A 230,021-nucleotide genomic window follows, 5' to 3' on the forward strand; every position below is an offset into this window, starting at 1 on the left:
AGGATTCAATATCTACAACCCGGTATATGGGACGGTAGGAAAATGTACCACCGTTTCTGAATCCGACAGCGATCAGCGCATCAAACAGGAGAGCTACGCGACCTACGTTCAGGACGCGTTATATCTGACTGATAAATGGATTGCCGTGGCGGGCGCGCGTTACCAGTACTACACGCAATATGCCGGGAAAGGTCGTCCGTTTAACGTTAATACCGACAGCCACGATGAAAAACTGACGCCGAAATTTGGCCTGGTGTATAAGCTATCGCCCTCGGTATCACTGTTCGGCAACGTGTCGCAGGCCTTTATGCCGCAGTCATCCATCGCCAGCTATATCGGTAACCTGCCGCCGGAAGAGTCAACTGCCTATGAACTGGGTGCGAAATTCGATCTGTTCGATGGCGTGACCGCCAACATCGCGCTGTTTGATATTCATAAGAAAAACGTGCTCTATACCGAAGACGTGGGTGACGAAACTGTTGCTAAAACCGCAGGCAAGGTGCGCTCGCGCGGTGTCGAAGTGGATGTTGCAGGTTCACTAACGGAAAACCTCAACGTGATTGCCAGCTATGGCTACACGGATGCGAAAGTGCTGGAAGACCCGGACTATGCAGGTAAACCACTGCCAAACGTGCCGCGCCACACCGGTTCGCTGTTCCTGACCTATGACTTCAACAACGTTATCGACAGCAATACGCTGACCGTCGGCGGTGGCGGCCATGCGGTGAGCCGCCGCAGCGGCACCAACGGCGCGGATTATTACCTGCCGGGCTATGCGGTAGCCGATGTTTTCGCGGCGTACAAAATGAAGCTGAAATATCCGGTCACCTTGCAGGTTAATGTTAAAAATCTGTTTGATAAAACGTACTACACCTCTTCCATCGCCACGAACAATCTGGGCAACCAGATTGGCGATCCGCGAGAAGTGCAGTTCACGGTCAAAATGGCGTTCTGAACCGTCTGGCAGCCCTTGCGGCAAGGGCTGCCTCATACGAAATATTTACACATACTTGCAATCGCCCTTCACTTCCCGACACTTCCAGCAATCATAATATCCGTTTATGTTTTAGCGACTTGTTAACTGGATGAACATGATGAGTAAACAAAGACGTTTTACGCGCTGGGCAATGGGCATCGCGCTTGCCGCAACCGTTGCGTGGAGCCTGCCCGTTTCCGCCAATACCTGGCCGCTGCCAACCAACGGTAGCCGTCTCGTCGGCGAAAACCGCTATCACGTGGTTGAAAATGACGGCGGCTCGCTGGAGGCAATCGCTAAAAAGTATAACGTCGGTTTCCTGGCGTTATTGCAGGCAAACCCTGGCGTAGACCCGTACGTTCCGCGTGCAGGCAGCGTGCTGACCATTCCACTGCAAACGCTTTTACCGGACGTGCCGCGTGAAGGTATCGTCATCAATCTGGCGGAATTGCGCCTCTATTACTACGCACCAGGAAGCAACAAGGTAACCGTCTATCCTATCGGCATTGGCCAGTTAGGCGGGGATACGGTAACGCCAACCATGGTGACCACTGTATCGGACAAACGTGCCAACCCGACCTGGACACCCACGGCAAACATTCGCGCGCGCTATAAAGCACAGGGCATTATTTTGCCTGCGGTGATGCCCGCCGGTCCGGATAACCCGATGGGCCATCACGCCATTCGCTTAGCAGCTCAGGGCGGCGTTTATCTGCTGCACGGAACGAACGCCGACTTCGGTATCGGCATGCGCGTTAGCTCCGGCTGTATTCGCCTGCGTGACGGTGATATCCGCAGCTTGTTTGAGAAAGTGACGCCGGGCACCAAAGTGAATATCATCAACACGCCGATTAAAGCCTCGGTTGAACCGGGGGGCGTACATCTGGTTGAAGTTCACCAGCCACTGTCGAAACATATCGATGATGACCCGAAAACGCAGCCTATTGTGCTGAATGAGACGATGAGTGCGTTTAAAGAGAAGGCACAGACGAATACGGATGTGATGAACTATGCGATGGAGCTGCGCTCCGGCATGCCGGTTGACGTCACCCGCCATCACGTTGCGCAAGAGCAGTCGATGTAACGCTGATTCCAGACAGGCAAAAGCCCTGAGTGATGCGATCACTCAGGGCTTTTTTTATGGCAGTGGCTTATTTAAAACGGCATTAATGAGGGAGTTAATGCTTATTTATAAATAACAGCCGTACCGTGCAGGTTGTTCGGACCACTTACGGAAGTGATACGGAACGATTTAGCGCCCATTTCGTCTGCTTTCTGAGACAGCTGATCTTCCAGGGAAGCCAGGTTCGGGCCTGCTGATGCCGCGATGGTACCGACTTTATGCTGATCCGCCGGGGTAGATTGAACTTCAACCGCAGCGAAACTTGCGAATGACAGAGAACTCAGAACAGCGGCGAGAGCCAGAGTTTTTACGTTTTTCATGATTATGACCTATGCAGATGAACTATGATGTAGAGCAAACTTTATTAACTTAACGATCGATAAGGTAATGATAATGAGATCTGGATCACTCGTCAACATGATTTTTATAACGATCATTTAAATAATTAAAATCAGCCTATTTTTCATACCCATATGAATTATTTATTTTTGGGAATTCACCGCTGGCAGCCTGAAGCGATTATTTTTATAATGAGCGTTCACTAAAACCGAAAGAGGTACAACGGCACTATGACAACTGAGACGCAAAGTTGCGCTAAAAAGGGCCGTGGTCGACCAAAAGTATTTGACCGGGAAGCAGCGCTGGATAAAGCAATGACGCTTTTCTGGCAGCATGGCTACGAAGCCACGTCACTCTCCGATCTCGTAGAGGCCACGGGCGCAAAAGCACCTACCCTGTATGCAGAATTCGTGAATAAAGAGGGGCTCTTCCGCGCCGTTCTCGATCACTACATCGCTCACTTCGCCGCAAAACATGAAGCGAAGCTCTGTTGTGATGACAAGTGTGTGGATGAGGCGCTGAAAGATTACTTCACCGCTGTCGCGACCTGCTACACCAGTAAAGACACTCCGGCGGGCTGCTTTATGATTAACACGTCCGCCGCGCTGGCGGCGTCGTCAAAAGAGATAGCCAAAACCATTAAATCCCGCCACGCCGTTCAGGAACAAACCCTGCGCGAGTTTTTACAGCATCGTCAGGAGAAAGGTGAAATTCCGGCCGGGAAAGATGTAAATGAGCTGGCGCTGTTCTTAAGCTGTGTATTGCAGGGTATGTCGATTAGCGCGCGCGAAGGCGCGAGCTTTGACACGTTGATGCAGATTACCCGCACGACGCTGGGTCTGTGGCCGCATATGTTGGGTGAGTGATTTTCTGGCAATAGGATAACGGTTGAGACGGGGAGCGATGGTATGTGAAGAACTCCCCGTTACACAGCATCAAGTGACATTGGCTGATAATTATCAGGTCCAATCCGTTTGTCTTTATCTGGTGGTTCTTTTTCTTCATTAAATTGCTCCTTTAACGCCAAAACAGTCGCAAAATTAAGTCGTTCACAAAATTTTTGATTAGCTATTTTACACTGACTGGAAGAGAGAAATTGAAGTTTTTCAAGGTCTTCCTTATCCGTATAAGTGCTAATATGACTAAGGATATAATCCGCTAAAGGTGGTCTGGCTTTAATTAGAGGCGATAACTCCTCAAGTCTGTACCATTCATCAACCAGCAGTCTCGCAATTCGGTCTGACGTTCCTTCGAGGATGTAACCATCATCACAATTGCGATAACGTGTATAGAAATCGTCTACGGCTCGCCAGGATGTTAGCGTGTCCATCGCGATGTCGGCTTTATCAAAGATTTGCGAGGGACATAACGCCGCATTAGGGGAGAACGCAGAGAGTGTTAAGATGAAAAATAATGTATTCATTTGTTATGGCATCCTCATCAGCATTTCTTTAAGTCTGATGTTTAAAATTAAGTCATCATTACAGTCCAATGGTGATAAATCATTAAGTGCTGGTATCTTCCTCTCTATCCATTTAAGATAATAATATTTCCCAACCTTGCCATAAATAACACTGGATAATGCCAAATCGCCATTGAACTCATTTGATAATTTTACCACATCCTCTAAGCCCTGATACTTTTCATATAATTTTGACAATGCTGCCCAGTCATTATCACCAGAATAATATTGCTCAAGACCACTCATTACCCCCCCTATCAATTCTGTTTTAATTGTGCAAAAAAACATACTTCTGATGATCTTGCCATGGTATCACATTCAGCATGATGAATTCATTAACGCATTCTCTTCTGAGGGCTGTTTATTTATTATTTAAAGAATTCATCTTTAATCCTGAAAAATAAAATAAATAAAAACCCCACATTAAACATCAATTTGTATCCTTTAGAAACAACCCCTTTGTTGTTAATAAAACCGCCAAGAAATGACTTGCTTACATTCTGTTGATTATAGCTTTGATGGAAGGATGCCACATTATCGACGCCGGAATCAATAATTGAGAACGCGAAGAAATATAAAAAAATATAAGCCGCAACCCAGCCACTCACTTCTGACCACACTTGAAGTTCTGCATCTTGTAGCCACACACTGACTTGCATAAACAAGAGACACCCAATTAAACCCCAAAACATTCTACATATTCTGTGGGTATTATTTTGATCCATTATATTACCTTCGCTAGCCTCAGTTGCTGGATACGAAATAACCTTACTGAACAGTCGTGTCTGCACGCCAGTTACTTAACACAGGGGGCTTCTGCTACCGCCCCCCCTGACGCCACCACGCGGCATTCTGCGTGTCTGTATTCTACAAAAAGGCCATCATCTCCGGTGTGATTCTTCCACGTCCCACGCATATTTCGGAATCCATAAAGATGCCCTTACCCATCCTGTGCACAAAAAAAAGCCCCTCAGCCTGAGCGAATGAGGGGCTAAAACAACATTAACGCTATTTTTACGTTTTGTTAGTCAGGACCAATTGGCCATTATTATCCAGCGGAATTTGCGTTCCCGGATCTTTATCCATACGGATTTTCCCCTGCTGGTCGCCAATTTTATACGTCACGTCATACCCAAGCATTTTCTCGGATTTGTCATACACGGTTTTGCAGCGTTTCTGAGTGCTGGTGTAGGTATCATTATCCTGCATCGAGCCCTGGATCTGATTTCCGGCGTAGCCGCCGCCTAATGCCCCGACCACCGTGGCAACGTCTTTCCCGCGCCCACCGCCAAACTGGTGACCAATCACGCCGCCAGCGACAGCGCCGAGCACGGAACCGGTGATACGGTTTTCATCCTGTACCGGACGGCGATGGGTCACGGCCACATTGCGGCACTCTTCGCGCGGGGTTTTCACGGTTTCCTTAATAGGCTTAGCCGAAATCACCTGCGCGTACTGCGGGCCACGGTCGAACACGTTCAGGCTGGCGACTGCCGCCACGCCAAGCGCGGCTGCGACGCCAATCCCTATACCCGCCAACATCGATTTATTCACGGGAGATCCTCCTTTGTTGCTGATAGTAACAATTCTGCAACTTGACGAGGGGGTTAGCAAATGAGAAAGCGGATGAAAAGTGCGAGATAAAACCACAAACCAGCGTGATTCAGAGGAGTCTTAGCGGGAATTACCGTTAGTCATCGAACAATCTGCTGAAAACGGCCCGACTGAGCGTCGGGCCGGAATATTATATTAGTGCAGTTTCAGGCGCGGGCGGATAACGCGGTTGATACTGCCGACCAGCATCATCAGGCCGGTTTTGATGTAGCCGTGCAGCGCAATCTGGTGCATACGGTATAGCGAGATATACACCATACGCGCAATGCGACCTTCAACCATCATCGAACCGCGCATCAGGTTGCCCATCAGGCTGCCGACCGTCGAGTAGTTCGAAAGTGAAACCAGCGAGCCGTGATCTTTATAAGAATACGGTTTCAGCTCTTTGCCCTTCATCTGCGCCAGAATGTTATTCAGGGCGCAGGTTGCCATCTGGTGCGCAGCCTGAGCGCGCGGCGGCACAAAACCACCTTCCGGACGCGCGCAGGACGCACAGTCACCAATTGCAAAAATGTCTGCATCTCGCGTGGTCTGCAACGTCGGCTCAACCACCAGCTGGTTGATACGGTTGGTTTCCAGGCCGCCAATCTCTTTCATAAAGTCTGGCGCTTTGATGCCTGCTGCCCACACCATCAGGTCGGCCTGAATATATTCGCCGTCTTTGGTATGCAGGCCACCTTCATCAGCGCTGGTGACCATGGTCTGCGTCAGGACGCGTACGCCCATTTTGGTCAGCTCGTTGTGAGCGGCGCCGGAAATACGCGGCGGCAGCGCAGGCAGAATACGTTCGCCCGCTTCCACCAGCGTAACGTTCAACGCGTCGTTGGTCAGGCCTTTGTAGCCGTAGCTGTGCAGCTGTTTCACCGCGTTGTGCAGTTCAGCAGAAAGCTCGACGCCCGTTGCCCCGCCGCCAACGATGGCGATGTTGACTTTACCGTTCGCGCCCAGGTTCGCTGAATATTTCAGGAACAGATTCAGCATCTCCTGGTGGAAACGACGCGCCTGATGCGGGTTATCGAGGAAGATGCAGTGCTCTTTCACGCCCGGCGTGTTGAAGTCGTTGGAGGTGCTGCCCAGCGCCATCACCAGTGTGTCATAAGCCAGCTTACGTTCCGGCACCAGCAGGTCGCCCTTCTCATCACGCAATTCGGCGATGGTAATCGTTTTCGCTTCGCGGTTGATATCCATCACTGAACCCAACTGGAACTGGAAGTGATGGTTACGCGCGTGCGCCAGGTAGCTCAGCGCATCCACGCCTTCATCCAGCGAACCGGTTGCCACTTCGTGCAGCAGCGGCTTCCACAGATGGCTGTGGTTGCGGTCCACCAGCGTAATTTTCGCTTTTTTGCTCCGGCCAAGCTTTCTACCCAGTTGAGTAGCCAGTTCCAGGCCGCCAGCGCCACCACCCACAATAACGATTCTTTTGATTGGTGTAGTCACGTGACCCCCTTAAAAATTATTAACCAATTGTTAATTAAAAGTTATTAAAATAGCTCTTATCTAACAACAAGTTACTATCCCGAAACCATTCAGCAGCAAGAAGAATAACATGAACGGTGCATTGGTCATACCAAATTTGATGTGTATCAAGTTTTACCGCGCAGAAGTTAAGCAACTTTAGCGTTTCATGGGATTTTTGCGGATAAGGGGAGTAAAAAAACGAGGGGGATTTAACATTTCACGCCCCAGAACGGGGCGTGAAAAAACGGCTCAGCCTAAGGTTTTAAAGGCTTTGATACGTTGCAGATGTGGCGAGATACTTTTGAATTTATGCCCCTGAACGTCATCCCAAATAATTTCATAAAAGTGATGCAGTTCCTGTGCCGAACGCTGGCTGTCGAGCGCTTCATCCTTCCGGGAAAGGATCGCCAGGCAGCGGTCGCGGTTTTTCTCGCGGAAGTTGTTCACACACTTGGTGGCAATATCGACATACTCTTCCGGGCGGTCAATCTTCCCGTCCATGTTCTCGTTGGGGAACAGGTTCGGGTTAAAGATAACCTGACGCACATCGCATAAAAAGCCGATGCGTTCCGCCCAGTAGCCGCCGAGCCCCACGCCGCAAATCAGCGGGCGATCGTCAACGTTGAGCTGCAACATTTTATCCACTTCTTTCAGCAGATGCTGCATGTCATGTTTTGGATGCAGCGTACTGTAGCTAATCAACCGCACATCCGGGTCGATAAACTGAAGCTGCAACACTTTTTCATGGTTGCCTGGGCTGTTCGAGTCAAAACCGTGTAAATAGATAATCATTTGATCCTCACCACAACTCCCTTGTCGGGAGGGTTAATGGCCTGCCTTCACGTCCTGCCAGCGTTCGTGGAGCTGTTCCAGTTGCGCACTGACTGTCTTCCAGCGGGCGGAATCCCTTAACGCCTGACGTGTAAATGAACCTTTATGATACAATTTCGTAACACGCTCGGCATTGATCGGCGACAGGTTATCAAGAACGCTGACCGCACCTTTACGATTATTGCAGACCAGGATCATATCGCAACCCGCATCCAGCGATGCCTGGCCGCGCTCGGCATAGCTGCCCATAATCGCCGCGCCTTCCATCGACAAATCGTCAGAGAAAATCACGCCATCGAAGCCTAACTCACCGCGCAGCACGGTTTTCAGCCAGTGCGGCGAACCGCTTGCCGGGCGCGGGTCTACGTCGCTGTAGATGACGTGCGCAGGCATAATGGCATCGAGTTTATTTTCCGTAATCAGCGTCTGGAACACGGCCATATCTTTTGCGCGAATGTCGGCTTCGCGACGCGGATCGCGCGGCGTCTCTTTATGCGAATCGGCGGTGACCGCCCCGTGACCGGGGAAGTGTTTACCGGTAGTTTTCATACCGGCGCTGTGCATGCCGTCGATAAAGTGACGCGCCATCGCCAGCGCTTTTTGCGGATCCGCATGATAGGCGCGCTCGCCAATTGCAGCGCTGATATGCCCGACATCCAGCACCGGAGCGAAGCTGATATCAATATCCATGGCGATCATTTCGCTGGCCATCAGCCAACCGGCCTCAACCGCCAGGCGTCCGCCCTCTTCCTCGCCGAGTACGGCGGCAAAAGATTGTGCGGCAGGCAGGCGAGTAAAGCCTTCACGGAAACGCTGCACCCGGCCACCTTCCTGATCGACCGCCACCACCAGATGATTGCGCGACGCCTCGCGGATCTGGCGCACCAGTTCGCGCAGCTGCGCCGGATCATGATAGTTACGGGTAAATAAAATCAGGCCGCCCACCAGCGGATGCGCCAGAATCTCGCGCTCTTCCGCATCCAGCTCGTAGCCTTCCACATCCAACATTACCGGACCCACACTGACCTCTCTTATCGTTTTTCCTTTAACTGACACCAAATTTCATCTGCCAGCGTGATAAATTGCCGATCGCCGGTTTGCTGCCAGCGACACTCATACCAGCCCGCCATGAGCATTAACACCCAGGGCCGCCAGCGTAAAATCTGTTGCCATAGCGCGTCTGGCGCAATGCGCGCCCGTACCGCGTACGCATCGCTGTATTGACGGCGTTGATGCGCGTCGTGCATCCACACCGACGCCAACTCCAGCGCGATGTCGCCGTCTCCGGCATACTCCCAGTCAATCAGCCGCAACCCGACAGGCGTATGCACAATGTTGCCCGCGTGAACATCCATATGCAATGGCGAAAGGCGCAGCGGCTGCGGCTCTCGCTGTTTTTGCAGACGATGCAATGTGCGCAGCCAGAACGGCGTGCGTCGCGTAGGGTGGCACTGCTGCCAGTAGCGTTCCAGCAACGGCAGCACCGTTACGCGCCAGCCGAAACGCGGCTGCTGATGCAGATGATACAGGAGAGACGCCAGTTGGCGAGGGGGCGGCAGCACGCTTTTCACCTCTCCGCTGAAAAATTCAACGGCCATCCAGCCAGAGGTATAAAAAACCGGCTTCGGAGCGAGCGTGGAGGGTAAACGCGTGAGCGCGTGATATTGACGCAGAAAGTGAAATTCGCGGGCCTGTGCCGTGTGGTGCTGGCGCAAAACCCGCTGCTGCTCACCGCAGGCGATGATACAGCTACTGCCGCTCAGCCCTGAATAATCAGGGCTGGCGACAAGATGATACTGAGGGAAATAGCGTGACAGAACCGCATCACGCGTGAGCTTATTGTTGCGTAACGGCACCGCTACCTGACCAGATAATTTCGCCCGTCTGTACCAGCATCAGCTGCATTTTCAGTACCGGGGAATTCACGTTGCCGGTGGCGTTGCTGTACAGCACATACTGTGCGCCGACGTTGCGGGCAATCCCCATCGCTTTGCTGCGCGAACCGAGGCTATCCTGCGGCGACAGGCCAAGCTGCTGTTTGGCGACAGCCAGTTGCTGCGCGGAAACCAGAGTGAATTTACCGTTACCGGTCAGTGCGTTACGCAGCGCGGTTGTCGCTTCGGCCGCGTTCAGCGTTCCGTTGGTGCGGTTATTCACGCTATCGACCAGCAGAATGCTGCCCGCGTTCACGCCGCTCGCCTGCAACATTTTACCTGCCATCGGCTGTACCGCGCCATTCCAGTCATAGTGACGTACACGAGGCGCAGGCTGCGACGGCTGTTGGTCCTGATGCTCAATAGGGCCAGGCTGCTGCGGGATCGTCGGAACAGAAGGCACCGTCGGTACCGGCTGCTGCGGTTCGACTGGCTGTTGTGGTGTTGGCTTCGCCTCTTCCACCGGTGCGGGTTGTTCTTGTTTCACCACGCACCCGGAGAGCAGGACAGCCAGTGCCGAGATTAGCGCATAGCGACGCAATGTAGTCATTCCGGTTTACCCCTTACAAATAAAGATAAAGTCGGACTTTATGTGCGCCCAGGCTGCTGGCGCTGCCGTACAGCGTGACCGATCCCATAGCCGGGATGGTGACGGTACGTGGCGCTTCAAGCGGGTGCATTTCCAGTCCTCTGGCTTCATACCAGTAAAAACGATAATGAAGGGTGACAGGTTCACGCCTTTCATTGAACAGCTTCGCGCTGGCGGTCGCCTGAATTTCCGACCGCGTCAGTTCAGGCTTTTCCGCGCTGATCCCGGCGGCCAGGACATTCGATTCCATCACCAGCGTTTGCTGATCGCCCACCGGAATTTCCGGTTGCGAGCCACAACCGGCCAGCAAAAATGCAGCCAGTAGCGCAGCTGAAAAGCCTGCTTTCATCACTTAACCTTTATGTGCCAGCATCGGCCCGAGCGGACGACCGCCCAGCAGATGCATATGAATATGGAAGACTTCCTGCCCGCCGTGGCGGTTGCAGTTCATGATCAGACGATAGCCATCATCAGCAATGCCTTCGTCGCGGGCAATTTTTGCCGCCACGGTCACCATGCGGCCCAGCACCTGTTCGTGTTCAGGCGCCACGTCATTAGTGGTGGCAATCAGGATATTAGGCACGATCAGAACGTGAGTCGGCGCCTGTGGGGAGATATCGCGGAACGCGGTAACCAGCTCATCCTGATAAACGATATCCGACGGGATTTCGCGACGAATAATTTTGCTGAAAATAGTTTCTTCTGCCATGAGGGATTCCTTAATTATGCGACCGTACGAATTCCTGTTATTGATCTTCAGGCTTTTCTGATGCACGGGAGACTGGGTAAGAGTATGAGCGACTTACTCGTTGTCTTTCAACCTGATTACGTTTTTTATTGTATTAACTCGGAAAAACCCCGGCAAGAGGGTCAAAACAGAGGGAAATTGATAGGCCGGGCAGCATTGCGCCGCCCGGTAAAATTGCGCTTAAGAAGCTTCGATCGCGGTGGATGCCTGCTTCTGTCGATTCATTAACCAGAAAACCGCCACACCCGCTAAAACGATCCCCGGCGCGGAGGCCGCCATCACCCCCACCGTGCCGGTACCCAGCGCCAGCATTTTTCCGGCAAGCAGCGGTCCGCTCATCGCGCCCAGGCGGCCTATCGCCACCGCCGTGCCGACGCCGGTGGCGCGGATTTCGGTGCGATAAAAGAGCGGCGCCAGCGCATACAGTACGCTCTGCCCGCCCGTGGCAAACAGCCCGGCGACAAAGCCAGAAAGCAGCATCGTGCTCAGTGATTCCGCCGAGCCCAGCGCCAGCAGCGAGGCCAGCATGCCACTGTAAATCAGCAGCGACATGCGCATTGGGCTCAGTTTATCCATCAGCGCACCGAGAACAAGCGTCCCCACAGCTGCGCCGATTTGCAGAGCAAACATCACGCCCGCCGCCTGTGAGCCACTAAAGCCCTGATCGACCAGCAGCATCGGCAGCCAGTTAATCAGCATATACACCACTAACAGGGTAAAGAAGTAACAGAGCCACAGCAATAACGTGGAGGAAGCCGTCCCCGGCGCGAGTAACGCGCGCAGTGGCGCGGGCGACGACGTCTGTTGATGGGTGAACGCCTGCGATTCGGGCAACCAGCGCATCAGCAAGGGCACCAGCAGCAACGGCACCACACCGCCTACCCAGAATACGGTTTGCCACGCCTGCGCCAGGCCGCTGAACCCAAGCGCCGCCGCCAGCGCCGCACCAATCGGCACGCCACAGTACATCAGGCTCACCGCCGTGCCGCGAAAACGCGGGCCTGCCGCTTCAGAGGTCAGGGCAATCAGGTTAGGTAGCGCAGCACCCAGCCCCACGCCGGTCATCAGACGCGCAAAGACCAGCGATGGAAAACTCCACGCCAGCGCGGTGGCTATCGAAAAGAGGCCAAACAGCACCACCGATCCGAGCAGAATGCGTTTACGCCCATAGCGATCGGCCAGCATTCCACCTACCAGCGCGCCGGGCAGCAGGCCCAGAATTCCGGCGCTAAAAATCCAGCCCATCTGCATTTTATCGAGCGAAAAAGCCTGGGCGATACCGACGGCGGCAATGCCTGCCGCCTGTAAATCAAGCCCTTCCATCAGGGCGACCAAAAAACAGAGCCCGATAGTCAGTATCAGGCGAGACGTTGCAGGTGTAGAGGCGATGTTCGACATAGCGTTACCTTTGCGAGGGTGACAGGTGAAAGGCGGCTGATACGTTGCCAGCCGCGCATTTTTTCCTTGCAAACGCGCCCGCCGGGCATCATGCCAGGCGGGCGAAGCTTTCTTGTTATGTTTTACGCTTTAGCTTTCAGGTCGAGCGCCACATCGACGATCATGTCTTCCTGGCCGCCAACCATCCGGCGTTTACCCAGTTCTACCAGAATATCCACCGCGCTCAGGCCGTAGCGCTGCGCCGCCACTTCACTGTGACGCAGGAAGCTGGAGTACACACCGGCATAACCGAGCGCCAGCGTTTCACGGTCAACGCGCACCGGACGATCCTGCAACGGACGCACCAGATCGTCTGCCGCCGCCATCAGCGCATACAGATCGGTACCGTGATCCCAACCGAGCTTATCCGCCGCAGCAATAAACACTTCCAGCGGCGCATTCCCTGCCCCCGCGCCCATTCCCGCCAGGCTTGCGTCAATGCGGTCACAGCCCTCTTCCACCGCCACGATCGAGTTCGCCACACCAAGGCTCAGGTTATGGTGTGCGTGCATCCCGGTTTGCGTTTCTGGCTTGAGCACCGCTTTCAGCGCGCGGAAACGGTCGCGAATATCGTTCATGTTCATCGAGCCGCCGGAATCAACCACATAGATGCAGGTTGCGCCGTAGCCTTCCATCAGCTTCGCCTGTTTCGCCAGATTTTCCGGCGTGGTCATATGGCTCATCATCAGGAAGCCAACGGTATCCATGCCCAGCTCACGCGCGAACGCGATATGCTGTGCGGAGACATCCGCTTCGGTGCAGTGCGTCGCCACGCGCACCACGCGCGCGCCAGCCTGATAAGCGGCTTTCAGATCATGCAGCGTGCCGATGCCAGGAATCAGCAGGGTGGCGATTTTGGCGTGCTTCACCGCATCGGCAGCAGCTTCAATCCACTCAATGTCGCTGTGTGCGCCGAAACCGTAGTTAAAGCTGGAACCCTGTAAACCATCGCCGTGCGCCACTTCGATAGAATCCACGCGCGCGTCATCCAGCGCTTTGGCAATCTGGCGCACATTGTCTAATGAATACTGGTGGCGAATGGCGTGCATGCCGTCACGCAGGGTGACGTCGGAGATATAGAGTTTTTTACCGTTCATGCGACTTCTCCCGCTGCTTTCACCATGGTTTGCGCCATTTTTTCCGCCGTCGACATCGCCGCTGAGGTCATGATATCGAGGTTTCCGGCATAGGCTGGCAGATAGTGCGCCGCGCCTTCGACTTCCAGATACACCGCCGTTTTCAGGCCGGAGAACTGACCGATACCCGGAATGGTCACCGGTTTATCCTGCGGAATAATTTCAAACTGCACTTTTTGCTTCAGGCGGTAACCCGGCACATACGCCTGAACGGCGGCGGCCATCTCCTCAATCGACGCTTCAATTTCGATTTGCGAGGCGTCCTCGCTCAGCACATACACCGTGTCACGCATCATCACCGGCGGCTCTGCCGGATTGAGAATAATGATGGCTTTGCCTTTTGCCGCACCGCCCACCACTTCAATGGCCTGCGAGGTGGTTTCGGTAAATTCGTCGATATTGGCGCGTGTGCCCGGCCCGGCGGATTTACTGGAAATCGAGGCGATAATTTCCGCGTAATGGACCTTCGCCACGCGGGAAACTGCCGCTACCATGGGAATGGTCGCCTGGCCACCGCACGTCACCATGTTGACGTTGCCCTGGCTGAGGTTTTTATCGAGATTCACCACCGGCACGCAGTACGGGCCAATTGCCGCAGGCGTCAGGTCAATCAGGCGAATATTGGGTTTCTTCGCCCGCAGCGCGGCGTCGTTTTTTACGTGTGCCCCGGCGCTGGTAGCGTCAAAGACGATATCAATATCGGCGAATTCCGGCATTGCCATCAGGCCGTTGACGCCTTCATGGGTGGTGGCGACGCCCATGCGACGCGCGCGCGCCAGCCCGTCGGATTCTGGGTCGATCCCCACCATCACCGCCATCTCAAGGTGCTTGCCGTTGCGCAGAATTTTGATCATCAGATCGGTGCCGATATTACCTGAACCGATGATGGCGACTTTTATCTTACTCATGACTGACTTCCTTCTTGTGCGGCAGAGAACGTGGCTGCCACAGAACCAATACCTTCAATAAGCGCCTCAAAACGATCGCCTGGATTGATGGCGACCATCGGGCCCAGCGCGCCGGTCAGTACGATGTCGCCCGCACGCAGCGGTTCACCTAGGCTCGCCATCTTGCGCGCCAGCCAGACGGCGGCGTTAAGCGGATGCCCAAGACATTCGCTGCCGCGCCCGCTGGACACCTGTTCGTTATTACGCGTCATACGCATGGTGCAGTTTTTCAGGTCTAACCCTGCCGGGCGCATCGCCGGACTACCGATGACGTACACCCCGCAGGAGGCGTTATCCGCTACCGTATCGACAAACTTAATCGACCAGTCGCGCACGCGGCTGCCCACCACTTCCAGCGCAGGCAACACCCATTCAATAGCGCCGTATAGCTCATCAAAAGTGGTATCAACGTTTGGTAAATCGCGATTCAGCACCAGTGCAATTTCTGCTTCAATTTTCGGTTGCATCACACGATCAAAAGGAATCGTGTCGTTGTCGCCGTAACACATATCGGCGAACAGCGTGCCGAAATCCGGCTGGTCAACGCCTAACTGTTGCTGCACTTTCGGATGGGTCAGGCCAATTTTGCGCCCGACTACGCGACGGCCTTTCGCCACCGCGTTTTCCACATTGAGAGCCTGGATGGCATAGGCGGCTTCGGCATTATCAAGACCGATAATGTCGCGCAGCGGCGCAATAGCCTGTCCGGTTCGTTCAGCCTCGCGCAGGGCGGCGGCCAGTTGTTCAAGTGACGACGTGGTCATGACGGCTCCTTATGCGCGTTTGAGGTAATCCAGCACCAGCTGGTTGAAAGATTCGGCATGTTCCCACTGGGCCCAGTGACCGCAGTCGCGGTAGATGTGCAACTCAGAACCATTAATGCCGGAAAGCAGACGCAGGCCCGCATCCATTGGGACGAAGCGGTCATTGCGGCCCCAGACAATCAGCGTTGGGGCTTTGATTTCAGCCAGACGCGGGCTAAAGTCCGGGAACTGTTTCGGGTTGGCTTCCAGGCTCTTAATGAAGTTTTCCAGGTGATCGCGACGCGCCAGCATATTGTTGAGACGCGCTTCAAACAACGCTTCGGTCAGATCGCTTGGGTCATAGACGAAGATGTTCATCATCTTCTTCAGGTTGTCGATATTCGGTTCGCGATACAGGCCGTTTAGCAGCTTGATGCCTTCCGTCGGCATCGGGGTGAACAGGCTCATTCCGCCCGTCCCGCCGCCCATCAGTACCAGTTTGCCTACGCGTTCCGGCCAGGTCAGGGTAAACGCCACCGCACTGTGCCCGCCCATGGAGTTACCCAGCAGATGCACCTTCTGGATATCCAGTTGATCCACCACGCTTTTCAGAATGCGAGCGTTCAGGTCAGAGCGGGAACCACTGTTAATAATGGTGTCGCTTTTCCCCCAGCCAGGGCAGTCGAGCAGGATAACGCGGTAACCGGCTTCCACCAGCGGGTCAATGTTACGGCTAAAGTTGGCCCAGCCAGTTGCGCCGGGGCCAGAACCGTGCAGCATGACGACGGTTTCATCGCCCTGCCCACAATCGTTAAAATGGATGCGCAGCGTCTGGCCGCCCTCTTCGACATTCAGGAAACGGCTGGTTGCGGCTTCAGTTTGCGGTTGATAGGTCATTGTTTTTCTCCTGCTTTAATTCTGTGAACGGGCGCTAAGGGAACCGAAACCGGCAATCCATTCAGGGATTGGGCGGTAGTAACGCCCCTCGGTGCGATAGTCGCCAAAGGCTGACAGCGCGGCGAACGCGGCAACCCAGGTCTTAATTTCGTGAGTAGATTTCCCGGCAATGGCCGAAAGCTCTTCATTACTGACAGCATCCAGTTCGCCCAAACGTTTCTGTTCAAGCAGCGTCATAAACTGGTTATCCCAGACCGGGTTAAGCGGATGCAGGCTTTTCTGATCTTCAATAAACTTCTCGGCGGCTTCGATAACGCGGCGCTGACGCAGCTCGCGCTCATCCGGCGGCAGATGCTTCCCGCTGCCCAGCAGGCGGTCGCGCATGTGGGCGTCTACCTTCGCCAGCTCCGGCACCGGAGGCTGATGCGATAACCCGCCAGAACCCAGAATCAGCACGCGCTTGTTGAGGGTGGTAAGGAAACGGCCAATCACTTCACCCATCATGCGGGTACGCTGGAAACCCGGCAGCGGCGTGGCGACACCGTTAATGAAGATCGGCAGCACCGGGCGAGAATCCAGACCGCCTAACAGAAACTCCAGCGGCTGGGCAAAACCGTGGTCCACCTGCATGCAGTAGGACACCGCCAGGTCGATACCGTTTTTCATGCTGTAGTGCGCACACGCTTCCGCGATATCCGTCGGCACCGGCAGTTCTCCCGCCGCGCTGGAAAAGTCGCCAATCGCCGTCGCGCCAACGCCCAGGCAGAAAGGCGGCATCACGTCGTAGAAGAAACCGTTGTAGTGATCGGGGGCAAACAGCACCACCAGTTCCGGGTCAAATGCAGCAATGCGTTCGCGCGCGGCGGCAATCACGCCATCCACTTCATCCAGCACCGGCTGTGCCGGGTCGACATAGCCGACCAGCGGCGTGTGGGAGAGACAATGCAGATATGCGTTCATATCAGGCCACCTTTTCAACAGGAGCGGAGGATGAAACGGCTTGCAACGCCATGACGCTGGCAAGCTGATTAAGTTGGTTACCCAGCGTTTGCGGGATTGCCAGCGCGGCGACGAAGCGGTCCGGGCGAATAACCGCCAGCGACGCGTCCTGCGCGGCGAACCAGGTTTTCAGCCGGTTTTGCGTATCGCCGAGGCGAATTACGCCCTCGACGTTGTCCTGCGGGGTATGAATCTGTACGTCTGGCACGACCTGAATGAATTGCGTTCCCAGCGCGCGCCAGCGGGCAATTTGCTGCTCGCTCATGCCCCACAGCGGGTTACAGCCCCAGCCGATAATGGCGAAATTCGCGCCTATCACATCATCCAGCAGCGTCACCTCGCCGCTCTCGCGGGTCACTTTTGGCTGAATGAACATCTTGCCGACCGGGGTGTTTTTGACGCTGGCGTCCATCACCAGCGCCCCTTCGCGATACTGCGGCATCGGTTTAAAGCGCATTTCGAGGAAATAACGTTTCACCGGCGGAATGTAATTCAGCAACCAGGAGATGCCATCACGCACGTTGCCGTGCCAGGGTTTTGCAGGGGCAAGGACGTTTCCGGCGGTGACGGATAAATCAATCATCGCTTTCGCGTGGTCGCGACGCTCCTGCTGGTAGGTGTCGAGCAGACGTTCGCCCGCTTTACCGTTCACCACCAGCGCCAGTTTCCAGGCGAGGTTGAAGGCGTCGCGCATCCCGCTGTTGTAACCCTGACCCTGCCAGACTGGCATGATGTGCGCGGCGTCGCCCGCCAGCAGTACGCGATCAACGCGGAAACGTTCAGCAATGCGCGCGTTGTGGGTATACACACGCTGGCGAATCAGTTCGACGTGATCGGGATTCGGCAGCACTTTGCTCAGCAACTGACGCATGTTGTGCGGTTCGCTCAACTGTTCTTCGGTTTCACCGGGCATCACCATAAACTCGAAACGGCGCACGCCGTGCGGCAGCGCGGCAGAGACATAAGGGCGCACCGGGTCGCAGCACAGGTAAATGTGCGGCGTCGATAAAGGGTCGTTGGCGATATCAATCACAATCCATTTATTCGGCGCGGTTTTGCCTTCAAACGGCACATTGAGCGTACGGCGCACCACGCTCGCCCCGCCATCGCAGGCGACCAGCCAGTCGGCTTTCACCGTTTCGCGCTGGCCTTCCGGGCCTTGCAGATTAATTGTGACGCTGTCACCATTCTGACTAAACGCTTCCAGCTCACGCGAGAAAAGCACCCGCACGTTCGGGAAACGCGACAGCCCTTCATACATCACCGCATCGACCTGCGGCTGAATAAAGGCGTTTCGCCGCGACCAGCCAAACTCGTCGGTCATCGGCTGAATATCAGCAAAGCAGCGACCCTTCGGAGTCAGGAAACGCATCGCATGCCACGGCGTGGTATGTGGCAATACGTTCTCCACCAGGCCGACCGATTGCATGGCGCGCAGCGCTTCATCGTCAATACCGATGGCGCGCGGGTAGTCGATCAGTTTGTCGAGCTTCTCAACCACCAGTACCTCGACGCCCATCTGCCCAAGGTAGTTCGCCATCATCAGGCCCACCGGGCCCGCGCCGACAATGGCGACCTGAGCGGACTGCTGAACGGCAGGCTGGATATCGGGATTTATCGTTGTCATGTCATTACCTCACTTCTCGGACCAAATAACCGGTACGGATACGCCCGTGCCGTCATTTGTTAATTTGATGTGAACATTTTTTTATAATGCGCTCAGTATATGTCCGGTAATTTAGGCTACAATCAAAACAGGCTCAGAGGTGCACTTAGTGCACACGGTTGTTTTGACTCTAGAATTGTCAGGAAACATGAAGAACAACGAGACGACGGAATACAAAACAGTACGCGGATTAACCCGAGGGTTATTGTTATTAAATTTGTTAAATAAATTCGATGGGGGCGCATCAACCGCGACGCTGGCTGAGTTTAGCGGCCTGCATCGCACCACCGTTCGGCGGCTGCTGGAAACGCTTCAGGATGAAGGCTACGTTCGCCGCAGTTTGTCCGATGACAGCTTCCGTTTGACGATGAAAGTTCGTCAGCTGAGTGAAGGATTTCGTGACGAACATTGGATTTCTGCACTTGCAACGCCATTACTTGGCGAATTATTGCGCGAGGTCATTTGGCCAACCGATTTAACCACGCTCGACGTTGACGCCATGGTGGTGCGCGAAACTACGCACCGTTTTAGCCGTCTCTCTTTTCACCGGGCCATGGTTGGCCGCCGCCTGCCGCTGCTGCTGACCGCGTCGGGTATTACCTGGCTGGCGTTTTCCGCCGAGCACGACCGCCAGCCGATTATCAACATGCTGGCTGGCCGTCCGGAAGCGGAATACCAGCTGGCGCGCGAACCCGAGAAGCTGGCATCTATTCTGGAACGCACACGCCATAATGGTTATGGCGAAAACTTTGGCGGCTGGCAGCAAGAGGAAAAAATCGCCTCCATCGCCGTGCCGGTGCGCAGCCAGGGCCGGGTAATGGGCTGTCTGAACCTGGTGTATATCGCCAAAGCGATGACCATTGAACAGGCGGCGGCGAAGCATTTGAGTGCGCTACAGCGGGTAGCGAAACAGATTGAGGAGCGCATGGAAGAGCAGGAGATTATCTACGAGCATCCCTCACCCTAACCCTCTCCCGCAGGGAGAGGGAACCGATCGTGCCAAAGTTTAAGCGAGTGCGGTTTTCTCCCTCTCCCTGCGGGAGAGGGCCGGGGTGAGGGCCCCATCGCGCACCATACCCCAGAAATTAATAGGTATCTCCCCCACAACCATTTGCAATCCCCATCGTTATATATTCAAATACACATCGAAATTTCCCTTCTCTCAGAGCCACTTCATGTTGAATGTAAAACGTCTGCTCCCCGGCATCGCGCTGCTCTGCGCCACGTTTGCCGTTGTTTCACCCGCCGAGGCGGAACGCACACTCACCGACCAGCTTGGCCGTCAGGTCACCCTGCCCGATACCGTTAACCGCGCAGTGGTTCTGCAACACCAAACGCTTAATCTGCTGGTGCAGTTAGACGCCGGTAAAGACGTGGTTGGCGTACTCAGCAGCTGGAAAAAACAGCTGGGCCCCGATTTCGCACGCTTTATGCCGACACTCTCCTCTCTGCCCATGCCCGGCGACCTGACGCAGGTGAATATCGAAAGCCTGCTGGCGCTACATCCGCAGGTGGTGTTCGTCGCCAACTATGCGCCAGCGGCAATGATCCAGCAGATTCAAAACGCGGGCATCCCGGTTGTCGCGATTTCGCTGCGTGAAGATGCCGCCGGTGAAAAAAACAAAATGAACCCGACGATGGCGGATGAAGAACACGCCTATGACGAAGGGCTGAAACAGGGTATTCGCCTGATTGGCGAGGTGGTGAATCGCGAGAAACAAGCAGACGAACTGATCCGCTACACCTTTAGCGCGCGCCAGAAATTCAACGCACCGGTCGCGGAGATTGCTGAAGACAAAAAAGTCCGCGTCTATATGGCCAACCCGGATCTCAACACCTATGGCTCCGGAAAATATACCGGGCTGATGATGCAGCACGCGGGGGCGATGAACGTCGCCGCGGCTACAGTGAAAGGCGCACGTCAGGTGTCGCTGGAGCAGGTATTGCAGTGGAACCCACAGGTCATTTTCGTGCAGGACCGCTACCCGGAAGTGGTTAAAGAAATCACCACTGACCCACAATGGCAGGCCATTGATGCCGTGAAAAATCATCGCGTCTGGCTAATGCCGGAATATGCCAAAGCCTGGGGCTACCCAATGCCGGAAGCGCTGGCGATTGGTGAATTGTGGATGGCGAAAAAACTCTATCCAGAGCACTACAAAAACGTCGATGTCGATGCCCAGGCCCAGGATTATTACCAACGTTTCTACCGCACCAGTTGGCAGCCGCATGCTCAACCGTAGTCAACCGCTGGCGCTTCAGGGTGGGTTGATGCTGCTCACCCTTTTTCTTGCCGTGGTGTCCCTTTGCTTTGGTCAGTATCCTCTGCCCCTGCGCGATGTGCTCTGGCAACTGTTTCATCCCACTGCACCTGCGGATATCGCGCAGCAGATAGTCTGGTCCGTGCGTTTGCCGCGCGTGTTGATGGCGCTGCTGGCGGGCGGCGCGCTGGGATTGTGCGGCGCCACGCTCCAGGGCGTGTTCCAGAACCCACTGGTCGATCCACATATTATCGGCGTCACTTCCGGGTCAGCGTTCGGCGGTACGCTGGCGATTTTGTTGGGATTCAGCGCCCCGCTGATGATGGGTTCCACGTTCTTCTTTGGCCTGCTGGCACTGTGTCTTGTCTATCTCATTGCTGCGCTACAGGGGCGAGAAAGCACGCTAATTTTGATCCTCGCCGGGATCATCCTCAGCGGTTTCTTTGCCGCACTGGTAAGCCTGATGCAGTATCTCGCCGATACGGAAGAGACGCTGCCCAACATCGTGTTCTGGCTACTCGGCAGCTTTGCGACGGCAAACTGGCACAAAACGCTGATGCTCGCGCTTCCGGTCGCCCTGTCCGCTGCGGTCCTGTTTAAACTGCGCTGGCGCATTAATTTACTGTCACTCGACGATAAAGATGCGCGCGCGTTGGGGGTTAACGTCACACCGCTGCGTCGCGGCGTGCTGGTGTGCTGCGCGTTACTGGTTGCCGCACAGGTAGCGGTAAGCGGCAGTATTGCGTGGGTGGGATTGGTGATTCCCCATCTGGCCCGTTTGCTGGCGGGTGCGGATCACCGTCGCCTGCTGCCAACCGCGTTCTGGCTGGGCGCCAGTTTTATGATTGTGGTGGATGATGTCGCGCGTACGCTGACGGCGGCGGAGATCCCTATCGGCATTCTGACCGCATTGATTGGCGCGCCGCTGTTTACCCTGTTACTGGTGCGCAACACGCGCCGAGGAGCCCGCTCATGACCGCGTCACTTTCTCTGAATGCATTGGTATATGGTCATCAGCAGCCGTTGTTTTCCCCGATGACACTCGATTGCCGGCCCGGTGAAATCTGGGCGGTATTAGGGGCGAATGGACGCGGGAAGAGCACGTTGCTCGATACGGTGACCGGCGTGCTGCGGGCAATCTCTGGCAGCGTGCACGTACGCGGCGGCGCGGGGATTGTGCCGCAATCTTTTCGTCCGGCGTTTGCCTGGCGGGTGCGCGATGTGGTGCTGATGGGTCGGGCGCGGCACATCGCCCTGTTTGCGCAACCTAAGCAGGAGGATGAGCAGCAGGTGATGCAGGCGCTGGCGCAGCTTAATATTGTGCATCTGGCCGATACGCTGTTCCACGCCCTTTCCGGCGGCCAGCAGCAGCTGGTGATGATTGCACGCGCGCTGGTCAGCGCCAGTCAGAATATTTTGCTCGATGAGCCCTGCTCGGCGCTGGATCTCGCTAATCAGCAAACCGTGTTGCAGCTGATTAGTAACCTGGCACACGGTCAGTCGCGCACGGTGGTGTTCACCACGCACGATCCCACTCATGCGTTGCAAATAGCCAGCCACACGTTGCTGCTGTTGCCCAACAGAGAGTGGCTGGCAGGCGCGACATCGGATGTTGTTCAAGAAGCAAACCTGCAACGCGCGTATGGCCTGCCGGTACGTAAAATTCAGCTTACTGATTACGCATGTCCGGTGCTGGCGCCGCTGTTTTCAATTCACCGCTAAAAATCCCGCTTCGCGCAGGTAACGTTGCCCAACGTTCGCAAGGATGAAGGCATACAGCGTCTGCGCATTTTCACTTTCAGCCAGCCGTGCGGCATGGTAATCACAGCGAATATTCTGCCCCTGCGGAAGCTCAACCACGCGCAGAGCGTCGTCGTGCGTTAACGCGGCGGCATAGTGCGCATAGCCGATAAACAGATCGGTCAGATCCTGTTGTAGTAACCATTTACTGGCGATCTCCCCTGATGGAATGCAGAGCGAGTCGCGCCCACCTACCAGCTGCATAGCACGGGATTTCAGTTGCTCACCGAGGCCGGGCTCAAGGCTGTTTAAATTATCAAACAGCTGCCAGGTGTAATCACCGGAAGGGTCACAGCCTGGCGTGGAGGTTGCCAGACGTAAATCGGGGTTGCGCAGAAGTGTTAATGCGTCGCCCCTGAGATGGCGATGCGCGGTCAGAATTAAGGTGTTGCGGGCAAAAATCTGGCTTTCCCGCGCCAGTCCCTGCGCAATCAGCGTTTGTGGATGCTGCGCGTTAGCCGAAGCAAACACATCGCACGCCTCACCCGCTTCGATACGCTCACGCAGCAGTCCGGCCGGGCCAAAACTCAGGTTCACCGGGATGGCGGTTTGCGCCGTAAAGCATTCAATAAGGGGAATAAATGCGCGCCGCAGGCTGCCTGCGGCGAAAAGCGTTAGTGTGGATGGCATAACAAAATCCAGCGGGAAAACGGATATTTTAGCGGGATTATGCGCAATGTGCAGCCCGTAAAAATGCCGGGGGCGCTGCGCTTGCCCGGCCTACAAGGTTGACGATCCCGTAGGCCAGATAAGCGTAGCGCCATCAGGCACAAGCATCATGATTCGATTTGAGCCAGCGCACGTAGCTGCTCCGGCGTTGCCACCGGCAGATGGAAGAAATCGAGATACGCGGGAATCATCTCAAACAGCATGTCCGTGCCCTGCTGAGTCGCGCACCCGCGCGCTTTCGCTATCGCCAGCAGCGGTGTGACGGCCTGCTTCATGACCACTTCACCGACGAACATCTCTGGCGTGAGCAATTCAGCGGGCAGCGGCAACGGATCATCCGGGTTCATCCCCAAAGGCGTTGCATTCACCACCAGCTGATGCCCGGAAGGATCGTTCGCCATCAGGGTAATTTTCAGTCGCGGATAGTGCGCCTGTAAACGCGTGGCAAGCGCCGCTGCCATTTCCGGACGGTTGTCATACAGCGTTAGCGCCGCAGCGCCTGCCGCCGCTAAAGAGGCGGCAATCGCCGAGCCCACGCCGCCGCTACCCACCACCAGCGCGCGGGCACCTCTTGTCTGGAAGCCTTTGCGCTGAATACCGCGCACGAAACCGTCGCCATCGAACATTTCGCCGGTAAGCGAGCCATCCGCCTCGCGACGAATGGCATTGCATGCGCCGGCAATGGCCGCTGTCGGGCTCAGACGCGCCATGAGCGCACAGGTCGCCACTTTGTGCGGCATGGTGACCAGCGCTCCGGCAATATTGGTCATTTTGAACAGTGTCGGGACGAAAGCCGCGTAATCCTCGGGCGTGACGCCCACCGGCACCACTCTGGCGTCCACCTGCTGATCCGCAAACCACGGATTGTAGATCATCGGTGCTTTGAAGCCTTCCGTCGGATAACCCAGATGGGCAATTAACCGCGTGTGACCACTAATTTGCATCTGTTTCTCCCTGCGGAATATCCAGTTCAATACGTTTTACATCGCCAAGAATAAAAAGATACGCCACCACGCCGAGCAGCGCGGCCCCGCCGATATAGATAAGTGCGTAGAAGAAGTTGCCGAATGCCGCAACGATAAAACCAATGACCAGCGGCGTCAGAATGCCCGCGAGGTTAGCGCAGAAGTTAAACAACCCGCCGGTGAGGCCGCCGAGTCCTTTGGGCGCCATATCGGAGATAAGCGTCCAGCCAAGTCCGACCATTCCCTGGCCAAAGAACGCGAAGGACATTACCAGGATCACCGCCGTGTCGCTCTCCAGCCAGTTAGCGGTGATGATGCAGCTTGCCATCAGCAGCCCCACCACGATCGGCAGTTTGCGGCCAAGGTTGGCGCTGCCCGTGGCTTTGAGGATTTTGTCCGATACCCAGCCGCCGAACATCACGCCGCCCGCTGCCGCCAGGAACGGCAGAATGGCGAAGAAGCCCACTTTCAGCCACGGCATATGGCGCTCGGTTGCCAGATAGGTGGGGAACCAGGTCAGGAAGAAGACCAGCACCGTGTTACCGGCAAATTGCCCGATACTGGCCCCGAGAATTTGCCGTTTGCTCAACAGCTGGCGCACCAGCGGCCAGCTGAAATGCGTTTTTTTCTCCGTTCCGGTGGTGATACCGCCGCCTGCGGCGATGTAGTCTCGCTCCTGATCGCTCAGATGTTTATCTTCGTGCGGTTCGCGATAACAGCGCCACCACACCAGCGCGAACAGCAGACCAAAGACGCCAACGGTAATAAACAATGTTCGCCAGCCAAAACCATCCATTATCCAGAACAGTAATGGCGCGAAGCAGGCCAGCCCGAGGTATTCCCCCACCGTATACACCGCCGTGGCGCGCGCGCGCTCCTGCTGCGGAAACCAGGCGCTGACGACCCGGCTGTTAACCGGGAAGCATGGCGCTTCACTCACCCCAAGGCCGAAACGGCACAGCAGCAGCGTTTTCAGGCCAATCGCGAAACCATGCAGCAAGGTAAACAGCGACCAGAAACTCAGCGCCAGGAAATAGGTGACTTTGTTGCCAAAGCGGTCCAGGAACATCCCGCCGGGAATTTGCGCCAGCGCGTAAGTCCAGGCAAATGCAGAGAAAACAATCCCCATCATTGCCGCGCCAATCCCCAGCTCTTGTGTCAGTTGTGGGGCAGCGATCCCTAAAACCGTTCTGTCCAGATAGTTGATCATGGTACCCGCGGCCAGCAGCGTCAGAATACCAATACGCCGCCGTGAGCGGGGAACCGCCGCCACCGCCTCAGCGGTTGCCACGCGATTATGGCTATATGTGTTCATAGGGCTTACCTGTCGTTGTAGAGTGCAGATGAATGTTTATTGTTATGGTCTTACGCCCGGAGTGAACCGGATGGTACAGTTACAGCATCTGACGGTACTGCATCGCCGAAAGGCGTACGGCGGCATTGACGGCCCCGTACTGGGCGTAACCGCCTCGCCTTTCGGTCAATTCGAAAAAGAAGCGCCCTTCACTGAACGGCCAGCTATAGCGATGGAAAAACTCACCGCCCTGCGCATCGCGGTCATAAAGAATTTGCTGCTGTTGCAGAGTTGCCATCCCTTCCGGCTGACCAAAACGCGCCACCAGATCCTCGTAATAGTTCGCGGGAACAGGCAGCGAAATGGCCGGGGAGAATGGCGGCATTGCCGGTAAATCGCGGCAGGAAAAAGCGGCGTGCTGCAAGCCCGCGCCCTGATAACAGGCAACAGAGCGTGCAATTTGCGTGGCGCGGCTTTGCGAAATATTGAGTGCGAAGCGAATGTTGCCCTGCGGACTTTGCACCGCCAGGCTGCGCACCAGCCCGTACGGGTCGGGCATGGTTTGTTCGTGTTCAAGCTCAAAACCAAACACCGATCGAAAGAACATCACCCAGTTATCGCGACTGTCGGCTTCCATGCCCAGCGCCAGATGATCGATGCCCGTAAAGCCATCAGGATTGTCATCAGGCGTCAGGGTAAAGTCCTGGGTGTAGATATTTTGTTTTTCATCAACAAGATAGATAAGGCTTCCGTCCGGCGCGCACACCGCCGGAATGGTGCTTTCATTCGGGCCGACTTCCCCTTGCCAGGTGGCGTAGCCGTAGGCACGTGCCCGGGTAATAACCGCCGCGCTATCGCTGACGCGCAACGCCATCGCGCAAAGAGAGACGCCGTGACGTTGATAGAAGTGATCCGCCCAGCTGTGCGGTTGATAGTTGATGATGACCCGCGCATCGCCATTGCTCCACAGCGCCACCTGCTTGGAGCGGTGCATTCCGGTCTGGCGAAAGCCCATTCCCGCCAGCATCGCGCCCAGTTTTTTCGCCTCAGCGGCGCTGGCAGCAAACTCGATAAATTCCATACCGAGCCATTGTGGCAACGGCTCGGTGACAAACAGATCCGCGTTGCTTTTACTCAGCGCCATGCGGGTTTGCTCCTCCAGCCACAGCAGAGAGCGATACCCATCTTTCGCCGTCGCGCCGTTGGGCGAGGCGCGAAAACCGTCGTTAAAAATTTCCAGCGACCAGGGGCCACGATAACCACGGCGCGTCAGTTCGGTTGCGAATTCAATCAGCGGCAGCTCGCCCTGACCGGGGAAGCAGCGAAAATGGCGGCTCCACTCCAGCACATCCATCTTCATTAACGGTGCATCTGCCAGTTGCAGGAAGGTGATTTTCTCCAGTGGTACCTCATTCAGGCGCGTGAGATTATCGCCACGCGACAGCACATGAAAACTGTCCAGCACAATTCCCATCGCCGGGCTATTGACCGCTTTGACGCGCTCCCACGCCTGATACCAGCGATTGACGTGTGTCCCCCATGCCAGCGCTTCGTAGCCAATATGGATGTTTTCCTGCTCCGCCAGCGTCGCCAGCGCCCGCAGGTCAGCAACCTGCAAGTCAAAATCCGCCGAACAGTTCGGCGAGACATTGCTGCACAGCAGCAGGGTGTCGCACCCCAGTTCATGCATCAGCGCGAATTTACGTTTCGCGCGTGCCAGATTGGCGGCAAACTGTTCGCGACTTGCACCTTCGAAGTCACGAAATGGCTGGAATAAGGTAATTTTTAAGCCCAGATCGTCGGCCAGCATTCGGATATCGGCGGGCGTACCGGTATAATAGAGAAGATCGTTTTCAAAGATTTCAACGCCCTGATAGCCCGCCGCCGCAATGGCGCTCAGTTTTTCAGGCAGCGTCCCGGAAATGGAAACGGTAGCAATGGAGCGCAGCATAGGTTTCGCCCTGTGTGAATGAAGAGATGAAACGAATATGAATCATTTGGTTCATTTACGCCAGATTCGGTTGCTAAATTGTGATCATTGTGTGTATTTTTTGTTCTTGAGAAAAAACAGGAGTTGCTATGTCCGCCGTTGCTCACGATGAAGCACAGTCTCTGAAAGACAGGATTTTTACCGCCGCGATCGCCGTTTTCGCCGAGCATGGGCTCGCCGGGGCGCGTATGGAACAAATTGCCGGAGAAGCACAAACCACCAAGCGTATGGTGGTGTACTACTTCAAAACGAAGGAGCAGCTTTATCAGGCTGTGTTGCAGCACGTTTATGCGCGTATACGCGAAACGGAACAGCGGCTGGGGCTCGAAAATGTGCCGCCGGTCGAGGCGCTGGTGCAACTGGTGAAATGGAGTGTGCGTTATCACGCCACACACGCCGATTACATGCGGATTATCTGTATGGAGAATATGCAGCGCGGGAAATGGCTATTATCGTCCGATGACTTTAAGCGGGTGAATAAGAGCGCACTTTCGCTGCTGGAGAATATTCTTCAGCGCGGTCAGCAGCAGACGATTTTTCAGCCCGGCGTGGAAGCGCGCGATGTGCACCGCCTCATCAGCAGCTTCAGCTTTTATCAGGTCTCCAACTTTTACAGTTTTAATAGCCTGTATCTGGATGGCCCGTTGCCGGAAATTGATGATGAAGCGTTAATTGCGCATCACAGCGATATTGCCGTTAAAGCGGTGCTACGTTTTGTGATTGCCTGAGTACATTGCCCGGCGGGGTTACTGCCCTGCCAGTGCTTTTATCACCTTTTCCATGGCTTCACGCGTCAGTTCTGAACGCTGAATCTTGCTGTTGGCCAGCGCCGTACGCACTACGCCCGCAATCACGATATGTTTCGGTTCCTGGCCCAAATCGCGCATTTCGAGCACAACTTTACCGACCACTCGACACATCTCCTGGTACAGAACCTCGTCTTTACTCAGATTTCCCATTGCGCGCGCTCCCTGTTTTCCATTAATAATCAAAATATTATTGATTCAAATTTAATATAAATCAAATTGATGAATGTACACCTCTTTCCACCGCAAAACCGCCTTTTGCGGCGAGGAATTCATCAATAAACCTTACCACGTTGTTATAATACCTTACTGGAAAGGTTTTTATTTTGTTAATGTTAATCTTTCGAATTTTGAAACGCTGTTTTTATTTTCTTTTTGTGATGTTACACCGTATAATACGCGCCGATTCTTTCTTGAATGGTTTCAGCTCATTGAACTGTATTAATAACCAACATAATTATCGTACCCTTCAGTTTGCTGAACCACTAGCACACTTTCCTCTGCACGCTTTTTTGATGTCACCTATCCTTATGATGGCGTGGCGTCGCAAGTTTCGTAACACAGGTTTGACTCCGTGGCTGTGCGCTTATGGAGCGAGATTCCCATATCCTTCTCAACTTACTCAACTTAAAGACTAAGACTGTCATGAAAAAGACCAAAATTGTTTGCACCATCGGTCCGAAAACCGAATCCGAAGAGATGTTAGGCAAAATGCTCGATGCGGGCATGAACGTTATGCGTCTGAACTTCTCCCACGGTGACTATGCTGAACACGGTCAGCGCATCCAGAACCTGCGCAACGTGATGAAGAAAACCGGCCAGAAAGCCGCTATCCTGCTGGATACCAAAGGTCCGGAAATCCGCACCATCAAACTGGAAGGCGGCAACGACGTCTCCCTGAAAGCAGGCCAGACCTTCACCTTCACCACTGACAAATCTGTTGTCGGTAACAACGAAATCGTTGCTGTAACCTATGAAGGTTTCACCACCGACCTGTCCGTTGGCAACACCGTTCTGGTTGACGATGGTCTGATCGGCATGGAAGTTACCGCTATCGAAGGTAACAAAGTTATCTGTAAAGTGCTGAACAACGGCGACCTGGGCGAAAACAAAGGCGTTAACCTGCCGGGCGTTTCCATCGCGCTGCCTGCACTGGCTGAAAAAGACAAACAGGATCTGATCTTTGGTTGCGAACAAGGCGTTGACTTTGTTGCGGCGTCCTTCATCCGTAAACGTTCTGACGTGATTGAAATCCGTGAGCACCTGAAAGCACACGGCGGCGAGAAGATCCAGATCATCTCCAAAATCGAAAACCAGGAAGGCCTGAACAACTTCGACGAAATCCTCGAAGCATCCGACGGCATCATGGTTGCGCGTGGCGACATGGGTGTTGAAATCCCGGTTGAAGAAGTTATCTTCGCGCAGAAAATGATCATCGAAAAATGTATCCGTGCACGTAAAGTCGTTATCACTGCGACCCAGATGCTCGATTCCATGATCAAAAACCCGCGCCCTACCCGCGCAGAAGCCGGTGACGTTGCCAACGCCATCCTGGACGGCACCGATGCCGTTATGCTGTCTGGCGAATCCGCTAAAGGTAAATACCCGCTGGAAGCTGTGACCATCATGGCGACCATCTGCGAACGTACTGACCGCGTGATGACCAGCCGTCTGGAGTTCAACAACGACAGCCGTAAACTGCGCATCACTGAAGCCGTTTGCCGTGGCGCGGTTGAAACTGCTGAGAAACTGGACGCGCCGCTGATCGTCGTTGCGACCCAGGGCGGTAAATCTGCTCGCGCAGTGCGTAAATACTTCCCGGATGCCACCATCCTGGCGCTGACCACCAACGAAACCACCGCGCGTCAGCTGGTGCTGAGCAAAGGCGTTGTGCCGCAGCTGGTGAAAGAAATCTCCTCCACTGATGATTTCTATCGTCTGGGTAAAGAAGTCGCTCTGGAAAGCGGCCTGGCGCAGAAAGGCGACGTTGTCGTGATGGTTTCTGGCGCACTGGTACCAAGCGGAACCACCAATACTGCATCCGTACACGTACTGTAATAATTTACAGATCTATTTCAGATGCGAATAAAAAGCGCCCTTCGGGGCGCTTTTTTTATTACGTCTAATCACCATGCTCAATAAAAAAGCAAATCGGATTTTACTATTTAAACTAAAATTATCTAAGACGAATCCGATGGAACTCCCCTGTTTTCATAGAGTTTTTCTTTCGTTAGAGCGAAAGTCGATGCTTCTTTGAGCGAACGATCAAAAATAAGGGTTTTCGGATAAAAAAATATTCTCAAGATAAAAAAGTTTGTGTAATACTTGTAACGCTACATGGAGATTAACTCAATCTAGAGGGTATTTATAATGAATCGTACTAAACTGGTACTGGGCGCGGTAATCCTGGGTTCTACTCTGCTGGCAGGTTGCTCCAGCAATGCTAAAATCGATCAGCTGTCTTCTGACGTTCAGACTCTGAACGCTAAAGTTGACCAGCTGAGCAACGACGTGAACGCAATCCGTTCCGACGTTCAGGCTGCTAAAGATGACGCAGCTCGCGCTAACCAGCGTCTGGACAACCAGGCTCACTCTTACCGTAAGTAAGAGTTCTGGTAATAAAATGGCGCACATTGTGCGCCATTTTTTTTGCCTGTGATTTAACAATCGCTATTGCGTTACCGTCCCTGAAACCTCGCCTTCCGACACCACATCACCACGCTGACCACTCTGCATCGATAATGACGGCGCTGTAGCACGCGCTGCGCCATTTTCTCCGCTCACAGCGACCGGATACCCCGCCCGACGCGTCAACGCCTTCTGAAGCTGCTCCTTGCGCACATCAGCATGTTGTGCAAACTGCGTGAAGTCAGACGAGAGCGTGAAGCTCAGATTCTGCGTATCCTGTTCCGGGTTCTGCGACAGCGGACGATGCACTTCAACGTAACGCATGCCATTCGGCTCAACCGAATATTTTACCGGATCGTTGATAACGCGCACCGGCGTGCCGCTACGAACCTGGCTGAACAACGCTTTAATATCCGGCGCGTTCATGCGAATACAGCCCGAACTCACACGCAGCCCGACGCTGTCCGGCGCGCTGGTGCCATGAATCAGGTATTCACCGTTGCCATATGCAAGACGCAGCGCATAGCGCCCCAGCGGGTTATTCGGCCCGGCAGGCACCACGGCAGGCAGATGAATCCCCTTCGCCGCAGAACGTGCGCGAATGCCTGCCGGAGGCGTCCAGGTTGGGTTAGGGATCTTCTGCCCGACGCGGGTCGTCATCTCCGGCGTTTCGAGCCCCTGCAAGCCGATACCAATAGGATAAACCTGTACCTGATTTTCTCCCGGTGGGAAATAGTAAAGCCGCAGCTCGGCCAGATTAACGATGATGCCTTCACGCGGAGCATCCGGCAGAAGCATCTGCGATGGGATGGTCACGACCGTGCCCGGTCTCGGTACTGGCGCCATGGTGTTATTGGCTTCAATAAGCAGCATCGCCGCCGTATCGAAACGTCGCGCAATGGCCTGTAAGTTACGATCGCTCTCCTGAACCGTGTAGGTTTGGTTCTGACCAATCAGACGACTGTTGGCCGGAGGCAGCGGATAATCAACAGCCCAGGCGCTATGTACAGCGCTAAGAGCCGCTAAGATGCTAAGAGTTATAAGAGACGCGCGCTTCATATGGGATTCCTTATTCACATTCACTGACAAACCGCCAGAAAGCAGAACGGCCAGCGAGGCGGTTCCTGCCTCGCGTAACTGTATGAAAGCTGTCTATATTATATTAGCTGAAGTTAGCGACTTGCGCGCGAATCGCGCGAATCATGGCTTCCAGCCCCTGCGAGCGCGAGGGCGTGAGGTGTTGGGTCAGCGCCATCTGGCTGAACCACGGGCGAACGTCAAAAGAGAGAATATCGTCCGGCGTCATTTGGTCGTAGAGAATAAACACCACGGCAATCAATCCCTTCACGATTGCCGCATCGCTGTCACCCTGTAACTCGACCATGCCCTCAGCATTGCGAGAAACAACAATCCACACCTGACTCTGGCAGCCCTGAATACTGTTTTCCGGGTTATGCGCCTCAGGGCTTAACGGCGCGAGACGCTGACCCAGCTCGATAATGTAGAGATACTTCTCCTCCCAGTTTGCGCACCGGCCAAAATTACGCAGCAGCTTCTCTTTATCCGGTAAAGCAGCCATCGTTCCTCCCTGTTATCCCAATAAGTGATGAATGCGTCGCAGCCCCGTCACCAGGCGGTCGACCTCTTCAAAGGTGTTATACATCGCCAGCGACGCCCGGCACATTGCCGGTACCTGATAGAACGCCATTAGCGGCATCGCACAATGATGCCCGGTACGCACGGCAATCCCGTAGTTATCCAGGAAACTGCCGACGTCATAGGCGTGGTGTGTGCCGAGGTTAAAGGCGATGACGCCCAGTCTGTCCGCCGGGCCATAAAGATGGAGATCGGGCACGTCTGCCAGCGCGGCCAGGGCGTAATGCATTAGTGTTTGTTCATACTCGCCAACCGCTTCAAGGCCCAGTGCATTGAGGTAATCGAACGCCGCGCCAAGCCCAATTATGCCGCCCGTATTGGGCGTGCCAGCTTCGAAGCGCCACGGTGCTTTAGCCCAGGTCGTGCCTTCCGTCAGGCTGACGGTCGCAATCATCGAGCCGCCGCCTTCCCACGGCGGCATCGCCTGCAGTATCGCTTCTTTCACATACAGCACGCCGATCCCCGTCGGCCCGTAGAGTTTATGGCCCGAAAAGGCGTAGAAATCGCAGTCCAGCGCCTGCACATCCACCGGGTGATGCATCACCGCCTGTGCGCCATCGATCAGTGCTTTCGCGCCATATTGATGCGCCAGCGCGATAAGCGCCGCCACCGGGTTTTCTGTTCCGAGTACGTTCGACACCTGGGTCACTGCCAGCAGCCGGGTACGCTCATCAAACAGCGTCGGCGCAACATCCATTCGCAATGTGCCATCGACATTGAGTGGTATCACGCGCAGTTCCGCACCTGTACGGGCGCAAAGCATTTGCCACGGTACGATATTGGCGTGGTGCTCCATCGCGGTAATCACAATGTTGTCGCCTGCACGCACATTGTCACTGCCCCAACTGTTGGCTACCAGGTTTATCCCTTCGGTAGTACCGCGCACGAAAACCAGCTCTTCAGCGGAACGCGCGTTAAGGAAGTTTGCCGCTTTCTGGCGCACCTCTTCCATCCGCTGCGTCGCTTCAGCGCTCAGCGTATGAATGCCGCGATGCACCGCCGCGTAGCCGTGACGATAGAATTCTGCCTCTGCGCGGATCACCTGCTCCGGTTTTTGCGCGCTGGCGGCGGAGTCGAGATACGCCAGCGGTTGACCGTTCACTTCCCGGCTTAACACCGGGAAATCGGCGCGCACCTGTTGTACAGAAAATGTCATTGCGATCCCCCTGGCAAGCGCTGACCGATTCGCGTCAGGACTTGCTGTTTTAGCGCATCGTTGGCGATGGCTTCCGTCAACTCGGCGGCAAAGGCGTAGATAATAATTTTGCGCGCGTCGCGATCGCTTATCCCGCGCGAACGCAGATAAAAGAGCTGTTCATCATCAATGCGCCCCACCGTGGCACCGTGGCTACATTTGACGTCATCGGCATATATTTCCAGCTGCGGTTTGGTATCCGCCTCGGCCAGTCGCCCCAGCAGCAGATTGTTATTGGTCATCTGCCCGTCGGTTTTGATGGCGTGTTTCGCCACGTTAATCAGGCCATTAAATACCGCACGGCCTTTATCGCTGACGATAGTTTTGTGCAGTTGACGGCTGTTGCAATAGCCTTTGTTGTGCTCAAGCCAGGTACGGGTATCGCACACTTCCGTGTTTACCGGCATCGCTAGGCTGTTCATGCGTAAGGTGGTGTTTTCACCGTTTAACTGGCTGCTGGTGTGGTGTCGTGTTACCGCCGCGCCGAGCAGAAAACTGCTGCTGTGGGCGCTGGCATCCTGCCCCAGTTGTATGTCGTTATGGGCAAAGTGGAAGCTCTGCGGATTTTCAAAACCCAGCTTCAGATGATGCAGATGCGCGTTGTCCGCCACGTCCATGGTGAATCGCGCCCCGGTAAAGTGGCGTTGATCGTTCAGGCTGACGTAATGTTCTATCACCGTGGCCTCCGCCCCGGTTTCCAGCGCAATGTGGTGGCGATAATGGGCAGTGTTCATCTCCTCCCCCATCAGCCCCCGCGTGATATGCATCAGCAGCAGCGGTTTCGCCGGACGTTGATTACGCGCGACACGAATATGCGTCACCGTCGCCGCCAGGCTTTCGGTGAGATGCAGAAAAATTTCAGCGTTAACCGCTCCGGGTAAACCTTCACGCACGTTATTAACGGCAACCTCAAACCCGCTCTCTTCCAGCCCATCGCTCAGCCCCGGCGCAAACTGACCATCAACAAACACCAGACGCCACGCATCCACCGTTAAGGCCAGCGAATCGGGCGCAATATCTTCAAGCGTGGTCAACCGTGGCGCGACAAACTGGCTGTTGAGCAAGTTATCCAGCGCGGTGTATTTCCAGTCTTCATCTTTACGCGTCGGCAGCCCCAGTCGCAGCACCTGTTGCAGATGTTCACGCGCCTGCGGTGAGCGTTGAGCGCCCTGCGCTTCAAACAGATGATGCCACTGTTGCAGCGCGTTACTGCTGTTCGGTAAGCCAGCCATAGCCCTGCTCCTCCAGTTGTTTCACCAGGGTGAAGTCGCCAGATTTCACAATCCGCCCCTGATAAAGCACATGCACCACATCCGGCTTGATGTAGTCGAGAATGCGCTGGTAATGGGTGACGATAATGAACGACCGTTTACCGTCACGCAGGGAGTTCACCCCGTCTGCCACAATCTTCAGCGCGTCGATATCCAGCCCGGAATCCGTTTCATCCAGAATGCACAGCTCTGGCTCAAGCACCGCCATCTGCAAAATGTCATTGCGCTTTTTCTCACCGCCCGAGAAGCCGACGTTTACCGAGCGAGTGAGCAAATCCTGCGGCATTTTCAGCAGATTGATTTTCTCTTCCATCAGATCCTGAAAATCAAAACGGTCCAGCGCATCCAGACCTCGGTATTTACGTACCGCATTCAGCGCCGTTTGCAGGAAAAATTGGTTGCTGACGCCCGGAATTTCCACCGGATACTGGAAGGCCATAAAGATACCTTCCCCCGCCCGATCTTCAGGAGAGAGCTCCAGCAGGTCTTTGCCCTTGAAGGTGACCGCGCCGCCGGTGACTTCATAGTCTTCGCGTCCGGCGAGCGTGGCGGAAAGCGTACTTTTCCCGGAGCCGTTCGGCCCCATGATGGCGTGCACTTCCCCTGGTTTTACATCAAGGCTCAAGCCGCGCAGGATTTCTTTCTCTTCAACGGCAACCTGTAAATCTTTAATACTTAACATAGAGATCCCTTAATCCTTATCCGACGCTGTGTTCGAGGCTTATCGCCAGCAGTTTTTGCGCTTCCACGGCAAACTCCAGCGGCAGCTCGGAGAAGACGTCCTTACAGAAGCCATTGACGATCATTGAGATCGCATCGTCTTCGCTGATCCCACGTTGCAGACAGTAGAACAGCTGGTCTTCGCCGATACGCGAGGTGGTGGCTTCATGTTCCAGCTGTGCGCTGTTGTTGCGGCATTCGACATACGGGAAGGTGTGCGCGCCGCAGTCCGGGCCAATCAGCATCGAGTCACACTGGGTGAAATTACGCGCATTGGTCGCGGTCGGCATGATTTTCACCAGCCCGCGATAACTGTTCTGGCTGTGTCCGGCGGAGATCCCTTTCGAGATGATCGTCGATTTGGTGTTTTTGCCGATGTGGATCATTTTGGTGCCGGTATCGGCCTGCTGATGCCCGCTGGTCAGCGCCACCGAGAAGAACTCGCCAATCGAGTTATCACCGCGCAGTATGCAGCTCGGGTATTTCCAGGTGATGGCGGAACCCGTTTCCGACTGGGTCCACGACATTTTGCTGTTTTCGCCTTCGCACAGGGCGCGCTTGGTGACAAAGTTCAGGATCCCGCCGGTGTTGTTATCGCCGGGGAACCAGTTTTGTACCGTGGAGTATTTCACTTCCGCATCTTTGTGGATGATGACTTCCACCACCGCCGCGTGCAGCTGATAACTTTCACGCACCGGGGCGGAACACCCTTCGATGTAGCTCACATAGCTGCCTTCATCGGCAATCAGGATCGTGCGTTCAAACTGACCGGTTTTTTCGGCGTTAATTCGAAAATAGGTCGACAGCTCCATCGGGCAGCGCACACCTTTCGGGATGTAGATGAAGGTTCCATCTGACGCCACTGCCGCGTTCAGCGCGGCAAAAAAGTTATCGTTCGACGGCACCACCGTGCCCAGATACTGTTTCACCAGTTCCGGATGATCGTGGATTGCTTCGCCGAACGAACAGAAAATAATGCCCTGCTCAGAGAGTTTTTCCCGATAGGTGGTGGCCACAGAAACCGAATCGAATATCGCATCGACGGCCACTTCTTTGCCTTCGCGCACCGGTACGCCGAGCTGATTAAACGCCGCTTCGACTTCATCGGTGAGGAAGGTATTGGCGCCTGTCTGTTGCACCGCGCCAGGCTCAGAGGCACAGGTTTCATCGCAGTTACCGCAGGACGGCGCAGAGTAGTAGCTGTAATCCTGGTAATTGAGCGAAGCATAGTTCGCTTTCAACCAGTGCGGCTCTTTCATCTGCTCCCAGGCGTGGAAGGCATTCAGGCGAAACTCGAGCATCCATTCGGGCTCGTTGCGTTTTGCCGAAATGGCACGGACCACCTCTTCGTTGATCCCTTTTGCCAGTTCATCGGTCTTTAACTGGGTGAAGAAGCCCTCTTTGTAATTCAGCGGGCCGCCGGTCCAGGTTTTGACATCGTCAGTTGCTTCAGTATTGCGCGTCATAATCGTACCGCCTATACCCCAAAACTTTCGCCGCAGCCGCATTCGTTCTGCGCTTTCGGGTTATGAAATTTAAATATCTGATTTAATCCTTCGCGCACGTAATCCACTTCGGTGCCGTCGATAAACGGCATCGCCGAAAGAGGCACCCACAGTTTTGCGCCGTCAGACTCAAATAACAGATCATCGGCATGGGGCTCGGTTACCGTATCCAGCACATAGCCAAACCCGGCACAGCCGGTCTGCTTCACGCCGAGGCGCACGCCCTGCATACCTGGTTGTTTGCTGACCAGATTGCGAATTTGTGTTGCTGCCGCGGGCGTTAACGTCAGGCCACGCCAGGCAAAATCATTCGGATCAAACGTTCCAGAATCTACTTCCATTGGTCTACCTCATCGGTTAAGCCATCGAAGGCATAACACTATGTTAGTGATAATGATTATCACTTCAACCCATCTGCAACAGGGGTATTACCTTCGGACCTGTTTTACAGCGGCTTTTTATAAGCATAGACCCTGATTCTGCGGGCAACCGGGATAGATGATTTTTTACAACACTTTGAAAAATAATAGATTAAGAAGAGGTAATTACTGGAAGTGGTTGATGAATAAAACATGCATCGCTAATGCCTATTTATTTGATAGCTTTTCGGCCTCTCTGCGCCTTTCAGCTCACATCCTCGGTACGCTAACTTGCCGGATCGCCAAATCTGACCTAAATCATTGATGACCCCTTCAAAACTATCGGGAGAAATCATGGGTTATTATGTGCTTAAGAAGTCAGAAAAAGCCGTTGCGCAGCCGTGGTATTTTTTACTGAAGGCCGATAATCACGAAACCATCGCCACCAGTGAGATGTACTCGAGCAAGGACGCGGCGAAGAAAGGTATTGCCTCCGTTCAGAAGAACGGCGCGAGCGAAACGATTAAAGACGATACGGCGAAATAAACAAAAGGCCCAGGAATTTGGGCCTTTTGCATCTGTTTTACACCACGGCGGTGGTCAGGCGCGATGTGCAACACAAGCGCCCTTCCTCATCGAAGATTTCGATTTGCCACACCTGGCTGCGACGCCCGGTGTGGATCGCTTTACAGACGCCGCGAACCCGGCCGCTACGCACCGAGCGGATATGGTTGGCATTGATTTCCAGCCCGACAACTTTTTGATCGCCCTCGGTACAGAGATAGCCCGCCATTGAGCCCAGTGTCTCGGCGAGAACAACGGACGCTCCACCGTGTAACAGACCGAATGGCTGATGCGTGCGATGATCAACGGGCATCGTCGCCTCCAGCGCATCATTGGTTAACGCAACATAGCGAATATCCAGCAGCGCCATCATCGTCCCTTCGTTCATCGCATTCAGGGCATCGAGGGTCGTCTGTCGTCTCCAAATCATCCAATAATCTCCAGAAGTGCCTGTAACGGATGGCGCACGCCATTACCTTCCACGCGCTTCACCTGACTACGACATGAGTATCCGGTTGCCAGGCAGCGATTACGCGGCAGGCGTTGCATGGCCTGCTGCCATGATAGCGCATAAATCCCCAGCGAGTTTTGGTGGTTTTTCTTTTCGTGGCCATAGGTTCCCGCCATCCCGCAGCAGCCGACGTTGACGTTTTCCAGCTTCGCGCCAAACCGGGCAAAAATGGTGGCCCACTGTTTTGGCGCGGAAGGCAGTGCGGTAACCTCGGTACAGTGCCCAAACAAATACCAGGGCTCGCCGCCGGATTCGTGGCTATCGATACCGTCCAGTGCCTGAGGCAGCCATTCATGGACCAGCATGACGTTGAAGTCGCCGCGTTTATCGCCCAACACTTGCTTGTATTCATCGCGGTAACACAGCACCAGCGCCGGATCGACGCCCACCATAGGAATGCCCAATTCCGCCACACGATTCAGGTACTCCGCCGTTTTACGTGCGGTTTTGGTAAAGCGGGTGACGAAACCTTTAATATGCTGCGCTTTACCATTGGGTGAGAACGGCAGCAGCACAGGTTGAAGGCCCAGCTTATCGATCAGACGAATGAAGTCGGCCACCACCTGCGCATCGTAGTAGCTGGTGAAAGGATCCTGCACCACCAGCACGGTCATCGCTTTTTGTTCGGGTGTTAGCGCTTCCAGCTGTTCCAGCGTCATATTGGCGGAACGGTGAGAGATCATCTGCTTTTGTAACGATGGCGCGGAAAGCATCGGCAAATCAATCATGCCAATGTGTTTTTCCGACAGCTTGCGTACCAGCGGTTGATTCATAAAGAAGTTAAAGGTTTTCGGCGCGCGCGCCATCAGCGGCGCATAACTTTCAACCGTCGCCACCAGATGATCGCGTACCGGACGCAGATAACGCGTGTGATAAAGCTGTAAGAAACGCGCGCGGAAATCCGGCACATCAATTTTGATTGGGCATTGGGTGGAACAGGCTTTACAGGCCAGACAGCCCGACATCGCCTCTTTCACTTCGTGGGAGAAATCGTATTCTCCCTTACGCGCGTGCCAGCTGTTGCGGGTACGCTCAATCAATGAACGCAGGCTGGCGCGTTTGCCCGGCAGTTCTTTCTCCAGCAATAACGGATCGACCCCGCGATCGGCCAACAAACGCAGCCATTCACGCACCAGCGTGGCGCGCCCTTTCGGCGAATGAATACGATCGTTGGTTATCTTCATTGACGGGCACATCGGGCTTTTGGCATCGAAGTTAAAACATAACCCGTTGCCATTACACTCCATCGCCCCGCGCCAGGAGGATCGCACAGCAATCGGGATTTGCCGGTCAAAAGTGCCGCGTTTCACCGCATCCACTTTCATCATCGGCGCATCCACGCCTTCCGGCGGGCAGATTTTTCCAGGATTTAAGCGGTTAAGCGGGTCGAACGCTGCTTTAACCTTCCGCAGCTCGCCGTAAAGCGCATCACCGAAGAAGGCCGGGCTGTATTCCGCGCGGAAGCCTTTCCCGTGCTCACCCCACAGCAGACCGCCGTATTTCGCGGTGAGTGCCACCACATCATCGGAGATTTGCTTCATTAAAATCTCTTGTTGCGGGTCGCACATATCCAGCGCCGGGCGCACGTGCAGCACGCCGGCATCGACATGGCCAAACATGCCGTAGCTCAGGCCGTGGCTGTCGAGTAACGCGCGAAATTCAACGATGTAATCCGCGAGATGTTCCGGCGGCACGCAGGTATCTTCGGCAAACGGAATCGGTTTCGCTGCGCCTTTCGCATTGCCCAACAGACCAACCGCCTTTTTACGCATCGCGTAGATGCGCTCGATGCCGTCAAGCTCATTGCAGCGCTGCCAGCCAATCACGCCACCTTCCTGATTCGCGATAAGCGTATCCAGACGTTGGCATAACGATGTGACCTGCTCTTCAATCAGCGCGTCATCATCACCGGCGAATTCGACAATATTCAGGCCGAGCATCTCTTTATCGGGCACATCGGTGATCAGCTCACTGACCGAATGCCAGACAATGTCTTCCCGCGCCAGATTCAGGACCTTAGAATCAACCGTTTCAACCGACAGCGCACGGGCTTCCACCATAAACGGCGCATTGCGTAGCGCCGAGTTGAACGAGTCGTACTTAATGTTCACCAGACGACGCACTTTCGGCAGCGGAGTAATATCCAACCGCGCTTCGGTAATAAACGCCAGTGTACCTTCTGAGCCGGTGAGAATGCGGGTTAAGTCAAACTCGCTCATCTCGTCGTTGAAAACGTGTCGCAGATCGTAACCGGTCAGGAAGCGATTAAGTTTCGGGAACTTATCGATGATGAGCTGACGATTAGCGCGACACCCTTCAAATACCGTGCGGTAAATACGTCCGGAAGCAGACTGCTCTTTCGCCAGCGTTTCCGCCAGCGCCACTGGTACGGGTTGGGTATCCAGAATATCGCCGCCCAGTAGCACGGCGCGCACGCCTAAGACGTGATCGGAGGTTTTGCCGTACACCAGCGAGCCCTGCCCGGAGGCATCGGTATTGATCATGCCGCCCAGCGTCGCGCGGTTGCTTGTGGAGAGCTCCGGCGCGAAGAAATAGCCGTACGGTTTGAGATATTGATTCAGTTGATCTTTGATAACCCCGGCTTCGACCCGCACCCAACCCTCTTCGGGATTGATTTCAATGATGCGATTCATATAGCGAGACATATCAATGATGATGCCCTGGTTTAGCGCCTGCCCGTTAGTGCCGGTGCCGCCGCCGCGCGGGGTGAAAATGAGCGACTGAAAGCGCTCTTCCGCCGCCAGCCGGGCCAGCAGGGCCACATCCGCCGTTGAACGCGGGAACACCACCGCATCCGGTAACAGCTGATAAACGCTGTTATCGGTCGCCATGGTCAGTCGGTCGGCATAACGCGTGGCGGTATCGCCAGTAAAACCTTGTTGCTCCAGTGCTTGCAAATAATTCAGCACCAGTTGAACGACGCCCGGTGCCTGAGAAATCTGTGGGATCATGACGCTTGACCCTGTCTGAATAGTTAGTGTTGTTATACACGCGCAGCGTCGCCATGGGCGGGAAGCGCATGTTTAATCGTTTGCGTAGTGCATTCAACGTTGTATCACATTTTTTTCTTATGCGCCCGGTAGATTTAAGTGCAAAATCGGCCACTTAAATAGATTGATATTATTATCAATAAAAGGGTTTACGCCGCGCCAGCGTTCTGGCGCACAGAAGAAGGTAAATTTGATATATGAGTACGCTTCAACGTCCTCGCGATATACCGCAAATACTGCTATCGGTGCTGTTTTTGGCTCTGATGATCATCGCTTGTTTATGGATTATTCAGCCGTTTATTCTGGGCTTCGCCTGGGCGGCGACGATCGTTATTGCCACCTGGCCGGTACTGCTTCGTTTGCAACGCATGCTTTTTGGCCGCCGGGGCTTGGCGGTTCTGGTGATGACACTGTTGCTTTTTTTACTGTTCGTTATTCCCATCGCCTTGCTGGTCAATAGCGTCGTCGACGGCAGCGCGCCGCTGGTGCATGACATCACCTCTGGCACGCTGGAACTGCCCGACCTCGCGTGGTTGAACAGTATTCCGTTTATCGGCGCAAAGCTTTATCAGGGCTGGCACAGCCTGCTGGATATGGGCGGCAGCGCGATTATGACCAAAGTCCGCCCCTATATCGGCACCACCACCACGTGGTTTGTCGGCCAGGCGGCGCACATTGGCCGTTTCCTGCTGCACTGTGGATTGATGCTGTTGTTCAGCGCGCTGCTCTACTGGCAGGGCGAAAAAGTCGCCTTTGGCATTCGCTACTTCGCGACTCGTCTGGCGTCAAAACGTGGTGATGCCGCCGTGTTGCTGGCAGGCCAGGCCATTCGCGCCGTCGCGCTGGGCGTGGTGGTCACCGCGTTAACGCAGGCGATTCTTGGCGGTATCGGCCTTGCCATCACTGGCGTACCGTATGCCACGCTGCTCACGGTCGTGATGATATTTTCCTGTCTGGTACAGCTTGGGCCGCTGATCGTACTGATACCGTCAATCATCTGGCTCTACTGGACCGGCGATACCACCTGGGGCACCGTGCTGCTGGTGTGGAGCTGCGTGGTAGGCACCATGGATAACTTTATCCGTCCGGTGCTGATTCGCATGGGTGCCGATCTGCCGATGATTCTGATTCTGTCTGGCGTTATCGGTGGTCTGGTGGCATTCGGCATGATTGGCCTGTTTATTGGCCCTGTGGTGCTGGCGGTCTCCTGGCGTCTGTTTGATGCGTGGATGCATGAAGTGCCCCCGCCGACAACCGACCCGGACCAGGTTCTGGAAGAGTTGCAACAGTTTGATATGAGCGGAGAGAAGAAAGAGTAATTTTCCCGCCCCCACTTAAGCATTTCTTATCAATAAACCGTTGTTATGTTAACGGATGCCATCAAATGATGGCATCCGCACCTGTCTTAACTAAAAATCATTCACACTATTTTAACTATTGAGACGAATCCGATCGACGTGAAAATGTCGCATGCCTACTATTAGGACACGGTTATAAATCAACAGCTTGATTTATAAGCATGGAAATCCCCTGAGTGAAACAATGAATTGCTGTGTGTAGTCTTTGCCCATCTCCCACGATGGGCTTTTTTTTATCACTTCACATCACACCGACTCATCATGCGCCACATTTCGGGCAGAACCCGCGTCTCGCCGGTGACATTGACCGTTACCCGCCCCTGAATATCCGCCGACGATCGGCCAATCTGGAACTCAAACTCACCGGGCTCAACGATGCGTTGCCCCTGATAGCTGGTGAAATTGAGCATATCCACAGGTATCGTGAACGTGAGCGTGGCCGACTCGCCTGGCACCAGTGCCACACGCTGGAACGCTTTCAGTTCCTGGAGCGGCCTGACCATTGAGGCGATGTTGTCGCGCACATACACTTGCACCACTTCACTGCCGCTGCGCTCGCCGCTGTTTCTTACCGTCACGCTAAGCGTGACATCGCCATGAATATCCACGTTGTCGCTCTGCAACATCGGCGAGCCATAATCGAACGTAGTCCAGCTCAGACCGTAGCCAAACGGATACAGCGCACCAAAATGGAAGGCGAACGGCGTGCCGCCGTTTTTCAGCTTATGGTTGTAGTAAAACGGCATCGCTCCGGCACTTTTCGGCACGCTTACCACCAGCCTGCCCTGAGGTTCTGCACGACCGGTCAGCACATCGGCAATCGCCCAACCGCCCTCCTGGCCCGGCGCCCATGCCAGCATAAATGCCGCCACTTTCGACTCCAGCCCTTGCAGGTTATAGGGGCGTCCGCCCGTCATCACCACAATCACCGGTTTCCCGGTCGCCACCAGCGCTTCCAGCAGCTGTTGCTGCACGCCCGGCAGATGTAAACTATCGGTGTCTGACCCCTCGCCGACAGTTCCGCTCTGGAACAGCCCGGCGAGATCGCCCACGCAGGCAATCACCACGTCGCTTTCCAGCGCCGCGTTTACCGCATCGTCAATCAGCGAGATGTCGAGAGAGACCGGGGATGATTGCATCGGCTTACCTGAACTGTCTCCCGGGAACACCGGCGCACCGGCCAGGCGTTCTTTGATGATGTGGCAGCCTTTGGCGTAACGAACGTTATCCTCACTCAGATAGCTGCGCAGCGCCGCCAGCGGAGTAGTGACCTGCGCCGTGTTATCCACCATATCGCTGATGATCAGATGCACCGGAAAACTGTAGCCGCTCAACAACGCCAGCGGGTCGTCCGCCGTCGGCCCCACGACCGCCACGCGAGGTTTCCCTGCCAGCGGCAGAATGTTACGATTTTCCAGTAGCGTAATTGACCGCGTGGCGACCTCTCTTGCCACCTGACGCGTAGCGGGCGACTGGAGTGAAATGGCGCTTTCGTCGGTGTACGGATGCTCGAAGAGCCCCAGACGGAATTTTTCGGTGAGCAACCGCGCGACGATCTCATCAATTTTCGCCATGCTGATCAGCCCGCGTTCCAGCGCTTGCGCCAGATGACGCGCGCAATCATCTTTTGGCAGCTCAACGTCCAGCCCGGCATTAAAAGCCAGTGCCGCCGAGTGCGCGGCATCTTCACTGACGCCATGATGCTGATGCAACAGGCTAACGCCACCGTAGTCCGCTACCACGATGCCATCAAACCCCCAGCGTTCCCGCAGCAACGTGGTCAGCAGGAAGGCATCGCTGTGCCCCGGTTGATTATCGATATCGTGATACGCGGGCATCACCGAACCCGCGTTCGCCAGTTTCACCGCCATTTCGAAAGGCAACAGGAAGGTATCGTTGAGCTCGCGAAAACCCAGATGCACTGGCGCATGGTTACGCGCGCCTTCGCTAAAGGAATGACCGACATAGTGCTTAAGCGTCGCCAGCACGTCACGTTTTTCACCCTGTAGGCCATCAACATACGCGCAGGCCATCACGCCCACCAGCCACGGGTCTTCGCCAAACGTCTCTTCGGTACGCCCCCAGCGCACATCGCGCGACACATCCAGCACCGGTGCCAGCCCCTGTTTACAACCCGTTGTTCGCGCTTCTTCGCCAATCTGCTGCGCGGCGCGCCTGACCAGTTCAGGCTCCCATGTGGAACCGTAATTCAGCGAGGAGGGAAATAAAGTCGCGTCTTTGCACAACAAGCCCACCAGACACTCTTCATGGAACAGCGCCGGAATGCCAAGACGCGTCTCTTCCATCAACATTTTTTGCAGGCGATTAGCCGCGCGCACGCCCGTTTTCGCATCCACAATATGCGTACCCAGCGGACGCGTGATTTGACCGGCACCCAGCATTAAGCGCTCGCCCAGCGATGCCTGCTCGCTGACGCCGGAAAATTCATCGCTCATATCACTTCTTTCCCGGTGCTGACCGTCTTCAGACAGTACAAGCCAGTAGGCATGCATCTGGGCAAATTTTTCTTCGGGGGTCATGCGTGCCAGCAGGTCGGCAACACGCGCGTTCACAGGATACTGGGGATCTTTATAAATGGGGGTCATAGCCTTCTCCTGAACAGGTTGAGTAAAACCAGTATTCAGAAGCGCTACCGTGACAACAATTGTCTAAATTCGCAGAAGATTTACGTTTTTTGGTTTTTTAGTGGGAGTGTGATCGGTCGCAAATTAAGGCGGGTCTGATAAGTTAGAAATAAAAAAGCCCCCGACGTTGTGACCGTCGGGGGCTTATTCAAACGATTACTTATTCAATTCCGCCAGACTCAGCCAGGTTTGCACCACCGTGTCCGGGTTCAGGGAGAGGCTATCGATACCCTCTTCCATCAGCCATGCAGCGAAATCTTCATGGTCAGACGGCCCCTGCCCACAGATACCGACGTATTTGCCCTGTTTCTTCGCGGCGCGGATGGCCATCGACAACAGCGCTTTAACCGCGTCATTACGCTCGTCGAACAGTTCAGAGACCACGCCGGAGTCGCGGTCGAGGCCCAATGCCAGCTGGGTCATGTCGTTGGAGCCAATGGAGAAACCATCGAAATGTTCGAGGAACTGTTCGGCTAACAGGGCGTTAGACGGGATCTCGCACATCATGATGATTTTCAGACCATTTTCACCACGTTTCAGCCCCTGACGCGCCAGTTCGTCCACCACGGCTTTCGCCTGATCAACGGTACGCACGAACGGAATCATGATTTCAACGTTGGTCAGACCCATTTCGTTACGCACGCGTTTAACTGCGTCGCATTCCAGGGCGAAGCAGTCGCGGAAGCTGTCGGAGACGTAACGACCCGCGCCACGGAAGCCCAGCATCGGGTTCTCTTCATCCGGTTCGTAACGTTCACCACCAACCAGGTTAGCGTATTCGTTCGATTTAAAATCGGACAGACGCACAATCACGCGTTTCGGGTAGAACGCCGCGCCCAGCGTGGCGATCCCTTCCGTCAGGCGACCCACGTAAAACTCTTTTGGGGAGTCGAAGCCTTTCATCATCTCGCGGATTTCGTTCTGTAACGCGGGTTCCTGGTCATCGAACTCCAGCAACGCACGCGGGTGAACGCCAATCATACGGTTGATGATGAATTCCAGACGCGCCAGACCAACGCCCTCATTCGGCAGGCAGGCGAAGTCAAATGCGCGATCCGGGTTGCCGACGTTCATCATGATCTTCAGCGGCATGTCCGGCATGGTGTCAACGCTGGAACTCTTAACGCTAAAGTCGAGCAGGTCAGCGTAGACGTAACCCGTATCCCCTTCTGCACAGGAAACGGTGACTTTCTCGTCATCTTTCATGCGTTCGGTTGCGTCGCCGCAGCCGACCACCGCCGGGATACCCAGTTCACGCGCGATGATTGCCGCGTGACAAGTACGCCCGCCACGGTTGGTGACAATCGCCGCCGCTTTCTTCATGATCGGTTCCCAGTCCGGGTCGGTCATGTCGGTCACCAGCACATCGCCGGGTTCAATGCGGTTCATCTCACTGATGTCGTGAATAACTTTTACTGGGCCCGCGCCAATGCGATGACCGATAGCACGGCCTTCAGCAATGATTTTACCCTGTGAATGCAGCGTGTAACGCTCCATCACCTGGCCGCGAGAACGCACGGTTTCCGGGCGCGCCTGAACGATAAACAGTTTGCCAGTATGACCATCTTTGGCCCACTCGATATCCATCGGGCGGCCATAGTGTTTTTCAATCTGGACAGCCTGTTTCGCCAGTTCCTGCACTTCATCGTTGGTCAACGAGAAGACATCACGCTGCGCCTGCGGCACATCTTCAATTTTAACCTGCTTGCCGTGCTCCTGCGTTGGCGCGTAGACCATACGGATTTTTTTGGAACCCATGGTACGGCGTACAATCGACGGGCGATTAGCCGCCAGCGTCGGTTTGTGGACGTAAAATTCGTCCGGGTTTACCGCGCCCTGCACCACCATTTCACCCAGGCCCCAGGCCGAGGTGATAAAGACCACCTGGTCAAAACCGGATTCGGTGTCAATGGAGAACATTACGCCGGAAGACGCGAGGTCGGAGCGCACCATCCGCTGAACGCCCGCCGAGAGCGCTACGCCTCGATGGTCGTAACCCTGGTGGACACGGTATGAGATCGCGCGGTCATTAAACAGCGAGGCGAAAACGTGTTTGACCGCAACCAGTACCGCGTCGTAGCCCTGCACGTTGAGGAAGGTTTCCTGCTGACCGGCGAAGGAGGCATCCGGCATATCTTCTGCCGTCGCCGAGGAGCGCACAGCAAAGGATGCGTCCGCGTCATCCGCAGAGAGCTGGTTGTACGCGTCACGGATAGCAGTTTCCAGTTCGCTCTGGAAAGGTGTGTCGATGATCCACTGGCGGATCTGCGCACCGGCTTTCGCCAGGGCGGTAACATCATCAATATCGGTTTGATCCAACAGTTGATAAATGCGCTGATTCACGCCGCTTTGGTCGAGAAATTGATTAAATGCATCGGCAGTGGTAGCAAATCCGTTGGGGACCGAGACCCCCAGATCGGACAGGTTAGTAATCATTTCACCCAGGGAGGCATTTTTGCCCCCAACTCTGTCTACATCATTCATGCCGAGTTGGTTATACCAAAGCACCAGCGGTGACGAGCCATTGTTGGACATCGAGACAATCCTTTTTTGATTAAAAAAGCAGTGATTAAGAAACAACTGACTACTCAAATTATCCTGGCATATTTAAACAATTTAAAAAAACGGTGAATCGTTCAAGCAAATTAAATTTTTCTTTTTTAGGATTGATGCCAGTAATCTGTTAACCCTCTGATTCTGTGGGAAAGTCGTTATAAATCTGGGCGAAATCTGCATGTTTAGAAAAATGAACCGGACTTTTCATAAAAAATAAAAATAGCGTTCCATTTTCAGATATCAGACAAATGCGGTGGGGTTTTCTGCGAATTTAATTTATGCTTTCAGACAATTAACCTCACTTTTCTGGATTGTTAAAATGGAAAATGCAGTCGACAGGCAGGTTTTTTATATTTCTGATGGCACGGCGATTACCGCTGAGGTGCTGGGCCACGCGGTGATGTCGCAGTTCCCCGTGGTCATCAACAGCATTACCCTGCCGTTTATTGAAAGTGAAAGCCGCGCCCGCGCGGTGAAAGATCAGATCGACGCGATTTATCAGCAAACGGGCGTACGCCCGCTGGTTTTCTACTCCATTGTCATCCCGGAAATCCGCGACATCATTTTGCAGTGTGAAGGATTTTGTCAGGATATCGTACAGGCGCTGGTTGCCCCACTTCAGGAAGAACTTAAGCTCGATCCGACGCCGGTTGCTCATCGTACCCACGGGCTAAACCCGGGAAACCTGTTGAAATACGATGCGCGTATTGCAGCGATTGATTACACCCTGGCGCATGATGATGGCATTTCTCTGCGCAATCTCGATCAGGCGCAGGTTATTTTGCTCGGCGTTTCTCGCTGTGGAAAAACCCCCACCAGCCTCTATCTGGCGATGCAGTTCGGCATTCGCGCTGCCAACTATCCGTTCATCGCTGATGATATGGATAATCTGATCCTTCCTGCATCGCTCAAACCGTTGCAGCATAAACTGTTCGGCCTGACGATTAATCCTGAGCGCCTGGCGGCGATTCGCGAAGAGCGCCGGGAAAACAGCCGCTACGCCTCGATGCGCCAGTGTCGAATGGAAGTGGCGGAAGTTGAAGCACTGTATCGGAAGAATCAAATCCCCTGGATAAACAGTACCAATTACTCTGTTGAGGAAATTGCTACCAAAATCATGGACATCATGGGTTTAAGCCGCAGAATGTACTAACGAACTAGTACAATGCGGAAAATTTGTTTATCATAACGCCGTGAATGAATGCACATCACGCCCCGCTCTTGAAATCAGCCGGGATTGGTTTATCGTGATGTGCATCACTTCCCGGCGTTTTGTCTGGCGAAGAAACAAATTTCTGAGAAACTCATGAATAAGACCGATGAATTGCGTACTGCTCGTATTGAGAGCCTCGTTACGCCTGCTGAACTTGCTCAGCGTTACCCCGTCTCCCCGGATGTTGCCGCCAGCGTCACTGCTTCTCGTCAGCGGATTGAAAAGATCCTCAATGGCGAAGATCGTCGTTTGCTGGTGATTGTCGGGCCTTGCTCTATTCACGATCTTGATGCGGCGATGGATTATGCGCGTCGTCTGCAAACCCTGCGCGAAAAGCATCAGGGCCAGCTGGAAATCGTGATGCGCACCTATTTCGAAAAACCGCGTACCGTTGTTGGCTGGAAAGGATTGATTTCTGACCCCGACCTGAACGGCAGCTACCGGGTTAATCACGGCATTGAGCTCGCGCGAAAACTGCTGTTGCAGGTGAATACCCTCGGCGTGCCGACCGCGACCGAATTTCTGGATATGGTGACCGGTCAGTTTATCGCCGACCTGATTAGCTGGGGCGCGATTGGCGCGCGTACCACCGAGAGCCAAATCCACCGCGAAATGGCTTCTGCGCTCTCCTGCCCGGTCGGCTTTAAGAATGGCACCGACGGTAATACACGTATTGCTGTCGATGCGATCCGGGCCGTGCGCGCCAGCCATATGTTCCTGTCGCCGGATAAAAACGGCCAGATGACCATCTACCAGACCAGCGGTAACCCATACGGGCATATCATCATGCGTGGCGGTAAAAAACCGAACTACCACGCCGACGATATTGCTGCGGCCTGCGATACGTTGCATCAGTTTGATTTGCCAGAACATCTGGTCGTCGATTTCAGCCACGGCAACTGCCAGAAGCAACATCGCCGTCAGCTGGATGTTTGCGATGATATCTGCCAGCAAATTCGCAACGGCTCGACCGCTATCGCCGGTATTATGGCCGAAAGTTTCCTGCGCGAAGGCGCGCAGAAGATTGTTGCCGATCAGCCGCTCACCTATGGGCAGTCCATCACCGATCCGTGTCTGAGCTGGGAAGACACCGAAGTGCTGCTGGAAAAACTGGCTGCCGCAGTCGCCACTCGCCTTTAGTCCTCTCCTCCCTGTCGCACCCGCGATGGGGAGTTTCTTATCCCCTTTTGCTTTCTCTTTTCACAAAAAAACGTTGCACACGCTTACTCATTATTGATAATACTTATCATTGTTGTTTTTATTACTATTTTACTTTTTTATGACGCTTATGGATGACAACGCAGAAAACGTTACCGTTAGGGACAATACCCCCCGTCCGCAAAATCACGATCGCCGGGTTAACAGCGAGGCGTTATTAGGCGAAGAAGGCCGCGTGGTAATAGAACATGAAGGTCAGCAGTATCTGCTACGCCAGACGCAGGCAGGAAAGCTGATATTGACGAAGTAAGCGGCGCAGAATTGCCTGATGCGCTTCGCTTATCAGGCCTACGTCCTGGTGCATGTGTAGGCCGGGCAAGCGCAGCGCCCCCGGCATGTTGTTCAGCTGGAACAACTCACTTCCAGCCGTTTACCCCAATCGGGCGGGCGCTGAGCATAATCATCGTCGCGATCAACCCACGGATTTCTCAGTGCTTCGTGCAGCCGATGGAGTTCCTGATAATCGCCCTTCTCCGCCGTTTCAATGGCCCGCTGCGCCAGCCAGTTGCGTAACACCATTGCCGGATTCACCTGCTTCATCGCCTGCTGGCGTTTCGCATCGTCGATGCCTTCCGGCTGTATGCGCGCCCGGTATTGCGCAAACCAGTTATCAAAGGCGGCACGGTCGATAAACTCGTCGCGTAATGGCGATGCGGCGCTTAACTGTTCCGTTTCGCTCAACATACGGAAAGTACGTGTGTAATCACTGCCCTCTCGCGCCATAAGTGCAAACAACGCGTTAAGCAGATCGTTATCGCCCACCTCTTCCGTAAAGAGCCCCAGTTTTTGACGCATACGCGTGCCATATTCGGTAAATAATGCAAGCTGATAGCCATCAAGCGCATCATTCAGCGTATCAACATCGATAAAGGCAGAGAGCGACTGCGCCAGACGTTGCAGGTTCCATAACCCCACCGCCGGCTGATTCTCAAAGCTGTAGCGTCCCTGATAATCCGAATGATTACAGATAAAGCCCGGCTGGTAGTCATCAAGGAAGCCAAACGGGCCGTAATCAATCGTTAGCCCCAGAATCGACATGTTATCGGTATTCATTACGCCATGCGCGAAACCGACCGTTTGCCAGCGCGCGATCATCTGCCCGGTGCGCGTAACCACGTCACGGAACCAGAGTGCGTAGCGATCCGCTTCCTGCTGAAGATGCGGCCAGTGGTGGCGAATAACAAAATCGGCCAGTTGCTGGACCTTGTCCATTTCACGAAGATAGTAGAAATGTTCAAAGTGGCCGAAACGGACATGACTTTGCGCAATACGCATGAGCATAGCGCCCTGTTCAACGGTTTCACGCTGGATGGGCGTATCACTGGTTACAATGGAAAGCGCGCGCGTAGTAGGAATACCGAGATAATGCATCGCTTCCGAGGCCAGGCTTTCACGAAGCGTGGATCGCAACACAGCACGGCCATCGCCCATCCGCGAATACGGGGTTAAGCCTGCGCCTTTGAGATGCCAGTCCACCGACGTGCCGTCATCCAGTTGCTGTTCACCCAGCAGGATGCCGCGTCCATCGCCCAGTTGCCCCGCCCAGACGCCAAACTGATGGCCGCTGTACACCTGCGCCAGTGGCCTCATTCCTGGGAGCAAGGCTTCTCCGCCCCACACGCCAGCGCCTCGTTCAGGCGCAAAGAGGGATGGTTCGATCCCGAGTTCATTGGCAAGCGGTGTGTTATGCCATATCAGGCGGGCATTCTGTAGCGGCGTCGGATTGAGCTCGCTGTAAAAACCTGGCAGCTCATCGCGCCAGCGGGTATTAAAAGACAGGGTCATAGGTCCTCCTGCCTGTAGTGTATGAGTTAATGCCCGTTTAAACACCCGGCAATCCGCAGGGTTATCCCTGCACCAGCGTCAATAGAGAGGATTCCGGCACGGCGGGCCATAGCTCGCCCAGCATACCGCTGAAGCCGAAAGGTAATACGCGTTCACGCGCGGATTCCGTATTAATCCCCGCAATCATGATGCTTTGGCAATAGGGCTGAACTTGCGTGGTGATGGCGCGAATAAAGGGCTCGAAGGATGCAGAAGACAGTTGGCGCTGAACAAACTGACGATCGATAACAATGCGCTGAAACAATCCAGCAAATACGGCGCGCGTAGAGGCTTCACCGGAGCCAAAGTTTGCTAACGCCAGCGGGAAGCGTTTTGCCAGAAGTACGAGCGGATGAGTGTCGTCAGGCTGGTTGAGCCCAGGGAAGCGTTCGCTCACCACCAGCTCGACAAACGGGTAACGTGAAACCTCGGCTGCCAGCATTGCGTCCATGAGTATGGCGTTAGCAATCGCAGGCGTAATAGCAAGCCACGCCGTCACCTGCTGCTGAATAAAAAACAGTTGGCAGGTATTAAGCAGCGCGAGCTTTTCGCGAAATAGCACTAATTCCTCATCGGGCGTCAGTTTCGGCAAGATGAGATTCGTCGGGATACGTACAGAGTTCTCTACACCAATAAAATGTGCAACGACTTTCAAACCAATCAGTTTGCCATCAGCATTTCGGACAGGTAGAAATAACAGCTCTGAACGCCAGGCACGGTCAAGGGTTACAATCATTGCGACAGCCCTTCTCGATAAGTCATTTCAAGGGTCCTGAAGTCACAAAACAATAAACGTGGGTCGATTGATTTTAGTCGGATTGCTTTCATTTTCCGTTTTATTTTCGCATTCCTTCGCTGGAATGTAATGATTGTAATCGAAAATCATAGATTAATACAATCTATGACCAGGTAGCTTTCAGATTGTTAACAAAAACAATAATGAGTCGTAATCTGTTTTTTAAATACCATTAATTTAAATACGCCGAAGGGGCATCACGCCCCTTCGTCATTTACCCATTAAATTCGTCTGGCCTGCCAAAACTTCTTGCGCCAGTAGACGTTATCCAGCGACGAGCGCGTGACGCCCTGACTGGTCGATGCATGGATGAACTGGTTATCCGTATCATAGATACCGACGTGGAGGCCACTGTCCCCTGAGCCGGTTTTGAAGAAAACCAGATCGCCGGGTAGCAGATCGTCTTTATCAATTTCGGTGCCTATCTTCGCCTGCTGACGCGTTTCGCGCGGTAACTGCATTTCAAATTTATCGCGGAAAGTGGTTAAGACAAACCCGGAACAATCAATTCCACGGCGATTCATCCCACCATAGCGGTAAGGCGTGCCGTGCCAGTTGCGCAACTGATCGTTTAAATTAGCAATTACGGTTATTGAATCCGACAGTCTTGGATTTGGGGGCGGCGCATGGTGACTACATCCCGCCAAAAATAAAGCCGCTATAAAAATAATCAAGAATCGCATATCCGGCGAATCCTCTCTTTTTTAATTTCCCGATAATTTAGCCCGGTTACTTATTCCCTGGCAAGTAAGCAATGATACTTAATGTTTCCCTGGCACCCCTGGTTCGTTTTCCAGGCCAGACTTACCCGGCAACCAGCATCTGGTGACCGGCAATCTCCAGACGCTGGAAAGAAATATTATAGGCGCTAAAGAGTGAAGCGGGCGTTAATACATCATCCGTTGTCCCGCTGGCGATTAATTGCCCTTTGCACAGCAGCCATACGCTGTCGGCATGCCGTAACGTATGATTGAGATCGTGGCTGCTCATTACTATCGCAATACCGCGAGAGCGCAATGTGTCCAGCACACGATCAAGGGCTGCCTGCTGTGCAACATCAAGGCTGTTCATGGGTTCATCCAGTAGCAGAAGTTGACCATGAGGATTGCCAGAAGGATGAATCTGCAGGATTACCGCCGCAAGCCGCACGCGCTGCCACTCACCACCGGAAAGCTGATTCACATTACGGCCCAGTTTATCTACCAGACCTAGCGCTTCCGTTACCTGCGCACAAAGCATATGTTCCGTTTTATCATGTTGATGCAACAGCAGAAAATGCCAGACGGGCATGGCGAATGGCGGCGACTGATGCTGGGAAAGATACGCGCGCTTTTGCGCCAGCTCCAGCGAGGTCCATTCGCCTAACGGTTTATCGTTTAGCGTGACGGCGCCTTTCCCGGAACTTAACCCCGCCATGCGGGTTAACAGCGTACTCTTCCCCGCGCCGTTCGGCCCCACGAGGTGGATTATCTCGCCAGCGTGAATCTCTGCGCTAAACTGCGTTAAACGCATTCCCTCACTGACGTTTTGCAGTTGCATCAGCATTGTCATTACAGAACCAGTGCTTTCTGAATCGCATTAATCAGAATCGGATCTTCCGGCGTCATATCCGGTGAGAAACGCGCGACTACGCGACCGTCACGGCCAACGAGGAATTTCTCAAAATTCCACAGAATGTCTCCAGGCTGCGCGGGCGCACGACCTTTGCTGGCCATTTTTTCATAAAACTCGCTGCCCTTCGGCGCAATGGCTTTTGGCGCGGCGCGCGTTAAGGTCTGATAGAGCGGATGACGCCCTTCGCCATTAACGTCGATTTTACTGAACATAGGGAACGTCACGCCGTAGGTGGTGCGGCAGAACGTTTTAATGTCGTCTTCACTCCCCGGCTCCTGTCCCAGGAACTGGTTGCACGGGAATCCCAGCACCGCAAAGCCTTCATATTCGAGCGACGTTTGCAGGCTTTCCAGCTGTTCGTACTGCGGGGTTAATCCGCATTTAGATGCCACATTCACGATCAACAGGACGTTCCCTCTGAAACGTTCCAGGGTCGTTTTTTCACCATCAATCGTTGTAACTTCAATGTTCAGAATTGCGTTTTCCATAATATCCTCATTAGCATATGTACTGAACGTCAGCGCCCAGAACGCAATAATAGCCAGATAAAGACGGGCGCTCCCGTGGTCGCCGTCACAACACCGATAGGAAGTTCGGCCGCCTGAAGCGCCAGCCGCGCAATGATGTCCGCCGCCAGCAACGTACTTGCCCCTGCCAGTGCGCAGGCCGGTAGCAGCACCCGATGATCGGTCAGACCGCACAGCCGCAGCATATGTGGCACCACAAGGCCGACAAAGCCGATTGCGCCCGCCAGCGCCACGCTGACGCCAACCAGCCAACCGGTGGCAATCACCAGCAGTTTACGCCACAGCCAAATGGGGACACCCAGCTGTCTGGCTGAAGTTTCGCCCAGCGCCAGTAAATTCAACGGCTGTGATTGCAGGCAAATCCACGCGATAACCGGAATCAGCCCCAGCATCAGCCAGCTCTGTTGCCAGTCAACGCCGCCGAAGCCGCCCATCATCCAGTACATCAGTTGGCGTAAATCAAAAGATGTAGAGAAGTAAACGGCCCAGGTCATCAGCGCGCTGCAAATAATGCCCAGCGCAACCCCGGCTAAGAGTAGTTTACTGGTAGAAAGATGACGTCTGGCAAAACGCATCAGAATAAAGGTAATAAGCAGCGCCCCGAGAATAGCTGACAGGCCGAGCGCCCAGCCGGGTAGCATTCCCTGCCCTAACATCACGGCGGCAATCAGCCCGACGCCTGCACCATTAGAAACCCCCAGCAGGCCAGGCTCCGCCAGCGGGTTTTCAAACAGCGCCTGCATTACGGCACCCGACAACGCCAGCGCGGCACCAACCAACAGAACCGCAACGGTACGCGGCAGGCGAATCTGCCAGATAAAGAGCTTTCCGGTGGCGCTAAACCAGCTGCCTGGAGCGATCCATCGGTCTCCGGCACAGAGGCTTATCGTCAGCGCAACAAGCAGCGTGAGCGCCAGTATCATGAGCCAGCGCCGATTGCGTCGCTGCTGAAGATGTACGTAGTCCAGCATAGTAGTCCATGTGCCAGCAAGAGAGGTGTTTGATTTTACGGTGGTTCCACGTGCGGGAAAAGAAAAAAGGCCGCATAGCGGCCTTTTTGGTTAGTGCAAATTACTCTTCTTTGGGCGTCGCGTTTTCGACACGGCTTTTTAACTTCTGACCGGGTCTGAAGGTCACCACGCGCCGGGCTGTAATGGGAATATCTTCGCCCGTTTTCGGGTTACGACCCGGGCGTTGATTTTTGTCTCGCAGGTCAAAATTACCAAAACCGGAAAGTTTAACCTGTTCGCCATTTTCCAGAGCACGACGGATCTCTTCAAAAAACAGCTCAACCAGCTCTTTGGCATCCCGCTTGCTAAGCCCAAGCTTATCAAACAGATATTCTGACATTTCAGCTTTTGTAAGCGCCATAGGTTCAATCCCTCAATGATGCCTGGAATCGCTCTTTTAATGCCTCTACACACTTGGCAACGGTAGTGGCAATATCCTCTTCTTCAAGTGTACGGCTGGTATCCTGAAGGATCAGGCTGATAGCGAGGCTCTTATACCCCTCCGCAACACCCTTACCACGGTACACGTCAAATAAGTTTACGCCAACTATCTGATTTACGCCAACTTTCTTACATTCGGACAAAATATCCGCTGCCGGTACGTTTTCTGCCACCACAACCGCGATATCACGACGGTTTGCCGGGAAGCGAGAAATCTCCTGTGCCTGAGGAACCACGCGGTCTGCGAGCTTGTTCCACTCCAGTTCGAACACCAGTGTGCGACCGTTGAGATCCAGTTTACGTTCCAGTTCCGGGTGAACAACCCCAATGAAACCAATACGTTCACCTTTCAGATAAATCGCCGCGGACTGGCCCGGATGCAGTGCCGGATTGGCTTCAGCTTTAAACTGAATATCAGACAGTTTACCTGTCAAATCGAGAACAGCTTCGAGATCGCCTTTTAAATCATAGAAATCAACGGTCTCTTTTGCCAGGTTCCAGTGCTCTTCGTAGCGGTTGCCGCAAATCACGCCGCCCAGCATCACATCCTGACGAATGCCCAGCGGAGCCTGGGTATCCGGTACAAAGCGCAGACCGGTTTCGAAGATACGTACGCGGTTCTGCTGACGGTTCTGGTTATAGACCACGGTGGTCAGCAGGCCGCTCCACAGAGAAAGACGCATTGCGGACATTTCACTGGAGATAGGGCTTGGCAGAATCAGCGCTTCTTCGCCCGGGTGAATCAGTTGCTGCACTTTCGGATCGACGAAGCTATAGGTGATCACTTCCTGGTAGCCTTTGTCATTCAGCATCGTTTTCACGCGCTTGAGCGACAGATTGGCTTCTTTATGGCTGCCCATCACCAGACCGGCCTGCACAGGCTCGTTCGGGATGTTGTCGTAGCCAAACAGACGCGCAACTTCTTCTACCAGGTCTTCTTCAATTTCCATGTCGAAACGCCAGCTCGGCGCAACGGCCTGCCACTGGTCGTTACCGACGGTCACTTCACAGCCCAGACGCTGGAGAATATCGGTCACCACGTCATCGGCAATATGATGACCAATCAGGCGATCCAGCTTGCTGCGACGCAGGGTGATGGTCGCACGTTTCGGCAGCGTAGATTCGTTGGTAACATCGATAACCGGGCCTGCTTCGCCGCCGCAGATATCCATCAGCAGGCGGGTGGCACGCTCCAGAGCTTTGTACTGCAGCGCCGGATCGACACCACGCTCATAGCGGTGAGAAGCATCCGTATGCAGGCCATGACGACGCGCGCGGCCAGTAATAGACAGCGGGTTGAAGAATGCGCACTCCAGCAGAACGTTTTGCGTTTCGCCATTCACGCCAGAGTGTTCGCCACCAAAGATGCCGCCCATTGCCAGCGCTTTGTTGTGGTCGGCAATGACCAGGGTATCGGATTTCAGTTTCGCTTCGCTACCGTCAAGCAGAACCAGCGTTTCGCCCTCTTTCGCCATGCGCACGACGATACCGCCTTCGATACGATCTTTATCGAATGCGTGCATCGGTTGGCCCAATTCGAGCAGCACGTAGTTGGTGACGTCAACAACCGCGTCAATGGAACGAATACCGCAGCGACGCAGTTTTTCTTTCATCCACAGCGGGGTTGGCGCTTTGACGTTGATGCCTTTCACTACGCGACCCAGGTAACGCGGGCAGGCGTCGGCGGCTTCAACACTGATAGGCAACGTGTCGTTGATGGTGGCGGCAACCGGCGTGATTTCCGGCTCAACCAGCTGCAGTTTGTTCAGTACGGCCACATCGCGGGCAACACCGATGATACCGAGGCAGTCGGCGCGGTTCGGCGTCACGCTGATTTCGATAGTGTTGTCATCAAGTTTCAGATATTCGCGGATATCTGTACCGATCGGCGCATCTGCCGGCAGTTCGATAATGCCGCTATGGTCATCGGAAATACCCAGTTCAGAGAACGAACACAGCATCCCTTCAGACGGCTCACCACGCAGTTTGGCGGCTTTAATTTTGAAATCGCCCGGCAGTACAGCGCCAATCGTGGCAACCGCCACACGCAGACCCTGACGGCAGTTTGGCGCGCCACAGACGATATCAAGCAGGCGTTCACCGCCGACATTGACTTTTGTTACGCGCAGTTTGTCGGCGTTCGGGTGCTGACCGCACTCAACCACTTCACCCACAACCACACCGTTGAAGGTGCCTGCAACTGGCTCAACACCGTCGACTTCCAGGCCTGCCATGGTGATTTGACCGGACAGCGCTTCGCTATCGATGGCCGGGTTAACCCATTCGCGTAACCACAGTTCACTGAATTTCATTGTTTTGCCCTGCCCTTATTTAAACTGTTTGAGGAAACGCAGATCGTTTTCGAAGAATGCACGTAAATCGGTGACGCCGTAACGCAGCATGGTCAGACGCTCCATCCCCATACCGAAGGCGAAACCAGAGTAAACTTCCGGGTCAATGCCGACATTGCGCAGCACGTTCGGGTGAACCATCCCGCAGCCCAGCACTTCCAGCCATTTACCGTTTTTACCCATCACGTCAACTTCCGCAGACGGTTCGGTGAACGGGAAATAGGACGGACGGAAACGAATCTGCAGATCTTCTTCAAAGAAGTTACGCAGGAAGTCATGCAGCGTGCCCTTCAGATTGGTAAAGCTGATGTTTTTATCAACGATCAAACCTTCCATCTGATGGAACATCGGGGTATGCGTTTGGTCGTAATCGTTACGATATACGCGGCCCGGTGCAATGATACGAATTGGCGGCTGTTGATCTTTCATGGTGCGGATCTGTACGCCGGAGGTTTGGGTGCGCAGCAGACGCGTGGCATCAAACCAGAAAGTGTCGTGGTCAGCGCGTGCCGGGTGATGTCCTGGAATATTCAGCGCATCGAAGTTGTGGTAATCATCTTCGATTTCCGGACCGGTCGCCACGGTAAAGCCGAGCTCACCGAAGAAACTTTCAATACGGTCGATAGTACGGGTAACCGGGTGCAGACCACCGTTTTCAATACGACGACCCGGCAGGGAGATGTCGATGGTTTCGGCAGCCAGACGGGCGTTCAGAACTGCACTTTCCAGCTCAGCTTTGCGGGCGTTCATCGCCTGCTGAACCTGCTCTTTTGCTTCGTTAATGACCGCACCTGCTGCCGGGCGCTCTTCTGGCGGCAGATCACGCAGTGTTGTCATCTGAAGGGTCAGATGCCCTTTTTTGCCAAGGTACTCGACGCGAACGTTATCTAACGTGGCGACATCCGAGGCCTGGTTAATGGCTGCCTTCGCACTGGCAACCAGCTCTGCGAGATGTGACATGGTTTTCCTCATTGTGTCGGTAAAGACACTGGTTCGTTGGACTTAATTTTTGTGCTGTACAAACGAAAAAAGCCTCCACTGGGGAGGCTTTCAGGCGCTGTTTTTCGTTTCTTCTTTCACGCGCTAGCCTCCTGGTTTCAGGTGCTAAAGTAAAAAAAGAAGCGGAAAATAGCAGCATTCATGCTTGCGTTACCTTAAGGGTAAAATTCGTCTGACGTTTATTGAAAGGCTTGCCACAATAAAAGTCAATGTTTTGATAGCGTTGAAACGAAAAGAGGGAGACAAGCTCCCTCTTTCAACTGGCTTATGCCAGAGCTGCTTTCGCTTTTTCGACCAGAGCGGTGAACGCTACTTTGTCGAATACTGCGATATCAGCCAGGATCTTACGGTCGATTTCAACAGAGGCTTTTTTCAGGCCGTTGATGAATTTGCTGTAAGAAATACCGTTCTGACGTGCTGCAGCGTTGATACGTGCAATCCACAGTTGACGGAACTGACGCTTACGTTGACGACGGTCACGGTAAGCGTACTGACCTGCTTTGATAACAGCCTGGAAGGCAACGCGGTATACGCGAGAACGCGCACCGTAGTAGCCTTTAGCTTGTTTCAAAATTTTCTTGTGACGTGCACGTGCAATTACACCACGTTTTACGCGAGCCATATGTGCTCTCCTGTATCTATTCTAATTAAAAAGTTAAAAAAACGTTAACGACTTATGCGTACGGCAGGCACGCGATTACCAGACCCAGATCGCCTTTGGAAACCATGGCTTTCGGACGCAGGTGACGTTTACGTTTGGTCGCTTTTTTGGTCAGAATGTGACGCAGGTTAGCGTGCTTGTGCTTAAAACCACCTTTACCGGTTTTTTTGAAGCGCTTAGCAGCACCGCGTACGGTCTTAATTTTTGGCATTTTAATAACTTCCACTTCGCATTGTTAATAAACGAAACAAAGGCGAATCACCCTGTGAGCCGAGGCCCACAGGAATGATTACTTGATGGCCTTACTGTTTCTTCTTAGGAGCGAGCACCATGATCATCTGGCGGCCTTCGATCTTCGTAGGGAAGGATTCGACTACTGCCAGTTCACTCAGATCGTCACGGACGCGCGTCAGCACTTCCATACCAATCTGTTGGTGGGCCATCTCACGACCGCGGAAACGCAGCGTGATCTTGGCCTTATCGCCATCTTCCAGAAAGCGAATCAGGCTGCGGAGTTTTACCTGATAATCGCCATCGTCGGTACCAGGACGGAATTTAATTTCCTTAACCTGGATAACTTTTTGCTTTTTCTTCTGTTCCTTAGAAGACTTACTCTTTTCATAAAGGAACTTGCCGTAGTCCATAATACGACAAACTGGCGGTTCGGCGTTAGGGCTGATTTCAACTAAATCTACTCCAGCTTCTTCAGCTTTTTCGATCGCTTCTCTCAGACTCACAATTCCCAGCGCTTCGCCTTCCAGACCTGTTAAGCGAACTTCCTGGGCGCGAATCTCGCCATTGATACGATTCGGACGTGCCGTTTGAACTCGTTTTCCGCCTTTAATACCTTATTCCTCCAGTTGTTGAAGACTGCGGCTGCGAATCTCTTGTTGCAGCTTCTCGATCACTTCATTTACGTCCAGGCTGCCCAGGTCTTTACCGCGGCGGGTGCGAACGGCCACTTTGCCTGCTTCCACCTCTTTATCACCACAGACCAACATATAAGGGACACGACGTAAAGTGTGCTCGCGGATTTTAAAGCCAATCTTCTCATTTCTCAAGTCTGCTTTTACACGAATGCCTGCATTTTGTAGTTTACGGGTCAATTCGTTAACGTATTCAGCCTGAGAATCAGTAATATTCATGACGACGACCTGCACCGGCGCGAGCCAGGTTGGGAAGAAGCCGGCGAATTCTTCGGTCAGGATGCCGATAAAGCGTTCCATCGACCCCAGAATTGCGCGGTGAATCATTACCGGAACCTTGCGTTCGTTGTCTTCGCCTACATAAGAAGCGCTCAGACGAGACGGCAAGGAGAAGTCCAGCTGTACAGTACCGCACTGCCATGCACGATCGAGGCAGTCATACAGGGTAAATTCAATTTTCGGACCGTAGAATGCGCCTTCACCCAGTTGATACTCAAACGGGATGTTGTTTTCTTCCAGCGCAACCGCTAAGTCCGCCTCAGCACGATCCCACATCTCGTCGCTACCGATACGTTTATCCGGGCGAGTGGAGAGTTTGACGACGATTTTCTCGAAGCCAAAGGTGCTGTACATATCGTAGACCATACGAATACAGGCGTTCACTTCATCGCGGATTTGCTCTTCAGTACAGAAGATATGCGCATCATCCTGAGTGAACCCGCGTACACGCATCAGGCCGTGCAGCGCGCCTGACGGCTCGTTACGGTGGCAGCTACCGAATTCCGCCATACGCAGCGGCAGATCGCGGTAGGATTTCAGACCCTGGTTGAAGATCTGAACGTGGCCTGGGCAGTTCATTGGTTTGATGCAGTATTCACGGTTCTCAGAAGAGGTGGTGAACATTGCGTCTTTGTAGTTATCCCAGTGGCCGGTTTTTTCCCACAGCACGCGGTCCATCATGAACGGACCTTTTACTTCCTGGTACTGGTACTCTTTCAGCTTCGAACGCACGAACACTTCCAGTTCACGGAAGATAGTCCAGCCGTCGTTGTGCCAGAAGACCATACCCGGCGCTTCTTCCTGCATATGATACAGGTCGAGCTGCTTACCGATTTTACGGTGATCGCGTTTCGCCGCTTCTTCCAGACGTTGCAGATACGCATTCAGCGCTTTTTTATCTGCCCACGCGGTACCGTAGATACGCTGCAACATTTTATTGTCGCTATCGCCACGCCAGTACGCGCCTGCGGTTTTCATCAGTTTGAAGTGATGGCAGAAACGCATATTCGGCACGTGCGGACCGCGGCACATGTCGACGTATTCTTCGTGATGATACAAGCCAGGCTTGTCATCATGCGCGATGTTTTCATCAAGGATGGAAACTTTGTAGATTTCACCCCGTTTCACGAAGGTCTCGCGGGCTTCATGCCAGCTGACTTTCTTCTTGATGACATCGTAGTTTTTCTCGGCGAGCTCGTGCATACGTTTCTCGAGCGCGTCAATGTCTTCCTGGGTCAGGGTATGGTCAAGATCAACGTCATAGTAGAAGCCGTTGTCGATAACCGGACCGATTGCCATTTTTGTGTTCGGCCAGAGCTGCTTAATAGCATGACCGAGCAGGTGTGCGCAGGAGTGACGAATGATCTCCAGCCCTTCTTCATCTTTCGCGGTAATCAAAGAAAGGGTTACATCGTTTTCAATCACATCAGACGCATCGACCAGTTCACCATTAACGCGACCGGCGATAGTGGCTTTTGCCAGCCCTGGACCGATATCCAGAGCCACATCCATTGGGCTTACTGCGTGGTCGTAATGGCGTTGGCTGCCATCAGGAAGAGTAATTACAGGCATGTTATGTCCTTATTTGCAGTGGTGCCCCACACGAAAGAGCACATACAAAACAATATAATGAAATTTATCAACAAGTTGTGGACTGATTCCCGCTTCACTCTGCGAAATATGAGGCATCGATACGAGGTATTGAGGCCACCTACATCCGCTTGTTGATAACACCGTCAACTAGTTTACACATCATTGTTACGTGATTAAAGCCGCAATTACTCTTCCCTGCGTCTGATGCTGCTTTTCCCTCCAACAGGATACAGAAGAGGTGCGGAAGGAAAACGCTCGGCGATAAATGTGTTAAGGAATGTCATGGAAAGGAAAAAATAAACAAAAAGTGCGATCGATTAACATTTTAATCGATGTAACAATGTTGGCTGGCTGACGTTGTGGAATACAAAAATTAACAACCCGGTCATTTTTGCAGACAATTCCGACAATTAACAATCGGTAAGCTAAAACTCAATAATAGAAAAACCGGTACATCTCTACCCGGTTTTTTCTGACCACCGAACAATAAGGAATTCTTATTAATAAGGCGTGATGCTATCAGGACCACTCACCCGCGACCAGGGTATGCACATTGAAGGCATCATCCATTGAATGGCCAGTAGATTGAGAGCCAGGCGCGATGTTTGAGCCCGCTTCAACGTCATGTGCAGAGGTGATTCCGACGTGCTGGGTTGCAGGAGTACTGGCAGAAGGCGTTGCAGGTTCAGCGGCAAATACACCGAATGAAAGTGCAGACAGCACAGCTGCTGCTGTTGCGATTTTAATATTTTTCATAATGGTTATTCTCTGGTTTGATTAGCACTTTTGAATCCGGGCGTCATTTTCCGCCCTTGACAACAGTGTAGATCCAGATCACATTTTTGACCAGCCCCATTATTTAGCTTTTCGTGTCAAATTAGGTAAAAATATATCAACAAGATTAATTATGGAGATATTATGGAGAAATCTTCTTTTTATTAAATTTAAAACGTTGTTGAGAATTTAATAATACAGGTGGGCGTTATTTATGGCAAACAGGCCGGTGTTATTCCGGCCTGTTTAAAATTACATTTTATAACCGAGAGAAAGCGTGGTCCGTCGATCTGTATGTTCTGGCGCCGTCGCTGGCGGCTCTGAGTTCCAGGTGACGTTGTAGGCAACCTTGAGACCAAAGTGCTCGTTGATGGCGACGTTCAGGGCGCTTTCGGAGTTCACCGTGGTGTCGTCTGAACCAAACACAGAAACACCCTGCGTGAATTTCGCCGTATCGGTCATCTGCCAGGCATAAGTGCCTGAAGCATAACCCAAAGCCTGGGTTTCTGTTTCGTCATTGGTGTACTTGTCATAACGAACACCCGGACCAAATTCAAAACGGAAACTGTGCACCGGGCCATTGAGGAACTGGCGACCATAACCGGCGGTAAACACGTCACGCTCGCGGTAACCATTGTAACGGTCGGTCAGCCAGCTGGCCTGGCCGAATAAATAGTCTGTATCCGTCATGTTATAACGGCTACGTCCGCCTACGGCATATTTTTCAGAAGATCGCTCATCATTAGAAGAGGTATTGCTGGCATTTCCCCACAGAGACCAGGCGGTTGTATTACCATACCAGGTTAAGGTGGAGTCAGCGGTCAGTGAGGAACTCTTGGTGTTACCCGACTGGGCCAGATAGCCCGCATTAACAGTGCCTTCAAAAGGCTTCTTCGCGGAGGAAGGGTCATCCATGACAGTAAAAACGGAATCATCGGCAGCTGCATACATTGACGCAAACACGCCACCCAGCAGCATCACAGCCGCGGGTACTGTCTTCAAAAGCTTCATTTATAAAGAGTCCGTACAACAAAAAAAGAGACCTTAACGGTCCCGGAAACTTTCGCGAGGATCAACGACAGGCGGTCCATTGAAAGGTAACAAATTATAAAAAGCGCCGCATAACATAGCAATGAATTCTTCTTTCATTTTTTGAATAAGAACGATCTCAAAACGCGCTTTATTTCATATAGATATTCGCACGTAAAGCTTTCCATTTTATTGAAAATTATAGTGTTGTGACTTTCACTCTCGCCTTTTCGGTGCCAGACTTACATTCTGGCTGAGACAGGTCTGGCCTTATGGTCATAAAGGGAGGTAATAGTAATGGTTAAGATTTATACGCTCACATTCGCCCCTTCGCTCGACAGCGCCACGCAGACGCCGCAAATTTATCCCGAAGGGAAACTACGTTGTAGCTCACCGGTTTTTGAACCTGGCGGAGGCGGAATTAACGTCGCCCGCGCGATTACGTTTTTAGGCGGAAAGGCGACGGCAATTTTTCCCGTAGGCGGCGCGACGGGTGAACACCTCGCCGCCCTGCTAACCGAAGAACATGTCCCGGTAGAATGTGTTGAGGCGCTGGAATGGACACGCCAGAATCTCCACGTCCACGTTAACACCAGCGGGGAGCAATACCGCTTTGTGATGCCCGGCGCTACGCTGCATGAGGACGAAATTCGTAAGCTCGAAGAGAAAGTCACCCAAATTGAAGCCGGTTCACTGTTAGTGATAAGCGGTAGCCTTCCCCCCGGCGTTAGCCTTGAACGCTTTGTCGCATTAATTAAGTCAGCACAACAGCATGGTGTACGTTGCGTTGTTGATAGCTCCGGCGATGCGCTGGCCGCCGCGCTGGATATCGGCCACATTGAGTTAGTCAAACCGAATCAGAAAGAACTCAGTGCATTAGTGCAACGCGATTTAATTCAGCCAGATGATGTGCGCAAAGCAGCTGAAGAGATCATTCACAGTGGAAAAGCCACACGGGTGGTCGTATCCCTCGGCGCTCAGGGCGCGCTTGCCGTGGATGCGAAAAACTGCGTTCAGGTCGTACCGCCGCCGATAAAGAGCCAGAGCACCGTTGGCGCAGGTGACAGCATGGTGGGCGCGATGGTGTTGAAACTGGCGGAAAATGCCGGGCTTGAGGAGATGGTGCGTTACGGCGTTGCCGCCGGGAGCGCGGCCACGATTAATCAGGGCACTCGTCTCTGCTCTCACGAAAACACGCAGCAAATCTTCGATTATTTGTCGCAGAATAAATAATGAACTCCGGCCCGGGCTCTCCGTCCGGGTCGCGAAATCGCGCCAATCGACTATGCTAAAAAAATTCTATTATTAACAATGAGGTGAATTATGAGCGGTGATATCACCCGTTACGTCGTGACGATTAAATTTCAGGAAGAGACGCTAACTGAGCTTAATGAACTCAATAATCATCTGACCCGAGCCGGATTTACTCTTACACTCACGGATGATGAAGGCAAAGTTCACGAACTTGGCACCAACACATTTGGCCTGGTTAGCCCGCAAAATAGTCAGGAAATTAAGGCGTTAGTGAGCGGGCTTGCGGATACCGCTATCGGCAAATCTGTTGATATTGACGTAATCACATTCGAGCAGTGGCTGAAAGATCAATAAATGCTGTTCCGGCATTTTAACTCCTGGTTGTGCGTTAGTTCGAGTTTTTGCACCGCATTTGTGCGCTAACCTTATGATCTGGCAGAAAACATGGGGAGAGACATCATGTGGCAAGCGATCGGTAACCTGTTAAGTGAACAACTCGGCAAAGGTGAAATCGAGCAGCGCGACGAACTGCCAGGCGGTGAGATCCACGCCGCATGGCATATTCGCTACGCAGGTCGCGATCTCTTTGTGAAATGCGATGAACGTGAGCTGCTGCCCATCTTCACGGCGGAAGCTGACCAACTCGAACTCTTGTCCCGCAGTAAAACCGTGACGGTGCCGAAAGTTTTCGCCGTCGGTTCAGACCGCGATTACAGCTTCCTGGTGATGGAATATCTCCCTCCCCGTCCGCTGGACGCGCATAACGCGTTCTTGCTTGGGCAACAAATTGCGCGTCTCCATCAGTGGAGCGACCAGCCGCAGTTTGGCCTCGACTTTGATAACGACCTCTCCACCACGCCACAGCCGAACGCCTGGCAGCGCCGCTGGTCTACCTTTTTTGCCGAGCAGCGAATTGGCTGGCAGCTGGAACTGGCTGCGGAGAAAGGGATGGAATTTGGCGACATTGATGCCATTGTCGATCACGTTCAGCAACGCCTGAGCTCACATCAGCCGCAGCCTGCGTTATTGCACGGCGATTTGTGGTCTAACAACTGTGCGCTCGGCCCGAACGGCCCTTATATCTTCGATCCTGCCTGCTACTGGGGTGACCGTGAATGCGACCTGGCGATGCTGCCGCTGCATCCGGAACAGCCGCCGCAAATTTACGACGGGTACCAGTCCGTCTCACCGCTGCCGGCTGATTTTCTTGAACGCCAGTCGGTCTATCAACTTTATACCTTGTTCAACCGGGCAATTCTGTTCGGTGGGCAGCATCTGGTGATTGCGCAGAAAGCGCTGGATAACGTGCTGGCAGCGTAAACCGGATAGCAAAAGCCCCCGAATTCGGGGGCTTTCTGGTTTAGCTCATCTGTACGCCTTTAAGGCGGAACTCAATGTTCATGATCAAACCGTTACCCGGCTTGCCGGCTTCGTAGCGCCATTTACGCATCGCCGCTTTCACGTCGCGTTCGAACATATTCGACGGCTGCGCGGAAAGAATTTCAACGTTTTCCACTCGCCCATCAGCCGTCACATCAAACTTGACGCGAACTTTACCTTCAATACGCAGCGCCAGTGCGCGAGACGGATAGCTAGGCTGCGAGCGATTTAACGCTTTCGGCCCCGTCGGTGCAGTGATCGTCGGCTTGCTGGTACCGGTCTGGTTATTGGCGACAGAACGCGCCGGTGGCGCATCGTTGGTTGTCGTCGATAATGGACGCGTTTCTACCGGTTTCACTTCCGGCTTACGCTCTTCCACTTTTTTCACCGGCTTCGGTTTCGGTTTTGGCTTCGGCTTAGGTTTCGGTTTTTCGATAACCACCGGCGCTTCTTTTGGCGGTTCGGGAACCACTTCCGGTTCGGGCTCGGGTTCAGGCTCGGCTACGGGTTGCGGCGGCTGAACGGCCTGAGGCGGCTCGAGGTCGGAAGGCGCGACCATCGTAATGGAAATAGGCTGAGCGGGTGCGGGCAGTTCAATAACCTGATGTACCGAGGTGTAAAGCAGGCCCGCCACGACGGCACCGTGAATACCAACGGACAGCAATGTTGGCCACGGAAAGCGGCGAGGTAAATCAAGGGTCATTGAAGTCATAATCGTTACTGTTGAAAAATGATGAGTGTGATTTTAAATGCAAATAGCAATCATATTCAATAAGGCATCTTATCTTCCGTCAAGTTTCCGCCGCTTTTGCTGAAAAAAAGCACGCCCGGCCACCCTGCTTTATCATTGTTTTAACTTTGCATTGCAGTCGTTGTCGCTTTCACTTACCGTAATTTACAGCTAACTAAAACAGGAGTTCTGCCCGTGCTTTACGTCATTTACGCTGAAGATTACGCCGACACCCTTGAGAAACGTCTGTCTGTCCGCCCGGCTCACCTGGCCCGTTTACAACTGCTGCATGATGAAGGTCGCCTTCTGACGGCGGGCCCGATGCCTGCGGTTGATAGTAACGATCCCGGCGCTGCGGGTTTTAGCGGCTCAACGGTCATTGCTGAGTTCGAATCACTGGAAGCGGCGCAGTCCTGGGCACAGGACGACCCGTATGTGGCGGCGGGCGTGTATGAACGCGTGACCGTGCGTCCGTACAAAAAAGTATTCTGAGTTCCGAAAAACATCGGGCACCGCAAGCGGTGCCCTTTTGCCATTAAAGATCGTAAATGGCATACAGCAAGCAATTACGCTGTCGCCCGACCAGGCTCTTTCTGATGGAGTGGATACGCATATTACGGCGCGACTGCGCTTCCAGCCAACGGGCTTTGCGGCGGCTCGCCTGACGCAACATCCGCCAGCGCCCCACTTCCGGTCTACTACGCTTCATTTCTACCGCTCTTATCGAAGAAGAGCCGTTATTATACCCCCGGGAAATCGGCTTACCAGCGCTTTTCCCTCGCGTTTTTATTTGCCAGATGAATCCTGATGCGTAAACTCATAACAAACGCTTTCAAAAGGACTTTCTGACTATGACAACCTTTTACACCGTCGTGAGTTGGCTGGCTATTCTGGGGTACTGGTTGTTAATTGCGGGGGTAACGCTGCGTATTCTGATGAAACGCCGCGCGGTTCCTTCGGCAATGGCATGGTTGCTGGTTATCTACATTCTTCCGCTGGTCGGGATTATCGCTTATCTCTCGGTGGGCGAGCTGCATCTCGGCAAACGCCGGGCCGAGCGCGCACGCGCGATGTGGCCCTCCACAGCGAAATGGCTGAACGATCTCAAAGCGTGCAAACATATTTTCGCGCAAGACAACAGCCCGGTCGCTTCTTCTTTATTTAAGCTTTGCGAACGTCGCCAGGGCATTGCGGGCATGAAGGGAAACCAGCTTCAGCTGCTGACCAGTTCTGACGACGTGATGCAGGCGCTTATCCGTGATATCCAGCTGGCACGCCACAATATTGAGATGGTGTTTTACATCTGGCAGCCCGGCGGCATGGCCGATCAGGTTGCGGAGTCGCTGATGGCGGCGGCACGACGCGGCGTTCACTGCAGATTGATGCTCGACTCGGCGGGCAGCGTCGCCTTCTTCCGTAGCCCATGGGCGGCAATGATGCGAAACTCCGGCATCGAAGTGGTTGAGGCGCTGAAAGTTAACCTGATGCGTGTCTTCCTTCGACGTATGGATTTACGCCAGCACCGCAAAATGATCATGATCGACAACTATATTGCCTACACCGGCAGTATGAACATGGTCGATCCGCGCTTCTTTAAACAAGACTCCGGCGTGGGTCAGTGGGTTGATTTGATGGCGCGTATGGAAGGCCCGGTCGCCACCGGGATGGGTATCGTTTATTCCTGCGACTGGGAAATCGAGACGGGCAAACGCATTCTGCCACCACCACCCGATACCAACATTATGCCGTTTGAAGAAGCCAGCGGGCACACGATTCACACCATTGCCTCAGGCCCCGGTTTCCCGGAAGATTTGATCCACCAGGCGCTGCTCACCGCAACCTACGCGGCCCGCGAGTACCTGATTATGACCACCCCCTACTTCGTGCCGAGCGATGATCTGCTGCACGCTATCTGTACCGCTGCACAGCGTGGTGTGGACGTCAGCATTATCCTGCCGCGCAAGAATGACTCGGTTCTGGTCGGCTGGGCCAGCCGGGCATTCTTTACCGAGCTGCTGGCGGCGGGTGTCAAAATCTATCAGTTTGAAGGCGGTCTGCTGCACACCAAAAGCGTACTGGTCGATGGCGAATTAAGCCTGGTGGGTACCGTTAACCTGGATATGCGCAGCCTGTGGCTTAACTTCGAAATTACGCTGGTCATCGATGACGCCGGTTTCGGTGGCGATCTCGCGGCAGTGCAGGATGATTATATCTCCCGCTCCCGCCTACTGGACGCCCGTTTATGGATGAAACGCCCGTTCTGGCACCGCATCGCTGAGCGACTGTTTTACTTCTTTAGCCCGTTGCTGTAAAACGTGCCCATCAGATGTTAAACAGGTAATCATCATGGATATGGATTTAAACAATCGCCTGACCGAAGACGAAACGCTCGAACAGGCTTACGATATTTTTCTCGAACTGGCGGTTGATAACCTCGATCCCGCTGATGTCATTCTGTTTAACCTACAGTTTGAAGAACGCGGCGGTGCAGAGTTATTCGACCCGTCAGAAGACTGGCAGGAACACGTTGATTTCGATTTGAACCCGGACTTCTTCGCCGAAGTGGTCATTGGCCTTGCCGATACCGATGGTGGCGAAATTAACGATATCTTTGCGCGCGTACTGCTGTGTCGCGAGAAAGATCACAAGTTGTGCCACATCCTCTGGCGCGAATAAGATGTGTGAAGGGGCAGCCAGCGCTGCCCCTTTTTTTATTCTTCCGGTAGTTTTCCGCCACAGGCTTTACAATATTTCGCGGCAGTTTCATGCCCGCTCTGCTGACAATCCGGGCAAATTCTTGCCAGCTGACGTTTGGCTATTTCTCCGCTCATTTGTGAGGTAATAATGCCGGTCGGAATCGCGATAACGGAATAACCAATCAAAATTAGCAGCGATGCGACCGCCCGCCCAGGCGCCGTGTGCGGCGTGATATCACCGTAGCCTACGGTTGTTACGGTAACAATAGCCCAGTAGACCGAGGTGCTTAAGGTGGTGAAGCCATTCGCCGGCCCTTCAATGCCGTACATTAATGCACCCGCGACAACCATAACAATCGAGATAAACGCGTAGAACAGAATAAGCTGATGACGCGATTTTACAATCGCTCCCCAGATGCCATTTAATGCCGGCATCAGGCGTAATAATTTCAGAATACGCAGCACGCGAATAACGCGCATCGCCCGCCAGGCGAAGAGATAATCAATGCCAATCTCCGGCCACAGCATGATCACGTAAAACGGTAAAATCGTGGCGAGATCGATAAAACCCCAAAGGCTAAAAACATAACGCGCTGGCTGCGGCCAACTGAATACACGCAAAAAATATTCGAGGGTAAATACCAGCGTGAAGAAAACTTCCACCCACACAAAAAGATGCCATTCATCGTACGTCAGGTGATAAGTGGTTCCGACGCCTGACTCAATAAAAATCACCACCACGCTTAACAGTGCGAATAACCCGCACAGCGCTTCAAAGCGCCGGGCGGAACGCCGGTTATGGTCGAACAGTGCGTGATATATCCGTCGACGAAATGTTTGCATGACCAACACGTTTTAACCTCATAAGAAAAAGGGCTGACAATTGTCAGCCCTTGCGATTATAACGGGTCTACCTTCAGGCAGGAAACCGCGTGCCGGAAGCTGCCCTCCAGCACCGGTCGGGTTTTCGCACACTCCGGCCCGGCGATCGGGCAGCGGGTGCGGAAGACACAGCCCGATGGTGGGTTAATCGGTGACGGCAGTTCCCCCTCCAGCAACTGAATGGTCTTCTGCTTTTCCAGATCCGGATCGGGCACCGGCACCGCCGACATCAGCGCTTTGGTATAAGGATGCAGCGGGTTGTGATACACCTCGTCATAGGTGCCGAGTTCCACCGCATGACCCAGATACATCACCAGCACGCGATCGGAAATGTGTTTCACTACCGCCAGATCGTGGGCGATAAAGATTAACGACAGGCCCATTTCGCGCTGCAACTGCTGCAACAGGTTCACCACCTGCGCCTGAATGGACACATCCAGCGCCGAAACGGGTTCATCGCAAATAATCAGTTTCGGTTCAAGGATCAGCGCGCGCGCAATACCGATTCGCTGACACTGACCGCCGGAGAATTCATGCGGATAACGGTTGACCAGGTTCGGCAACAGCCCCACTTTCATCATCATCGCTTTCACCCGATCGCGCACTTCCTGGCGCGGCATTTTCGGATGATAAGTACGCAGCGGCTCGGCTATGATTTCACCAATGGTCATGCGCGGGTTGAGTGACGCTAGCGGATCCTGGAAAATCATCTGAATATCGCTACGCACGTCGCGCCATTCGTCCGGTTTCATGCCCAGCAAATCTTTCCCCAGCCAGGCCACGCGTCCGTCAGTGGCTTTCACCAGGCCGATAATTGCACGCGCAAAGGTGGATTTCCCGCAGCCAGATTCCCCTACCACACCCAGCGTTTCCCCTTCATACAAACGCAGCGTGACGCCATCGACGGCTTTCAGGGTTTTGGCCGGTTGCCAGAACCACTGTTTGCCATCCTTAATATCAAAATGGACTTTTAAGTCGGCGATTTCGAGTAGAATTTTTCTATCTTCAGTGACGGCATTCATACCAATTCCCCCACAGGCTTAAAGCAGGCGCGTAAGCGACCTGGCGCGAACGTCTCAAGAGGCGGCGCGCTGCTGCAAATCTCCATCGCGTGCGGACAGCGCGGCTGGAACGGACACCCCTTAGGCAGGCGAAGCAGGTTCGGTGGGTTACCCGGAATGGTTAACAGCGATTCACCTTCCGCGTCGAGACGCGGAACGGCATTGAGCAAACCAATAGAGTAAGGATGCGCCGGATGATAGAAGACATCGCGCGCGTTGCCGTATTCCATGGTACGCCCGGCGTACATCACCAGCACTTTATCGCAGATACCCGCAACGACGCCGAGATCGTGAGTAATCATGATAATCGCGGTGTTAAATTCGCGCTTCAGTTCGTTGAGCAGCGTCATGATTTGCGCCTGTACCGTGACATCCAGCGCAGTCGTCGGTTCATCGGCTATCAGCAGCTTAGGCCGGCACAGCAGCGCCATCGCAATCATCACGCGCTGACGCATGCCGCCGGAGAACTCATGCGGGTACATTTTCATACGCTTACGCGCTTCCGGCATTTTTACCGCATCAAGCATTTTGACCGATTCTTCAAACGCTTCCGCTTTACTCATGTTTTTGTGCAGCATCAGAACTTCCATCAACTGCTCACCAACGCGCATATACGGGTTCAGTGAGGTCATCGGGTCCTGGAAGATCATCGAGATTTGCTCAGCGCGCAGTTTATTTAATGCGTGTTCCGGCAGGTTGAGGATCTCTTTACCGTTAAAGGCAGCCGAACCGCCAATCCGTCCGTTACCCGCCAGCAGCCCCATCAGGGCAAACGCGGTTTGCGATTTACCGGAACCGGACTCACCAACAATACCCAGTGTTTCCCCGGCGCGCAGATTAAAGTTGAGGTCGTTCACCGCCGTCACATCGCCGTCGGGCGTTTTAAACGTCACGCGCAGATCTTTTACATCCAGCAGCAGGCCCGTTTGCGCCTGCGTTTGCGGCGCTTTAGCCGTATCAATTACGCTCATCACGGCTCTCCTTAACGGTCTTTCGGGTCGAGGGCATCACGCAGGCCATCGCCGATAAAGTTGAAACAGAACAGGGTGACCACCAGGAAACCCGCCGGGAACAGCAGCAGCCATGGAGAAACTTCCATCGAGTTGGCGCCATCGCTCAGCAATGCGCCCCAACTGCTCAGCGGCTCCTGGGTACCCAGACCCAGGAAGCTCAGGAAAGATTCAAACAGAATCATGCTTGGGACCAGCAGCGATGCATAAACCACCACCACGCCAAGCACGTTCGGCACAATGTGGCGCACCACGATGCTGGCAGTAGACACACCGCCAACCTGCGCGGCTTCGATAAACTCTTTGCGTTTCAGGCTGAGCGTTTGCCCACGGACGATACGCGCCATATCCAGCCAGGAAACCATACCGATAGCCACGAAAATCAACAGGATGTTCTGACCGAAGAAGGTCACCAGCAGGATAACGAAGAACATGAACGGGAAGGAGTTTAGGATTTCCAGCAGACGCATCATGACCGAGTCGACTTTGCCGCCGAGGTAACCAGACAGCGATCCGTACAGCGTGCCGACAATCACCGCCACCAGCGCTGCGGCAATCCCGACCATCAGCGAGATGCGCCCGCCGATTGCCACGCGCACCAGCAGGTCGCGCCCGGAGGAGTCAGTACCAAAGTAGTGACCGGATTCCATATCTGGCGCACTCGACATCATTCCCCAGTCCGTATCGAAATAGGAGAACTGCGACAGCATCGGCGCCAGGGTGACGAACAGAGCGATCAGCACTAATACCACCAGGCTGGCAACCGCTGCACGGTTATGCATAAAGCGACGGCGCGCATCCTGCCACAGGCTGCGACCTTCAACATCCAGTTGTTCACTGAAGTTCTCCAGCACCTCGCTATTTTTCTTACTCAATATCATGGCGAACTCCAGACTCAGTAACGGATTTTAGGGTCAATCACGGCGTAAAGCACATCCACGACCGCGTTAAACAAGATTGTCAGCGCGCCGACCAGAATGGTCAGGCTCAGCACCAGCGAATAATCGCGGTTCAGCGCCCCGTTGACGAACAGTTGCCCAATCCCCGGCAAGCCATAAATGGTTTCGATAACCATTGAACCGGTGATGATGCCGACAAACGCGGGCCCCATATAGGAGAGCACCGGCAGCAACGCAGGTTTTAAGGCGTGACGGAAAATAATCCGCCGCATCGGCAGGCCTTTGGCGCGCGCGGTGCGGATAAAGTTGGAGTGCAGCACTTCAATCATCGAGCCGCGGGTGATACGCGCGATACTGGCGATATAGGCCAGAGACAGCGCCACCATCGGCAGGATCATAAATTTCAGCGCCCCGCCGTTCCAGCCGCCGCCGGGAAGCCATTTCAGCGTAATGGCGAAGATCATCACCAGCAACGGCGCGACGACAAAACTGGGTATCACCACCCCGGTCATCGCGACGCCCATTACCGAGTAGTCCCATTTGGTGTTTTGCTTAAGCGCTGCAATCACGCCCGCAGTGACGCCTAATACCACCGCCAGAATAAAAGCGGCCGCCCCCAATTTCGCCGATACCGGGAAGCTGCTCGCCACCAGATCGTTAACCGAATAATCTTTATATTTAAAAGATGGCCCGAAATCGCCGTGCGCCAGTTGCTTCAGGTAACTGAAGTATTGCGTGGTGATGGGATCGTTTAAGTGGTATTTCGCTTCAATGTTCGCCATGACTTCTGGCGGTAAGGTGCGCTCACCGGTGAAAGGACTTCCCGGCGCAAGGCGCATCATAAAGAATGAAATGGTAATAAGAATAAATAGCGTCGGAATCGCTTCCAGACAGCGACGAAGTATAAATTTCAACATTGCCCGTACCTTTTGGCCAGTGCCTTCAATAATGCGATAAGCGAGACACCGTGAGACAGGCCGGGCCTGCCTCACGTATTGCCATTAGTGCTTCACAATGTACATATTTTTAGTATACGTATTATCCATTGGGTCTTTGCCGGTATAACCGCCAACCCACGGTTTCACCAGACGGGCGTTCACGTAGTAATAAACCGGAACAATCGCGCTGTCTTTATCCAGCTGCTGTTCTGCTTTATCGTACAGCGCCGTACGCTGTGCCTCGCTGGTAGCTTTGAGCGTTTCTGCCATAATGCTGTCGAATGCCGGGCTCTTATAGTGCGGGGTATTCATCGAGCTATTAGAAAGCATCATATTAAGGAAGGATGTCGGTTCGTTATAATCGGCACACCAGCCCGCACGCGCAACATCAAAGGTTCCCTGATGACGCGTATCGAGGAAGGTTTTCCACTCCTGGTTGACCAGTTTAACATTGACGCCGATATTTTTCTTCCAGATTGAAGAGGCGGCAATAGCCAGTTTCTTATGCAGATCGGAGGTGTTGTACAGCAAATTAATGGTTAACGGTTTGTCTGCGGTATAACCCGCTTCTGCCAGCAGTTTTTTCGCTTCTTCATTACGTTTATCCTGGCTCCAGCTAAACCACTCTGGCTGTGTTAATTTTGCGCCATCGGTGTATGGCGGAGTGAAGCCAAATGCCGGCTTATCCCCCTGCGCTTTCACTTTATTGACGATAATATCGCGGTCCATACCCAGCTTCAGCGCGGTACGCACGCGCACATCGGTAAATGGCGCACGTTGGTTATTAATTTCGTAGTAGTAAGTGCACAGATACGGGTCGACGTGAACTTCGTCAGGGATCTCTTTTTTCAGTTTCTGGAACAGTTCAATCGGCATGTTGTTATAGGTCATGTCGATTTCACCGCTGCGGTAGCGGTTCACGTCGGTCACTTCAGAAGAAATAGGCAGGTAGGTCACCTGGTTAACGACGGTTTTGGCGTTATCCCAGTAAGTAGGGCTACGTTCAAGCACAATACGTTCGTTGACCACCCAATCTTTTAATTTATACGCGCCATTGGTCACGATGTTTGCAGGCTGGGTCCATTTTTCGCCAAATTTCTCAATAGCGGCTTTGGGCACCGGAGAGGTTGACGGGTGCACCAGCAGTTTATAGAAGTACGGAACGGGCTCACTTAAGGTGACTTCTAAGGTATGGTCATCAACGGCTTTCACGCCGAGGTCGGTAATCGGTTTTTTGCCTTCGAGGATGCCATCAATATTGGCGATATGGCCATATTGCAGATAGCTGGCGTACGGGGATGCCGTTTTCGGGTCAACTGAACGCTGCCAGCTATAGACGAAATCTTGTGCAGTTACCGGAGAACCATCCGACCATTTTGCATCTTTACGCAGATGGAAAGTCCAGACTTTAAAATCTTTGTTGTCCCAGGATTCCGCCACGCCCGGAGACGGGTGACCATCGAGGTCGCTGACCAGCAGGCCTTCAAACAGGTCGCGGCTGATATTGGATTCCGGAACGCCTTCAATTTTGTGTGGATCGAGTGACTGTACTTCAGAGCCGTTATTGCGTACCAGCGTCTGTTTTTCTGCCAACTGTACGCCTGCGGGCACATCAGCAGCCATTGCTGCATTCCCTGCCAATAGCGCCGTGAAAATTCCCGCAGCGATTACGCTTTTCTTCGTGATGATGGACATTGTGTTGATACTCCGCTCATTATAATTACTGGATCTTGCCAGCCTGTTATCCCCTTTGGGGTCTCTGTACAGCGCAGGAGCTTTTGCGTCTGCCAGTTTTTTGGTACTGCTTGCTATCACCGACTTTTTTATTACGGCCGCTCTTTGGCAGCCTGTCGTCGATTCATTCAAGGTGTCTCCCCTGTCGAGCCACCTGTGTTATCTCTTCATTATCCGCGACGGTATAAGGCCGGAAAGTACCAAATGCCCTTCTTCGCCGCCAATATAATTTGCAAATTTGTTAAGCAATTCTCTTTTCATCGCCATCAGACCGCTTTACCCGTGAATTCAACGCACTGCCAGTTTAAAACAACTCGTTATTTTTCAAAGAGATAGCGACATCACCTCCGACAATCAGCGTATCAATGAAACCTCAGCTCATTTTATATACAAATAATTAACATTCGTTCATTATTTAGTACATTAATCTGTCGGATGGTCAAAATTACTAATATCATTTCGATTATCCGACAGCAAGCGTAACAGTATAGTGTGAGAGAAATAACATAAGAGATGGCAATGCCCGATGGAGGGTGCAGCGCTAAGGCAATGATATTAGTGAATTTTGTCTATCATCACTAAGACTTATCGCTCATGCCATTAGCACTATATTCGATATGATTTGCGAATAATGGAGCAACCGGCAGAGTCTGCTGCTCTGCCGGCTGAGAAAGGAAGTTAGTTCACAAGCCCCGGGAAAATGGCTTTTATTCCGGTCACAATAAATTCAATACCCAGCGCCATTAGCAACAGACCCATGATACGGGTGATGACGTTGATACCGGTCTGCCCTAACAAGCGCACCAGCCAGGGCGCGATGCGAAAGAGCCCCCAACAGCAGAAAGCAAACAGCGCAATGGCCACCGTAAAACCGGCGAGATAAGGAAGCGTATGAAAGCGCGTCCCCCACACGATAGTAGAACTGATTGCGCCAGGCCCAGCCATCAACGGCAGCGCTAATGGCACAACGCCCACGCTTTCGCGAATCGCCGTCTCTGATTTTTCCTGTTTGTTCTGCTTATCTTCCCCCAGCTTGCCGCTAATCATCGACATTGCGATGGTGACCACCAGGATACCGCCCGCAATGCGGAAGGAGTCGATGGAGATCCCGAAAAGTTGCAGAATGCCATCGCCGAGAAACAGCGAGGTCCACAGAATAATGGCGACGGAGAGGTTCGCCGTCATATTGGTTTTATTACGCGCGGCCGCCGTCTGGTAGCTCGTCATACTGATGAAGACGGGGATGATCCCAACCGGGTTTACCAGCGCGAATAGCCCAATAAAAAACTTCACAAAAATCGGAAAATCAAACAGAGCCTGAGTCACGTGAACTCCGAAACACCATAAAAAGTGGTAGTTGACGAAAAATGAATACAAAAACTCCGCAGAAGATACGCTGTTTGGCGGCATACTTCACCAGAATTCTGCAAAAATCACGGAAATACAGAATGTTATATATTGATTTAAATTATGCTAATGTGCACTCCAATCATCACAACCCATGGTTAACAATTTACAATCTTTACTAAAATGGGGCTGCTGAAAGGTGTCAGCTTGGCGTATTTTTGACGCTGATCACATATTTCATACTCAGAAGTGAGTAATCTTGATTACGCCGACAGATTTCAGGGAAATTCTCTGAAAGAAGTTCAGGCAACGCTCTTTGAGTTCGAAGCTCTTTTAGTAAATCAGTGAATCGGGAACGGGTTGTGGATTGTTCCTTTAAGGTCTAAGCAAGCTGGTAGCGCTCTGTCTATACTGACTTGTCGAGCAGATGATTTACTAAAAAAGTTTAACATTATCAGGAGAGCATTATGGCTGTTACTAATGTCGCTGAACTTAACGCACTCGTAGAGCGCGTAAAAAAAGCCCAGCGTGAATATGCCAGTTTCACTCAAGAACAAGTCGACAAAATCTTCCGCGCCGCCGCTCTGGCTGCCGCAGATGCTCGAATTCCTCTCGCAAAAATGGCTGTTGCCGAATCCGGCATGGGTATTGTTGAAGATAAAGTGATCAAAAACCACTTTGCTTCTGAATACATCTATAACGCCTATAAAGATGAAAAAACCTGTGGCGTCCTCTCTGAAGACGACACCTTCGGTACCATCACCATCGCTGAACCTATCGGCATTATCTGTGGTATCGTCCCGACTACCAACCCGACTTCAACCGCTATCTTTAAATCACTGATCAGCCTGAAGACGCGTAACGCTATCATCTTCTCTCCGCATCCGCGTGCTAAAGATGCAACGAACAAAGCAGCAGACATCGTCCTGCAGGCAGCTATCGCTGCTGGCGCGCCGAAAGATCTGATCGGCTGGATTGACCAACCGTCTGTAGAACTGTCTAACGCCCTGATGCACCACCCGGACATCAACCTGATTCTCGCGACCGGTGGTCCAGGCATGGTTAAAGCAGCATACAGCTCCGGTAAACCAGCAATCGGCGTAGGCGCAGGTAACACCCCGGTTGTTATCGACGAAACCGCTGATATCAAACGTGCTGTTGCATCCGTGCTGATGTCTAAAACCTTCGATAACGGCGTAATTTGTGCGTCTGAACAGTCTGTTGTTGTGGTTGATTCCGTATACGACGCCGTTCGCGAACGTTTCGCCAGCCACGGCGGCTACATGCTGCAGGGTAAAGAGCTGAAAGCCGTTCAGGACATCATCCTGAAAAATGGCGCGCTGAACGCCGCTATCGTGGGTCAGCCTGCGGCTAAAATCGCAGAACTGGCAGGCTTCACCGTACCGGCGACCACCAAGATTCTGATTGGTGAAGTGAAAGTTGTCGACGAAAGCGAACCGTTTGCACACGAAAAACTGTCTCCGACACTGGCAATGTACCGCGCCAAAGACTTCGAAGATGCTGTTGTTAAAGCTGAAAAACTGGTTGCCATGGGCGGTATCGGTCATACCTCTTGCCTGTATACCGACCAGGACAACCAGCCGGAACGCGTCGCTCACTTCGGTCAAATGATGAAAACCGCGCGTATCCTGATTAACACCCCGGCTTCTCAGGGTGGTATCGGTGACCTGTATAACTTCAAACTCGCACCTTCCCTGACTCTGGGTTGTGGTTCATGGGGTGGTAACTCCATCTCTGAAAACGTTGGTCCTAAGCACCTGATCAACAAAAAAACCGTTGCTAAGCGAGCTGAAAACATGTTGTGGCACAAACTTCCGAAATCTATCTACTTCCGCCGTGGCTCACTGCCAATCGCGCTGGATGAAGTGATTACTGATGGCCACAAACGTGCGCTCATCGTGACTGACCGCTTCCTGTTCAACAACGGCTACGCAGACCAGATCACCTCTGTTCTGAAAGCGGCTGGCGTTGAAGTTGAAGTGTTCTTTGAAGTTGAAGCAGACCCAACCCTGACCGTTGTTCGCAAAGGCGCAGAGCTGGCTAACTCCTTCAAACCAGACGTGATCATCGCGCTGGGCGGCGGTTCCCCGATGGATGCTGCGAAAATCATGTGGGTTATGTACGAGCACCCGGAAACTCACTTCGAAGAACTGGCGCTGCGCTTTATGGACATCCGTAAACGTATCTACAAGTTCCCGAAAATGGGTGTGAAAGCGAAAATGATCGCTGTCACCACCACTTCCGGTACCGGTTCTGAAGTCACGCCGTTTGCGGTAGTAACCGACGACGCTACAGGTCAGAAATATCCGCTGGCAGACTACGCGCTGACCCCGGATATGGCGATTGTCGATGCCAACCTGGTGATGGATATGCCGAAATCCCTGTGTGCTTTCGGTGGTCTTGATGCGGTCACTCACGCCCTGGAAGCTTACGTTTCCGTTCTGGCCTCTGAGTTCTCCGACGGTCAGGCTCTGCAAGCGTTGAAACTGCTGAAAGAAAACCTGCCAGCGTCCTACCACGAAGGGTCTAAAAACCCGGTAGCACGTGAGCGCGTTCACAGTGCAGCAACCATCGCTGGTATCGCGTTTGCGAACGCCTTCCTGGGTGTATGTCACTCCATGGCGCACAAACTGGGTTCTCAGTTCCACATTCCTCACGGTCTGGCGAACGCCCTGTTGATCAGCAACGTTATTCGCTACAACGCGAACGACAACCCGACCAAACAGACTGCATTCAGCCAGTACGACCGTCCGCAGGCACGTCGTCGTTACGCTGAAATCGCTGACCACCTGGGTCTGAGCGCACCGGGCGACCGTACTGCGGCTAAAATCCAGAAACTGCTGGCATGGCTGGAAGAAATCAAAGCTGAACTGGGTATTCCTAAGTCTATCCGTGAAGCTGGCGTTCAGGAAGCTGACTTCCTGGCTAACGTCGACAAACTGTCTGAAGATGCGTTTGACGACCAGTGCACCGGCGCTAACCCGCGCTACCCGCTGATTTCTGAACTGAAACAAATCCTGCTGGATACCTTCTACGGACGTGAGTACAACGAAGGCGAAGTTGAAGTGAAGAAAGAAGCTGCACCAGCAAAAGCTGAGAAAAAAGCGAAAAAATCCGCTTAATCAGCCGCTGAACTAACGCTCTGATAGCAAGCCCCATCTCAGGATGGGGCTTTTTTTTTGCTTATCGTGTTAACTCGCGCGAGTGCGCTAAAGAAGGATCAATATCGTATTAGAGATTTGGCCCCACTCACGCCATATTAACCGCAGACGTGAGCGGAGAACGCGCGAGAGCGCAATCAGGCAGGGTGACGGCAGTGACGGTGCTTATCCTGAATAACGGCCAGAGAGCCCTCTTCCAGCGCTTCTTTATAGTGTTTACGACAGACGGAGACGTAACGCTCATTTCCGCCAATAACCACTTGCTCGCCTTCATTATAAGGGCGGCCTTCTTGATCAAGACGCAACACCATGCTGGCTTTACGGCCGCAGAAACAAATCGTTTTTAATTCCACCAGCTTGTCAGATAGCGCCAGTAAATACTGGCTGCCGCCAAACAGCTCACCGCGGAAGTCAGTACGTAAGCCATAGCATAAAACAGGAATATCGAGCTGATCGACAACGTCAGAGAGCTCGTAGACCTGTTGACGCGTCAGGAACTGGCATTCATCCACCAGCACGCAGTTAACCGCCTCACGCGCGTTCTCAGCGCTAATTTCATCAAAGAGCTGACTACCCTGGTTAAACAGCTTTGCCGGCGAGGAGAGCCCGATACGCGAACTGACTTTGCCAGCACCGAAACGGTCATCAATTTCGGCGGTATAAACCACGGTACGCATCCCACGTTCCTGGTAATTGTATGATGACTGCAATAGCGCCGTAGACTTACCCGCGTTCATTGCAGAATAGTAGAAATAAAGTTGTGCCATTGGCCGCGAAACCCTAATCAATACGTTTTCAGACCCCGGCAGTGTACCATATTTTATCCTGCCCTACGCTCGCGCATACAAAACATGCGGTTTTTGTATAACTGTCACCATCATAAACATTAAGAATGATGAATCATTGCTTAAAACAGGACACGGCAGGTTACAAATTACCTATATTGGCTTCCAGGCCCCGACAGATGCGGCCTCGTCGATTAATCCGTCTACCAAACTTCAACTGGCTATGTTCAACAAAAATAAGAGCGACATCAATAAATAAGAAATATCGTTAAAATCTGCACAGCTTCCCTCAGCAACCTGAAAGGCTTACAACAGGTTGGCTGACAATTTGAATAGCATGAAAATAACATCGTCATAACTATGGATTTAATAGGAAAACCGGGGGTAATAACGGCTACGTTTCTTCTGTATCGGGTGATCGGCATAAGTCAGCATGAGGTCGTTATTATCCCGGCGCTGTCGCCAGGTCAGCAATGTTACTATCACGTAAGGGCAATGGTTCACCCTGTATCACCTCAGGTGTGATTTAGCATAGTAACCATTCATAACCTATAAAGAAGCGCACAAAATTGATACGGACCAACTAATACATAAGGTTGATATTTATCCATACGGAGTATATGCCGCCTGCGTTACAGTCCTGACGTGCTGCATTCTCCGGCGTGTTATAGTTCAGGCTTTCCCGACAATAGACCGGGTAAAGTTGTGAAGCAGCACTAAAAATTTAACTTTTAGATATTAATAAAAGCACCAAATAACACGTTATTTTGAATTCCTTACATTCCTCCCTATTGCACAACTGAATTTAACGCTCTATTATTACTTCAACAAACCACCCCCAATATAAGTTTGAGAATACTACAATGAGCGAAGCACTTAAAATTTTGAACAACATCCGTACTCTTCGTGCGCAGGCAAGAGAATGCACCCTTGAAACGCTTGAAGAAATGCTGGAAAAATTAGAAGTTGTTGTTAACGAGCGTCGCGAAGAAGAAAACGCGGCAGCGGCTGAAGTTGAAGAGCGCACTCGTAAACTGCAACAATACCGTGAAATGCTGATTGCTGACGGCATTGATCCGAACGAATTGCTGAACAGCATTGCTGCTGCTAAAACCGGTACCAAAGCAAAACGCGCTGCGCGTCCGGCTAAATACAGCTACGTTGATGAAAACGGCGAAACGAAAACCTGGACCGGCCAGGGTCGTACTCCTGCTGTAATCAAAAAAGCAATGGACGAGCAAGGTAAATCTCTGGATGATTTCCTGATCAAGGACTAATCCTGAAATTGCTTTAAGAATCCCGCTCCGGCGGGATTTTTTTTATCTGTACGTTGTTCTGTCCTGCTGTTTTTTTACGCATTGGTAAATCACGACAATAAAAAAGCCGGGATACCGAACGGTCGGTATCCCGGCTCAGGGTCGCGCGATAAATTACTTCGCTACGCCCAGCGTGTCTTTAAGCCACGCAGTGAATTCTTCACCCAGTGTCTTATGACGTACGCCATATTCAACGAACGCCTGCATATAACCCAGTTTATTACCGCAGTCATGGCTTTTGCCTTTCATATGATAGGCTTCAACGGTTTCTTTCTCGATCAGCATATCAATAGCATCGGTCAGCTGAATTTCATCACCCGCTCCCGGAGGCGTTTTTGCCAGCAGCGGCCAAATATCAGCGCTCAGGACATAACGCCCGACGATTGCCAGGTTAGACGGTGCGACATCAGCTTTTGGTTTCTCGACCACGCCAACCATCGGTACGCTGTCGCCCGGTGCCAATGGGGCACCTTTACAGTCAACCACGCCGTAAGCGGTAACATCTTCAACCGGCTCAACCATAATCTGGCTTGAACCTGTTTCATCAAAGCGTTTGATCATTTCTGCCAGGTTGTCCTGGGACAGATCTGACTCAAATTCATCCAGAATAACGTCCGGCAGAATAACCGCGACTGGCTCATCACCCACAACTGGATGCGCGCATAATACGGCGTGTCCCAGACCTTTAGCCAGGCCCTGACGCACCTGCATAATGGTTACGTGCGGCGGGCAAATAGATTGCACTTCTTCCAGCAACTGACGCTTAACGCGTTTTTCCAGCATAGCTTCAAGTTCGAAGCTGGTGTCAAAATGGTTTTCAATCGAATTCTTGGAAGAGTGAGTGACCAGCACAATTTCAGTGATACCTGCGGCGATACATTCATTTACCACATACTGAATTAATGGTTTATCTACCAGCGGCAGCATTTCCTTAGGAATTGCCTTCGTAGCAGGTAACATCCTGGTACCTAATCCCGCTACCGGGATAACGGCCTTAGTCACTTTCGAATTTAGGGCAGCCATTCAAATCTCCTGAACTGTTCAAACTTTGAACTTGCTCGTTAATTAATAACGCGTTGAGTATATCATCACAGCCAGGTGGGGCTGCTCCGAAAAGGACGCGCTGACCTCGAATTAAGATTTATACGTATCAGACCAACTGATAGTACCACCGTGAAAGATAAGCCGTTAAAGCTATCCTGCGAGAAAAATGCGTTTGCTCATTCCGCAGACAACATTAAACGCAAGCGCCCACCATTTCCCCAAATCTGACACTGCCAGGAACTGCAACGCTGACTAATTTGGTTAAGGTATGCATTGCCCAGCGTGCCTAAAGGCACACCATTACTTATTTGTATGTGATGTTCACCGGTATTTAATGTGCCATTAAGCCCGGCTGAAACAAGAATCAGATTTTTTAACTCGCTGTGATAATACCCCACCAGCAGTGGAAACTGACCGGGCAGGTTAGCCTGACGTAAAAGCTGATTTACCTGTTTAAGCAGACTGCGCAATTCTGGCAGCCGTTGCCCCTGGTGGGAGAGTTGTTCCTGCAGCAGGCCATTGAACAGCGAGCGTAATAACAGCGCGGCCAATACGCCATTATCTCCCGCACGCGTCACATCAAGACAGTAAAACGCGAGATCGTTTTCTGAGAGCGGCGCAATATCCAGCACCAGACCCGGTTTATCGGCGAGCACTAATTGCCGATAATTAATACGGCAATGCGAGATAACCTGCTGAACAGGTGGCTGCAACTCCTGAAGCAGTTTTGCAGCGGCAGAAGGATTGTTAACCAGGGCGTCCCAGTCTTCGAATAACCGCTCCTCCTCTTCTACCCGAGAATTAAACATATTGGGATAGAGGCAGGCAAACACGGTTTCTCGCAACCGGTTCAAATCCTTTACCGGTTTTAACAGAACGTCCTGAACCCCGAGCCTTAACGCCCTGGCGATATCGGCCATATTTTCTGTGGCCGAGATGACGAGAATGGGTAATTTCGCCCCGCCGTTGCGCACATGCTCCACCAGGGTGAGGCCATTCATACGCGGCATCGCGAGATCGCAAATCATCAAATCAGGCTGGAGCGTCGCCATGATCTCCAGCGCCGCCACGCCGTCCTGTGCGAGCGAAGTTTCAGCGCCCAGCGAAGAGAGCCACGAATCCAGAAGGGAGCGGAAAACGGGTTCGTCTTCAACAATCAAGATCTGTTTTCCCGCCAATGGCTGCGTCATGATATCTCCCCTGGCCGACGATAAATAAATAGTGGCATGCTATTCACACAATCGCCTGTCAGATTTTGCTTAAGTAGTCTTAAAAGTGTCTCAAATTGAGGCACGAACTAAAGGTAAGAGCTCATCTGTCTTTTTTTCTACCGCTAACTGACCTGCGGCAATTGCAGAAGAGGCTCGGTGAAAATCCAGTGTCGAGATCTGCGGACAAAACGGCTGAATCAGGATATCCGGTGGATCGCCCGCCATACGGTTACGTTTCAGACGGTTTTCCAGCACCTGAATCGAGGTGGACATGATTTCCATCGCCGTTGGCGTCACGGAGGTGCGCCGTGATGCTACGCGGCCTAAGCGCACGCGCAGTCGCTCATGCCAGGAGAGCGTATCAGGATTATCGCTCTCCTCCGGGTCGGGCTGAATATTGACCGACATTAAATCTTGCTGCATCAGATGCGCGTCATGCTGCAAATCGACGGCTATCACGATATCCGCACCGAGGGCGCGCGTCAGCGAAACGGGAATGGGATTGACCACCGCGCCATCAACCAGCCAGTAGCCATTATGCAGCACCGGTGACATCAGGCCAGGAATACTACAGGATGCGCGCACAGCCATATGCAGGTCGCCTTTGGTAAACCACAGTTCTCTTCCGGTACTGAGATTCGTCGCAACGGCGGCAAAGCGTTTTTCGCAACGCTCAATGGTATCGTTGGGCATCACCTGTCGATAGTGACTGAACACACGTTCGCCGCGCAGCAACCCGCCGCGACGCCAGGAGAGATCCATCAGGCGCAGCACATCCCAGTAGCTAAAGGAGCAGACCCACTTTTCGAGTGCGGGGAGACGATTGCTGGCGTACGCTGCGCCCACCAGCGAACCGATGGAACAACCCGCGACGATATCGATCTCAATTCCCATTTGCTGTAGTGCTTTAATGACACCAATGTGGGACCAGCCACGCGCTGCGCCCGACCCCAAAGCCAAACCAATTTTAACTTTTCTCATTCGTACCGGTGGACATCCTCTCGCTTCATCGTGGCAACATTGCCACCGCTCGGTTAACATAGTGCCACCCGGCGTCAATCGCGCCATTCATTATTGTACAGGGAGACGATTTTGTCTGAACTTTGCCCCTGTGGCAGCGCTGTCGAGTATAGCGCATGTTGCCAACGTTATCTGTCTGGTGCACAGGTTGCACCGACACCGTCACACCTTATGCGCTCTCGTTACAGCGCTTTTGTGATGAAAAACGCAGATTATTTAATCAAAACCTGGCATCCGTCCTGTCAGGCTGGCGATTATCGCCAGGATATTGAAAACGGCTTTGCCACAACGCAATGGCTTGGGCTTACCGTCTTCGCGACCGAAGACGGCGCGCACGGCGACGAAGGTTTTGTGAGCTTCGTGGCGCGTTTTCACGACCATAACAAGAACGGCGCTATCATTGAGCGTTCAAGATTCTTAAAAGAAAACGGTCAGTGGTACTATATTGATGGCACACGCCCCGTATTTGGCCGCAATGACCCCTGCCCTTGCGGTTCAGGGAAAAAATTTAAAAAATGCTGCGGGCAGTAATTTGACCCGCTCAGTTTCGCAAACATCATCAACAGGATTTACCCGGCAATGCACTCATTACAACGAAAAGTTCTCCGCACAATCTGCCCCGATCAAAAAGGCCTGATCGCACGAATTACCAATATTTGTTACAAGCATGAACTGAATATCGTGCAGAACAATGAATTCGTTGATCACCGTACCGGACGCTTTTTTATGCGTACCGAGCTGGAAGGCATATTTAACGATGTCACGCTGTTGGCAGATTTAGACAGCGCCTTACCGGAAGGTTCTATCCGTGAGCTGAACCCGGCTGGCCGTCGCCGTATCGTTATTCTGGTCACCAAAGAGGCGCACTGCCTGGGTGATTTGCTGATGAAAGCGAATTACGGTGGTCTGGATGTGGAAATTGCCGCAGTGATTGGCAACCACGAAACCCTGCGCACGCTGGTTGAGCGTTTTGATATTCCGTTCCAGCTGGTAAGCCACGAAGGGCTGACGCGCGATGAGCACGACCTGCAAATGGCCGATGCCATTGACGCACACGACCCGGATTACGTGGTGCTGGCGAAATATATGCGCGTCCTGACGCCGAACTTTGTGTCGCGTTTCCCAAATAAAATTATCAACATTCACCACTCATTCCTGCCGGCCTTTATTGGTGCTCGCCCTTATCACCAGGCCTACGAGCGCGGCGTGAAGATCATCGGCGCCACCGCGCATTACGTAAATGATAATCTGGATGAAGGCCCAATCATTATGCAGGACGTGATTCACGTTGATCACACCTATACAGCGGAAGATATGATGCGCGCCGGTCGCGACGTCGAGAAGAATGTATTAAGCCGCGCATTGTACCAGGTGCTGGCCCAGCGCGTGTTCGTGTACGGCAATCGGACGATTATTCTTTAATCACTAACAAAATGAACTGGTTGCCTTTAACGCGTTACGGATGAAAAGTACGCAAACGGTTCATTTTATTCAAACGAAAGCTTTACAGCGGCGCGTCATTTGATATGATGCGCCCCGCTTCCCCACAAGGAAGCAGGCCAGTACCAAGCAATACCCCGTGGTGGGGTTCCCGAGCGGCCAAAGGGAGCAGACTGTAAATCTGCCGTCATCGACTTCGAAGGTTCGAATCCTTCCCCCACCACCATCTCAATCATTACCTCAAAATTTGAATTACCCCTGGTGGGGTTCCCGAGCGGCCAAAGGGAGCAGACTGTAAATCTGCCGTCATCGACTTCGAAGGTTCGAATCCTTCCCCCACCACCATCACTTTCTTAAATACTCAAAACCTGTTACTCCGAGCTGATTTTTGCCCGGTGGCACTGCGTTTACCGGGCCTACAAATGCACGTTACCCGTAGGTCGGATAAGCGAAGCGCCATCCGACAATTCACACCGCACCGTGCCCATAAAAAAACCCCGCCGAAGCAGGGTTTGTCGTCAATGCTAACCGCACTTAGTGGCGCGCACGCACAATCTGATACTTACGCGTCAGATATTCCACCGGGACGCTCCAGATATGCACCAGACGCGAGAACGGGAACAGCAGGAACAGCGTCATGCCAAGCACCAGGTGAACGCGATAGATTAACGCCACGCCGTCCAGATGCGCGGATGCGCCGCCGTGGAAGGTCACTACCGATTGCGCCCAACCGACCAGTTTCATCATCTCGCTACCGTCCATATGCTGCGCGGAGAACGGAATGGTCAGCAGACCCAGCGCACACTGCACCACCAGCAGCGTCAGAATCAGAATATCCGCTCCGGTAGATGTCGCACGCACGCGCGGGCTGAACAGACGGCGTTTCAGCAGCAATACGCCGCCAATCAGACACAGCACGCCGCTTGCGCCACCGGCAAACATCGCCATTTTCTGTTTCACTTCAATTGGCAGCCACGCTTCGTACATCCAGTGCGGCGTCAGCATCCCGAGGAAGTGACCAGCGAAAATCCCCAGAATCCCCAGGTGGAACAGGTTCGACGCCACGTTCATCCCTTTGCGATCCAGCATCTGGCTGGATGCCGCGCGCCACGTGTACTGACCATAGTCATAACGCAGCCAGCTACCAATCAGAAATACTGAGCCCGCAATATACGGGTAGATATCGAAGAGAAACATATTCAGGAAGTGCATTATCGCTCTCCTCCGTTAGAGATATTCAGATATTGCGGCGCGACAGCCCCCGCAAACCGGCGTTGGTGAGCCGAAATTTCAGACTCGCCACAGCCCTGGTCGGCGAAGAATTTCACCTGCTCTTCTTCCCAGACTGCGTCCAGCGCCTGTGGCGTATCATCGCGCGCTTCATCAGCGATTTTTTCGGCGACTTTGTCGCTGTCCACTTCGCTATGCGCCATTTTCAGCAACGTATCAAACAGCACCGCATAACGGCTTTCACGCTGGGTCAGACGCGCGCTTAACAGCGCCAGAATCGGCGCAATATCCTGCAATCCGCCAATGGCTTCGCTTTCCGGCAACTGAGCAAGATATTCCAGATACAGCGGCAGATGATCCGGCAGCTCGCGGCTATCCAGCTGCAAACCGTGCTGCTCATACTGGTTCATCAGGTCAACCATCGCCTGACCGCGATCGCGGGATTCCCCGTGAACGTGTTCGAACAGCAGCAGCGACGTGGCGCGACCACGGTCGAACAATTCGCTGTAGTTCGCCTGAACATCGAGAAGATCCTGCGCAGTTAAATCGCGCAGGAAAACGCCCAGTTTCTGGGCATCCTCTTTATCGAGTTTTGCTGAAGACGCGAGAGCCTCGAAAACCTCGTCCTGATGCTGCCACAGGGCAGCATCCGGGTATTCGAGCAGACGCGAGATGACGAGTAACTCAATCATGCGTGCGGCTCCGTTTTGCTGCTCACATCGATAGCATCGATGCGGCGGCTGTTGAACAGGTTGAATTTGCTGTCTGAACCGTGGCAACCGTCGCCGAAGCTGAAACCGCAACCGCTTTTTTCCGGGAAGGCTTCACGCGCCTGCTCGCGGTGGCTGCTCGGCACTACGAAACGGTCTTCGTAGTTGGCGATAGCCAGGTAGCGATACATCTCCTGCGCCTGTGCTTCGGTCAGGCCAACTTCTTCCAGCGCACGGGTATCTACCACGCCATCGACGTTTTCCGCACGTTTGAAGTGGCGCATTGCCAGCATACGTTTCAGTGCCAGCAATACCGGCTGGGTATCGCCAGCAGTCAGCAGGTTCGCCAGATACTGAACCGGAATACGCAGGCTTTCGACATCCGGCAGAATGCCGTTGCTGCCCAGTTCGCCCGCATCCGCAGCCGACTGAATCGGTGACAGTGGCGGCACGTACCACACCATTGGCAGCGTGCGGTATTCCGGGTGCAGCGGCAGCGCCAGCTTCCAGTCAACGGCCATTTTGTACACCGGAGACTGCTGGGCCGCTTCGATCACGCCCTGCGGAATGCCATCTTTCAGCGCCTGCTCAATCACTTTCGGATCGTTCGGATCGAGGAACACCTCCAGTTGACGCTGATAGAGATCTTTCTCGTTCTCGGTGCTGGCGGCATGTTCAATCGCGTCCGCATCATAGAGCAGCACGCCCAGATAACGGATACGGCCCACGCAGGTTTCGGAGCACACGGTCGGCTGACCGGCTTCGATACGCGGGTAGCAGAAAATGCACTTCTCAGACTTGCCACTCTTCCAGTTGAAGTAGATTTTTTTGTACGGGCAGCCGGTGATACACATACGCCAGCCGCGGCATTTGTCCTGGTCGATCAGCACGATGCCGTCTTCTTCACGCTTGTAGATGGCACCGCTCGGACAGGTCGCCGCACAAGCCGGGTTCAGGCAGTGCTCGCACAGACGCGGCAGGTACATCATGAAGGTGTTTTCGAACTGACCGTACATCGCCTTCTGCATGTTCTCGAAGTTTTTGTCTTTCGACAGCTTCTCAAACTCGCCGCCCAGGTCATCTTCCCAGTTCGGGCCTTTCTCGATTTTCGCCATACGCTTCCCGGTAATCAGCGAGCGCGGGCGAGCAATCGGCTGCACTTTGCTGCCTTCCGGCGCGGTGTGCAGGTTCTGGTAATCAAAATCAAACGGCTCGTAGTAATCGTCAAGGCCCGGCAGATGCGGGTTGGCGAAGATTTTACCCAGCAGCAGCGCACGGTTACCCATGCGCGGCTGGATTTTGCCGTTGATTTTGCGGATCCAACCGCCTTTATATTTTTCCTGGTTTTCCCAGTCGGTCGGGAAGCCCTGACCCGGCTTGGTTTCCACGTTGTTGAACCACGCGTACTCCACGCCTTCACGACTGGTCCAGACGTTTTTACAGGTGACTGAACAGGTGTGGCAACCGATGCACTTATCCAGATTCAGCACCATGCCGACTTGTGAACGAATTTTCATTTTACGCTCTCCTGTACCTGGTCATTGCCTTCGCCATCCAACCAGTCAATGTTCTTCATCTTACGTACCACAACAAACTCATCGCGGTTAGAGCCGACGGTGCCGTAGTAGTTAAAGCCGTAGGCCAGCTGCGCATAGCCGCCGATCATGTGCGTCGGTTTCGGCGTGATACGCGTCACCGAGTTATGAATCCCGCCGCGCTGGCTGGTGATTTCTGAACCCGGCAGGTTCACGATACGTTCCTGCGCGTGGTACATCATGGTCATCCCTTCCGGCACACGCTGGCTGACAACCGCACGGGCAGTCAGCGCGCCGTTGCTGTTGAACACTTCAATCCAGTCGTTATCCGCAATACCCAGCGATTTGGCGTCAACTTCGCTCATCCACACCACCGGGCCACCGCGACCTAAGGTCAGCATCAGCAGGTTGTCACTGTAGGTGGAGTGGATCCCCCACTTCTGGTGCGGCGTCAGGAAGTTAAGCGCTTTTTCCGGATTGCCGTTGGATTTCTGGCCCATCACTTCTTTTACCGAACGGGTGTCGATCGGCGGACGGTAAACCAGCAGGCTCTCACCGAAATCACGCATCCACTGGTGATCCTGATACAGCTGCTGACGGCCAGAGAGCGTACGCCACGGGATCAGCTCGTGAACGTTGGTGTAACCGGCGTTATAAGAAACGTGCTCATCTTCAAGGCCTGACCAGGTCGGGCTGGAGATGATTTTGCGCGGTTGCGCCTGAATATCGCGGAAACGAATCTTCTCGTCTTCTTTATTCAGCGCCAGATGTTTATGGTCACGACCGGTAAACTCACCCAGTGCGGCCCACGCCTTCACAGCAACCTGGCCGTTGGTTTCCGGCGCCAGCGTCAGGATCATCTCTGCCGCATCAATCGCCGTATTCAGCATCGGCTGGCCTTTCGCCGGGCCATCCGCTTTGGTGTAGTTGAGCTTACGCAGCAGGTCCATCTCGCTCTGGGTGTTCCATGCGATACCTTTACCGCCGTTACCGATTTTCTCCATCAGCGGGCCGATAGAGGTGAAGCGCTCGTAAGTTGCCGGGTAGTCACGCTCAACGGTCAGAATGTGCGGGGCGGTTTTGCCTGGGATCAGGTCACATTCGCCTTTTTTCCAGTCTTTCACATCCAGCGGCTGCGCCAGTTCGGCGGCGGAGTCGTGCTGAATTGGCAGCGTCACCACGTCGGTTTCTTTGCCTAAATGACCGACACACACTTCTGAGAATTTCTTCGCGATACCTTTGTAGATTTCCCAGTCGCTTTTCGATTCCCAGGCCGGGTCAACCGCGGCAGACAGCGGATGAATAAACGGATGCATATCCGAGGTATTCATGTCGTCTTTTTCATACCAGGTCGCGGTTGGCAGCACGATGTCAGAGTAGAGGCAGGTGCTCGACAGACGGAAGTCCAGCGTGACCACCAGATCCAGTTTGCCGTCGAGGCCGTTGTCCTGCCATTCCACTTCTTCCGGTTTCACGCCGCCCTGTTTGCCGAGATCTTTCCCCTGAATACCGTGCTCGGTACCCAGCAGATATTTCAGCATGAACTCATGACCTTTACCGGAGGAGCCCAGCAGGTTAGAACGCCAGATGAACATGTTACGCGGGTGGTTTTTACCGTTTTCCGGCTGTTCAGCCGCAAAGCGAATAGAGCCCTCTTTCAGGGACTTCACGGTGTAATCCACCGGATTCATGCCCGCTTTTTCCGCTTCTTCTGCGATACGCAGTGGGTTAGTACCTAACTGCGGCGCAGACGGCAGCCAACCCATACGTTCGGCGCGCACGTTGAAGTCAATCATGTGGCCGGTATAGCGGGATTTGTCCGCCAGCGGTGACAGCAACTCTTCCGCCGTGACGGTTTCGTAACGCCACTGGCTGGAGTGGTTATAGAAGTACGAGGTGCTGTTCATGTGACGCGCCGGACGCTGCCAGTCGAGGGCAAACGCCAGCGGCTGCCAGCCGGTTTGCGGACGCAGTTTTTCCTGGCCCACATAGTGTGCCCAGCCGCCGCCGCTCTGACCTACGCAACCGCAGAAGATCAGCATGTTGATCAGACCACGGTAGTTCATGTCCAGGTGATACCAGTGGTTCAGACCGGCACCGACGATGATCATCGAACGGCCATGGGTCTTATCGGCGTTATCCGCAAACTCACGCGCGACGCGGATGATGTGTGCGCGGGAAACGCCCGTCACTTTCTCCGCCCAGGCCGGCGTATAGGCCTTCATGTCGTCGTAGCTGACGGCGCAGTTTTCATCGTTCAGACCGCGTTCCAGTCCATAGTTCGCCAGCGTCAGGTCATAAACAGTGGTCACCAGCGCGGTGCTGCCATCGGCCAGTTGAACACGTTTTACCGGCAGTTTATGCAGCAGGATATTTTCCAGCTCAACGCTCTGGAAGTGCTCGGTGCCTTCGCCGCCAAAGTACGGGAAACCGACCTGCGCGATGTCATCGTGGCTGCCCAGCAGGCTCAGACGCAGTTGAACGTCTTCACCGGTTTTCCCGTCACGCTGTTCAAGGTTCCATTTACCTTTATCGCCCCAGCGGAAACCGATAGAGCCGTTCGGCGCGGTCATGTCACCCTGTTCGTCATAGGCGACGGTTTTCCATTCCGGATTCTTTTCCTGACCCAGCGCATCGACCAGATCGGCGGCACGCAACATACGACCCGCCGCGTAGTAACCGTCACGCTCTTCCAGCATCACCAGCATTGGCATGTCGGTGTAACGGCGAACGTAGTCGGTAAAGTACTGGCTCGGTTTGTCGAGGTGGAATTCACGTAGCATCACGTGACCCATTGCCAGCGCCATCGCGGCGTCGGTACCCTGCTTCGGTGCAAGCCACAGATCGCACAGTTTGGCGATTTCAGCGTAGTCCGGAGTAATGGCAACGGTTTTGGTCCCTTTGTAACGCACTTCAGTGAAGAAGTGCGCATCCGGGGTACGCGTCTGCGGCACGTTAGAGCCCCAGGCGATGATGTAGTTAGAGTTATACCAGTCAGCCGATTCCGGTACGTCCGTCTGCTCGCCCCAGGTCTGCGGCGAGGCTGGCGGTAAGTCACAGTACCAGTCGTAGAAGCTCAGGCAGGTACCGCCAATCAGCGACAGATAACGCGCGCCGGAGGCGTAAGAGACCATCGACATCGCCGGGATCGGCGAGAAGCCTGCTACGCGGTCAGGGCCGTAGGTTTTGACGGTATAGACGTTAGACGCCGCAATCAGCTCATTCACTTCCTGCCAGGAGGAGCGCACGAAACCGCCGCGACCACGCGCCTGTTTGAAGCTTTTGGCTTTATCAGAATCTTCGATGATGGACGCCCATGCATCAACCGGATCGCTGTGCTGCACTTTCGCTTCACGCCACATTTTCATCAGGCGTTTACGCATCAGCGGATATTTCAGGCGGTTGGCGCTGTAGAGGTACCAGGAGTAGCTGGCGCCGCGAGGGCAGCCGCGTGGCTCGTGGTTAGGCAAATCCGGGCGAGTGCGCGGGTAGTCGGTTTGTTGGGTTTCCCAGGTCACGAGGCCATTTTTTACGTAGATTTTCCAGCTGCATGAACCCGTACAATTCACCCCATGGGTAGAACGTACGACTTTGTCATGCTGCCAGCGGCTTCTGTATCCATCTTCCCAATCCCGGTTGGTATTCAGAATCTGTCCGTGCCCATCGGCAAAAGTTTCACCCTTCTGTTTGAAGTAGCGAAACCGGTCCAGGAATTTACTCATCGGGTCTCTCCTGTTTGGAGCCTGTCGGCTCTCTGATAAATCGACATTGCTGAATTTGCAGCGAAATTAACGCTCTGAAAGAAGAAGGGAATTGATAGGGATCAAGATGAATCGGCTTAGTAATCACACGGAATTTTACATATACCACCTTGGTGGTAGTATTTTTTGTATTTTAACTTACTGTTATATAAGGGTTTTTATGGTTATTTTGCGATTTAACATCCCATGTGGAGATGTTAATGGTATTAAGGGGTAGATGATTTTTATCCGTCGGCATACCGCCTTTTATCTGGTCAAAAAAAAGGCGCGATTCCTCGCGCCTGATAATCAAAAAGTCATACTTATTTTTTTATTTTACGCCCGTATACCGCCCAGGTGATAACCACACAGGCAATATAGAACACGAGGAAAATTTTCATTGCACCGGCAGGTGAACCGGTTAATTCCAGAGACGTACCGAAAGCTTTTGGAATAAAGAAGCCGCCGATTGCGCCAATCGCGGAAATAAAGCCCAGCGCAGCCGCCGTATCGGTTGCGGCTTCACGCATCGCTTTCTCTTCAGTACCACCTTCCGCTTTAACGCGATCCATCGTCAGCTTACGGAAGATAACGGAGATCATCTGGAAGGTGGAACCGCTACCCAGCCCGGCGGTCAGGAACAGCACGAGGAAGACGGCGAAGAATGCGGTGAAGTTACCGCCCACGCCATCCGCAGGCAGGGTCATAAACAGCAGCGCACTGAAGACCGCCATCAGGATAAAGTTAACCAGCGTCACGCGCGTCCCGCCCAAACGGTCGGAAATTGCCCCGCCCGCAGAACGTGCCAGCGCGCCGATAAACGGACCGAAGAAGGCGTAATGCAGGATCTGCACTTCCGGGAACTGGGTTTTCGACAGCATCGCGAAACCGGCAGAGAAACCGATAAACGAGCCGAAGGTTGCCAGATACAGCAGGCTCATGATCCACAGGTGGCCGCGTTTCAGAACCGGTAACTGCTCACGCAGAGACGCTTTCGACGCCGCCAGCTCGTTCATGCCAAACCAGGCTGCGAGGGTAAAGATGGCCAGGAACGGCACCCAAATCCACGCCGCATTCGCCAGATAAAGCTGAGTGCCATCCGGCTGTTCAACGCCCTGGCTACCAAACGCCGCAAAGATAGAGAGGGAAATCGCCAGCGGTGCAACCAGCTGCATGACGCTCACGCCCATGTTGCCCAGGCCGCCGTTAATGCCCAGCGCCCCGCCCTGTTTCTCTTTCGGGAAGAAGAAGCTGATGTTCGCCATACTGGAGGCGAAGTTCGCTCCGGCAAAACCACACAGCAGAGAGATAATGATAAAGGTACTAAACGGCGTAGAGGTATCCTGCACCGCAAAACCTAACCACACGCAAGGGATTATCAGGATCCCGGTACTGAACGCCGTCCAGCGGCGACCGCCCACCAGCGGCACCATAAAGGAGTAAGGCACACGCAGCAGCGCGCCCGACACCGAGGGTAGCGCCGTCAGCATAAACAATTGATCGGTAGTAAACTGGAAGCCGACTTTCGGTAAATTCACCGCCACGGCACTAAACAACATCCACACACAGAACGCCAACAGCAAGCACGGGACGGAAATCCATAAATTTCGGCTGGCGACGCGGTGACCGCGCGACTGCCAAAATTCGGGATCTTCCGGGCGCCATTCAGTAATAACAGCGCCGCTTGCCCGTTCCGGGGTAGTTGAGTGACTCATAGACACCTCTGATTATTAATATCAACCCTTGGCACAATAGGGTTTACACCGTGAGGTAAGTTGATATAAATCAAAGGAAAAGTAGTCATTATTCTGCGCAAAAATCTATCATGACCCTTTATGAGTAGACGATATTGCGTAAAAAGACCTGATATTTCACATGGCTGAAAGGGATATACTCCTCCCTTGCGAACATCTCTACTATCATGGCAATTAAGGGGTAATCCTTTAGGGGTATGGGTATACTCCAGGCGATAGCCGAAAATAACGCCACTACCGGGGAGCCACCCCGTCAGGGATCCTGCTGTATATGTTTAAACGTCTGTTTACACCACTGACGCTGGTTAATCAACTGGCGCTCATCGTCCTGCTTTCTACCGCCATTGGCGTAGCGGGCATGATCACTTCTGGCCGCCTGGTTGACGGCGTCCAGGGCAGCGCGCACGCCATTAATAAAGCTGGCTCGCTGCGTATGCAGAGCTATCGCCTGCTTGCTGCAATTCCCATTAATGAGAATGACAACGCGCTGTTTGATGAAATGCGCACCACCGTATTTAGCCCGGAACTGATAGAGGCCGCCCGCCGCGATGGTCAACAGGAGCAATTGATCGCGCTGCAGCAATACTGGCAATCCAGCCTCGCCCCGGGGATTCGCCAGGCGCAAAGCCAGGATGTCGTGGCGGGAGAAGTGGCGAATTTTGTTGGCCGTATCGACCAACTGGTGACGGCGTTTGACCACACCACTGAAAAACGTATTCACCACGTGGTTTGGGTTCACCGCGCGATGGCGGCGATCATGGCGCTGTTGCTGCTGTTTACCGTCATCTGGCTGCGCGCCCGCCTGCTGCGTCCGTGGCAGCAACTGCTGAGCATGGCGCGCGCGGTAAGTCATCGCGATTTTACCCAGCGCGCGCAAATCAGCGGCCGCAATGAAATGGCGACCCTCGGCATGGCGCTGAACAATATGTCGGAAGAGCTAGCGGAAAGTTACGCTTCGCTCGAACGCCGGGTACAGGAAAAAACCGCAGGGCTGGAACAGAAAAATGCCATTCTCGCGTTCCTGTGGCAGGCCAATCGCCGTCTGCACGCCAATGCCCCACTTTGTGAACGCATTTCTCCCGTGTTGAATGGTTTGCAGGGCCTGACGCCGCTGCGCGAAATCGAAGTACGGGTTTATGATATTGAAGATGAAGAGAATCATCAGGAATTCAGCTGCCATTCCGGTATGGCCTGCGATGATAAAGGCTGCTATCTGTGTCCGCGTGACGATCTCCTGACGCCGGACGGCGGCAGCACGCTGAAATGGCGCTTAACCGATAGCCATAATCAATACGGTATTTTACTGGCGACGCTGCCGCATGGCCGTCAGCTTAGCCACGATCAGCAACAGCTGGTTGACACACTGCTGGAACAGTTGACCGCGACGCTGGCGCTCGACCGACACCAGGAGCGCCAGCAACAGCTGATTGTGATGGAAGAGCGCGCCACCATTGCCCGCGAACTGCATGACTCCATCGCCCAATCGCTCTCCTGTATGAAGATGCAGGTGAGTTGCCTGCAAATGCAGGGCGCGGACCTGTCGCCAGAGAGCCGCGAGCTGCTGGGGCAAATCCGCAATGAACTGAACACATCGTGGGCGCAATTACGCGAACTGCTGACGACCTTCCGTTTACAGCTCACCGAGCCGGGATTACGCCCGGCGCTGGAAGCCAGCTGTCAGGAGTACAGCGCGCACTTTGGTTTCCCGGTGCAGCTCGATTATCAATTGCCACCGCGCTATGTACCGTCTCACCAGGCAATCCACGTCTTACAAATCGCCCGCGAAGCGTTGAGTAATTCCCTTAAGCATTCGCAGGCCAGTGAAGTCAAAGTTACCGTCACGCAGCAGGAGAATCAGGTCAAACTGGTGGTGGCGGACAATGGCTGCGGCGTACCGGTCCACGCCGAGCGCAGCAACCATTACGGACTCATTATCATGCGTGACCGCGCGCAGAGCCTGCGCGGCGACTGCCAGGTTCGACGCCGTGAAAGCGGCGGCACCGAAGTGGTGGTTACGTTTATCCCTGAAAAACCTCTCTCAACTCAACAAGGAGATATCCATGAGTAATCAGGAACGGGCAACTATCCTGTTAATTGACGATCATCCGATGCTCCGTACTGGCGTAAAACAGCTCATCAGTATGGCGCCGGATATTCAGGTCGTTGGCGAAGCCAGCAATGGCGAGCAAGGCATTGAACTGGCTGAAGCGCTCGATCCCGATCTGATTCTGCTCGATCTCAATATGCCTGGCATGAATGGTCTGGAAACACTCGACAAACTGCGCGAGAAAAGCCTTTCTGGCCGCGTGGTGGTATTCAGTGTCTCAAACCATGAAGAAGATGTAGTCACCGCCCTGAAACGCGGCGCAGATGGTTATCTGCTAAAAGATATGGAGCCGGAAGACTTGCTGAAAGCGCTGCAACAGGCCGCTGCCGGTGAGATGGTGCTGAGCGAAGCATTAACGCCCGTTCTGGCTGCCAGCCTGCGCGCCAACCGCGCCACGTCAGACCGCGATATCAATCAGCTTACCCCGCGCGAGCGCGATATCCTGAAACTGATTGCGCAGGGCCTGCCCAACAAAATGATCGCCCGCCGTCTTGATATCACGGAAAGCACGGTGAAAGTGCACGTGAAGCATATGCTGAAGAAAATGAAGCTGAAGTCACGCGTTGAAGCTGCCGTGTGGGTCCACCAGGAGCGTATTTTCTAAGGATTAGCTTGCCAGCTGCTCCCCTCTTCAGGGAAGCTGACAAGCGGCTCGGTCAGTGACAAGGTAATTTCATTCGACGACACACGCTGACCGTGTTTATCCTCAACCACCACTTTCAAATGCCAGCGGTTGCTGGCGCCCTCACTGTAATCCCACGCGGGGATGATAATACTCCAGCCATCAGCGCTATCGCGTGAGGCTGGCGGCGTGAGGCTCAGCGCCTGGGTATCGCCCTGCCAGCTTAGTGATTTAATCCCGTGCAGACTGCGGATTTGCAGCTTAAGCTGCACCGTTTCGCCACCGCTGAGATCCCACGGCGGTGTCGCCAGGTAGACGGTTAAATCTTTACGCTGACGCGACTCCATCACCGGCAAGGCATTACGTTCCGGGCTATCGTAGCGGCTACCGCGCAGGGAGCGCGTCATCGCCACTTCATCGGCCTGAAGCTGTTTTTTCAGCGGCACGCCAAAACGATAGTTGAGTTTCATCCCCAAATTATTCTGGCTGACGCCGCTTTCGCCCTGCTTATGCTGCGCGCTGAAGGTGACCAGCGGCACCGGCGTATAGTTGAGCCCAAGTGAAACCGCTACCGGGTTGTGATACCCCGTACCGCTATGGAACAGATCGACGTTATCGCCAAAATACTGCTCCAGACTCAGGCTAGTGTTGATGTGATGATAAGACGGGATCCACGCCTGCGCGGTGACGTCGTAGCCGCGCGCCATGCGCTGCTGTAGCGTCTCTTCTGTGTTGGACCAGGTACGCAGCGGTTGGTAGTAGTTCGCGGAAAAACGCAGATACTCGCCCCAGGCTTCCGCGCCTAACCCGCCGCGATCGAGGTTTTCATCCAGCAAGTTGTCATAAAAGGTGTTGTAGCCCAGCAACCATTTCCCGGCGACCCAGCGCTGACCCAGGCCCACATTACCGATCAATCCTTCATCCTGCTGCGCCACCCCAAGCTGGCTCCAGGTGAGGTAATCCCATTGATCCTGCAACGGCACGAACCAGCTGCCGTGGCTACCGGTAAACCCGCCGTCATCATCCACCTGAAGCGCGACGCTGGTATTGCCCCACGGCGACAGCCAGTTTTCCAGCGTCTGATTCACCTCACCGCTCACCTGGTCACGGATTTTAGACAGCGCAAACATTCGCGCCTGCTCGCCGGTATCCAGCCCGTTATCAACCATACTGGCTTCACCAAAGGCTTTCGCCATTTCGGCAAGGTGCTTTTCGCCCTCGCTATTCTCTTTCGTCATGCCGAGGTCAGGAAGGTTATCCTGATTATTATCGAAAGGGTTTTCGGCCTGCTGGATAAAAGATGAACGCGCAGCGCCGCTGGCACTCGCCAGCAGCAATAACAACCAGAATGGAGAACGAAAACGTGAGACTAAAAGCATTTTTTTAGTTTATCGCGTTTGCTTAACCATTTCAGCTTTAAGGGGGATTTCGGGAAAATTCTGGTTCTATACCCTCACCCTAACCCTCTCCCTGAGGGAGAGGGGACCGATCGCACTTATGTTTAGGATCTGCATCGTTTTCTCCCTCTCCCTCAGGGAGAGGGCCGGGGTGAGGGTGTCCGCTCCCATCACCAATAAACCCTCTCAACTCCGGCACACACGATCCACAGTTTGTCCCACACTTCAGCTTTTGCCCTAATGCATCGACAGAGGTACATCCCCCGGCGATGGCCTGTCGAATTCGCGTCTCCCCCACGCTAAAGCAGCTACAGACAATTCGCCCCTGCGCGGGTTGCCCATTGACGCGGCCATTTAATAACGCATGCCGATCGGCTGGCGTTTGTGGCGCGCTTTCAAATGCCGCCGTAATCAGCGCCAGTTCGATAACAGGCAAAGTTTCAGCGCTCCACAGCCCGAGCATCAATCTGCCTTCATGCCATGCCAGAAAATGACAAAGTGCTCCTGCCCGCGCGGTCTGCACCTGCCAGTTGCGCTGCTGGCAAAACAGCAGCAGCTCATCATAGATAACCTTATCGCCGCATAGCGTCAGGTGATGTAAGCCGTCGATCGCCTTACGCCACCACTGCACGTGATTCGGTAACGGAACCGGCTCACGGGAAATCAATTCCCCTTGCCACACCGGTTGCCAGGGCGCAATGCGTACCGCAACCTGTTTGCTTTCTGGTTGCCCGGAGTGCGGATCGGTCACCGCTTCAACCAGCGCATTCACTTTTCCCTGACGCGCGAAGCAGGCATTCCAGTGCATTGGCACAAACAGCGCGCCCGGCCGCTGTCCTGCCTGAATCGACACTTTGGCTACCATGACCCCCTGTCGCGAGGTGATTCGGGCGAAACCGCCTTCGCGAAGTTGAAAATGTTCCGCATCCTGCACAGAAACATCGACCGTCGGCTGCGCGATATGCTGCATCAAACGCGGCACGGTGCCTGTGCGGGTCATGGTGTGCCACTGGTCGCGAATACGACCGCTATTGAGCAACAGAGGATAAAGCGGCCCGACGCGCGCCCGGGTCGTTTGCGGTTCCACGGGCACCATTCGCAGCCGCTTATCCGCCCGCCAGCCCTGCTGGAGATCCAGCGTGTCACCGGAGGCACGCACAGGCCAGCGCACGGGGGCCAGTGCGTCCCACTCTGCGCGGGTAAGGTTCGCCAGACCGCTAATATCAAACGCGCGCTCGCCGTGGTTTTCGAAACCGGAAAGCGCGGCGTGCTCACAAAATACCGCGTGGGGATGCTGCCAGCGGAACGCATCGCCATAGCCCAGCGCGTGCGCCATTTGAGCGATAATCCACCAGTCGGCTTTTGCCTCGCCGGGCGCAGGAAGAAACGCGCGCTGGCGCGAAATGCGTCGTTCTGAATTGGTCACCGTGCCGTTTTTCTCGCCCCAGCTCAGAGCCGGAAAACGAATATGCGCGTAGCGCGAAGTGTCGGTATCGGCGGCCACCTCAGAGACGATGACCAGCGGACACGCCGCCAGAGCCTGACAGACCGCGTGGCTATCGGGTAACGAAACGGCCGGGTTAGTCCCCATAATCCACACGGCCTTGACGTCACCGCGCCCAATCGCGGCAAACAGATCGACCGCCATCAACCCCGGCGTTTGCGCCAACCGTTCCGTTCCCCAGAAGCGGGCAACACGTGCCAAATCGTCGGGCTCAAAGTTCATGTGCGCCGCCAGCATCGTCGCCAGGCCGCCAACCTCCCGACCGCCCATCGCATTCGGTTGCCCGGTCAGCGAAAACGGCCCACATCCGGGGCGAGCGAATTTCCCGCAGGCCAAGTGAACATTGATAATTGCATTGCATTTATCGCTGCCGCTGGCGGACTGATTAATGCCCATCGTGTAGAGCGTAACGGCGCGCGGTGCGGTGATAAACGCCGTATAAAAATCGTTAACTTCCTGCTCCGCCAGGCCGCAAAATGCCGCAACCCGCGCCACGGTCCAGGGTTCGGCGGAATCTCTTGCCGCCTGCGCATCCGCATAGTGTCGGGCGAATGCCCCCCGCTGCGCAATTTCGCGCAGCAAACCCACAAACAGCCCGGCGTCGCTACCGGGCGCAATCGCCAGATGCCTGTCCGCGATATCACAGGTCGCCGTGCGGCGCGGATCGATAACCACCACCCGCATCTGCGGATTGGCCTGCTTTGCTTTCGCCAGACGCTGATACAGCACCGGATGCGACCACGCAGCATTTGAGCCGACCAGTACCACCAGGTCACTGTTTTCAACATCGTCATAGCTACACGGCACCACATCCGCGCCGAACGCACGCTTGTAGCCCGTCACCGCCGAAGACATACACAGGCGGGAGTTCGTATCGATATTGGCCGCGCCGATAAAGCCCTTCATCAGCTTGTTCGCCGCGTAATAATCCTCCGTCAGCAGTTGCCCGGAGGCATAAAACGCCACCGCCTGTGGCCCGTGTTCATCAATAATCGCCCGCAGGCGCCCCCCCGCCTCGTCGATCGCGTGCTGCCAACTGACGCGCTGCCCTGCCACTTCCGGATGCAACAACCTTCCCGCAAGATCCGTCGTTTCACCAAGCGCCGCCCCCTTCACACACAGGCGACCAAAATTGGCCGGATGCGCGTCATCGCCGCGCACGCTGACCGCACCATCCTCTTCACTAGCAATCACCCCGCAGCCTACGCCGCAGTAGGGGCATGTGGTTCGGGTTTCAGTCATGAGGCCTCCGCACGCAGCAGTAACGGCTGATTACTGACCCACACGGTGCCGTTCTCCACTTTCACCGGCCAGGCGCGCACCACGGCTTCGCCGCTATCGCACTGTCGGCCATCGCGTAGACGAATACGCCTTTTGTAGAGCGGCGAAATAACAATGGGTTCGCCCGCCGCATCCCCCAGCAGGCCGCGTGACAGGACGTTAGCCTGGCTACCGGGCTCAAGATTATCAAGGGCATAGACGTTTTCGCCAAAGCGGAACAACGCGATTTGCATCTCTCCAAGGCGCGCGCCAATTCCGGCCTGAGCGGGGATCGCGGTCAGCGCGCAAATCGCCTGCCACGGTTTTGTGCTGACATTAAGCGTTGGCATAACCGGCATCTCCACCGGCTGCAACTGCCCACGCACATCATGGCGCTGCACGGCCTCATCCGGCATCTCGCTGTTAACGTATGAGCGGAACAACGCCAGCCGCTGCGGGTCGTTCAGCGTGGTACGCCATTCACACTGATAACTGTCGATGACGCGCGCCATTTCCCGTTCAAGATCGTCGGCAATACCGAGGCTATCGTTAAGAATGACCTCGCGCAGATAGTCAATTCCCCCTTCCAGGTTATCCATCCAGGTGCTGGTACGTTGCAAACGGTCGGCGGTGCGAATATAGAACATCAGAAAACGGTCGATGGTGCGCAGCAGCGTGGCGTCATCGAGGTCGCTGGCGAAGAGATCGGCATGACGGGGTTTCATGCCGCCATTGCCGCACAAATAGAGATTCCAGCCTTTTTCGGTAGCAATCACGCCCACATCTTTACCCTGTGCTTCCGCGCATTCCCGGGTGCATCCCGACACCGCCATTTTGATCTTATGTGGCGCGCGAAGCCCCTTATAGCGATGCTCCAGCGTCACGGCGAGCGCAGTTGAGTCCTGCACGCCGTAGCGACACCAGGTCGAGCCCACACATGATTTCACCGTGCGTAAGGATTTCCCGTAGGCGTGACCGGTTTCGAATCCGGCATCAATCAGTTCGCGCCAGATGGCGGGCAACTGTTCAAGCCGTGCGCCGAAAAGGTCAATGCGCTGGCCGCCGGTAATTTTGCTGTACAGCTGATAACGTTTAGCCACCTCTCCGATAGCGATAAGGCCATCCGGCGTGACTTCGCCCGCCGCCATACGCGGCACAATGGAATAGGTGCCGTCTTTCTGGATATTTGCGAAGTAACGATCGTTGGTATCTTGCAACGGTAAGTGTGCCGGTTTCAGCAAATAGTCATTCCAGCAAGAGGCGAGAACAGAGGCCACCAGCGGTTTACAGATTTCACAACCATCGCCATGACCGTAGCGGGTAATCAGTTGCTCAAAGGTATGGATACGGTTAACCCGTACCAGGTGATAAATCTCCTGTCGTGAATACGCAAAGTGCTCACAAACATCTTTTTTAACCTCAACACCCTGCTGTGCAAGCTGAAATTCCATCACCTGTTTCACCAGTGTGCTGCATCCACCGCAGCCCGTTGCCGCTTTAGTGCAGCTTTTGATGGCCCCCATCTCCGTTGCGCCCGCCACGACCGCATGGCAGATATCACCTTTACTGACGTTATGACAGGAGCATATTTGCGCGCTATCCGGTAATGCCGCTACGCCCAACGCTTTCGGCGCACTGCCCTCCTGCGCCGGTAAAATCAGCGACGCGGGTTGCGCCGGGAGGGCAATCGCATTAAGCATCATTTGCAGCAGCGTCGGGTAATCGCTGGCGTCGCCCACCAGCACACCGCCAAGCAGCGTTTTGCCGTCGGCGCTCACCACGATTTTCTTGTACACCTGCGCTGGGCCATCTACCCATTGATAGCTTTGGCAACCCGTTGTGCGCCCCTGAGCGTCGCCAAATGAGGCCACATCCACGCCTAACAGCTTCAGTTTGGTACTCATATCCGCGCCAGTAAACGGCAGTTCTGTACCGGCAAGCGCCGCCGCCACGGTGCGCGCCATCTGGTAACCGGGCGCGACCAGGCCGAAGATTTTGTTCTCCCACAGCGCGCATTCACCAATGGCAAACATATCCGCGTCCGAGGTGCGGCAGTGGTTATCCACGATAATGCCCCCGCGTTCTCCCACGCTCAGGTTCGCGCTGCGGGCCAGCGTATCCTGTGGGCGAATGCCCGCCGAAAAAACCACCATGTCGGTCAGCAGCGTTTCGCCGTCGGCAAAACGCAGGGTCAGGCCCTCCGCCGTGTGTTCAATCGCGGTCGTCGTCTTACTGGTGTGGACGCCCACGCCAAGTTCGCTGATTTTCTCGCGCAGCATCGCCGCGCCGCCGTTATCGAGCTGTACCGCCATCAGATTAGGCGCGAACTCGACCACGTGCGTTTCCAGCCCTAACTGACGCAGCGCATTGGCGGCCTCCAGCCCCAGCAACCCGCCGCCAATCACCACTCCCCGCGTCGCTGTTTTTGCGTGCGCAGCAATCGCGTCCAGGTCGTCCAGCGTGCGATAGACAAAGCAGCCCGGCAAATCATTGCCGGGGATCGGCGGAACAAATGGCCAGGAGCCGGTCGCCAGCACCAGTTTGTCCCAGTGCAGCTCATGCCCCTGCGCATCGCTAATCAGGTGTGTTTGCGGGTCGATGGCCGTCACCGCCTGCGAAAGGCGTAATTCAATACCGTTTACGGCGAAGAAATCGTCTTCCACCAGCGACAATGAAGCCGCATCGCGCCCGGAGAAGTATTCCGAGAGATGTACGCGGTCATAGGCGGCATAACGCTCAGCGCCGAAAACCACAATCTGATAGCGCTGATGAAGATTTTGCTGCACACATTGTTGTAGAAAATGGTGGCCGACCATGCCGTGCCCTACTACCGCAAGCGTTGGTTTGATCATTATTTGTCTTCCTTCAGCCGTTGGCTGCGCTGTGAATTGGTTGAAGATCCAGCCCGGCTGTGCGGGTTGGGGAGATTGGATAAGATCGGTAAACGTGGCGGCAGCGGTGCAATCGCCCATCAGTAATACGCCGCGAAGCCTGCCATCGCGCAGCAGCAGGCGGCGATAATGGCCGCTTTGTGGGTCAAATGAAGACCAGACGTCGTCATTTTCAACCGCCTCTATCGGGCCGGCGCTAAAGAGATCGATACCGGTCACTTTCAGGCGAGTACCGTTATCCTGCCAGTGAAAATCCGCCTGCTCAGTGCCCGCCAGACGCGCACTGAGTACCTCGGCCTGTCGCAAACAAGGTGCGACTAATCCCCAGGTTTGCCCGTCGATTTCGCAACATTCACCGATAGCGCTCACACCAGGCACCGCCGTTGCCAGTTGGCGATTGACCACAATCCCACGCTGGCAATGGATCCCGCTTCGTGCTGCCAGGGCAATATTAGGACGCACACCGGCTGCAATAACGATGCGCACAGCGGGCAGACAACGGCCATCATTAAGTTCAACAAACTGCTCACGAATCGCGCGTACGTTCGCGTTGAGTTCGCAGCGGATCCCTCGCGCTTGCAGGTTTTGCACCAGTAACTGACTCGCCTGACTGTCGAGCTGCTGTTCCATTAATTTGTCACCACGATGCACTAACGTGACGTTGTCACCTCTCAACGCCAGTGCCGCCGCCGCTTCCACGCCCAGCACACCGCCGCCGATGACCACGGTATCACCGGGTGTCGCCAGCATGGCCTGCACGTCCGCCAGCCTGCGAAAGGTGTGAACATGCGGCAAAGCAATGCCGGGATACGGCGGCATAAACGGCAGCGAACCACAGGTAAAAACCAGCTCATCCCACGGCAACTCACCATGAGTGGTAACAACACGCCGCGTTTGTGTGCAGACCTGCAGCGCCGTCTCGCCCTGCCGCACGTGAACTTCGTGCTCCGCATACCAGGCAGGCGATTGCAGCAGCGTCTGGCTGAAGGCTTTTTCGCCGCTCAGCACGGGTGAAAGCTGGATGCGGTTATAGGCCTGACAGGGTTCATCACCGATTATGGTGATGGCAAACGCCCCGGGCGCGACCTTCACCAACCGCTCAGCCAGCCGGGTTGCCGCCATGCCGTTGCCAATCATCACCAGTTTTCGCATCGCGCGTCCCCTTACGCCGCTTTGGGCTGTTTTTCGTAAAGGAAATGGAGAATTTGCTGGCGCAAATGGTGGTAACGAGAGTCATCGGCCAGCTGTACGCGGTTGCGTGGGCGCGGAAGATTGACGTCAAGAATCTCCCCGACCGTTGCCGCCGGGCCATTCGTCATCATCAACACCCGGTCAGAAAGCAGCACCGCTTCATCGACGTCGTGGGTAATCAGCACAATAGTGGTATTCAGCGCCTGCTGAATCTGCATTACCGAGTCCTGGAGATGTGCACGGGTCAGCGCGTCCAGTGCGCCAAACGGCTCATCCATCAACAGCACTTTCGGCTTCATCGCCAGCGCGCGGGCAATGCCGACGCGCTGCTTCATCCCGCCCGAGATTTCTCCCGGACGTTTATGCAGCGCATGGCCCATCTGCACCCGCTCAAGGTTGTGAACAATCCAGTCGCGGCGTTCGGCTTTGCTCATGCTTTTGTGAAACACGTGATCCACCGCCAGCGCCACGTTGTCGAAGCAGGTTAACCACGGCAGCAGTGAGTGGTTCTGGAAAACGACGGCGCGCTCCGGGCCCGGGCCCGCAATTTCACGGTTGTCGCAAATCAGGCCGCCTTCTGTCGGGAGCGTTATTCCGGCAATCAGGTTAAGCAGCGTCGATTTACCGCAGCCGGAGTGGCCGATAAGGCTTACCGTTTCACCTTCGTGGATATCGAATGATACGTTTTGCAGCGCCAGAAACTCACCGCTGGCGGTATGGAATCGTTGGCTGACGGCCTGAACCTGAATTAAGGGTTTCATCATGCGCTCCTTATTTATCCTGCCAGCTGAAACGGCGGGCGATGAGCATCAACCCCTGCTCCAGCACCAGCCCAACCACGCCAATAATGACGATGGCAATGAGAATGTTTTCGACGTTGAGGTTGTTCCACTCATTCCAGATCCAGAAACCGATCCCCAGCCCACCGGTGAGCATTTCGGCGGCGACGATCACCAGCCAGGCAATACCGATGGAGAGACGCACGCCGGTTAGTACCGCTGGCAGCACCGCCGGGAACAGGATCTTGCGCATTACCGTCCATTCTGAGAGCTGTAACACGCGCGCGACGTTGAGGTAGTCCTGCGGAATACGACGCACGCCTTCCGCGGTATTAATAACCATCGGCCAGATCGAGCAGATAAAAATGGTCCAGCTGGACGCAGGCTCCGCTTTCTGGAACAGAAGGAGGCCAATCGGCAGCCAGGCAAGCGGACTTACCGGGCGCAGCAGCGCAATCAGCGGCGAAAACATGCGGGAGAAAAAGACAAAGCGCCCAATCAGGAAGCCAAGGGGAATACCTACCAGCGCGGCGAGGCCAAACCCCACCGCCACACGCTGAAGAGAGGCCAGCACATTCCAGCCCACGCCCACATCGTTTGGCCCATTGTTATAAAACGGGTCAGCAAACAGCGTCAGGGCGGAATCCAGCGTGCTGAGCGGCGTCGGGAAACCTTTGCTGTTAATGGCGGCGAGTTGCCAGGCCAGCACCAACAATCCCAGCCCCAACACCGCGGGAATAGTACGTTCGGCGATATTGCGCAGCACGCGCCCCGCAGCAGGTGCGCGTCGGCGCACCTGTACCGGCGGCAGCGTAATCACTTCACCCGGAACAGCCGGTGCGGCAGCCGGTTTGACATTTTGCGTCTGTTTCATCTCAGGCTCCTCTACGTTGAATGGCAAAGCTGCGGGCATACCCTTCCGGGTCGCTTCCGTTCCACACCGTTCCGTCCATCAGTGTGCTGCTGCGTAACAGGCTGGAAGGCGGCGTAATGCCGCCGACCGCCTGTGCCGCCTCTTTCCAGATATCCGTGCGATTAATGCGTTGCGCGATGGCCCGATAATCGGGCTCCGTTTTGAGGAGTCCCCAGCGGCGAAATTGGGTTAAGAACCACATCCCGTCTGAGATCCACGGGAAGGTCACTTCGCCCTCGGCGTAAAAACGCATCGGATGTGCGTCCTGCCAGCGACGACCGATGCCGTTATCGTATTCACCCAGCATGCGGCCTGTGAGGTACTGTTCCTTGGTGTTCAGCCAGCCGCGACGCGAGAGGATCTGCGCGGTTTCACGTTTGTTTTCCGCTGACGCTTCAATCCAGCGGGCGGCGTCAATGAGCGCCGCGACCAACGCGCGACTGGTATTGGGGTTTTGCTCAACCCACTCGCGACGCGTGCCGAGCACTTTCTCCGGGTGCTCCGGCCAGATATCCTGCGTGGTGGCCGCCGTGAAGCCGATACGGTCATTAATCGCCCGCGCATTCCACGGCTCGCCGACACAAAAGCCCACCATGTTGCCAATACGCATGTTCATCACCATCTGCGGCGGCGGGACCACTACGGTGCGCACATCGTCAAAGGGATGAATACCGCCGCTCGCCAGCCAGTAATAGAGCCACATGGCGTGGGTGCCGGTCGGGAAGGTGTGGGCGAAGGTATAAGCGCCCGGCGCGCTCTGACCGATCAGCTTTTTCAGCGCAGGAAGATCAGTCACCCCTTTCTCCTGCAACTCAGCAGAAAGCGTAATGGCCTGCCCGTTGCGGTTGAGGGTCATCAGGTTTGCCATCGCCTGCGGCTTACTGGCGATTCCCAGTTCCAGCCCGTAAAGCAGCCCATAAAGCACATGCGCCGCATCCAGCTCGCCATTGACCAGTTTGTCGCGTACTGCCGCCCAGCTCGCTTCTTTGCTGGGAACCAGCGTAATACCGTACTTTTTGTCAAAGCCTTTCAGCGAGGCAATTGCCAGCGGAGCGCAATCGGTTAGCGGGATAAATCCCACTCTTACCGTCTCCTGTTCAGGTTTGTCTGAGCCCGCCGCCCACGCCGAATGCATCAAACCCGGCAGCAACATCGCGCCCCCCAATGCCGCCCCGGCCTGCAATAAACGCCGTCGAGAGAGTGAAAATGCATCGCCCATAGCTGCTCCCACATGTAAAAAAAAAGCGCCCGGCAGTGCTTACGCACTGCGGGACGCCGTTATCCTGATGGTTTGAGGCCGCCGTTGGCCCGCTACCGATGATTTACAGGTGATAATGCAATTCAGATGCCAGGTCGTAAATGACCGTGAAATCGGCCTGACGTGACTGAGCGACTGCCTTCAATGCACTTTCAGCAGGCACGCTCTGCTCGCGAAGAGTGCAATCAGGCAGAAAGATCGCGCTGCCAGAGTGCACTGACCGTTAACAGCGCGCGTGCCACTTCCACCATGCGCTGATTTTTATCCATCGCCATTTTGCGCAGACAGTGCCATGCCTGCTCTTCATTCATTTGCTGATGCGCCATCAACACGCTTTTCGCTTTATCGATCACTTTGCGCTCTTCAAGCATCTCTTTTAACGACGCCAGTTGCCCGGTGAGCTGTTCCAGTTCTCGCGCCTGCTGGCGTACCAACGGTAGCAGTTGCCGGTCCAGGGGGAAAAGCAGGTTATCGCTGACAGGATCGTCGAACGGCGCTGTGTGTTGCGTCTGCGCATCATCGTCGCGCAGCAGTTCCACGACCTCTGCAATCAGATCGCTTATCAGCGATTCCTCGAGGCTGCGCAGTTGCTCCAGACGCTGAGTTTGTAGGCTAAACCAGCGCAGCGCCGCCTCGCCGCCGTCCGGGGCAGGTTGGCGCGTGCAGGCAATGCGACGTAACTGTTCAATCGCGATTCCCGCCTGCCCGTGTTCATTGAACAACGTTCTCAATGTCTGGCTTGCCAGGCTTAAAAACCCTTCAAAGCAGGGCTGCTGACCATCAATTCTGTCTACCAACTGCTGGCGAAGATCGTCGCTAAACTGCCCGAGCGTAAAGCCCAGCGCCCCCAGCGCACGTTCCTGCCCCACCAGCTCTTTGCCCTGCATAAAGCTGTAAAGTGCCACGAGTCGCCCGACCAGCGCGGGGTTGTCGATGGTGTCATTAAGTTGGGGAATAATACTCAGCAGATGACGTATCACCCGACTATAACGGGCGGTAGCGGTACCGGCATCCACACGTTGGGTATTAATGGCATGGCGCAAATCGGGCAACTGCTCCAGAGACCAGACGGCGCTGGCGATGCGCTGGCACAGCCCGGATGCTGCAGGTACCGCCTGCGGGTCAAGCAGCTGCAAGAATTCGCGCACCCGCTCATCCACCAGTGCCGCACTCGCCCGGCGTTCAGGTTCATATAAACGTCCACCCGAGCATAACCAGATGTTGGACGCGCCGCGTTCGCACTGTAACATGTGTACCAGATGGCTCAACTGGCTTACCAGTTGGCCCTGCTGCGCCAGCTGTTGAAGCTTACCTTTCTGAACCTGGCGCGCATAACGAAACCACTCGATTGCGCCGGGTGTCGTGTCAGCACGATTGATCATGCTCCCTCCCGGTAACGTCTCTTTTATTAACCAAAGCAATAAACGTGCCTTTTTGAAGGAGTAGAGATGCAACATATTGTGATCGTCGCTAACGGTGCCGCCTACGGCAGTGAATCCCTGTTCAACAGCCTGCGCCTGGCCATTGCCCTGCGCGAACAGCAGGGAGACCTCGACCTGAAACTGTTTTTAATGTCTGATGCGGTCACCGCCGGGTTACGTGGGCAAAAACCCGCGGAAGGCTACAATATTCAGCAGATGCTGGAGATCCTCACCGCGCAAAACGTCCCCGTAAAACTGTGTAAAACCTGCACCGATGGCCGGGGCATTACCGCGCTGCCGCTGATTGATGGGGTGGAAATTGGTACGCTGGTCGAACTGGCCCAATGGACGCTGGCCGCTGACAAGGTGTTGACGTTTTAAGGGTTCATTTAGTCGACTTTACTGAAATTACCGGCGATTGCCGCAGATTATTCCCGGCTGGCGCGCGTTATCTGGTCAATCACGCGCCAGGCTGAATGGTTTCAGGAGAATTCTCACTTTTGTTGAATCGTTCTCAGATTTGTTGATCGAAATCATCATCTTCCCCCTCCCTATTTGGTGTTATCAATGAGTGATTTGTGAACAACATCACATGCAGGATATCCGTCGCAGGGAGTGCATTCACAGAAAGATTCGGGGTTGAGATGGCGATGGTTAAGGCAAGTTTGACGTTATTTGGTGGGGATACGGTCGTGGTACGTTGCTCAGAGCGCTGCCATATTCATTTAATGAGCGCCAAAAGCAGCAACAGCGATATTCTGAGCGTACAAAACAGAGAGAGCGCCTATCTTACGGTGCCTTACAGCGGTACCTGGAATGTGTTGATTGACAGCCACAGCCAGTCGCTTGAACACTCAATCAGCTATGTTGCAGCCTGATTAAGCGCCCGGAAGCCGAAAACTTCCGGGCGTTTTTTATGCCAGCCCCGGTTGTGGGTGGATCCCCAGCAAACCGCGAACGTATTTAATCAATTCATTCAGCCCTTCATCAGGCATCCCGAGTTTCTGTAACTCTTCATCCAGCGAGAAAAGATACTGCGCATTGGTGCCCAGCGGGCCGCTCGCTGCCGCAATTAACGGGGCTATCACCTGTACGCTGGTGTCTGCTTCGTACTGCGGGTGGCGCGGATCCATAATAAAGACCAGCGCGTTAACCGTGCGCCCGTCGTCAAGTTCCAGCTTGCACCAGGTGGGCAAATAGCAGCCGGTGATCATCTCGCGTTTCCACAGCAGCGAAAGCTCATCTTCGACCGTCGCCTCTGGCAACTGATAGGCGATGCCGGTGGTGCGCCCACCCTCTTTCAGCGCCAGCATGCGGCCTGGCTGGCAGGCCGTCCCGCGACCGGCGGTCAGGCGCAAACAAAATGCCCGGTGCCAGCCGACAAGCGTACCGGTGCAGGAGTCGGTAAATTCCAGCGCCGGATTCCACATCAGCGAGCCGTAGCCGAAAATCCACACCGGCCCGTCATCTGGCCGACACGCCAGCGTAGCGGCCAGGGATGCCGCGCGTTGCTCTGGAGACCAGAGCAGCGATTCCTCAATAGCGCCAAACGCTGTTGTACAATCCGCCTTCATTAAGAAATCACGTGTAATCACTCTCAACCTCCGCCACTACATCACGTCCGTGCGTATTATTCAGACCTCTGGTTTTGGCTAATAGCGAACCAGGCAAATTCTCATTTGCATTTGCCTTTCCCTGAGTTTTTATTGCTTAAATATTATCCAGCTTTATTAAACAATATGCAATTGCGCATCTGACGGCAAGAGTATTAAACCGTGACAAAGGGCTATAGGATAATCGTGCTATTGGCCTATTTCTTTTTATGCCATTTATCATCGTCCCCTTTTTCATACTCATGCTTCACTGCGGCCCAGGCCACGCGATGCGCGGTCTCCTCGCGGGTGGCATCGTCCCGACGGTCTGATTTATCTTTGTATTGTTGCCACGCGCTGTTGAACGCTTCTTTGTAGATCTCCTGTGCGTGAGCTGGCAAAACATGTTGCACGCTATCGGGTAAATCAGATTTGCTGTTATAGGGCATAAGTCCTCCTGTTAGTGGCTTCAGGATAAGTATGACTCACTGCATCGCAGGTGAAACTGAATTCAGATTATTACTCACCATAACAACATATGGCATTGTTAATTAAAGACTTAATTTACATAACCATCATTTTCAATAACTCTAAACAAAAGTTATCAATCAGGGTAAATTTTAGTAAAAAAGCGTTATATATAAGACACGGTCTGTTAATTTATAGACTTACGCTGTGACGATTAGAAATATTCTAAGTATATAATTATAAACACCTGCACTAACGGAGATGGACATGACGCATGTACAAGAGGCGGTAAAAACCCGCCATAAGGAGACTTCTCTCATTTTCCCGGTTATTGCGCTGGCAATATTGTTCTTCTGGGGAAGTAGTCAATCATTGCCAGTCGTTGTCGGGATTAATATTCTGGCGCTTATCGGTATTCTCAGCAGCGCATTCAGCGTTGTTCGCCACGCCGACGTGCTGGCGCACCGCCTCGGCGAACCCTACGGTTCGCTTATCTTAAGTCTTTCCGTGGTTATTCTGGAAGTGAGCCTGATTTCCGCACTGATGGCGACGGGCGATGCAGCCCCAACGCTGATGCGCGACACGCTCTACTCCATCATTATGATTGTGACCGGCGGCCTGGTAGGTTTCTCGCTATTGCTGGGCGGGCGCAAATTTGCGACGCAGTACGTCAATCTGTTCGGCATCAAACAGTATCTGATTGCCCTCTTCCCGCTGGCGATTATCGTACTGGTGTTCCCGATGGCGCTGCCTGAAGCGAACTTCACTATCGGTCAATCTCTGCTGGTGGCGCTGATTTCTGCCGCAATGTACGGCGTGTTCCTGCTGATTCAGACCAAAACGCACCAGAGCCTGTTTGTTTACGAACATGAAGACGATGGCGACGACGATGACCCGCATCACGGTAAACCGTCCGCCCACAGCAACGCCTGGCACGCCGCCTGGCTGATTGTGCATCTGATTGCCGTCATTGCCGTCACCAAGATGAACGCTAACCCGCTGGAGACGCTACTCACCACCCTGAATGCACCTGTCGCATTCACCGGTTTCCTGGTGGCGCTGCTAATTCTGTCGCCTGAAGGCCTGGGAGCACTGAAAGCGGTACTGAATAATCAGGTGCAGCGAGCGATGAACCTGTTCTTTGGTTCCGTGCTGGCCACCATTTCACTGACCGTTCCGGTCGTGACGCTGATTGCCTGGATGACCGGTAATGAGCTGATGTTTGGTCTCGGCGCGCCGGAAATGATTGTGATGGTTGCGTCATTAGTACTGTGCCAGATCTCGTTCTCCACCGGACGCACCAATGTGCTGAACGGAGCCGCGCATCTGGCGCTGTTTGCCGCCTATCTGATGACCATATTCGCCTGATAATCGTGTCGGTAGCCGTAATTGCGAGCATCAGCGAGAATGCGACCGAAATGGCTGCAATAGATAACGAAAGGTCGGAAGACGTCACGCAGCGTACGTATTTCGCCAGTGAAGTGCACAAAGCAGACGACGTAGAATCCGCACCAAGCCGGAGTATTCCGGTGAGGCGCAATGTTGCGGGGGCTTGATCCCCGGCGGCGTTGGTTGCTGGAAAGAGAAAACCCCCGCACGTTGTAAGGCGTAAACCTGACAACATTACGGGGGCTAATCTTGAACCAGAACAATTCAAGGATAGCCGCGAAACGTTGTCATGACAATAGGCGGCTATATGACGCTTGTGCAGTTTAGCGTGATGTTCTGGCACGACCTGGCAGCCCCAATTCTTGCGGGTATTATCACCGCAGCGATTGTCGGCTAGTGGCGTAACAGGAAGTAACGTGAAGGCGGGCGTCAGGCTGTCGTGATGACAACATGCGCCCGAAATGGGCCGCAGGGGTAATAGCCTGCGGCCTTTTTTGCGTCTCTGCATAAGCGTTGTATCATTGCCAAAAGCTCGCTTTACGCGGCAGCTTTACCGAATAACCGTTGTCGAAAATGCCGAGAAGATCATCATCTTCTGTAATCCTGCCATGAAATTCGCCCAGGGATGCCATCTCACCGGGAAGGTGGAAGGTAAAATGGCCTGTCGCGCTATCAACCTTTACAGGCGCGACAACCGGTTTCGTTACCCCTCCTTCAGCATGCTGGTATACCACCCAATATGTTCCTCCTTCGGCAAGAGTGAACATCATTTCATCGCCCAGAATATCAAACGTTTCAGGATGAACCTTGAGGCTTGAATACACACCGGGCAATTTTCCCTGCTCTGCGATATGCCACGCCATACATCGGGCCAAATGTTCAGGGATACCCGGAGCATTTTGTTTAAACTGCGCAGTAAGTTCAGCGCCCTCAAATATCGTTGCCGCCCCACTCCATTCCGTCACGTAGTGTGATGTCAGGATATCGCCAGTGAAAAATAGATACGTTTCATCAGAATTATGCGTATCAATGTAGATAACTGACCATTCTTTCTCCCTGAATACATTTATAATATCTATTTTTGTTGCATTGACCTGTGGGCCGATATTTGCCTTTAATGTTACGCTCTGCTATGCCGTCAACCCTAAATCGCGCTCCACGCCGTCACAAGGCGTTCCCGCAAAGGCTCTGCTCAGTGGTAATAACAGCCAGACCAGAATTAACCATTTGCCCATTTTTTATTGTCCTAAAAAGCACTATCCCCGCGAATAGTGTCCACCCGATCAATGAAATGCCCGTCCTTATCGAATCCTTCCGTTTCTGCGCGGCACATTTCCGCAGCCAAACCGCCCCAGGCGGATGTAGCCGTAGTGTCGTTAATGACATCGACGTTCAACGTGAAACGATATTGATCGTAAAAGGTTTTAATCGTGCTGCCTGGAACAAAATCGACAATATCCAGCACCACTTTCATTCCACGAACATGAAATTCACGACGATGCCCGTACCAGCGATGATCGCGACAGCCGCCAATGACGTCGGAGGCATAAAAACGGGCACGAGTGACAGTGCTGCCCCAATGGTCAGTTGGCTGAAGAATATCGCTATCATCGGTTAAATCGCGAAATTTACATTGAAACATGGCCGAAAAATTGCCCCAGTCGCCCTGATAAACATCTGCCTGTTTTTGATGCATGCATCCCAGCACATAACGTTTTTCTCCCGTTGCTAACAAAATCGGTTGTTCAAGAAGAAGGCTATCGGCGGTTTGCGGAAAGCGTTGATGCACTTCCTGAATAGTGGGCCATGCAGCCATTACCGCTCCGGGAAGCATCAGATATAAACAGATCGCGTTGACTGATTTCATCGGTCTCACCAGTCTTCATCATTACAAACGACGCCATCGCGTATACCCGCGATAATGTCTGTTTTTTTTAAACGGATATTTTTTTCACTTCGGCAGATATAATCCACGTTATCACTGGATTTTAAACCATACTTTCTGCCAGTGAACTCAGCTACACATTTCTGCCGTAACGCTGCCGGGTCCATCTGCTCAAGATAGGGCAGAATCGCGTTTCCTTTACTCAACAGGTAACAGGTATACGATTCCCCCTGCCCGGCATCCATTCCTCGCTGCCAGCGAACAAGCTCAGTCAGAAATTGTAATGATTGAGGACCATTACCCTCACCAATCACATCCAGCCCTAATTCCGGCTCCGCGCCTTTTCCCTGCACAATCGCATGTTCAGCAAATTCCAGCGTTCGCTGTTGATGACCCGGTATTTCAGCCTGTGCAAACAGAGGCATTAGCAAAATACCAACCACCAGAAATCCGCTCCCGTTCATCATTTTCCCTCCCTGAAAACGCCAAGTGTATCGCCGCCTGCAAAACCTTCATGCACAAAAAAAGCCTTAGCCCAAAACGGTATGGCGTGAGAAAAAAGTAATGACTGACGGGCATTCGGAGAATACCCGTCAGAATTGCGAGCAGGTATGGGAGATTTGGCGAAAGGAATGCAAAAGAGGATGAAACATCAGAAAGCATCCCGCATCGCGTGCATTCTGAGAATGAAGTAAGTAAGGCCGAAGACGTAGAATCCGCACCAAGCCGGAGTCTTCCGGTGAGGCGCAATGTTGCGGGGGCTCGATCCCCGGCGGCGTTGGTTGCTGGAAAGAGAAAACCCCCGCACGTTGTAAGGCGTAAACCTGACAACATTACGGGGGCTAATCTTGAACCAGAACAATTCAAGGATAGCCGCGAAACGTTGTCATGACAATAGGCGGCTATATGACGCTCGTGCAGTTTAGCGTGATGTTCTGGCACGACCTGGCAGCCCCAATCCTTGCGGGTATTATCACCGCAGCGATTGTCGGCTGGTGGCGTAACAGGAAGTAACGTGAAGGCGGGCGTCTGGCTGTCGTGATGACAACATGCGCCCGAAACAGGCCGCAGGGGTAAAAGCCTGCGGCCTTTTTTGTGCCTGGAATTCGGCCCCCGATAAGCAAGGGTATAACCGTTTGAGTACAATGAAAATTGCGAGCACGTATGAAAAAAGGGTGAAGCGAATGCAATAAACGATGAAAGACGGGAAAGCATCCCGCATCGCCTGCATTCTGTGAATGAAATGAATAAGGCCGAAGACGTAGAATCCGCACCAAGCCGGAATCTTCCGGTGAGGCGCAATGTTGCGGGGGCTTGATCCCCGGCGGCGTTGGTTGCTGGAAAGAGAAAACCCCCGCACGTTGTAAGGCGTAAACCTGACAACATAACGGGGGCTTATCTTGACCCTCAACAGTTCAAGAATAGCCGCGAAACGTTGTCATGACAATAGGCGGCTATATGACGCTCGTGCAGTTTAGCGTGATGTTCTGGCACGACCTGGCAGCCCCAATCCTTGCGGGTATTATCACCGCAGCGATTGTCGGCTGGTGGCGTAACAGGAAGTAACGTGAAGGCGGGCGTCTGGCTGTCGTGATGACAACATGCGCCCGAAACAGGCTGCAGGGGTAATAGCCTGCGGCCTATTTTGGACTCTCCAGAATCAAAAAAGCCTTACCGCACAACGGTAAGGCTTCGATAAAAATGCAGTACAGCGTAATTACTTGCTGGTATCCAGCTCGTCGAACCCTTTCACCAGGTCGTCGATCGCTTTCATCTGCTTCAGGAAAGGTTCCAGTTTATCCAGCGGCAGCGCGGACGGGCCGTCGCAGCGAGCGTGGTCCGGATCCGGATGCGCTTCGATAAACAGACCGGCGATACCGACCGCCATACCGGCGCGCGCCAGTTCAGCAACCTGCGCACGGCGACCGCCAGAGGCTGCGCCAAACGGGTCGCGGCACTGCAGCGCATGGGTAACGTCGAAAATAACCGGAGAGTTATTGGACGCTTTTTTCATCACGCCAAAGCCCAGCATATCGACGACCAGGTTGTCGTAACCGAAGTTCGCGCCGCGATCGCAGAGGATCACTTTGTCGTTACCGCCTTCGATGAACTTATCGACGATGTTGCCCATCTGGCCAGGGCTTACGAACTGCGGTTTTTTGACGTTGATGACCGCACCCGTTTTCGCCATCGCTTCCACCAGATCGGTCTGGCGAGCGAGGAATGCAGGCAGCTGAATCACATCCACCACGTCGGCAACCGGCTGCGCCTGGCTGGCTTCGTGCACGTCGGTAATGATTTTTACGCCGAAGGTCTGTTTCAGTTCCTGGAAGATTTTCATCCCCTCTTCCAGGCCCGGGCCACGGTAAGAGTGAATGGAGGAACGGTTAGCTTTATCAAACGACGCTTTGAAGACGTAAGGGATACCCAGTTTCTGGGTAACGGTAACGTAGTGTTCACAGATGCGCATTGCCAGGTCGCGCGATTCCAGCACGTTCATGCCGCCAAACAGCACGAACGGCAGGTCGTTTGCTACGTTGATATCACCAATACTGACCACTTTCTGTTTCATAAGATCGCCTTATTAGGGTAAATACTCCAGTTATCTCGGGATGCGTCCAGGCAGTCCTGCCAATAATGACGTCACATAATTGCCCGCGAGTATAACCGGAATCCCTGGATTTTAGTGAAGGGTAATTTGTTTCTGCGCGATAGTGTTTATCTGCGCGCGAATCATCTCGCTAATCGGATCTTCCGGGCACTGTTCGACAAAATAACTCAGGTCATTCAATGCAATATGCTCGCATTCAAGCTGAGCATAGATAAGCCCGCGATCGCGAATTTCATACGGATCTTCCGGGTTAAACTGTAACAGCGCTTCACTGGTACGCAGCGCCAGTTCCATCTGCTGTTCTTCCATTAATGCCGATTTCAGGGTATCGAGCAGTTTGCGGATCACTTCTGCGTTATCCGCTTCGTCGAGATCTTCATTAAACAGCTCCGCCATCGGGCTGATATTGCCTTTCAGCCACACTTCCAGCGTGTGTTCATCCAGCGTATCGCCATTAAATGGGTTGATAAGCCACAACTCTTCGTTGTCGACATCCGCACGCAACAGCAACTGCGTCGGGAAAATCACCGGCACCACGGGAATCGAAAGACGTTCGGCGAGCCAAAGCATAATCGCGCCAAGCGAGACGGCGCTGCCCTGGCGATTTTTCAGTACCTGATCCAGCCATAACGCGTCCGAAAGACGGTAAACGCCTTTTGAATCGCTGAAATGCCATTCGTGGTAGAAGAGTTCAATCAGGCGTTCCATCTGCCGGGTCAGCGTCCAGGAGGGGCTGATCTCCTCCTGCGCCAGCGCCAGCAGGCACTCCAGTTGTTCATTTACGCGCTGTGTCGGGAAATCATCACGGATTAACTCTGACACCAGGACCATGCCTTCGCACAGCGGCGCTTTATTAAATTCAAAATCAGCCAATGACTTCATACCTTACCCCAACAACGGAACTTTAGTGATGGCGAGTTTAACGATGATGCACAACACCACCAGCCCCAGTAGAAAGGCAATAAAGCCTCGCTGCTGACTGCGCGGACAGCGACGTCCGAGCGCAACAAAACCCAAAACGATGTAGATGATAACGCCAAACAGTTTCTCCGTCAGCCACGTACCTTGTGGGGTGAATGGATAAACATGAGCGATTACCATCAGCGTGATACCGCTAAGCAGCAGCACGCTATCAATAGTGTGCGGTAATACACGCACCCAACGCAATTTCAGACGTGAATCATTATTCCACGTCCACCAGTAGCGTAGCGCAAAAAGTGAGACCGAAAAAATAGCACTGGCAACGTGTACCGGCAGAATGACGCTAAACAGGCTCATTGTGCGGCTCCCGGCCAGATAGCGAGCGTCAGACGATCGTTGCCGCCGTAATCTTTGCAGGTTTGCGCCTGAACATAGCCCGCGCCGGTAAACAGCTGACGAACTGCGTCACCCTGCGTCCAGCCGTGTTCCAGCAGCATGACGCCGCCCGGCAACAACGCCTGTCGGCCTTCACGAATAATATGCGCGAGATCGGCAAGCCCTTCATCGGCAGCAACCAGCGCCGTTTTTGGCTCGAAGCGGACGTCACCCAGAGAGAGATGCGGATCCTGTTCATCAATATAAGGAGGATTACTGACGATCATCGCGAACTTCCGTCCGGCCAGCGCGCTGAACCAATCACTTTGCAAAAGGGTAACGTTGTCTATGCCCAGCGTTTGCGCGTTCTGCTGCGCCAGCGCGACAGCATCCGCGATAAAATCGACAGCCGTCACGCGGCAATCCGGTCTTTCGCTGGCGATGGCCAGGGCTATCGCGCCGGTACCGGTGCCTAAATCGAGGATCTCGCAGGGTTGTGCGGACAAGCGTGCTAATGCCTGTTCGACCAGACATTCGGTGTCCGGGCGAGGGATCAGGGTGACGGGAGACACCGTCAGCGGCAGCGACCAGAATTCGCGCATGCCCACTAGATGCGCTATCGGTTCACCGCGCTCGCGGCGCGTCAGCAGCGTATCAAGGGGCGCCAGTTCGGCGGGCGTTAATACCGTTTCGTCAAACGCCATGATAAACGTTCGCGTTTTGCCGGTGACGTGCCCGAGCAGGATCTCGGCATCACGGCGCGGGCTTTCGCTCTCCCGCAGCCGTTCAATTGCCTGTTTCAGCCACTGTTGGTAAGTCATCATTCCTGGTCAGACAGTGCCGCGAGCTGGTCGGCCTGATATTCCTGAACGATAGGTTCGATCAGCATATCCAGCTTACCTTCCATCACTTCATCCAGACGGTAGAGCGTCAGGTTGATGCGGTGATCGGTCACGCGCCCCTGGGGGAAGTTATAGGTACGGTTACGGTCGCTACGATCGCCCGTACCCAACAGGTTGCGACGCGTGGACGCTTCCGCCTGCTGGCGTTTGGCCATTTCAGCGGCACGAATACGCGAACCCAGCACGGAAAGCGCTTTGGCTTTGTTTTTGTGCTGCGAACGTTCGTCCTGACACTCCACAACAATACCGGTTGGCAAGTGGGTGATACGGATTGCCGAGTCGGTGGTGTTAACGTGCTGACCGCCCGCGCCTGAGGAACGGAAAGTATCGATACGCAGCTCTGACGGGTTGATATCGGGCAGCTCGGCTTCCGGTAGCTCCGGCATCACCGCAACGGTACACGCCGAAGTATGGATACGCCCCTGCGATTCCGTTGCCGGAACGCGCTGCACGCGGTGCCCGCCGGATTCAAATTTCAGACGGCCATACACGCCTTCACCGCTGATTTTGGCGATCACTTCTTTGAACCCGCCATGCTCGCCTTCGTTGGCGCTCATGATTTCCACACGCCAGCGGCGCGCTTCTGCATAGCGGCTGTACATCCGGAAGAGATCACCCGCAAACAGCGCAGCTTCGTCGCCGCCGGTACCGGCGCGCACTTCAACATAGGCGTTACGCTCGTCATCCGGGTCGCGCGGCAACAACAGAACCTGAAGCTGTTGTTCCAACTCTTCTTCCCGCGCTTTGGCGTCCTGTAATTCTTCCTGCGCCATTTCGCGCATTTCCGGGTCGTCCAGCATCATCTGGGCAGTTTCGATATCGTCCTGCACCTGACGCCAGTCAGTGTAACAGCGTGAAACGTCGCTCAGCTGCGCGTACTCGCGCGACAGCGCCCGGAATCGCTCCTGATCGGCGATGGTCTCCGCATCGCCCAGCAGCGCCTGAACTTCTTCATGGCGCTCATACAGAGCTTCCAGTTTGGCAACAATAGAAGGCTTCATTGGCGTAAATGCACCTTGTAATAGAAAGAGTTGTGCTACTCCAGCCCGAGGCTGTTGCGCAGAATATGCAGGCGTTCGTCATCCCCGTCACGGGCGGCCTGCTGAAGAGATTTGGTTGGGGCGTGGATCAGGCGGTTGGTCAGCTTACGCGACAGGTCCTGCAAAATTGCCTGGGCGTCGCCGCCCTGCTCCAGCGCGGCAAGCGCTTTTGCGGTGAGCTCTTCACGCGCCATTTCGGCCTGTGAACGGTATTCGCGAATGACATCGCTGGCGCTTTGCGCGCGCAGCCAGGCCATGAATTCGCTGGTTTCCTGCTCAACAATGGTTTCAGCCTGCACCGCAGCGGCTTTGCGCTGGGCAAGGTTGTGCTGAATGATGTTTTGCAAATCATCCACGCTGTACAGATAGGCGTTCGCCAGTTTGCCCACTTCGGGCTCGACGTCACGCGGTACGGCGATATCCACCAGCAGCATCGGCTGATTACGGCGGGCTTTTAACGCGCGTTCGACCATCCCTTTACCGATAATCGGCAGCGGGCTGGCGGTAGAACTGATGATGATATCCGCTTCTTTTAAGCACTCATCCACATCGCTTAAGGCAATCACTTCCGCACCCACTTCCTGCGCCAGCACCTGCGCACGTTCGCGGGTACGGTTGGCAATCAGCATTTTCTTGACATGATGCTCACGCAGATGACGCGCCACCAGTTCAATGGTTTCGCCTGCGCCGACCAGCAGCACGGTAACGGTGGAAAGTGATTCGAAAATTTGTCGCGCCAGCGTACAGGCCGCAAACGCCACAGACACCGCGCTGGCGCCGATATCGGTTTCGGTGCGCACACGTTTGGCGACCGAGAACGATTTCTGGAACATGCGCTCCAGTTCGCTGGCATGCAGATGCCCCTGCGCGGAATCCGCGAAGGCTTTCTTAACCTGTCCGAGAATTTGCGGCTCGCCCAGCACCAGCGAATCGAGGCCGCTGGCCACGCGCATAAGGTGGCTGACAGCATCGTTATCCTGATGCCAGTACAGGCTTTCACGCAGCTCGGTTTCGTTCAACTGATGGTAGTCGCATAACCAGCGCACGATGGCGTCGTGAAGGTTGTCCTGTTCTTCCACACTCAGGTATAGCTCGGTGCGGTTACAGGTCGACAACACCACGCCCCCCTGCACCATTGGCTGAGCCAGCAGGCTCTGCAGCGCCTGGTCAAGCGTATCCGGCGAAAACGAAACGCGTTCTCGCAGCGCTACCGGGGCTGTTTTGTGGTTGATGCCAAGAGCTAAAAGGGTCATGTTGCGGGAGTAGTACCAGCGTTGATAAGGTTAGTCTGAGCGCATCATACAGGATGCGCGAGATCAATAAAAGAGACGCTCCCCTTTTGGGGTAGTGCCATCGCTCACCTTGTGTACAAACGGATAGCCAAGATAATTTAATGATTTAAGACAACTTGAGCGTAGACGCTGCTTCGCCGCGACGCTAGCATTAAGGGTTATAACTGCTACCTATCGCAAGGATTGTCATTATCATGACCCTGTCTGACTTTCGCCTGATTCGTCTGCTGCCGCTGGCAAGCCTCGTTCTTACCGCCTGTGTGACCACGCCACCGCAAGGTCCGGGGAAAAGCCCGGACTCACCACAGTGGCGTGAGCATCAGCAGGAAATCCGCAAGCTGAACCAGTATCAAACCCGCGGCGCATTCGCATATCTCTCTGATGAACAAAAAGTTTATGCACGCTTCTTCTGGCAGCAGACCGGTCAGGATCATTACCGACTGCTGCTGACTAACCCGCTGGGCAGTACCGAACTGTCGCTCACCGCACAACCAGGCTCGGCGCAGTTAGTCGATAATCAGGGTAAAACCTACACCGACGTGGACGGCGAAGAGATGATTGGCAAGCTCACCGGTATGCCGATTCCGCTTAACAGCCTGCGTCAGTGGATTTTAGGCCTGCCAGGCGACGCGACCGATTACAAACTCGACGATCAATACCGTCTGCGCGAAGTGAATTACACGCAAAACGGCAAAACCTGGAAAGTGGTGTACGGCGGCTATAACGACCAGAAACCGGCGCTACCTGCAAATATGGAACTGACCGAAGGTTCCCAGCGTATCAAGCTGAAAATGGATAACTGGATCGTGAAATGATGACCCGTTGGCCCTCTCCCGCAAAGCTGAACCTGTTCTTATATATCACCGGGCAACGTGCCGACGGTTATCATGAGTTGCAGACGCTGTTTCAGTTTCTCGACTACGGCGATACCTTGACCATCGAAACGCGTCAGGATGGGCAACTGCGCCTGTTAACGCCGCTTGAGGGCGTGCCGGACGAAGAGAATTTGATCGTACGTGCTGCGCGTCTGCTGATGAAAACGGCGGCGCAAACGCACCGTCTGGCAGAAGGCAGCGGTGCCGATATCAGTATCGAAAAGCGGCTGCCGATGGGCGGCGGTCTCGGCGGTGGTTCTTCTAACGCCGCCACGGTGCTGGTGGCGCTGAATCATCTCTGGCAGTGTGGTTTATCGGAAGATGAGCTGGCCGCGATTGGCTTAACGCTGGGCGCCGATGTGCCGGTCTTCGTTCGCGGCCACGCCGCCTTTGCCGAAGGCGTTGGCGAGCAGCTCACGCCGATTGATGTGGCTGAAAAATGGTACCTGGTTGTTCATCCTGGCGTTAGCATTCCCACGCCGATGATTTTTAACGATCCAGAATTGCCCCGGAATACGCCAAAAAGGTCAATAGACACGTTATTAAAATGTGAATTTGGCAATGATTGCGAGGTTATCGCAAGAAAACGTTTTCGCGAGGTTGATGAGGTGCTTTCCTGGCTGTTAGAATACGCGCCGTCGCGCCTGACTGGAACAGGGGCCTGTGTTTTTGCTGAATTTGACACAGAACTCGCTGCTCGTCAGGTGCTGGAGCAAGCCCCGGAATGGTTTAATGGCTTTGTGGCTAAGGGTGTCAACCTTTCTCCACTCCATCAATCCATGCTTTAGCCGGGCAAGCTGAGTTTCGGTGACAACGTCACCCTGTTCCAGACGTTGCATCGCGCTCTTTAATACACCGCCTGGGAAGAATATAGCCTGGCCCGCACAGTTTTTGGCTGATTCTTTCCACCAATGGACGCATGCCTGAGGTTCTTCTCGTGCCTGATATGAAGCTTTTTGCTGGTAACGCCACCCCGGAACTAGCACAACGTATTGCCAACCGCCTGTACACTTCTCTTGGCGACGCCGCTGTCGGTCGTTTTAGCGATGGTGAAGTCAGCGTACAAATTAACGAAAATGTACGCGGTGGTGATATTTTCATCATCCAGTCCACTTGTGCTCCCACCAACGACAACCTGATGGAATTGGTTGTTATGGTTGATGCTCTGCGTCGTGCTTCCGCAGGCCGTATCACAGCCGTTATCCCTTACTTTGGCTATGCCCGTCAGGACCGCCGCGTGCGTTCCGCGCGTGTACCAATCACGGCAAAAGTTGTCGCTGACTTCCTGTCCAGCGTCGGCGTTGACCGCGTACTGACCGTTGACCTGCATGCTGAACAGATTCAGGGCTTCTTCGACGTACCGGTAGATAACGTATTCGGTAGCCCAATCCTGCTCGAAGATATGCTGCAACTGAATCTGGACAACCCGATTGTGGTTTCCCCGGATATCGGCGGCGTTGTTCGTGCTCGTGCCATCGCAAAACTGCTTAACGATACCGACATGGCTATCATCGACAAACGTCGCCCGCGTGCGAACGTTTCTCAGGTGATGCACATCATCGGTGACGTTGCTGGCCGTGACTGCGTTCTGGTTGACGACATGATCGATACCGGCGGCACTCTGTGCAAAGCAGCTGAAGCCCTGAAAGAACGTGGTGCAAAACGCGTATTCGCTTACGCAACCCACCCGATCTTCTCTGGCAATGCGGTAAACAACCTGCGCAACTCAGTTATCGACGAAGTCGTCGTCTGCGATACCATCCCGCTGTCGGATGAAATCAAAGCGCTGCCTAACGTTCGTACACTGACGCTGTCCGGGATGTTGGCCGAAGCGATTCGTCGTATCAGCAACGAAGAATCCATTTCTGCCATGTTCGAGCATTAATCGGACCTGGTTAAAAAACCCGCTGCGGCGGGTTTTTTTGTCTATAGTAACTATTTGTATGACCTATGCCTCCTTCACCTGCCATTCACATGACAGATGATGCGCTCACGGATGAAACATTATTGTGAATAAAATATTTTCCTCACAGGTGATGCCTTTCCGCGCTCTCATCGATGCGTGCTGGAAAGAGAAGTACACCGTATCCCGCTTTACTCGCGATGTTATCGCCGGGATCACTGTCGGTATTATTGCTATCCCGCTGGCGATGGCGCTGGCGATCGGCAGCGGCGTCGCTCCGCAGTATGGTCTGTATACGTCTGCCGTTGCGGGGATTGTTATTGCCCTGACCGGGGGCTCACGCTTTAGCGTCTCCGGGCCGACGGCCGCCTTTGTCGTCATTCTTTACCCTGTATCACAACAGTTTGGCCTTGCCGGGTTGCTGGTCGCCACGTTGATGTCCGGGGTATTTTTGATTCTTTTTGGCCTTGCGCGTTTTGGCCGCTTAATTGAATACATTCCCCTCTCCGTCACGCTGGGCTTTACCTCCGGTATTGGTATCACCATCGGGACGATGCAGATTAAAGACTTCCTTGGCCTGCAACTGACGCACGTGCCGGAACACTATCTGCAAAAAGTCGGGGCGCTGGTGATGGCGCTGCCGACCATCAACTTTGGTGATGCGGCGATTGGTATCGTCACCCTCGGCACGCTTATTTTCTGGCCTCGCCTCGGTATTCGCCTGCCGGGCCACCTGCCCGCGCTGATTGCGGGCTGCGTGGTGATGTTTATCGTCAATATGCTCGGCGGTCACGTCGCCACCATTGGTTCCCAGTTCCACTACGTGCTGGCGGATGGCTCGCAGGGCAACGGTATCCCGCAGCTGCTGCCACAACTGGTGTTACCGTGGGATATGCCAGGTTCCGACTTCACGCTGAGCTGGGCATCGCTGCGCGCCCTGCTACCCGCCGCGTTCTCGATGGCAATGCTGGGGGCGATTGAGTCGCTGCTCTGCGCCGTGGTGCTGGACGGCATGACCGGCACCAAACACAAAGCCAACAGTGAGCTGATTGGTCAGGGCCTGGGGAATATTGCCGCGCCGTTCTTTGGCGGCATCACCGCGACCGCTGCCATCGCCCGTTCCGCCGCCAACGTGCGTGCCGGGGCGACCTCACCGGTTTCTGCGGTGATCCACGCGATCCTGGTTATTCTGGCGCTGCTGATCCTCGCGCCGCTGCTCTCCTGGCTGCCGCTGTCGGCGATGGCCGCCCTGCTGCTGATGGTGGCGTGGAACATGAGTGAAGCGCATAAAGTGGTTAACCTGCTTCGCCGCGCGCCGAAAGATGACATCATCGTGATGCTCATCTGTATGTCGCTGACCGTGCTTTTCGACATGGTTATCGCTATCAGCGTGGGGATTGTGCTCGCATCGCTGCTGTTTATGCGCCGTATCGCGCAGATGACGCGCCTGTCGCCGGTCAATGTTAATGTACCGGATGACGTGCTGGTGCTGCGCGTGATTGGCCCGCTGTTCTTTGCCGCTGCCGAAAATTTGTTCACTGACCTTGAGTCACGTATCGAGGGCAAGCGTATCATCGTGCTGAAGTGGGATGCGGTGCCGGTGCTGGATGCAGGCGGGCTGGATGCGTTCCAGCGCTTTGTGCGTAAGCTACCGGAAGGATGCGAACTGCGGGTGTCGAACATGGAATTCCAGCCGCTGCGTACAATGGCACGCGCCGGAATCAAACCAATTCCTGGTCGCCTGACCTTCTTCCCGAATAAAGAAGCGGCGCTGGCCGATATCAAATAGCAAAATGGCTCCTTCGGGAGCCATTTTTTTCATCAGATATCAGTGACTGGTGCGTTTGTCGCGGCGACAACGTTTATCATAGTGGCGTACCCACCAGTATCTGTCGCAGACCTGTTCGTGTCCGCCGACACGCGCCCCGGCAAGCCAGAGGATTGCGCCGATAAAGATGCTTAACACCGCACCGTGCGCGAAAAACTGTGGCAAATTGAACTGTGGCAACTGGTTTAAAATAGAATAGCCGACACCGACCACCATTACGACCAGGCCCAGACCCATGAGCACATTACCGAGTAACGAAGCGTTTTTACGTTTCATATGTCACCTCCGAGCTTTTGGGCTTAAGGGAAATATCCCTTCTCCTTGTGTGTAAAGTATAGACACCACTTTTGGCAATTAGTGCGATGGCGATCGCAATTACGAACATTAACGCAACAAAACTTTACATTTAAGTTACTGAATTACATCAAGTCCGAATGGTCACCCGAATGAACTATTCGGTTTTTGCCCCTTTGGGCGCTTATTTTTGTCAAGCGCGCGATCACCACGTAAACTACGCGCCAGAAATACGACCTGTTCAGGAATAATAACGTGACGATTAAACTGATTGTCGGCCTGGCTAACCCCGGCGCAGAGTATGCTGCGACGCGCCATAACGCGGGTGCCTGGTATGTCGATTTGCTGGCGGAGCGCGCCCGTGCGCCGCTGAAAGAAGAAAGTAAATTTTTTGGCTACACCTCGCGCATTAATCTGGCGGGTGAAGATGTGCGCCTGCTGGTGCCAACCACTTTCATGAACCTGAGTGGTAAAGCGGTTGCCGCGCTGGCGACGTTCTATCGTATTAATCCGGATGAAATTCTGGTGGCGCACGATGAGCTCGACTTACCACCAGGTGTCGCAAAGTTTAAGCTTGGCGGTGGTCATGGCGGCCATAATGGGCTGAAAGACATCATCAGCAAACTGGGCAATAACCCCAATTTTCATCGCTTACGCATCGGAATCGGTCATCCGGGCGATAAAAACAAAGTTGTCGGTTTTGTTCTCGGCAAACCGCAGGCATCTGAACAGAAGCTGATCGACGATGCGGTAGACGAAGCGGCGCGCTGTACGGAGATCTGGCTGAAGGATGGCTTAACCAAAGCCACCAACCGTTTGCACGCCTTTAAGGCGCAATAACCGTTGAACTGCGGCATTTTTGCCGCATGCCGTGTATAATAGGCAGAGTTATTTACTTTTCTGATACCTGTTATCGCTAACAGGTTGATTATCAAAAGATTAAGGTGATTTAAACATGGGATTTAAATGCGGTATCGTCGGTTTGCCTAACGTGGGCAAATCCACCCTGTTCAATGCGCTCACGAAAGCAGGTATTGAAGCGGCGAACTTCCCGTTCTGTACCATTGAGCCGAACACCGGTGTTGTACCCATGCCCGACCCGCGTCTGGACCAGCTGGCTGAAATCGTTAAACCGCAGCGCATCCTGCCAACCACCATGGAATTCGTGGACATCGCAGGCCTGGTAAAAGGCGCGTCCAAAGGTGAAGGTCTGGGTAACCAGTTCCTGACCAACATCCGCGAAACCGAAGCCATTGGCCACGTCGTTCGCTGCTTCGAAAACGACAATATCATCCACGTTTCTGGCAAAGTTGATCCGGCAGAAGATATCGACGTCATCAACACCGAACTGGCGCTCTCTGACCTTGATACCTGCGAACGCGCTATCCACCGCGTGCAGAAGAAAGCCAAAGGCGGTGATAAAGACGCGAAAGCGGAACTGGCTGCCCTGGAAAAATGCCTGCCGCAGCTGGAAAACGCCGGTATGCTGCGCGCGCTGGATCTCTCTGAAGAAGACAAGGCCGCCATCCGCTACCTGAGCTTCCTGACCCTGAAGCCAACCATGTATATCGCTAACGTCAATGAAGACGGTTTCGAGAACAACCCATACCTGGACAAAGTGCGCGAAATCGCCGCTGCCGAAGGTTCTGTAGTGGTTCCGGTGTGCGCTGCCGTTGAATCTGATATCGCTGAACTCGACGACGAAGAGCGTGACGAATTCATGCAGGAACTGGGCCTCGAAGAACCGGGCCTGAACCGCGTGATCCGCGCGGGTTATTCTCTGCTGAATCTGCAAACCTACTTCACCGCGGGCGTGAAAGAAGTACGCGCATGGACCATCCCTGTCGGCGCGACCGCACCGCAGGCCGCCGGTAAAATCCACACCGACTTTGAAAAAGGCTTCATCCGCGCCCAGACTATCGCGTTTGAAGACTTCATCACCTACAAGGGTGAACAAGGCGCGAAAGAAGCCGGTAAAATGCGTGCAGAAGGGAAAGATTACATCGTGAAAGATGGCGATGTGATGAACTTCTTGTTTAACGTATAAGGTGCTTTGTCAGACCTGTTGGTCTAATGAGCGCATTGCCTGATGCGCTACGCTTATCAGGCCTACATAATTTATGCAATATATTGAATTTGCACGATTTTGTAGGCCGGATAAGGCGTTTACGGCGCATCCGGCATGAACAAAGCACAGAGTGTCAGCAAGCGGTTCTACCCCCCCAGCGCCCGCCTTATCTCCACCAGCGCATTCGGGTCCTCAATCGTCGTTAAATCCCCAGGATCCCTTCCCTCACAAATCGCCTGCATCGCGCGCCTGAGCATTTTGCCGGAACGCGTTTTCGGCAGTTGTGAGACAAAGTAAATTCGCGCTGGTCGCCCGAAGTGACCAATCTGGTCATCCACCCGGTGCTGGATAGCCTGCTCTTCTTCCTGGGCTACATCACGCAGCAGCAGGCTGTCGCCCTGTTTGGGGATGACAAACGCCACGGCTACCTGCCCTTTTACCGCATCCTTCACGCCGACCACCGCCACTTCCGCGACGTTACCGTAGCCGGAGATGCTCTCTTCAATCTCGCGCGTGCCGAGTCGATGCCCGGCGATGTTGATCACGTCGTCCGTGCGCCCAAGGATAAAGTAATAGCCGTCATCATCCCGAATGCCCCAGTCAAAAGTCGCGTACACCGGGCGCTCGAACAGTGACCAGTAGGTATTGACGAAACGCTCATCATTGCCCCAGATGGTCTGAATGCAGCCCGGCGGTAGCGGCCCTTCAATCACCACCATGCCCTTTTCATTCGCCCCGCATTGCTGGCCGGTATGTTCGTTGAGCAGTTTGACGTGATAGCCAAACATCGGCACGCCAGGGCTACCCAGGCGCGTCGGGCGATCGCTCAACTCGCGGGCAATAGCCATAATCGGCCAGCCGGATTCAGTCTGCCAGTAGTTGTCGATAACCGGGATGCCCAGCGTTTCTGTCACCCAACTGGCGGTCGGTTCATCCAGCGGCTCTCCGGCGAGATACAGTACTTCCAGCGATGAAATATCATGATTGCGTATTTGCGCAGTGGGGAATTTCTTCAGCACGCGAATGGCGGTCGGCGCGGAGAACATCCGGCTAACCTGATATTTTTCAACGATCTTCCACCAGACGCTGCAATCCGGCCAGGTTGGCGTACCTTCAAAAACCACCGTCGCCATGCCTGCCAGCAGCGGCGCATAGACGATATACGAATGCCCCACCACCCAGCCGATATCGGAAGTGCAGAAGAACACACCGCCCGCTTTACCGCCAAAAATCGTCGCCATCGTCGTCGCCAGCGCCACGGCATAACCGCCGACATCGCGCTGAACGCCTTTCGGTTTACCCGTCGTGCCGGAGGTATAAAGAATGCAGGAGGTTTCACTCGCCTCCAGCCAGACAACCGGCACCTGGGCATCAAGATGCTGCTCACGCAGCGTCGCGTAATCGGCATCACGTTCAGCCACGCGCTGCATCGGCGCCAGCCCACGGTCAACCAGCAGCACCCGTTGCGGCGGATGTTCGGAAAGAGAAATCGCATCATCAAGCAGCTTTTTGTAGGGGATCACTTTCCCTGCGCGCGATCCGCCATCCGCAGAGACAATCAGCACCGGGCGCGCATCATCAATCCGCGCCGCCAGGCTGTGCGAGGCGAAACCGCCAAACACCACCGAGTGGATCGCGCCAATACGGGCGCAGGCCAGCAGCGTAATATGCGCTTCGGCAATCATCGGCATATACACCAGCACCCGGTCACCGCGCGAGACGCCAAGCGTTTGCAGCATCGCTGCCGTGCGGTTCACCTCGGCGTGCAGTTCGCGAAAGGTAAATGTTCGCTCCTCGCCGGTTTCCGCCGACACGGCAATCAGCGCCAATGCATCGGGCTGCGAGGGAAGCCAGCGATCGATCGCGTTATGGCATAAGTTGGTCGTGCCGCCGCAAAACCAGCGGGCAAAAGGCGGATTGTCATAGTTGAGCGTACGCGTAAACGGCGTATGCCAGTCGATGCGCCGGGCCTGCTCGGCCCAGAATGCCTCCGGGTCGTTAATCGACCGCTGATAGAACGTCTCATAAGACATAGAAGTCTCCTTCTGAACGGATCAGATGACGAACAGATCAAGGTACGCGTTTACCGGCATCTGCTCCAGGCGCTGTCTGTCCAGGGAGGCCTCCAGAATGCGTTGCTGCTGACGCGCGGGGAACTGGCGCGCCAGGTTGGTTTTAAATTTCTCAATCAGCAGCGGGATCCCTTCTTCGCGGCGACGGGCATGACCAATCGGGTACTCCACCACCACTTCCTCAAAGCGGCTACCGTCCGAAAATTCGACGGTTAAGGCATTGGCAATTGAGCGTTTTTGCGGGTCGTGATAATCGCGGGTAAATGCCGGGTCTTCATGGCAATGAGTTTTGGCGCGCAGAATATCAATGCGCGGGTCGCTGGCGATATTCTCTTCATAGTCTGCTGCCGTCAGGCGGCCAAACAACAGCGGGATGGCGACCATGTACTGAATGCAGTGATCGCGGTCGGCCGGGTTGGTGAGCGGCCCTTTTTTGTCGATAATGCGAATACAGGCTTCATGAGTGCGGATAGTCACGCGCTCAATATCCGCCGCTGTTTTCCCCGCAGTAACCATTTTTTGATGCAAGGTCATCGCGGCTTCAACCGCCGTCTGCGAGTGGAATTCCGCCGGGAAGGAGATTTTAAACAGCACGTTCTCCATCACGTAGCTACCGTAAGGGCGCTGGAAGCGGAACGCCTCGCCCCTGAAGGAGACATCGTAGAAGCCCCAGGTTTTGGCGGTTAACGCTGAGGGGTAACCCATTTCACCGGTCTGCGCCATCAGTGCGAGCCGCACCGCGCGCGACGTGGCGTCACCCGCCGCCCAGGATTTACGCGTGCCGGTGTTCGGCGCATGGCGATAGGTTCGCAGCGACTGCCCATCAACCCACGCCAGCGACACGGCATTGAGAATTTCGTCACGACTCAGGCCGAGCATCTCAGCCACCACCGCCGTCGAGGCCACTTTCACCAGCAGCACATGGTCTAACCCGACTTTATTGAAGGCGTTTTCCAGCGCGATGCAGCCCTGAATTTCATGCGCTTTAATCATGCCAGCCAACACGGCCTGCATGGTGAGCGGCGCTTTACCCGCCGCCACCGCATTGCGCGACAGCCAGTCGGCCACCGCCAGAATACCGCCAAGGTTGTCGGAAGGATGCCCCCACTCCGCCGCCAGCCAGGTATCGTTGAAATCCAGCCAGCGGATCATCGCGCCAATATTAAACGCCGCCTGCACCGGGTCGAGCTGGAACTGCGTACCCGGCACTTTTGCGCCGTTGGGCACGACCGTTCCCGGCACAATCGGCCCCATCAGTTTTTTACATGCCGGATACTCCAGCGCTTCCAGCCCGCAGCCCAACGTATCGAGCAGGCAATAATGCGCAGTGTTCCACGCCACGGTGGAATCAATCCGGTAATTCATCACGTAATCCACGATATCGACGATTTCCTGATCGAATTCCGCACGAAGATTGGTAATCGGCTGAGACATGTTTGTGTTCCTGTTTTCGTTATTGTCAGAGGTAAGTAGATGAATTAATGGCGATTTTCCAGCGCGACAAACGGTTTATCTTCCGGACCGGTATAGTTGGCGGACGGGCGGATGATTTTATTGTCCTGGCGCTGTTCAATGACATGGGCCGACCAGCCCGTCACGCGCGCCATCACAAACAGCGGCGTGAACATTGCGGTGGGGACGCCCATCATGTTGTAGGAGACCGCCGAGAACCAGTCGAGGTTGGGGAACATCTTCTTGGTTTCCCACATCACCGTTTCCAGGCGGTCGGCGATGTCATACATCTTCATGGAACCCGCTTCACGGGAGAGCTGATGGGCGATGGTTTTGATCACCTGATGGCGCGGGTCGGAAATCGTATACACCGGGTGCCCAAAGCCGATAACCACTTCTTTGTTGTCGATACGGCGGCGAATATCCTGCTCGGCTTCATCCGGCGTTTCATAGCGTTGCTGAATATCGAGCGACACTTCATTGGCCCCGCCGTGCTTCGGCCCGCGCAGCGCGCCAATCCCGCCGATAATGGCGGAATAGATATCCGAACCGGTTCCGGCAATCACCCGCGAGGCGAACGTTGAGGCATTAAACTCATGTTCGGCGTAGAGAATCAGCGACGCGTGCATCGCCTTCACCTGGCTTTGCGGCGGTTTATGGCCGTGCAGCAGGTGCAAAAAATGGCCGCCGATGGAGTCGTCATCGGTTTCCGGCTGAATACGCTCGCCGTTGTGGCTGTAGTGATACCAGTAGAGAAGAATGGAGCCGAGCGACGCCAGCAGCTTGTCCGCGATATCGCGCGCCCCGGAAACCGAGTGTTCCTCTTTCTCTGGCAATGTACAGCCCAGCGCAGAGACGCCGGTGCGCAGTACATCCATGGGGTGCGACGCCGCCGGCAGCGATTCCAGCACAATGCGCACGTTGGCAGGCAAGCCGCGCAGCGCTTTCAGCCGCGTCTTATACGCGTGCAACTCATCGCGATTGGGCAGTTTGCCGTGAATCAGCAGATACGCCACCTCTTCAAACTCGCAGTGCTTCGCGAGGTCGAGAATGTCATAGCCGCGATAGTGCAGATCGTTGCCGCTCTTGCCCACGTAACAGAGTGCGGTATTCCCGGCAGGCACACCGGAGAGCGCCACGGATTTTTTCGGTTTTGTGGCAGTCGTGTTTTGCAAAATGGTCGCTTCGCTCATACTGGCCTCGTCTTATTATGGATGTGTAGGGTAAAACCGATTACTTGCCGCGTTTGCTGGCAAACAGGGCGTCGAGTTTCTCTTCAAACTGGTAGTAGTTGATGCTTTCGTAGAGTTCGCTGCGGGTCTGCATGATGTCGATAACGCTCTTCTGCGTGCCTTCCTGACGCAGTACGTTGTAGACCTGTTCCGCGGCGCGGTTCATGGCGCGAAACGCCGACAGCGGATAAAGCGCCATCGCCACGTGCGCGCTGCGCAGTTCGTCGGTGGTGAACAGCGGCGTCGCGCCGAATTCGGTGATGTTGGCAAGGATCGGCACCTGCACCGCATCGGCAAACTGGCGATACATCGAAAGCTCAGTGATGGCTTCCGGGAACAGCATGTCGGCCCCGGCTTCGATATACGCGCGGGCACGTTCGATGGCCGCCTCCAGCCCCTCCACCGCCAGCGCGTCAGTGCGCGCCATAATCACAAAGTCCAGGTCGGTACGGGCATCCACGGCGGCTTTAATGCGATCGACCATCTCTTCGGTTGAGACAATCTCTTTATTCGGGCGATGGCCGCAGCGTTTCGCCCCAACCTGATCTTCAATGTGCAGTCCTGCCGCACCGGCTTTACTCACCGATTTCACCGTGCGCGCAACGTTAAACGCCGAAGCGCCAAACCCGCTGTCGACGTCCACCAGCAGCGGCAGCGAGCAAACATCCGTGATACGCCGGATATCGGTCAGCACATCGTCCAGCCCGGTGATGCCTAAATCGGGCAGGCCAAGCGACCCCGCCGCCACGCCGCCGCCGGAGAGATAAATCGCCTGAAACCCGGCCCGCTGCGCCAGCAGTGCGTGGTTAGCGTTGATGGTGCCTGCAATTTGTAGCGGGGATTCTTTGCTCAGCGCCTGACGGAACGCCTGACCCGGTGATTGAGTGCTCATGCACACCTCTTTGTTGTTTGAATGTTATTTTTTCGTAACAACAAAAGAGCAAGCGATGTGCCAGAACGGCCGCGTCAGTTCACAAAAATGAAAACAGTAAAATATTGATAATAAAATCATGATGTTGAATATATTCTCTCTCACCATATCGCTCACACATGAGGGTAAAGCGCTTCAGCTAACGTTTCAGAGATTGTTTCACCCTCTGTTTTTGAAACATCCATGAAACACAACTACAACAGATCAGGTCTCCCTCATTTGAGTGCGTTGTCATGACCGATAACATCACGCCAGCTGCGAAACCGGTTATCTGGACCGTCTCAGTGACGCGCCTGTTTGATCTGTTCCGCGATATCAGCCTTGAGTTCGACCATCTGGCAACAATCACGCCGATTCAGCTCGGTTTTGAGAAAGCGGTGCAGTACATCCGCCAGAAACTGGCCACTGAACATTGCGACGCGATTATTGCCGCCGGTTCAAACGGCGCGTATCTGAAGAGTCGCCTCTCGGTGCCGGTTATCCTGATCCGTCCCGGCGGGTTTGATCTGTTGCAGGCGCTGGGCAAAGCACGCCGCGTCGCCGACCGGATCGGCGTCATTACCTACAAAGCGCCGCTACCTGCACTACAGGAGTTTCAGAAAAGCTTTCAGCTTCCGCTTGAACAGCGCAGCTACGTCACCGAAGAGGATGCCCGTAGCCAGATAACCGAATTGAAAGCCTCCGGGATACGCGTGGTGGTCGGCGCTGGGTTAGTGACCGAACTCGCCGAAGAGGCCGGGCTGGCGGCAGTTTTTCTCTATTCGGCCGCCACGGTGCGCCAGGCATTCAGCGATGCACTGGATATGACCCGCTTTTCCGGCACCGTGCGCAGCAGCACCCAACGCGATACGCTGCGAACCCGCTACGGCCTGGGCGATCTGGTGGGGGAATCGGCGATAATGGAACAGGTTCGCCGAACGATTCTGCTCTATGCGCGATCCCCGGCGGCGGTGTTAATTGAAGGCGAAACCGGCACCGGGAAAGAGCTGGCGGCGCAGGCACTGCATCAGGAGTATTTTGTCCGCCATCGCCCGCGCGCGGGCCGTGGCTCGCCACCCTTTGTGGCAATCAACTGCGGGGCGATTGCGGAGTCGTTGCTGGAAGCCGAGTTATTTGGCTACGAAGAAGGCGCATTTACCGGCTCGCGGCGCGGCGGACGCAGCGGCTTGCTGGAAACCGCCAACGGAGGCACGCTGTTCCTCGATGAAATCGGCGAAATGCCGCTGCATCTGCAAACGCGCCTGCTGCGCGTGCTGGAGGAAAAGCGCGTGACGCGCGTCGGCGGGCAGCAGCCGCTGAACGTTGAGTTTCGTGTTATTAGCGCGACGCATTGCGACCTGCAACAGGCCGTCGCCGAGGGGCGTTTTCGCGCCGATCTCTTTTTCCGCCTCAGCGCTCTGCGTCTGCGCGTACCCGCCCTGCGCGAGCGTGGCGACGATATCGCCCTGCTGGCACGACGCTACCTGACGCAATCGCTGGCGGCGCTGGATTCGCCGCTGAGCGATACTCTGAATCATCGCGTCGCACTCTGCCTGCCGCCGTTGTTGCACTACGCCTGGCCGGGCAACATTCGCGAACTTCGCAACCTCTGCGAGCGGCTGGCGCTGCTGCTCAGTAGCGACATGATCGGCGATGAGCGGGACCTCCCTGCACTTCTGCCAGAGCTGTATGACGCGGAAAATACGCTCACATTTGCGCCGTCAGCCCTCGATGCGCTGGCACAGTGTGGCGGCGATCGTAACGCTGCCGCGCGTTATCTGGGCGTCAGCCGCACCACCTTCTGGCGACGGCTGAAAGAGGAACAGGCGCGCTAAATCGCCACCAGCCCGCGCACGCCCTGCGCCTCCATTTCATCACCGCGCCCGCGCTGGATAATCGCTCCGCGCGACATCACCAGATAGTTATCCGCAAGCTCGGCGGCAAAGTCATAAAACTGCTCCACCAGCAGAATCGCCATGTCGCCGCGACTGGCGAGGCTTCTGATCACTGCGCCAATCTCTTTGATGACCGACGGCTGAATACCTTCCGTGGGTTCATCAAGAATGAGCAGTTCCGGGCGACAGGCGAGCGCGCGGCCAATTGCCAGTTGCTGCTGTTGCCCGCCGGAGAGATCGCCGCCGCGTCGCTGTTTCATTTCACGCAGCACCGGAAAGAGTTCATAGATCTCTTGCGGCACCGCGTTTGCGTCACGCCCGGAGAAACGCGCCAGCCCCATCAACAAGTTTTCTTCCACCGTCAGACGCGGGAATATTTCGCGCCCCTGCGGCACATACGCAATCCCCTGCTGCACGCGCTGATGCGGCCTCATCCCGTTAATCACCTTCCCTTTCCAGCGGATTTCGCCAGATTTCGCCGGAATAACGCCCATCAGACATTTCAGCAGTGTAGTTTTGCCCACGCCGTTGCGCCCTAACAGACAGGTGATTTCTCCCGGCGTGGTGTCGAACGACAAGCCACGCAGAATGTGGCTGCCGCCGTAATATTGATTAAGATCCTGAACCTGCAACATATTAGCGCCCCAGATAAACGTCAATAACCTGCTCGTTGGCCTGTACGTCGCGCAGCGAGCCCTCCGCCAGTACCTGTCCCTGATGAAGCACCGTCACGTGGTCGGCGATACTTTCGACAAATCCCATATCGTGCTCAACCACCATCAATGAGTGCTTTCCTGCCAGCGTCCGAAACAGTTCGGCAATGTATTCCGTTTCCGCATCCGTCAGCCCGGCGGCGGGTTCATCCAGCAATAACAGATGTGGCTCCTGCACCAGCAGCATGCCTATTTCCAGAAACTGTTTTTGCCCGTGGGATAACAACCCCGCCGCGCGCTGGCTGGAGTCGAGAAGACGCAGCAGATGCAGCACCTCATGGATGCGATCCCGCTGCTCGCCGCTGAGTTTAGCGCGCAGGCTATGCCACACCGATTTATCATTTTTCTGCGCGATTTCGAGGTTTTCCAGCACCGTCAGCGCTTCAAAAACGGTGGGTTTCTGAAACTTGCGGCCAATCCCCGCCCGGGCAATCTCAACGGGCGATAAGGTGCGCAGGTCGATAGTCTGATCGTAAAAAATCCGTCCATTATCTGGCTGGGTTTTCCCGGTAATCACATCCATTAGCGTGGTTTTGCCCGCACCGTTAGGGCCAATCACGCAGCGCAGTTCCCCCACGCCGATGGACAACGAGAGATCGGTTAATGCACGAAAGCCGTCAAAGGTGACGTTGATCTTTTCCAGTTGCAGCACCGGGTCGGTTTTTTCGCGATAGCGATCCTGTGGCAGCGGCTGGGTAAAAAGGGAATCAGTCATGCTTCCTCCGTTTGAGCAGGCCAATCACGCCGCGCGGTAAAAACAAGGTCACCAGAATAAACATCAGGCCGAGGAAAAAGAGCCAGTAGTCAGGGAATGCGACGGTAAACCAGCTTTTCGCGCCGTTCACAATGCCCGCGCCCAGCACCGGGCCAATCAGCGATCCGCGACCGCCGAGCGCCACCCAAATCGCCGCCTCAATAGAGTTAGTGGGCGACATTTCGCTGGGGTTGATAATGCCAACCTGCGGCACATACAGCGCGCCCGCTAACCCGCACAGCACCGCTGACAGCGTCCAGACGAACAACTTAAATCCACGTGGATCGTAACCGCAGAACATCAGGCGATTCTCCGCATCGCGCACGCCGGTCAGCACCCGGCCAAACTTGCTGCGGGTCAGCGCCACGCCGATTGCCAGCGCCGCCACCAGCAGCAACACGGTGGCGATAAACAGCGCGATGCGCGTGCCCGTCGCTGACACCGGGAAGCCTAAGAGGGTGGTAAACCCTGTAAAGCCGTTATTGCCGCCAAAACCGGTTTCGTTACGGAAAAACAGCAACATACCGGCGTACGTCATCGCCTGAGTCATGATCGAGAAGTAGACATCTTTGATGCGCGAGCGGAAAGCGAAGTAGCCAAACAGCAGCGCCAGCAGGCCAGGAACCAGAACGATCAGGCACAGAGCCCAGGCAAAGTGCTGGGTACCAGCCCAGAACCACGGCAGCTCCGTCCACGAGAGAAATGACATAAACGCCGGTAAATCGTCGCCGGAGGCCTGGCGCATCAGGTACATGCCCATCGCGTAGCCGCCCAGGGCGAAGAACAACCCGTGGCCGAGCGAAAGCAGACCGGCGTAGCCCCACACCAGATCCAGCGCCACGGCGACAATCGCATAGCACAGGATTTTGCCCATCAGGGTAAGCGTGTAGGTTGAAACCGCCAGCGGATGCGCCGCAGGCAACAGCGCCAGAAAGGGCAGAATCAGCAGCACGATGAAAATCAACGCGCCGAGTGCGCCCGACACACGCGGCGCGCGGCGGGCTAAAGTCAGTGTCAGTGGCTGGCTCATCAGTCAATCACCCTCCCTTTGAAGGCAAACAGCCCCTGCGGCCGTTTCTGGATAAACAGCACAATCATCACCAGGATGGCGATTTTCCCCAGCACCGCACCAAGCTGCGGTTCGAGAAACTTATTCAGCACACCCAGACCCAGCGCGGCCACCACGGTTCCCGCCAGTTGCCCGACGCCGCCGGTCACTACCACCAGGAAGGAGTCGATGATATACCCCTGCCCCAGCTCCGGCCCCACGTTGCCCAACTGGGATAACGCCACACCGCCCAGCCCGGCGATGCCGGAACCCAGCCCAAACGCCAGCATATCCACGCGCCCGGTCGGCACGCCGCAGCAGTCCGCCATCCGGCGATTCTGTGTGACCGCCCGCACGTTCATTCCGAGGCGGGTTTTATTGAGCAGCAGCCAGGTCAGCGCCAGCACGCCCGCCACGAAAACGATCACCGCAATCCGGTTGTACGGCAGCACCAGATTCGGCAGCGCGTTCCAGCCGCCCGATAACCACGCCGGGTTCGCTACTTCCAGGTTTTGCGTGCCAAATATCACGCGCACCAGTTGGATCAGCATCAAGCTGATCCCCCACGTCGCCAGCAGCGTTTCCAGCGGTCGCCCATATAAATGACGAATAATCGTGCGTTCCAGCAGCATCCCCATCACGGCGGTGATGGCAAAAGCCACCGGCAGCGCCGCCAGAGGGTAAAGCGCCAGCCAGTCCGGCGCGTAACGGGCAAAGACGTCCTGTACCAGCCAGGTCGCGTATGCGCCCAGCATCAGCATTTCTCCGTGCGCCATATTGATGACGCCCAGCAGGCCGTAAGTAATGGCAAGGCCCAGCGCCGCCAGCAGCAGAATCGAGCCCAGCGATAAGCCGCTAAACGCCAGCCCCAGCCACTCGCCCCATTTCAGGCGCTGCTGGATCTGTTTCAGGCTATCGGCCGCCGCGTCGCGCACTGCCGCATCCGGTTCGTTTTCTGGCTGCGTGAGACGGTTCAGACTCGCCTGTACCTGCGGGTCGCTGGCCTCGCCCAGTAATTTCACCGCCTGCAGGCGCTGCGCCGGACGGCTATCGGTTAACTGCAACCCGGCGACCGCGATACCCAGCGCCTGATGTACGGCGTCATTTTTCTCAGCGGCCAGACGCTGGCTGAGGAACGGTAACTGATCTGCCTGCGCGCTGGTCTGCAACGCCTGCGCCGCCTGCAACCGTACGGCGTCATCCGGGCTCACCAGTTGATGCGCCGACAGCGCACTGGCGACCAGCCCACGCAGACGGTTATTCATAAATACTTTTTTCGTCGCACCAGCGGGCGCAGCGTCGCCCTCCAGCGGCGTGAGTTTGCCCTGTCGCTGTGAAAAAAGCTGACCCTGGGTGTCCATCACCACCGTTTCACGGCTCAACGCCTGTAACAGCGTCAGACGGGAAGCGTCCGGCGTTTGCGCCCACTGTTGCAGCAACTGCGCCTGCTGGCTGCGGTTCGCCTTGCCGTAATCTTCAACGGGACCGGCCAGCGCCGAGGTTGCCATCAACAGGCAGCTAATAAAAAGAGAGCTTAAAATTTTCATCGTGTCGGTGTCTTCTTTTGTGGCCCAACAACGCCGGGCCAGCCAACCGTTGGCAGAGGCGTCATCCGCCCCCGCCGCTGCGATTATTTACCGCCCGTCTTCACCGGACTTTCCGATTTTTTGTCATTGCCCGGAATGTACGGGCTCCACGGCTGCGCGCGCACCGGTTGTTCGGTCTGCCACACCACATTGAACTGCCCGTTATCCTCGATTTCGCCAATCATCACCGGTTTATGCAGGTGGTGGTTGGTGGCATCCATGGTGAGGGTGAAACCGCTCGGCGCAGCAAACGATTGATTCGCCATCGCTTCACGCACTTTATCGACATCCGTGGTGCCCGCTTTTTCCACCGCCTGCGCCCACATATGAATGCCAACATAGGTCGCCTCCATCGGGTCGTTGGTCACCACGGTATCGGCGTTCGGCAACTTATGCGCTTTGGCATAGGCGCGATAATCCGCCACGAATTTGGTGTTCACCGGGTTGCTGACCGATTCAAAGTAGTTCCACGCGGCCAGGTGGCCCACCAGCGGTTTGGTGTCGATGCCGCGCAGTTCCTCTTCGCCGACGGAGAACGCCACCACCGGCACATCGGTGGATTTAATGCCCTGATTCGCCAGCTCTTTGTAGAACGGGACGTTGGAGTCGCCGTTGATGGTGGAGATCACCGCCGTTTTACCGCCTGCGGAGAATTTTTTGATACTGGAGACAATGGTTTGATAGTCGCTGTAACCAAACGGCGTATACACCTCTTCAATGTCTTTATCCTGAATGCCTTTTGAATGCAGGAAAGCGCGCAGAATTTTATTGGTGGTGCGCGGATAAACGTAGTCAGTGCCCAGCAGGAAGAAGCGCTTCGCCCCGCCACCGTCTTCGCTCATCATGTACTCGACTGCCGGGATTGCCTGCTGATTCGGCGCCGCCCCGGTGTAGAACACATTTGGCGACATCTCTTCGCCTTCGTACTGCACCGGATAAAACAGCAGGCCGTTCAGTTCTTCAAATACCGGCAGCACCGATTTGCGCGACACTGACGTCCAGCAGCCAAACACCACGGCGGCTTTATCCTGGCTCAGCAGCTGGCGCGCTTTCTCCGCGAACAGCGGCCAGTTCGATGCCGGGTCAACCACTACCGGTTCCAGCTTTTTACCCAGTACGCCGCCTTTGGCGTTGATTTCATCAATGGTCATCAGCGCCATATCCTTCAGCGGCGTTTCTGAAATCGCCATCGTGCCGGAGAGCGAGTGCATGATGCCGACTTTAATGGTGTCTGCTGCGTATGCCTGTAACGAGAAGCCCATGCTCAAAAAGGTCGCGGAGAGGGCAAAAGCTTTCAGTAAAGAACGTCTTTTCATCACTAAACCCCTAAATAATATTGATTAATGTCTCCGCACATGCGGAGCGGGAACGTCTTACAACCTGGCCTGCTGGAGCCGATGCAGGGTAATTTTCCTGACCTCGGCTTTACTCTGTGAAATGTGTTCCGTCAGCAGCCGCTGCGCTTCTTCCCTTTGCTGACGCAGCACCGCCTGCAAAATGCGCGCATGCTCCTGATAGGTGGCATCCACGCGGTCCTCGCGGGTGAAGTCGAGATGGCGAATAATGCGAATCTTTTCCGTCAGCTCGATATGCACGCGCACCATTTCTTCGTTGCCGCTGGCACGAACCAGCGTGGTATGGAAAGCCTCGTCATGGCGTGAAAGGGTTTTGCCGGGCGCCATACGCGGTGCGTCTATCCAGAAATCCACCAGCGGCGCGAGGTGGTCCTGGCACATCGCGAGCGGCATGTCGCACAGGCGCTTAACTGCTTCACACTCCAGTACGATGCGAAAGTCGTACAGCGCCTCGAACCACGCGAAATCAAACGGCTTCACCTGCCAGCCGCTCCGGCTGTACACCTGCACGTAGCCCTCCTGTTCGAGACGAAACAGGGCCTGGCGCACCGGGGTGCGGCTGGCGGCCATTCGCTCTGAAATCTCGCTTTCGCTGAAATGCTCACCGGGCATCAGGCGAAAATCGAAGATGTCGTTTTTCAGCGCGTGATAGATGCGCTCGCCAAGGCCGGGGTTACGCTTGCTGCTTTCCATTACGCCTCCTTACGCCAGCCACAGCAGCGCATCGCCGGGGCTCACCGGGTGGCCCGGCTGACAGCCGATGCGTTTCACGGTTCCCGCCTGAGGTGCGTGGATCGCCAGTTCCATTTTCATCGCTTCGACGATGATCAGCGGCTGCCCTTCGGTCACCTCATCGCCCGGTTTCACCAGTACCTTCCAGATATTGCCGTTCATATCGCCGGTCACGGCAAACGCATCATCGTCGGCTTCCTCGATGACGGGCTGGCGTGGGCATTCCGCGTCGACGGCTTGTTCATCCTGCTGCCAGCGCGCCACTTCGCTTTCGAAGGCCAGCGCCTGCTTCTCGCGGAAATGGCGAATCTCGTCGGCGTTGGCCTCAAGGAAGTGCAGATGCTCAGCAAAATCGAATTCGCTCTCTTCGATGCGCACGGCGGCGCGGCCTTCGCGGAAATCATCACGCAGTTGATTGAGTTCGCTTTCGCTGACCGGATAGAAGCGCACCTGGTCAAAGAAGCGCAGCAGCCACGGTTCGCCCGCCGCGAACTGACGGTTTTTGAGGAATTTGTTCCAGATAGGCAGCGTGCGCCCCACCAGCTGATAACCGCCGGGAGAGTCCATGCCATAGATGCACATATACATGCCGCCAATACCGACCGTGCCTTCGGCGGTAAAGGTACGCGCCGGGTTGTATTTCGAACTCAGCAGGCGGTGGCGCGGGTCAATCGGTACAGCGCAGGGTGCGCCGAGGTAAACATCACCCAGCCCGAGGATCAGATAGCTGGCATCGAAAATCGTGTCACGCACCGCCTCACGGCTCGCCAGCCCATTGATGCGTTGAATGAAATCAACGTTATTTGGCAGCCACGGCGCGCTGGCGCGAACCGTATCCTGATAGCGGCTGACGGCGTCCAGCGTAGCGGTATCTTCAAAAGCCATCGGCAGCCAGACGATGCGCGACGGGACTTTCATATCGCTGACATCGCCCATGTGCGACTCCTGCTCCAGCAGAATCGCCACCAGCGCCTGCTGGCTGATTTCCCGGCTGTCGTAGCGCACCTGTAACGAGCGCACGCCCGGCGAAAGTTCTTTAATGCCCGGATGCGATAAATCGTTCAGCCGCGCCATCAGCAGATGCACACGCAGGCGCAGCGCCAGATCGAGAACGTTGTCACCGTATTCAATCAGGATGTAGTTATCTCCCGCCTGGCGATAGACAATGGCGGGCGTTGTCGCGCTGGCCGGTAACGACACCAGCGCTGCCGCCGAGACGCCATCACGCGCGGCCAGCGATGGCACGGCAAATGTCGCCAGATGGCTGGACTGAAGCGTATCGATAGTGCGATCCATCGCCTTTTCCCGTGCGACGGCATCGGCCACGCTTATTGGGTAGAAGCGAATCGTGTCGCCGGGCTTCACCTGCCCCACTTTCCACAGCTCCGCTTTGGCAATGGTGACCGGGCAGACAAATCCCCCCAGGCTTGGCCCATCGCGCGTGAGGATCACCGGGAAGTCGCCGGTAAAATTAATCGCGCCAATGGCGTATTCGCAGTCATGCACGTTGGAGGGATGCAACCCGGCTTCGCCGCCGTCCGGGCGGGTCCACTCCGGTTTTGGCCCAACCAGGCGCACGCCAAGGCGATTAGAGTTGTAATGCACCTGCCATTCGCTGGCGAAAAAGTCATCAATCGATTTTTGACTGAAGAAATCCGGCGCGCCGTGCGGGCCATACAGCACGCCGATACGCCAGCTATCGCCATACTCTGGCACCAGCGACGCCGCCAGCGCCTGCGGTTCGCTCACCGGTGCAGGCGTGGTACAGGCGCTCAGCTCCGGGCGCGAAACGGGCAGCAGATCGGCGACTTTCAGCGTGCGTCCGGCGTGGCCGCCAAACTGCCCCAGCGCGAAGGTGGAACGGCTTCCGAGATACTCCGGCACATCAAAACCGTTACGTACGGCGAGATAAGCGCGACACCCCGCTTTGGCGCGCCCAAGGCTGAGGGTTTGCCCACGCTTAACCGTGACCGGCTGCCAGAGCGGCACGCGGGTTTCATCCAGCAGCGCCTGACAATCAGCCCCGGTGAGGGCAATGACCGCATCCGTGTGAAAGCGCAGCACTGGCCCCTGAAGCGTAAATTCCAGCCCGGCGGCGGTATGGTGATTGCCGACAATGCGGTTCGCCAGCCGAAAGGCGTAATCATCCATCGGCCCGGACGGCGGTACGCCGATATCCCAGTAACCGAGGCGCCCCGGATAATCCTGAATGCTGCTCCAGGTGCCCGGTTGCAGCACTTCAATCACCGGCGATTCTGCCTCTACGCTATCGAGCCAGCGCGTCCAGACGCGGCCTTCCGTGAACGCCACGCTGGAGGTTATCTGGCGCAGATAATCGAGATTGGTGGTAATACCGTGCAACCGCGTGGCATTCAGCGCCAGCGCCAGTTTCTCCAGCGCTGCCTCGCGGGTATCCGCATGCACGATAAGCTTGGCGATCATCGGGTCGTAAAATGCTGAGACTTCGCTGCCTGTCGTCACGCCGCTGTCAATGCGCACACAATCAGGGAAAGTGACTTCCGTTAGCACGCCGGGGCTCGGCTGGAAGTTCTTCAGCGGGTTTTCCGCATAGATGCGCACTTCCATCGCCACACCCTGCGGGGCCTGCGCCAGACGCGCCCAGTCGATGCTTTCGCCTGCGGCGACGCGCAGCATACACTCCACCAAATCAAGTCCGGTGACGCACTCGGTTACCGGATGCTCCACCTGCAAACGGGTGTTCACTTCGAGGAAGTAGAACGCGTCCTGTTCGGGGTCATAGATAAATTCCACCGTACCTGCGCTGCGGTAATTCACCAGCTTGCCCAGCTCAACGGCGGCATTCAGTAGTGCTTCGCGCGTGGCTTGCGGCAGATTCGGCGCGGGCGTCTCTTCAACGACCTTCTGATTGCGCCGCTGAAGAGAGCAGTCGCGCTCGCCCAGGGCGACAACATTGCCGTTGCCATCACCAAAGATCTGCACTTCGATGTGACGGGCACGATCGATACAGCGTTCGATAAAGACGCCGGCATCGCTAAAGAACTGTTCGCCGAGACGACGCACGCTCTCCCACGCCTGCACCAGCGCCTCCTGGTCGGCGCAGCGTGTCAGGCCGATACCGCCGCCACCCGCCGTACTTTTAAGCATCACCGGATAGCCAATGTTCTGCGCCGCGTTTAGCGCCTCTTCAACGGTGTCCAGCAGCCCGGTTCCCGGCGTCATCGGCACGCCCGCCTGCGCCGCCAGTTCGCGCGCCCGGTGCTTTAACCCGAACTCGCCAATCTGCTGCGCCGTGGGGCCGACAAACGCGATACCCGCCTGCTCGCAGGCATCGGCAAACGCCAGGCTTTCCGAGAGAAAACCGTAACCCGGCCAGATGGCCTGCGCCCCGCTTTCCTGCGCGGCGGCGATGATTTTGTCGATGCGCAGATAGCTGTCGCTGGCTTTCTCTCCGCCCAGCGCCAGCGCGATATCCGCCTGTTTAACGTGTTCCGCGTTTTTATCCGCGTCGGAATAGACCGCGACGCTGGTGATGCCAAGGCGCTTTAACGTGCGAATGGCGCGGCAGGCAATTTCCCCTCGGTTGGCGATCAGGACAGTGTTAAACATGATGCGTCTCCTTGCGGCCAACCCAGTGGCGCCAGCCTTTGAATTCAGTGATATCGGTGGCGTCATTCAACGCCGCCGGTTCGCAGATAAAGCCTTTCACCCAGCGCCCGTCAGCCAGTTCCAGCGAGCCAATCCCCAGCGGGGCGGGAATTTCAGCGACAAACTCGCCAAAGCGCGCCAGCGGGATATCCCACAGCTCCACCTGAATCGCCGCGCCATCGGCGTCACGCGCAATACCTGGTTTCGGCGGCTGCGTGTTCGCCAGTGCAAAAAGCCGATAGCAGGGAGCGGTTTCTGTCGCTTCAACAAACACCGCATCGCGCTGAATCAGCTGGAAGTTGAGCGGCATGCCGCGCAGATGTGCGCCGACCACGGCGACGCGAACGTGATGCGCGGAAGGCGGCAACGACGCAGAGATAGCCGGGAAGGCATGCCCGGTCGCACCGAGCGGCAGGGCCAGCTGTTGCTGCCAGCGGCGGCCAAAATCGGCCAGCGCGCGGTCATGCCAGGCCGGAGCGAGCAGCGTAATGCCAGCAGGTAAGCCATCCGCACGGAACGGGGCCGGCAGCGCGAGGGCGCTGAGATCGGCAAGGTTGGTGAAATTGGTGTAGGTGCCAAACTGCGAATTAAAGCGAATGGGCTCGCGCGCCATATCAGCCAGGGTGTGTATGGTCGGTGACGTCGGCACCACCAGCGCATCAACCTCGGCGAGGGCGGTCTGAATCTTGCGTGCCAGCTCTGCACGCAGATATTCGGCTTTAAAAGCCTCAACGGCGCTGTAGTTCAGGCCAGCGGCGATGATGGTATGAACCGTAGGGTCCATCTGTTCGGGATGATTCAGCGTGTCACCCACCGCCACGGTGCGCTCGGCCACCCACGGGCCCTGGTAAAGCTGTTCCGCCAATTGATAGAACGCCGAGAAATCGATGGGCTTTAAGGTCACGCCGCTTTCGCGCAGCGCACCGAGCGCCGCCTGCCAGGCCTGCTCTGCCGCACTATCGTCAAAGAAAACCAGCGCATCCGGAATGGCGAGTACCGGGTTTTGCGAAAAAGTCGCAGGCGCAGCGGCCGGGTTGATTCTGGAATAGGCATCCCCGGAGTCGAACCCTCCGGCGAGCGTGGCAACCTGCCAGGCGTCATCCACCGTGAGGGCAAACACCGAAAGCGTGTCGTTCAGACGGCAGGCCGGGAAAACACCGGTCGCTGAGAGCCAGCCTTTGGTCGGCTTCAGCCCGACAATATTGTTGAACCCGGCGGGCACGCGGCCTGAACCGGCAGTGTCGGTGCCTAATGAAAACGGCACCAGCCCGCGCGCTACCACCGACGCAGAGCCAGAGCTGGAACCGCCGCTCACATAAGCCGGATTAAACGCATTCGCGACGGCACCGTATGGAGATCGCGTGCCCACCAGCCCGGTCGCAAACTGGTCCAGGTTAGTTTTACCGATAAGGATTGCGCCCGCCGCTTTCAGTTTCGCCACCGCAGTGGCATCGCGTTCTGCGATCTGGGCAATCGCCGGGCAGGCGGCGGTCGTTGGCCAGCCAGCGGCATCAACGTTGTCTTTAATCGCAAAGGGAATACCAAACAGCGGATAACGTTCTGGCTGCTGTTGGTATTGCGGTAACAGAGCGTCTATTTGCTCGCGAAGCTGCGTTTCGCTGGCAAGCACGATCCACGCATTATCCTGCGCAGTCAGAGACTGAAGATGGTCATTTAATAAGGCAAATACGTTGTCACTATTACGCGCAATGGCCTGTTGCCATTCGCCAAGTGTTTTTCCGGTCATCACTGCCATGTTGGAATTCCTGTTGGTATACAAGATGGAATTCATATAGCAACCGGCATGCCAAATAATTAACCTACTGTTTTAAAACAAATTAACTTATCGCCCTTATTATTTATAAGAATTAACTGCACCCTTTCAGAACATGCATGAGCGATAACTGTGCAAATAATCATCAGTAAAAATAATGACCAGCAAGACAGCGAAAAGATATTCCAATGAATAACCCGCTTTCTTTTTTTAACCTGACGCAATGCGATCCGCGCTGAAAAAACAGCAATTAATCACGCAAATCGCCACGGTGAAGAGGAATTTCAACTAAGGTTTTCATCAGGTTGATTGCAGCGCTCCTGCTGTTTGCCGAAATGGAGAAAACCGATGAAGAACATTGCTGCGCATCCTGTTGCGCGCCACACCCTGACGTTAAGCGCCCTGCTGCTGGCCTTTGCCGCACAGGCGCAGGAGGAGTACCCGGCCTCCCCTGATATTCTGCTTGGGCCGCTGTTTAATGATGTGCAAAGCGCGAAACTCTTTCCCGATCAAAAAACCTTCGCCGACGCGGTGCCTAAAAGCGACCCGTTGATGATCCTCGCGGATTACCGCATGCAGAAGAGTCAGACCAGCTTTGACCTGCGCCACTTTGTAGAGATGAACTTTGCGCTACCGCAGGCGGGCGAAACCTATGTGCCGCCCAAAGGGCAAACGCTGCGCCAGCATATTGATGGCCTGTGGCCGGTGCTGACCCGCACCAGCGAAACGGCGGAAAAGTGGAGCTCCCTGCTGCCGCTACCGAAACCGTATGTCGTGCCCGGCGGACGCTTTCGTGAGGTTTATTACTGGGATAGCTACTTCACCATGCTTGGCCTGGCGGAGAGCGGGCACTGGGATAAAGTGGCGGATATGGTGGCGAACTTCGCCTGGGAAATCGACACCTGGGGGCATATCCCTAATGGCAACCGCAGCTACTACTTAAGCCGTTCGCAACCGCCATTTTTCTCGCTGATGGTTGAGTTACTGGCAAAACATGACAGCGATGCGCTGAAAACCTATCTGCCACAGATGGAAAAAGAGCACGCGTACTGGATGGACGGCGCGGAAAGTCTTCAGCCTGGCGACGCCAACAAGCGGGTGGTCAAACTGCGCGACGGCACCCTGCTCAACCGCTACTGGGATGATAACGACACCCCGCGTCCGGAATCGTGGCTTGATGATGTGACCACCGCGAAGAAAAACCCAAATCGACCCGCCACGGAAATCTATCGCGACCTGCGCTCCGCCGCCGCATCGGGTTGGGATTTCAGCTCGCGCTGGATGGATAACCCACAGCAACTGGGCACCATTCGCACCACCAGCATCGTGCCAGTCGATCTGAACGCGCTGATGTTTAAGATGGAAAAACTGATTGCCGAGGGGAGTAAAGCTGCGGGTGATACGGCGAAAAGTAACCAGTACGATACCGAAGCTAACGCGCGCCAGAAGGCTATCGAAAAATATCTGTGGAACGATAAAGAGGGCTGGTACGCCGATTACGATCTGAAGTCGCACAAGGTGCGTAATCAGCTGACCGCTGCCGCCCTGTTCCCGCTGTACGTGAATGCCGCTTCGCATGAACGGGCGACAAAAGTAGCGGCAGCGACGGAAAGCCGGTTGTTAAAACCGGGCGGCATTACCACTACTACCATTAACAGCGGGCAACAGTGGGATGCGCCAAACGGCTGGGCGCCGTTACAGTGGGTCGCCGTAGAAGGGTTGCAGAACTATGGTCAGGAGAAAGTGGCGATGGACGTCACCTGGCGCTTCCTGAGCAACGTGCAGCACACCTATGACAAGGAGAAAAAACTGGTGGAAAAATATGATATTACCTCCACCGGAACGGGCGGCGGCGGCGGTGAATATCCGTTGCAGGATGGTTTTGGCTGGACCAACGGCGTAACGCTGAAGATGCTGGATTTGATTTGCCCGAAAGAGAAACCGTGCGATACGGTGCCGGATGCGCCGGTTCAGGCGGCGAAGTAATGCCGGATGGCGGCTGCGCCTTATCCGGCCTACGCGACTCTGTAGGCCCGGTAAGCGCAGCGCCACCGGGCAATCATTAAAACGTATAACTCGCCCCCACCTGCACCGTGCGGTCGCGGCCAATCCAGCAGTTGGTGCTGTCGTAGCAACTGAAGGTTTCTTTGTTGGTCAGGTTCTGCGCGCTGGCCTTCAGCATCAAGCCGTTCAGGCTGCTGTCGATAGCCGACATATCGTATGATACCGCCATATCATACTGCGTCGTACCGCCCAGCTTGCCTTCGTTATTGGCCGGAGAAATCTCCATCGGCCCGGTGTAGCGTACCCCCGCGCCCACCGTTAATCCGCTGAATAAGCTGCTATCAAAGGTGTAATCCCCCCACAGGTTAAACGCGTTTTCCGGCACCTGTGTCGGGCGCTTACCTTCGTAAGTTTCATCCTCGGTGTTGATAGCGTGCGTATAGGCGTAGTTGGCAATCAGATTGATATTGTCCGTTGGACGGCTGACGACGGAGAGCTCCGCGCCTTTCGATTCAATCTCCCCCGTCTGGCGGTAGTTCCAGCTTGGGTCCGCGCTCACCACGTTTTTTTGGCGAATATTAAACACCGACGCGGTAAAGGTCGTCGCGTAATCAGCCAGCAGGTATTTCACGCCGCCCTCCAGCTGCTTGCTGGTGGTCGGTTTCACATCCTGCGCGGTCAGGTTACCGCGCGGCGATACCGGCAGGAAGCCTTCTGAGTAGCTGATAAACGGTGACAGACCATTTTCAAAGGCATACAGCGCGCCCAGACGTTTAGTCACGCGATCCTGCGAGATCCACGCTTTTTGCTGGTCATTGAGATAATCTGTGGTAGCGGACTGGTACTCATCATAGCGAATGCTACCAAGAATATTCAGGCCGCCGAACTCCACCTGATCCTGGAAGTAATAGCCCTTCTGGTTGTAAGAAAGACGATTTTTCTGCGCGGTGTAGAGCCCTAAATTATCACTGGTGATCTGCGAGTAATCCGGATGCAGCATATCGATGCCCGGCGTGGTCGAGGCGTAGCGATAGTTATAGTGCGAATTCAGTTTCTGGTAATCGAACCCCGCCAGCAGGTGATGCTGCCAGTCACCCAGCGCGAAGGTTTTACTGACCTGGTTATCGATATTAAAGCTGTGCAGATCTTCATCGGTGGTATAGGCAAAGCGGTTAAGTTCATAGACGTTGGCGCTGCCCGCATTTCCGGTGGAATAGGCGCTGCGCTGATGAGTATCGATGTCAAAATAACGCGCTTTCTGGGCGATGCCCCAACCGCTGTCAAACTCATGCTCGAAGCTATAACCCACCATCCACTGGCGCTGTTCGAAACCGCTCCACTTATCACCCGCAAAATCGCGACGCCCGGCATAGCTGGAACGCAGATACGAAAGCGGTAATGGATTGGACGGCGTCAGGCTCGGCGTATTTTGCGCCAGCGCGTCAAATGTCAGACGCGTTTTGTTATCGGGCTGCCAGGTGATGCTCGGCGCAACCAGATAATCTTCGTAACGCGTGGTGTGCGGCTGGTCATCGCCTTCACGCGCTTTGCCCAGCAGGCGATAGCTCCAGTCGCTGTCGAGGATACGTCCGGTGGAATCCAGATACCCCTCTTTCAGGTTGCGCGTGCCGGTGTTAAACCCTACTTCCGTGCGTGGCTCGGTTTGCGGTTTTTTTCCCTGGATGTTCACCAGACCACCCGGCGAACCGTTGCCATAAAGCACCGAAGACGGCCCCTTCAGAATATCCACGTTTTCAATCAGCAGCGGGTCAATACGCGCTTTGGTGTTGCCATTGACGTTATAGGGCAATTGCAGGCCGTTATAAAATTCATTGTCGACGGTAAAGCCACGAATTTTATATTCGCTCATGTAGCTGGTGCTGCCGCGCACTTCCGTCGAGACGCCCGGTGCGTAGCGCAGAATTTCATTGACCGAGTTAGCGTGACGTTGAGTAATTTCTTTCTCGCTGATGGTATTGATGACCTGCGGCGTTTTGCTCTCCGCAACAGCGGATTTGGTGGCGCTGTTGGTCCAGACGGGCAGTTCACTGCTCCCCTGTGAACCGGTGACGACCATAGTGGTTTCAGCGTTGTCGGCCAGGGCCGGTGTGGCGAGAGCAAGTGTAATCATTCCCGAGAGCGTACGATAGGCAAAGCGCATAATGTTTGTCTGACCAATTATTAGAATAAAGAATGCTAATTATTCTCATTTTTATTTAACGCGCAATAGCCAGATGCACAGAGTCTGAAAAATTTGTGGGGAATCAACAGAAAAGAAGAATAACGGCCCCGAATGGGGCCGTTGAAGCGTGATGCTTAGTTGTTGCGGCGCAGGAAGCGGAAGATACCCAGCACGACAATGGCGCCCACAACGGCAACCAGGAAGCTGTGCATATCAAAGCCCATCGCGCGATCGCCAAAGCCCAGCGTGGTGGCAATCCAGCCGCCCACGACCGCACCGACGATCCCCAGCAGGCAGGTCAGAATAAAGCCGCCGCCGTCTTTCCCCGGCATAATCAGTTTGGCAATAACACCCGCAATAAGACCAAAAATAATCCAGGCAATAACACCCATTTTCACCATCCTCCAATTAAAAAAACCTCAAAAAAAGCGCCGACATTCTGCGCCGCTAATGTTTCAAGTATAGGTAATTACTCTTAAAAATCTCGCCGCCGCGCTTATATTTTATTCATATGCTGAATATGTTTGACCTGAACAGGCCCTTCCCGCCCTCACGCCGCGCAGAAAACGAACAAAATTTTTTTTACCGGGGCTGAAGTTTCCTGGACGTAAACCGATAACAACCAGACGGTTTATCCTCCAGAAGAGATAGCAGATGAATCAATACCCTTCGCAATTCCTGAAACAAAACCCGCTGGCCGTTTTGAATATTCTGCGCGATCTTCATCGCGATGACGTTCCGCTACGCGTCTCGTGGGGAAGCGGGCAATTTATCAGTCGCCTTCTGGAGGTGAGCAAAACCGCGCTGATAGTCGATTTTGGCAGTCAGGAATACGAGAACCGCGCAGTACAGCGGGTGGAAAACGTCACCATCACCGCCGAAACCGCCGGCGCTAAAATGGAATTCACGGTGACACAGTTGCAGGCGGGAGAATATCAGGGGCTGCCGGCGTTTATTGTTCCCGTTCCGCCGACACTTTGGTTTATACAGCGACGTGAGTATTTCCGCATCGCGGCCCCGCTGCATCCGCCCTACTTTGGCAAAGCCCAACTCCCTGGTAATCAGGCGCTGCATTTTCGGCTTTTTGACCTGTCGCTGGGAGGGATGGGGGCACTGCTGGAGAGTCAGCCGGAAAGCCATTTACAGCCGGGAATGCGTTTTTCCCAGCTGGAGCTGGATATGGGGCAATGGGGAAAATTTCATTTTGATGCGCAGCTGATTGCGGTCAGTGAGCGAAGAGTGGTCGATCATAAAAACGAAACGGTGAGTACGCCACGGTTGAGTTTGCGTTTTCTCAACGTTAACCCGGCGGCAGAACGCTCGCTCCAGCGTATTATTTTTTCGCTGGAGCGAGAAGCGCGTGAACGCGCCAACAAGGTTCGCGAGTAGTTACATCGCATCCATCGCTTTCTGCATTTTCCAGATATAGCGCGGCGCCTGCGGAGCCGGATGATTTTCGACGACGTGTTCGAAGAACTCGTCTTTATCCAGATCGTTGATTTTGCTGATCGCTTTTTTGCGATCGGAGGAGAACGTCCGCAACAGCGCGCCCGCGCCGTTGGCATAAGAGACCATCAGCGCGTACTGCATCACTTCCGGGTCCTTAATGCCTGCCAGCGAGCCATGTTCCAGTATGCTCAGATAAGCCGCCCCCATGGAGATATTACGCTCCGGGTTTTTCAGCTCGCTGGTTGACGGTTGACCGCTCCAGCCCATATGCCGGTAAACGTCCAGCCCGGAGGTGGACGCCTTCAACTGCATCAGGCCGACAGCGTTGGATTTACTGACCAGATTCGGATTGCCGCCAGACTCGACCGCAATGATGGCGGTGATCAAACGCGGGCTTACGCCCCACGCCGCACCGGCTTTTTCGCTAATCGGCATCCATTGCATTGCGCGCTTCACCGGCACCTGTGGGTCCCAGGGCGGATTTTTGTAATCCTGTTTTGAACTGCATCCGGCAAGTAACACAATTAAAAAAGCAAACCATCTCAATTTCACGCAACTATCCTTTTTAGCTCAAGTATGTCGCCAGTAATGACAATAACGGGTTCAGGCGGCATGATACTCGTTTCGTTCTCTGCAAGGAATTGCCATGTCACAGTTTCATCTGATCGCCCCGTCGGGCTACTGCATCAATCAATCCGCCGCCGAAATGGGCGTTGACCGACTGATAAGCGCAGGGCATCAGGTCAACCACCAGCAGGTCATTCCCCGCCGCAGCCAGCGCTTTGCGGGCGTCGAGAGCGAGCGTCTGGCCGATGTCAATCAACTCGCCGAACTGAAAGGTAAAAATCAGATTGTCCTTGCGGTGCGCGGCGGCTATGGCGCAAGCCGTCTGCTGGATGCCATCGACTGGCCGTCGCTCGTCGCGCGCCAGCAGCAGGATCCGCTGCTTATCTGCGGCCACAGCGATTTCACCGTCATTCAGATGGGGCTGCTGGCAAAAGGTGACGTCATCACTTTCAGCGGGCCGATGCTGGCGGGGAATTTTGGTGCAGAAGCCCTGAACGACTTTACCGTGCATCACTTCTGGCAGGCGCTGCGCAATGAAAGCTTCACGCTTGAGTGGGCGGGCGACGGTCCGCAGTGCCGCGAAGAAGGCAAACTGTGGGGCGGGAATCTGGCGATGCTGACGTCGCTGGTGGGTACGCCATGGATGCCGCAAATCAGCGACGGTATTCTGGTGCTGGAAGATATCAACGAACATCCCTTCCGCGTGGAACGCATGCTGCTGCAACTGTTGTACGCGGGTATTCTACCGCGTCAAAAGGCCATCGTGCTCGGCAGCTTCACCGGCGCTACGCCGAATGACTACGACGCGGGTTATGATTTGCAGACTATGTACGACTATTTGCGTTCGCGGCTGACAATTCCGGTCATCAGCGGGCTCGATTTCGGCCACGAGCAGCGCACCGTCACGCTGCCGCTGGGGGCGCAGGCGAAGCTGGTACACTCGGCAGACGCAACCACACTGACCATCAGCGGGCATCCGGTCCTTCGTTAAGGCTTATTGATGGGATGTTGCAACATATATAGCATCCCATAAATCCACACATTCCCTTTCTAAATATAATTAAAATAACTTAAAGCCTTCGTAAGAAATAATAACAAAAACTCCCTTAAGGCCAATTTAAAATGAACCGCCATTTTAAATCTATCACTTAATGCGAGTCTTTTTATATGGAAATAAAAGCTTTCAGACGAATATTTTTAATCCCAATATTAATTCTGATTTATGGTTTTTGGCAGTTCTGGCGTCTCGGCGGCACGCCTTCGGGGCACAATTCCTCAGCTGCGCTCCGCGCAGGTCTCTCCGTCTTTGCGGGTCTCTGTAGCGCAGGCTCCATTCTCATCTGCCTTTTGGCAATGGTGATTTGCTATTTGAGCGTAGTCGCGTCGCGTACCTCGCAAAATAAATTGATTGCCACCTTTACACTGTGCCGGGGCATTATCCCCATCTTTATGCTGCTGATTATGATCTGCAACGGGCTGGGGATTGTTTCATTAGTTGGCGGCGAGCTGGCTTGGTTGGTTTCGCTCTCGCATTCCGGTCACGGGTCAGGAAAAGTATTTGTGATGGCGCTCTTTGCTATTGGCGCCATATTGTGGATGCTGTTGAAAAGCATGTTTTCCATCCGTCGCTGCTTTGCTTTCTTTAAGCGCGAAGAAAGTCATATTCACGGCCACTCCGTCTCTGAGGAACAATCGCCGCAGCTGTGGGGCTGGGTGCGCGAACTGGCACAAAAAAGCCAGGTCGTTATGCCAGATAATATCGTGGTCGGTTTCTTTGACTGTTTTTATGTCACCGCCAATAACGTTCGTCTGAACAGCGGCGATCTGCTGACCGGTAATACCCTTTATTTACCCCTCACTTACTCATCGTTGATGGATAAAGACGAGGTGGCTGCGGTTATTGGCCACGAACTGGGGCATTTTACCGGGCAGGATACGCAGTACAGTTTACGTTTTGCCCCGGTTTATGCCGGGTTTGAAAATACGCTACAGCAGATGGCAAATAACTCAAACGGTGTGGCGTGGATTGACCGCATCGTGTTGCATCCTGCACTGGATATGGGCCTGTGGTTCCTGATTAAGTTTCACGAAACGGTCAGCTACTGGAGCCGCATTCGTGAGTTCGCCGCTGACCAAACTGGTGCACAGGCCAGCTCGCCGCAGGCACTTTCCAGCGCACTGCTGCGTATTTCTGCGCTATCAGAGATGGTCGGCAACTATCTCAACACAGTGATGTCAGGTAAAGAACAGACACAGCAGGAGTGGATAAGCGGCCTGCTCGGCGAAGCGAGCAAATCAAATACCTTCGATGTGCAGGCGTGCCTGGAACATGAGATTCAGCACCCGACAGACAGCCACCCGGTCACGCGCGCGCGTATTGAGGCGCTGGACGTTAAAATAGACGACAGCCTGATTGCGCACGCGACTCGCCAGGTGTCCGAGGGTGATTTTGCCTCTCTGGGTGCGTTATTCGGCGGGCTGGAAGGGGTGCGCGCGTCGATGTCACAATCTCTGACGGAAGAAGCCGTCCGGTATAATACAGAGCACCAGCAGATGCTGGAATCGCACGCGGTACTGGCAACGGAAAGCTGTGAAATCTGGCGCGATAACAAGAAAAAAGTGTTGCTGCAAAGCGCGGGGGCTGTGTTCCTCATGGTGATAGGTTTCCTATCTCTTTTTGCGCCAACCAGCTCCGGTTTTTCCCTATTTCTCATTACCCTGGCCTGGTTATTAGCGATTATGACTTTCATGTTGTATCGCTCCGGTCAAAAACCGCTCTATACCTTCACGCCAACGCACATTGAGTGTAGCGATCTGGATAAACCTATTGAGTGGACCGCCATTACTGACTTTGACGTTGAGGAACGTCATGAAGCGTTGCGCATCGTGTTGAGCTGGCGGGAGGGCTATCAGCCGCCGAAGAAACTCAGGCGTATGGTGCGGGGCGTGGAAAACCGGGGTGTGGGCAAACTCTTTGCGCTGATCGTCTATGCGGATATGCGTAAAATACAGGGCGGTACGAAAACAAAAGTAACTGCGGTCGAGGCTATTGAAGAGTTTCAGCAGTATCTGCGTTCGGCCCATGCGCGACAGGAACTTAAAGAGAACCGCTAACGCCATAACCTACAGCGTCGCCCGGTCGAGTTATCGGGCGACGCTGTAAAATAAAAAAACATTCAATCCTCTTATTGTTCCCCTGTTCACGCGCTAATTATGATAACTTTTTGTAACTAGCTTGTTCGTTATCGGGGAGTACGTGAACATTGGACGCCGCGGCAGTCATTAGTCTCTTTATTTTGGGTTCAGTCTTAGTAACCTGTAGCATTCTTTTAAGTTCATTCTCTTCCCGCCTCGGTATCCCGATTCTGGTTATCTTCCTCGCCATTGGCATGCTCGCAGGCGTAGATGGCATCGGCGGCATTCCTTTCGATAATTATCCGTTCGCTTATATGGTGAGTAACCTGGCGCTAGCGGTGATCCTGCTGGATGGCGGGATGCGCACCCAGGCGAGCTCATTTCGCGTCGCCCTGGGCCCGGCGCTGTCGCTGGCCACGGTAGGCGTGTTAATCACTTCGGGGCTGACGGGTATTGCGGCGGCGTGGCTGTTTAACCTTAACTGGATTGAAGGCCTGCTGATTGGCGCGATTGTTGGCTCGACGGATGCGGCGGCGGTGTTCTCTCTGCTGGGCGGCAAAGGGCTGAACGAGCGTGTCGGCTCGACGCTTGAGATTGAATCCGGTAGCAACGATCCGATGGCGGTCTTTCTGACCATCACCCTGATTGAGATGATCCAGCAGCACGAAACGGGATTAAGCTGGATGTTTGCCGTGCATATCATTCAGCAGTTTGGTCTGGGTATTCTGATTGGCCTTGCGGGCGGTTATTTGCTGTTGCAGATGATTAACCGCATCACCCTGCCAACCGGGCTGTATCCGCTGCTGGCCCTCAGCGGCGGGATCATGATTTTCGCCATTACCACCTCGCTGGACGGCAGCGGCATCCTCGCCGTGTACCTGTGCGGTTTCCTGCTGGGTAATCGGCCTATTCGTAACCGCTTCGGTATCCTGCAAAACTTCGACGGGCTGGCGTGGCTGGCGCAAATCGGCATGTTCCTGGTACTCGGTCTGCTGGTGACACCGTCTGACCTGCTGCCGATTGCCGCTTCCGCCCTGCTGCTGTCGCTGTGGATGATCTTCTTCGCCCGCCCATTATCGGTGTTTATCGGCCTGCTGCCGTTTCGCGGTTTTAACCTGCGCGAGCGCATTTTCATCAGTTGGGTGGGTCTGCGCGGCGCGGTGCCGATTATCCTCGCCGTATTCCCGATGATGGCCGGGCTGGATAACGCGCGTCTGTTCTTTAACGTCGCCTTCTTCGTGGTGCTGGTATCGCTGCTGCTTCAGGGCACCTCACTCTCCTGGGCGGCGAAACGTGCCAAAGTGGTGGTGCCGCCCGTTGGCTGGCCGGTGTCGCGCGTCGGGCTGGACATTCACCCGGAAAACCCGTGGGAACAGCTTATTTATCAGCTGAGCGCCGACAAATGGTGCGTGGGTGCCGCGCTGCGTGACCTGCATATGCCGAAGGATACGCGCATCGCCGCGCTGTTCCGCGATAACGTTCTGCTGCACCCGAACGGCAGCACACGCCTGCGCGAAGGTGATATTCTGTGCGTGATTGCCCGCGAGCGTGATATTCCGGCGCTCGGTAAACTGTTCAGTCAGTCACCGCCGGTAGCGCTGGATCAACGTTTCTTTGGTGACTTTATTCTCGAAGCCAGCGCCAAATTCGCCGATGTGGCGATGATTTACGGTCTCGACGGTGTCGAAGAGTTTCGCGATAAACAGCAGTCGCTGGGCGAGATCGTTCAGCAGCTGTTAGGCGCCACGCCGGTTGTCGGTGATCAGGTAGAGTTTGCCGGAATGGTGTGGACGGTCGCGGAGAAAGCCGATAATGAAGTCGTCAAAGTCGGGGTTAAAGTTGCAGAAGAAGAGGCGGAATAACCGCCTCGCCGATTAAGTTACACCGTCACAACCGGTACACGCGGCGCCAGCGCGCACATTAATTCGTAGCCCACGGTGCCCGCACAGGCGGCAACGTCATCGATTTTGATGCCGTTGCCCCACAGCTCTACCGGCGCGCCGATTCCTGCATTGGGGCACGGCGTCAAATCCACCGCCAGCATATCCATCGACACCGTTCCTACCGTGGAGGTACGCACGCTGTCTACCATCACCGGCGTACCCGACGGCGCAATACGCGGATAACCGTCCGCATATCCACAGGCAACAATACCTATTCGCTGCTCCTGCGTGGCGGTATAGCGGCTACCGTAGCCCACCGTGTCGCCCGGTTTGAGGTTTTGCACGGCGATAATCTGACTGCTCAGGGTCATCACTGGTTTAATACCGCTGTTGGCCACATCCTGCCACTGGCCGGAAGGCGACGCGCCATAGAGAATAATGCCCGGCCGCACCCAGTCATAATGCGTTTCAGGGTGCCAGAGCGTTGCTGCCGAATTGGCAAGCGAGCGCGGGCATTCCAGCCCCTCCGCAGCCTGCTCGATTCGCTGCATCGGCCGTTCGACGCCCTCGCTTTTTTCTGCTTCCGCGAAGTGCGACATCAACGTCATCGCGCCGACGTTCGGCACTTTACGCAGGATCTGCCATACGGTACTGACGCGATCCGGCGTAAACCCGAGCCGGTTCATACCGCTGTTCACTTTCAGATAGATATCCAGCGGAGCGTTTAACCGGGCGTCCTGAATCGCTTTGATCTGCCAGTTACTGTGAACACTGGTCGTTAAGCGATACTTATCAAACAGTTCCAGCTCATCGGCGTGGAAGAACCCTTCCAGCAGCAGAACAGGACCTTTCCATCCCCACTCACGTAACTGGATGGCATCTTCCAGATTGAGCATCGCGAAACCGTCTGTTTCGCGTAATGCGCCCCAGACGCGCTTCAAACCGTGCCCGTAAGCGTCGGCTTTAACCACCGACCAGACGCGTGATTCCGGAGCCGCCCGGCGTACAACGTTCAGGTTCTGCCGCAGCGCCGAAAGATCGATGCTGGCTTCTACAGGACGAGACATGCCTTCTCCTTAATGATGAGCGCCGTGCAAATGTTGAGGACGCGACGGCGTAAAGCCCGGCGAGTAACGCGCCACGCTTAGATCATCATAAGGAATGGCAGGCGTCCGCCCGGAGATTAAATCGCTGATTAACTGCCCGGAACCGCAGGACATGGTCCAGCCCAGCGTACCGTGGCCTGTGTTCAGCCACAGATTTTTGAATGCGGTTTTGCCAATAATTGGCGTGCCATCCGGCGTCATGGGGCGCAGGCCGGTCCAGAACGTGGCTTGCTCAATATAGCCGCCGCGCGGGAACAGATCGCCCACCACCATTTCCAGCGTTTCGCGGCGCGGTTGCAGCAGTTCGGTATTGAAGCCGACAATTTCCGCCATCCCGCCAACGCGAATACGATTATCAAAGCGGGTAATGGCAATTTTGTAGGTTTCATCAAGGATAGTCGAAACCGGTGCGCCCGCCTCCTCCTTCACCGGGATGGTGAGAGAATACCCTTTCAGCGGATATACCGGAATGTCCACCAGCCCTTTGAGCATCGCGGTGGAATAGGAACCAAACGCCATCACGTAAGCATCGGCTTTAATCAGTTCATCGCCGCACTTCACGCCATAGATGTGCTCACCTTCCCGCAGCAGCGCATCGACCGGCGTGTTATAGCGGAAAGTGACGCCCGCGTTTTCAGCCATCTGCGCCAGACGCTGGGTGAAGAGCTGACAGTCGCCGGTTTCATCATTCGGTAAACGCAGGCCGCCCGTCAGTTTGTGCGCCACGCCCGCCAGCGCAGGCTCAACCTCGGCAAGTCGGGCTGACTCCAGCAGTTGATACGGCACGCCCGCATCTTCCAGCACGGCAATGTCGCGCATCGCGTTTTCATACTGCTGTGCGGTGCGGAAAAGCTGTAACGTGCCGCCCTGCCGCCCCTCGTAGGCAATCCCGGTGGATTCACGTAGCGCTTTCAGGCAATCGCGGCTGTACTCCGCCAGACGCACCATGCGGCCTTTGTTCTCCATATAGTGCCGCGTGTCGCAGTTGCGCAGCATTTGCCACATCCATTTCAACTGGAACTGTGTGCCATCGAGGCTAATCGCCAGCGGCGCGTGGCGCTGGAACATCCATTTAATCGCCTTCAGCGGCACGCCGGGTGCCGCCCAGGGCGCAGCGTAACCGGGGGAGATCTGCCCGGCATTTCCGGCGCTGGTCTCCATCGCCGGGCCCACTTCACGATCGATAACCGTAACCTGGTGTCCTGCCTGACTTAAATACCAGGCGCTGGTCACGCCTACTACGCCACTTCCCAGTATGACAACGTGCATAGCTACTCCAGAATCGAAATGAGTAAAAGAACAATCTTCTGATTACAAATTGATAACCCAGATGAAAATATTATTCAACATAGGCTTTTTTTATGGTGACGTAGTTCACATACAGCCCCGCCAGCGCTGGCATGCGAGAATCAACATCTCCTGCTGAGCAATAATTTTACCCAGCATAAAATGCTGCATAATTGTAAAAATATCGTCATCAAAATGAAGAAATCGCGAAGAAAAAAATTGGCGCTTGTTACAGTTTTTCGCAGGTGTTCTATTCTTTTACAGAGGCTCTCCAGACAGAGAGAGTCGCCAACAATGAGGGCGCGCTAATGGCAACGATTGATTCGATGAATAAGGACAGCACGCGTTTAAGCGACGGACCCGACTGGACATTTCCCCTGCTGGAAACCTATCTGGTTGAGATAGACCGGGTAGCCAAACTCTACCGGCTGGACACCTACCCCCATCAAATCGAAGTCATTACCTCTGAGCAGATGATGGATGCCTATTCCAGCATCGGGATGCCGATAAACTACACCCACTGGTCGTTCGGCAAGAAGTTCATTGAGACCGAGCGGGCCTATAAGCACGGCCAGCAGGGGCTGGCCTATGAGATTGTGATTAACTCCAATCCCTGTATCGCGTATCTGATGGAGGAGAACACCATTACTATGCAGGCGCTGGTGATGGCGCACGCCTGCTACGGGCATAACTCCTTCTTTAAAAACAACTATCTTTTCCGCAGCTGGACAGACGCCAGTTCCATCGTCGATTACCTGCTTTTCGCCCGTAAATACATTAGCGAGTGTGAAGAGCGCTACGGCGTAGATGAAGTGGAAAAGCTGCTCGACTCCTGCCACGCGTTGATGAACTACGGCGTGGACCGCTACAAACGTCCGCAAAAAATCTCGTTGCAGGAGGAGAAAGCCCGGCAGAAAAGTCGCGAAGAGTATCTGCAAAGCCAGGTGAATATGCTGTGGCGCACTCTGCCGAAGCGTGAAGAGGAGAAAACGGTGGAATCTGCGCGCCGATATCCTTCTGAACCTCAGGAGAACCTGCTGTACTTTATGGAGAAAAATGCCCCATTGCTGGAGCCGTGGCAGCGCGAAATCATGCGTATTGTGCGTAAGGTGAGCCAGTATTTTTATCCGCAAAAACAGACGCAGGTAATGAACGAAGGCTGGGCCACGTTCTGGCACTACACCATTCTCAACCATCTGTACGACGAAGGGAAAGTGACCGAGCGCTTTATGCTGGAGTTTCTGCACAGCCACACCAACGTGGTCTTCCAGCCGCCTTATAACAGCCCGTGGTACAGCGGGATTAACCCGTATGCACTGGGCTTTGCCATGTTCCAGGACATCAAACGTATCTGCCAGACGCCGACGGAGGAAGACCGTTACTGGTTCCCGGATATGGCCGGTTCCGACTGGCTGGAAACGCTGCATTTTGCGATGCGCGATTTTAAAGACGAGAGTTTTATCAGCCAGTTCCTGTCACCGAAAGTGATGCGTGATTTCCGCCTGTTTACGGTGCTGGATGACGACCGCAATAACTATCTGGAGATCTCGGCGATCCACAATGAAAGCGGCTATCGCGAAATCCGCGCCCAGCTGTCATCGCAATATAATCTCAGTAACCTGGAGCCGAATATTCAGGTGTGGAATGTGGATCTTCGCGGCGACCGATCGCTGACGCTACGTTATGTGCCGCACAACCGCGCGCCGTTGGATAAGGGCCGCCGGGAAGTGCTCAAGCACGTGCATCGTCTGTGGGGCTTTGAAGTGCATCTTGAGCAGCAGAATGCGGACGGCAGCGTTGAGTTACTTGAACGTTGCCCACCGAGACCGAGCGCGTTGTGATACAAAAAAGCCTCTCAATTGAGAGGCTTTTTCTATGGATACTTATACACCGCCCGGCATACTTTTCTGCATCCGGTGCCAGATCTCGCCGCTGTCATGGCCGTAACGACGCACGGTTTCATACACCTGGTCATGCAGACCCTGCTCGCACACTTCCGTTAAGCGATGATAGAAGCCCAGCGCGCGGCTACGCGCTTCCGGATTGGCGAAATAGTGACGGCCAATACGGGTATAGAGCCCTTTCATGCCGTTCAGAATCAGGCCATAAATCGGATTGCCGGAGGCAAACGCCAGACCACGGAAAATATTGTAATCGAGGTCGGCAAACGCATCGGCGTAGTCTTCGACTTCGCGCGCGGTGGCCAGCACTTCCAGCGCTTTGTCAGGATGCTGACGGAACGCAGTGCGGATAAAAATGGTGGCGATGTTGGTGCGCACGGAAAGCAGATTATCCAGCAGTTGTGGAACGCTTTCGTGATCGAGACGCGCCAGCGTTTCCAGAATATTGAGGCCGGACGTTTCCCAGAAGTTGTTTACTTTCGTCGGCTTACCGTGCTGGATAGTCAACCAGCCATCACGAGCCAGACGCTGCAACACTTCCCGTAAGGTTGTACGGGTCACACCAATCAGTTCAGAAAGTTCGCGCTCGGCAGGCAGAATAGACCCTGGTGGAAAACGGTTATTCCAGATGCTTTCAACAATATACTCTTCCGCGAAACCCGCCGGGCTTTGCGCCTTAATGACCATAGTTAGAATTTCCATTACACAGCGTTGCAATCCACTCATCATACCAGACCGCATCAACAGCAGATAGCACACGAAGCGAATTAAAAAGGGATCGCCGTTTCATTTTTTGATTTTCCTTTTCCGTACTTAAGAGCGTTTTTTGCGGCGATCTCTGCTAGAGTTTCAGCCCTGGTTGTAACAAAAGATGACTTCTACGAGGCAGACTATTGGTCATGGAAATCTCATACTGTCGCGCGTTATGGCGCAATTTTCTCGGGCAATCCCCCGACTGGTATAAACTTTTACTCCTGATATTCCTGGTAATTAACCCGATTATCTTTCTCGTTAACCCCTTTCTTGCGGGCTGGCTGCTGGTTATCGAGTTTATCTTCACCCTGGCGATGGCGCTCAAATGCTATCCGTTAATCCCCGGCGGGCTACTGGCAATTGAAGCGGTGATTGTCGGCATGACGTCAGCTGAACACGTGCGTGAAGAAATTGCAGCTAATCTCGAAGTGCTGCTGCTGCTGATCTTCATGGTCGCCGGCATCTACTTTATGAAGCAGCTGTTGCTGTTTATTTTCACCCGTTTGTTGCTGAGCATTCGCAGCAAAATGCTGCTCTCGCTGGCGTTTTGCCTGGCGGCGGCGTTCTTGTCAGCCTTCCTTGATGCGCTGACGGTGGTCGCGGTGATCATCAGCGTCGCAGTGGGTTTCTACGGCATTTATCACCGTGCGGCGTCAAGCCGTACTGACGATGACGATCTGCTTGATGATAGCCACATCGATAAACACTATCGCGACGTACTGGAACAATTCCGCGCGTTTCTGCGCAGCCTGATGATGCATGCGGGCGTCGGCACCGCGCTTGGCGGCGTGATGACGATGGTCGGTGAACCACAGAACCTAATTATCGCCAAAGCCTCCGGCTGGCACTTCGGTGAGTTCTTTATGCGAATGGCTCCGGTTACTGTGCCGGTGTTTATTTGCGGCATAACCACCTGCCTGCTTTTAGAAAAATTCAAGCTGTTTGGTTACGGGGCCACGCTTCCGGAGACCGTGCGCAAAACACTGCATGATTTTGATGAGCGAAGCCGTAAACAGCGCACGCGTCAGGACACCATGCGCCTGTGCGTTCAGGCGGTGATTGGCGTCTGGCTGGTGCTGGCGCTGGCTTTCCACCTGGCGGAGGTGGGGTTAATTGGTTTGTCAGTTATCATCTTTGCCACCTCGTTCACCGGCATTACCGATGAACATGCCATCGGCAAAGCCTTCACCGAGGCGCTGCCCTTCACCGCGCTGCTGACCGTCTTCTTCGCGGTCGTTGCGGTGATTATTGACCAGCATCTGTTCGCGCCAATCATCGATTTTGTGCTGCAAGCCTCACCGCACGCGCAGCGCTCGCTGTTCTATATCTTCAATGGTTTGCTGTCGTCGATTTCCGATAACGTGTTTGTTGGAACCGTCTATATCAACGAAGTGAAGGCTGCGCTGGAGTCTGGCGCTATCGACCTCAAACAATTTGAGATGCTGGCGGTCGCGATCAACACCGGCACTAACCTGCCGTCCGTCGCCACGCCGAATGGCCAGGCGGCGTTTCTGTTCCTGCTTACCTCGGCGCTGGCGCCACTCATACGACTTTCTTATGGTCGCATGGTCTGGATGGCGCTGCCTTATACCATTGTGCTGACGCTGGTGGGGCTGCTGTGCGTTGAGTTTGTCCTGCAACCCGCCAGCGACTGGCTGTTGGCACTCGGTTGGATCCCCTCCCCACACTTACCATAAAGCTAAACTGCCCGGCCAGTAGTGCCGGGCATTTAATGTTCATTTACGTAATAATTGCTAAACGTCAGTGGCGGCAGGCTTTTTTTGGTTTAAACTGCTGCTCTTAAACATGTTCCAGGGAAATGATTATGTTGCGATATTTGAACCAGTGCTCACGAGGCCGTGGCGCGTGGTTGTTGATGGCGTTTACTGCCTTTGCACTTGAACTCGTTGCGCTGTATTTTCAGCATATTATGCTGCTTCAGCCATGTGTCATGTGTATCTATGAACGTTGCGCCCTGTTCGGCATCATGGGTGCAGGTATTGTAGGCGCCATCGCCCCGAAAACGCCGCTGCGTTACGTCGCTATGGTAATTTGGATTTACAGCGCGATTCGTGGTTTGCAGCTTGCCTGGGAGCACACGATGATTCAGCTGCATCCGTCGCCGTTTATGACCTGCGACTTTGCCGCGCGCTTCCCGACCTGGCTGCCGCTCGATAAATGGCTGCCGCAGGTGTTTGTCGCATCCGGCGACTGCGCGGTACGTCAGTGGTCGTTCCTGTCGCTGGAAATGCCGCAGTGGCTGGTCGGTATCTTCGCGGCCTATCTGGTGGTCGCCGTGTTGGTGATTATTGCACAGCCGTTTAAGCCGAAAAAACGCGACCTGTTTGGTCGATAATGACGTATAAAAAACGCGCCAAAAGGCGCGTTATTTAATTCAGCAGTGATGTCTGACAAAATAAAGTACTGGATAAATATCCAAACCTGCGTATAGTGTTCGGCGTTATCAATACAAAGGAATTTATTTGTCTCGTAAAATGACAGGCATTGTCAAAGCTTTTGACTCCCTCAGCGGTAAAGGTCTCATCACCCCTTCAGATGGTCGTAAAGACGTTCAGGTTCACATCTCAGCCCTCAGCACCCATCAATCCGAATCTCTGATCCCCGGCATGCGCGTGGAATTTTGCCGCGTAAATGGTTTACGCGGACCAATGGCGGCGAACGTTTATTGTTCGTGATGAAGTAGGGGTTAATCTGCCCACTCCGGCTTATTCATAATAGGCGGCAGTATTTTTTAAGTGTGCGTTGAAGTGAGCTGAAAGCAGTCATAAAGCAAAGCGTTAGCGCAAGACGAATCACTGCCTACACAGGTTTTGAGTTGTTTTGCGCTAATTTTTTGCCCCACCCATGCCCCATCACTCCCCCCCTGCCTCCCTCCACTCCTATACTTTCAGTTCGACTACTGGAGGTATCCATGTGCGGACGTTTCTCTCAATCAATGACCCGTGAAGATTACCTGGCGTTAATCGCCGAAGAAGCCGAACGTGACATCCCGTTCGACCCTGAACCGATTGGCCGGTACAACGTGGCGCCAGGCACTAAAGTTTTGCTATTGAGCGAACGAGATGAACAATTACACCTCGATCCAGTTTACTGGGGCTATGCTCCTGGATGGTGGGATAAGCCGCCTCTGATAAACGCACGTGTGGAAACCGCGGCCACCAGTAGGATGTTCAAACCACTCTGGCAACATGGTCGTGCAATCGTGTTTGCTGATGGCTGGTTCGAATGGAAGAAGGAAGGCGAAAAGAAGCAGCCGTACTTCATCCATAGGGCGGACGGTAAGCCGATATTCATGGCCGTAATAGGCAGCACACCGTTTGAGCGTGGAGATGAAGCGGAAGGTTTTCTGATTGTCACGGCGGCGGCCGACAAAGGCCTGGTTGATATCCATGACCGCAGGCCACTGATCCTCTCACCGGAGGCAGCACGCGAATGGATGCGGCAGGATGTGGGCGGGAAAGAAGCAGAGGAGATTGTTTTCGACGGTTCAGTGCCAGCAGATGCATTTATCTGGCACGCAGTGTCGCGCGCCGTCGGCAATGTGAAGAATCAGGGCCCGGAGTTAATCGAGCCCGTCTGATTAAATCACCGGGTTGTCGTCGAATTCTCCGGTGCGCGCATCGTTAATGATGTATGTCACCACGCCGAAAACATCGATTGCACTTCCGTCGTCGAGTCCGCGCGCCCTTTCCTTCCGGCCTGTCTCCATGTTCTCCAGATGCAAGCCTGGGAACATGCGGTAATACCTCATGACAAATTGCCCATCAATGGAACAGAGAACGATCGAACCATCACATGGGTTTGCTGCTGAGTCCACAACAAGCAGCGCGCCTTGCTTAATGCCAGCCCGTAAAATAGCCACGTCAGACCTGACATAGTAAGTCGCCGATGGATGGCTGATAAGCTCGGCATCTAATGAGATACCGCGCTCGACATAATCCTTAGCCGGGGATGCAAATGCCATATCAAAGCCCTCCGTTCGGGTTGTACATGAACCAGGTTTTGTTCTCGCCATGGTCAGGGGTGATGTCTTTGAAGCTGGTTGTGTATCTGGCTATCCACTGATTCGCCTCTTCCATGCTGAAGTCCCAGTTGACCTTTACTAGTTCCAGCACAAAATCAGCAGTTTTCACAATCCTGCGGCCTGACCTTTCATGCACAATAGAGGCTCTAAAGGCGATCTCAATATCTGAACGACGCGGCATGTAGTCACCTCAAAATAAATACTGTATGCACATACAGTACATCTTATTCTGATAGTCGATCAAGTTGTCTGTTGGTGCTAAACTTCTGCCTTCTCAGAATTGACTGATTTTTCTAATGTTAAAACTTTTTGCTAAGTACACTTCGATTGGCGTACTCAACACGCTCATTCACTGGGTTGTGTTTGGTGTTTGCATATATGGACTATCAACAAGCCAGGCACTGGCGAACTTTGCCGGGTTCGTGGTAGCCGTCAGCTTTAGTTTCTATGCTAACGCCAGGTTCACTTTTAAAGCATCCACTTCCACGCTGCGTTACATGCTTTACGTTGGGTTTATGGGAACGTTGAGTGCTGCGGTAGGTTGGGCTGCTGACAGGTGTGGGTTACCGCCAATCGTCACACTGGTGGCTTTCTCCGCCATTAGCCTTGTATGTGGCTTTTTCTATTCTAAGTTCATTGTCTTTAGGGAAGCGAAATGAAAATTTCTCTGGTCGTTCCGGTCTTCAATGAAGAGGACACGATACCAATTTTCTATAAAACGGTGCGAGAGTTCGAAGGTCTAAAGCAATACGATGTTGAAATCGTGTTCATTAATGACGGAAGCAAAGACGCAACAGAATCAATTATTAATGCGTTTGCTGTTTCTGACTCGTTAGTTACCCCACTCTCATTCACCAGGAACTTTGGCAAAGAGCCAGCTCTGTTTGCCGGGCTTGAGCACGCCACTGGCGATGCTGTAATTCCGATTGATGTTGACCTGCAAGATCCGATTGAGGTCATTCCTCATCTTATTGAGAAATGGCAATCAGGAGCCGACATGGTTCTTGCTAAACGTTCAGATCGCTCGACAGATAGCCGGCTGAAGCGCAAGTCAGCAGAGTGGTTTTACAAACTGCACAATAAGATTAGCTCACCAAAAATTGAAGAAAACGTTGGCGATTTTCGTCTGATGTCTCGCGAAGTTGTCGAAAACATTAAGCAATTACCAGAACGCAATCTCTTCATGAAGGGCGTTCTTAGTTGGGTTGGTGGAAGGACTGATGTCGTTGAATATGCACGTGCAGAACGTGTGGCTGGAGATTCCAAATTTAATGGCTGGAAGCTTTGGAACCTTGCTCTGGAAGGCATCACAAGCTTCTCAACATTCCCATTGCGCATGTGGACGTACATCGGTCTATTTGTTGCCGGATTATCCTTCCTGTATGGCGCATGGATGATTTTAGATAAAATATTTTTCGGAAACAGCGTCCCTGGCTATCCGTCTCTACTCGTTTCCATACTTTTCCTTGGCGGCATCCAGCTTATAGGTATAGGTGTTCTTGGCGAGTACATTGGTAGAATTTATGTCGAGGTTAAAAAACGCCCTCGCTATATTTTAAAGGAAGGGACAAATGAAAATGAAAGCTGATAAAATCATACTTCTATTTGTAATGATTGTTATTTACTCCCTTATATCTGTCATTGCTTTATACACGCCAATGCATTCAGATGATTTTCCATATTCACTAATTGGACTTAATCCAATTCACCATGTAAATCACTATCTTACATGGAGCGGTAGAGTGACGGCAGATTATGCAAGCACTATCATTCTTAGCTTTAATAATCATACGATAGCTGCATTACTAAATAGTATGGGTAGCGCACTGTTGATTTATAACATCTCTATGCTTCCATCAGCTATTAATAAGGAAGTAGACTATAGACGTGTTACAATCAACGCCATAATAATCTTTTTAGTTTATTGGGTGTCAAACCCTAATCTGGGGCAAGTAATGTTCTGGATCGTGGGTAGTGCTAACTACATGTGGACATCACTATTTATTGTTCTATTCATTAGAAAAGCTATTGAATATAGAGAAAACAACTATAATAAATATAGTTCTCTTTTTATCATATCAATTCTTGGTATTGTTGCCGGCTGGTCAAATGAAAATACATGCCTTACCCTTGTCCTGTGCATGCTGTCTATAAGCGCATACTACAGGTTTATGCATGGGCAAGTTGGTAAATCATTAATTTTTGCATGTGTGTCATCAATAATAGGTGCATCTGCAATGCTACTTGCTCCTGGTAATTTTGCACGGGCAGCAGGAAAGTCACTTGAATCATGGCGTGAAACATCATTACTTCAAAAGATATTCAAGCATCTATATGTTACTATGCCTGATGTTTTCTCGCATATATGGGTTTCTCTTGCATTGTTTATGTTTGCTTGCATTGCAATATTGGTGAACAAAAGATTCAATTGTAATAAATATAATTCACTTGCTCTTATGTTTTTCATGGCATTCTTGTGTGCCAATTTTATAATGGTAGCTTCTCCTGGTTACCCACCAAGAGCAATGAATGGGCAGTTTATATTCCTTCTGTGTTCATTTTCGATAGTTTTATATAACATAGGGAAAATGTATATAATTACTTCCGCTGTATCAATTGCAGTAGCTTTGTTTTTATTCATCCCTTCATACGCAAGCATGTATTTAGCATATAAACAAACAACACAACAGTCACTACTTAGAACTCAACTAATTAAAGAAGCCAAGAATGCAGGGCTTAAAGATGTCTCGATACCTGCATTTTATTTTCTGGGACTGATGAAAGATGGAGATAAATTTGATACATATAATTCTCCATATATGGCTGCATTTTATGGAATGAAGAAAATTGATGCCTACGATGCTCCTTTTGACTACTCTGTGTTATTAAAAAAATATAACTATAATATTGACATGGACATCTCTGGCAATATTGCAAAAGGCATCTATTCATATAATGACCCATTTAGAAATGAGTCTTTATACATTCTTGAGTTCAAGAATAAGGCAAATGTACCTTATGCAAATGATTTTATGCTATTCATAAAGCCCATCATTGATGGCAAGCTAGTGTCTAAAGGTACATCACTCCCAATGAGAACAGTAAATATAGGCGGCAGGCATTTCACCTACGTTAGAATCAAAAACTTAAACTATGACAAAGTTGAATGCATTTCGTTTGGAGCATATAAAAGATCTAGTGGTGAAATCCTCTTAGAAACAAAGCATTATAAATAGTAGAGCGCCCCTGCAGGGGCGTTTATTTTATAAGTTCGTATACTGCCTTTAATACAATAGGCATCAACTTACTATAATCAACACGCATTATACCATCTTCGCCTACTGATACTGCTGATGGCATATACTTATTTACTGATTGGGCTATAAGCATAGGGTAGTGGTTACCCTCGTCATTTTTAAACTCAGCTTCTTTTGCACCTCCATCCTCAATTATTCTTCTTACTATTGATAATCCATCAAACTCCCCGATGATGTTTTTCAGGCGTAAGTCTGAGGCTGTATTGTAAAGAGTAGCATTTGATGTTGTTTCAATGGTTCCCACTACACCATTTGCATTCTCAAATCGATGATGTACAGATTGTGCCGTGCCACTTCTCTTAGTTGCTACCACCCCTAACCCGCCCATTCCAAGTATTGCAAAATCACCAGTTCCAAACCAAGGGTCGGTATTGTTACCGCCAATTTGTCCTTTATTAAATGTCAGTTGACCCAAGCCTGTAGAGGTAATTGTGGTACACATCCCACCACTTGTTACCTCCATGAAAACTGTTCCGGCATTTATGCGGGTAAAAACAATTTTCGATCCTGAAGGAACTGGGTATGTATTGGCGGTATTAAAATAAAATGTGCTTGCTACGTAAAGCGTCAATGGCCCATCGATAAGACCATTTCTCATTAATTCGCATACCGATTCACAGTTTGAAAAACTAACTCCTGTATATGGGTTAAACCTTGAATTATCGTATGAGCGAATAATGTTTTTATTAAAACCGCCACCTAGCAGAACGTTTTGAACATCATCTTCTAGAACAACAGAATCCTCATCGGTTGAGTTTTCTTCAACAATAAAAATCTTTATCGTGTAAGGCGATTGAATCTCATAATACCAAAGACTATAGATCTTACCTTCAGGGCTATATGCAACACCTTCATTTTCAACAGCATGTGCGGTATTTACACCGGCGACCTTATTTAAAAAGCTAATCGGATCGTACACATACACATCTGATAGGGTTCCATCACCATTTGCATGTATATATGATGGAGCAAATGCAGGTAGTCTGTTTTGGTTTGAATCTTCACTCTTAAATTGAGCGCCTCCCACCATTATGATCTTTCCGTTACTCATAATTCTTGACTGAACCTTAGTTCGCGTGGATGTGTATGGCGATGGCTTACCTGTCAATGTCTGAACGGCATCACTTAGAGTGACAATACCTACAACATTTCCTGACCAATCAACCTGAACTACAAACACATCTTGAAAGTCAGAGAGATAGCATGCCAACCCTTCATTAGATGGTGCAAAGGCAGATACACCGGTTTTTGTAAATACTGAAGTTGTTACCTGACCAAGATTAGCCGGCAACGAAGTAATATCATACCCCACTGCATTACCGTTTATTGTCGTATAAATATATTTACTTCCACCGACATCCCTTACATATAATGACTCAGGATATGAAAGATTGTTTGTATTTGGTATTGAAAAGCACCCAATATAAGCACCGTCATCTCTTTTGTACATGACGATCCAATGCCATAAATTAGTGCCATTACTGGTATTTGAGGTGTATGCCACATAGTAGTGGCTATTATCAATAGCAAGCCCCTGAGGTATTAATATTGAATATTCGTACAAAGACAATAATTGGTTATAGTCTGGGAATGCCCAATCCATCTCAAAAATCTTTTTCTTCCTGTGAACAGATTCAATGCTGCGTTTTCCTGAGTCTATTGCTTCTTGTACGCTCAATCCTGATGCTGTACCTATTATCGCCGAAGGAAAGTAACGAGCTCGAAGCATCGCTAATCGCCTTCGGTATCTTGTTGATAGCCTCGTTGTATTCCAGCAACGCCTGGTTACGCATCAGCGTTGCTACTTCGGTATTCGTTTTCGCGAGCAATGCGTACTTATCAGACAGAGCGGCCACGCCATTTTGGGAAATGGTAATGACCTTATCCATCGCCTCGGCTGCGTCTTTCAGCGCATCCATGGCGCTCTTGCCGCCATTAAGAGAAGTAATGAGTACACCGGCCAGAACAGAGCTCAGGGCGATAACAGAACCAATTACCGCACCGCCCGGCCCAAATGCACCGGCAAGTTGAGAACCCTGCTGTGCAAATGCAACTAGCGCGGACTGGCCGCCCTGAACCTGAATGATAAAGTCCTGAACCTGGTACCCGGCCTGTTGCATGCTGTTTTTCCAAGCTCCAGTTCCTTTGGCACCGGTCTCCACTCCTGTTTTCATGTCATACAGGCGACCAGTTAACTCGCCGATCTTCTGCTTCTCTTCGTCGGTCGCTTTTGACCCGGCGCGAAGCTGAGCTGCAAGCACAGCAGCACTGCGCGCGCCATTCTCCTGCGCTTCGTCCAGCACAGCGAGTTGGTTACCCAGCGCCTCGATGATGGATTCAGCGCGATTGAACTCACTGTTAGCACCGCCGGTCCCGCTGCGGGCTTCTTCCATTGCGCGGGCGATTCCGCTCACATTGGTGTTAAGCTTGCGCAGTTGGTTATCCATAGAGTTGGCATAACCAGCCAGTTCTGTAAACGCGGTCCCGGTTTGAGATGTGCTCTGATCGAGGTTATCCATTCCCTTGCCAGACTGCTGGGCCGCAGCATCCAGTTTATCCAGAGCATCAATGGCCTGTTTCCCGCCCTGCAACAGCGGCTCAACGTCGGCGCTGATTTCATAAACGATGCTACCGGCGTTCTTCTCACCTGCCATGTCATTCTCCAGATAATTATCTTTCCTGTTTATGGAATGTTTTATAAAGTATTTTTAGTGATATTCACCGTTCTCATTTTCAATTTAAAAGACATGCAGCGGGAGGCATAAAATGATTAAAGATTTAGTTAATGAATTAAAAAATATTGAACACAGAATAAGCTCAACCAAGGAAAATGGAGCTAGTTTCTCTAGCAGTGATTTTGATCAAATAATCGAGGACTTTTCCAGGTCCAAAACAGAATTCAAGAGGGTAGATAAAAAAGATAAAGATTACCAGATAGTTAGAGAGTTAATAGTTAAAATAGATGGCATGTTAACCTCGGTTCAAGAATATGAAAAAATAAGCGATTCGCTATTTAATGAAAATCTTGTGGAAAGTTTGCCACCTAAAAGACTCTAGATTTCGAACCTCACTACTATAGCGCTAATTGTCTTGCCCGCTTGGCTCTTCGGGCAAGATAAGCATCCGCTACAGCGTCGTACTCTTCTCTTGTAAAACCTTTCTGTTCTGGATATTTAGCCGCCAGAAGCATCTGAAATTCGGTCATCGTTAACTGAGAGGCTTCGGCGCGATTCATGCCGAAGTGACTACGTGCCGCGCTGATGTAGTCGAAGGCCTTAAACTCTGTAATACGTTCACCAGTTTCGTGACGTTGCAACTGGCGGACTTTGGCTTTACCTACGACGCCGTGCTGCATGAGGTGCTGCGCCAGCACGATGATGTCGTTCTTCGGTATCTGACCCGGGCGGTATACGACACAATGTCGCCACCCTTTCCACTCGCCTGGCTGAATCCACCATATAGCGATATCACACCATTCGTTAAAAAGGCCGCAGCCGAAAGCGCCAATCAGATCGGCACGGTCATGCTGGTTCCAGCAGACACATCGGTAGGCTGGTTCAAGGAGGCAATCCAGACCGCCAGCGAGGTTCGCTTCATCACCGCCGGACGGCTGGCATTCATTAACCCGGTCACCGGTAAGCCAGTCTCGGGAAATAACAAAGGGTCGATGCTTATTATCTGGCGACCGTACCCACGCACCCACTGCCTGTTCACAACGGTTGAGCGTGACCACTTAATGACCTTCGGCAACAAACTACTCGCTCGACGGGAGGCCGCATGATGCCAAAAACTCAGGAACAGCGTAACGCATTTATATCTACCGCCCGGCGCTGTAACGAAGAACTCAAAGCCGCAATGAACCAGAAGCCAAAGCCGAAATTCGACGCGGTAAGTCGCCCACTGCTCAAGAAGCATTTCGAGAAGCTCAAAGCCCTGGGCATTCCATTCACTCTCTTCACATGGACTATCGGTGTGATGAACAAGCAATTCAGGGAGTACTGATATGGCGGACATTATTGATTCAGCAGCAGAAATCGAAGAGTTACAACGTAACTTCGCACTCAGTAAGCATCGCCGTACCGGTAATCTCGTGTCTGCTGAGTTATGCGAAGCGTGCGGCGAAGATATCCCTGAGCTGCGTCGCGCTGCCGTTCCCGGCTGCCAGACGTGTGCTGAATGCCAGAGCGTAATTGAGCTTCGGAACAAACAGAGAGGTTTGTGATGGATTACAGCAAGCTAAGCGACTTTGAAATTAACAAACGAGTGGCGATCGCAAATGGACTTTTGGTTCAGGAAATTGACGATAGCAAAGCAACCGGCATGACGAGCAAATATCACGAACTTCGCCCACACACTGTTTGGGTGAGCGATGGTGAAAACCCATGGGAGCAATATGCGCCAACTCTTTGCTGGGAGAATGCGGGTCCGATCATTCTGAAGAATCGCATTAGTCTGGTTTGGGATTGCGCTGAAGATGCCAGTTCTGAGTGGTGGAATGCTGTTGACCAGTTCGATGAATGCCGCGTTCAGTACCAGTCCAACCCGTTGCGCGGAGCAATGATTGTATTCCTCATGATGCAGGAGTCAGCCAATGTTCAGGATAATCCAGCCTAATACCTGGTACGCCGATCCCCACGGCGCGCCCTGCAAAATCCTCCGCGCTACCCACGAAGTCATCCACTACGTCCGCAACGGTCGCACCTGCATCGCCAGCATGGGCCGCTTTAACCAGGAATTCGAGCCGCTGACCAAAGCACAGGCCGAGCGGGTCGCCGAAGAAATAGAAACAGCAGAACATCTGAAGAAGCTGCGAGCCCAGCGCGCGGCATGAGGAGAGATTATGAAAAGTAACGCAGCAGCACGAAGACAGCTTGGTATGAACCACTGGCGAAGCAACACTCAGAAAATGCAATTTATCGCCAATGTCCACCACGCGGCTAAGACAGGGAAAATGGTGAGTGCATGGGTCGCCATAAGGACTAAATCGGACTCATTCTTCTATTTTCTCTGATATCGAAACTGATAGCCGATTCACTGAGTCGGTTATCGGATGTAACCAACCCTCGTTTTGGCCCGGCTCGCCCGGGCGTTTTTTTTGCCTGGAGAAAACCATGAGCGACATTATCCAACTGACGCCAAATAAATGGGTATCTGAAGAGGTGCTGATGACGATTACCGGCCTCACTAAAAATGCCATTAAATCTGCTCGCGAAAAGTCCTGGCTGGAAGGTCGCGAGTATCGACACTATTCCGGCGACTGCCAGCCGAAGGACAACAGTCCAATACTTTACAACCGTCATGAGATTGATAACTGGGTCGAACGTCAACGCCCGGCGATCCCCCGTCAAAAATCTGCTTAAATACCCCCTCCTATCAACCACGAGGATGATTTATGACTAAGTATCCAACAGGAGTGGAAAATCACGGCGGAACGCTGCGAATATGGTTCATGTATCAGGGGATAAGAGTTCGCGAAAGTCTTGGCGTTCTGGACACGCCAAAGAACCGAAAAGTGGCTGGTGAATTGCGAACCTCCATCTGCTTTTCCATAAAAATGGGTTCATTTAACTATGCTACTCAATTTCCTGATTCACCGAATCTACGCAAGTTCGGTTTTGTTCGCCCGGGCGTGACAATAAAAAATCTGGCTGATCGCTGGCTTGAATTGAAGCGGATGGAGATTACTCAAAACGCACATAACCGCTACACCTCATACATCAAAATCTGCACACAAATGTTGGGTGAAACAACCGCTGTTGCTGCTGTATGTAATGAGGATATCCTGCTGCTCAGGAAAGAACTACTAACGGGTTATCAGATATGCGGAAAGTTTCAGGTTAACCGTTCGCTGAAAAAAGGAAGGACAGTACGAACGGTAAACGTCTATATGAGTTGTCTGGGGGGGATGTTCAGGTTCGCAGTACAAAATGGGTATATTGGTAAATCACCATTTGAAGGGATTGAGCCGTTACGCAAAAGCCGGGCGGATCCAGACCCACTAACGCGTGAAGAATACTGGCGACTGCTTGACACCTGCCCATCTGAACAGATTCGCAACCTCTGGATCCTTGCTGTGAATACAGGAATGCGCCATGGTGAAATCTGCGCCCTGGCCTGGGAGGATATCGACCTGAAAAACTGGACGATAACAATCAGCCGCAATATCGCGATAAAAGGCCATTTTACTCCCCCCAAAACTGAAGCCGGCGTCAGGACCATCACTCTTACCGAGGCCGCTATCCAGGCACTGAAGATCCAGATGGCCTACACCCGCATGGGGAAGCAACACTGCATTGATGTGCATCTTCGCGAGTTCGGAAAGATTCGACAGGATCCGTGCACGTTCGTCTTCGTACCGAAATTAACTGCCAGAAATGGAAAAGGAGGAGAATGGTATGCAACAGGTTCGTTTGGCACCACCTGGAACAGCATGCTTAAGCGCGCCGGAATACGCCATCGCCGGGCATATGAATCAAGACACACTTTTGCATGCTGGGCATTAAGCGCCGGGGCTAACCCAAACTTCATTGCCTCGCAGATGGGACACACATCTGCACAGATGGTTTACAACGTTTACGGAAAATGGATGACCGATAATAACGGCAACCAGATGGACATTTTGAACGCTAATTTCGGAGGTAATGCCCCACTCATGCCCCAGGCACAAAATCAGTAAGCAAAAACTCCTTTCAATTCAACGCATCAATCCGCCCACTCAGGCTTATTCATAATATGGTCCTGCCAGTCGCGCACTTCCGACTCTTTCACCGCAATATGACGCACCGAAATACGCTCGCCATGCATCGCGGCTTTTGAGCCCGTCAGCAGCGGATGCCACTCCGGCAGACCTTTCCCTTCCGCCAGCAGACGATAGGCGCAGGTATGCGGTAACCATTCAAAGGTGGGCAAATTCTCGCGGGTGAGTTTGATGCAGTCCGGCTCATATTCGAAGCGGCGTTCGTAGTTACGGCACTGACAGGTTTTGATGTTCAGCTGACGGCAGGCAACGTTGGTGAAATAGATTTCATCCGTGTCTTCATCCATCAGTTTATGCAGGCAGCATTGCCCGCAGCCATCGCACAGCGATTCCCACTCGGCGTCAGTCATTTCGTCGAGAGTTTTGCTTTGCCAGAAAGGTAATTCGCTCATAAGGATGTCCACATCAAAAACCAGGGTGCACCTTATAACCAGTCTGGCACAGGGATGCAAGTTTTGCCGCCCAATCAGGGCGGCAAGAAGGGATTACAGTACGCGGGTAGAGAGGGAAAGGCCGTTGAACTGTACGGTCAGTTCATCGCCGCTCAGCAGTGGCCCCACGCCTTCGGGGGTACCGGTCAACACAACATCGCCTGGCTTGAGGGTGAAGAAGCGGCTCATGTAGGCAATCAGCGGGATGATTTTGTGGATCATGTCTGCCGTCGTTCCCTGCTGGCGCACCTCGCCGTTAACCGTTAACGCGAGCGGCGTATTCTGCGGATCACTTTCGAATTCGGCAGCCGGAATAAAACCAGAAATCGGGCAGGAATTATCAAAGCCTTTGGCTTTTTCCCACGGTTGCCCCGCTTTCTTCATTTTTCCCTGCACATCGCGCAGCGTGAGATCCAGCGCCACACCATAGCCCGCAATCGCTTTCTGAACGTGTTCTTCGGTTGCCTGACGCAATGTTGCGCCAATCAGCACCGCCAGTTCGACTTCATGATGCACAGAGCCCAGCCCTTGCGGCAACACCAGCGGTTGGCGAATATCACAAAGCGCGGTTTCCGGTTTGATAAACAACACCGGCTCATCCGGAATAGCGCTGCCCATTTCCTGAATGTGCTTTGCGTAATTACTGCCGACACAGACGACTTTGCTGACAGGATAATCCAGCAATGCCCCTTGCCAGTTATGATGCTGATACATTCGTTTCCCCTATTCGTTTTTCAAACATATTTGTTATAACTAATAGACTCATTTTTCGACCAACATCAATAACGGACCAGGATTAATCTTGCGGTTTACCTGATTCGGCCAGATGCTGTTTCAGTAAATTCTCAGGCGGCGGCGGGATCTGCAAATAATATCCCTGCTCTTTGAGGGCCTGTTTTACCTTCTCGAGGTCCGCATTCACCAGCTGCTTACGCCCGTCGAGCGGCAGCAGCATCGCCAGCTGCGGTTGTCCGAAGCCTTTCATCAGCTCCTCAGGCACGCGGGAGAAATCGTCTCTTTTTTCGACATAAAGATAGGTTTGGTCGCGTTTAGCGCTCCGGTAGATCACACAAAACATGTTTTTACTCTTATTTAAGCCCGTGGTGACTTGCCTCTATATATCAGTGACTATAACATGCCTGATAGTCTTCGGAATATCACCGCATTGTGCTGGATGATAAATAGCAAATTGAGTAAGGCCAGGATGTCAAACACGCCAATCGAACTTAAAGGCAGTAGCTTCACTTTATCAGTGGTGCATTTGCATGAGGCAAATCCCGAGATTATTCGTCAGGCGTTAGAAGACAAGGTGGCTCAGGCTCCGGCTTTTTTTCGTCACGCGCCGGTGGTGGTAAACGTCAGTAGTCTGGAAGAGACAACCCAATGGCAGCCGTTGCAGCAGGCGATTAACGCTGCGGGTTTGCGAATTGTGGGCGTGAGCGGCGCGAAGAACCCGCGCATGAAAGCGGAAATCGACAAAGCGGGGCTGCCTTTACTCACTGAGGGTAAAGAAAAAATCACCCGCCCTGCTCCCGTCGAACCGCAACCTCTGCCAGAACCTGCCCCAACTGTTAGCACGATCACAAAAACGCGATTGATTGATATGCCGGTTCGTTCCGGTCAGCGCATTTATGCGCCAAACTGTGATCTGATTGTTACAAACCACGTGAGCGCAGGCGCTGAGCTTATCGCTGATGGTAACATTCATGTGTATGGCATGATGCGGGGACGCGTGCTGGCTGGCGCTGCCGGTGACCGTGAGGCACAAATTTTTTGTACACATCTGGCAGCGGAATTGATGTCCATTGCCGGGGAATATTGGCTGAGCGATAAGATCCCAGCCGAGTTTTATGGCAAAGCGGCGCGTCTGCGTTTAGACGACAGCGCTTTGACAATTCAACCGTTTAATTAATCCCTTTTAACAAGGAATTTCTATGGCACGCATTATTGTTGTGACTTCGGGTAAAGGGGGCGTGGGCAAAACCACCTCCAGCGCGGCCATCGCGACTGGTTTGGCGCAGAAGGGAAAGAAAACTGTCGTTATCGATTTCGATATCGGCCTGCGAAACCTCGACCTGATTATGGGCTGTGAACGCCGTGTTGTGTATGATTTCGTTAACGTTATTCAGGGCGATGCTACGCTGAACCAGGCGCTAATCAAAGATAAGCGCACGGAAAATCTGTTTATTCTTCCGGCCTCGCAGACCCGTGATAAAGACGCATTGACCCGCGAAGGCGTCGCGAAAGTACTCGAAGAACTGAAGAAGATGGAGTTCGACTTTGTGGTCTGCGACTCCCCGGCGGGTATCGAAACCGGCGCGCTAATGGCGCTCTATTTCGCCGATGAAGCAATCATCACCACCAACCCGGAAGTCTCTTCCGTGCGCGACTCCGACCGCATTCTGGGCATTCTGGCCTCGAAATCGCGTCGTGCGGAAAACGGTGAAGAACCTATCAAAGAACACCTTCTGCTGACCCGCTACAATCCGGGTCGCGTAAACAAAGGCGATATGCTGAGCATGGAAGATGTGCTGGAAATTCTGCGCATCAAACTGGTCGGCGTTATCCCGGAAGATCAATCTGTACTGCGCGCATCCAACCAGGGTGAACCGGTTATTCTGGATGCGGTGTCCGATGCAGGTAAAGCCTACGCTGACACCGTGGATCGTCTGTTGGGAGAAGAACGTCCTTTCCGCTTCATTGAAGAAGAGAAGAAAGGTTTCCTCAAACGCCTGTTCGGAGGATAAATCATGGCATTACTCGACTTTTTTCTCTCACGAAAAAAGAGCACCGCGAATATCGCGAAAGAACGCTTACAGATTATTGTGGCAGAACGTCGCCGCAGCGATGCTGAACCGCATTACCTGCCGCAGCTGCGTAAGGACATCCTGGAGGTCATCTGCAAATACATTCAGATTGACCCGGAAATGGTGACCGTACAGCTGGAGCAGAAAGACGGGGATATCTCGATTCTGGAACTTAACGTGACCTTACCGGAAGCGGAAGAATCTAAGTCCTGATATTGCTGGTCGATGTGAGAAAAAACCCCGGAAGGCGCAGGCCACCGGGGTTTCTTTTTTAGCGCGGATACTCGGCGAGCAGCGCGTCAAGACGGCCACTCAGCAGCTCGCCGCGCCAGCCGGAGATCATCTCTGGTGCGCTGGCGAAGGTTTTCAGCTGCCAGTGCCAGTTCAGCAACTGGTTAATCTGGCGACGCGACGCCAGCAGTTCAGCACTTACACCAGATTCCTGCCCCACTTCCTGCACCAGCGCTTTAATCTCTTTAAACGCTTTGCGATAGCCTGGCATGTCCATCAGGTTCAGCAGCGGCTCTGGCAGTGCGTCATCCGGCAGCGCCTGCGCTTTCGCCACCAGGCTCAGCAGCGTTTTACCATGGAAGCGGATTTCGCTACCGGAAAGGCCCAGGCTGTCGAGCTCCCCCATGCTGCCCGGCATATAGCGCGCCACGCTCCACAGATGTTCTTCACGCACCACAAAATTCACCGCCAAATCGCGCTCACGAGCTTTGCGCAGACGCCAGTCGGCAAGCAGTTGCAGGCACGCCAGTTGACGCGTACGTAGCTGCCAGGCGTTGGTGATGTCGCGCCAGGCTTCTGCCGGGTCAACCACTTCCTGACGACGCTGCTGCATGAGTCGGCACTCATCCAGTGCGGCGTCTAAGCGCCCTGCCTGCTCGGTTTCCGCCATCAACTTGTGCGCGATAGGCAGCAGATACCAGACGTCTGCGGCCGCATAGATGCATTGACGCTCGGTAAGCGGGCGCGCCAGCCAGTCGGTTCGCGATTCGCTTTTGTCCAGTTTGACGCCGGTATACTCTTCCACCATCGCCGCAAAACCCCAGGACATCGGGCGGCCGCAAAACGCGGCCAGAATTTGGGTATCAATCAGCGGTTTTGGCATTGAACCGAATACATTCAGAAACACTTCCAGGTCTTCACTACCCGCATGCAGGAACTTAGTGATGCGGGTGTCCTGCAAAATCGCCTGCAACGGAGACCAGTCGGTAATGCCGAGCGGATCGATAAGCGACGTTTGCTGGCCATCAAACAGCTGAATGAGTCCCAGCTGCGGATAATAGGTACGGGTGCGGACAAACTCGGTGTCCAGCGCGATGGAAGTAACCTGCGCAACGGCTTCGCACAAGGTGCTCAGCGCTTCGTTGGTGGTGATCATCTGATAGTTCAAATCATACTCTCTTAGATTGCGCCCAATAAAAACGCCGGCATAGCCGGCGTCTGGCGACTTAGAAATTTCTCAGCCTTTATTCTCTACTTTAGCACGTGCTTCGTCACGTAATTCTCGTCTCAAAATCTTACCAACGTTAGACTTCGGTAATTCATCACGGAATTCGACAAGTTTCGGCACTTTATAGCCCGTTAACTGACGACGGCAGAAGGTGATGAGCGCTTCATCGGTTAACGAAGCGTCCTTCTTGACGACAAAAATCTTCACCAGTTCGCCGCTGCTGCCCGCCGGTACGCCGACGGCCGCCACTTCCTGAACACCAGGATGCTGCATCACCACGTCTTCGATTTCGTTCGGATACACATTGAAGCCAGAAACCAGAATCATATCTTTCTTGCGATCGACGATACGCAGGAAGCCCTCGTCATCCATCACCGCAATATCACCGGTATGCAGCCAGCCGTCTTTGATGATTTCATCCGTCGCGTCCGGACGCTGCCAGTAGCCCAGCATCACCTGCGGCCCTTTCACGCACAGTTCACCCGGCTCGCCGTGCGGCACTTCGTTATCGTCGTCATCCACCAGCTTAACGTCGGTGGACGGCACCGGCAGACCAATACTGCCGCTGTGATAGTCGATATCGTGCGGGTTGACGCTCACCAGCGGCGAGCATTCCGTCAGGCCGTAACCTTCCAGCAGGTACTGCCCGGTCAGTTTTACCCAGCGTTCGGCAACCGCATTCTGTACCGGCATGCCGCCGCCCGCCGAGAGATGCAGCGTCGAAAAATCGAGCTGCTGGAATTCTTTGTTGTTCAGCAGCGCGTTGAACAGGGTGTTCACCCCGGTCATCGCGGTAAACGGATATTTTGCCAGCTCTTTCACCAGCCCCGGAATATCGCGCGGGTTGGTGATTAACACGTTCTTACCGCCCAGTTCGATAAACAGCAGGCAGTTCATGGTGAGCGCAAAGATGTGATACAGCGGCAGCGCAGTGATCACCAGCTCCGTACCGCGATGCAACAACGGCCCGTAGGTGGCGTTAACCTGTTCGAGGTTGGCGAGCATATTGCGGTGCGTGAGCATCGCGCCTTTCGCCACGCCGGTAGTGCCGCCAGTGTATTGCAGAAAGGCGAGGTCATCAGGGGTAATATCGGGTTTAACGTACTGAAGTCGATAGCCGTTATGCAGCGCGCGACGGAAAGAGATAGCATCCGGCAGATGGTATTTCGGCACCAGGCGCTTGATGTACTTCACCACAAAGTTAACCAGCGTACCTTTCGCGGTGGAAAGCTGATCGCCCATGCGCGTGAGAATAACGTGCTTCACCTGGGTTTTTTCGACGACTTTTTCCAGGGTATGGGCAAAGTTGGAGACGATCACAATCGCTGCCGCACCGCTGTCGTTGAGCTGATGTTCCAGCTCACGCGGGGTATAAAGCGGGTTGACGTTCACCGCAATCATGCCCGCGCGCAGAATACCAAACAGCGCGACCGGATATTGCAGCAGGTTCGGCATCATCAGCGCAACGCGATCGCCCTTCTGTAACCCCAGCCCTTGCTGAAGATAGGCGGCGAACGCACGACTGCGCTCTTCCAGTTTACGAAACGTCATCACTTCGCCCATGTTGACGAACGCTGGCTGGTCAGCATAGCGCGTCGTGGCATGTTCGAAGAGTTCAACCAGGGATTGATAACGGTCAGGATTGATATCCGCCGGAACATCGGACGGATAACGGTTGAGCCAAACCTTCTTCAAAGTATCACCTCTAAAATGCGTATTCGTCGTCATCGCAACCCCAATTAATAAACCATCCGTTAACATAATATTAACTCAGCGTACCAGTTTATTAATTACACAAACCGCAGGTTGCGAAGCGCGTCACTTTTTATTTTTCTAATACTATCTAAATAAAGAGACAGCGGACTAGCCGCTGTCTCTTTTCTTTTACAAATCAATTCGTTATTCAGTAACGATGGTTTGTACCTGAGCGGGGCCGGGGTTATACCATCCCCAACCACCATAACCGTAACCCCCACGCCACGGATGCGGGCCATAGAACCAGGGATCAATCGGCTGCGGCGGCATCACCACCTGCTGGGTCACGCGCCAGCGTTTATAGCCGGTGACCTGAACACGCAGATATTTGTAGGCGGTATTGCCAATCTTGCCTTCCACCGTTCCCGCAATAGGGCCAACCACCGTCACCAGTTGCCCACGGAAATCGACGGGGTCGAGGAAACCATTAACATCGGCATAAATTCGCCCGCGAGAAGGTTCTCCAAGAATCGGGCGCGCACCACTGTCGAGCGGCACGGTAGCAATTTCCAGACGCGTATTACCGTTGGTGTTTTGCACGTTGACCACTTTCCCACCGAAACGGGATTCCTGGCCGACATACAGCTGCGGCGACGCCATTACGCGCACCAGATCCTGCTGCGGCGTTGGGCTACTGCCCTTAATAGCATCCGGCACGCTGACGCAGCCACTCAGTGCGACGGCAATAAGCCCCGCAAGAGCAACGCGAACGACCGCTTTTTGACCCGCCATGATGCAACTCCTTTTTCTCAGTATTTACTTACTAAGATTCATTCACGGCCCGGAAGTTTCTTCCATGCCACTTCGTTGCGTAAATATTTAGGTTCAGCTTGCTCAACGGCGACGGTTTTGCCCTGCTCCAGCAGATAAACCGCGATGGGCAACATGTCTTCGGCTGCGGGCAGTAACACCTCGCCATCGGTTATCGTGAGGTGCGTAGCGTCGGCGGCCAGTTCAGGCCATGCCGGCCAACCGGTCCCCACGGTTACCCATTCACCAGATAACTGCATGAGACGCTCTTTAACCGATTCCGGTTTTAGTACCGCTTCACTCTCTTCGCCGTGCCAGATACCCTGCTCGTCGCGAACGTACTCCGCCCAGTAAACTTCGCCCATTCGCGCATCAATGGCGGCCAGAACACGCGTCGCGCCGCTTTTGCGGAACGCGCCCTGCGCCATCGTCGCAAGCGTAGAGACGCCAATCATCGGCAGTTCAGCGCCTAGCGCCAGGCCCTGCGCGATACCGATACCGATACGCACGCCGGTAAAACTGCCCGGCCCACGGCCAAACGCCAGCGCGTCCAGCTCCGCCAGGGTAGCGCCGCTTTGGCTAAGAATATCCTGCACCACAGGCAGAATGCGTTGGGTGTGTTCACGAGGACAGAGTTCAAAATGAGCACAGATTTCACCGGTATTCCACAGGGCAGCCGAGCAGGCTTCCGTGGCGGTGTCGATAGCCAGAATTCGCATGATTCGTCGCGCTCTCGCAATTGCAGATCAATAAAATGGCGCGCATCTTAGCACACTTTGTACCAGGCTGCGCCCTTGTTAACGAATGGATGACATTGCCAGGAAGCGAACGGCGCGCCCGATATCCCGCGTGCGCGGCGCAGGCGGCAGGCTGGCAAGGAAGGTTGCGCCATAGGGGCGCATCACCAGACGGTTGTCGCAAATCACCAGCACGCCGCGATCGTCGGTGTCGCGAATCAAACGTCCGACACCCTGTTTGAGGGTAATGACTGCATCCGGCAGTTGAACATCTTCAAACGGATCGCCGCCACGCAGACGACAATCTTCCATTCGCGCCTTCAGCAGCGGGTCATCCGGCGAGGTAAACGGCAGTTTGTCGATGATGACCAATGAGAGCGCATCACCACGCACGTCCACACCTTCCCAGAAACTGCTGGTCGCCACCAGTAGCGCATTACCCGCGCTGACGAACTGCTGTAACAGCTGCCCTTTGCTGGTTTCGCCCTGTAGCAACACCGGTAACGTCATGGTGGCGCGGAACTGCTCCGCCAGGTCACGCATCATGGCGTGTGAGGTGCAAAGCATAAAACAGCGCCCATCATTGGCTTCGATGATCGGCTTTAACATGGCCGCCAGATGACGCGCCGCGCCCGGCTGATTAGGTAACGGCAGATTACGCGGTACGCATAGCAGCGCCTGATGCGCATAGTCAAACGGGCTTGGCAACAGCAACGAGTGGGCCTCACCGATACCCAGGCGATCGGTGAAGTGATGCAGATCGTCGTTCACCGATAAAGTGGCCGAGGTAAAAATCCAGCTACCCGGCTTCTGCGCCATCACTTCTTTGAATTTATCGGCAACCGTGAGCGGCGTTAGCGCCATGGTAAAGTGGCGCGAGTTGCACTCATACCAGTAGCTGTAACCCGGCTGGTTGACGTCTTTCAGCCGCTTGAGTCGCGCGCGATACAGCGTCGCACGTTCAAAGGCCGCGTCCAGTAAGGCAGAGCGCCCCAGCGACAGTTTGGCGACGTCATAGCAGAGCTCCAGCGCATCATCCAGCAACAACAACGCGCGCTGAATGGTATTATCCGCCAGCAGTTCGCGCAGATTTCCGCGATAGCCAGGATCGCCCAGTTGCAAGCGGAAGTCCTGGGTGGCCTGCGCCAGGCGGTCGGCACATTTTTGCAATTGCTGGGTGTCTTTCAGTTCTGTTCGGTACGAGATGGTGATGTCTTTGGCGAGGTCTAACAGCTGTCGGCTGGAGAGCGACTGGCCAAAATACTGGCTGGCGATATCCGGAAGCTGATGCGCTTCATCAAAAATCATCACTTCGGCTTCAGGAATGAGTTCGCCGAAACCGCTCTCTTTGACCACCATATCGGCCAGAAACAGGTGATGGTTGACGACCACCACATCGGCGTCCATCGCTTTTTTACGCGCCTTCACCACAAAGCAGTCGGCGTACTGGGGGCAGTCGCTACCGAGGCAGTTGTCATTGGTGCTGGTCACCAGCGGCCAGGCCTGCGAATCTTCCGCGACGCTGACACAGGTGCTGATGTCGCCATCAATCGTTTGATTCGCCCACGAGCGTAGCAGAATAACGTCGCTTAAGGTGTTCACCGGCAGATCGCCGCCCGCCAGCGCCTGCTGTTCAAGACGTTCAATACACAAGTAGTTCGAACGCCCTTTCAGCAATGCCAGTTTGCCTTTGAATTCCAGGGCCTTCGCCACCGTCGGTAAATCGCGGCTGTAGAGCTGATCCTGCAACGCTTTTGAGCCGGTAGAGATAATCACCTTTTTATCGGCACGCAGCGCGGGCGCAAGATAGGCGTAGGTTTTCCCGGTGCCGGTACCCGCTTCCACCACCAACGGTTCGCCGTCACGGATTGCCTGCGCCACGGCGTGCGCCATCTGGCGCTGCGGTTCGCGTGGTTTGAAACCGGTAATCACTTTCGCTAACTGACCGTCTGCTGCAAAATCGTCCGTCACACTGCCCCCTGTTTATTTGGACAGTGATTATGTCAGGCTGACCGTCCTTTCGCCAGTCGAACGGATGACGACCGGGCAACAATGTGGCACTCTTGCGCACGTAAAGGAACTTCAACAGAGGAAACTGCAATGACGATTACGCGTATTGATGCCGAAGCCCGCTGGTCTGATGTCGTGATTCACAACCAGACGCTGTACTACACCGGGGTACCGGAAAATCTGCAAGCGGATGCTTACGAGCAAACGGCGAACACTCTGGCGCAGATTGACGCGATTTTGCAAAAACAGGGTAGCGATAAAACCAAAATTCTTGATGCGACGATTATTCTCGCCAACGGAGATGATTTCGCCGCAATGAACAAAGCGTGGGATGAATGGGTTGTTGCGGGCCATGCGCCGGTGCGTTGCACCGTGCAGGCCAGACTGATGAAAGCGGAGTATAAGGTCGAAATTAAAATTATCGCCGCAGTGTAACGGCCCTACTCTTCTTCATCCTCATCTTCAAAACGCGCCACAATCTGCTCGCCCGTGTGGGTGGCGCGAATTTCTGCGGCGACCAGCGCAATCGCTTCGCCGCTGCTCATTCCCTGAGAAATGAGGTCATGAATACGTTCTACCGCTTGTTGCTGCTGCTCGTGGGTCAGCGAAGGTAATCCTGCAAACATGTTTGACTCCTGCTACATTGTTGGCGCTTATTATTTCACGCTGTTTGGGTTTGAGGAAGATGTTACTCCCTTCAATGATTACGTTACCGTGGCGACAGGATGCCGCTGAGCACTATTTCGCGCCGTTAAGCCACCAGCCGTGGGCGATGCTACTGCACTCGGGCCATGCGGACCATCCACACAGTCGTTACGACATTCTGGTTGCGCAACCTCTCACTATCCTGGTGACGCAGGGCGAAATAACCACGATTACGCGCGGCAGTGAGCATACCGCGTCAACGCAGGATCCGCTCTCTCTTTTACAAGCAGAACTCGATGCCCATGCGTTCAATACCGATTCGCTTCCTGATATGCCGTTTATCGGCGGTGCGCTGGGGCTTTTCGGCTACGATTTGGGTCGCCGCTTTGAGCAGCTTCCCCGTCATGCGCAGCAGGATATCGACCTGCCGGATATGGCGGTGGGTATTTATGACTGGGCGCTGATTGTCGATCATCATCAGCAAACGGTGACGCTGGTCAGTCAGCGTAACGCGCAGGAGCGCCTGCACTGGCTGCTGAATCAGCAGGGGCAATCGGGGCTGCCATTTGCGCTTACCTCGGCGTGGCAGGCAAATATGAGCCGGGAAACATATGGCGAAAAATTCCGCCAGGTGCAGGCGTATCTGCACAGCGGCGATTGTTATCAGGTCAACCTTGCTCAGCGTTTTCAGGCGAGCTATACCGGCGATGAATGGCAGGCTTTCGTTCAGCTTAACCGTAGTAATCGCGCACCGTTCAGCGCGTTTATCCGGCTTGATGAAGGGGCGATTTTAAGCCTGTCGCCGGAGCGGTTTATTCTGCTGGAGCACGGCGAGATTCAGACGCGCCCGATTAAAGGCACCCTTCCACGCCTGGCCGGCGCCACTGAAGATGCCGCGCAGGCTGAACGGCTGGCGAACTCGCCGAAAGATCGCGCCGAGAACCTGATGATTGTCGATTTGATGCGCAACGATATTGGCCGCGTCGCGGTACCGGGCAGCGTTCGCGTGCCGGAGCTGTTTGTGGTCGAGCCCTTCCCGGCGGTGCACCATTTGGTGAGTACCATCACCGCGACCTTGCCGGATACGCTCCACGCCAGCGACCTGCTGCGCGCCGCATTCCCCGGCGGTTCGATTACCGGTGCGCCAAAAGTGCGGGCCATGCAGATTATCGACGAACTTGAACCGCATCGCCGTAATGCCTGGTGCGGCAGCATCGGGTATCTCAGCGCCTGTGGCAATATGGGTACCAGCATCACCATTCGCACCGTTACCGCCTGGCGCGGGCAGGTTTACTGTTCCGCCGGGGGTGGTATCGTAGCAGACAGCAACGAAGCCGCGGAATATCAGGAAACGTTTGATAAAGTTAACCGTATTCTGCATCAACTGGAGTCGTAACCATGGCATCCCCTGCTCTGAACCTGGATGATTTTCTTTCCCGCTTTCAACTGCTACGCCCGCAGGCGAGGCGCATGACGGTCAATCAGCGCCAGGCGGCGGTGCTGGTGCCGATTGTGCGACGCCCCGAGCCGGGTTTGCTGCTGACCCAACGTTCAGCAAAGTTGCGCAAACATCCCGGCCAGGTTGCCTTCCCCGGCGGCGCAGTCGATAGCACCGATGCATCGCTGATTGCCGCCGCGCTGCGTGAAGCGCAGGAAGAGGTTGCCATTCCGCCAGAGAGCGTTGAAATCATCGGTATGCTGCCGCCAGTCGATAGTGTGACCGGTTTTCAGGTCACGCCCGTAGTCGGCGTTATTCCGCCAAATCTGCACTATCACGCCAGCGTCGATGAAGTGTCATCGGTATTTGAAATGCCTCTGGCGGAGGCGCTGCGACTCGGCCGCTACCATCCGCTCGACATTCATCGCCGGGGTGATTCACACCGTGTATGGCTTTCGTGGTACCAGCACTATTTTGTCTGGGGAATGACCGCCGGCATTATTCGTGAACTGGCGCTACAGGTAGGCCTGAAACCCTGACTATACTTAGCGCAACAGCAAGATGTTCGGCATTAGTAAAACAGGATCGATTCATTAGTTTAATTCATGTGAATAGTTCAGCCGAATATCCGGTTCCCTCATACACTATGCGCAATTATAACATCGTTGCCGCAACACGCCGGTAACCCTGTCAGGAGTAAGAAAGTGATTAGTATATTCGACATGTTCAAGGTGGGGATTGGCCCCTCATCTTCCCATACTGTAGGGCCGATGAAAGCGGGCAAGCAGTTCGTCGATGACCTGGTCGAAAAAGGTTTGATTGATGATGTTACCCGCGTCGCGGTTGACGTCTACGGTTCACTCTCGTTAACCGGTAAAGGTCACCATACTGATATCGCCATTATTATGGGTCTGGCGGGCAATCAGCCTGCGACGGTCGATATTGATGCTATTCCCGCGTTTATCCGCGACGTCGAAACGCGTGGTCGTCTGCTGCTGGCGCAGGGACGCAAAGAAGTCGACTTCCCGAAAGATAACGGCATGCGTTTCCACAATGGCAACCTGCCGCTGCATGAAAACGGCATGCAGATCCACGCCTGGGCGGGTGAAACGGAACTCTACAGCAAAACCTATTACTCCATCGGCGGCGGCTTTATCGTTGATGAAGAACATTTCGGCAAAGATGCGGTCGATGAAGTGAAAGTGCCTTATCCGTTCGCTTCCGCGACCGAAATGCTGAACTACTGCAAAGAGACCGGACTGTCACTTTCTGGCATGGTGATGCAGAACGAACTGGCGCTGCACAGCAAGAAAGAGATTGAAGAGTACTTTGCTAACGTCTGGCAGACCATGCAGGCCTGTATCGACCGTGGCATGAACACCGAAGGTGTGCTGCCAGGCCCGCTGCGTGTTCCGCGTCGCGCCTCCGCGCTGCGCCGTCTGCTGGTCGCTAACGATAAGCTCTCTAACGACCCGATGAACGTGGTCGATTGGGTGAATATGTTCGCGCTGGCGGTGAACGAAGAGAACGCCGCCGGGGGCCGTGTGGTCACTGCGCCAACCAACGGCGCCTGCGGGATCGTGCCAGCAGTACTCGCCTATTACGATCACTTTATTGAATCCGTCAGCCCGGATATCTACATCCGCTACTTCCTCGCCGCCGGGGCGATTGGCGCGCTCTATAAAATGAACGCCTCTATTTCCGGTGCTGAAGTCGGTTGTCAGGGCGAAGTGGGCGTAGCCTGCTCCATGGCGGCTGCGGGTCTCGCAGAACTGCTGGGCGCCAGCCCGGAACAGGTTTGCGTGGCAGCTGAAATCGGTATGGAGCACAACCTGGGTCTCACCTGCGACCCGGTTGCCGGTCAGGTTCAGGTTCCGTGCATTGAACGTAACGCGATTGCCTCGGTAAAAGCGATTAACGCCTCACGCATGGCGATGCGCCGTACCAGCGAGCCGCGCGTCTCTCTCGATAAAGTCATCGAAACGATGTATGAAACCGGGAAAGATATGAATGCCAAATACCGCGAAACCTCACGCGGCGGCCTGGCGATTAAAGTTCAGTGTGACTAACCTCTCCTCGCCCATCTTCGGATGGGCGATTTATTTCTCTCTTTTATCTCACTTTTTTCCTCGCGCACCGCTAAACTTGCTTGTGTTGCCGTAAAAGGCTCTGGCCAGGTATTGAGCATCGGATATGCAATCTGCGCACTGGATAGTAAAACAATATCTCCATAAGCGTATTCTTCTCTGTGTCCTGGTGGCGCTGGGTGTCTTTTCGCTTACGCTGGGTATTGGATTTATTTTACAGCGTAGCGAAAATAAACAGCAGATAGAAAGCTATACCCTGCGCGCAGTGACCACGATGGATAAGATCCTTCGGAGCCTGGAAAAAGAACGCGTTCGCCTGCAACCGCTTATCGGAAAACCCTGTAATGACAGTCTGTTACAGCTTCGTCAACAGGTCGCAACCTTAAAAACCGCCCGCTCTATTTTCCTGGTCAAGGACGGTATTCTTTACTGCTCCAGCGCCTTCGGCGAGCGCGATATTCCGTTGCGCAAACTGCAGCCCAGGTTAGCGGACAGCAAGCCTAAAATGATCCTGACCATAGATCGTTCGCTGGTCAAAGGAAGTCCCGTGCTGATGCAGTGGTTCCCGGCAGCGCAGGACGACCAAAATGGTGTGGTGATCGGCATTAACATTGATTTGGTCAGCGAGATGATTCTCGACCCCTTCCCGCCGCTCATTACCCGTACCAGTCTGAATATCGATAATGCCTATTACATGGACGGTGTCGGCATTACCGAACAGCGATTACAGCGTAAGGGTGAGATGTTCTATTCGCAGGCATCGCGCGCATACCCTTTCAGCATTGCCGTCAGTGGCCCCTCGTTCTGGACGCTGGCATTGCGTGAGTTACCCGGCAGGCTGCCGCTGGCGTTGATCTTCGGCCTGCTTTTCGCGTGGATAACGTGGATTGCGACCGCCAGACGCATGAGCTTCTCCTGGGAAATCAACATGGGCATCGCCCAGCGCGAGTTCACGCTTTTCTGCCAGCCGCTGCTGAACACCCGCGCTCAGCGTTGTGACGGTGTGGAGATCCTACTGCGCTGGAACAATCCTCGGTTGGGGCCAATCGCGCCAGATGTGTTTATCCCCATTGCCGAAGCCAAAAATCTTATCCTGCCTCTGACCCGTTATGTGCTGAGTGAAACGGCACAACAGCTGCACTACTTTCCCGCAGATCCTAAGTTCCATATTGGCATCAACGCGGCCGCAGCGCATTTCCGTGACGACACGCTGCTGCTTGCAGACCTCAATAACCTGTGGTTTAGCGTAAATCCCGCCGTCCAGTTAACCATTGAACTGACCGAGCGCGATGCGCTGCACGACGTGAACAGTGAACTTTTACGCGAACTGCACAGCAGGAAAGTCCAGCTGGCGATTGATGATTTCGGGACCGGCAACAGTTCGCTCTCATGGCTTGAGAAACTGCATCCCGATGTGCTGAAAATTGATAAGTCGTTTACCCATGCGATTGGCACCGATGCGGTCAATTCGACGGTAACGGACATTATTATTGCGCTGGGGCAACGATTGAATATTGAGCTGGTCGCGGAAGGGGTGGAAACGCCGGAGCAGGCAAACTATTTGCAGCGCCACGGCGTCCATTTACTGCAAGGTTATCTCTACGCGCCGCCAATGCCACTGGCGGAATTCCCCCAGTGGCTGGCGAAGCATAACGGGCTACCTCCGCCCGTTACGCCTTAAGGACCCGCGTTACTCTTCGTCGTCATGTTCTGACGGTTGCTTCACCACGCGCACTTGATCGATGCGGTAGTTATTGGCTTCAGTGATGGTTATCTGCAAGGGTGCCAGTTCAATCACATCGCCCACTTTCGGGATATGGCCGTTAACGGCAATCACCAGGCCCGCGACGGTAGCGATATCTTCTTCCTCGTTCACCAGGTTATCTATCCCCAGCGCCTGTTGCAGCGCGTGCAGGTCGGTACCGCCCTTCACCACCCAGCCTTCGCCATCGGCGACGATTTCCGGGGTTTCATCGGCATCCGGGAATTCACCGGCGATAGCTTCCAGTACGTCCAGCGGCGTCACCAGCCCCTGCACCACACCAAACTCGTTGGTGACGATAACAAAGCTCCCCTTTGCCCGACGCAGCACGCCCAGCAGGTTAATCGGGTCGAGTGTATCCGGCACCACAATGGCCGGATGCGCTGAGGCAATAGCCGCCACGTCATCACCCGCTTCCAGCGCCACCAGCATCTCTTTGGCACGCACGATACCAATCACTTCATCCAGTTCGCCACGACACACCGGGAACAGGCTGTGCGGCGACGAAAGCAACTGTTCGCGGATTTCGTCTTTGCTGAGGTCGGCATCGACCCAACTGATTTCACCGCGCGGCGTCATGATGCTGCGCAGGGAACGCGAAGCCAGCGTCAGCACGCCGTTAATCATATAGCGTTCTTCTTCCGCAAACGCGCCTTCCGGCACAGACACTGGCGTCGGGTTATCACCTTCCTGTTGCGGGCTGGCCTGCTTACGGCTGCCCATCAGGCGCAGAATAGCGTCCGCCGTACGTGCACGCAGCGGCAGCGTGGACTGGTGACGAATAAAGTTACGACGCGCAATCTGGTTAAACAGTTCGATAATGATGGAGAAACCAATTGCCGCGTACAGGTAGCCTTTCGGAATATGGAAACCGAAACCTTCTGCCACAAGGCTCAAACCGATCATCAGCAGGAAGCTCAGACAGAGCACCACAACCGTCGGATGCTGGTTGACAAAATTCGTCAGCGGCTTGGAAGCCAGCAACATCACGCCCATCGCAATCACCACGGCCGCCATCATGACAGGCAGATCGTTCACCATCCCCACGGCGGTAATCACCGCATCAAGGGAGAAGACGGCATCCAGCACCACAATTTGCAGCACCACGACCCAGAAGCTGGCGTAGCCTTTGCCGTGACCGGCATCGTGCTGACGGTTTTCCAGCCGTTCATGAAGCTCGGTTGTCGCCTTGAACAACAGGAACAGACCACCCAGCAGCATGATCAAATCACGCCCGGAGAACGAGTAATCCCACACGCTGAACAGCGGCGCGGTGAGCGTGACCATCCACGAGATCACCGAAAGCAGGCCCAGACGCATAATCAGCGCCAACGACAGACCTATCAGGCGCGCTTTATCACGCTGTTTTGGCGGCAGTTTATCCGCAAGGATCGCGATAAAGACCAGGTTATCAATACCCAGTACGATTTCCAGGACGACAAGCGTCAACAAACCGGCCCAGATTGACGGGTCCATTAACAATTCCATGAGCGACTCCAGCTAACAAGATGACGCGTCATCGCGCTGTCAGATACAGGCGTGACAATTTCGGACAAAAGGGAACGGTGGCGCGGCTGGCCGGGATGTACTGCACAAATGTGCGATGTGAATGTGAAAAGGCGTCGGTGACGGTCCATACTTTGGGCTACTGCCCTATACTCCTGCAAAATTAAACGGAAGCTAAACATAGCAAAAACTGATCACAATTTGGCAAAGATTTACCTGTCTTTGCAATAACTACGATTATTTTTTGCGCCGCAAAATAATTGGCCCCCTTTGACTAAATTACGGATCTTCATCACATTAATTATTTTTTCACTATCTAAAATAATTCTCGGCAGTTATTAATTTTTTCTCTCAAACCCTTATCTGAATCGATTCGGTAACGACATCGCTTCAACAAGCATCAGCCCGCCTGATGCAACGATAATAAAAGGAGGTAGCAAGTGACGATTGCTATTGTAATAGGCACACATGGTTGGGCAGCAGAACAACTGCTGAAGACGGCAGAGATGCTGTTGGGCGAGCAGGAAAATGTGGGTTGGATCGATTTCGTACCTGGCGAAAATGCCGAGACGCTGATCGAAAAATACAACGCACAGCTGGCAAAGCTTGATACCAGCAAAGGCGTGTTGTTCCTCGTTGATACCTGGGGTGGAAGCCCGTTCAACGCGGCCAGCCGAATTGTCGTTGATAAAGAACAGTATGAAGTCATCGCGGGCGTCAACATCCCGATGTTAGTGGAAACGCTGATGGCGCGTGATGATAACCCATCGTTTGATGAGCTGGTGGCGATTGCCGTTGAAACCGGTCGTGAAGGCGTGAAAGCGCTGAAAGCGAAGCCGGTTGAAAAAGCCGCGCCTGCCCCGGTCGCAGCAAAACCTGCGGCACCGGTTAAACCAATGGGTGAGAATGACTATATGGTCATTGGCCTGGCGCGTATCGATGACCGTTTAATCCACGGCCAGGTAGCAACCCGCTGGACCAAAGAAACCAACGTCCGCCGCATCATCGTCGTCAGCGATGAAGTTGCCGCAGATACCGTACGTAAAACCCTGCTGACGCAGGTTGCTCCTCCGGGCGTAACCGCGCATGTGGTTGATATTGCCAAGATGCTTCGCGTCTACAACAACCCGAAATACGCGGGTGAACGAGTGATGCTGCTGTTCACGAACCCGACGGATGTCGAACGCCTTGCTGAAGGTGGTGTGAAATTCACCTCCATCAACATCGGTGGTATGGCCTTCCGCCAGGGTAAAACTCAGGTGAATAACGCCGTTTCGGTCGATGAAAAAGATATCGAAGCGTTCAAGAAACTGAACGACCGTGGTATCGAACTGGAAGTCCGTAAGGTCTCCAACGATCCGAAACTGAAAATGATGGATCTGATCAACAAGATTGGCAAATAAGCTATCTCGTTGATTGTCACTCAGTTTTCACACTTTAGTCTTACGTTTATAGGAGAAGTACAATGGAGATTACCACTCTTCAAATTGTGCTGATATTCATCGTTGCCTGTATCGCAGGTATGGAGTCAATCCTCGATGAGTTTCAGTTCCACCGTCCGCTGGTGGCATGTACCCTGGTCGGTATCGTTCTGGGCGACATGAAAACCGGTATCATCATCGGCGGTACGCTGGAAATGATCGCCCTGGGCTGGATGAACATCGGTGCGGCGGTTGCGCCTGACGCCGCGCTGGCATCCATCATCTCAACCATTCTGGTTATTGCAGGTCAGCAGAGCATCGGCGCCGGTATCGCGCTGGCGATTCCTCTGGCTGCGGCAGGCCAGGTTCTGACCATCATCGTACGTACCATTACCGTGGCCTTCCAGCACGCAGCGGATAAGGCGGCCGAAAACGGCAACCTGACGGCGCTCTCCTGGATCCACGTCTCCTCCCTGTTCCTGCAGGCGATGCGTATCGCTATCCCGGCAGTGATCGTGGCGGTGTCCGTGGGTACCAGCGAAGTGCAGAACATGCTGAACGCGATTCCGGAAGTGGTCACCAGCGGCCTGAACATCGCCGGTGGTATGATCGTTGTCGTCGGTTACGCCATGGTTATTAACATGATGCGTGCAGGCTACCTGATGCCGTTCTTCTACCTGGGCTTCGTGACTGCTGCCTTCACCAACTTCAACCTGGTTGCACTGGGTGTGATTGGTGCGGTAATGGCGATTCTGTACATTCAGCTGAGCCCGAAATATAACCGCGTTGCGGGTGCTGCGGCTCCGGCTGCTGGCGCGAACGATCTTGATAACGAACTGGACTAACAGGTGAGCGACATGGTTGATACAACTCAAACTACCACCGAGAAAAAACTCACTCCGAGCGACATCCGTGGCGTGTTCCTGCGTTCAAACCTGTTCCAGGGTTCATGGAACTTCGAACGTATGCAGGCGCTGGGCTTCTGCTTCTCCATGGTACCGGCGATCCGTCGTCTGTATCCTGAGAACAACGATGCGCGTAAACAGGCTATCAAGCGTCACCTGGAGTTCTTTAACACCCATCCGTACGTTGCTGCACCGGTTCTGGGCGTAACGCTTGCAATGGAAGAACAGCGTGCTAACGGCGCTGAAATCGACGATGCGGCAATCAACGGTATCAAAGTCGGTCTGATGGGCCCGCTGGCTGGCGTCGGCGACCCGATCTTCTGGGGTACTGTGCGTCCGGTCTTCGCGGCGCTGGGTGCGGGTATCGCGATGAGCGGCAGCCTGCTTGGGCCTCTGCTGTTCTTCATCCTGTTTAACGTGGTGCGTCTGGCTACCCGTTACTACGGTGTGGCGTATGGCTACCGTAAAGGTGTCGATATCGTTAAAGATATGGGCGGCGGCTTCCTGCAGAAACTGACTGAGGGGGCGTCAATCCTCGGCCTGTTTGTCATGGGGGCATTGGTTAACAAATGGACGCACGTCAACATCCCGCTGGTGGTTTCGACCATTACCGGTCAGGATGGTCAGACGCGTGTCACTACTGTGCAGACCATCCTGGACCAGCTGATGCCGGGCCTGGTGCCGCTGCTGTTGACCTTCGCCTGTATGTGGCTGCTGCGTAAGAAAGTCAACCCGCTGTGGATCATCGTTGGCTTCTTCGTCATAGGTATCGTGGGCTACGCAATCGGCCTGCTGGGTCTGTAATATCTGTTGTACGCCGGGGGCTCAGGCCCCCGGTTTTTTATTCGGAGGCTGAATGACAATAACGGATTGGGTACTGGTTTTCTTCATCATCGCACTGCTGGCTTTCGCTATTTACGACCAGTTCATCATGCCCCGCCGTCATGGCACCACGCTGCTTTCTATCCCCCTTCTGCGTCGTAACCGTATTGATGGCGCAATTTTCGTCGGTCTTATCGCGATTCTTATCTATAACAATATCAACAATAATGGTGCGCAAATCACCACCTGGCTGTTATCGTCGCTGGCATTGATGGGACTTTATCTGTTCTGGATCCGCAGCCCAAAAATCATTTTCAAATCGACAGGCTTTTTCTTCGCCAATATCTGGATTGAATATCCACGGGTGAAACAGATGAATTTATCCGAGGATGGCGTGCTGGTGATGCAATTAGAACAACGGCGTCTGCTGGTGCGTGTGAAGAATATTGAAGACCTCGAAAAGATCTCTAAACTTCTTCTTTCTGCTCAATAGGTTGTAAATATAGCCAGTGCTATAATTGTGCTATTTTCAGGCACTTTTAATATAGCGTTGGCTATATTCCCTCAAAAAATGAACGATAATAATTAACGTTTTTCTCACCTTATTTCGCAAATGAAAATCGTTATCATTTAGTTAAAAGAAATAACACTTTCTGTTCTTGGTTTATATTCTAAAAATATGTTAAGGTTGCGTCCGTCGTTGGGGAGTAGCCGATTTTCAGTCATCTGAAAATGTACGTGTCAACATACTCGTTGCAAAACGTGGCACGTGCGAACCATTCAACCCAGAATGGTTAGGCGAGACCATAGATGCGCTTACTGCTGTTTACTGGGGGCAGGAGTGTGTCATATGGATATTCCCGGTCTGGACGCTCTGATGAACGCATACGCAATTATTCTCCTCGCCCTTGGCATGTCGATGGATGCTTTCGCTGCATCGATGGGTAAAGGCGCCACGCTCCACAAACCAAAATTCTCTGAAGCCATTCGTACTGGCCTTATCTTTGGCGTTATCGAAACCCTGACTCCGCTGATTGGCTGGGGGCTGGGAATGCTCGCCAGCCGCTTTGTGCTGGAATGGAGCCATTGGGTAGCGTTCGTGCTGCTGGTCTTTTTAGGCGGACGTATGATTGTCGAAGGTTTCCGGGGCGACGATAGCGATGAAGATTGCGAACCGCCCCGCCGTCACGGTTTCTGGTTATTAGTGACCACCGCGATTGCCACCAGCCTTGATGCGATGGCAGTCGGTGTCGGCCTGGCGTTTTTACAGGTCAATATTCTGGTGATGGCGCTGGCCATTGGCTGCGCAACCTTCACCATGTCCACGCTTGGCATGATGATTGGTCGCTTTATCGGCCCGCTGCTCGGCAAACGGGCTGAAATTCTTGGCGGTATCGTACTTATCGGCATTGGTGCAGAAATTCTCTACAGCCATTTCGCCGGTTAATCGTCCAAACGCTGCCAGACATGAATAGCAAAATCGGTCTGGCAGTCAAAGTGTTCCTGCCCTTTCAACGTCTCCCACACCTCCGGTTTTGCGCGCCAGGCAAACGGCGTCATCTGCAATAACGTCACCGCTTCCGCCCCGCTTAACTGCATCGGATACGCTAACGCATCGTGCGTTTGCAGCGCAAAGCCTGCCAACGTTTCCGAATGCGGGGCATGCAGCTGGACTTCGTCATAAATCAGCCCTTTTAGCTCAACTAAATGTCGCGGCCCCGGCGTAACGGTAATCACCCATCCGCCCGGTTTAACGACTCTTGCCAGCTCTTCAGGGTTGCAGGGTGCGTAGATACGGACCACCACGTCCATGCAGTTATCTTCAAACGGCAGGCGCTGGCTGGAAGCGACACAAAAATCGACATTCGCGTAACGCTTTGCCCCGGCGCGAATGGCGTTCTTTGCCACATCCAGGCCCCACGTGTGCCCGGCAATTTCGGCAAAAGCATGAGTGTAGTACCCTTCCCCGCAGCCGATATCCAGTAATTGTGCTGGCTTAATCTCGTCAAGCTTCGCGCAAATAGCATCGCGTAAAGGTTGATAGTGCCCGGCATCAAGGAAAGCGCGGCGCGCCTGCATCATCTCTGCGCTGTCGCCTGGATCGCGGGAACGCTTATGCTGCACGGGCAGTAAATTGACATAACCTTCTTTCGCCATATCAAACTGATGGCGTTGAGGACAGCAATAGCTGTTTCCGCTGCGGGTGAGCGGCGCGTGGCAGAGCGGACAACTCCAGGACATAACAACTCCGGGGAACATTCAAAGGGCGAAAGTGTACCGCTTTTCGCCCCTGAGTGGGAGGGTTTACAGCGCAGGCGCCCCCGCAGGGGCGTGCATCACAATCAAATTATCTGAGCCCTGGGGTAAGCCATCCGGCATGACGTTTTCCAGACGTAACACATCGCCCATAATCTGACTGAATACTGGTGCGGAAACCGCCCCGCCGTAATACTGCCCGTTCTGCGGTTCATTGATCACAACGACCAGCGCAAACTGCGGGTTGCTGGCGGGCGCGACACCTGCGGTATATGCGACATATTTATCGACATACTTCCCGTCATCGCCAATTTTCTTGGCGGTCCCGGTTTTCACCGCTACGCGATAATCACGAACGGCGGCTTTTGTCCCGCCGCCGCCCGGCAGCGCGACGCTTTCCATCATATGTTCAACCTGATGCACCAGGGGTTCGGGCATCACCCGATGACCGATGACGGGGGGATCAATACGGGTAATCGACAGCGGACGCGAAATGCCAAAGCCGCCAATGGTCGCGTAAACGTGCGCGAGTTGCAGCGGCGTGACCATTAAGCCGTAACCAAAGGCGAATGTCGCGCGATCCAGCTCGCCCCAGTAACGACGATGCGGTAACAATCCCTGACTTTCACCGGTTAAGCCCAATCCGGTCGGTTCGCCAAAACCAAACGCGGTGTAGGTGTCCAGCAGCTTTTGTACCGGCATCGCCAGCGACAGTCGCGATACGCCCGTGTCGCTCGATTTCTGTAAAATACCGGTTAGGGTGAGCTCCGGATAATAGCCCACGTCACGAATGCGATGGCCGTCCAGCATATAAGGATGGGTATCGACGACACTATCCGGGCGAACAATACCCTGCTGAAGCGCGGTCATGATCACCAGCGGTTTCACGGTGGAACCGGGTTCAAACGTGTCGCTGATAGCGCGGTTACGGAAATCATCCAGCGTGGCCGTTTCGCGATTGTTCGGGTTGTAGTCCGGGTAGCTCGCCATAGACAAAATTTCACCGGTGTCGATTTTCACCAGTACCGCTGCGCCAGACGCGGCTTTGTTCCAGCGCACAGCGTTATCCAGCGCGTCTTCCGTTACCGTTTGCAGACGCTCATCAATACTGAGCTGAATATTATGCGCGGGTACGGGGGCCATTTCGGTAATGTTTTCGATTACCCGGCCAAATTTATCTTTACGCACCTGACGCAAACCCGGTTTGCCAATGAGCTGGCTGTTAAAGCTTTTCTCAATACCTTCAATGCCCTGATCGTCGACATTCGTAAAACCTATCAGGTTCGCCGCGACGTGGCCGGCAGGATAAAAGCGGCGTGACTCTTCACGCAGGTTAATGCCTGGCAGATGCAGCTTATCAATCCACTGCGCCTGAAGCGGGTCCACCTGGCGGGCAAGATAGAGAAATCGGCTGTGCGGGTGCGCATTGACGCGGGCCTGTAATGCGCTTAAGGAGAGATTTAATGCTTTTGCCAGCGCCTGCCAGCGGTTATCGAACCCCACACCGCCCTTCTCAATCAGGGTTTGCGGATCGAACCAAATCGCGCTAACCGGCACGCTCACTGCCAGTGGCCGGTTTTCGCGATCGACAATCATGCCACGTGGCACATCAATCGGTTCTTCGCGTACCGAGCGCATATCTTCCTGCTTGACCAGGTTATCGGGGGAGACAATTTGCAACCAGCCAACTCGCGCAAGGAGGAAGCCCAAACAGCTTAAAATACCGGCGCACACCAGGCCAAACCGGACGGGGGTAAAATGAGGGGGCTTCCCTCGGGATTTATCTTGCACTCTGACTCCAGCGTTAAAAAGCAACGGACTGATTTAACAGGAATAGTTCAGAGATTTATCGCGCAACAATGCTAATAAGATCGCGGATTTGCAACAAAGGACGACCAGAAGGGAAACCAGAAACACTTTGCAAAGAATGTAAAAAGCCCCGCGGTTGCGAGGCTTTAAGGCTGATTATGATGCGCGCACGCATCAAAGCATCAGTGGCAGTCGAATCAGATTGCAGTTACGTTAACTGCAGCTGGGCCTTTCTGGCCGTCCTGAATTTCGAACTCAACGTTCTGGCCTTCAGCCAGAGTTTTGAAGCCGTTACCCTGGATTGCAGAGAAATGTACGAATACATCTTTGCTGCCGTCAGCAGGAGTAATGAAACCAAAACCTTTAGACTCGTTGAACCACTTAACTTGACCTTTAATCTTTGCCATTTGCAAAATTCCTTAGAGTGTTTTCTTCGCCCGTGGGCGCATTCATAGATAAAACTGAGACATGACTGCATGAGGCACTAATATAAGGTTCGGCAGAGAAGCGGTATTCAACGTCAACGTGTTTACTCAGGACTTCTTTACTGATAATGCCATACATAGACAGAACTGTACCTCGTTTAACCCAAAACGTGTTATCACATACAACGTTAATAATGGCAAGCCATTTTTAAACGTGTCTCGATCAGCCGCACAAATCATACAACAATCATTTGATCGACTACGCATTTATGCGGCAAACAGTTGTCTGACGCGCCCCGGCTCGTGTCTTTTATCTCACCTACCTCACGGTAACGTAAGACTTTTTTACCATAGTCCAACATTTTCAGTACGTCCAGAAAAGCGAAGCGGCATCAACATTTTTTTATATCGTTAGAATATTTTCGAGCTAATTTTCGAAAGGTGCATTTTGATAACCGGTTATAAGTAAGTAACGTTTCGCTATACTGCTGCCGTGACTCACACTAGCCAAATAATGTACTTAGGTTGCACCAAAATAATGAACGTTTAATGACATAACGTTATCACCGCGCAATAAAAACGTTTCGCTAATACCGTACGGCAAATGCAGCTAGTAAGTTGCGCAAATAAAACAGATATCCGTCACTCATACATTTGGGTGATGGATAATTGACCAGGCTGTTTGGCTGGTAAAAAATTAATTATAAATACAATTAGATACGAACACGTGATTGAGAAACGACACTGGACCTGCGTTGAGACGCTTCAGGAAGATGGATAAGAGGGAGAGGTAATACCGTTGTTATGACTGCGTGCACCGCGGCGGTGCAACCTACGGACTCCGGCAGCCTGGTGAGACAGCCGGAGTGAAGAGGAGAAAAGATTATCGTTCTGCCACCAGGCGAATGAAATCATCTTCATCTTCGTTTTTTGCTTCAACGGCTTTCTCTTCGACTGCCGGTTTTTCAGGTTCATTGGCTTCACAGAGTCGACGCAGCAGCGCATTCTGACGCTTTTGCTGATCCAACAATGCTTCAAGCAGTTCAATTTGCTCACTGGTGCGCGAACTTGCGCGGTTAACAAAGAACCAAAGTACCAGCCCCACGACCAACAGCAGAACAGATACCACCACAGACGCCAGATTTAATGCCCCAGAACTTACTAGATCACTCATTTCACCACCTCAAAAGGAACGGGCTATTCTACCACTCGTATTAAGGAAGGAAATCGTTGATGGCAAAAATGTTTTACCAGGGAATGAATTTGTTGATGCTGCAGATCCCGTTAAAGAACTGAACATCCTGGTCGCACAACACGTTGAGCGTCTGAGTCCAGAGCAGCAAACAGGCCGCCAGTACGACAATCAGTAACACCCACCGAAATTTTTTCACTCCACACTCCACGACATATAGCATTAACAGACGATCAAATTAACACGGACATCTTAAACCGCGGCTAACTGTACAGATAAATTCTGCTTTTAGGAATCATGGAGTTGTCTCGCAATATTGAAAAGCTACTCTATTATCAAGGATAGAAAAGACGTGAGGATGTCATGAGATTTGCGATCAGAACAATTATTATACTGGCCATTGTCTGGATTGGCATATTGCTGAGCGGTTATGGTGTTTTAATCGGCAGCACGGAGAATGCTGGCGGTTTGGGGCTACAATGTAAATATCTGACCGCACGAGGCACCAGCACAGCACAATACGTTCATTCCAGCAGTGGGATCATCGGTCTGACCGATTGTCCAGTCCTGCGAAAAAGTGAAACTGTGGTCGATAATGGATAAAAAAATGCCGCGATAATCGCGGCATTTTTTTTGATTAAGCGCCTAATCAGAACGGATAATCGTTATAGCCTAATTGTTCTGAAATCTTACGCGCCGCCGTATGCAGCATCGCCACATACTCGTGCAGGCGCTCTTCAGAGAAACGCAGCGTCGGGAACGAAATACTCAAACCCGCAATGACCACGCCAAATCGGTCAAAGACCGGTACGCCAATACAGCGCAGACCTTCTTCCTGTTCTTCGTTATCTTCCCCATAACCCTGCTGACGAACCAGATCCAGAACCGGCATCAGTTCATCGGTGCTGGTGATGGTGCGATCGGTGCTGCGCTTATATTCTACGTCCTGCAGAATTTCACGCACTTCATCGCGGTCGCGCCAGGCCAGCAGCACTTTACCAATCGCGGTGCTGTAAAGCGGGTTACGACGACCTACGCGAGAGTACATACGCAGGTTGTACATCGAGTCAATTTTATGGATATAGACAATACTGTCTTCATCCAGCGCACCAAGGTGAATCGTCTCTTTCGTCAAACGCGAGAGTTCACGCATCTGAATGTCTGCGCTACGAATTAAATCAACGTTCTGTAATGCGCGCGCGCCCAGCTCAAACAGCTTAAGCGTTAACGAATACTTTTCAGATTCCCCTTCCTGGGCAACGTATCCCAATGATTTCATGGTCTGCAAAAAGCGATAAACAGTGCTTTTCGACATCATGACACGCTGCGACAGTTCGGTAATTCCGATTTCGCGCTCTTCACCAAGCGCCTGCAGGATGCCAAAAACCTTCAATACTGAAGAGACAGAATCTGGCTGTTTATCCAAATCTGCAACTGCCATTTATCACCTCATCGCAACTGTTTTATAAAAATTAGAACCGGTTTTTATTATAATTTCGCAAAGCGTTCGTCGCAATGAATCTTCTGCAACCTGGTTACAAATCTGCGACATACAGCCGAATAATCAATGCTAAAATAGTTTTCTGACAAATAATTTCTTAAAAACCGCATTTTTCTCATGGATAAAAAACTCTCAGATGGCTTACCTGTCCCTCAACGGTATGGCGCTATCTTAACCATTGTGCTCGGTATTACGATGGCGGTGCTCGATGGGGCTATCGCCAACGTTGCCTTACCGACAATTGCCAGCGATCTGCATGCCTCACCGGCAGCGTCTATCTGGATAGTCAACGCCTATCAGATAGCTATCGTCATCTCGCTGCTGTCACTGGCTTTTCTGGGGGACATGATTGGCTATCACCGGATCTACAAAATCGGCCTGATTGTCTTTACCCTCGCGTCTGGCCTGTGTGCGATGTCGAATTCGCTGGAGATGCTAACGCTTGCGCGCGTGGCGCAGGGCCTTGGCGGCGCGGCGCTCATGAGCGTGAATACGGCGCTCATTCGGCTCATCTATCCACAGCGCCAGTTGGGGCGCGGCATGGGGATTAACTCGTTTGTGGTTGCCGTCTCCTCAGCGGCCGGGCCGACCATCGCGGCGGCGATTCTGTCAGTCGCGTCATGGCAATGGCTATTCCTTGTGAACGTGCCGCTGGGCATTATCTCGTGGGTGCTGGCGGTGCGTTATCTGCCCGCAAACGGTTCGCGCAGCCAGGCCACGCGCTTCGATCTGCCAAGCGCAATCATGAATGCCCTGACGTTTGGTCTGCTGATCACCGCACTGGGCGGGTTTGCGCAGGGGCAATCGACCACGCAGGTGGTCGCGGAAGTGGTGCTGTTACTGATTGTCGGTTTCTTTTTCATCCGTCGTCAGTTGCGTTTACCCGTACCGCTATTACCGGTCGATTTACTGCGTATCCCGTTGTTCTCACTCTCTATTTGCACGTCTATCTGTTCTTTCTGCGCGCAGATGCTGGCGCTGGTCTCGCTTCCCTTCTTCCTGCAAACCATGATGGGGCGCAGCGAAGTGGAAACGGGCTTGCTGCTGACGCCCTGGCCTTTAGCCACCATGGTAATGGCGCCGCTGGCCGGGTATTTAATTGAGCGAGTCCACGCCGGATTCCTGGGTGCGCTTGGCATGGCGGTAATGGCCTGCGGATTGTTTGCGCTTGCTCTGCTACCTTCATCGCCTTCCGATCTGGATATCATCTGGCGCATGATCCTGTGCGGCGCAGGGTTCGGTCTGTTTCAGTCACCCAACAACCACACCATTATTTCCGCCGCACCCCGGCAGCGAAGCGGTGGCGCCAGCGGGATGCTGGGTACGGCTCGCCTGCTGGGGCAAAGCACCGGTGCGGCGCTGGTGGCGTTGATGTTTAATGCGTTTGGCGATAGCGGGACACATGTGTCATTGCTGCTGGCAGGAAGTCTGGCGGTAGTTGCAGCGCTGTTTAGCGGCTTGAGGGTAACGCAACCGCGCGTACAGAGCTAAAAAAAAGCGCCTCGATTGAGGCGCTTTTTCATTATTTCAGGTACTCACCGGTACGCAGCGCTTCGATACGCTTGTCCAGCGGCGGGTGAGTCATAAACAGCTCACTCAGCGTTTTGGACTTACCGTTGATGCAGAAGGCCATCATGCTGCTGGCTTCCTGCGGTTCGTAGCTGGTTTTCAGACGTTGCAGGGCTGCGATCATTTTTTCACGCCCTACCAGGCGCGCTGAACCGGCATCCGCGTGGAATTCACGGTGACGCGAGAACCACATGGTAATAATGCTGGCCAGAATACCGAACACCAGTTCAAGGACCATTGAAACCGCAAAATAGATAAGCGGGTTACCGTTACCGCCCTCTTCACCTTCATCACGGTTACCGCTCAGGAAACCGGCGGCAATCTGCGCAATGACGCGCGAGATGAAGATAACAAAGGTGTTCACCACGCCCTGAATCAGCGTCATGGTCACCATATCACCGTTAGCCACGTGGCTAATCTCGTGCGCGATGACCGCTTCCGCTTCGTCACGGCTCATGTTCTGCAACAGACCCGTACTGACCGCTACCAGAGACGCATCACGGCGCGCGCCGGTGGCAAAGGCGTTGATATCCGGCGCATGATAGATAGCGACCTGCGGCATACCAATACCAGCCTGACGCGACTGTTGCGCCACGGTGTCCATCAGCCAGCGCTCCGTTTCGTTGCGCGGCTGCTCAATCACTTCCCCACCCACAGATTTCAGCGCCATCCATTTCGACATCATCAGCGAAACGATAGAACCACCAAAACCAAATAGCAGAGCCATAATCAGCAGGCCCGTCATGCTGCTCGACTGAATTCCTGTCAGGCTTAGCACCAGCCCAAACACAACCATCACAGCAAGGTTGGTCAACAGGAAGAGCGCGATTCGCATCATAATTTACTTTTAACCTCGTTTTAACAAAACGCACTATGCGATTACCCACATCGTATGGGTATTAATACAATTTTCAACTATCCACGGCGGGTAAGTCACGAGAAAGACACAACTTTACATTTTTTCGCACACTTGCTTACGCGCGGTTTAGAGATGTAAAAAAACAGGCACAATCGCTTGTGCCTGTTTTATTTAGGGAGAATTACTTGCTGGTCGCAGGTGTTGCGGCTGGCCTGTCTTTTTCAAGATGCGCCAGGTCAACCGCGATATTCACGGTTTCATCCAGATAGGGATCCGGCTCCTGATAATCCTTCGGCAAATCGTCGATGTTCTTCAGCAACGGTTTTCCATCGCGTTTGTAGCGATCGTTAACGCGAGCCAGACGTGTTGCATCATCTTCCAGATTCTCTTTTTCACGCTGAGCGTAATTCAAAGAGACAATATTGCGCTTATCTTTCATCGCATTAAAGCGCGCAATATCCTTCATGATGTACTGGAATTCAGGATCTTTCGCAATACGCGCATTGTGCAGCTTCAGCAGTTCCGGACCAAACGGTGTTAAATCATCAGATTTCACATAGGTCGCGGCATCAATGCTGTCCCACGGCAATGCGTTATCTTCAAACTTCTCACCCGTTTCCGTCTCTTCCGAACCGGTCGGCATTAGGATATCCGGTGTTACACCTTTACGTTGCGTACTGCCGCCGTTAATGCGGTAGAACTTCTGAATGGTGTACTGCACGGAACCCAGCGCGGGCCATTCCGGGCGCAGCATTTGATCGTAAATACGATTCAGAGAACGGTATTGCTGAACGGTGCCTTTCCCGAAGGTCGGTTCACCGACGATCAGCGCGCGTCCGTAGTCCTGCATGGCAGCAGCAAAGATTTCAGATGCCGAGGCACTGAAGCGGTCAACCAGCACCACCAGCGGGCCTTTGTAGTACACCACGCCGTCGTTATCGCTGTCTTCACGCACTTTGCCATTGTTGTCACGCACCTGCACAACCGGGCCGGACGGAATGAACAAGCCAGAGAGCGATACCGCTTCTGTCAATGCCCCGCCGCCGTTGGTACGCAGATCGATAATCACGCTGCTGACGTTCTGTTTTTCCAGCTTCTGCAACTGCACCTTAACGTCTTCTGTCAGGCCAACATAGAAACCAGGGATGTCGAGCACGCCCACTTTCTCTTTGCCGACGGTTTTCACCGACATTTTCACGGCACGGTCTTCCAGACGAATGCGTTCGCGCGTCAGGGTGACGATTTTGGTTTTCGCACCTTTACCCGCAGGCAGAATTTCCAGACGAACTTTACTGCCCTTCGGCCCTTTGATCAGCGCCACGACATCATCCAGACGCCAGCCGATCACATCGACCATGCCTTTTCCCGCCTGGCCTACGCCGACAATTTTATCGCCAACCGTAATCGCTTTACTCTTCGCCGCTGGCCCACCGGCCACCATGGAATTGATAACCGTGTAGTCATCATCCATTTGCAGCACGGCGCCAATACCTTCCAGAGACAGGCTCATTTCGGTATTGAACTGTTCGGTGTTGCGCGGAGAGAGATAGTTGGTATGCGGGTCGATTTCGCGCGCGAAAGAAGTCATCGCCAGCGAGAAAACGTCTTCGCTGTTGGTTTGCGCCAGACGACGAATCGCGAACTTATAGCGACGCGTCAGGGTCTCGCGGATCTCTTTTTCATCTTTCCCGGTCAGCTTCAGGCTCAGTTCATCGAACTTAACCTTGCCATCCCACAGGGCGTTCAGCTCGGCTTCATCTTTTGGCCATGGCGCTTTTGCCCTGTCAAGATTGAAAGTGTCGTTGCCGGTGAAGTCCATCGGGCGTTCGAGCACTTTCAGCGCGTACTGATAACGTTCAAAACGTCGCTTTTGCGCCAGATTGTAGAGATCGTAAAACACGTCGAGCTTACCCGAGCGCAGTTCGTCGCCAATCTGTCCTTTCTTCGAAGCAAACTGCGCAACGTCGCTGGCCAGCAGGACGTTGTGACTGTAATCGAGCAGGTTCAGATAGCGGTCAAAAATCTTGGCGGAAAAGGACTGGTCGAGATCGAACTGACGGTAATGAGAACGGGTAAAGCGCGATGTCACGCGCTCGCTCACCGTTGCGTGCTGAGTCTCTTCCTTAAGAATCGGAATTTGATCAACACGGGTAATATCTTCCACCGCTAAGGCGTGGCCTGTTATTAAAAACAGGCCAGCGAGGGCGGAGAGCCTAAAAAGTTTGTTCATGCCTGGCCCGGCCTCCGTTTCAGAACACCAGGTGTTCTGCGCGTACTATCATTGACATACCAGAAGTAAGCTGCACGCGGACACCATCTTTGGTGATTTCCAGAATCGTGGCGTCCATTGCGTTATTGCCCGCTTTGACTTTCAGGGATTGACCAACGGTCAGCGCAGAAATGTCGGAAACAGGAGTAAGCTTTTCTTCGCGTACTTCGCGTACGGCTTTCGCAGCAGGTTTAGCATCGCGTGGTTTACGCTCAGCGTTTTCTTTGCGGCGAACCGGAGGACGCGGCTTACGCTCGCGACGCGGTGCATCGCCTTCACCCGCAGCAGCGGCAGCTTCGCGTTTTTTCGCCTGCTGTTCAGCACGCTGAGCCTGAACACGCGCTTTGGCTTCTTCAAGCTGCTGACGAGCATGGGCAACGTGCTGCTCATCGAGTTCACCGCAAGGGTTACCGTCGAGGTCGACACGTACTGCGCCAGCTTTGATACCGTAAAGGTAGCGCCAGCTTGAAGTATAAAGACGTAATGCGGAACGTAATTGGGTTTTGCTGAGGTTCATCTCACCATCAACACGCTCGACAAGATCCTGAAAAATACCGACTTTCAGAGGACGAGCTTCACCTTCGGCACTGAAGCAGTGCGGAAAACGTTCGGCCAGAAATGCGATAACTTCTTTACTGCTATTCAACTTAGGTTGATTTTCCATGAAATTTCCTGATTACAACGGACGTAGCCAACAAGCCGCAGGCATGAACAGGCGACATTATAATGACGCCATCGCTAAATGCTACGTTATCCGTTGATTATCCTTCGACGCGGGCAAAGAATTTTTGATAATCGGTGCCAGCAAGCACATTTTCGAGATGACCGACCAGTTCACGCAGGCCCTGTTCGTCCTCTTCGCTGAAGCGTGAAAAGAGCGGGCTATCGATATCCAGCACGCCAATCACCTCTCCGTCAACCACCAGCGGCAGTACGATTTCGGAGTTACTGGCGCTGTCACAGGCGATATGACCGTCGAACGCGTGCACGTCTTCTACGCGCTGCACTTCATTCTTCGCCACCGCCGTACCACATACTCCCCGGCCAACCGGAATGCGCACGCACGCCAGCTTGCCCTGGAATGGCCCCAAAACCAGCGTATTGCCTTCCAGTAAATAAAAACCTGCCCAGTTAACATCCGCCAGACGTTCAAAAAGCAACGCGCTGGTGTTAGAGATTACAGCTAGAAAACTGTTCTCACCTGCCATCAATGCCTGAAAATCACGGTTAAGATCCGCGTAAAGTTCTGTTTTGTTCATTATTAAACCACTATTGTCTACTTCAATTACTGATACTATCGACGACGCATACCCCTATAAAATAAGCATTAAATGCGTCAGGGCTCAAGTTCAATCCATTCATGAGTTAAGATAGAGTTATACATTCATTCTACGATGTAATAAATGCCACTAAAAACATCACGCATTACACCGACACAGAAAATTCGTATTCATGCGATGGGTGATCCTATCCCGCAGGCACAATACCAACGTTGCCCGCAGTGCGATACGCTTTTTCAGTTACCGTCGGTTAAATCGCACCAATGTGCCTATTGCCCGCGCTGCAATGCCAAAGTTCGCGACGGTCGCGACTGGTCGTTAACGCGTCTTGGCGCCATGGCGATTGCCATGATGCTGCTGATGCCGTTCGCCTGGAGCGAGCCACTGCTCCGCCTGCATCTGCTTGGCGTACGCATCGATGCAAACGTGCTACACGGTATCCAGCAAATGACCGCCCAGGGCGATCCCATTACCGCCGCAATGGTGCTGTTCTGTAGCGTCGCCGCGCCAGCGGTGCTGGTTATCGCCATCGCCTATCTCTGGCTTGGCAATATTCTGGGCATGAACCTGCGCCCGGTGCTGCTGATGCTGGAGAAGCTCAAAGAGTGGGTGATGCTGGATATTTATCTGGTAGGGATCGCCGTTGCGTCTATTAAGGTACAGGATTACGCCTTCCTGCAACCAGGTCTCGGCCTGCCGGCGTTTATTTCTCTGGTGATCCTCAGCATTCTGACGCTTATCCATCTGAATATCGAGGAGCTCTGGGAACGCTTCTATCCTCAACGCCCGGTCACCCGCCCCCATGAAGGGCTGATGGTGTGCCTGGAATGCCATCACACCGGCTTCCCGGATTCGCGCGGGCGCTGCCATCGTTGCCACGTTCCACTCACCAGGCGGCGTCGCCAGAGTCTGCAGAAATGCTGGGCAGCGCTGATTGCCTCCGTCATCTTTCTGTTACCGGCAAACTTTTTGCCGATATCAATTATTTACGTTAACGGCGGGCGACAGGAAGATACCATCATGTCGGGGATTCTTTCTCTGGCGGACAGTAACGTCGCCGTCGCCGCCGTGGTATTCTTCGCCAGTATCCTGGTACCGTTTACCAAAATCATCGTGTTGTTTACGCTGCTGATTAGCATTCATTCCAAATGTGAACAGGGTTTACGCACGCGAATTCTGTTACTGCGATTCGTGACGTGGATTGGTCGCTGGTCGATGCTGGATCTGTTTGTGATCTCGTTGACCATGTCGCTGATTAATCGCGATCAGCTTCTCGCCTTTACAATGGGCCCGGCGGCTTTTTATTTCGGTGCCGCGGTGATATTGACTATTCTTGCTGTTAATTGGCTGGACAGCCGCTTACTTTGGGACGCTCATGAGTCAGGAAACGCCCGCTTCACCGACTGAAGCGAAGATTAAAATTAAACGTCGCATTTCACCTTTCTGGTTGCTTCCGATCATCGCGCTGATGATTGCAGGCTGGCTCATCTGGAACAGTTACGAAGATCGCGGCACCACTATCACCATCGACTTCATGTCGGCGGACGGTATCGTTCCTGGCCGTACGCCTGTGCGCTATCAGGGGGTGGAAGTGGGTACGGTGCAGGAAATTCGCCTGACCGAAGACCTGAACCGTATCGAAGTGAAGGCCAGCATCAAAAGCGATATGGAAGACGCGCTGCGTGATGATACGCAATTCTGGCTGGTGACGCCGAAGGCCTCTCTGGCCGGTGTTTCCGGGTTGGATGCGCTGGTCGGCGGTAACTATATCGGCATGATGCCCGGCAAAGGTAAAGCGCGCGATCACTTCACCGCGCTGGATACGCAGCCAAAATATCGTCTGAATAACGGCGAGCTGATGATTCACCTGCACGCGCCGGATCTCGGTTCGCTCAGCAGCGGCTCGCTGGTCTATTACCGCAAAATCCCCGTTGGACGCGTGTACGATTACGCCATTAATGCCAACAAACGCGGGGTGACCATCGACGTGCTGATTGAGCGCCGTTTCACCAATCTGGTGAAAAAAGGCAGCCGCTTCTGGAATGTGTCGGGTATCAAAGCAGACGTCGATTTGAGCGGTGCGAAGGTGCAGCTTGAAAGCTTAACCGCGTTGGTTAACGGGGCGATAGCCTTCGACTCACCGGAAAATTCAGAAGTGGCTGCGCAAAATGACGAGTACGGTTTGTATGAAGATCTGGCCCACAGCCAGCGCGGCGTTATCGTTAAATTGCAGCTTCCCAGCGGTCAGGGGCTGAAAGCGGGTTCTACTCCCCTGCTCTATCAGGGGCTGGAAGTGGGTCAGTTGACCAAACTGAATCTCAATACCGACAGCTCCGTGACGGGCGAAATGACCGTTGACCCCAGCGTGGTCACGCTGCTGCGCGAGAAAACGCGCATTGAACTGCATGAGCCAAAACTGTCGCTGGAGAACGCCAATCTCAGCATGCTTCTCACCGGAAGTACCTTTGAGCTGGTGCCGGGCGAAGGCGAGGCACGAGACAGCTTTACGGTTCTCCCGGCCAGCAAAACGCTGTTACAACAGCCTGACGTCATGACGCTCTCCCTGAGCGCGCCGGAAAGCTACGGCATTGATGCCGGGCAACCGTTGATTTTGCACGGCGTGAAGGTCGGCCAGGTGATGGAGCGTAAGCTGACGAATAAAGGCGTCACGTTCACCATCGCAATCGAGCCGCAATATCGTGAGCTGATCCATGGCGACAGCAAGTTTGTGGTGAACAGCCGCGTCGATGTCAAAGTCGGTCTTGATGGCGTTGAATTCCTCGGCGCGAGCGCCAATGAATGGCTGAGCGGCGGGATCCGCATTCTGCCGGGTGAAAAAGGCGAGATGAAAGCCGATTATCCGCTGTACGCCAACCTCGAGAAAGCGCAGGAAAATAGCCTTAGCGAGCTGCCTACTTCTACTCTCACCCTGACAGCTGAAACCTTGCCGGATATTCAGGCGGGGTCCGTGGTGCTGTATCGCAAGTTTGAAGTGGGTGAAGTGATTACCGTAAGCCCTCGCGCTAACGCGTTTGATATCTCGCTGCACATCAAACCGGAATACCGTTCCCTGTTGACGCCGGACAGCGTGTTCTGGGCGGAAGGCGGTGCAAAAGTACAGCTGAACGGAAGCGGGTTAACCGTTCAGGCCTCGCCGCTGTCCCGTGCGCTGAAAGGCGCGATCAGTTTCGATAACCTGAGCGGCGCGGGTGGTAATACCCGTAAAGGCGACAAACGTATCCTGTTCGCGTCTGAAACGGCGGCGCGTGCGGTAGGTGGCCAGATTACGCTGCACGCCTTTGATGCCGGGAAACTGGCGGCAGGCATGCCAATTCGTTATCTGGGCATTGATATTGGACAGGTACAAACGCTGGAACTGAACGCCGGGCGCAACGAAGTTCAGGCGCGCGCGGTACTTTATCCGGAGTATGTGAATACCTTCGCGCGTCGCGGCAGTCGCTTCTCGGTTGTGACGCCGCAGATTTCCGCTGCCGGTGTAGAGCACCTCGATACCATCCTGCAACCTTACATCAACGTTGAGATGGGCCAGGGTTCGCCACGTCGCGAATTTGAGCTGCAGGAAGCCACCATCGCCGACTCCCGCTATCTCGACGGGCTGAGTCTGGTGGTGGAAGCGCCGGAAGCCGGTTCGCTGGGCATTGGCACCCCGGTGTTGTTCCGTGGTATCGAAGTGGGCACGGTAACGGGTCTGACGCTGGGGTCGCTTTCTGACCGCGTGATGGTTGAACTACGTATCAGCCAGCGTTATCAGCATCTGGTGCGCAACAATTCAGTCTTCTGGCTGGCATCCGGCTACAGCCTCGACTTCGGACTGACGGGGGGTGTGGTGAAAACCGGCACCTTCAATCAGTTCATTCGCGGCGGTATTGCCTTTGCCACCCCGCCAGGCACACCGCTCGCGCCGAAAGCGCAGGCAGGCAAACACTTCCTGTTACAGGAAGAGGAGCCGAAAGAGTGGCGCCAATGGGGCACCGCCCTGCCACGTTAATGTTAAACGCCCCGGTGTCACTGCGCCGGGGCGTTTATGCTAAACTGCACGCTCTCTGTTTACGTGTGGTACTCCCCAGTGGCTCAAAACTCTGTCTTTCTTCCCGATGAATTCCTCGCGCAGATGCGTGAGGCCATGCCTGCTCACCTCGCCTTTGATGATTTTATTGCCGCCTGCCAGCGCCCGCTGCGCCGCAGTATTCGCGTCAATACATTGAAAATCAGCGTTGCCGATTTCCTGGCACTGGTCGCCCCTTATGGCTGGCAACTGACGCCGGTGCCCTGGTGTGCGGAAGGTTACTGGATTGAACGCGAAGACGAAGAGTCACTGCCGTTAGGCAGCACCGCTGAGCACCTTAGCGGCCTGTTTTATATTCAGGAAGCCAGCTCGATGTTGCCGGTCGCCGCGCTGTTTACCGGGGACGAGCTGCCAAAACGGGTGATGGACGTCGCCGCCGCTCCCGGATCGAAAACCACCCAGATTGCCGCTCGCATGGGCAACCAGGGTGCAATTCTCGCTAATGAGTTTTCCGCCAGCCGGGTAAAAGTTCTCCACGCCAATATCAGCCGCTGCGGTATTGCCAACGTGGCGCTGACCCATTTTGATGGCCGCGTCTTCGGTGCGGCAGTACCGGAAAGTTTTGACGCTATTCTGCTTGATGCGCCGTGTTCCGGCGAAGGCGTAGTGCGTAAAGATCCCGACGCGCTGAAAAACTGGTCGGTACAAAGTAATCTTGAGATTGCCGCCACGCAGCGAGAGCTTATCGACAGCGCCTTTCACGCACTGAAACCTGGCGGTACGCTGGTCTATTCAACCTGTACGCTCAATCGCGACGAAAACGAATCGGTACTGGCCTGGCTGCTGGAACAGTATCCGCAGGCTGTGGAAATCGAATCGCTGGCAACCCTGTTCCCTTCAGCTAAAGAGGCGCTCACGCCCGAAGGTTTCCTCCACGTCTTCCCGCAAATTTACGATTGCGAAGGCTTCTTCGTTGCCCGTCTGCGTAAAATCGCCTCGGTCGAGCCTCTGCCAGCACCGGGCTATAAAGTGGGTAAATTCCCGTTCACACCGATGAAAACCCGCGAATCCGCCGCCGTCACTGAGGCAGCCAGTCAGGTCGGACTGTTCTGGAATGACGCGCTTTCCCTCTGGCAGCGCGATAAGGAGATTTGGCTCTTCCCGGCAGAGATTGAACCGCTGCTCGGAAAAGTCCGTTTCTCGCGCATTGGCCTCAAGCTTGCCGAGACGCATAACAAAGGTTATCGCTGGCAGCACGAAGCGGTGATTGCGCTGGCCGAAACCGACAAACTGGGGCATGAGCTGACGCAGACTGAGGCACAGGAGTGGTATCGCGGGCGCGATATCTACCCAGAAAATGTGCCAAATCACGACGATGTGGTGGTGACGTATCAGGGCTTCCCGCTTGGGCTGGCGAAGCGAATTAGCTCTCGGTTGAAAAACAGTTATCCGCGCGAACTGGTCCGCGACGGCAAACTTTTTGCCGAAAAACCCTGATAAGCGCGCAAAAATAGCGCACTTTTTGACTGGCGATATTCTCTTCGTTGGCTACGCTAAAAAATGGGCGACCTGAACTGGTCGTACCACAATATCAGCGACCAACGGAGAGCATCATGAGTAAAACCAACGTACGCATCGGCGCATTCGAGATAGATGATGCCGAGCTGCACGGCGAGCAGCACGGTGAACGAACGTTAAGCATCCCCTGTAAATCCGACCCTGACTTATGCATGCAGCTAGACGCCTGGGATGCCGACACCAGCGTCCCTGCCGTACTCAACGGCGAACACTCTGTCCTTTACCGTAAACATTACGACCAACGTTCTGATGCCTGGGTACTGCGCTTCGCATAACCCAAAAGGAACCCGCCCACAGGCGGGTTATTTATTTGCATAACCTTTCCCGCCGCTGCCCTTCATCCCCTACACTTAATCCTTAACGGATCCGTTGTGTCATAACCTTTTATCAGACTGAGGGCAGGATGTTCGCACTGGTTTTGTTCATCTGCTACCTTGACGGTGGCTGTGATGATATTGTCGTGGACGTGTATAACTCGGAGAAGCAATGTGTTGCTGCGATGGAAGATCAGCGATTGCGTCGTGGAGGATGTTTTCCGATAGAGGATTTTGTGGACGGGTTCTGGTATCCCGCCCACGAATACAGCGATTTTTGAGGGTACCGATCAGTGCGGAGAAGCCGCATGATAGAGCGACGCTTCGCCGCGTGGACGCGTTTTAAAGCGACGGTGCACCCACAGATACTGTTCCGGCGCGCGTAAAATCTCTTTCTCGATGATTTTATTCATATAGCTGGCCGCATCGATTTCGTCATTCACCGGGTAATCAGACATCACGTCACTGATGTGCAGCACGTAACCTTTCTTATTCGCCTTACGCACCATGGTGATGCTGAGCATTGCCGCGCCTGACAAACGTGAGAGCACCCAGGTCCCGTTGGTCGTTGCCGCTTCGTTCACCGAGAAGAACGGTGCGAAAACGCTACCCTTCGGGCCGTAATCCTGATCTGGCGCAAACCACACGGCTTCACCGGCTTTCAGCGCCTGCACCAGGCCACGCAAATTGCGGCGATCGATCATCGCTTTATTGGAACGCAGGCGACCTTTGGTCTGAACCCACTCCATCAGCGGATCATTATGACGACGGTAGGTTGCCATCATCGGGCGACATAACCCCATGACCCTGCCCCCGAGCTCCAGTGACATAAAGTGCACGCCAACCACCATCACGCCACGATGCTGCTGTAATGCTTTAGTCAGGTTGTCGTAACCTTCGACATCAAACCATTTTTTGACGCGGGCATCGCTCCAGAACCAGGCCATACCGGTTTCAATCAGGCCCATCCCGAGCGACATAAAGTTTTGCTCAAGCATCGCTTCACGTGAAGCCGCGTCCATCTGAGGGAAGCAGAGTTCAATATTACGCGCCGCAATGCGCTCGCGGCGCTTGAGAAAACGACGAGACATTTTACCCACCGTTGAACCGAGGGCATGTAAGACAGGATAAGGAAGCTGGACGATGAGCCAAAGCACACCTAAGCCGAACCACGTTAACCAGTTACGCGGATGCAATAACCGGGTATCAAATTCTTTAGACATCATTTTTTCCTGAGGCATGAAAAAAAGTAGCGCGTAAGGAAAAAATGAATCCTTTTCATCACTCTTTATGCGGTACGTATAAGAGTTTGACAGTAATACGTTCGGCTAATTCACTTTCAGGACAAGACTTTACAAAAGAGACCTGAAAAAAGAAAAAAACTTACCGGAAGGCTGTAGCTTAACTCCCCGTTAGAGTGCACTCTTTTTAGCAAAAAGGATAGCGCGATTTGCACCCACCACACGATTACATAAAGCCTGAGCGCCCCGCCGGGCGCGGCATACGGTGATTTGTTCGCCATAGCAGATGATTAATCAGGCATTTCCGAATTATTCATTAGGTGAGGACTTATCACAGAAATAAATATTTACCGCACTCCTTTATTTATTCTATTTGTCAGAGCATTCTTAACTCTGACGATTTTATAAATGCGATGATACGGAGAGCGTAAAACAGATCATAAGGCTAATTATTTCGCGATACATTGATAAATGCGCCTGAACATACAGAAACACCGAGCAATCATGGCGATTCACCTGCGACGGGCGAAACAGACTGGTAGAAAAAATAAATGTAAAGTAATTGTTAATGACGCAATCGCTATGATATAAAGAAAAAGGACGTACCGGCGGGTATGGCTCTTTGCTCAGGATGCTAAGCGCCACAGATGGCGCAACAGACTGATAAAAAGAGACCGAATACGATTCCTGTATTCGGTCCAGGGAAATGGCTCTTGGGAGAGAGCCGTGCGCTAAAAGTTGGCATTAATGCAGGCTAAGTCGCCTTGCACTATAAGAATAGATGACCGTGCCAGGTTTTCCAGTCCGCGACGAAAGCGGTCAGAAAATTTCGGCGTCAAAAAACGGCAGACCATAAAAAAACCGCTCGCACATTCCCGGAATGGCGGCGGTTTTTTATTTGGAATCAATTAGATATTTTTGACAATCAGCACAGCTTTTCGGCGCGTTCGATAAACGGTGCCAGGCTCATTTTCTCTCCCGGACGCGCAGGATCATCAATTTGTATGATGCTCAGCGGCTGCGCGGTGGTCTTCCCGACCTTAACCTGCTCTTCGGCAATGCCGTTAAGCGGATATTGAACCAGCGTGCTTGGGTTAATCACATACAGCGCATTGCCCGGGCGACAGGTCAGCATCACCTCTTCCCGATTAAACGCCCACTTATCTTTCCCCACCTCAAAGCGGCTCACGGTGATAATTTGCGGGGCGGCCAGCGCGGAACCCGCCGCCGTTAACAATAAAAGAGTCAGAACGATTTTTTTCATATCTTCGCCATTATTTAAAAAGGTTCCCAGGTGGCAAACAGGCTGACGCATGCCAGCACCAGCGCCCCAAGAACAAGTTCTACCTGCGTTGTGCGCAGAAAAAAGCGTTGCGTAGCGGGCTCGGCCATCACCATTCGCGGCACGACAACATAGCGGTTCACCAGCGCAATAACCACCATCATGGCGACCAGCGCACATTTTACCAGCAGCATGCGGCTATAAGGTGTATCCAGCGGCCAGCCATTCTGAATCAATAATGCGTTAACGATCCCCGTCAGCACGACACCCGCCACCGCGAGATGCCCGTACCGCGAAAAACGCATCATGGTATAGATTGCCGCCTGCCGCCAGCGCCCTTTTGCCAGTCTCAGACAATAAAGAAACGGCAATAAGCCGCCAAGCCAGGCCGCTGCAAACAGCAGATGCAGCCCATGATTCCCGCGCTGTAGCGCGCCAATAGCCCCGTCGCGCATTGCCGAATGCCCGGTACCTGCCAACAGGATAAACTGCGCCGCCGTCAGGAGCAGCAGTAAACGCATCATCTGACGCGGTTTCACCCAACCAATGGTTAGCGCCACGCCCGCCAGAATGATTTGCCACAGCCAGACACCGCCAAATTGCGTCGCCGCCACCGCCAGCCAGACTTCAGGCTGCCAGACGTCGCGCCAGCCATCCCCCATCAACCCGCCCTGCACTATTAGCATCAGCAGTGCCGATGCGGCGCAGGCCAGCAGCGAGAGATGAATCAGCGGTGCAAAGCGCTGACTGAAAAGACGGCGCAGCGGTGGTGGAGCCCACCAGCCGCCATAAAGCGCGCATCCCAGTACCGCCATCAGCGCAGCAAAATGCACGAAGCGCAGCCCAACATAGAGCGTCGTCAGCATATTATTTCACGCGAAACTGGTACTGACCCTGGGTTTTATGCCCATCGACTGACACCACGTGCCAGTTAACGGTATAGAGCCCGGATGCCAGCGGTTGATTGATCGGAACCGTCAGTTCCGTTTTATCAGTTTCACTGCGTACCGCTTTGCCCGTTTCGACTTTTTTATCATCTGCGCCAGTCACCGTGACGCCGCTGAAGCGCGATTCGACGCCTTCAGAGAAATGCAGCGTGATAGATTGCGGAGCGGGGCTCACTTCACTTTCTGCGGCAGGCACCGGTTGTTTGAGGTGGGCATGCGCCCAGACAGCCGGGGCAGAGAGGGAGCAGGTTAAAAACAGCGTAGCGCAGAGCACGCGAACGGCGTGGGATCCCATATTGTTCATTCCCTTTTGTTATGGATGTAGCTGAAAGAATAACCTTGTATAATTCCTGAGTCGAGATGTGGCGCCATTAAGCTTGCCATTCTACTAGACTCTTAGTAACGTTGCGCCCTGAAAAGGAGAGAATCTGATGCATACTAATCTGGCTAAACTACCGCAAGATGAGATGGATAAAGTTAACGTCGATCTTGCCGCAGCGGGCGTCGCCTTTAAAGAACGCTATAACATGCCAGTGGTTGCCGAAGTGGTGGAACGCGAACAGCCGGAACACCTTCGCGATTGGTTCCGCGAGCGTTTAATCGCCCATCGTCTGGCCTCGGTTTCCCTGTCTCGTTTGCCTTACGAGCCGAAACAAAAATAATCCTTACGGACTGTTACACTTCCTTACGGCAATCGGTGTAAACTTCTTCAGGAAAATCTGAAGTAACGACCCACTGACCTCTTGTTGAAGGAAGCAACTATGCTGGCATGGTCTATTGCAGCGGCGCAATTCGCGCCGCAGAACGGCAGCCTCGCCGAAAATATCGTTCACCATCTCCGTTTTATCCGCGCCGCGGCGAAACTGGAATGTAAGGTATTAATTTTCCCTGAACTCTCTCTGACTGGCCTGACGGGTGAGTCCGGGCTCCCCTCACCTCCCAGTAACGACCAGTTGCAACCGCTCACCGATGCGGCCCGCCAGCATCAGATAACCATTGTGGCTGGCTTACCCGTTGAGGAAAACGGTCAACGCAGTAAGGGCGTGGCCATATTCTCCCCCGACATCGCGAAACCGTATACCTGTGCGCAGGGCAACGGTACCTGCCTGACGCCGGAATCGCGCTATATTAGCGTGTTCAATTTGAATAACGATGGCTGCGATCTATCGCCACAGGCGTCGCTGCTGGCCACACTCACCAGCACCGCAGAATCCCAGCAAAGCCTGAATACTCAGCGGTTACAATGGTTTGCACGTAAGCACGCCATCGCGGTGCTCAAGTCTAACTACAGCTGCGATGACTTTTCCGGCGGCAGCGCCCTATGGGATGAAACCGGGCAACTGATCGTCCGGGCGGACCAGGGTGAACTACTGGTCACCGGCAGAAAAAGCGCTCAGGGTTGGCAAGGCGACATCATTCCATTACGCTAGCTTCTTTTGGCCGGGAGTAAGCCATGTTACGCGTGATCGATACCGAAACCTGCGACCTTCAGGGGGGCGTCGTTGAGATAGCTTCCGTAGATGTCGTGGATGGGAAAATCACCAACCCAATGAGCCACCTCGTGCGCCCCGATCGCCCGATCAGCGCACAGGCGATGGCAATTCACCGCATTACGGAAGAGATGGTTGCCAATCAGCCGTGGATTGAAGAGGTTCTGCCTTTTTACCAGGGAAGCCCGTGGTATGTCGCGCACAACGCCAGTTTCGACCGTCGCGTTCTGCCAGAAATGAACGGTGAGTGGATTTGCACGATGAAGATGGCGCGTCGGTTATGGCCCGGCATCAAATACAGCAACATGGCGCTGTATAAGTCGCGCAAACTGAGCATCGCCACGCCGCCGGGGTTACATCATCACCGCGCGCTGTATGATTGCTATATCACTGCCGCATTACTGATTGATATCATCGATGTTTCTGGCTGGTCGCCCGAACAAATGGTCGATGTCACCGGACGCCCGGCGCTGCTGCGCACCTTTACCTTTGGTAAATATCGCGGCAAAGAGGTTTCGGAAGTGGCGGAGAACGATCCAGGTTATTTACGGTGGTTGTTCAACAACCTGGATCGAATGAGCCCGGAATTGCGCCTCACGTTAAAGCACTATCTGGGCGAATAAATTAGCGGACGCTTCTGCCGGGTAAGGTACCCTGAGCCAGCGCAATCAGAAACGTGAATTCGAGCGCTACGCCTTCATAACTTTTGAAGCGCCCCGACTTTCCACCATGCCCGGAGTCCATATCCGTACACAGCAGCAGAAGGTTATCATCCACCTTCTGCTCGCGCAGTTTCGCCACCCATTTCGCGGGCTCCCAGTACTGTACCTGAGAATCATGCAACCCGGTGGTGACCAGCAGATGCGGATACGCCATCGGCTGCACATTATCGTAGGGGCTGTAGGACTTCATGTAGTGGTAATAGGTTTCATCCTGCGGATTTCCCCACTCCTCAAACTCCCCGGTGGTCAGCGGAATAGACTCATCCAGCATCGTCGTGACGACATCAACAAATGGCACCTGCGCCACCACGCCATGGAACAGTTCAGGGCGCAGATTAATAGCGGTTCCCATTAACATCCCGCCCGCGCTGCCCCCCATGCCGTAGCACAGTTTGGCATCACCATAGCCCTGAGCCAGCAGCGCATCGGTCACATCAAGGTAATCATTGAAGGTATTCATCTTCTTGAGGAATTTGCCATCTTCATACCACTGCTGCCCTAACTCGCCGCCGCCGCGAACGTGGGCGATAGCATAGACAAAACCGCGATCCAGCAGGCTCAGACGGCTGCCGCTGAAATCGGCGTCCATACTGGCGCCGTAAGAGCCATAGCCATACACCAGCAGCGGATTTTTTCCTTTGCGGAAATGTTCGCGGTGATACACCAGCGAAACCGGGACTTCCACGCCATCGCGCGCGGTGATCCAAACGTGTTCGCTCTGGTAACGCAAGGCGTCGAAACCTTTAACCTCCTGCTGCTTCAGCACCTGACGCTCGCCGGTGTCCATATCCAGCTCAAACAGCGTATCCGGCGTGGTCATGGACGAATAGCCATAGCGCAGCCGCGACGTTTCCGGCTCAGGATTATAGGCCACCCAGGTGACATAGGCCGGGTCATCAAAGGCGATCCCGCTCTCTTCATGCGTATGGCGATTAATCTGCCGCAGGCTGGTCAGGCCGTGCTGACGCTCCTCCAGCACCAGCCAGTCGGTAAAGAGCGTAAAGCTCTCAAGCATCACATCATCGCGTGCCGGAATCAGCGTTTGCCACTGTTTCTCATCGCGTACATTACTGCGGTAAAGACCGAAGTTTTTCCCTTCACGGTTGGAGCGAATATAAAAATGATGCTGAAAGTGATCGATGCTGTATTCATGATCTTTTCGACGCGGCAGGAACACGATCGGTTCGGCATCCGGCAACTCGGCATCAAGCAGCCGCATTTCGCTGGTCGTGGCGCTGGAGAGCGCGATCACCACATAGTGTTTCGAGGACGTTTTATGCAGGCTGACGTAGAACGTGTCATCTTTCTCTTCATACACCAGCGTATCCTGCGCCGCAGGCGTACCGATGCGATGTCGCCACACCTGCCACGGCAGAAGCGTCGTGGGGTGCTTGCGAACATAATAGAGCGTTTGAGAATCATTGACCCAGACGATGCCAGGAGAGACATTCTCCAGCACTTCAGGATACCAAATCCCGGTACGCAAATTGCAAAAACGCAGGCCGTACTGGCGACGCGAAAGATAATCTTCGGTGATCGCCAGCAGATCGTTGTCCGGTGAAACCGTCAGCCCACCGAGGGTAT

At 53.9% G+C, this 230,021-nt stretch carries 220 protein-coding genes, 2 tRNA genes, 1 other RNA gene, 4 pseudogenes, 1 riboswitch and 1 other annotated feature (2 of these 229 running past the window's edge); of the genes and pseudogenes, 89 read left to right on the top strand and 138 right to left on the bottom strand.

What is annotated here, in order from left to right:
• Both AC1MKH_RS13655 and ldtC read left to right on the top strand, forming a co-directional pair.
• Positions 1-955 carry the 3' portion of a TonB-dependent siderophore receptor gene (locus AC1MKH_RS13655; protein ID WP_276220041.1) on the top strand. The gene continues 1,202 nt to the left of window position 1, outside the view, so 955 of the gene's 2,157 nt are visible here — the last part of the coding sequence; the start codon falls outside the window, past its left edge; its stop codon occupies positions 953-955.
• Positions 956-1,094: 139 nt separating this feature from the next.
• Positions 1,095-2,060, top strand: coding sequence for a L,D-transpeptidase LdtC (gene ldtC, locus AC1MKH_RS13660; RefSeq protein ID WP_276220125.1), 966 nt, complete (start codon positions 1,095-1,097; stop codon positions 2,058-2,060).
• Between the two features lie 101 nt (positions 2,061-2,161).
• Here the strand turns inward: ldtC and bhsA are convergent, their stop codons facing one another.
• Positions 2,162-2,419, bottom strand: a complete 258-nt coding sequence (bhsA, locus tag AC1MKH_RS13665; protein ID WP_015964235.1) for a multiple stress resistance protein BhsA — start codon at positions 2,417-2,419, stop codon at positions 2,162-2,164.
• Positions 2,420-2,668: 249 nt separating this feature from the next.
• Between bhsA and AC1MKH_RS13670 the strand changes: the two genes are divergently transcribed.
• Positions 2,669-3,304, top strand: coding sequence for a TetR/AcrR family transcriptional regulator (locus AC1MKH_RS13670; RefSeq protein ID WP_253898410.1), 636 nt, complete (start codon positions 2,669-2,671; stop codon positions 3,302-3,304).
• 59 nt (positions 3,305-3,363) lie between these two features.
• Here the strand turns inward: AC1MKH_RS13670 and AC1MKH_RS13675 are convergent, their stop codons facing one another.
• The 18 genes from AC1MKH_RS13675 to AC1MKH_RS13760 form a co-directional block, all read right to left on the bottom strand.
• Positions 3,364-3,861 (bottom strand): hypothetical protein, encoded by a 498-nt coding sequence (locus tag AC1MKH_RS13675; RefSeq protein WP_276220040.1) that lies wholly within the window; start codon positions 3,859-3,861, stop codon positions 3,364-3,366.
• Between the two features lie 3 nt (positions 3,862-3,864).
• On the bottom strand, positions 3,865-4,146 hold the full coding sequence (locus AC1MKH_RS13680) for a hypothetical protein (RefSeq protein WP_276220039.1): 282 nt from the start codon (positions 4,144-4,146) through the stop codon (positions 3,865-3,867).
• A gap of 122 nt (positions 4,147-4,268) precedes the next feature.
• Positions 4,269-4,625, bottom strand: a complete 357-nt coding sequence (locus tag AC1MKH_RS13685; protein ID WP_276220038.1) for a hypothetical protein — start codon at positions 4,623-4,625, stop codon at positions 4,269-4,271.
• Positions 4,626-4,914: 289 nt separating this feature from the next.
• On the bottom strand, positions 4,915-5,454 hold the full coding sequence (locus tag AC1MKH_RS13690; protein ID WP_015964230.1) for a glycine zipper 2TM domain-containing protein: 540 nt from the start codon (positions 5,452-5,454) through the stop codon (positions 4,915-4,917).
• A gap of 195 nt (positions 5,455-5,649) precedes the next feature.
• Positions 5,650-6,954, bottom strand: a complete 1,305-nt coding sequence (locus AC1MKH_RS13695) for an NAD(P)/FAD-dependent oxidoreductase (RefSeq protein WP_015964229.1) — start codon at positions 6,952-6,954, stop codon at positions 5,650-5,652.
• Between the two features lie 270 nt (positions 6,955-7,224).
• On the bottom strand, positions 7,225-7,767 hold the full coding sequence (ycfP, locus tag AC1MKH_RS13700) for an alpha/beta hydrolase YcfP (RefSeq protein ID WP_149462650.1): 543 nt from the start codon (positions 7,765-7,767) through the stop codon (positions 7,225-7,227).
• 33 nt (positions 7,768-7,800) lie between these two features.
• Positions 7,801-8,826: a beta-N-acetylhexosaminidase gene (gene nagZ, locus AC1MKH_RS13705; protein WP_276220124.1), complete on the bottom strand. Its 1,026-nt coding sequence runs from the start codon at positions 8,824-8,826 to the stop codon at positions 7,801-7,803.
• 11 nt (positions 8,827-8,837) lie between these two features.
• A complete protein-coding gene (gene thiK / locus AC1MKH_RS13710) occupies positions 8,838-9,662 on the bottom strand; it encodes a thiamine kinase (RefSeq protein ID WP_276220037.1) in 825 nt (274 codons plus the stop codon).
• Entirely contained in the window at positions 9,643-10,281 is a 639-nt protein-coding gene (gene lpoB, locus AC1MKH_RS13715; protein WP_188016846.1) for a penicillin-binding protein activator LpoB, read from the bottom strand. Before lpoB ends, thiK begins: the two co-directional genes overlap by 20 nt.
• 22 nt (positions 10,282-10,303) lie before the next feature.
• Complete coding sequence (locus AC1MKH_RS13720; protein WP_015964224.1) at positions 10,304-10,678, bottom strand: YcfL family putative periplasmic lipoprotein; 375 nt, start codon at positions 10,676-10,678, stop codon at positions 10,304-10,306.
• Positions 10,679-10,681: 3 nt separating this feature from the next.
• Positions 10,682-11,038, bottom strand: a complete 357-nt coding sequence (hinT, locus tag AC1MKH_RS13725; protein ID WP_015964223.1) for a purine nucleoside phosphoramidase — start codon at positions 11,036-11,038, stop codon at positions 10,682-10,684.
• Between the two features lie 219 nt (positions 11,039-11,257).
• Positions 11,258-12,475, bottom strand: a complete 1,218-nt coding sequence (gene mhpT / locus AC1MKH_RS13730) for a 3-(3-hydroxy-phenyl)propionate transporter MhpT (RefSeq protein ID WP_276220036.1) — start codon at positions 12,473-12,475, stop codon at positions 11,258-11,260.
• Positions 12,476-12,597: 122 nt separating this feature from the next.
• The gene (mhpE, locus tag AC1MKH_RS13735; protein WP_276220035.1) at positions 12,598-13,611 is read right to left on the bottom strand and encodes a 4-hydroxy-2-oxovalerate aldolase; all 1,014 of its coding nucleotides are present in this window, start codon (positions 13,609-13,611) and stop codon (positions 12,598-12,600) included.
• Positions 13,608-14,558 carry an acetaldehyde dehydrogenase gene (gene mhpF / locus AC1MKH_RS13740; RefSeq protein WP_149462655.1) on the bottom strand — a complete coding sequence of 317 codons (951 nt, stop codon included), beginning with the start codon at positions 14,556-14,558 and terminating at the stop codon, positions 13,608-13,610. The genes mhpE and mhpF overlap by 4 nt, the downstream gene beginning before the upstream one ends.
• Positions 14,555-15,361, bottom strand: coding sequence for a 2-keto-4-pentenoate hydratase (gene mhpD / locus AC1MKH_RS13745; RefSeq protein WP_276220034.1), 807 nt, complete (start codon positions 15,359-15,361; stop codon positions 14,555-14,557). The genes mhpF and mhpD overlap by 4 nt, the downstream gene beginning before the upstream one ends.
• A gap of 9 nt (positions 15,362-15,370) precedes the next feature.
• Positions 15,371-16,237: a 2-hydroxy-6-oxonona-2,4-dienedioate hydrolase gene (gene mhpC / locus AC1MKH_RS13750; RefSeq protein WP_276220033.1), complete on the bottom strand. Its 867-nt coding sequence runs from the start codon at positions 16,235-16,237 to the stop codon at positions 15,371-15,373.
• Between the two features lie 15 nt (positions 16,238-16,252).
• The gene (gene mhpB / locus AC1MKH_RS13755; protein ID WP_253898100.1) at positions 16,253-17,197 is read right to left on the bottom strand and encodes a 2,3-dihydroxyphenylpropionate/2,3-dihydroxicinnamic acid 1,2-dioxygenase; all 945 of its coding nucleotides are present in this window, start codon (positions 17,195-17,197) and stop codon (positions 16,253-16,255) included.
• Between the two features lies 1 nt (position 17,198).
• Positions 17,199-18,863: a bifunctional 3-(3-hydroxy-phenyl)propionate/3-hydroxycinnamic acid hydroxylase gene (locus tag AC1MKH_RS13760; RefSeq protein ID WP_276220032.1), complete on the bottom strand. Its 1,665-nt coding sequence runs from the start codon at positions 18,861-18,863 to the stop codon at positions 17,199-17,201.
• A gap of 187 nt (positions 18,864-19,050) precedes the next feature.
• Here AC1MKH_RS13760 and AC1MKH_RS13765 point away from each other — a divergent pair, with 187 nt between their 5' ends.
• From AC1MKH_RS13765 to AC1MKH_RS13780, 4 genes are all read left to right on the top strand, one after another.
• A complete protein-coding gene (locus AC1MKH_RS13765; RefSeq protein WP_276220031.1) occupies positions 19,051-19,869 on the top strand; it encodes a DNA-binding transcriptional regulator in 819 nt (272 codons plus the stop codon).
• A 208-nt stretch (positions 19,870-20,077) separates the two neighbouring features.
• Positions 20,078-21,145: an ABC transporter substrate-binding protein gene (locus tag AC1MKH_RS13770; RefSeq protein WP_442961922.1), complete on the top strand. Its 1,068-nt coding sequence runs from the start codon at positions 20,078-20,080 to the stop codon at positions 21,143-21,145.
• A complete protein-coding gene (locus AC1MKH_RS13775; RefSeq protein ID WP_276220030.1) occupies positions 21,132-22,139 on the top strand; it encodes a FecCD family ABC transporter permease in 1,008 nt (335 codons plus the stop codon). Before AC1MKH_RS13770 ends, AC1MKH_RS13775 begins: the two co-directional genes overlap by 14 nt.
• The gene (locus tag AC1MKH_RS13780) at positions 22,136-22,885 is read left to right on the top strand and encodes an ABC transporter ATP-binding protein (protein WP_276220029.1); all 750 of its coding nucleotides are present in this window, start codon (positions 22,136-22,138) and stop codon (positions 22,883-22,885) included. The genes AC1MKH_RS13775 and AC1MKH_RS13780 overlap by 4 nt, the downstream gene beginning before the upstream one ends.
• Here the strand turns inward: AC1MKH_RS13780 and AC1MKH_RS13785 are convergent.
• The 4 genes from AC1MKH_RS13785 to AC1MKH_RS13800 all read right to left on the bottom strand — a co-directional run bounded on the left by AC1MKH_RS13785 (position 22,871) and on the right by AC1MKH_RS13800 (position 27,842).
• The gene (locus AC1MKH_RS13785) at positions 22,871-23,593 is read right to left on the bottom strand and encodes a substrate-binding domain-containing protein (protein ID WP_327621867.1); all 723 of its coding nucleotides are present in this window, start codon (positions 23,591-23,593) and stop codon (positions 22,871-22,873) included. The genes AC1MKH_RS13780 and AC1MKH_RS13785 overlap by 15 nt on opposite strands.
• A gap of 146 nt (positions 23,594-23,739) precedes the next feature.
• Complete coding sequence (locus AC1MKH_RS13790) at positions 23,740-24,576, bottom strand: shikimate dehydrogenase family protein (RefSeq protein ID WP_276220027.1); 837 nt, start codon at positions 24,574-24,576, stop codon at positions 23,740-23,742.
• On the bottom strand, positions 24,566-25,912 hold the full coding sequence (locus AC1MKH_RS13795) for an MFS transporter (protein ID WP_276220026.1): 1,347 nt from the start codon (positions 25,910-25,912) through the stop codon (positions 24,566-24,568). Before AC1MKH_RS13795 ends, AC1MKH_RS13790 begins: the two co-directional genes overlap by 11 nt.
• 79 nt (positions 25,913-25,991) lie before the next feature.
• A complete protein-coding gene (locus tag AC1MKH_RS13800) occupies positions 25,992-27,842 on the bottom strand; it encodes a bifunctional sugar phosphate isomerase/epimerase/4-hydroxyphenylpyruvate dioxygenase family protein (protein WP_276220025.1) in 1,851 nt (616 codons plus the stop codon).
• Between the two features lie 128 nt (positions 27,843-27,970).
• Between AC1MKH_RS13800 and AC1MKH_RS13805 the strand changes: the two genes are divergently transcribed.
• Positions 27,971-28,609, top strand: coding sequence for a TetR/AcrR family transcriptional regulator (locus AC1MKH_RS13805; RefSeq protein WP_276220024.1), 639 nt, complete (start codon positions 27,971-27,973; stop codon positions 28,607-28,609).
• Between the two features lie 18 nt (positions 28,610-28,627).
• On the opposite strand, the gene fumD is transcribed toward AC1MKH_RS13805, so the two are convergent.
• The gene (gene fumD, locus AC1MKH_RS13810) at positions 28,628-28,840 is read right to left on the bottom strand and encodes a fumarate hydratase FumD (protein ID WP_149462668.1); all 213 of its coding nucleotides are present in this window, start codon (positions 28,838-28,840) and stop codon (positions 28,628-28,630) included.
• 227 nt (positions 28,841-29,067) lie between these two features.
• Between fumD and ynhH the strand changes: the two genes are divergently transcribed.
• The 3 genes from ynhH to AC1MKH_RS13825 all read left to right on the top strand — a co-directional run bounded on the left by ynhH (position 29,068) and on the right by AC1MKH_RS13825 (position 31,294).
• The gene (gene ynhH, locus AC1MKH_RS13815) at positions 29,068-29,325 is read left to right on the top strand and encodes a protein YnhH (protein ID WP_436650259.1); all 258 of its coding nucleotides are present in this window, start codon (positions 29,068-29,070) and stop codon (positions 29,323-29,325) included.
• 7 nt (positions 29,326-29,332) lie between these two features.
• Complete coding sequence (pykF, locus tag AC1MKH_RS13820; protein ID WP_276220023.1) at positions 29,333-30,745, top strand: pyruvate kinase PykF; 1,413 nt, start codon at positions 29,333-29,335, stop codon at positions 30,743-30,745.
• A gap of 312 nt (positions 30,746-31,057) precedes the next feature.
• A complete protein-coding gene (locus AC1MKH_RS13825) occupies positions 31,058-31,294 on the top strand; it encodes a major outer membrane lipoprotein (RefSeq protein ID WP_007374746.1) in 237 nt (78 codons plus the stop codon).
• Between the two features lie 63 nt (positions 31,295-31,357).
• Here the strand turns inward: AC1MKH_RS13825 and ldtE are convergent, their stop codons facing one another.
• From ldtE to sufA, 7 genes are all read right to left on the bottom strand, one after another.
• Entirely contained in the window at positions 31,358-32,374 is a 1,017-nt protein-coding gene (ldtE, locus tag AC1MKH_RS13830) for a L,D-transpeptidase LdtE (RefSeq protein ID WP_276220022.1), read from the bottom strand.
• Between the two features lie 103 nt (positions 32,375-32,477).
• Complete coding sequence (gene sufE, locus AC1MKH_RS13835) at positions 32,478-32,894, bottom strand: cysteine desulfuration protein SufE (protein ID WP_276220021.1); 417 nt, start codon at positions 32,892-32,894, stop codon at positions 32,478-32,480.
• Between the two features lie 12 nt (positions 32,895-32,906).
• Complete coding sequence (gene sufS, locus AC1MKH_RS13840) at positions 32,907-34,127, bottom strand: cysteine desulfurase SufS (protein ID WP_276220020.1); 1,221 nt, start codon at positions 34,125-34,127, stop codon at positions 32,907-32,909.
• Positions 34,124-35,398 carry a Fe-S cluster assembly protein SufD gene (sufD, locus tag AC1MKH_RS13845; RefSeq protein ID WP_276220019.1) on the bottom strand — a complete coding sequence of 425 codons (1,275 nt, stop codon included), beginning with the start codon at positions 35,396-35,398 and terminating at the stop codon, positions 34,124-34,126. Before sufD ends, sufS begins: the two co-directional genes overlap by 4 nt.
• The gene (gene sufC, locus AC1MKH_RS13850; protein ID WP_276220018.1) at positions 35,373-36,119 is read right to left on the bottom strand and encodes a Fe-S cluster assembly ATPase SufC; all 747 of its coding nucleotides are present in this window, start codon (positions 36,117-36,119) and stop codon (positions 35,373-35,375) included. Before sufC ends, sufD begins: the two co-directional genes overlap by 26 nt.
• A gap of 16 nt (positions 36,120-36,135) precedes the next feature.
• Positions 36,136-37,623 carry a Fe-S cluster assembly protein SufB gene (gene sufB, locus AC1MKH_RS13855; protein ID WP_276220017.1) on the bottom strand — a complete coding sequence of 496 codons (1,488 nt, stop codon included), beginning with the start codon at positions 37,621-37,623 and terminating at the stop codon, positions 36,136-36,138.
• 11 nt (positions 37,624-37,634) lie between these two features.
• Positions 37,635-38,003 carry a Fe-S cluster assembly scaffold SufA gene (sufA, locus tag AC1MKH_RS13860; RefSeq protein WP_015964198.1) on the bottom strand — a complete coding sequence of 123 codons (369 nt, stop codon included), beginning with the start codon at positions 38,001-38,003 and terminating at the stop codon, positions 37,635-37,637.
• A 372-nt stretch (positions 38,004-38,375) separates the two neighbouring features.
• Between sufA and AC1MKH_RS13865 the strand changes: the two genes are divergently transcribed.
• A complete protein-coding gene (locus AC1MKH_RS13865; protein ID WP_276220016.1) occupies positions 38,376-38,567 on the top strand; it encodes a YegP family protein in 192 nt (63 codons plus the stop codon).
• Between the two features lie 37 nt (positions 38,568-38,604).
• On the opposite strand, the gene menI is transcribed toward AC1MKH_RS13865, so the two are convergent.
• Both menI and ydiJ read right to left on the bottom strand, forming a co-directional pair.
• Positions 38,605-39,015, bottom strand: a complete 411-nt coding sequence (gene menI, locus AC1MKH_RS13870; protein ID WP_276220015.1) for a 1,4-dihydroxy-2-naphthoyl-CoA hydrolase — start codon at positions 39,013-39,015, stop codon at positions 38,605-38,607.
• A complete protein-coding gene (gene ydiJ, locus AC1MKH_RS13875; RefSeq protein WP_276220014.1) occupies positions 39,012-42,068 on the bottom strand; it encodes a D-2-hydroxyglutarate dehydrogenase YdiJ in 3,057 nt (1,018 codons plus the stop codon). The genes menI and ydiJ overlap by 4 nt, the downstream gene beginning before the upstream one ends.
• 236 nt (positions 42,069-42,304) lie before the next feature.
• Between ydiJ and ydiK the strand changes: the two genes are divergently transcribed.
• Positions 42,305-43,426, top strand: a complete 1,122-nt coding sequence (ydiK, locus tag AC1MKH_RS13880; RefSeq protein ID WP_276220013.1) for an AI-2E family transporter YdiK — start codon at positions 42,305-42,307, stop codon at positions 43,424-43,426.
• Positions 43,427-43,594: 168 nt separating this feature from the next.
• Positions 43,595-43,702: antisense sRNA RprA (gene rprA, locus AC1MKH_RS13885), an RNA gene on the top strand.
• Here rprA and AC1MKH_RS13890 read toward each other — a convergent pair.
• Complete coding sequence (locus tag AC1MKH_RS13890) at positions 43,702-46,071, bottom strand: glycoside hydrolase family 3 N-terminal domain-containing protein (protein ID WP_276220012.1); 2,370 nt, start codon at positions 46,069-46,071, stop codon at positions 43,702-43,704. The two genes, rprA and AC1MKH_RS13890, sit on opposite strands and share 1 nt — an antisense overlap.
• Positions 46,072-46,266: 195 nt before the next feature.
• Positions 46,267-48,645: a phosphoenolpyruvate synthase gene (ppsA, locus tag AC1MKH_RS13895; RefSeq protein WP_276220011.1), complete on the bottom strand. Its 2,379-nt coding sequence runs from the start codon at positions 48,643-48,645 to the stop codon at positions 46,267-46,269.
• Positions 48,646-48,985: 340 nt separating this feature from the next.
• Between ppsA and ppsR the strand changes: the two genes are divergently transcribed.
• The 3 genes from ppsR to hemP all read left to right on the top strand — a co-directional run bounded on the left by ppsR (position 48,986) and on the right by hemP (position 51,347).
• Entirely contained in the window at positions 48,986-49,819 is an 834-nt protein-coding gene (gene ppsR / locus AC1MKH_RS13900) for a posphoenolpyruvate synthetase regulatory kinase/phosphorylase PpsR (protein WP_015964190.1), read from the top strand.
• Between the two features lie 153 nt (positions 49,820-49,972).
• The gene (aroH, locus tag AC1MKH_RS13905) at positions 49,973-51,019 is read left to right on the top strand and encodes a 3-deoxy-7-phosphoheptulonate synthase AroH (RefSeq protein WP_276220010.1); all 1,047 of its coding nucleotides are present in this window, start codon (positions 49,973-49,975) and stop codon (positions 51,017-51,019) included.
• A gap of 139 nt (positions 51,020-51,158) precedes the next feature.
• Positions 51,159-51,347 (top strand): hemin uptake protein HemP, encoded by a 189-nt coding sequence (hemP, locus tag AC1MKH_RS13910; RefSeq protein ID WP_015964188.1) that lies wholly within the window; start codon positions 51,159-51,161, stop codon positions 51,345-51,347.
• Here the strand turns inward: hemP and AC1MKH_RS13915 are convergent.
• The 17 genes from AC1MKH_RS13915 to AC1MKH_RS13995 all read right to left on the bottom strand — a co-directional run bounded on the left by AC1MKH_RS13915 (position 51,306) and on the right by AC1MKH_RS13995 (position 65,903).
• Positions 51,306-51,452 carry a hypothetical protein gene (locus AC1MKH_RS13915; RefSeq protein ID WP_276220129.1) on the bottom strand — a complete coding sequence of 49 codons (147 nt, stop codon included), beginning with the start codon at positions 51,450-51,452 and terminating at the stop codon, positions 51,306-51,308. The genes hemP and AC1MKH_RS13915 overlap by 42 nt on opposite strands.
• Complete coding sequence (gene selO / locus AC1MKH_RS13920; protein WP_276220009.1) at positions 51,440-52,882, bottom strand: protein adenylyltransferase SelO; 1,443 nt, start codon at positions 52,880-52,882, stop codon at positions 51,440-51,442. Before selO ends, AC1MKH_RS13915 begins: the two co-directional genes overlap by 13 nt.
• A 61-nt stretch (positions 52,883-52,943) precedes the next feature.
• Positions 52,944-53,657: an EAL domain-containing protein gene (locus AC1MKH_RS13925; RefSeq protein WP_276220008.1), complete on the bottom strand. Its 714-nt coding sequence runs from the start codon at positions 53,655-53,657 to the stop codon at positions 52,944-52,946.
• A gap of 281 nt (positions 53,658-53,938) precedes the next feature.
• Positions 53,939-54,400: a C40 family peptidase gene (locus tag AC1MKH_RS13930; RefSeq protein ID WP_015964185.1), complete on the bottom strand. Its 462-nt coding sequence runs from the start codon at positions 54,398-54,400 to the stop codon at positions 53,939-53,941.
• A gap of 121 nt (positions 54,401-54,521) precedes the next feature.
• On the bottom strand, positions 54,522-55,268 hold the full coding sequence (gene btuD / locus AC1MKH_RS13935) for a vitamin B12 ABC transporter ATP-binding protein BtuD (protein ID WP_276220007.1): 747 nt from the start codon (positions 55,266-55,268) through the stop codon (positions 54,522-54,524).
• The gene (locus AC1MKH_RS13940; protein ID WP_276220006.1) at positions 55,268-55,819 is read right to left on the bottom strand and encodes a glutathione peroxidase; all 552 of its coding nucleotides are present in this window, start codon (positions 55,817-55,819) and stop codon (positions 55,268-55,270) included. Before AC1MKH_RS13940 ends, btuD begins: the two co-directional genes overlap by 1 nt.
• A 29-nt stretch (positions 55,820-55,848) precedes the next feature.
• A complete protein-coding gene (btuC, locus tag AC1MKH_RS13945; protein ID WP_276220005.1) occupies positions 55,849-56,829 on the bottom strand; it encodes a vitamin B12 ABC transporter permease BtuC in 981 nt (326 codons plus the stop codon).
• Between the two features lie 100 nt (positions 56,830-56,929).
• Positions 56,930-57,229, bottom strand: coding sequence for an integration host factor subunit alpha (gene ihfA / locus AC1MKH_RS13950; RefSeq protein WP_003030571.1), 300 nt, complete (start codon positions 57,227-57,229; stop codon positions 56,930-56,932).
• A gap of 4 nt (positions 57,230-57,233) precedes the next feature.
• Complete coding sequence (pheT, locus tag AC1MKH_RS13955; RefSeq protein WP_276220004.1) at positions 57,234-59,621, bottom strand: phenylalanine--tRNA ligase subunit beta; 2,388 nt, start codon at positions 59,619-59,621, stop codon at positions 57,234-57,236.
• Between the two features lie 15 nt (positions 59,622-59,636).
• Positions 59,637-60,620 (bottom strand): phenylalanine--tRNA ligase subunit alpha, encoded by a 984-nt coding sequence (pheS, locus tag AC1MKH_RS13960; RefSeq protein ID WP_149462691.1) that lies wholly within the window; start codon positions 60,618-60,620, stop codon positions 59,637-59,639.
• A gap of 62 nt (positions 60,621-60,682) precedes the next feature.
• Positions 60,683-60,807 (bottom strand) — a sequence feature (Phe leader region).
• Positions 60,758-60,802: a pheST operon leader peptide PheM gene (gene pheM / locus AC1MKH_RS13965; RefSeq protein WP_001386830.1), complete on the bottom strand. Its 45-nt coding sequence runs from the start codon at positions 60,800-60,802 to the stop codon at positions 60,758-60,760. It overlaps the preceding feature by 45 nt.
• A 117-nt stretch (positions 60,808-60,924) precedes the next feature.
• The gene (gene rplT, locus AC1MKH_RS13970; RefSeq protein ID WP_000124850.1) at positions 60,925-61,281 is read right to left on the bottom strand and encodes a 50S ribosomal protein L20; all 357 of its coding nucleotides are present in this window, start codon (positions 61,279-61,281) and stop codon (positions 60,925-60,927) included.
• Between the two features lie 52 nt (positions 61,282-61,333).
• Positions 61,334-61,531 carry a 50S ribosomal protein L35 gene (gene rpmI, locus AC1MKH_RS13975; protein WP_001124225.1) on the bottom strand — a complete coding sequence of 66 codons (198 nt, stop codon included), beginning with the start codon at positions 61,529-61,531 and terminating at the stop codon, positions 61,334-61,336.
• 91 nt (positions 61,532-61,622) lie between these two features.
• Complete coding sequence (gene infC / locus AC1MKH_RS13980; protein WP_071843507.1) at positions 61,623-62,165, bottom strand: translation initiation factor IF-3; 543 nt, start codon at positions 62,163-62,165, stop codon at positions 61,623-61,625.
• Between the two features lie 3 nt (positions 62,166-62,168).
• Positions 62,169-64,097, bottom strand: a complete 1,929-nt coding sequence (gene thrS / locus AC1MKH_RS13985) for a threonine--tRNA ligase (RefSeq protein ID WP_015964179.1) — start codon at positions 64,095-64,097, stop codon at positions 62,169-62,171.
• A gap of 540 nt (positions 64,098-64,637) precedes the next feature.
• Entirely contained in the window at positions 64,638-64,874 is a 237-nt protein-coding gene (locus AC1MKH_RS13990; protein ID WP_276220003.1) for a YdgH/BhsA/McbA family protein, read from the bottom strand.
• A gap of 270 nt (positions 64,875-65,144) precedes the next feature.
• Positions 65,145-65,903, bottom strand: a complete 759-nt coding sequence (locus AC1MKH_RS13995; RefSeq protein ID WP_276220002.1) for a DUF481 domain-containing protein — start codon at positions 65,901-65,903, stop codon at positions 65,145-65,147.
• Between the two features lie 315 nt (positions 65,904-66,218).
• Here AC1MKH_RS13995 and pfkB point away from each other — a divergent pair, with 315 nt between their 5' ends.
• The 3 genes from pfkB to AC1MKH_RS14010 all read left to right on the top strand — a co-directional run bounded on the left by pfkB (position 66,219) and on the right by AC1MKH_RS14010 (position 68,495).
• A complete protein-coding gene (gene pfkB, locus AC1MKH_RS14000) occupies positions 66,219-67,154 on the top strand; it encodes a 6-phosphofructokinase II (protein ID WP_276220001.1) in 936 nt (311 codons plus the stop codon).
• An 87-nt stretch (positions 67,155-67,241) separates the two neighbouring features.
• Positions 67,242-67,529 (top strand): type V toxin-antitoxin system endoribonuclease antitoxin GhoS, encoded by a 288-nt coding sequence (ghoS, locus tag AC1MKH_RS14005; RefSeq protein ID WP_276220122.1) that lies wholly within the window; start codon positions 67,242-67,244, stop codon positions 67,527-67,529.
• Positions 67,530-67,634: 105 nt separating this feature from the next.
• Complete coding sequence (locus AC1MKH_RS14010; RefSeq protein WP_231827085.1) at positions 67,635-68,495, top strand: fructosamine kinase family protein; 861 nt, start codon at positions 67,635-67,637, stop codon at positions 68,493-68,495.
• 40 nt (positions 68,496-68,535) lie between these two features.
• Here the strand turns inward: AC1MKH_RS14010 and tonB are convergent, their stop codons facing one another.
• Positions 68,536-69,258 carry a TonB system transport protein TonB gene (gene tonB, locus AC1MKH_RS14015; RefSeq protein ID WP_276220121.1) on the bottom strand — a complete coding sequence of 241 codons (723 nt, stop codon included), beginning with the start codon at positions 69,256-69,258 and terminating at the stop codon, positions 68,536-68,538.
• A 222-nt stretch (positions 69,259-69,480) separates the two neighbouring features.
• On the opposite strand from tonB, the gene AC1MKH_RS14020 reads away from it, so the two are divergent.
• Complete coding sequence (locus AC1MKH_RS14020) at positions 69,481-69,777, top strand: YciI family protein (RefSeq protein ID WP_015964170.1); 297 nt, start codon at positions 69,481-69,483, stop codon at positions 69,775-69,777.
• 43 nt (positions 69,778-69,820) lie between these two features.
• Here the strand turns inward: AC1MKH_RS14020 and AC1MKH_RS14025 are convergent, their stop codons facing one another.
• On the bottom strand, positions 69,821-69,994 hold the full coding sequence (locus AC1MKH_RS14025; RefSeq protein ID WP_149462701.1) for a YciY family protein: 174 nt from the start codon (positions 69,992-69,994) through the stop codon (positions 69,821-69,823).
• 142 nt (positions 69,995-70,136) lie between these two features.
• On the opposite strand from AC1MKH_RS14025, the gene cls reads away from it, so the two are divergent.
• A complete protein-coding gene (gene cls, locus AC1MKH_RS14030) occupies positions 70,137-71,597 on the top strand; it encodes a cardiolipin synthase (protein WP_276220000.1) in 1,461 nt (486 codons plus the stop codon).
• A 34-nt stretch (positions 71,598-71,631) separates the two neighbouring features.
• Positions 71,632-71,961 (top strand): HI1450 family dsDNA-mimic protein, encoded by a 330-nt coding sequence (locus AC1MKH_RS14035; RefSeq protein ID WP_015964167.1) that lies wholly within the window; start codon positions 71,632-71,634, stop codon positions 71,959-71,961.
• Between the two features lie 35 nt (positions 71,962-71,996).
• Here the strand turns inward: AC1MKH_RS14035 and AC1MKH_RS14040 are convergent, their stop codons facing one another.
• The 7 genes from AC1MKH_RS14040 to AC1MKH_RS14070 form a co-directional block, all read right to left on the bottom strand.
• The gene (locus AC1MKH_RS14040; RefSeq protein ID WP_276219999.1) at positions 71,997-72,824 is read right to left on the bottom strand and encodes an ion transporter; all 828 of its coding nucleotides are present in this window, start codon (positions 72,822-72,824) and stop codon (positions 71,997-71,999) included.
• Between the two features lie 56 nt (positions 72,825-72,880).
• Positions 72,881-73,885: a murein tripeptide/oligopeptide ABC transporter ATP-binding protein OppF gene (gene oppF, locus AC1MKH_RS14045; RefSeq protein WP_015964165.1), complete on the bottom strand. Its 1,005-nt coding sequence runs from the start codon at positions 73,883-73,885 to the stop codon at positions 72,881-72,883.
• A complete protein-coding gene (oppD, locus tag AC1MKH_RS14050; protein WP_276219998.1) occupies positions 73,882-74,895 on the bottom strand; it encodes an ABC transporter ATP-binding protein in 1,014 nt (337 codons plus the stop codon). The genes oppF and oppD overlap by 4 nt, the downstream gene beginning before the upstream one ends.
• A gap of 11 nt (positions 74,896-74,906) precedes the next feature.
• Positions 74,907-75,815 (bottom strand): oligopeptide ABC transporter permease OppC, encoded by a 909-nt coding sequence (oppC, locus tag AC1MKH_RS14055; RefSeq protein WP_276219997.1) that lies wholly within the window; start codon positions 75,813-75,815, stop codon positions 74,907-74,909.
• A 14-nt stretch (positions 75,816-75,829) separates the two neighbouring features.
• On the bottom strand, positions 75,830-76,750 hold the full coding sequence (oppB, locus tag AC1MKH_RS14060) for an oligopeptide ABC transporter permease OppB (protein ID WP_015964162.1): 921 nt from the start codon (positions 76,748-76,750) through the stop codon (positions 75,830-75,832).
• Positions 76,751-76,834: 84 nt separating this feature from the next.
• Positions 76,835-78,466, bottom strand: a complete 1,632-nt coding sequence (oppA, locus tag AC1MKH_RS14065; protein WP_276219996.1) for an oligopeptide ABC transporter substrate-binding protein OppA — start codon at positions 78,464-78,466, stop codon at positions 76,835-76,837.
• Between the two features lie 717 nt (positions 78,467-79,183).
• The gene (locus AC1MKH_RS14070; RefSeq protein WP_015964160.1) at positions 79,184-79,831 is read right to left on the bottom strand and encodes a YchE family NAAT transporter; all 648 of its coding nucleotides are present in this window, start codon (positions 79,829-79,831) and stop codon (positions 79,184-79,186) included.
• Positions 79,832-80,319: 488 nt separating this feature from the next.
• Here AC1MKH_RS14070 and adhE point away from each other — a divergent pair, with 488 nt between their 5' ends.
• Positions 80,320-82,995, top strand: a complete 2,676-nt coding sequence (gene adhE, locus AC1MKH_RS14075) for a bifunctional acetaldehyde-CoA/alcohol dehydrogenase (protein WP_276219995.1) — start codon at positions 80,320-80,322, stop codon at positions 82,993-82,995.
• 176 nt (positions 82,996-83,171) lie between these two features.
• Here the strand turns inward: adhE and tdk are convergent, their stop codons facing one another.
• The gene (tdk, locus tag AC1MKH_RS14080) at positions 83,172-83,801 is read right to left on the bottom strand and encodes a thymidine kinase (protein WP_231827082.1); all 630 of its coding nucleotides are present in this window, start codon (positions 83,799-83,801) and stop codon (positions 83,172-83,174) included.
• A gap of 881 nt (positions 83,802-84,682) precedes the next feature.
• Between tdk and hns the strand changes: the two genes are divergently transcribed.
• The gene (gene hns / locus AC1MKH_RS14085) at positions 84,683-85,096 is read left to right on the top strand and encodes a histone-like nucleoid-structuring protein H-NS (RefSeq protein WP_015964157.1); all 414 of its coding nucleotides are present in this window, start codon (positions 84,683-84,685) and stop codon (positions 85,094-85,096) included.
• A 153-nt stretch (positions 85,097-85,249) separates the two neighbouring features.
• Here hns and galU read toward each other — a convergent pair whose 3' ends face one another.
• The 3 genes from galU to rssA all read right to left on the bottom strand — a co-directional run bounded on the left by galU (position 85,250) and on the right by rssA (position 88,371).
• Positions 85,250-86,158, bottom strand: coding sequence for a UTP--glucose-1-phosphate uridylyltransferase GalU (gene galU, locus AC1MKH_RS14090; protein ID WP_276219994.1), 909 nt, complete (start codon positions 86,156-86,158; stop codon positions 85,250-85,252).
• Positions 86,159-86,355: 197 nt separating this feature from the next.
• Positions 86,356-87,369, bottom strand: a complete 1,014-nt coding sequence (gene rssB / locus AC1MKH_RS14095) for a two-component system response regulator RssB (RefSeq protein WP_276219993.1) — start codon at positions 87,367-87,369, stop codon at positions 86,356-86,358.
• Between the two features lie 90 nt (positions 87,370-87,459).
• Entirely contained in the window at positions 87,460-88,371 is a 912-nt protein-coding gene (gene rssA, locus AC1MKH_RS14100) for a patatin-like phospholipase RssA (RefSeq protein ID WP_231827081.1), read from the bottom strand.
• A 111-nt stretch (positions 88,372-88,482) separates the two neighbouring features.
• On the opposite strand from rssA, the gene AC1MKH_RS14105 reads away from it, so the two are divergent.
• The 4 genes from AC1MKH_RS14105 (at position 88,483) to AC1MKH_RS14120 (ending at position 90,195) form a co-directional block, all read left to right on the top strand.
• Positions 88,483-88,941, top strand: a complete 459-nt coding sequence (locus AC1MKH_RS14105; RefSeq protein ID WP_276219992.1) for a YchJ family protein — start codon at positions 88,483-88,485, stop codon at positions 88,939-88,941.
• Between the two features lie 48 nt (positions 88,942-88,989).
• Positions 88,990-89,832 carry a formyltetrahydrofolate deformylase gene (gene purU / locus AC1MKH_RS14110; protein ID WP_276219991.1) on the top strand — a complete coding sequence of 281 codons (843 nt, stop codon included), beginning with the start codon at positions 88,990-88,992 and terminating at the stop codon, positions 89,830-89,832.
• 159 nt (positions 89,833-89,991) lie between these two features.
• Positions 89,992-90,076: transfer RNA gene (locus AC1MKH_RS14115), tRNA-Tyr, on the top strand.
• A gap of 34 nt (positions 90,077-90,110) precedes the next feature.
• Positions 90,111-90,195 (top strand) — tRNA-Tyr (locus tag AC1MKH_RS14120).
• 189 nt (positions 90,196-90,384) lie between these two features.
• On the opposite strand, the gene narI is transcribed toward AC1MKH_RS14120, so the two are convergent.
• The 5 genes from narI to AC1MKH_RS14145 form a co-directional block, all read right to left on the bottom strand.
• On the bottom strand, positions 90,385-91,062 hold the full coding sequence (narI, locus tag AC1MKH_RS14125) for a respiratory nitrate reductase subunit gamma (protein WP_108477093.1): 678 nt from the start codon (positions 91,060-91,062) through the stop codon (positions 90,385-90,387).
• Positions 91,062-91,772: a nitrate reductase molybdenum cofactor assembly chaperone gene (gene narJ, locus AC1MKH_RS14130; RefSeq protein WP_276219990.1), complete on the bottom strand. Its 711-nt coding sequence runs from the start codon at positions 91,770-91,772 to the stop codon at positions 91,062-91,064. Before narJ ends, narI begins: the two co-directional genes overlap by 1 nt.
• Complete coding sequence (gene narH / locus AC1MKH_RS14135) at positions 91,769-93,307, bottom strand: nitrate reductase subunit beta (protein ID WP_276219989.1); 1,539 nt, start codon at positions 93,305-93,307, stop codon at positions 91,769-91,771. The genes narJ and narH overlap by 4 nt, the downstream gene beginning before the upstream one ends.
• Positions 93,304-97,047 (bottom strand): nitrate reductase subunit alpha, encoded by a 3,744-nt coding sequence (locus AC1MKH_RS14140; RefSeq protein ID WP_276219988.1) that lies wholly within the window; start codon positions 97,045-97,047, stop codon positions 93,304-93,306. The genes narH and AC1MKH_RS14140 overlap by 4 nt, the downstream gene beginning before the upstream one ends.
• A gap of 341 nt (positions 97,048-97,388) precedes the next feature.
• On the bottom strand, positions 97,389-98,780 hold the full coding sequence (locus AC1MKH_RS14145) for a NarK family nitrate/nitrite MFS transporter (protein WP_276219987.1): 1,392 nt from the start codon (positions 98,778-98,780) through the stop codon (positions 97,389-97,391).
• Between the two features lie 310 nt (positions 98,781-99,090).
• Here AC1MKH_RS14145 and narX point away from each other — a divergent pair, with 310 nt between their 5' ends.
• Together narX and narL are read left to right on the top strand one after the other, a co-directional pair.
• The gene (gene narX, locus AC1MKH_RS14150) at positions 99,091-100,887 is read left to right on the top strand and encodes a nitrate/nitrite two-component system sensor histidine kinase NarX (protein ID WP_276219986.1); all 1,797 of its coding nucleotides are present in this window, start codon (positions 99,091-99,093) and stop codon (positions 100,885-100,887) included.
• On the top strand, positions 100,880-101,530 hold the full coding sequence (narL, locus tag AC1MKH_RS14155; RefSeq protein WP_108477100.1) for a two-component system response regulator NarL: 651 nt from the start codon (positions 100,880-100,882) through the stop codon (positions 101,528-101,530). The genes narX and narL overlap by 8 nt, the downstream gene beginning before the upstream one ends.
• Here narL and AC1MKH_RS14160 read toward each other — a convergent pair.
• The 7 genes from AC1MKH_RS14160 to nasR form a co-directional block, all read right to left on the bottom strand.
• The gene (locus AC1MKH_RS14160; RefSeq protein ID WP_276219985.1) at positions 101,527-102,927 is read right to left on the bottom strand and encodes a YchO/YchP family invasin; all 1,401 of its coding nucleotides are present in this window, start codon (positions 102,925-102,927) and stop codon (positions 101,527-101,529) included. The two genes, narL and AC1MKH_RS14160, sit on opposite strands and share 4 nt — an antisense overlap.
• Before the next feature lie 79 nt (positions 102,928-103,006).
• Positions 103,007-105,691, bottom strand: a complete 2,685-nt coding sequence (locus AC1MKH_RS14165; RefSeq protein ID WP_276219984.1) for a nitrate reductase — start codon at positions 105,689-105,691, stop codon at positions 103,007-103,009.
• Positions 105,688-109,752: a nitrite reductase large subunit NirB gene (gene nirB / locus AC1MKH_RS14170; RefSeq protein ID WP_276219983.1), complete on the bottom strand. Its 4,065-nt coding sequence runs from the start codon at positions 109,750-109,752 to the stop codon at positions 105,688-105,690. The genes AC1MKH_RS14165 and nirB overlap by 4 nt, the downstream gene beginning before the upstream one ends.
• Positions 109,753-109,763: 11 nt before the next feature.
• Positions 109,764-110,552 carry an ABC transporter ATP-binding protein gene (locus tag AC1MKH_RS14175; RefSeq protein WP_276220120.1) on the bottom strand — a complete coding sequence of 263 codons (789 nt, stop codon included), beginning with the start codon at positions 110,550-110,552 and terminating at the stop codon, positions 109,764-109,766.
• 10 nt (positions 110,553-110,562) lie between these two features.
• Positions 110,563-111,444, bottom strand: a complete 882-nt coding sequence (gene ntrB, locus AC1MKH_RS14180; RefSeq protein WP_276219982.1) for a nitrate ABC transporter permease — start codon at positions 111,442-111,444, stop codon at positions 110,563-110,565.
• 1 nt (position 111,445) lies between these two features.
• Positions 111,446-112,702, bottom strand: a complete 1,257-nt coding sequence (locus AC1MKH_RS14185; protein WP_276219981.1) for a CmpA/NrtA family ABC transporter substrate-binding protein — start codon at positions 112,700-112,702, stop codon at positions 111,446-111,448.
• Positions 112,703-112,926: 224 nt separating this feature from the next.
• Complete coding sequence (gene nasR / locus AC1MKH_RS14190) at positions 112,927-114,123, bottom strand: nitrate regulatory protein NasR (RefSeq protein ID WP_276219980.1); 1,197 nt, start codon at positions 114,121-114,123, stop codon at positions 112,927-112,929.
• Positions 114,124-114,189: 66 nt separating this feature from the next.
• On the opposite strand from nasR, the gene AC1MKH_RS14195 reads away from it, so the two are divergent.
• Together AC1MKH_RS14195 and AC1MKH_RS14200 are read left to right on the top strand one after the other, a co-directional pair.
• Positions 114,190-114,543: a DsrE/DsrF/TusD sulfur relay family protein gene (locus tag AC1MKH_RS14195; protein WP_015964137.1), complete on the top strand. Its 354-nt coding sequence runs from the start codon at positions 114,190-114,192 to the stop codon at positions 114,541-114,543.
• Between the two features lie 263 nt (positions 114,544-114,806).
• A complete protein-coding gene (locus AC1MKH_RS14200; protein ID WP_041686229.1) occupies positions 114,807-115,040 on the top strand; it encodes a DUF1883 domain-containing protein in 234 nt (77 codons plus the stop codon).
• A gap of 36 nt (positions 115,041-115,076) precedes the next feature.
• Here the strand turns inward: AC1MKH_RS14200 and AC1MKH_RS14205 are convergent, their stop codons facing one another.
• Positions 115,077-115,757 carry a gamma-glutamylcyclotransferase gene (locus tag AC1MKH_RS14205; RefSeq protein WP_231827070.1) on the bottom strand — a complete coding sequence of 227 codons (681 nt, stop codon included), beginning with the start codon at positions 115,755-115,757 and terminating at the stop codon, positions 115,077-115,079.
• Positions 115,758-115,972: 215 nt separating this feature from the next.
• Positions 115,973-116,203: a putative cation transport regulator ChaB gene (chaB, locus tag AC1MKH_RS14210; protein WP_276219979.1), complete on the bottom strand. Its 231-nt coding sequence runs from the start codon at positions 116,201-116,203 to the stop codon at positions 115,973-115,975.
• 286 nt (positions 116,204-116,489) lie between these two features.
• On the opposite strand from chaB, the gene chaA reads away from it, so the two are divergent.
• On the top strand, positions 116,490-117,590 hold the full coding sequence (gene chaA, locus AC1MKH_RS14215) for a sodium-potassium/proton antiporter ChaA (protein WP_015964133.1): 1,101 nt from the start codon (positions 116,490-116,492) through the stop codon (positions 117,588-117,590).
• Positions 117,591-117,918: 328 nt separating this feature from the next.
• Positions 117,919-118,008 carry a type I toxin-antitoxin system toxin Ldr family protein gene (locus AC1MKH_RS14220; RefSeq protein WP_276219978.1) on the top strand — a complete coding sequence of 30 codons (90 nt, stop codon included), beginning with the start codon at positions 117,919-117,921 and terminating at the stop codon, positions 118,006-118,008.
• Between the two features lie 121 nt (positions 118,009-118,129).
• Here the strand turns inward: AC1MKH_RS14220 and AC1MKH_RS14225 are convergent, their stop codons facing one another.
• The 3 genes from AC1MKH_RS14225 to AC1MKH_RS14235 form a co-directional block, all read right to left on the bottom strand.
• Entirely contained in the window at positions 118,130-118,576 is a 447-nt protein-coding gene (locus AC1MKH_RS14225) for a hypothetical protein (RefSeq protein WP_276219977.1), read from the bottom strand.
• A 281-nt stretch (positions 118,577-118,857) separates the two neighbouring features.
• Positions 118,858-119,478, bottom strand: a complete 621-nt coding sequence (locus AC1MKH_RS14230) for a hypothetical protein (protein ID WP_276219976.1) — start codon at positions 119,476-119,478, stop codon at positions 118,858-118,860.
• Between the two features lie 5 nt (positions 119,479-119,483).
• A complete protein-coding gene (locus tag AC1MKH_RS14235) occupies positions 119,484-119,963 on the bottom strand; it encodes an Imm57 family immunity protein (protein WP_276219975.1) in 480 nt (159 codons plus the stop codon).
• Positions 119,964-120,402: 439 nt separating this feature from the next.
• On the opposite strand from AC1MKH_RS14235, the gene AC1MKH_RS14240 reads away from it, so the two are divergent.
• Both AC1MKH_RS14240 and AC1MKH_RS14245 read left to right on the top strand, forming a co-directional pair.
• A complete protein-coding gene (locus AC1MKH_RS14240) occupies positions 120,403-120,510 on the top strand; it encodes a type I toxin-antitoxin system toxin Ldr family protein (RefSeq protein ID WP_041686436.1) in 108 nt (35 codons plus the stop codon).
• A gap of 444 nt (positions 120,511-120,954) precedes the next feature.
• Entirely contained in the window at positions 120,955-121,062 is a 108-nt protein-coding gene (locus AC1MKH_RS14245; protein WP_041686436.1) for a type I toxin-antitoxin system toxin Ldr family protein, read from the top strand.
• Between the two features lie 151 nt (positions 121,063-121,213).
• On the opposite strand, the gene kdsA is transcribed toward AC1MKH_RS14245, so the two are convergent.
• The 6 genes from kdsA to hemA form a co-directional block, all read right to left on the bottom strand.
• Positions 121,214-122,068, bottom strand: a complete 855-nt coding sequence (kdsA, locus tag AC1MKH_RS14250) for a 3-deoxy-8-phosphooctulonate synthase (protein ID WP_015964131.1) — start codon at positions 122,066-122,068, stop codon at positions 121,214-121,216.
• A 111-nt stretch (positions 122,069-122,179) separates the two neighbouring features.
• Positions 122,180-122,989, bottom strand: coding sequence for an invasion regulator SirB1 (sirB1, locus tag AC1MKH_RS14255; protein ID WP_015964130.1), 810 nt, complete (start codon positions 122,987-122,989; stop codon positions 122,180-122,182).
• Between the two features lie 3 nt (positions 122,990-122,992).
• Positions 122,993-123,385 (bottom strand): SirB2 family protein, encoded by a 393-nt coding sequence (locus AC1MKH_RS14260; RefSeq protein WP_276219974.1) that lies wholly within the window; start codon positions 123,383-123,385, stop codon positions 122,993-122,995.
• Complete coding sequence (prmC, locus tag AC1MKH_RS14265) at positions 123,382-124,224, bottom strand: peptide chain release factor N(5)-glutamine methyltransferase (protein WP_276220119.1); 843 nt, start codon at positions 124,222-124,224, stop codon at positions 123,382-123,384. Before prmC ends, AC1MKH_RS14260 begins: the two co-directional genes overlap by 4 nt.
• The gene (gene prfA / locus AC1MKH_RS14270) at positions 124,224-125,306 is read right to left on the bottom strand and encodes a peptide chain release factor 1 (RefSeq protein ID WP_276219973.1); all 1,083 of its coding nucleotides are present in this window, start codon (positions 125,304-125,306) and stop codon (positions 124,224-124,226) included. The genes prmC and prfA overlap by 1 nt, the downstream gene beginning before the upstream one ends.
• A gap of 35 nt (positions 125,307-125,341) precedes the next feature.
• Positions 125,342-126,598 carry a glutamyl-tRNA reductase gene (gene hemA / locus AC1MKH_RS14275; protein WP_276219972.1) on the bottom strand — a complete coding sequence of 419 codons (1,257 nt, stop codon included), beginning with the start codon at positions 126,596-126,598 and terminating at the stop codon, positions 125,342-125,344.
• A 233-nt stretch (positions 126,599-126,831) separates the two neighbouring features.
• Between hemA and lolB the strand changes: the two genes are divergently transcribed.
• The 4 genes from lolB (at position 126,832) to dauA (ending at position 131,204) form a co-directional block, all read left to right on the top strand.
• On the top strand, positions 126,832-127,452 hold the full coding sequence (gene lolB / locus AC1MKH_RS14280; RefSeq protein ID WP_015964125.1) for a lipoprotein insertase outer membrane protein LolB: 621 nt from the start codon (positions 126,832-126,834) through the stop codon (positions 127,450-127,452).
• Entirely contained in the window at positions 127,449-128,300 is an 852-nt protein-coding gene (gene ispE, locus AC1MKH_RS14285; RefSeq protein WP_276219971.1) for a 4-(cytidine 5'-diphospho)-2-C-methyl-D-erythritol kinase, read from the top strand. Before lolB ends, ispE begins: the two co-directional genes overlap by 4 nt.
• A 149-nt stretch (positions 128,301-128,449) precedes the next feature.
• A complete protein-coding gene (prs, locus tag AC1MKH_RS14290; protein WP_003856663.1) occupies positions 128,450-129,397 on the top strand; it encodes a ribose-phosphate diphosphokinase in 948 nt (315 codons plus the stop codon).
• Between the two features lie 124 nt (positions 129,398-129,521).
• Positions 129,522-131,204: a C4-dicarboxylic acid transporter DauA gene (dauA, locus tag AC1MKH_RS14295; RefSeq protein ID WP_276219970.1), complete on the top strand. Its 1,683-nt coding sequence runs from the start codon at positions 129,522-129,524 to the stop codon at positions 131,202-131,204.
• 39 nt (positions 131,205-131,243) lie between these two features.
• On the opposite strand, the gene ychH is transcribed toward dauA, so the two are convergent.
• Positions 131,244-131,519: a stress-induced protein YchH gene (gene ychH, locus AC1MKH_RS14300; RefSeq protein WP_015964122.1), complete on the bottom strand. Its 276-nt coding sequence runs from the start codon at positions 131,517-131,519 to the stop codon at positions 131,244-131,246.
• Between the two features lie 273 nt (positions 131,520-131,792).
• Here ychH and pth point away from each other — a divergent pair, with 273 nt between their 5' ends.
• Entirely contained in the window at positions 131,793-132,377 is a 585-nt protein-coding gene (pth, locus tag AC1MKH_RS14305) for an aminoacyl-tRNA hydrolase (RefSeq protein ID WP_149462740.1), read from the top strand.
• A gap of 115 nt (positions 132,378-132,492) precedes the next feature.
• Complete coding sequence (gene ychF / locus AC1MKH_RS14310) at positions 132,493-133,584, top strand: redox-regulated ATPase YchF (RefSeq protein WP_276219969.1); 1,092 nt, start codon at positions 132,493-132,495, stop codon at positions 133,582-133,584.
• A 167-nt stretch (positions 133,585-133,751) separates the two neighbouring features.
• On the opposite strand, the gene prpE is transcribed toward ychF, so the two are convergent.
• Genes prpE through prpB form a run of 4 tightly spaced genes read right to left on the bottom strand, consistent with a single transcriptional unit; the run spans position 133,752 to position 139,253 of the window.
• Complete coding sequence (gene prpE / locus AC1MKH_RS14315) at positions 133,752-135,638, bottom strand: propionate--CoA ligase (RefSeq protein WP_276219968.1); 1,887 nt, start codon at positions 135,636-135,638, stop codon at positions 133,752-133,754.
• 21 nt (positions 135,639-135,659) lie between these two features.
• Positions 135,660-137,111 carry a bifunctional 2-methylcitrate dehydratase/aconitate hydratase gene (locus AC1MKH_RS14320; protein WP_276219967.1) on the bottom strand — a complete coding sequence of 484 codons (1,452 nt, stop codon included), beginning with the start codon at positions 137,109-137,111 and terminating at the stop codon, positions 135,660-135,662.
• Positions 137,112-137,155: 44 nt separating this feature from the next.
• Positions 137,156-138,322 carry a bifunctional 2-methylcitrate synthase/citrate synthase gene (prpC, locus tag AC1MKH_RS14325; RefSeq protein ID WP_276219966.1) on the bottom strand — a complete coding sequence of 389 codons (1,167 nt, stop codon included), beginning with the start codon at positions 138,320-138,322 and terminating at the stop codon, positions 137,156-137,158.
• Between the two features lie 40 nt (positions 138,323-138,362).
• Positions 138,363-139,253: a methylisocitrate lyase gene (prpB, locus tag AC1MKH_RS14330; RefSeq protein ID WP_276219965.1), complete on the bottom strand. Its 891-nt coding sequence runs from the start codon at positions 139,251-139,253 to the stop codon at positions 138,363-138,365.
• 272 nt (positions 139,254-139,525) lie between these two features.
• Between prpB and prpR the strand changes: the two genes are divergently transcribed.
• A complete protein-coding gene (gene prpR, locus AC1MKH_RS14335) occupies positions 139,526-141,106 on the top strand; it encodes a propionate catabolism operon regulatory protein PrpR (RefSeq protein WP_276219964.1) in 1,581 nt (526 codons plus the stop codon).
• On the opposite strand, the gene urtE is transcribed toward prpR, so the two are convergent.
• From urtE to atzF, 8 genes are all read right to left on the bottom strand, one after another.
• Positions 141,103-141,801: an urea ABC transporter ATP-binding subunit UrtE gene (gene urtE, locus AC1MKH_RS14340; protein WP_276219963.1), complete on the bottom strand. Its 699-nt coding sequence runs from the start codon at positions 141,799-141,801 to the stop codon at positions 141,103-141,105. The genes prpR and urtE overlap by 4 nt on opposite strands.
• Before the next feature lies 1 nt (position 141,802).
• Entirely contained in the window at positions 141,803-142,594 is a 792-nt protein-coding gene (gene urtD, locus AC1MKH_RS14345; RefSeq protein WP_276219962.1) for an urea ABC transporter ATP-binding protein UrtD, read from the bottom strand.
• Positions 142,587-143,663, bottom strand: coding sequence for an urea ABC transporter permease subunit UrtC (gene urtC, locus AC1MKH_RS14350; RefSeq protein WP_276219961.1), 1,077 nt, complete (start codon positions 143,661-143,663; stop codon positions 142,587-142,589). The genes urtD and urtC overlap by 8 nt, the downstream gene beginning before the upstream one ends.
• A complete protein-coding gene (urtB, locus tag AC1MKH_RS14355) occupies positions 143,663-145,228 on the bottom strand; it encodes an urea ABC transporter permease subunit UrtB (RefSeq protein WP_276219960.1) in 1,566 nt (521 codons plus the stop codon). The genes urtC and urtB overlap by 1 nt, the downstream gene beginning before the upstream one ends.
• 83 nt (positions 145,229-145,311) lie before the next feature.
• On the bottom strand, positions 145,312-146,583 hold the full coding sequence (gene urtA / locus AC1MKH_RS14360) for an urea ABC transporter substrate-binding protein (protein ID WP_276219959.1): 1,272 nt from the start codon (positions 146,581-146,583) through the stop codon (positions 145,312-145,314).
• Positions 146,584-146,640: 57 nt separating this feature from the next.
• On the bottom strand, positions 146,641-147,315 hold the full coding sequence (locus AC1MKH_RS14365) for a GntR family transcriptional regulator (protein WP_276219958.1): 675 nt from the start codon (positions 147,313-147,315) through the stop codon (positions 146,641-146,643).
• A gap of 9 nt (positions 147,316-147,324) precedes the next feature.
• A complete protein-coding gene (gene uca, locus AC1MKH_RS14370; protein WP_276219957.1) occupies positions 147,325-150,942 on the bottom strand; it encodes an urea carboxylase in 3,618 nt (1,205 codons plus the stop codon).
• Positions 150,935-152,737, bottom strand: coding sequence for an allophanate hydrolase (gene atzF / locus AC1MKH_RS14375; protein ID WP_276219956.1), 1,803 nt, complete (start codon positions 152,735-152,737; stop codon positions 150,935-150,937). Before atzF ends, uca begins: the two co-directional genes overlap by 8 nt.
• A gap of 366 nt (positions 152,738-153,103) precedes the next feature.
• Between atzF and AC1MKH_RS14380 the strand changes: the two genes are divergently transcribed.
• Entirely contained in the window at positions 153,104-154,741 is a 1,638-nt protein-coding gene (locus AC1MKH_RS14380) for an alpha,alpha-trehalase (protein ID WP_276219955.1), read from the top strand.
• Positions 154,742-154,817: 76 nt separating this feature from the next.
• On the opposite strand, the gene AC1MKH_RS14385 is transcribed toward AC1MKH_RS14380, so the two are convergent.
• Together AC1MKH_RS14385 and AC1MKH_RS14390 are read right to left on the bottom strand one after the other, a co-directional pair.
• Positions 154,818-156,920: a TonB-dependent siderophore receptor gene (locus AC1MKH_RS14385; RefSeq protein WP_276219954.1), complete on the bottom strand. Its 2,103-nt coding sequence runs from the start codon at positions 156,918-156,920 to the stop codon at positions 154,818-154,820.
• Between the two features lie 155 nt (positions 156,921-157,075).
• Positions 157,076-157,333 carry a GlsB/YeaQ/YmgE family stress response membrane protein gene (locus AC1MKH_RS14390; protein WP_015964103.1) on the bottom strand — a complete coding sequence of 86 codons (258 nt, stop codon included), beginning with the start codon at positions 157,331-157,333 and terminating at the stop codon, positions 157,076-157,078.
• A 262-nt stretch (positions 157,334-157,595) separates the two neighbouring features.
• Here AC1MKH_RS14390 and ycgR point away from each other — a divergent pair, with 262 nt between their 5' ends.
• Positions 157,596-158,330: a flagellar brake protein YcgR gene (gene ycgR / locus AC1MKH_RS14395; RefSeq protein ID WP_276219953.1), complete on the top strand. Its 735-nt coding sequence runs from the start codon at positions 157,596-157,598 to the stop codon at positions 158,328-158,330.
• On the opposite strand, the gene emtA is transcribed toward ycgR, so the two are convergent.
• The gene (gene emtA / locus AC1MKH_RS14400; RefSeq protein ID WP_015964101.1) at positions 158,331-158,942 is read right to left on the bottom strand and encodes a membrane-bound lytic murein transglycosylase EmtA; all 612 of its coding nucleotides are present in this window, start codon (positions 158,940-158,942) and stop codon (positions 158,331-158,333) included.
• Between the two features lie 94 nt (positions 158,943-159,036).
• Between emtA and ldcA the strand changes: the two genes are divergently transcribed.
• From ldcA to AC1MKH_RS14415, 3 genes and pseudogenes are all read left to right on the top strand, one after another.
• Positions 159,037-159,948 carry a muramoyltetrapeptide carboxypeptidase gene (ldcA, locus tag AC1MKH_RS14405; protein ID WP_276219952.1) on the top strand — a complete coding sequence of 304 codons (912 nt, stop codon included), beginning with the start codon at positions 159,037-159,039 and terminating at the stop codon, positions 159,946-159,948.
• A gap of 377 nt (positions 159,949-160,325) precedes the next feature.
• Positions 160,326-162,071 carry a M48 family metallopeptidase gene (locus tag AC1MKH_RS14410; protein WP_276219951.1) on the top strand — a complete coding sequence of 582 codons (1,746 nt, stop codon included), beginning with the start codon at positions 160,326-160,328 and terminating at the stop codon, positions 162,069-162,071.
• 182 nt (positions 162,072-162,253) lie between these two features.
• Positions 162,254-163,888: pseudogene (locus tag AC1MKH_RS14415) on the top strand (potassium/proton antiporter); the annotation flags it as partial.
• A gap of 83 nt (positions 163,889-163,971) precedes the next feature.
• Here the strand turns inward: AC1MKH_RS14415 and dadX are convergent.
• On the bottom strand, positions 163,972-165,042 hold the full coding sequence (gene dadX / locus AC1MKH_RS14420; RefSeq protein WP_276219950.1) for a catabolic alanine racemase DadX: 1,071 nt from the start codon (positions 165,040-165,042) through the stop codon (positions 163,972-163,974).
• Positions 165,043-165,051: 9 nt separating this feature from the next.
• Complete coding sequence (locus tag AC1MKH_RS14425; protein ID WP_149462762.1) at positions 165,052-166,350, bottom strand: D-amino acid dehydrogenase; 1,299 nt, start codon at positions 166,348-166,350, stop codon at positions 165,052-165,054.
• A gap of 326 nt (positions 166,351-166,676) precedes the next feature.
• On the opposite strand from AC1MKH_RS14425, the gene AC1MKH_RS14430 reads away from it, so the two are divergent.
• Positions 166,677-168,209, top strand: coding sequence for a SpoVR family protein (locus AC1MKH_RS14430; RefSeq protein ID WP_015964096.1), 1,533 nt, complete (start codon positions 166,677-166,679; stop codon positions 168,207-168,209).
• Positions 168,210-168,251: 42 nt separating this feature from the next.
• On the opposite strand, the gene fadR is transcribed toward AC1MKH_RS14430, so the two are convergent.
• A complete protein-coding gene (gene fadR / locus AC1MKH_RS14435) occupies positions 168,252-168,956 on the bottom strand; it encodes a fatty acid metabolism transcriptional regulator FadR (protein ID WP_276220118.1) in 705 nt (234 codons plus the stop codon).
• 212 nt (positions 168,957-169,168) lie between these two features.
• Here fadR and nhaB point away from each other — a divergent pair, with 212 nt between their 5' ends.
• From nhaB to AC1MKH_RS14455, 4 genes are all read left to right on the top strand, one after another.
• Positions 169,169-170,719, top strand: coding sequence for a Na(+)/H(+) antiporter NhaB (nhaB, locus tag AC1MKH_RS14440; RefSeq protein WP_276219949.1), 1,551 nt, complete (start codon positions 169,169-169,171; stop codon positions 170,717-170,719).
• Positions 170,720-170,847: 128 nt separating this feature from the next.
• Complete coding sequence (dsbB, locus tag AC1MKH_RS14445; protein WP_108475348.1) at positions 170,848-171,378, top strand: disulfide bond formation protein DsbB; 531 nt, start codon at positions 170,848-170,850, stop codon at positions 171,376-171,378.
• Between the two features lie 127 nt (positions 171,379-171,505).
• The gene (gene cspF / locus AC1MKH_RS14450) at positions 171,506-171,718 is read left to right on the top strand and encodes a cold shock-like protein CspF (protein ID WP_231827042.1); all 213 of its coding nucleotides are present in this window, start codon (positions 171,506-171,508) and stop codon (positions 171,716-171,718) included.
• A gap of 236 nt (positions 171,719-171,954) precedes the next feature.
• Positions 171,955-172,623 (top strand): SOS response-associated peptidase, encoded by a 669-nt coding sequence (locus AC1MKH_RS14455; protein WP_276219948.1) that lies wholly within the window; start codon positions 171,955-171,957, stop codon positions 172,621-172,623.
• On the opposite strand, the gene AC1MKH_RS14460 is transcribed toward AC1MKH_RS14455, so the two are convergent.
• Both AC1MKH_RS14460 and AC1MKH_RS14465 read right to left on the bottom strand, forming a co-directional pair.
• A complete protein-coding gene (locus AC1MKH_RS14460) occupies positions 172,624-173,007 on the bottom strand; it encodes a HumD family translesion DNA polymerase (protein ID WP_276219947.1) in 384 nt (127 codons plus the stop codon).
• Between the two features lies 1 nt (position 173,008).
• Positions 173,009-173,248: a DNA polymerase V gene (locus AC1MKH_RS14465; RefSeq protein ID WP_276219946.1), complete on the bottom strand. Its 240-nt coding sequence runs from the start codon at positions 173,246-173,248 to the stop codon at positions 173,009-173,011.
• Positions 173,249-173,363: 115 nt separating this feature from the next.
• On the opposite strand from AC1MKH_RS14465, the gene AC1MKH_RS14470 reads away from it, so the two are divergent.
• From AC1MKH_RS14470 to AC1MKH_RS14480, 3 genes are read left to right on the top strand one after another with little or no spacing between them, the layout of a single operon-like run.
• Entirely contained in the window at positions 173,364-173,726 is a 363-nt protein-coding gene (locus AC1MKH_RS14470; protein ID WP_267659829.1) for a GtrA family protein, read from the top strand.
• A complete protein-coding gene (locus AC1MKH_RS14475; protein WP_276219945.1) occupies positions 173,723-174,655 on the top strand; it encodes a glycosyltransferase family 2 protein in 933 nt (310 codons plus the stop codon). The genes AC1MKH_RS14470 and AC1MKH_RS14475 overlap by 4 nt, the downstream gene beginning before the upstream one ends.
• Positions 174,639-176,303, top strand: a complete 1,665-nt coding sequence (locus AC1MKH_RS14480) for a DUF3329 domain-containing protein (protein WP_276219944.1) — start codon at positions 174,639-174,641, stop codon at positions 176,301-176,303. Before AC1MKH_RS14475 ends, AC1MKH_RS14480 begins: the two co-directional genes overlap by 17 nt.
• 22 nt (positions 176,304-176,325) lie before the next feature.
• Here AC1MKH_RS14480 and AC1MKH_RS14485 read toward each other — a convergent pair whose 3' ends face one another.
• Both AC1MKH_RS14485 and AC1MKH_RS14490 read right to left on the bottom strand, forming a co-directional pair.
• Positions 176,326-178,113, bottom strand: a complete 1,788-nt coding sequence (locus AC1MKH_RS14485; RefSeq protein ID WP_276219943.1) for a hypothetical protein — start codon at positions 178,111-178,113, stop codon at positions 176,326-176,328.
• Positions 178,082-179,038 (bottom strand): annotated as a pseudogene (locus tag AC1MKH_RS14490) (tail protein (tape measure)); the annotation flags it as partial. The pseudogene AC1MKH_RS14490 and the gene AC1MKH_RS14485, both read right to left, overlap by 32 nt.
• 112 nt (positions 179,039-179,150) lie before the next feature.
• Between AC1MKH_RS14490 and AC1MKH_RS14495 the strand changes: the two are divergent.
• On the top strand, positions 179,151-179,441 hold the full coding sequence (locus tag AC1MKH_RS14495; protein ID WP_276219942.1) for a hypothetical protein: 291 nt from the start codon (positions 179,151-179,153) through the stop codon (positions 179,439-179,441).
• A gap of 16 nt (positions 179,442-179,457) precedes the next feature.
• On the opposite strand, the pseudogene AC1MKH_RS14500 reads toward AC1MKH_RS14495, so the two are convergent.
• Positions 179,458-179,826 (bottom strand): annotated as a pseudogene (locus AC1MKH_RS14500) (DUF6246 family protein); the annotation flags it as partial.
• On the opposite strand from AC1MKH_RS14500, the gene AC1MKH_RS14505 reads away from it, so the two are divergent.
• From AC1MKH_RS14505 to AC1MKH_RS14540, 8 genes are all read left to right on the top strand, one after another.
• A complete protein-coding gene (locus tag AC1MKH_RS14505; protein ID WP_327621909.1) occupies positions 179,803-180,165 on the top strand; it encodes a phage N-6-adenine-methyltransferase in 363 nt (120 codons plus the stop codon). The pseudogene AC1MKH_RS14500 and the gene AC1MKH_RS14505 sit on opposite strands and share 24 nt — an antisense overlap.
• On the top strand, positions 180,162-180,386 hold the full coding sequence (locus AC1MKH_RS14510) for a hypothetical protein (RefSeq protein WP_276219941.1): 225 nt from the start codon (positions 180,162-180,164) through the stop codon (positions 180,384-180,386). Before AC1MKH_RS14505 ends, AC1MKH_RS14510 begins: the two co-directional genes overlap by 4 nt.
• 1 nt (position 180,387) lies before the next feature.
• Complete coding sequence (locus tag AC1MKH_RS14515) at positions 180,388-180,606, top strand: TraR/DksA family transcriptional regulator (protein WP_276219940.1); 219 nt, start codon at positions 180,388-180,390, stop codon at positions 180,604-180,606.
• The gene (locus AC1MKH_RS14520; RefSeq protein ID WP_113857075.1) at positions 180,606-180,998 is read left to right on the top strand and encodes a phage protein NinX family protein; all 393 of its coding nucleotides are present in this window, start codon (positions 180,606-180,608) and stop codon (positions 180,996-180,998) included. Before AC1MKH_RS14515 ends, AC1MKH_RS14520 begins: the two co-directional genes overlap by 1 nt.
• Entirely contained in the window at positions 180,976-181,215 is a 240-nt protein-coding gene (locus AC1MKH_RS14525) for a DUF4222 domain-containing protein (protein ID WP_276219939.1), read from the top strand. The genes AC1MKH_RS14520 and AC1MKH_RS14525 overlap by 23 nt, the downstream gene beginning before the upstream one ends.
• 9 nt (positions 181,216-181,224) lie before the next feature.
• Positions 181,225-181,395 carry a stationary-phase-induced ribosome-associated protein gene (sra, locus tag AC1MKH_RS14530; RefSeq protein WP_276219938.1) on the top strand — a complete coding sequence of 57 codons (171 nt, stop codon included), beginning with the start codon at positions 181,225-181,227 and terminating at the stop codon, positions 181,393-181,395.
• 100 nt (positions 181,396-181,495) lie between these two features.
• Positions 181,496-181,744 (top strand): excisionase family protein, encoded by a 249-nt coding sequence (locus AC1MKH_RS14535; RefSeq protein WP_187225275.1) that lies wholly within the window; start codon positions 181,496-181,498, stop codon positions 181,742-181,744.
• Positions 181,745-181,776: 32 nt separating this feature from the next.
• Positions 181,777-183,060 (top strand): Arm DNA-binding domain-containing protein, encoded by a 1,284-nt coding sequence (locus AC1MKH_RS14540; protein ID WP_276219937.1) that lies wholly within the window; start codon positions 181,777-181,779, stop codon positions 183,058-183,060.
• Positions 183,061-183,086: 26 nt separating this feature from the next.
• Here AC1MKH_RS14540 and ycgN read toward each other — a convergent pair whose 3' ends face one another.
• From ycgN to AC1MKH_RS14555, 3 genes are all read right to left on the bottom strand, one after another.
• On the bottom strand, positions 183,087-183,533 hold the full coding sequence (gene ycgN / locus AC1MKH_RS14545; RefSeq protein ID WP_231827041.1) for a cysteine cluster protein YcgN: 447 nt from the start codon (positions 183,531-183,533) through the stop codon (positions 183,087-183,089).
• Positions 183,534-183,626: 93 nt separating this feature from the next.
• Positions 183,627-184,286 carry a fumarylacetoacetate hydrolase family protein gene (locus AC1MKH_RS14550; RefSeq protein ID WP_276219936.1) on the bottom strand — a complete coding sequence of 220 codons (660 nt, stop codon included), beginning with the start codon at positions 184,284-184,286 and terminating at the stop codon, positions 183,627-183,629.
• An 82-nt stretch (positions 184,287-184,368) separates the two neighbouring features.
• Positions 184,369-184,650 (bottom strand): YcgL domain-containing protein, encoded by a 282-nt coding sequence (locus tag AC1MKH_RS14555; RefSeq protein WP_015964089.1) that lies wholly within the window; start codon positions 184,648-184,650, stop codon positions 184,369-184,371.
• A 126-nt stretch (positions 184,651-184,776) separates the two neighbouring features.
• On the opposite strand from AC1MKH_RS14555, the gene minC reads away from it, so the two are divergent.
• Genes minC through minE form a run of 3 tightly spaced genes read left to right on the top strand, consistent with a single transcriptional unit; the run spans position 184,777 to position 186,592 of the window.
• Positions 184,777-185,484 (top strand): septum site-determining protein MinC, encoded by a 708-nt coding sequence (gene minC, locus AC1MKH_RS14560; protein ID WP_276219935.1) that lies wholly within the window; start codon positions 184,777-184,779, stop codon positions 185,482-185,484.
• A gap of 22 nt (positions 185,485-185,506) precedes the next feature.
• Entirely contained in the window at positions 185,507-186,319 is an 813-nt protein-coding gene (gene minD, locus AC1MKH_RS14565) for a septum site-determining protein MinD (protein ID WP_015964087.1), read from the top strand.
• Between the two features lie 3 nt (positions 186,320-186,322).
• Entirely contained in the window at positions 186,323-186,592 is a 270-nt protein-coding gene (gene minE, locus AC1MKH_RS14570; protein ID WP_015964086.1) for a cell division topological specificity factor MinE, read from the top strand.
• Positions 186,593-186,650: 58 nt separating this feature from the next.
• Here the strand turns inward: minE and rnd are convergent, their stop codons facing one another.
• From rnd to yoaA, 5 genes are all read right to left on the bottom strand, one after another.
• Entirely contained in the window at positions 186,651-187,778 is a 1,128-nt protein-coding gene (gene rnd / locus AC1MKH_RS14575; RefSeq protein WP_276219934.1) for a ribonuclease D, read from the bottom strand.
• 69 nt (positions 187,779-187,847) lie between these two features.
• On the bottom strand, positions 187,848-189,533 hold the full coding sequence (gene fadD / locus AC1MKH_RS14580) for a long-chain-fatty-acid--CoA ligase FadD (RefSeq protein WP_276219933.1): 1,686 nt from the start codon (positions 189,531-189,533) through the stop codon (positions 187,848-187,850).
• Positions 189,534-189,737: 204 nt separating this feature from the next.
• The gene (locus tag AC1MKH_RS14585) at positions 189,738-190,325 is read right to left on the bottom strand and encodes a Slp family lipoprotein (RefSeq protein WP_276219932.1); all 588 of its coding nucleotides are present in this window, start codon (positions 190,323-190,325) and stop codon (positions 189,738-189,740) included.
• 38 nt (positions 190,326-190,363) lie between these two features.
• Positions 190,364-191,062, bottom strand: a complete 699-nt coding sequence (gene tsaB / locus AC1MKH_RS14590; protein WP_276219931.1) for a tRNA (adenosine(37)-N6)-threonylcarbamoyltransferase complex dimerization subunit type 1 TsaB — start codon at positions 191,060-191,062, stop codon at positions 190,364-190,366.
• A 78-nt stretch (positions 191,063-191,140) separates the two neighbouring features.
• The gene (gene yoaA, locus AC1MKH_RS14595) at positions 191,141-193,051 is read right to left on the bottom strand and encodes a DNA repair helicase YoaA (protein WP_276219930.1); all 1,911 of its coding nucleotides are present in this window, start codon (positions 193,049-193,051) and stop codon (positions 191,141-191,143) included.
• 129 nt (positions 193,052-193,180) lie between these two features.
• Between yoaA and AC1MKH_RS14600 the strand changes: the two genes are divergently transcribed.
• On the top strand, positions 193,181-193,525 hold the full coding sequence (locus AC1MKH_RS14600; protein WP_276219929.1) for a RidA family protein: 345 nt from the start codon (positions 193,181-193,183) through the stop codon (positions 193,523-193,525).
• 5 nt (positions 193,526-193,530) lie between these two features.
• On the opposite strand, the gene AC1MKH_RS14605 is transcribed toward AC1MKH_RS14600, so the two are convergent.
• On the bottom strand, positions 193,531-193,716 hold the full coding sequence (locus tag AC1MKH_RS14605; protein WP_015964079.1) for a YoaH family protein: 186 nt from the start codon (positions 193,714-193,716) through the stop codon (positions 193,531-193,533).
• A gap of 59 nt (positions 193,717-193,775) precedes the next feature.
• On the opposite strand from AC1MKH_RS14605, the gene pabB reads away from it, so the two are divergent.
• The 4 genes from pabB to AC1MKH_RS14625 all read left to right on the top strand — a co-directional run bounded on the left by pabB (position 193,776) and on the right by AC1MKH_RS14625 (position 198,941).
• The gene (gene pabB / locus AC1MKH_RS14610; RefSeq protein ID WP_327621904.1) at positions 193,776-195,131 is read left to right on the top strand and encodes an aminodeoxychorismate synthase component 1; all 1,356 of its coding nucleotides are present in this window, start codon (positions 193,776-193,778) and stop codon (positions 195,129-195,131) included.
• Between the two features lie 2 nt (positions 195,132-195,133).
• Positions 195,134-195,712, top strand: coding sequence for a CoA pyrophosphatase (locus AC1MKH_RS14615; protein WP_276219927.1), 579 nt, complete (start codon positions 195,134-195,136; stop codon positions 195,710-195,712).
• A gap of 165 nt (positions 195,713-195,877) precedes the next feature.
• Positions 195,878-197,242 carry an L-serine ammonia-lyase gene (gene sdaA, locus AC1MKH_RS14620; protein WP_276219926.1) on the top strand — a complete coding sequence of 455 codons (1,365 nt, stop codon included), beginning with the start codon at positions 195,878-195,880 and terminating at the stop codon, positions 197,240-197,242.
• Positions 197,243-197,366: 124 nt separating this feature from the next.
• Positions 197,367-198,941: an EAL domain-containing protein gene (locus AC1MKH_RS14625; protein WP_276219925.1), complete on the top strand. Its 1,575-nt coding sequence runs from the start codon at positions 197,367-197,369 to the stop codon at positions 198,939-198,941.
• 9 nt (positions 198,942-198,950) lie between these two features.
• On the opposite strand, the gene yoaE is transcribed toward AC1MKH_RS14625, so the two are convergent.
• Positions 198,951-200,510: a CNNM family cation transport protein YoaE gene (gene yoaE / locus AC1MKH_RS14630; RefSeq protein ID WP_276219924.1), complete on the bottom strand. Its 1,560-nt coding sequence runs from the start codon at positions 200,508-200,510 to the stop codon at positions 198,951-198,953.
• 458 nt (positions 200,511-200,968) lie between these two features.
• Between yoaE and manX the strand changes: the two genes are divergently transcribed.
• The 5 genes from manX to mntP all read left to right on the top strand — a co-directional run bounded on the left by manX (position 200,969) and on the right by mntP (position 205,123).
• Positions 200,969-201,931: a PTS mannose transporter subunit IIAB gene (gene manX / locus AC1MKH_RS14635; RefSeq protein ID WP_231827032.1), complete on the top strand. Its 963-nt coding sequence runs from the start codon at positions 200,969-200,971 to the stop codon at positions 201,929-201,931.
• A gap of 62 nt (positions 201,932-201,993) precedes the next feature.
• Entirely contained in the window at positions 201,994-202,794 is an 801-nt protein-coding gene (gene manY, locus AC1MKH_RS14640; protein WP_276219923.1) for a PTS mannose transporter subunit IIC, read from the top strand.
• A gap of 12 nt (positions 202,795-202,806) precedes the next feature.
• Positions 202,807-203,658: a PTS mannose transporter subunit IID gene (locus AC1MKH_RS14645; RefSeq protein ID WP_149462786.1), complete on the top strand. Its 852-nt coding sequence runs from the start codon at positions 202,807-202,809 to the stop codon at positions 203,656-203,658.
• Between the two features lie 52 nt (positions 203,659-203,710).
• On the top strand, positions 203,711-204,169 hold the full coding sequence (locus AC1MKH_RS14650; RefSeq protein WP_276219922.1) for a DUF986 family protein: 459 nt from the start codon (positions 203,711-203,713) through the stop codon (positions 204,167-204,169).
• Positions 204,170-204,366: 197 nt separating this feature from the next.
• Positions 204,367-204,472: riboswitch (yybP-ykoY riboswitch) on the top strand.
• Between the two features lie 81 nt (positions 204,473-204,553).
• Entirely contained in the window at positions 204,554-205,123 is a 570-nt protein-coding gene (gene mntP / locus AC1MKH_RS14655; RefSeq protein WP_149462872.1) for a manganese efflux pump MntP, read from the top strand.
• Here the strand turns inward: mntP and rlmA are convergent.
• The 6 genes and pseudogenes from rlmA to mgrB all read right to left on the bottom strand — a co-directional run bounded on the left by rlmA (position 205,120) and on the right by mgrB (position 209,557).
• The gene (gene rlmA, locus AC1MKH_RS14660; protein WP_276219921.1) at positions 205,120-205,917 is read right to left on the bottom strand and encodes a 23S rRNA (guanine(745)-N(1))-methyltransferase; all 798 of its coding nucleotides are present in this window, start codon (positions 205,915-205,917) and stop codon (positions 205,120-205,122) included. The genes mntP and rlmA overlap by 4 nt on opposite strands.
• A gap of 63 nt (positions 205,918-205,980) precedes the next feature.
• Positions 205,981-207,723, bottom strand: coding sequence for a peptidoglycan glycosyltransferase FtsI (gene ftsI / locus AC1MKH_RS14665; RefSeq protein ID WP_276219920.1), 1,743 nt, complete (start codon positions 207,721-207,723; stop codon positions 205,981-205,983).
• 215 nt (positions 207,724-207,938) lie between these two features.
• Positions 207,939-208,148, bottom strand: a complete 210-nt coding sequence (gene cspE, locus AC1MKH_RS14670) for a transcription antiterminator/RNA stability regulator CspE (RefSeq protein ID WP_001062678.1) — start codon at positions 208,146-208,148, stop codon at positions 207,939-207,941.
• Between the two features lie 12 nt (positions 208,149-208,160).
• Positions 208,161-208,305, bottom strand: a pseudogene (locus AC1MKH_RS14675) (DUF2627 domain-containing protein).
• Between the two features lie 744 nt (positions 208,306-209,049).
• Positions 209,050-209,340 (bottom strand): YebO family protein, encoded by a 291-nt coding sequence (locus AC1MKH_RS14680; RefSeq protein ID WP_015964065.1) that lies wholly within the window; start codon positions 209,338-209,340, stop codon positions 209,050-209,052.
• Between the two features lie 73 nt (positions 209,341-209,413).
• Positions 209,414-209,557, bottom strand: coding sequence for a PhoP/PhoQ regulatory lipoprotein MgrB (mgrB, locus tag AC1MKH_RS14685; protein ID WP_015964064.1), 144 nt, complete (start codon positions 209,555-209,557; stop codon positions 209,414-209,416).
• 164 nt (positions 209,558-209,721) lie between these two features.
• On the opposite strand from mgrB, the gene AC1MKH_RS14690 reads away from it, so the two are divergent.
• Positions 209,722-209,961: a YobH family protein gene (locus AC1MKH_RS14690; RefSeq protein WP_149462791.1), complete on the top strand. Its 240-nt coding sequence runs from the start codon at positions 209,722-209,724 to the stop codon at positions 209,959-209,961.
• Positions 209,962-210,007: 46 nt separating this feature from the next.
• Here AC1MKH_RS14690 and kdgR read toward each other — a convergent pair whose 3' ends face one another.
• On the bottom strand, positions 210,008-210,799 hold the full coding sequence (kdgR, locus tag AC1MKH_RS14695; protein ID WP_276219919.1) for a DNA-binding transcriptional regulator KdgR: 792 nt from the start codon (positions 210,797-210,799) through the stop codon (positions 210,008-210,010).
• Between the two features lie 177 nt (positions 210,800-210,976).
• Here kdgR and AC1MKH_RS14700 point away from each other — a divergent pair, with 177 nt between their 5' ends.
• The gene (locus AC1MKH_RS14700) at positions 210,977-212,350 is read left to right on the top strand and encodes an MFS transporter (protein WP_276219918.1); all 1,374 of its coding nucleotides are present in this window, start codon (positions 210,977-210,979) and stop codon (positions 212,348-212,350) included.
• Positions 212,351-212,381: 31 nt separating this feature from the next.
• Here AC1MKH_RS14700 and htpX read toward each other — a convergent pair whose 3' ends face one another.
• From htpX to AC1MKH_RS14720, 4 genes are all read right to left on the bottom strand, one after another.
• A complete protein-coding gene (htpX, locus tag AC1MKH_RS14705; RefSeq protein WP_015964060.1) occupies positions 212,382-213,266 on the bottom strand; it encodes a protease HtpX in 885 nt (294 codons plus the stop codon).
• A 202-nt stretch (positions 213,267-213,468) separates the two neighbouring features.
• Positions 213,469-215,517, bottom strand: coding sequence for a carboxy terminal-processing peptidase (gene prc / locus AC1MKH_RS14710; protein WP_231827027.1), 2,049 nt, complete (start codon positions 215,515-215,517; stop codon positions 213,469-213,471).
• Positions 215,518-215,536: 19 nt separating this feature from the next.
• Positions 215,537-216,220, bottom strand: a complete 684-nt coding sequence (proQ, locus tag AC1MKH_RS14715) for an RNA chaperone ProQ (RefSeq protein WP_015964058.1) — start codon at positions 216,218-216,220, stop codon at positions 215,537-215,539.
• A 97-nt stretch (positions 216,221-216,317) separates the two neighbouring features.
• Positions 216,318-216,815: a GAF domain-containing protein gene (locus AC1MKH_RS14720; RefSeq protein WP_276219916.1), complete on the bottom strand. Its 498-nt coding sequence runs from the start codon at positions 216,813-216,815 to the stop codon at positions 216,318-216,320.
• Positions 216,816-216,959: 144 nt separating this feature from the next.
• On the opposite strand from AC1MKH_RS14720, the gene yebS reads away from it, so the two are divergent.
• The 5 genes from yebS (at position 216,960) to AC1MKH_RS14745 (ending at position 223,036) form a co-directional block, all read left to right on the top strand.
• A complete protein-coding gene (gene yebS, locus AC1MKH_RS14725) occupies positions 216,960-218,243 on the top strand; it encodes a membrane integrity lipid transport subunit YebS (protein ID WP_327621905.1) in 1,284 nt (427 codons plus the stop codon).
• Entirely contained in the window at positions 218,212-220,845 is a 2,634-nt protein-coding gene (locus AC1MKH_RS14730; RefSeq protein WP_276219914.1) for a PqiB family protein, read from the top strand. Before yebS ends, AC1MKH_RS14730 begins: the two co-directional genes overlap by 32 nt.
• 78 nt (positions 220,846-220,923) lie before the next feature.
• Positions 220,924-222,360, top strand: a complete 1,437-nt coding sequence (gene rsmF, locus AC1MKH_RS14735) for a 16S rRNA (cytosine(1407)-C(5))-methyltransferase RsmF (RefSeq protein WP_276219913.1) — start codon at positions 220,924-220,926, stop codon at positions 222,358-222,360.
• A gap of 116 nt (positions 222,361-222,476) precedes the next feature.
• A complete protein-coding gene (locus tag AC1MKH_RS14740; protein WP_015964053.1) occupies positions 222,477-222,716 on the top strand; it encodes a YebV family protein in 240 nt (79 codons plus the stop codon).
• 128 nt (positions 222,717-222,844) lie between these two features.
• On the top strand, positions 222,845-223,036 hold the full coding sequence (locus tag AC1MKH_RS14745) for a YdfD/YebW family protein (protein WP_231827023.1): 192 nt from the start codon (positions 222,845-222,847) through the stop codon (positions 223,034-223,036).
• 9 nt (positions 223,037-223,045) lie between these two features.
• Here the strand turns inward: AC1MKH_RS14745 and lpxP are convergent, their stop codons facing one another.
• The 4 genes from lpxP to yobA all read right to left on the bottom strand — a co-directional run bounded on the left by lpxP (position 223,046) and on the right by yobA (position 226,520).
• Positions 223,046-223,978: a kdo(2)-lipid IV(A) palmitoleoyltransferase gene (lpxP, locus tag AC1MKH_RS14750; RefSeq protein ID WP_231827022.1), complete on the bottom strand. Its 933-nt coding sequence runs from the start codon at positions 223,976-223,978 to the stop codon at positions 223,046-223,048.
• Positions 223,979-224,921: 943 nt separating this feature from the next.
• Positions 224,922-225,260 carry a YebY family protein gene (locus tag AC1MKH_RS14755; protein WP_276219912.1) on the bottom strand — a complete coding sequence of 113 codons (339 nt, stop codon included), beginning with the start codon at positions 225,258-225,260 and terminating at the stop codon, positions 224,922-224,924.
• Positions 225,261-225,274: 14 nt separating this feature from the next.
• Complete coding sequence (copD, locus tag AC1MKH_RS14760; protein ID WP_276219911.1) at positions 225,275-226,144, bottom strand: copper homeostasis membrane protein CopD; 870 nt, start codon at positions 226,142-226,144, stop codon at positions 225,275-225,277.
• A 1-nt stretch (position 226,145) separates the two neighbouring features.
• Positions 226,146-226,520 (bottom strand): CopC domain-containing protein YobA, encoded by a 375-nt coding sequence (yobA, locus tag AC1MKH_RS14765; RefSeq protein WP_276219910.1) that lies wholly within the window; start codon positions 226,518-226,520, stop codon positions 226,146-226,148.
• A gap of 136 nt (positions 226,521-226,656) precedes the next feature.
• Between yobA and AC1MKH_RS14770 the strand changes: the two genes are divergently transcribed.
• From AC1MKH_RS14770 to exoX, 3 genes are all read left to right on the top strand, one after another.
• Positions 226,657-226,887 carry a DNA polymerase III subunit theta gene (locus AC1MKH_RS14770; protein WP_015964045.1) on the top strand — a complete coding sequence of 77 codons (231 nt, stop codon included), beginning with the start codon at positions 226,657-226,659 and terminating at the stop codon, positions 226,885-226,887.
• 99 nt (positions 226,888-226,986) lie between these two features.
• On the top strand, positions 226,987-227,655 hold the full coding sequence (locus tag AC1MKH_RS14775) for a carbon-nitrogen hydrolase family protein (RefSeq protein WP_276219909.1): 669 nt from the start codon (positions 226,987-226,989) through the stop codon (positions 227,653-227,655).
• Positions 227,656-227,678: 23 nt separating this feature from the next.
• Complete coding sequence (gene exoX / locus AC1MKH_RS14780; RefSeq protein WP_276219908.1) at positions 227,679-228,338, top strand: exodeoxyribonuclease X; 660 nt, start codon at positions 227,679-227,681, stop codon at positions 228,336-228,338.
• Position 228,339: 1 nt separating this feature from the next.
• Here the strand turns inward: exoX and ptrB are convergent, their stop codons facing one another.
• Positions 228,340-230,021, bottom strand: the 3' portion of a protein-coding gene (ptrB, locus tag AC1MKH_RS14785) for an oligopeptidase B (RefSeq protein ID WP_276219907.1). It continues 379 nt past the right edge of the window; only the last 1,682 of its 2,061 coding nucleotides appear in the window; the start codon falls outside the window, past its right edge — the gene reads right to left on this strand; the stop codon is at positions 228,340-228,342.

The organism is Pseudocitrobacter sp. CD920760, assembly GCF_057782505.1.

Excerpts from the sequence above, each read along its gene's own strand:
- ldtC (WP_276220125.1), top strand. The coding sequence starts at position 1,095 with ATGAGTAAACAAAGACGTTTTACGCGCTGGGCAATGGGCATCGCGCTT.
- bhsA (WP_015964235.1), bottom strand. The coding sequence starts at position 2,419 with ATGAAAAACGTAAAAACTCTGGCTCTCGCCGCTGTTCTGAGTTCTCTG.
- AC1MKH_RS13670 (WP_253898410.1), top strand. The coding sequence starts at position 2,669 with ATGACAACTGAGACGCAAAGTTGCGCTAAAAAGGGCCGTGGTCGACCA.
- AC1MKH_RS13675 (WP_276220040.1), bottom strand. The coding sequence starts at position 3,861 with ATGAATACATTATTTTTCATCTTAACACTCTCTGCGTTCTCCCCTAAT.
- AC1MKH_RS13680 (WP_276220039.1), bottom strand. The coding sequence starts at position 4,146 with ATGAGTGGTCTTGAGCAATATTATTCTGGTGATAATGACTGGGCAGCA.
- AC1MKH_RS13685 (WP_276220038.1), bottom strand. The coding sequence starts at position 4,625 with ATGGATCAAAATAATACCCACAGAATATGTAGAATGTTTTGGGGTTTA.
- ycfP (WP_149462650.1), bottom strand. The coding sequence starts at position 7,767 with ATGATTATCTATTTACACGGTTTTGACTCGAACAGCCCAGGCAACCAT.
- AC1MKH_RS13720 (WP_015964224.1), bottom strand. The coding sequence starts at position 10,678 with ATGAAAGCAGGCTTTTCAGCTGCGCTACTGGCTGCATTTTTGCTGGCC.
- hinT (WP_015964223.1), bottom strand. The coding sequence starts at position 11,038 with ATGGCAGAAGAAACTATTTTCAGCAAAATTATTCGTCGCGAAATCCCG.
- mhpT (WP_276220036.1), bottom strand. The coding sequence starts at position 12,475 with ATGTCGAACATCGCCTCTACACCTGCAACGTCTCGCCTGATACTGACT.
- mhpE (WP_276220035.1), bottom strand. The coding sequence starts at position 13,611 with ATGAACGGTAAAAAACTCTATATCTCCGACGTCACCCTGCGTGACGGC.
- mhpF (WP_149462655.1), bottom strand. The coding sequence starts at position 14,558 with ATGAGTAAGATAAAAGTCGCCATCATCGGTTCAGGTAATATCGGCACC.
- mhpD (WP_276220034.1), bottom strand. The coding sequence starts at position 15,361 with ATGACCACGTCGTCACTTGAACAACTGGCCGCCGCCCTGCGCGAGGCT.
- mhpC (WP_276220033.1), bottom strand. The coding sequence starts at position 16,237 with ATGACCTATCAACCGCAAACTGAAGCCGCAACCAGCCGTTTCCTGAAT.
- mhpB (WP_253898100.1), bottom strand. The coding sequence starts at position 17,197 with ATGAACGCATATCTGCATTGTCTCTCCCACACGCCGCTGGTCGGCTAT.
- AC1MKH_RS13760 (WP_276220032.1), bottom strand. The coding sequence starts at position 18,863 with ATGACAACGATAAATCCCGATATCCAGCCTGCCGTTCAGCAGTCCGCT.
- AC1MKH_RS13765 (WP_276220031.1), top strand. The coding sequence starts at position 19,051 with ATGAAGAACAACGAGACGACGGAATACAAAACAGTACGCGGATTAACC.
- AC1MKH_RS13770 (WP_442961922.1), top strand. The coding sequence starts at position 20,078 with ATGTTGAATGTAAAACGTCTGCTCCCCGGCATCGCGCTGCTCTGCGCC.
- AC1MKH_RS13775 (WP_276220030.1), top strand. The coding sequence starts at position 21,132 with ATGCTCAACCGTAGTCAACCGCTGGCGCTTCAGGGTGGGTTGATGCTG.
- AC1MKH_RS13780 (WP_276220029.1), top strand. The coding sequence starts at position 22,136 with ATGACCGCGTCACTTTCTCTGAATGCATTGGTATATGGTCATCAGCAG.
- AC1MKH_RS13785 (WP_327621867.1), bottom strand. The coding sequence starts at position 23,593 with ATGCCATCCACACTAACGCTTTTCGCCGCAGGCAGCCTGCGGCGCGCA.
- AC1MKH_RS13790 (WP_276220027.1), bottom strand. The coding sequence starts at position 24,576 with ATGCAAATTAGTGGTCACACGCGGTTAATTGCCCATCTGGGTTATCCG.
- AC1MKH_RS13795 (WP_276220026.1), bottom strand. The coding sequence starts at position 25,912 with ATGAACACATATAGCCATAATCGCGTGGCAACCGCTGAGGCGGTGGCG.
- AC1MKH_RS13800 (WP_276220025.1), bottom strand. The coding sequence starts at position 27,842 with ATGCTGCGCTCCATTGCTACCGTTTCCATTTCCGGGACGCTGCCTGAA.
- AC1MKH_RS13805 (WP_276220024.1), top strand. The coding sequence starts at position 27,971 with ATGTCCGCCGTTGCTCACGATGAAGCACAGTCTCTGAAAGACAGGATT.
- fumD (WP_149462668.1), bottom strand. The coding sequence starts at position 28,840 with ATGGGAAATCTGAGTAAAGACGAGGTTCTGTACCAGGAGATGTGTCGA.
- ynhH (WP_436650259.1), top strand. The coding sequence starts at position 29,068 with ATGTTACACCGTATAATACGCGCCGATTCTTTCTTGAATGGTTTCAGC.
- pykF (WP_276220023.1), top strand. The coding sequence starts at position 29,333 with ATGAAAAAGACCAAAATTGTTTGCACCATCGGTCCGAAAACCGAATCC.
- AC1MKH_RS13825 (WP_007374746.1), top strand. The coding sequence starts at position 31,058 with ATGAATCGTACTAAACTGGTACTGGGCGCGGTAATCCTGGGTTCTACT.
- ldtE (WP_276220022.1), bottom strand. The coding sequence starts at position 32,374 with ATGAAGCGCGCGTCTCTTATAACTCTTAGCATCTTAGCGGCTCTTAGC.
- sufE (WP_276220021.1), bottom strand. The coding sequence starts at position 32,894 with ATGGCTGCTTTACCGGATAAAGAGAAGCTGCTGCGTAATTTTGGCCGG.
- sufS (WP_276220020.1), bottom strand. The coding sequence starts at position 34,127 with ATGACATTTTCTGTACAACAGGTGCGCGCCGATTTCCCGGTGTTAAGC.
- sufD (WP_276220019.1), bottom strand. The coding sequence starts at position 35,398 with ATGGCTGGCTTACCGAACAGCAGTAACGCGCTGCAACAGTGGCATCAT.
- sufC (WP_276220018.1), bottom strand. The coding sequence starts at position 36,119 with ATGTTAAGTATTAAAGATTTACAGGTTGCCGTTGAAGAGAAAGAAATC.
- sufB (WP_276220017.1), bottom strand. The coding sequence starts at position 37,623 with ATGACGCGCAATACTGAAGCAACTGACGATGTCAAAACCTGGACCGGC.
- sufA (WP_015964198.1), bottom strand. The coding sequence starts at position 38,003 with ATGGAAGTAGATTCTGGAACGTTTGATCCGAATGATTTTGCCTGGCGT.
- AC1MKH_RS13865 (WP_276220016.1), top strand. The coding sequence starts at position 38,376 with ATGGGTTATTATGTGCTTAAGAAGTCAGAAAAAGCCGTTGCGCAGCCG.
- menI (WP_276220015.1), bottom strand. The coding sequence starts at position 39,015 with ATGATTTGGAGACGACAGACGACCCTCGATGCCCTGAATGCGATGAAC.
- ydiJ (WP_276220014.1), bottom strand. The coding sequence starts at position 42,068 with ATGATCCCACAGATTTCTCAGGCACCGGGCGTCGTTCAACTGGTGCTG.
- ydiK (WP_276220013.1), top strand. The coding sequence starts at position 42,305 with ATGAGTACGCTTCAACGTCCTCGCGATATACCGCAAATACTGCTATCG.
- AC1MKH_RS13890 (WP_276220012.1), bottom strand. The coding sequence starts at position 46,071 with ATGACCCCCATTTATAAAGATCCCCAGTATCCTGTGAACGCGCGTGTT.
- ppsA (WP_276220011.1), bottom strand. The coding sequence starts at position 48,645 with ATGTCCAACAATGGCTCGTCACCGCTGGTGCTTTGGTATAACCAACTC.
- ppsR (WP_015964190.1), top strand. The coding sequence starts at position 48,986 with ATGGAAAATGCAGTCGACAGGCAGGTTTTTTATATTTCTGATGGCACG.
- aroH (WP_276220010.1), top strand. The coding sequence starts at position 49,973 with ATGAATAAGACCGATGAATTGCGTACTGCTCGTATTGAGAGCCTCGTT.
- hemP (WP_015964188.1), top strand. The coding sequence starts at position 51,159 with ATGACGCTTATGGATGACAACGCAGAAAACGTTACCGTTAGGGACAAT.
- selO (WP_276220009.1), bottom strand. The coding sequence starts at position 52,882 with ATGACCCTGTCTTTTAATACCCGCTGGCGCGATGAGCTGCCAGGTTTT.
- AC1MKH_RS13925 (WP_276220008.1), bottom strand. The coding sequence starts at position 53,657 with ATGATTGTAACCCTTGACCGTGCCTGGCGTTCAGAGCTGTTATTTCTA.
- AC1MKH_RS13930 (WP_015964185.1), bottom strand. The coding sequence starts at position 54,400 with ATGCGATTCTTGATTATTTTTATAGCGGCTTTATTTTTGGCGGGATGT.
- btuD (WP_276220007.1), bottom strand. The coding sequence starts at position 55,268 with ATGACAATGCTGATGCAACTGCAAAACGTCAGTGAGGGAATGCGTTTA.
- AC1MKH_RS13940 (WP_276220006.1), bottom strand. The coding sequence starts at position 55,819 with ATGGAAAACGCAATTCTGAACATTGAAGTTACAACGATTGATGGTGAA.
- btuC (WP_276220005.1), bottom strand. The coding sequence starts at position 56,829 with ATGCTGGACTACGTACATCTTCAGCAGCGACGCAATCGGCGCTGGCTC.
- ihfA (WP_003030571.1), bottom strand. The coding sequence starts at position 57,229 with ATGGCGCTTACAAAAGCTGAAATGTCAGAATATCTGTTTGATAAGCTT.
- pheT (WP_276220004.1), bottom strand. The coding sequence starts at position 59,621 with ATGAAATTCAGTGAACTGTGGTTACGCGAATGGGTTAACCCGGCCATC.
- pheS (WP_149462691.1), bottom strand. The coding sequence starts at position 60,620 with ATGTCACATCTCGCAGAGCTGGTTGCCAGTGCGAAGGCAGCCATTAAC.
- rplT (WP_000124850.1), bottom strand. The coding sequence starts at position 61,281 with ATGGCTCGCGTAAAACGTGGTGTAATTGCACGTGCACGTCACAAGAAA.
- rpmI (WP_001124225.1), bottom strand. The coding sequence starts at position 61,531 with ATGCCAAAAATTAAGACCGTACGCGGTGCTGCTAAGCGCTTCAAAAAA.
- thrS (WP_015964179.1), bottom strand. The coding sequence starts at position 64,097 with ATGCCTGTAATTACTCTTCCTGATGGCAGCCAACGCCATTACGACCAC.
- AC1MKH_RS13990 (WP_276220003.1), bottom strand. The coding sequence starts at position 64,874 with ATGAAAAATATTAAAATCGCAACAGCAGCAGCTGTGCTGTCTGCACTT.
- AC1MKH_RS13995 (WP_276220002.1), bottom strand. The coding sequence starts at position 65,903 with ATGAAGCTTTTGAAGACAGTACCCGCGGCTGTGATGCTGCTGGGTGGC.
- pfkB (WP_276220001.1), top strand. The coding sequence starts at position 66,219 with ATGGTTAAGATTTATACGCTCACATTCGCCCCTTCGCTCGACAGCGCC.
- AC1MKH_RS14010 (WP_231827085.1), top strand. The coding sequence starts at position 67,635 with ATGTGGCAAGCGATCGGTAACCTGTTAAGTGAACAACTCGGCAAAGGT.
- tonB (WP_276220121.1), bottom strand. The coding sequence starts at position 69,258 with ATGACCCTTGATTTACCTCGCCGCTTTCCGTGGCCAACATTGCTGTCC.
- AC1MKH_RS14025 (WP_149462701.1), bottom strand. The coding sequence starts at position 69,994 with ATGAAGCGTAGTAGACCGGAAGTGGGGCGCTGGCGGATGTTGCGTCAG.
- cls (WP_276220000.1), top strand. The coding sequence starts at position 70,137 with ATGACAACCTTTTACACCGTCGTGAGTTGGCTGGCTATTCTGGGGTAC.
- AC1MKH_RS14035 (WP_015964167.1), top strand. The coding sequence starts at position 71,632 with ATGGATATGGATTTAAACAATCGCCTGACCGAAGACGAAACGCTCGAA.
- AC1MKH_RS14040 (WP_276219999.1), bottom strand. The coding sequence starts at position 72,824 with ATGCAAACATTTCGTCGACGGATATATCACGCACTGTTCGACCATAAC.
- oppF (WP_015964165.1), bottom strand. The coding sequence starts at position 73,885 with ATGAATGCCGTCACTGAAGATAGAAAAATTCTACTCGAAATCGCCGAC.
- oppD (WP_276219998.1), bottom strand. The coding sequence starts at position 74,895 with ATGAGCGTAATTGATACGGCTAAAGCGCCGCAAACGCAGGCGCAAACG.
- oppC (WP_276219997.1), bottom strand. The coding sequence starts at position 75,815 with ATGATATTGAGTAAGAAAAATAGCGAGGTGCTGGAGAACTTCAGTGAA.
- oppB (WP_015964162.1), bottom strand. The coding sequence starts at position 76,750 with ATGTTGAAATTTATACTTCGTCGCTGTCTGGAAGCGATTCCGACGCTA.
- oppA (WP_276219996.1), bottom strand. The coding sequence starts at position 78,466 with ATGTCCATCATCACGAAGAAAAGCGTAATCGCTGCGGGAATTTTCACG.
- adhE (WP_276219995.1), top strand. The coding sequence starts at position 80,320 with ATGGCTGTTACTAATGTCGCTGAACTTAACGCACTCGTAGAGCGCGTA.
- tdk (WP_231827082.1), bottom strand. The coding sequence starts at position 83,801 with ATGGCACAACTTTATTTCTACTATTCTGCAATGAACGCGGGTAAGTCT.
- hns (WP_015964157.1), top strand. The coding sequence starts at position 84,683 with ATGAGCGAAGCACTTAAAATTTTGAACAACATCCGTACTCTTCGTGCG.
- galU (WP_276219994.1), bottom strand. The coding sequence starts at position 86,158 with ATGGCTGCCCTAAATTCGAAAGTGACTAAGGCCGTTATCCCGGTAGCG.
- rssB (WP_276219993.1), bottom strand. The coding sequence starts at position 87,369 with ATGACGCAGCCATTGGCGGGAAAACAGATCTTGATTGTTGAAGACGAA.
- rssA (WP_231827081.1), bottom strand. The coding sequence starts at position 88,371 with ATGAGAAAAGTTAAAATTGGTTTGGCTTTGGGGTCGGGCGCAGCGCGT.
- purU (WP_276219991.1), top strand. The coding sequence starts at position 88,990 with ATGCACTCATTACAACGAAAAGTTCTCCGCACAATCTGCCCCGATCAA.
- narI (WP_108477093.1), bottom strand. The coding sequence starts at position 91,062 with ATGCACTTCCTGAATATGTTTCTCTTCGATATCTACCCGTATATTGCG.
- narJ (WP_276219990.1), bottom strand. The coding sequence starts at position 91,772 with ATGATTGAGTTACTCGTCATCTCGCGTCTGCTCGAATACCCGGATGCT.
- narH (WP_276219989.1), bottom strand. The coding sequence starts at position 93,307 with ATGAAAATTCGTTCACAAGTCGGCATGGTGCTGAATCTGGATAAGTGC.
- AC1MKH_RS14140 (WP_276219988.1), bottom strand. The coding sequence starts at position 97,047 with ATGAGTAAATTCCTGGACCGGTTTCGCTACTTCAAACAGAAGGGTGAA.
- AC1MKH_RS14145 (WP_276219987.1), bottom strand. The coding sequence starts at position 98,780 with ATGAGTCACTCAACTACCCCGGAACGGGCAAGCGGCGCTGTTATTACT.
- narX (WP_276219986.1), top strand. The coding sequence starts at position 99,091 with ATGTTTAAACGTCTGTTTACACCACTGACGCTGGTTAATCAACTGGCG.
- narL (WP_108477100.1), top strand. The coding sequence starts at position 100,880 with ATGAGTAATCAGGAACGGGCAACTATCCTGTTAATTGACGATCATCCG.
- AC1MKH_RS14160 (WP_276219985.1), bottom strand. The coding sequence starts at position 102,927 with ATGCTTTTAGTCTCACGTTTTCGTTCTCCATTCTGGTTGTTATTGCTG.
- AC1MKH_RS14165 (WP_276219984.1), bottom strand. The coding sequence starts at position 105,691 with ATGACTGAAACCCGAACCACATGCCCCTACTGCGGCGTAGGCTGCGGG.
- nirB (WP_276219983.1), bottom strand. The coding sequence starts at position 109,752 with ATGCGAAAACTGGTGATGATTGGCAACGGCATGGCGGCAACCCGGCTG.
- AC1MKH_RS14175 (WP_276220120.1), bottom strand. The coding sequence starts at position 110,552 with ATGAAACCCTTAATTCAGGTTCAGGCCGTCAGCCAACGATTCCATACC.
- ntrB (WP_276219982.1), bottom strand. The coding sequence starts at position 111,444 with ATGAAACAGACGCAAAATGTCAAACCGGCTGCCGCACCGGCTGTTCCG.
- AC1MKH_RS14185 (WP_276219981.1), bottom strand. The coding sequence starts at position 112,702 with ATGGGCGATGCATTTTCACTCTCTCGACGGCGTTTATTGCAGGCCGGG.
- nasR (WP_276219980.1), bottom strand. The coding sequence starts at position 114,123 with ATGATCAATCGTGCTGACACGACACCCGGCGCAATCGAGTGGTTTCGT.
- AC1MKH_RS14195 (WP_015964137.1), top strand. The coding sequence starts at position 114,190 with ATGCAACATATTGTGATCGTCGCTAACGGTGCCGCCTACGGCAGTGAA.
- AC1MKH_RS14200 (WP_041686229.1), top strand. The coding sequence starts at position 114,807 with ATGGCGATGGTTAAGGCAAGTTTGACGTTATTTGGTGGGGATACGGTC.
- chaB (WP_276219979.1), bottom strand. The coding sequence starts at position 116,203 with ATGCCCTATAACAGCAAATCTGATTTACCCGATAGCGTGCAACATGTT.
- chaA (WP_015964133.1), top strand. The coding sequence starts at position 116,490 with ATGACGCATGTACAAGAGGCGGTAAAAACCCGCCATAAGGAGACTTCT.
- AC1MKH_RS14220 (WP_276219978.1), top strand. The coding sequence starts at position 117,919 with ATGACGCTTGTGCAGTTTAGCGTGATGTTCTGGCACGACCTGGCAGCC.
- AC1MKH_RS14230 (WP_276219976.1), bottom strand. The coding sequence starts at position 119,478 with ATGAAATCAGTCAACGCGATCTGTTTATATCTGATGCTTCCCGGAGCG.
- AC1MKH_RS14235 (WP_276219975.1), bottom strand. The coding sequence starts at position 119,963 with ATGATGAACGGGAGCGGATTTCTGGTGGTTGGTATTTTGCTAATGCCT.
- AC1MKH_RS14240 (WP_041686436.1), top strand. The coding sequence starts at position 120,403 with ATGACGCTCGTGCAGTTTAGCGTGATGTTCTGGCACGACCTGGCAGCC.
- AC1MKH_RS14245 (WP_041686436.1), top strand. The coding sequence starts at position 120,955 with ATGACGCTCGTGCAGTTTAGCGTGATGTTCTGGCACGACCTGGCAGCC.
- kdsA (WP_015964131.1), bottom strand. The coding sequence starts at position 122,068 with ATGAAACAGAAAGTGGTCAGTATTGGTGATATCAACGTAGCAAACGAC.
- sirB1 (WP_015964130.1), bottom strand. The coding sequence starts at position 122,989 with ATGAAGTCATTGGCTGATTTTGAATTTAATAAAGCGCCGCTGTGCGAA.
- AC1MKH_RS14260 (WP_276219974.1), bottom strand. The coding sequence starts at position 123,385 with ATGAGCCTGTTTAGCGTCATTCTGCCGGTACACGTTGCCAGTGCTATT.
- prmC (WP_276220119.1), bottom strand. The coding sequence starts at position 124,224 with ATGACTTACCAACAGTGGCTGAAACAGGCAATTGAACGGCTGCGGGAG.
- prfA (WP_276219973.1), bottom strand. The coding sequence starts at position 125,306 with ATGAAGCCTTCTATTGTTGCCAAACTGGAAGCTCTGTATGAGCGCCAT.
- hemA (WP_276219972.1), bottom strand. The coding sequence starts at position 126,598 with ATGACCCTTTTAGCTCTTGGCATCAACCACAAAACAGCCCCGGTAGCG.
- lolB (WP_015964125.1), top strand. The coding sequence starts at position 126,832 with ATGACCCTGTCTGACTTTCGCCTGATTCGTCTGCTGCCGCTGGCAAGC.
- ispE (WP_276219971.1), top strand. The coding sequence starts at position 127,449 with ATGATGACCCGTTGGCCCTCTCCCGCAAAGCTGAACCTGTTCTTATAT.
- ychH (WP_015964122.1), bottom strand. The coding sequence starts at position 131,519 with ATGAAACGTAAAAACGCTTCGTTACTCGGTAATGTGCTCATGGGTCTG.
- ychF (WP_276219969.1), top strand. The coding sequence starts at position 132,493 with ATGGGATTTAAATGCGGTATCGTCGGTTTGCCTAACGTGGGCAAATCC.
- prpE (WP_276219968.1), bottom strand. The coding sequence starts at position 135,638 with ATGTCTTATGAGACGTTCTATCAGCGGTCGATTAACGACCCGGAGGCA.
- AC1MKH_RS14320 (WP_276219967.1), bottom strand. The coding sequence starts at position 137,111 with ATGTCTCAGCCGATTACCAATCTTCGTGCGGAATTCGATCAGGAAATC.
- prpC (WP_276219966.1), bottom strand. The coding sequence starts at position 138,322 with ATGAGCGAAGCGACCATTTTGCAAAACACGACTGCCACAAAACCGAAA.
- prpB (WP_276219965.1), bottom strand. The coding sequence starts at position 139,253 with ATGAGCACTCAATCACCGGGTCAGGCGTTCCGTCAGGCGCTGAGCAAA.
- prpR (WP_276219964.1), top strand. The coding sequence starts at position 139,526 with ATGACCGATAACATCACGCCAGCTGCGAAACCGGTTATCTGGACCGTC.
- urtE (WP_276219963.1), bottom strand. The coding sequence starts at position 141,801 with ATGTTGCAGGTTCAGGATCTTAATCAATATTACGGCGGCAGCCACATT.
- urtD (WP_276219962.1), bottom strand. The coding sequence starts at position 142,594 with ATGACTGATTCCCTTTTTACCCAGCCGCTGCCACAGGATCGCTATCGC.
- urtC (WP_276219961.1), bottom strand. The coding sequence starts at position 143,663 with ATGAGCCAGCCACTGACACTGACTTTAGCCCGCCGCGCGCCGCGTGTG.
- urtB (WP_276219960.1), bottom strand. The coding sequence starts at position 145,228 with ATGAAAATTTTAAGCTCTCTTTTTATTAGCTGCCTGTTGATGGCAACC.
- urtA (WP_276219959.1), bottom strand. The coding sequence starts at position 146,583 with ATGAAAAGACGTTCTTTACTGAAAGCTTTTGCCCTCTCCGCGACCTTT.
- AC1MKH_RS14365 (WP_276219958.1), bottom strand. The coding sequence starts at position 147,315 with ATGGAAAGCAGCAAGCGTAACCCCGGCCTTGGCGAGCGCATCTATCAC.
- uca (WP_276219957.1), bottom strand. The coding sequence starts at position 150,942 with ATGTTTAACACTGTCCTGATCGCCAACCGAGGGGAAATTGCCTGCCGC.
- atzF (WP_276219956.1), bottom strand. The coding sequence starts at position 152,737 with ATGGCAGTGATGACCGGAAAAACACTTGGCGAATGGCAACAGGCCATT.
- AC1MKH_RS14380 (WP_276219955.1), top strand. The coding sequence starts at position 153,104 with ATGAAGAACATTGCTGCGCATCCTGTTGCGCGCCACACCCTGACGTTA.
- AC1MKH_RS14385 (WP_276219954.1), bottom strand. The coding sequence starts at position 156,920 with ATGCGCTTTGCCTATCGTACGCTCTCGGGAATGATTACACTTGCTCTC.
- AC1MKH_RS14390 (WP_015964103.1), bottom strand. The coding sequence starts at position 157,333 with ATGGGTGTTATTGCCTGGATTATTTTTGGTCTTATTGCGGGTGTTATT.
- ycgR (WP_276219953.1), top strand. The coding sequence starts at position 157,596 with ATGAATCAATACCCTTCGCAATTCCTGAAACAAAACCCGCTGGCCGTT.
- ldcA (WP_276219952.1), top strand. The coding sequence starts at position 159,037 with ATGTCACAGTTTCATCTGATCGCCCCGTCGGGCTACTGCATCAATCAA.
- dadX (WP_276219950.1), bottom strand. The coding sequence starts at position 165,042 with ATGTCTCGTCCTGTAGAAGCCAGCATCGATCTTTCGGCGCTGCGGCAG.
- AC1MKH_RS14425 (WP_149462762.1), bottom strand. The coding sequence starts at position 166,350 with ATGCACGTTGTCATACTGGGAAGTGGCGTAGTAGGCGTGACCAGCGCC.
- AC1MKH_RS14430 (WP_015964096.1), top strand. The coding sequence starts at position 166,677 with ATGGCAACGATTGATTCGATGAATAAGGACAGCACGCGTTTAAGCGAC.
- fadR (WP_276220118.1), bottom strand. The coding sequence starts at position 168,956 with ATGGTCATTAAGGCGCAAAGCCCGGCGGGTTTCGCGGAAGAGTATATT.
- nhaB (WP_276219949.1), top strand. The coding sequence starts at position 169,169 with ATGGAAATCTCATACTGTCGCGCGTTATGGCGCAATTTTCTCGGGCAA.
- dsbB (WP_108475348.1), top strand. The coding sequence starts at position 170,848 with ATGTTGCGATATTTGAACCAGTGCTCACGAGGCCGTGGCGCGTGGTTG.
- AC1MKH_RS14455 (WP_276219948.1), top strand. The coding sequence starts at position 171,955 with ATGTGCGGACGTTTCTCTCAATCAATGACCCGTGAAGATTACCTGGCG.
- AC1MKH_RS14460 (WP_276219947.1), bottom strand. The coding sequence starts at position 173,007 with ATGGCATTTGCATCCCCGGCTAAGGATTATGTCGAGCGCGGTATCTCA.
- AC1MKH_RS14465 (WP_276219946.1), bottom strand. The coding sequence starts at position 173,248 with ATGCCGCGTCGTTCAGATATTGAGATCGCCTTTAGAGCCTCTATTGTG.
- AC1MKH_RS14470 (WP_267659829.1), top strand. The coding sequence starts at position 173,364 with ATGTTAAAACTTTTTGCTAAGTACACTTCGATTGGCGTACTCAACACG.
- AC1MKH_RS14475 (WP_276219945.1), top strand. The coding sequence starts at position 173,723 with ATGAAAATTTCTCTGGTCGTTCCGGTCTTCAATGAAGAGGACACGATA.
- AC1MKH_RS14480 (WP_276219944.1), top strand. The coding sequence starts at position 174,639 with ATGAAAATGAAAGCTGATAAAATCATACTTCTATTTGTAATGATTGTT.
- AC1MKH_RS14485 (WP_276219943.1), bottom strand. The coding sequence starts at position 178,113 with ATGCTTCGAGCTCGTTACTTTCCTTCGGCGATAATAGGTACAGCATCA.
- AC1MKH_RS14495 (WP_276219942.1), top strand. The coding sequence starts at position 179,151 with ATGATTAAAGATTTAGTTAATGAATTAAAAAATATTGAACACAGAATA.
- AC1MKH_RS14505 (WP_327621909.1), top strand. The coding sequence starts at position 179,803 with ATGTCGCCACCCTTTCCACTCGCCTGGCTGAATCCACCATATAGCGAT.
- AC1MKH_RS14510 (WP_276219941.1), top strand. The coding sequence starts at position 180,162 with ATGATGCCAAAAACTCAGGAACAGCGTAACGCATTTATATCTACCGCC.
- AC1MKH_RS14515 (WP_276219940.1), top strand. The coding sequence starts at position 180,388 with ATGGCGGACATTATTGATTCAGCAGCAGAAATCGAAGAGTTACAACGT.
- AC1MKH_RS14520 (WP_113857075.1), top strand. The coding sequence starts at position 180,606 with ATGGATTACAGCAAGCTAAGCGACTTTGAAATTAACAAACGAGTGGCG.
- AC1MKH_RS14525 (WP_276219939.1), top strand. The coding sequence starts at position 180,976 with ATGTTCAGGATAATCCAGCCTAATACCTGGTACGCCGATCCCCACGGC.
- sra (WP_276219938.1), top strand. The coding sequence starts at position 181,225 with ATGAAAAGTAACGCAGCAGCACGAAGACAGCTTGGTATGAACCACTGG.
- AC1MKH_RS14535 (WP_187225275.1), top strand. The coding sequence starts at position 181,496 with ATGAGCGACATTATCCAACTGACGCCAAATAAATGGGTATCTGAAGAG.
- AC1MKH_RS14540 (WP_276219937.1), top strand. The coding sequence starts at position 181,777 with ATGACTAAGTATCCAACAGGAGTGGAAAATCACGGCGGAACGCTGCGA.
- ycgN (WP_231827041.1), bottom strand. The coding sequence starts at position 183,533 with ATGAGCGAATTACCTTTCTGGCAAAGCAAAACTCTCGACGAAATGACT.
- AC1MKH_RS14550 (WP_276219936.1), bottom strand. The coding sequence starts at position 184,286 with ATGTATCAGCATCATAACTGGCAAGGGGCATTGCTGGATTATCCTGTC.
- AC1MKH_RS14555 (WP_015964089.1), bottom strand. The coding sequence starts at position 184,650 with ATGTTTTGTGTGATCTACCGGAGCGCTAAACGCGACCAAACCTATCTT.
- minC (WP_276219935.1), top strand. The coding sequence starts at position 184,777 with ATGTCAAACACGCCAATCGAACTTAAAGGCAGTAGCTTCACTTTATCA.
- minD (WP_015964087.1), top strand. The coding sequence starts at position 185,507 with ATGGCACGCATTATTGTTGTGACTTCGGGTAAAGGGGGCGTGGGCAAA.
- minE (WP_015964086.1), top strand. The coding sequence starts at position 186,323 with ATGGCATTACTCGACTTTTTTCTCTCACGAAAAAAGAGCACCGCGAAT.
- AC1MKH_RS14585 (WP_276219932.1), bottom strand. The coding sequence starts at position 190,325 with ATGGCGGGTCAAAAAGCGGTCGTTCGCGTTGCTCTTGCGGGGCTTATT.
- tsaB (WP_276219931.1), bottom strand. The coding sequence starts at position 191,062 with ATGCGAATTCTGGCTATCGACACCGCCACGGAAGCCTGCTCGGCTGCC.
- AC1MKH_RS14600 (WP_276219929.1), top strand. The coding sequence starts at position 193,181 with ATGACGATTACGCGTATTGATGCCGAAGCCCGCTGGTCTGATGTCGTG.
- AC1MKH_RS14605 (WP_015964079.1), bottom strand. The coding sequence starts at position 193,716 with ATGTTTGCAGGATTACCTTCGCTGACCCACGAGCAGCAGCAACAAGCG.
- pabB (WP_327621904.1), top strand. The coding sequence starts at position 193,776 with ATGTTACTCCCTTCAATGATTACGTTACCGTGGCGACAGGATGCCGCT.
- AC1MKH_RS14615 (WP_276219927.1), top strand. The coding sequence starts at position 195,134 with ATGGCATCCCCTGCTCTGAACCTGGATGATTTTCTTTCCCGCTTTCAA.
- AC1MKH_RS14625 (WP_276219925.1), top strand. The coding sequence starts at position 197,367 with ATGCAATCTGCGCACTGGATAGTAAAACAATATCTCCATAAGCGTATT.
- yoaE (WP_276219924.1), bottom strand. The coding sequence starts at position 200,510 with ATGGAATTGTTAATGGACCCGTCAATCTGGGCCGGTTTGTTGACGCTT.
- manY (WP_276219923.1), top strand. The coding sequence starts at position 201,994 with ATGGAGATTACCACTCTTCAAATTGTGCTGATATTCATCGTTGCCTGT.
- AC1MKH_RS14645 (WP_149462786.1), top strand. The coding sequence starts at position 202,807 with ATGGTTGATACAACTCAAACTACCACCGAGAAAAAACTCACTCCGAGC.
- AC1MKH_RS14650 (WP_276219922.1), top strand. The coding sequence starts at position 203,711 with ATGACAATAACGGATTGGGTACTGGTTTTCTTCATCATCGCACTGCTG.
- mntP (WP_149462872.1), top strand. The coding sequence starts at position 204,554 with ATGAACGCATACGCAATTATTCTCCTCGCCCTTGGCATGTCGATGGAT.
- rlmA (WP_276219921.1), bottom strand. The coding sequence starts at position 205,917 with ATGTCCTGGAGTTGTCCGCTCTGCCACGCGCCGCTCACCCGCAGCGGA.
- cspE (WP_001062678.1), bottom strand. The coding sequence starts at position 208,148 with ATGGCAAAGATTAAAGGTCAAGTTAAGTGGTTCAACGAGTCTAAAGGT.
- AC1MKH_RS14680 (WP_015964065.1), bottom strand. The coding sequence starts at position 209,340 with ATGAGTGATCTAGTAAGTTCTGGGGCATTAAATCTGGCGTCTGTGGTG.
- AC1MKH_RS14690 (WP_149462791.1), top strand. The coding sequence starts at position 209,722 with ATGAGATTTGCGATCAGAACAATTATTATACTGGCCATTGTCTGGATT.
- kdgR (WP_276219919.1), bottom strand. The coding sequence starts at position 210,799 with ATGGCAGTTGCAGATTTGGATAAACAGCCAGATTCTGTCTCTTCAGTA.
- AC1MKH_RS14700 (WP_276219918.1), top strand. The coding sequence starts at position 210,977 with ATGGATAAAAAACTCTCAGATGGCTTACCTGTCCCTCAACGGTATGGC.
- htpX (WP_015964060.1), bottom strand. The coding sequence starts at position 213,266 with ATGATGCGAATCGCGCTCTTCCTGTTGACCAACCTTGCTGTGATGGTT.
- prc (WP_231827027.1), bottom strand. The coding sequence starts at position 215,517 with ATGAACAAACTTTTTAGGCTCTCCGCCCTCGCTGGCCTGTTTTTAATA.
- proQ (WP_015964058.1), bottom strand. The coding sequence starts at position 216,220 with ATGGAAAATCAACCTAAGTTGAATAGCAGTAAAGAAGTTATCGCATTT.
- AC1MKH_RS14720 (WP_276219916.1), bottom strand. The coding sequence starts at position 216,815 with ATGAACAAAACAGAACTTTACGCGGATCTTAACCGTGATTTTCAGGCA.
- yebS (WP_327621905.1), top strand. The coding sequence starts at position 216,960 with ATGCCACTAAAAACATCACGCATTACACCGACACAGAAAATTCGTATT.
- AC1MKH_RS14730 (WP_276219914.1), top strand. The coding sequence starts at position 218,212 with ATGAGTCAGGAAACGCCCGCTTCACCGACTGAAGCGAAGATTAAAATT.
- AC1MKH_RS14740 (WP_015964053.1), top strand. The coding sequence starts at position 222,477 with ATGAGTAAAACCAACGTACGCATCGGCGCATTCGAGATAGATGATGCC.
- AC1MKH_RS14745 (WP_231827023.1), top strand. The coding sequence starts at position 222,845 with ATGTTCGCACTGGTTTTGTTCATCTGCTACCTTGACGGTGGCTGTGAT.
- lpxP (WP_231827022.1), bottom strand. The coding sequence starts at position 223,978 with ATGTCTAAAGAATTTGATACCCGGTTATTGCATCCGCGTAACTGGTTA.
- AC1MKH_RS14755 (WP_276219912.1), bottom strand. The coding sequence starts at position 225,260 with ATGAAAAAAATCGTTCTGACTCTTTTATTGTTAACGGCGGCGGGTTCC.
- copD (WP_276219911.1), bottom strand. The coding sequence starts at position 226,144 with ATGCTGACGACGCTCTATGTTGGGCTGCGCTTCGTGCATTTTGCTGCG.
- yobA (WP_276219910.1), bottom strand. The coding sequence starts at position 226,520 with ATGGGATCCCACGCCGTTCGCGTGCTCTGCGCTACGCTGTTTTTAACC.
- AC1MKH_RS14770 (WP_015964045.1), top strand. The coding sequence starts at position 226,657 with ATGCATACTAATCTGGCTAAACTACCGCAAGATGAGATGGATAAAGTT.
- AC1MKH_RS14775 (WP_276219909.1), top strand. The coding sequence starts at position 226,987 with ATGCTGGCATGGTCTATTGCAGCGGCGCAATTCGCGCCGCAGAACGGC.
- exoX (WP_276219908.1), top strand. The coding sequence starts at position 227,679 with ATGTTACGCGTGATCGATACCGAAACCTGCGACCTTCAGGGGGGCGTC.